Annotated in this window: 211 protein-coding genes, 4 tRNA genes and 2 riboswitches (2 of these 217 only partly in view); of the genes, 96 read left to right on the forward strand and 119 right to left on the reverse strand. The window is 63.1% G+C overall.

All coding sequences use genetic code 11. The features are described from left to right. From queA to B5483_RS03315, 6 genes are all read left to right on the forward strand, one after another. On the forward strand, positions 1 to 596 hold the 3' portion of the coding sequence (gene queA, locus B5483_RS03290; protein ID WP_079729453.1) for a tRNA preQ1(34) S-adenosylmethionine ribosyltransferase-isomerase QueA. The gene continues 433 nt to the left of window position 1, outside the view; only the last 596 of its 1029 coding nucleotides appear in the window; its start codon lies off the left edge, out of view; it ends in the stop codon at positions 594 to 596. 91 nt (positions 597 to 687) lie between these two features. After that, a complete protein-coding gene (locus B5483_RS03295) occupies positions 688 to 1623 on the forward strand; it encodes an ABC transporter ATP-binding protein (RefSeq protein ID WP_079729858.1) in 936 nt (311 codons plus the stop codon). Continuing rightward, the gene (locus B5483_RS03300) at positions 1620 to 2390 is read left to right on the forward strand and encodes an ABC transporter permease (protein ID WP_054946202.1); all 771 of its coding nucleotides are present in this window, start codon (positions 1620 to 1622) and stop codon (positions 2388 to 2390) included. Before B5483_RS03295 ends, B5483_RS03300 begins: the two co-directional genes overlap by 4 nt. Before the next feature lie 21 nt (positions 2391 to 2411). Then, positions 2412 to 3455, forward strand: coding sequence for a DUF481 domain-containing protein (locus tag B5483_RS03305; protein WP_054946203.1), 1044 nt, complete (start codon positions 2412 to 2414; stop codon positions 3453 to 3455). Between the two features lie 20 nt (positions 3456 to 3475). Beyond that, complete coding sequence (gene tgt / locus B5483_RS03310; protein ID WP_079729454.1) at positions 3476 to 4603, forward strand: tRNA guanosine(34) transglycosylase Tgt; 1128 nt, start codon at positions 3476 to 3478, stop codon at positions 4601 to 4603. A 186-nt stretch (positions 4604 to 4789) separates the two neighbouring features. After that, positions 4790 to 5416, forward strand: coding sequence for a ParA family protein (locus tag B5483_RS03315; protein ID WP_079729455.1), 627 nt, complete (start codon positions 4790 to 4792; stop codon positions 5414 to 5416). A gap of 24 nt (positions 5417 to 5440) precedes the next feature. Here the strand turns inward: B5483_RS03315 and B5483_RS03320 are convergent, their stop codons facing one another. The 7 genes from B5483_RS03320 to rpiB all read right to left on the reverse strand — a co-directional run bounded on the left by B5483_RS03320 (position 5441) and on the right by rpiB (position 9876). Then, the gene (locus tag B5483_RS03320) at positions 5441 to 5653 is read right to left on the reverse strand and encodes a hypothetical protein (protein WP_054946205.1); all 213 of its coding nucleotides are present in this window, start codon (positions 5651 to 5653) and stop codon (positions 5441 to 5443) included. Positions 5654 to 5797: 144 nt separating this feature from the next. Next, positions 5798 to 6412 carry a 30S ribosomal protein S4 gene (gene rpsD / locus B5483_RS03325; protein WP_054946206.1) on the reverse strand — a complete coding sequence of 205 codons (615 nt, stop codon included), beginning with the start codon at positions 6410 to 6412 and terminating at the stop codon, positions 5798 to 5800. 226 nt (positions 6413 to 6638) lie between these two features. Next, complete coding sequence (locus tag B5483_RS03330) at positions 6639 to 7364, reverse strand: RNA methyltransferase (RefSeq protein ID WP_054946207.1); 726 nt, start codon at positions 7362 to 7364, stop codon at positions 6639 to 6641. After that, positions 7357 to 7854 carry a transcriptional regulator NrdR gene (gene nrdR / locus B5483_RS03335; protein ID WP_054946208.1) on the reverse strand — a complete coding sequence of 166 codons (498 nt, stop codon included), beginning with the start codon at positions 7852 to 7854 and terminating at the stop codon, positions 7357 to 7359. Before nrdR ends, B5483_RS03330 begins: the two co-directional genes overlap by 8 nt. A 33-nt stretch (positions 7855 to 7887) precedes the next feature. After that, a complete protein-coding gene (locus B5483_RS03340; RefSeq protein ID WP_054946209.1) occupies positions 7888 to 8115 on the reverse strand; it encodes a hypothetical protein in 228 nt (75 codons plus the stop codon). A 4-nt stretch (positions 8116 to 8119) separates the two neighbouring features. Next, positions 8120 to 9418 (reverse strand): serine hydroxymethyltransferase, encoded by a 1299-nt coding sequence (glyA, locus tag B5483_RS03345; RefSeq protein WP_054946210.1) that lies wholly within the window; start codon positions 9416 to 9418, stop codon positions 8120 to 8122. A 20-nt stretch (positions 9419 to 9438) separates the two neighbouring features. After that, entirely contained in the window at positions 9439 to 9876 is a 438-nt protein-coding gene (gene rpiB / locus B5483_RS03350) for a ribose 5-phosphate isomerase B (protein WP_054946211.1), read from the reverse strand. Between the two features lie 221 nt (positions 9877 to 10097). Between rpiB and B5483_RS03355 the strand changes: the two genes are divergently transcribed. Then, positions 10098 to 11627 carry a catalase gene (locus tag B5483_RS03355; protein ID WP_079729456.1) on the forward strand — a complete coding sequence of 510 codons (1530 nt, stop codon included), beginning with the start codon at positions 10098 to 10100 and terminating at the stop codon, positions 11625 to 11627. A gap of 57 nt (positions 11628 to 11684) precedes the next feature. Here B5483_RS03355 and B5483_RS03360 read toward each other — a convergent pair whose 3' ends face one another. The 4 genes from B5483_RS03360 to B5483_RS03375 form a co-directional block, all read right to left on the reverse strand. Continuing rightward, complete coding sequence (locus tag B5483_RS03360; protein ID WP_054946212.1) at positions 11685 to 12128, reverse strand: PaaI family thioesterase; 444 nt, start codon at positions 12126 to 12128, stop codon at positions 11685 to 11687. A 113-nt stretch (positions 12129 to 12241) separates the two neighbouring features. Then, positions 12242 to 14272, reverse strand: coding sequence for an RNA polymerase sigma factor RpoD (rpoD, locus tag B5483_RS03365; protein WP_054946213.1), 2031 nt, complete (start codon positions 14270 to 14272; stop codon positions 12242 to 12244). A 42-nt stretch (positions 14273 to 14314) separates the two neighbouring features. Continuing rightward, positions 14315 to 16213 (reverse strand): DNA primase, encoded by a 1899-nt coding sequence (dnaG, locus tag B5483_RS03370; protein WP_079729457.1) that lies wholly within the window; start codon positions 16211 to 16213, stop codon positions 14315 to 14317. 30 nt (positions 16214 to 16243) lie between these two features. Further along, complete coding sequence (locus tag B5483_RS03375) at positions 16244 to 16696, reverse strand: GatB/YqeY domain-containing protein (protein WP_054946215.1); 453 nt, start codon at positions 16694 to 16696, stop codon at positions 16244 to 16246. 159 nt (positions 16697 to 16855) lie between these two features. On the opposite strand from B5483_RS03375, the gene carA reads away from it, so the two are divergent. The 3 genes from carA to greA all read left to right on the forward strand — a co-directional run bounded on the left by carA (position 16856) and on the right by greA (position 22160). Further along, the gene (gene carA / locus B5483_RS03380) at positions 16856 to 18022 is read left to right on the forward strand and encodes a glutamine-hydrolyzing carbamoyl-phosphate synthase small subunit (protein WP_079729458.1); all 1167 of its coding nucleotides are present in this window, start codon (positions 16856 to 16858) and stop codon (positions 18020 to 18022) included. Between the two features lie 234 nt (positions 18023 to 18256). Next, positions 18257 to 21580, forward strand: coding sequence for a carbamoyl-phosphate synthase large subunit (gene carB / locus B5483_RS03385; RefSeq protein ID WP_054946217.1), 3324 nt, complete (start codon positions 18257 to 18259; stop codon positions 21578 to 21580). Positions 21581 to 21683: 103 nt separating this feature from the next. Then, positions 21684 to 22160 carry a transcription elongation factor GreA gene (gene greA, locus B5483_RS03390; protein WP_054946218.1) on the forward strand — a complete coding sequence of 159 codons (477 nt, stop codon included), beginning with the start codon at positions 21684 to 21686 and terminating at the stop codon, positions 22158 to 22160. 93 nt (positions 22161 to 22253) lie between these two features. On the opposite strand, the gene B5483_RS03395 is transcribed toward greA, so the two are convergent. From B5483_RS03395 to B5483_RS03415, 5 genes are all read right to left on the reverse strand, one after another. Then, positions 22254 to 22475 (reverse strand): DUF4170 domain-containing protein, encoded by a 222-nt coding sequence (locus tag B5483_RS03395; RefSeq protein ID WP_054946219.1) that lies wholly within the window; start codon positions 22473 to 22475, stop codon positions 22254 to 22256. A gap of 128 nt (positions 22476 to 22603) precedes the next feature. Next, positions 22604 to 23131, reverse strand: a complete 528-nt coding sequence (locus B5483_RS03400; RefSeq protein ID WP_079729459.1) for a hypothetical protein — start codon at positions 23129 to 23131, stop codon at positions 22604 to 22606. Continuing rightward, positions 23124 to 23441 (reverse strand): hypothetical protein, encoded by a 318-nt coding sequence (locus B5483_RS03405; protein ID WP_054946221.1) that lies wholly within the window; start codon positions 23439 to 23441, stop codon positions 23124 to 23126. The genes B5483_RS03400 and B5483_RS03405 overlap by 8 nt, the downstream gene beginning before the upstream one ends. A 4-nt stretch (positions 23442 to 23445) precedes the next feature. After that, positions 23446 to 23826: a phage holin family protein gene (locus tag B5483_RS03410; protein WP_054946222.1), complete on the reverse strand. Its 381-nt coding sequence runs from the start codon at positions 23824 to 23826 to the stop codon at positions 23446 to 23448. A gap of 28 nt (positions 23827 to 23854) precedes the next feature. Next, entirely contained in the window at positions 23855 to 24424 is a 570-nt protein-coding gene (locus B5483_RS03415) for a hypothetical protein (protein WP_054946223.1), read from the reverse strand. A gap of 174 nt (positions 24425 to 24598) precedes the next feature. Between B5483_RS03415 and eno the strand changes: the two genes are divergently transcribed. After that, positions 24599 to 25885 carry a phosphopyruvate hydratase gene (eno, locus tag B5483_RS03420; protein ID WP_054946224.1) on the forward strand — a complete coding sequence of 429 codons (1287 nt, stop codon included), beginning with the start codon at positions 24599 to 24601 and terminating at the stop codon, positions 25883 to 25885. A gap of 123 nt (positions 25886 to 26008) precedes the next feature. Here the strand turns inward: eno and B5483_RS03425 are convergent, their stop codons facing one another. From B5483_RS03425 to ribB, 4 genes are all read right to left on the reverse strand, one after another. Continuing rightward, complete coding sequence (locus B5483_RS03425) at positions 26009 to 26575, reverse strand: helix-turn-helix domain-containing protein (protein WP_054946225.1); 567 nt, start codon at positions 26573 to 26575, stop codon at positions 26009 to 26011. 170 nt (positions 26576 to 26745) lie between these two features. Beyond that, complete coding sequence (locus tag B5483_RS22765; RefSeq protein WP_139383893.1) at positions 26746 to 26940, reverse strand: hypothetical protein; 195 nt, start codon at positions 26938 to 26940, stop codon at positions 26746 to 26748. Between the two features lie 405 nt (positions 26941 to 27345). Continuing rightward, on the reverse strand, positions 27346 to 27768 hold the full coding sequence (gene ribH, locus B5483_RS03430; protein WP_054946226.1) for a 6,7-dimethyl-8-ribityllumazine synthase: 423 nt from the start codon (positions 27766 to 27768) through the stop codon (positions 27346 to 27348). Between the two features lies 1 nt (position 27769). After that, on the reverse strand, positions 27770 to 29083 hold the full coding sequence (gene ribB / locus B5483_RS03435) for a 3,4-dihydroxy-2-butanone-4-phosphate synthase (protein WP_079729460.1): 1314 nt from the start codon (positions 29081 to 29083) through the stop codon (positions 27770 to 27772). Between the two features lie 119 nt (positions 29084 to 29202). Here ribB and B5483_RS03440 point away from each other — a divergent pair, with 119 nt between their 5' ends. Both B5483_RS03440 and B5483_RS03445 read left to right on the forward strand, forming a co-directional pair. Further along, on the forward strand, positions 29203 to 29736 hold the full coding sequence (locus B5483_RS03440) for an MEKHLA domain-containing protein (RefSeq protein WP_245828805.1): 534 nt from the start codon (positions 29203 to 29205) through the stop codon (positions 29734 to 29736). 32 nt (positions 29737 to 29768) lie between these two features. Next, a complete protein-coding gene (locus B5483_RS03445; protein ID WP_245828806.1) occupies positions 29769 to 30563 on the forward strand; it encodes a kinase in 795 nt (264 codons plus the stop codon). On the opposite strand, the gene B5483_RS03450 is transcribed toward B5483_RS03445, so the two are convergent. Further along, the gene (locus tag B5483_RS03450; RefSeq protein WP_079729462.1) at positions 30551 to 31591 is read right to left on the reverse strand and encodes a YihY/virulence factor BrkB family protein; all 1041 of its coding nucleotides are present in this window, start codon (positions 31589 to 31591) and stop codon (positions 30551 to 30553) included. The genes B5483_RS03445 and B5483_RS03450 overlap by 13 nt on opposite strands. A 119-nt stretch (positions 31592 to 31710) precedes the next feature. On the opposite strand from B5483_RS03450, the gene B5483_RS03455 reads away from it, so the two are divergent. The 7 genes from B5483_RS03455 (at position 31711) to B5483_RS03485 (ending at position 42906) form a co-directional block, all read left to right on the forward strand. Then, the gene (locus tag B5483_RS03455) at positions 31711 to 34026 is read left to right on the forward strand and encodes an autotransporter assembly complex protein TamA (protein ID WP_079729463.1); all 2316 of its coding nucleotides are present in this window, start codon (positions 31711 to 31713) and stop codon (positions 34024 to 34026) included. Continuing rightward, entirely contained in the window at positions 34026 to 38285 is a 4260-nt protein-coding gene (locus tag B5483_RS03460) for a translocation/assembly module TamB domain-containing protein (RefSeq protein WP_079729464.1), read from the forward strand. The genes B5483_RS03455 and B5483_RS03460 overlap by 1 nt, the downstream gene beginning before the upstream one ends. Beyond that, positions 38285 to 38476 (forward strand): hypothetical protein, encoded by a 192-nt coding sequence (locus tag B5483_RS03465; protein ID WP_079729465.1) that lies wholly within the window; start codon positions 38285 to 38287, stop codon positions 38474 to 38476. The genes B5483_RS03460 and B5483_RS03465 overlap by 1 nt, the downstream gene beginning before the upstream one ends. 83 nt (positions 38477 to 38559) lie before the next feature. After that, positions 38560 to 38952: a PilZ domain-containing protein gene (locus tag B5483_RS03470; protein ID WP_231634645.1), complete on the forward strand. Its 393-nt coding sequence runs from the start codon at positions 38560 to 38562 to the stop codon at positions 38950 to 38952. Between the two features lie 521 nt (positions 38953 to 39473). Next, a complete protein-coding gene (locus B5483_RS03475) occupies positions 39474 to 39860 on the forward strand; it encodes a YybH family protein (RefSeq protein ID WP_079729466.1) in 387 nt (128 codons plus the stop codon). A 26-nt stretch (positions 39861 to 39886) separates the two neighbouring features. Continuing rightward, positions 39887 to 41200, forward strand: a complete 1314-nt coding sequence (locus tag B5483_RS03480) for an NAD(P)/FAD-dependent oxidoreductase (protein ID WP_217698188.1) — start codon at positions 39887 to 39889, stop codon at positions 41198 to 41200. Positions 41201 to 41472: 272 nt separating this feature from the next. Beyond that, a complete protein-coding gene (locus tag B5483_RS03485; RefSeq protein WP_054946232.1) occupies positions 41473 to 42906 on the forward strand; it encodes an APC family permease in 1434 nt (477 codons plus the stop codon). A gap of 369 nt (positions 42907 to 43275) precedes the next feature. Here B5483_RS03485 and B5483_RS03490 read toward each other — a convergent pair. From B5483_RS03490 to B5483_RS03525, 8 genes are all read right to left on the reverse strand, one after another. Next, positions 43276 to 43351: transfer RNA gene (locus B5483_RS03490), tRNA-Lys, on the reverse strand. Between the two features lie 37 nt (positions 43352 to 43388). Continuing rightward, positions 43389 to 43464, reverse strand: a tRNA-Lys gene (locus B5483_RS03495). 40 nt (positions 43465 to 43504) lie between these two features. After that, positions 43505 to 43580: transfer RNA gene (locus tag B5483_RS03500), tRNA-Lys, on the reverse strand. 101 nt (positions 43581 to 43681) lie between these two features. Continuing rightward, positions 43682 to 44794 (reverse strand): rod shape-determining protein RodA, encoded by a 1113-nt coding sequence (rodA, locus tag B5483_RS03505; RefSeq protein ID WP_054944414.1) that lies wholly within the window; start codon positions 44792 to 44794, stop codon positions 43682 to 43684. Beyond that, the gene (mrdA, locus tag B5483_RS03510; protein WP_079729468.1) at positions 44791 to 46902 is read right to left on the reverse strand and encodes a penicillin-binding protein 2; all 2112 of its coding nucleotides are present in this window, start codon (positions 46900 to 46902) and stop codon (positions 44791 to 44793) included. Before mrdA ends, rodA begins: the two co-directional genes overlap by 4 nt. Next, on the reverse strand, positions 46899 to 47441 hold the full coding sequence (locus B5483_RS03515) for a hypothetical protein (protein WP_054944415.1): 543 nt from the start codon (positions 47439 to 47441) through the stop codon (positions 46899 to 46901). Before B5483_RS03515 ends, mrdA begins: the two co-directional genes overlap by 4 nt. Beyond that, positions 47441 to 48328, reverse strand: a complete 888-nt coding sequence (gene mreC, locus B5483_RS03520; protein ID WP_054944412.1) for a rod shape-determining protein MreC — start codon at positions 48326 to 48328, stop codon at positions 47441 to 47443. Before mreC ends, B5483_RS03515 begins: the two co-directional genes overlap by 1 nt. A gap of 64 nt (positions 48329 to 48392) precedes the next feature. Further along, on the reverse strand, positions 48393 to 49439 hold the full coding sequence (locus B5483_RS03525) for a rod shape-determining protein (protein ID WP_007015312.1): 1047 nt from the start codon (positions 49437 to 49439) through the stop codon (positions 48393 to 48395). A gap of 185 nt (positions 49440 to 49624) precedes the next feature. Here B5483_RS03525 and mutL point away from each other — a divergent pair, with 185 nt between their 5' ends. Further along, on the forward strand, positions 49625 to 51448 hold the full coding sequence (gene mutL, locus B5483_RS03530; RefSeq protein ID WP_054948357.1) for a DNA mismatch repair endonuclease MutL: 1824 nt from the start codon (positions 49625 to 49627) through the stop codon (positions 51446 to 51448). Further along, positions 51445 to 51969, forward strand: a complete 525-nt coding sequence (locus tag B5483_RS03535; RefSeq protein ID WP_079729469.1) for a hypothetical protein — start codon at positions 51445 to 51447, stop codon at positions 51967 to 51969. Before mutL ends, B5483_RS03535 begins: the two co-directional genes overlap by 4 nt. Before the next feature lie 31 nt (positions 51970 to 52000). Here B5483_RS03535 and B5483_RS03540 read toward each other — a convergent pair whose 3' ends face one another. The 3 genes from B5483_RS03540 to ychF form a co-directional block, all read right to left on the reverse strand. After that, positions 52001 to 52759, reverse strand: coding sequence for a MauE/DoxX family redox-associated membrane protein (locus tag B5483_RS03540; protein WP_079729470.1), 759 nt, complete (start codon positions 52757 to 52759; stop codon positions 52001 to 52003). Positions 52760 to 52784: 25 nt separating this feature from the next. Next, positions 52785 to 53591: a DUF1206 domain-containing protein gene (locus B5483_RS03545; RefSeq protein ID WP_079729471.1), complete on the reverse strand. Its 807-nt coding sequence runs from the start codon at positions 53589 to 53591 to the stop codon at positions 52785 to 52787. A 79-nt stretch (positions 53592 to 53670) separates the two neighbouring features. After that, positions 53671 to 54771, reverse strand: coding sequence for a redox-regulated ATPase YchF (gene ychF / locus B5483_RS03550; RefSeq protein WP_054948354.1), 1101 nt, complete (start codon positions 54769 to 54771; stop codon positions 53671 to 53673). 99 nt (positions 54772 to 54870) lie between these two features. Between ychF and B5483_RS03555 the strand changes: the two genes are divergently transcribed. Continuing rightward, positions 54871 to 56397 (forward strand): tetratricopeptide repeat protein, encoded by a 1527-nt coding sequence (locus B5483_RS03555; RefSeq protein ID WP_079729472.1) that lies wholly within the window; start codon positions 54871 to 54873, stop codon positions 56395 to 56397. A gap of 88 nt (positions 56398 to 56485) precedes the next feature. Here the strand turns inward: B5483_RS03555 and B5483_RS03560 are convergent, their stop codons facing one another. From B5483_RS03560 to B5483_RS03585, 6 genes are all read right to left on the reverse strand, one after another. Next, on the reverse strand, positions 56486 to 57202 hold the full coding sequence (locus B5483_RS03560; protein WP_245828807.1) for a cistern family PEP-CTERM protein: 717 nt from the start codon (positions 57200 to 57202) through the stop codon (positions 56486 to 56488). A gap of 27 nt (positions 57203 to 57229) precedes the next feature. Then, on the reverse strand, positions 57230 to 57502 hold the full coding sequence (locus B5483_RS03565) for a PEP-CTERM sorting domain-containing protein (protein WP_054948352.1): 273 nt from the start codon (positions 57500 to 57502) through the stop codon (positions 57230 to 57232). 244 nt (positions 57503 to 57746) lie between these two features. Further along, a complete protein-coding gene (gene pth / locus B5483_RS03570) occupies positions 57747 to 58316 on the reverse strand; it encodes an aminoacyl-tRNA hydrolase (protein ID WP_079729473.1) in 570 nt (189 codons plus the stop codon). A 100-nt stretch (positions 58317 to 58416) separates the two neighbouring features. Continuing rightward, positions 58417 to 59046 (reverse strand): 50S ribosomal protein L25/general stress protein Ctc, encoded by a 630-nt coding sequence (locus tag B5483_RS03575; RefSeq protein ID WP_054948358.1) that lies wholly within the window; start codon positions 59044 to 59046, stop codon positions 58417 to 58419. Positions 59047 to 59202: 156 nt separating this feature from the next. After that, a complete protein-coding gene (locus B5483_RS03580; protein WP_079729474.1) occupies positions 59203 to 60054 on the reverse strand; it encodes a TraB/GumN family protein in 852 nt (283 codons plus the stop codon). Positions 60055 to 60060: 6 nt separating this feature from the next. Then, complete coding sequence (locus tag B5483_RS03585) at positions 60061 to 61038, reverse strand: TraB/GumN family protein (protein ID WP_079729863.1); 978 nt, start codon at positions 61036 to 61038, stop codon at positions 60061 to 60063. A 171-nt stretch (positions 61039 to 61209) separates the two neighbouring features. On the opposite strand from B5483_RS03585, the gene B5483_RS03590 reads away from it, so the two are divergent. The 3 genes from B5483_RS03590 (at position 61210) to ppdK (ending at position 66949) form a co-directional block, all read left to right on the forward strand. Then, entirely contained in the window at positions 61210 to 62115 is a 906-nt protein-coding gene (locus tag B5483_RS03590; RefSeq protein ID WP_079729475.1) for a glycine--tRNA ligase subunit alpha, read from the forward strand. Then, complete coding sequence (glyS, locus tag B5483_RS03595) at positions 62112 to 64223, forward strand: glycine--tRNA ligase subunit beta (protein WP_079729476.1); 2112 nt, start codon at positions 62112 to 62114, stop codon at positions 64221 to 64223. Before B5483_RS03590 ends, glyS begins: the two co-directional genes overlap by 4 nt. A gap of 62 nt (positions 64224 to 64285) precedes the next feature. Further along, on the forward strand, positions 64286 to 66949 hold the full coding sequence (ppdK, locus tag B5483_RS03600) for a pyruvate, phosphate dikinase (protein WP_054948346.1): 2664 nt from the start codon (positions 64286 to 64288) through the stop codon (positions 66947 to 66949). Positions 66950 to 66973: 24 nt separating this feature from the next. Here ppdK and B5483_RS03605 read toward each other — a convergent pair whose 3' ends face one another. Further along, entirely contained in the window at positions 66974 to 67732 is a 759-nt protein-coding gene (locus tag B5483_RS03605; protein ID WP_054948345.1) for a class I SAM-dependent methyltransferase, read from the reverse strand. A 73-nt stretch (positions 67733 to 67805) separates the two neighbouring features. Here B5483_RS03605 and B5483_RS03610 point away from each other — a divergent pair, with 73 nt between their 5' ends. Continuing rightward, a complete protein-coding gene (locus B5483_RS03610) occupies positions 67806 to 68546 on the forward strand; it encodes a ComF family protein (protein WP_079729477.1) in 741 nt (246 codons plus the stop codon). A 319-nt stretch (positions 68547 to 68865) separates the two neighbouring features. Further along, the gene (hisI, locus tag B5483_RS03615) at positions 68866 to 69240 is read left to right on the forward strand and encodes a phosphoribosyl-AMP cyclohydrolase (RefSeq protein WP_054944865.1); all 375 of its coding nucleotides are present in this window, start codon (positions 68866 to 68868) and stop codon (positions 69238 to 69240) included. Between the two features lie 54 nt (positions 69241 to 69294). Here the strand turns inward: hisI and B5483_RS03620 are convergent, their stop codons facing one another. From B5483_RS03620 to tyrS, 6 genes are all read right to left on the reverse strand, one after another. Further along, positions 69295 to 70002: a dienelactone hydrolase family protein gene (locus B5483_RS03620; RefSeq protein ID WP_079729478.1), complete on the reverse strand. Its 708-nt coding sequence runs from the start codon at positions 70000 to 70002 to the stop codon at positions 69295 to 69297. Beyond that, positions 69999 to 70916 (reverse strand): cysteine synthase A, encoded by a 918-nt coding sequence (gene cysK / locus B5483_RS03625; protein ID WP_054944863.1) that lies wholly within the window; start codon positions 70914 to 70916, stop codon positions 69999 to 70001. Before cysK ends, B5483_RS03620 begins: the two co-directional genes overlap by 4 nt. Then, complete coding sequence (locus tag B5483_RS03630; RefSeq protein ID WP_079729864.1) at positions 70906 to 72183, reverse strand: MFS transporter; 1278 nt, start codon at positions 72181 to 72183, stop codon at positions 70906 to 70908. Before B5483_RS03630 ends, cysK begins: the two co-directional genes overlap by 11 nt. Before the next feature lie 56 nt (positions 72184 to 72239). Continuing rightward, positions 72240 to 74366, reverse strand: a complete 2127-nt coding sequence (locus B5483_RS03635; protein ID WP_079729479.1) for a TonB-dependent receptor — start codon at positions 74364 to 74366, stop codon at positions 72240 to 72242. A 146-nt stretch (positions 74367 to 74512) separates the two neighbouring features. Beyond that, positions 74513 to 74851, reverse strand: a complete 339-nt coding sequence (locus B5483_RS03640) for an immunoglobulin domain-containing protein (RefSeq protein WP_054944860.1) — start codon at positions 74849 to 74851, stop codon at positions 74513 to 74515. A gap of 108 nt (positions 74852 to 74959) precedes the next feature. Next, positions 74960 to 76189: a tyrosine--tRNA ligase gene (tyrS, locus tag B5483_RS03645; protein ID WP_079729480.1), complete on the reverse strand. Its 1230-nt coding sequence runs from the start codon at positions 76187 to 76189 to the stop codon at positions 74960 to 74962. Between the two features lie 180 nt (positions 76190 to 76369). Here tyrS and B5483_RS03650 point away from each other — a divergent pair, with 180 nt between their 5' ends. The 3 genes from B5483_RS03650 (at position 76370) to B5483_RS03660 (ending at position 78667) form a co-directional block, all read left to right on the forward strand. Then, positions 76370 to 76909 (forward strand): DOMON-like domain-containing protein, encoded by a 540-nt coding sequence (locus tag B5483_RS03650; protein WP_054944858.1) that lies wholly within the window; start codon positions 76370 to 76372, stop codon positions 76907 to 76909. Then, a complete protein-coding gene (locus tag B5483_RS03655; protein WP_079729481.1) occupies positions 76906 to 78114 on the forward strand; it encodes an exo-beta-N-acetylmuramidase NamZ family protein in 1209 nt (402 codons plus the stop codon). The genes B5483_RS03650 and B5483_RS03655 overlap by 4 nt, the downstream gene beginning before the upstream one ends. A gap of 82 nt (positions 78115 to 78196) precedes the next feature. After that, the gene (locus tag B5483_RS03660) at positions 78197 to 78667 is read left to right on the forward strand and encodes a YybH family protein (protein ID WP_054944856.1); all 471 of its coding nucleotides are present in this window, start codon (positions 78197 to 78199) and stop codon (positions 78665 to 78667) included. A gap of 63 nt (positions 78668 to 78730) precedes the next feature. On the opposite strand, the gene B5483_RS03665 is transcribed toward B5483_RS03660, so the two are convergent. The 3 genes from B5483_RS03665 to B5483_RS03675 are packed head-to-tail and all read right to left on the reverse strand — an operon-like array spanning position 78731 to position 81190. Continuing rightward, on the reverse strand, positions 78731 to 79912 hold the full coding sequence (locus tag B5483_RS03665) for a vWA domain-containing protein (RefSeq protein ID WP_054944855.1): 1182 nt from the start codon (positions 79910 to 79912) through the stop codon (positions 78731 to 78733). A 5-nt stretch (positions 79913 to 79917) separates the two neighbouring features. Further along, positions 79918 to 80343, reverse strand: a complete 426-nt coding sequence (locus tag B5483_RS03670) for a GFA family protein (RefSeq protein ID WP_054944854.1) — start codon at positions 80341 to 80343, stop codon at positions 79918 to 79920. 1 nt (position 80344) lies between these two features. Continuing rightward, on the reverse strand, positions 80345 to 81190 hold the full coding sequence (locus B5483_RS03675; protein WP_054944853.1) for an AAA family ATPase: 846 nt from the start codon (positions 81188 to 81190) through the stop codon (positions 80345 to 80347). A gap of 142 nt (positions 81191 to 81332) precedes the next feature. On the opposite strand from B5483_RS03675, the gene B5483_RS03680 reads away from it, so the two are divergent. Next, entirely contained in the window at positions 81333 to 82547 is a 1215-nt protein-coding gene (locus tag B5483_RS03680) for a glycosyltransferase family 87 protein (protein ID WP_079729482.1), read from the forward strand. A gap of 37 nt (positions 82548 to 82584) precedes the next feature. After that, the gene (locus B5483_RS03685; protein ID WP_054944851.1) at positions 82585 to 83325 is read left to right on the forward strand and encodes an NYN domain-containing protein; all 741 of its coding nucleotides are present in this window, start codon (positions 82585 to 82587) and stop codon (positions 83323 to 83325) included. A gap of 19 nt (positions 83326 to 83344) precedes the next feature. Here B5483_RS03685 and parE read toward each other — a convergent pair whose 3' ends face one another. Together parE and B5483_RS03695 are read right to left on the reverse strand one after the other, a co-directional pair. Continuing rightward, complete coding sequence (gene parE / locus B5483_RS03690; protein ID WP_079729483.1) at positions 83345 to 85351, reverse strand: DNA topoisomerase IV subunit B; 2007 nt, start codon at positions 85349 to 85351, stop codon at positions 83345 to 83347. 57 nt (positions 85352 to 85408) lie between these two features. Next, positions 85409 to 86566, reverse strand: coding sequence for a penicillin-binding protein activator (locus B5483_RS03695; protein ID WP_054944849.1), 1158 nt, complete (start codon positions 86564 to 86566; stop codon positions 85409 to 85411). A 40-nt stretch (positions 86567 to 86606) separates the two neighbouring features. Here B5483_RS03695 and rsmI point away from each other — a divergent pair, with 40 nt between their 5' ends. From rsmI to B5483_RS03715, 4 genes are all read left to right on the forward strand, one after another. Next, the gene (rsmI, locus tag B5483_RS03700; RefSeq protein WP_054944867.1) at positions 86607 to 87434 is read left to right on the forward strand and encodes a 16S rRNA (cytidine(1402)-2'-O)-methyltransferase; all 828 of its coding nucleotides are present in this window, start codon (positions 86607 to 86609) and stop codon (positions 87432 to 87434) included. A gap of 10 nt (positions 87435 to 87444) precedes the next feature. Continuing rightward, on the forward strand, positions 87445 to 87804 hold the full coding sequence (locus B5483_RS03705) for a YraN family protein (RefSeq protein ID WP_054944848.1): 360 nt from the start codon (positions 87445 to 87447) through the stop codon (positions 87802 to 87804). Between the two features lie 93 nt (positions 87805 to 87897). After that, complete coding sequence (gshB, locus tag B5483_RS03710) at positions 87898 to 88884, forward strand: glutathione synthase (RefSeq protein WP_079729484.1); 987 nt, start codon at positions 87898 to 87900, stop codon at positions 88882 to 88884. Between the two features lie 42 nt (positions 88885 to 88926). Beyond that, entirely contained in the window at positions 88927 to 89550 is a 624-nt protein-coding gene (locus B5483_RS03715) for a DedA family protein (RefSeq protein WP_079729485.1), read from the forward strand. Between the two features lie 59 nt (positions 89551 to 89609). On the opposite strand, the gene B5483_RS03720 is transcribed toward B5483_RS03715, so the two are convergent. The 4 genes from B5483_RS03720 to rph form a co-directional block, all read right to left on the reverse strand. After that, complete coding sequence (locus tag B5483_RS03720; protein ID WP_079729486.1) at positions 89610 to 90521, reverse strand: tyrosine recombinase XerC; 912 nt, start codon at positions 90519 to 90521, stop codon at positions 89610 to 89612. Continuing rightward, positions 90518 to 91669, reverse strand: a complete 1152-nt coding sequence (gene hemW, locus B5483_RS03725) for a radical SAM family heme chaperone HemW (protein WP_079729487.1) — start codon at positions 91667 to 91669, stop codon at positions 90518 to 90520. The genes B5483_RS03720 and hemW overlap by 4 nt, the downstream gene beginning before the upstream one ends. Positions 91670 to 91678: 9 nt before the next feature. Further along, complete coding sequence (rdgB, locus tag B5483_RS03730) at positions 91679 to 92308, reverse strand: RdgB/HAM1 family non-canonical purine NTP pyrophosphatase (protein ID WP_079729488.1); 630 nt, start codon at positions 92306 to 92308, stop codon at positions 91679 to 91681. A gap of 80 nt (positions 92309 to 92388) precedes the next feature. Continuing rightward, complete coding sequence (gene rph, locus B5483_RS03735; RefSeq protein WP_054944842.1) at positions 92389 to 93105, reverse strand: ribonuclease PH; 717 nt, start codon at positions 93103 to 93105, stop codon at positions 92389 to 92391. Between the two features lie 82 nt (positions 93106 to 93187). Between rph and hrcA the strand changes: the two genes are divergently transcribed. The 3 genes from hrcA (at position 93188) to B5483_RS03750 (ending at position 95223) form a co-directional block, all read left to right on the forward strand. Then, complete coding sequence (gene hrcA / locus B5483_RS03740; RefSeq protein WP_054944841.1) at positions 93188 to 94231, forward strand: heat-inducible transcriptional repressor HrcA; 1044 nt, start codon at positions 93188 to 93190, stop codon at positions 94229 to 94231. Positions 94232 to 94247: 16 nt separating this feature from the next. Further along, positions 94248 to 94835 (forward strand): nucleotide exchange factor GrpE, encoded by a 588-nt coding sequence (gene grpE, locus B5483_RS03745; RefSeq protein WP_054944840.1) that lies wholly within the window; start codon positions 94248 to 94250, stop codon positions 94833 to 94835. A 130-nt stretch (positions 94836 to 94965) separates the two neighbouring features. After that, entirely contained in the window at positions 94966 to 95223 is a 258-nt protein-coding gene (locus B5483_RS03750; protein WP_054944839.1) for a YgdI/YgdR family lipoprotein, read from the forward strand. A 59-nt stretch (positions 95224 to 95282) separates the two neighbouring features. On the opposite strand, the gene B5483_RS03755 is transcribed toward B5483_RS03750, so the two are convergent. Together B5483_RS03755 and B5483_RS03760 are read right to left on the reverse strand one after the other, a co-directional pair. Continuing rightward, positions 95283 to 95624 carry a hypothetical protein gene (locus B5483_RS03755; RefSeq protein ID WP_369817869.1) on the reverse strand — a complete coding sequence of 114 codons (342 nt, stop codon included), beginning with the start codon at positions 95622 to 95624 and terminating at the stop codon, positions 95283 to 95285. A gap of 161 nt (positions 95625 to 95785) precedes the next feature. Then, on the reverse strand, positions 95786 to 96349 hold the full coding sequence (locus tag B5483_RS03760) for a copper chaperone PCu(A)C (protein WP_054944837.1): 564 nt from the start codon (positions 96347 to 96349) through the stop codon (positions 95786 to 95788). A 186-nt stretch (positions 96350 to 96535) separates the two neighbouring features. On the opposite strand from B5483_RS03760, the gene dnaK reads away from it, so the two are divergent. Both dnaK and dnaJ read left to right on the forward strand, forming a co-directional pair. Then, the gene (gene dnaK / locus B5483_RS03765) at positions 96536 to 98443 is read left to right on the forward strand and encodes a molecular chaperone DnaK (protein WP_054944836.1); all 1908 of its coding nucleotides are present in this window, start codon (positions 96536 to 96538) and stop codon (positions 98441 to 98443) included. A 78-nt stretch (positions 98444 to 98521) separates the two neighbouring features. Then, positions 98522 to 99655: a molecular chaperone DnaJ gene (gene dnaJ / locus B5483_RS03770; protein WP_054944835.1), complete on the forward strand. Its 1134-nt coding sequence runs from the start codon at positions 98522 to 98524 to the stop codon at positions 99653 to 99655. Between the two features lie 24 nt (positions 99656 to 99679). Here dnaJ and B5483_RS03775 read toward each other — a convergent pair whose 3' ends face one another. Continuing rightward, entirely contained in the window at positions 99680 to 101995 is a 2316-nt protein-coding gene (locus tag B5483_RS03775) for a patatin-like protein (protein WP_079729490.1), read from the reverse strand. 70 nt (positions 101996 to 102065) lie between these two features. On the opposite strand from B5483_RS03775, the gene radA reads away from it, so the two are divergent. From radA to rnr, 10 genes are all read left to right on the forward strand, one after another. Further along, positions 102066 to 103433: a DNA repair protein RadA gene (gene radA, locus B5483_RS03780; protein ID WP_079729491.1), complete on the forward strand. Its 1368-nt coding sequence runs from the start codon at positions 102066 to 102068 to the stop codon at positions 103431 to 103433. Between the two features lie 12 nt (positions 103434 to 103445). Then, positions 103446 to 103973, forward strand: coding sequence for a CvpA family protein (locus B5483_RS03785; protein ID WP_079729492.1), 528 nt, complete (start codon positions 103446 to 103448; stop codon positions 103971 to 103973). A gap of 25 nt (positions 103974 to 103998) precedes the next feature. Then, positions 103999 to 104418: an iron-sulfur cluster assembly scaffold protein gene (locus B5483_RS03790; RefSeq protein ID WP_079729493.1), complete on the forward strand. Its 420-nt coding sequence runs from the start codon at positions 103999 to 104001 to the stop codon at positions 104416 to 104418. A gap of 60 nt (positions 104419 to 104478) precedes the next feature. Next, on the forward strand, positions 104479 to 106110 hold the full coding sequence (locus tag B5483_RS03795; protein WP_079729494.1) for an MFS transporter: 1632 nt from the start codon (positions 104479 to 104481) through the stop codon (positions 106108 to 106110). After that, positions 106100 to 107143 (forward strand): alanine racemase, encoded by a 1044-nt coding sequence (alr, locus tag B5483_RS03800; protein WP_079729495.1) that lies wholly within the window; start codon positions 106100 to 106102, stop codon positions 107141 to 107143. The genes B5483_RS03795 and alr overlap by 11 nt, the downstream gene beginning before the upstream one ends. Before the next feature lie 96 nt (positions 107144 to 107239). Then, positions 107240 to 107797: a polyhydroxyalkanoate synthesis repressor PhaR gene (gene phaR / locus B5483_RS03805; protein WP_054944828.1), complete on the forward strand. Its 558-nt coding sequence runs from the start codon at positions 107240 to 107242 to the stop codon at positions 107795 to 107797. Positions 107798 to 107899: 102 nt separating this feature from the next. Next, positions 107900 to 109438, forward strand: coding sequence for a proline--tRNA ligase (gene proS / locus B5483_RS03810; RefSeq protein ID WP_079729496.1), 1539 nt, complete (start codon positions 107900 to 107902; stop codon positions 109436 to 109438). Positions 109439 to 109456: 18 nt separating this feature from the next. After that, positions 109457 to 110047, forward strand: coding sequence for a DUF805 domain-containing protein (locus B5483_RS03815; protein WP_054944826.1), 591 nt, complete (start codon positions 109457 to 109459; stop codon positions 110045 to 110047). A gap of 8 nt (positions 110048 to 110055) precedes the next feature. After that, positions 110056 to 110301, forward strand: coding sequence for a hypothetical protein (locus tag B5483_RS03820; protein ID WP_079729497.1), 246 nt, complete (start codon positions 110056 to 110058; stop codon positions 110299 to 110301). Between the two features lie 46 nt (positions 110302 to 110347). Beyond that, positions 110348 to 112603 (forward strand): ribonuclease R, encoded by a 2256-nt coding sequence (rnr, locus tag B5483_RS03825; protein ID WP_176167939.1) that lies wholly within the window; start codon positions 110348 to 110350, stop codon positions 112601 to 112603. A gap of 21 nt (positions 112604 to 112624) precedes the next feature. Here the strand turns inward: rnr and B5483_RS03830 are convergent, their stop codons facing one another. Further along, positions 112625 to 113080 (reverse strand): universal stress protein, encoded by a 456-nt coding sequence (locus B5483_RS03830; RefSeq protein ID WP_054944823.1) that lies wholly within the window; start codon positions 113078 to 113080, stop codon positions 112625 to 112627. 168 nt (positions 113081 to 113248) lie between these two features. On the opposite strand from B5483_RS03830, the gene B5483_RS03835 reads away from it, so the two are divergent. Genes B5483_RS03835 through lpdA form a run of 3 tightly spaced genes read left to right on the forward strand, consistent with a single transcriptional unit; the run spans position 113249 to position 116370 of the window. Then, positions 113249 to 114553 (forward strand): pyruvate dehydrogenase complex dihydrolipoamide acetyltransferase, encoded by a 1305-nt coding sequence (locus tag B5483_RS03835; RefSeq protein ID WP_079729499.1) that lies wholly within the window; start codon positions 113249 to 113251, stop codon positions 114551 to 114553. 4 nt (positions 114554 to 114557) lie between these two features. After that, entirely contained in the window at positions 114558 to 114950 is a 393-nt protein-coding gene (locus B5483_RS03840; RefSeq protein WP_054944821.1) for an acyl-CoA thioesterase, read from the forward strand. A 4-nt stretch (positions 114951 to 114954) separates the two neighbouring features. Then, on the forward strand, positions 114955 to 116370 hold the full coding sequence (gene lpdA / locus B5483_RS03845; protein ID WP_079729500.1) for a dihydrolipoyl dehydrogenase: 1416 nt from the start codon (positions 114955 to 114957) through the stop codon (positions 116368 to 116370). Positions 116371 to 116460: 90 nt separating this feature from the next. Here the strand turns inward: lpdA and B5483_RS03850 are convergent, their stop codons facing one another. From B5483_RS03850 to B5483_RS03870, 5 genes are all read right to left on the reverse strand, one after another. Beyond that, positions 116461 to 116784 carry a PilZ domain-containing protein gene (locus B5483_RS03850; protein ID WP_231634518.1) on the reverse strand — a complete coding sequence of 108 codons (324 nt, stop codon included), beginning with the start codon at positions 116782 to 116784 and terminating at the stop codon, positions 116461 to 116463. Positions 116785 to 116942: 158 nt separating this feature from the next. After that, positions 116943 to 118826 carry an AMP-binding protein gene (locus tag B5483_RS03855; RefSeq protein ID WP_079729501.1) on the reverse strand — a complete coding sequence of 628 codons (1884 nt, stop codon included), beginning with the start codon at positions 118824 to 118826 and terminating at the stop codon, positions 116943 to 116945. A gap of 26 nt (positions 118827 to 118852) precedes the next feature. After that, a complete protein-coding gene (locus B5483_RS03860; protein WP_079729502.1) occupies positions 118853 to 119368 on the reverse strand; it encodes a GNAT family N-acetyltransferase in 516 nt (171 codons plus the stop codon). Between the two features lie 111 nt (positions 119369 to 119479). Then, on the reverse strand, positions 119480 to 121144 hold the full coding sequence (locus tag B5483_RS03865) for an MFS transporter (protein ID WP_079729503.1): 1665 nt from the start codon (positions 121142 to 121144) through the stop codon (positions 119480 to 119482). Between the two features lie 56 nt (positions 121145 to 121200). Continuing rightward, complete coding sequence (locus B5483_RS03870) at positions 121201 to 122637, reverse strand: DcaP family trimeric outer membrane transporter (protein WP_245828808.1); 1437 nt, start codon at positions 122635 to 122637, stop codon at positions 121201 to 121203. A gap of 211 nt (positions 122638 to 122848) precedes the next feature. On the opposite strand from B5483_RS03870, the gene acs reads away from it, so the two are divergent. Both acs and B5483_RS03880 read left to right on the forward strand, forming a co-directional pair. Continuing rightward, the gene (gene acs, locus B5483_RS03875) at positions 122849 to 124798 is read left to right on the forward strand and encodes an acetate--CoA ligase (RefSeq protein WP_079729505.1); all 1950 of its coding nucleotides are present in this window, start codon (positions 122849 to 122851) and stop codon (positions 124796 to 124798) included. 22 nt (positions 124799 to 124820) lie between these two features. Beyond that, a complete protein-coding gene (locus B5483_RS03880) occupies positions 124821 to 125456 on the forward strand; it encodes a response regulator transcription factor (protein WP_054948403.1) in 636 nt (211 codons plus the stop codon). On the opposite strand, the gene B5483_RS03885 is transcribed toward B5483_RS03880, so the two are convergent. Next, on the reverse strand, positions 125418 to 128798 hold the full coding sequence (locus B5483_RS03885) for a hybrid sensor histidine kinase/response regulator (protein WP_079729506.1): 3381 nt from the start codon (positions 128796 to 128798) through the stop codon (positions 125418 to 125420). The two genes, B5483_RS03880 and B5483_RS03885, sit on opposite strands and share 39 nt — an antisense overlap. Positions 128799 to 129146: 348 nt before the next feature. Between B5483_RS03885 and B5483_RS03890 the strand changes: the two genes are divergently transcribed. From B5483_RS03890 to B5483_RS22775, 7 genes are all read left to right on the forward strand, one after another. Next, positions 129147 to 130352, forward strand: a complete 1206-nt coding sequence (locus tag B5483_RS03890; protein ID WP_079729507.1) for a tyrosine-type recombinase/integrase — start codon at positions 129147 to 129149, stop codon at positions 130350 to 130352. Beyond that, a complete protein-coding gene (locus B5483_RS03895; protein WP_139383895.1) occupies positions 130349 to 131179 on the forward strand; it encodes a hypothetical protein in 831 nt (276 codons plus the stop codon). The genes B5483_RS03890 and B5483_RS03895 overlap by 4 nt, the downstream gene beginning before the upstream one ends. 603 nt (positions 131180 to 131782) lie before the next feature. Next, positions 131783 to 132418 (forward strand): hypothetical protein, encoded by a 636-nt coding sequence (locus tag B5483_RS03905; protein ID WP_079729510.1) that lies wholly within the window; start codon positions 131783 to 131785, stop codon positions 132416 to 132418. Positions 132419 to 132423: 5 nt separating this feature from the next. Further along, the gene (locus B5483_RS03910; RefSeq protein WP_079729511.1) at positions 132424 to 132669 is read left to right on the forward strand and encodes a hypothetical protein; all 246 of its coding nucleotides are present in this window, start codon (positions 132424 to 132426) and stop codon (positions 132667 to 132669) included. Between the two features lie 196 nt (positions 132670 to 132865). After that, a complete protein-coding gene (locus B5483_RS22770; protein ID WP_139383896.1) occupies positions 132866 to 133168 on the forward strand; it encodes a hypothetical protein in 303 nt (100 codons plus the stop codon). A 119-nt stretch (positions 133169 to 133287) separates the two neighbouring features. Then, complete coding sequence (locus B5483_RS03920) at positions 133288 to 135633, forward strand: bifunctional DNA primase/polymerase (RefSeq protein WP_079729513.1); 2346 nt, start codon at positions 133288 to 133290, stop codon at positions 135631 to 135633. Positions 135634 to 136297: 664 nt separating this feature from the next. Next, positions 136298 to 136849 carry a hypothetical protein gene (locus tag B5483_RS22775; protein ID WP_139383897.1) on the forward strand — a complete coding sequence of 184 codons (552 nt, stop codon included), beginning with the start codon at positions 136298 to 136300 and terminating at the stop codon, positions 136847 to 136849. 64 nt (positions 136850 to 136913) lie between these two features. Here B5483_RS22775 and B5483_RS03925 read toward each other — a convergent pair whose 3' ends face one another. Continuing rightward, positions 136914 to 137174: a hypothetical protein gene (locus B5483_RS03925; RefSeq protein ID WP_079729514.1), complete on the reverse strand. Its 261-nt coding sequence runs from the start codon at positions 137172 to 137174 to the stop codon at positions 136914 to 136916. Positions 137175 to 137333: 159 nt separating this feature from the next. On the opposite strand from B5483_RS03925, the gene B5483_RS23115 reads away from it, so the two are divergent. Genes B5483_RS23115 through B5483_RS03935 form a run of 3 tightly spaced genes read left to right on the forward strand, consistent with a single transcriptional unit; the run spans position 137334 to position 142032 of the window. Next, positions 137334 to 137516 carry a hypothetical protein gene (locus B5483_RS23115; RefSeq protein WP_176167941.1) on the forward strand — a complete coding sequence of 61 codons (183 nt, stop codon included), beginning with the start codon at positions 137334 to 137336 and terminating at the stop codon, positions 137514 to 137516. Then, positions 137513 to 137890, forward strand: a complete 378-nt coding sequence (locus B5483_RS03930) for a hypothetical protein (RefSeq protein WP_139383898.1) — start codon at positions 137513 to 137515, stop codon at positions 137888 to 137890. Before B5483_RS23115 ends, B5483_RS03930 begins: the two co-directional genes overlap by 4 nt. After that, on the forward strand, positions 137887 to 142032 hold the full coding sequence (locus B5483_RS03935) for a phage tail length tape measure family protein (RefSeq protein WP_079729516.1): 4146 nt from the start codon (positions 137887 to 137889) through the stop codon (positions 142030 to 142032). Before B5483_RS03930 ends, B5483_RS03935 begins: the two co-directional genes overlap by 4 nt. An 89-nt stretch (positions 142033 to 142121) precedes the next feature. Here the strand turns inward: B5483_RS03935 and B5483_RS03940 are convergent. After that, a tRNA-Ser gene (locus B5483_RS03940) sits at positions 142122 to 142211 on the reverse strand. Positions 142212 to 142352: 141 nt separating this feature from the next. Between B5483_RS03940 and B5483_RS03945 the strand changes: the two genes are divergently transcribed. From B5483_RS03945 to mazG, 10 genes are all read left to right on the forward strand, one after another. Beyond that, entirely contained in the window at positions 142353 to 143396 is a 1044-nt protein-coding gene (locus tag B5483_RS03945) for a lytic murein transglycosylase (protein ID WP_079729517.1), read from the forward strand. Continuing rightward, entirely contained in the window at positions 143386 to 144312 is a 927-nt protein-coding gene (locus tag B5483_RS03950) for a septal ring lytic transglycosylase RlpA family protein (protein ID WP_245828846.1), read from the forward strand. Before B5483_RS03945 ends, B5483_RS03950 begins: the two co-directional genes overlap by 11 nt. Before the next feature lie 59 nt (positions 144313 to 144371). Beyond that, positions 144372 to 145535, forward strand: coding sequence for a D-alanyl-D-alanine carboxypeptidase family protein (locus B5483_RS03955; RefSeq protein ID WP_079729519.1), 1164 nt, complete (start codon positions 144372 to 144374; stop codon positions 145533 to 145535). Further along, complete coding sequence (gene tmk, locus B5483_RS03960; RefSeq protein WP_079729520.1) at positions 145532 to 146170, forward strand: dTMP kinase; 639 nt, start codon at positions 145532 to 145534, stop codon at positions 146168 to 146170. Before B5483_RS03955 ends, tmk begins: the two co-directional genes overlap by 4 nt. Then, on the forward strand, positions 146167 to 147141 hold the full coding sequence (locus B5483_RS03965) for a DNA polymerase III subunit delta' (RefSeq protein WP_054948425.1): 975 nt from the start codon (positions 146167 to 146169) through the stop codon (positions 147139 to 147141). The genes tmk and B5483_RS03965 overlap by 4 nt, the downstream gene beginning before the upstream one ends. A gap of 29 nt (positions 147142 to 147170) precedes the next feature. Then, complete coding sequence (metG, locus tag B5483_RS03970) at positions 147171 to 148730, forward strand: methionine--tRNA ligase (protein ID WP_079729521.1); 1560 nt, start codon at positions 147171 to 147173, stop codon at positions 148728 to 148730. After that, complete coding sequence (locus tag B5483_RS03975; protein ID WP_054948427.1) at positions 148730 to 149506, forward strand: TatD family hydrolase; 777 nt, start codon at positions 148730 to 148732, stop codon at positions 149504 to 149506. Before metG ends, B5483_RS03975 begins: the two co-directional genes overlap by 1 nt. Then, entirely contained in the window at positions 149503 to 150282 is a 780-nt protein-coding gene (locus B5483_RS03980) for an MBL fold metallo-hydrolase (RefSeq protein WP_079729522.1), read from the forward strand. The genes B5483_RS03975 and B5483_RS03980 overlap by 4 nt, the downstream gene beginning before the upstream one ends. Further along, on the forward strand, positions 150279 to 150464 hold the full coding sequence (locus tag B5483_RS03985) for a hypothetical protein (protein WP_054948429.1): 186 nt from the start codon (positions 150279 to 150281) through the stop codon (positions 150462 to 150464). The genes B5483_RS03980 and B5483_RS03985 overlap by 4 nt, the downstream gene beginning before the upstream one ends. A 113-nt stretch (positions 150465 to 150577) precedes the next feature. Continuing rightward, on the forward strand, positions 150578 to 151366 hold the full coding sequence (gene mazG / locus B5483_RS03990; RefSeq protein WP_079729523.1) for a nucleoside triphosphate pyrophosphohydrolase: 789 nt from the start codon (positions 150578 to 150580) through the stop codon (positions 151364 to 151366). On the opposite strand, the gene hflX is transcribed toward mazG, so the two are convergent. From hflX to dusB, 7 genes are all read right to left on the reverse strand, one after another. Continuing rightward, positions 151343 to 152683 carry a GTPase HflX gene (gene hflX / locus B5483_RS03995; RefSeq protein WP_079729524.1) on the reverse strand — a complete coding sequence of 447 codons (1341 nt, stop codon included), beginning with the start codon at positions 152681 to 152683 and terminating at the stop codon, positions 151343 to 151345. The two genes, mazG and hflX, sit on opposite strands and share 24 nt — an antisense overlap. Positions 152684 to 152701: 18 nt before the next feature. After that, positions 152702 to 153274: an RNA chaperone Hfq gene (gene hfq / locus B5483_RS04000; protein ID WP_079729525.1), complete on the reverse strand. Its 573-nt coding sequence runs from the start codon at positions 153272 to 153274 to the stop codon at positions 152702 to 152704. A 132-nt stretch (positions 153275 to 153406) separates the two neighbouring features. Continuing rightward, entirely contained in the window at positions 153407 to 154798 is a 1392-nt protein-coding gene (ntrX, locus tag B5483_RS04005) for a nitrogen assimilation response regulator NtrX (RefSeq protein WP_054944410.1), read from the reverse strand. 49 nt (positions 154799 to 154847) lie between these two features. Beyond that, positions 154848 to 157019 carry a sensor histidine kinase gene (locus B5483_RS04010; protein WP_079729866.1) on the reverse strand — a complete coding sequence of 724 codons (2172 nt, stop codon included), beginning with the start codon at positions 157017 to 157019 and terminating at the stop codon, positions 154848 to 154850. Between the two features lie 111 nt (positions 157020 to 157130). Then, positions 157131 to 158552: a nitrogen regulation protein NR(I) gene (gene ntrC / locus B5483_RS04015; protein ID WP_176167942.1), complete on the reverse strand. Its 1422-nt coding sequence runs from the start codon at positions 158550 to 158552 to the stop codon at positions 157131 to 157133. Beyond that, positions 158549 to 159676 carry a two-component system sensor histidine kinase NtrB gene (locus tag B5483_RS04020; RefSeq protein WP_054944337.1) on the reverse strand — a complete coding sequence of 376 codons (1128 nt, stop codon included), beginning with the start codon at positions 159674 to 159676 and terminating at the stop codon, positions 158549 to 158551. The genes ntrC and B5483_RS04020 overlap by 4 nt, the downstream gene beginning before the upstream one ends. Beyond that, a complete protein-coding gene (gene dusB, locus B5483_RS04025; protein WP_079729526.1) occupies positions 159673 to 160689 on the reverse strand; it encodes a tRNA dihydrouridine synthase DusB in 1017 nt (338 codons plus the stop codon). Before dusB ends, B5483_RS04020 begins: the two co-directional genes overlap by 4 nt. Before the next feature lie 80 nt (positions 160690 to 160769). On the opposite strand from dusB, the gene B5483_RS04030 reads away from it, so the two are divergent. From B5483_RS04030 to B5483_RS04040, 3 genes are read left to right on the forward strand one after another with little or no spacing between them, the layout of a single operon-like run. Further along, entirely contained in the window at positions 160770 to 161954 is a 1185-nt protein-coding gene (locus B5483_RS04030; protein WP_079729527.1) for a bifunctional 2-C-methyl-D-erythritol 4-phosphate cytidylyltransferase/2-C-methyl-D-erythritol 2,4-cyclodiphosphate synthase, read from the forward strand. A gap of 11 nt (positions 161955 to 161965) precedes the next feature. After that, positions 161966 to 162535: a hypothetical protein gene (locus B5483_RS04035; protein WP_054944481.1), complete on the forward strand. Its 570-nt coding sequence runs from the start codon at positions 161966 to 161968 to the stop codon at positions 162533 to 162535. 1 nt (position 162536) lies between these two features. Then, a complete protein-coding gene (locus B5483_RS04040) occupies positions 162537 to 163046 on the forward strand; it encodes a CinA family protein (RefSeq protein ID WP_054944468.1) in 510 nt (169 codons plus the stop codon). Between the two features lie 122 nt (positions 163047 to 163168). Here the strand turns inward: B5483_RS04040 and B5483_RS04045 are convergent, their stop codons facing one another. After that, positions 163169 to 163615 (reverse strand): type II toxin-antitoxin system RatA family toxin, encoded by a 447-nt coding sequence (locus B5483_RS04045; RefSeq protein WP_054944469.1) that lies wholly within the window; start codon positions 163613 to 163615, stop codon positions 163169 to 163171. A gap of 40 nt (positions 163616 to 163655) precedes the next feature. Then, on the reverse strand, positions 163656 to 164594 hold the full coding sequence (lipA, locus tag B5483_RS04050; protein WP_054944470.1) for a lipoyl synthase: 939 nt from the start codon (positions 164592 to 164594) through the stop codon (positions 163656 to 163658). A gap of 83 nt (positions 164595 to 164677) precedes the next feature. On the opposite strand from lipA, the gene B5483_RS04055 reads away from it, so the two are divergent. Then, positions 164678 to 165331: a carbonic anhydrase gene (locus tag B5483_RS04055; protein WP_079729528.1), complete on the forward strand. Its 654-nt coding sequence runs from the start codon at positions 164678 to 164680 to the stop codon at positions 165329 to 165331. Between the two features lie 145 nt (positions 165332 to 165476). On the opposite strand, the gene B5483_RS04060 is transcribed toward B5483_RS04055, so the two are convergent. Continuing rightward, the gene (locus B5483_RS04060; protein WP_054944472.1) at positions 165477 to 166856 is read right to left on the reverse strand and encodes a hypothetical protein; all 1380 of its coding nucleotides are present in this window, start codon (positions 166854 to 166856) and stop codon (positions 165477 to 165479) included. Between the two features lie 337 nt (positions 166857 to 167193). Between B5483_RS04060 and gyrA the strand changes: the two genes are divergently transcribed. After that, positions 167194 to 169956 carry a DNA gyrase subunit A gene (gyrA, locus tag B5483_RS04065; RefSeq protein WP_054944473.1) on the forward strand — a complete coding sequence of 921 codons (2763 nt, stop codon included), beginning with the start codon at positions 167194 to 167196 and terminating at the stop codon, positions 169954 to 169956. Beyond that, the gene (locus B5483_RS04070; protein ID WP_079729529.1) at positions 169953 to 170321 is read left to right on the forward strand and encodes a DUF952 domain-containing protein; all 369 of its coding nucleotides are present in this window, start codon (positions 169953 to 169955) and stop codon (positions 170319 to 170321) included. Before gyrA ends, B5483_RS04070 begins: the two co-directional genes overlap by 4 nt. A 3-nt stretch (positions 170322 to 170324) precedes the next feature. Here the strand turns inward: B5483_RS04070 and B5483_RS04075 are convergent, their stop codons facing one another. Further along, positions 170325 to 170975, reverse strand: coding sequence for a lysoplasmalogenase family protein (locus tag B5483_RS04075; protein WP_079729868.1), 651 nt, complete (start codon positions 170973 to 170975; stop codon positions 170325 to 170327). Positions 170976 to 171116: 141 nt separating this feature from the next. Here B5483_RS04075 and trmFO point away from each other — a divergent pair, with 141 nt between their 5' ends. After that, on the forward strand, positions 171117 to 172493 hold the full coding sequence (gene trmFO / locus B5483_RS04080; protein ID WP_079729530.1) for a methylenetetrahydrofolate--tRNA-(uracil(54)-C(5))-methyltransferase (FADH(2)-oxidizing) TrmFO: 1377 nt from the start codon (positions 171117 to 171119) through the stop codon (positions 172491 to 172493). A gap of 6 nt (positions 172494 to 172499) precedes the next feature. Here trmFO and B5483_RS04085 read toward each other — a convergent pair whose 3' ends face one another. Both B5483_RS04085 and B5483_RS04090 read right to left on the reverse strand, forming a co-directional pair. Continuing rightward, positions 172500 to 172958, reverse strand: a complete 459-nt coding sequence (locus tag B5483_RS04085; RefSeq protein ID WP_054944476.1) for an EF-hand domain-containing protein — start codon at positions 172956 to 172958, stop codon at positions 172500 to 172502. A gap of 73 nt (positions 172959 to 173031) precedes the next feature. Beyond that, positions 173032 to 173733, reverse strand: coding sequence for a hypothetical protein (locus B5483_RS04090; RefSeq protein WP_245828809.1), 702 nt, complete (start codon positions 173731 to 173733; stop codon positions 173032 to 173034). Positions 173734 to 173882: 149 nt separating this feature from the next. On the opposite strand from B5483_RS04090, the gene B5483_RS04095 reads away from it, so the two are divergent. Genes B5483_RS04095 through B5483_RS04105 form a run of 3 tightly spaced genes read left to right on the forward strand, consistent with a single transcriptional unit; the run spans position 173883 to position 176088 of the window. Beyond that, positions 173883 to 175187, forward strand: a complete 1305-nt coding sequence (locus B5483_RS04095; protein ID WP_054944478.1) for a pilus assembly protein TadG-related protein — start codon at positions 173883 to 173885, stop codon at positions 175185 to 175187. 44 nt (positions 175188 to 175231) lie between these two features. Further along, complete coding sequence (locus tag B5483_RS04100) at positions 175232 to 175639, forward strand: TadE/TadG family type IV pilus assembly protein (RefSeq protein WP_245828810.1); 408 nt, start codon at positions 175232 to 175234, stop codon at positions 175637 to 175639. Continuing rightward, on the forward strand, positions 175639 to 176088 hold the full coding sequence (locus tag B5483_RS04105) for a TadE/TadG family type IV pilus assembly protein (protein ID WP_054944480.1): 450 nt from the start codon (positions 175639 to 175641) through the stop codon (positions 176086 to 176088). The genes B5483_RS04100 and B5483_RS04105 overlap by 1 nt, the downstream gene beginning before the upstream one ends. Positions 176089 to 176204: 116 nt before the next feature. Here the strand turns inward: B5483_RS04105 and B5483_RS04110 are convergent, their stop codons facing one another. The 8 genes from B5483_RS04110 to B5483_RS04145 form a co-directional block, all read right to left on the reverse strand. Continuing rightward, a complete protein-coding gene (locus tag B5483_RS04110) occupies positions 176205 to 177575 on the reverse strand; it encodes a pyruvate dehydrogenase complex E1 component subunit beta (RefSeq protein WP_054947830.1) in 1371 nt (456 codons plus the stop codon). Further along, complete coding sequence (pdhA, locus tag B5483_RS04115) at positions 177575 to 178660, reverse strand: pyruvate dehydrogenase (acetyl-transferring) E1 component subunit alpha (RefSeq protein ID WP_054947831.1); 1086 nt, start codon at positions 178658 to 178660, stop codon at positions 177575 to 177577. Before pdhA ends, B5483_RS04110 begins: the two co-directional genes overlap by 1 nt. 135 nt (positions 178661 to 178795) lie before the next feature. Further along, positions 178796 to 179107, reverse strand: coding sequence for an FtsB family cell division protein (locus tag B5483_RS04120; protein WP_054947832.1), 312 nt, complete (start codon positions 179105 to 179107; stop codon positions 178796 to 178798). Between the two features lie 143 nt (positions 179108 to 179250). Beyond that, a complete protein-coding gene (locus tag B5483_RS04125) occupies positions 179251 to 180768 on the reverse strand; it encodes an efflux transporter outer membrane subunit (protein WP_139383899.1) in 1518 nt (505 codons plus the stop codon). Positions 180769 to 180784: 16 nt separating this feature from the next. Beyond that, a complete protein-coding gene (locus B5483_RS04130) occupies positions 180785 to 181897 on the reverse strand; it encodes an ABC transporter permease (protein WP_054947834.1) in 1113 nt (370 codons plus the stop codon). A gap of 4 nt (positions 181898 to 181901) precedes the next feature. Continuing rightward, complete coding sequence (locus tag B5483_RS04135) at positions 181902 to 183026, reverse strand: ABC transporter permease (protein ID WP_079729535.1); 1125 nt, start codon at positions 183024 to 183026, stop codon at positions 181902 to 181904. Beyond that, positions 183026 to 184819 carry an ATP-binding cassette domain-containing protein gene (locus B5483_RS04140; RefSeq protein WP_079729536.1) on the reverse strand — a complete coding sequence of 598 codons (1794 nt, stop codon included), beginning with the start codon at positions 184817 to 184819 and terminating at the stop codon, positions 183026 to 183028. Before B5483_RS04140 ends, B5483_RS04135 begins: the two co-directional genes overlap by 1 nt. Then, complete coding sequence (locus B5483_RS04145; RefSeq protein WP_079729537.1) at positions 184816 to 185817, reverse strand: HlyD family secretion protein; 1002 nt, start codon at positions 185815 to 185817, stop codon at positions 184816 to 184818. The genes B5483_RS04140 and B5483_RS04145 overlap by 4 nt, the downstream gene beginning before the upstream one ends. A gap of 126 nt (positions 185818 to 185943) precedes the next feature. Here B5483_RS04145 and B5483_RS04150 point away from each other — a divergent pair, with 126 nt between their 5' ends. Genes B5483_RS04150 through B5483_RS04160 form a run of 3 tightly spaced genes read left to right on the forward strand, consistent with a single transcriptional unit; the run spans position 185944 to position 189050 of the window. Further along, positions 185944 to 186642, forward strand: a complete 699-nt coding sequence (locus B5483_RS04150) for a TetR/AcrR family transcriptional regulator (protein ID WP_079729538.1) — start codon at positions 185944 to 185946, stop codon at positions 186640 to 186642. Positions 186643 to 186699: 57 nt separating this feature from the next. Beyond that, a complete protein-coding gene (locus B5483_RS04155; RefSeq protein ID WP_079729539.1) occupies positions 186700 to 188583 on the forward strand; it encodes an ABC-F family ATP-binding cassette domain-containing protein in 1884 nt (627 codons plus the stop codon). Then, a complete protein-coding gene (locus tag B5483_RS04160) occupies positions 188580 to 189050 on the forward strand; it encodes a GreA/GreB family elongation factor (RefSeq protein ID WP_054947840.1) in 471 nt (156 codons plus the stop codon). The genes B5483_RS04155 and B5483_RS04160 overlap by 4 nt, the downstream gene beginning before the upstream one ends. Before the next feature lie 15 nt (positions 189051 to 189065). Here B5483_RS04160 and B5483_RS04165 read toward each other — a convergent pair whose 3' ends face one another. The 14 genes from B5483_RS04165 to B5483_RS04230 form a co-directional block, all read right to left on the reverse strand. Next, a complete protein-coding gene (locus B5483_RS04165; RefSeq protein ID WP_054947841.1) occupies positions 189066 to 190841 on the reverse strand; it encodes a DEAD/DEAH box helicase in 1776 nt (591 codons plus the stop codon). 182 nt (positions 190842 to 191023) lie between these two features. Then, entirely contained in the window at positions 191024 to 192421 is a 1398-nt protein-coding gene (locus tag B5483_RS04170; RefSeq protein WP_054947842.1) for an efflux transporter outer membrane subunit, read from the reverse strand. Continuing rightward, entirely contained in the window at positions 192421 to 193302 is an 882-nt protein-coding gene (locus tag B5483_RS04175) for an efflux RND transporter periplasmic adaptor subunit (protein WP_079729540.1), read from the reverse strand. The genes B5483_RS04170 and B5483_RS04175 overlap by 1 nt, the downstream gene beginning before the upstream one ends. Then, on the reverse strand, positions 193299 to 193514 hold the full coding sequence (locus B5483_RS04180) for a DUF1656 domain-containing protein (protein WP_054947844.1): 216 nt from the start codon (positions 193512 to 193514) through the stop codon (positions 193299 to 193301). The genes B5483_RS04175 and B5483_RS04180 overlap by 4 nt, the downstream gene beginning before the upstream one ends. Further along, positions 193511 to 195559, reverse strand: a complete 2049-nt coding sequence (locus B5483_RS04185; protein ID WP_079729541.1) for an FUSC family protein — start codon at positions 195557 to 195559, stop codon at positions 193511 to 193513. The genes B5483_RS04180 and B5483_RS04185 overlap by 4 nt, the downstream gene beginning before the upstream one ends. Then, a complete protein-coding gene (locus B5483_RS04190; protein WP_079729542.1) occupies positions 195556 to 196008 on the reverse strand; it encodes a MarR family transcriptional regulator in 453 nt (150 codons plus the stop codon). The genes B5483_RS04185 and B5483_RS04190 overlap by 4 nt, the downstream gene beginning before the upstream one ends. Positions 196009 to 196095: 87 nt before the next feature. Further along, entirely contained in the window at positions 196096 to 196608 is a 513-nt protein-coding gene (cobU, locus tag B5483_RS04195; protein WP_079729543.1) for a bifunctional adenosylcobinamide kinase/adenosylcobinamide-phosphate guanylyltransferase, read from the reverse strand. Continuing rightward, on the reverse strand, positions 196605 to 198065 hold the full coding sequence (locus B5483_RS04200; protein ID WP_079729544.1) for a cobyric acid synthase: 1461 nt from the start codon (positions 198063 to 198065) through the stop codon (positions 196605 to 196607). The genes cobU and B5483_RS04200 overlap by 4 nt, the downstream gene beginning before the upstream one ends. Beyond that, the gene (cbiB, locus tag B5483_RS04205; protein WP_079729545.1) at positions 198053 to 198988 is read right to left on the reverse strand and encodes an adenosylcobinamide-phosphate synthase CbiB; all 936 of its coding nucleotides are present in this window, start codon (positions 198986 to 198988) and stop codon (positions 198053 to 198055) included. Before cbiB ends, B5483_RS04200 begins: the two co-directional genes overlap by 13 nt. Continuing rightward, on the reverse strand, positions 198981 to 199964 hold the full coding sequence (locus B5483_RS04210; protein WP_079729546.1) for a threonine-phosphate decarboxylase: 984 nt from the start codon (positions 199962 to 199964) through the stop codon (positions 198981 to 198983). Before B5483_RS04210 ends, cbiB begins: the two co-directional genes overlap by 8 nt. Beyond that, positions 199961 to 200665: an adenosylcobinamide-GDP ribazoletransferase gene (gene cobS, locus B5483_RS04215; RefSeq protein ID WP_054947872.1), complete on the reverse strand. Its 705-nt coding sequence runs from the start codon at positions 200663 to 200665 to the stop codon at positions 199961 to 199963. Before cobS ends, B5483_RS04210 begins: the two co-directional genes overlap by 4 nt. Further along, positions 200665 to 201240, reverse strand: coding sequence for a histidine phosphatase family protein (locus B5483_RS04220; RefSeq protein WP_079729547.1), 576 nt, complete (start codon positions 201238 to 201240; stop codon positions 200665 to 200667). Before B5483_RS04220 ends, cobS begins: the two co-directional genes overlap by 1 nt. Further along, positions 201237 to 202253, reverse strand: coding sequence for a nicotinate-nucleotide--dimethylbenzimidazole phosphoribosyltransferase (cobT, locus tag B5483_RS04225; RefSeq protein WP_079729548.1), 1017 nt, complete (start codon positions 202251 to 202253; stop codon positions 201237 to 201239). The genes B5483_RS04220 and cobT overlap by 4 nt, the downstream gene beginning before the upstream one ends. Beyond that, complete coding sequence (locus B5483_RS04230; protein WP_079729549.1) at positions 202250 to 202657, reverse strand: DUF1636 domain-containing protein; 408 nt, start codon at positions 202655 to 202657, stop codon at positions 202250 to 202252. Before B5483_RS04230 ends, cobT begins: the two co-directional genes overlap by 4 nt. A gap of 178 nt (positions 202658 to 202835) precedes the next feature. Then, a riboswitch (cobalamin riboswitch) is annotated at positions 202836 to 203030 on the reverse strand. Between the two features lie 59 nt (positions 203031 to 203089). Then, positions 203090 to 203299: riboswitch (cobalamin riboswitch) on the forward strand. A 176-nt stretch (positions 203300 to 203475) separates the two neighbouring features. Between B5483_RS04230 and cobO the strand changes: the two genes are divergently transcribed. From cobO to B5483_RS23415, 3 genes are all read left to right on the forward strand, one after another. Then, the gene (gene cobO / locus B5483_RS04235; protein ID WP_176167943.1) at positions 203476 to 204093 is read left to right on the forward strand and encodes a cob(I)yrinic acid a,c-diamide adenosyltransferase; all 618 of its coding nucleotides are present in this window, start codon (positions 203476 to 203478) and stop codon (positions 204091 to 204093) included. A gap of 159 nt (positions 204094 to 204252) precedes the next feature. After that, positions 204253 to 206007, forward strand: a complete 1755-nt coding sequence (gene ggt, locus B5483_RS04240) for a gamma-glutamyltransferase (RefSeq protein ID WP_079729550.1) — start codon at positions 204253 to 204255, stop codon at positions 206005 to 206007. Between the two features lie 257 nt (positions 206008 to 206264). Next, positions 206265 to 206912, forward strand: coding sequence for a M23 family metallopeptidase (locus tag B5483_RS23415; protein ID WP_231634781.1), 648 nt, complete (start codon positions 206265 to 206267; stop codon positions 206910 to 206912). 13 nt (positions 206913 to 206925) lie between these two features. On the opposite strand, the gene B5483_RS04250 is transcribed toward B5483_RS23415, so the two are convergent. From B5483_RS04250 to B5483_RS04310, 13 genes are all read right to left on the reverse strand, one after another. Next, a complete protein-coding gene (locus tag B5483_RS04250) occupies positions 206926 to 207396 on the reverse strand; it encodes an A24 family peptidase (protein ID WP_079729551.1) in 471 nt (156 codons plus the stop codon). A gap of 22 nt (positions 207397 to 207418) precedes the next feature. After that, positions 207419 to 208252 carry a tetratricopeptide repeat protein gene (locus B5483_RS04255; RefSeq protein WP_079729552.1) on the reverse strand — a complete coding sequence of 278 codons (834 nt, stop codon included), beginning with the start codon at positions 208250 to 208252 and terminating at the stop codon, positions 207419 to 207421. A gap of 1 nt (position 208253) precedes the next feature. Continuing rightward, positions 208254 to 209225: a type II secretion system F family protein gene (locus B5483_RS04260; protein ID WP_079729553.1), complete on the reverse strand. Its 972-nt coding sequence runs from the start codon at positions 209223 to 209225 to the stop codon at positions 208254 to 208256. Between the two features lies 1 nt (position 209226). Beyond that, the gene (locus B5483_RS04265; protein WP_079729554.1) at positions 209227 to 210228 is read right to left on the reverse strand and encodes a type II secretion system F family protein; all 1002 of its coding nucleotides are present in this window, start codon (positions 210226 to 210228) and stop codon (positions 209227 to 209229) included. Further along, positions 210225 to 211616, reverse strand: a complete 1392-nt coding sequence (locus B5483_RS04270) for a TadA family conjugal transfer-associated ATPase (RefSeq protein ID WP_139383900.1) — start codon at positions 211614 to 211616, stop codon at positions 210225 to 210227. Before B5483_RS04270 ends, B5483_RS04265 begins: the two co-directional genes overlap by 4 nt. 2 nt (positions 211617 to 211618) lie before the next feature. Then, the gene (locus tag B5483_RS04275; RefSeq protein ID WP_079729555.1) at positions 211619 to 212818 is read right to left on the reverse strand and encodes a CpaE/TadZ family protein; all 1200 of its coding nucleotides are present in this window, start codon (positions 212816 to 212818) and stop codon (positions 211619 to 211621) included. 9 nt (positions 212819 to 212827) lie between these two features. Further along, positions 212828 to 213448: a TadE/TadG family type IV pilus assembly protein gene (locus tag B5483_RS04280; RefSeq protein WP_054947861.1), complete on the reverse strand. Its 621-nt coding sequence runs from the start codon at positions 213446 to 213448 to the stop codon at positions 212828 to 212830. Continuing rightward, on the reverse strand, positions 213445 to 213930 hold the full coding sequence (locus tag B5483_RS04285) for a TadE/TadG family type IV pilus assembly protein (protein ID WP_079729556.1): 486 nt from the start codon (positions 213928 to 213930) through the stop codon (positions 213445 to 213447). The genes B5483_RS04280 and B5483_RS04285 overlap by 4 nt, the downstream gene beginning before the upstream one ends. 2 nt (positions 213931 to 213932) lie before the next feature. Further along, entirely contained in the window at positions 213933 to 215492 is a 1560-nt protein-coding gene (locus tag B5483_RS04290) for a TadE/TadG family type IV pilus assembly protein (RefSeq protein WP_079729557.1), read from the reverse strand. A 20-nt stretch (positions 215493 to 215512) separates the two neighbouring features. After that, positions 215513 to 215818: a hypothetical protein gene (locus B5483_RS04295; RefSeq protein WP_079729558.1), complete on the reverse strand. Its 306-nt coding sequence runs from the start codon at positions 215816 to 215818 to the stop codon at positions 215513 to 215515. Continuing rightward, positions 215808 to 217316, reverse strand: coding sequence for a type II and III secretion system protein family protein (locus B5483_RS04300; RefSeq protein WP_176167944.1), 1509 nt, complete (start codon positions 217314 to 217316; stop codon positions 215808 to 215810). The genes B5483_RS04295 and B5483_RS04300 overlap by 11 nt, the downstream gene beginning before the upstream one ends. Further along, positions 217306 to 218196 carry a Flp pilus assembly protein CpaB gene (cpaB, locus tag B5483_RS04305; RefSeq protein ID WP_079729871.1) on the reverse strand — a complete coding sequence of 297 codons (891 nt, stop codon included), beginning with the start codon at positions 218194 to 218196 and terminating at the stop codon, positions 217306 to 217308. Before cpaB ends, B5483_RS04300 begins: the two co-directional genes overlap by 11 nt. A 73-nt stretch (positions 218197 to 218269) precedes the next feature. Continuing rightward, positions 218270 to 218455: a Flp family type IVb pilin gene (locus tag B5483_RS04310; protein ID WP_079729560.1), complete on the reverse strand. Its 186-nt coding sequence runs from the start codon at positions 218453 to 218455 to the stop codon at positions 218270 to 218272. A gap of 442 nt (positions 218456 to 218897) precedes the next feature. Between B5483_RS04310 and B5483_RS04315 the strand changes: the two genes are divergently transcribed. From B5483_RS04315 to B5483_RS04325, 3 genes are read left to right on the forward strand one after another with little or no spacing between them, the layout of a single operon-like run. Next, on the forward strand, positions 218898 to 219740 hold the full coding sequence (locus B5483_RS04315; protein WP_079729561.1) for a DUF2569 family protein: 843 nt from the start codon (positions 218898 to 218900) through the stop codon (positions 219738 to 219740). Positions 219741 to 219773: 33 nt separating this feature from the next. Beyond that, complete coding sequence (locus B5483_RS04320; protein ID WP_176167945.1) at positions 219774 to 220976, forward strand: glycosyltransferase family 87 protein; 1203 nt, start codon at positions 219774 to 219776, stop codon at positions 220974 to 220976. Between the two features lie 59 nt (positions 220977 to 221035). Beyond that, positions 221036 to 222022 carry a transglutaminase-like cysteine peptidase gene (locus B5483_RS04325; protein WP_079729563.1) on the forward strand — a complete coding sequence of 329 codons (987 nt, stop codon included), beginning with the start codon at positions 221036 to 221038 and terminating at the stop codon, positions 222020 to 222022. Positions 222023 to 222043: 21 nt separating this feature from the next. Here B5483_RS04325 and B5483_RS04330 read toward each other — a convergent pair whose 3' ends face one another. The 5 genes from B5483_RS04330 to B5483_RS23420 form a co-directional block, all read right to left on the reverse strand. Further along, entirely contained in the window at positions 222044 to 223330 is a 1287-nt protein-coding gene (locus B5483_RS04330; RefSeq protein ID WP_245828811.1) for an HlyD family type I secretion periplasmic adaptor subunit, read from the reverse strand. Continuing rightward, positions 223327 to 224376, reverse strand: a complete 1050-nt coding sequence (locus tag B5483_RS04335; protein ID WP_231634785.1) for a cell wall hydrolase — start codon at positions 224374 to 224376, stop codon at positions 223327 to 223329. The genes B5483_RS04330 and B5483_RS04335 overlap by 4 nt, the downstream gene beginning before the upstream one ends. A 56-nt stretch (positions 224377 to 224432) precedes the next feature. Further along, positions 224433 to 226565, reverse strand: coding sequence for a type I secretion system permease/ATPase (locus tag B5483_RS04340; protein WP_054947869.1), 2133 nt, complete (start codon positions 226563 to 226565; stop codon positions 224433 to 224435). Between the two features lie 73 nt (positions 226566 to 226638). Next, entirely contained in the window at positions 226639 to 228036 is a 1398-nt protein-coding gene (locus tag B5483_RS04345; RefSeq protein WP_079729564.1) for a TolC family protein, read from the reverse strand. Between the two features lie 17 nt (positions 228037 to 228053). Then, on the reverse strand, positions 228054 to 228301 hold the 3' end of the coding sequence (locus B5483_RS23420) for an OmpA family protein (RefSeq protein WP_245828812.1). Its footprint extends 460 nt past the window's final position; 248 of the gene's 708 nt are visible here — the last part of the coding sequence; its start codon lies off the right edge, out of view — the gene reads right to left on this strand; the stop codon is at positions 228054 to 228056.

Here is a 228301-nt window from a genome sequence, read left to right on the forward strand (position 1 = left end):
CGCTGCCGCCCTACATCGCCGGCAAGCGCGAGACCGACGAGGCCGACCGCTCGGACTACCAGACCATGTTCGCGCGCGAGAAGGGCGCGGTTGCCGCTCCCACTGCGGCGCTGCACTTTACGCCTGAACTCGTCGACCGGCTCGACGAAGCCGGTATTGCCCGCGAGACGCTGACGCTTCATGTCGGGGCGGGGACTTTCCTGCCAGTGAAGGCCGACGACACTGCCGACCACAAGATGCACGCCGAATGGGGACGCATCGACCAGGCCACCGCGGATCGTCTCAATGCCGCGCGCATGGCCGGTGGCCGCCTGATCGCCGTTGGCACGACCAGCCTGCGCCTGCTGGAAAGTGCGGCGGGTGACGACAACGTGATCCGGCCGTTCGAAGGCGATACCTCGATCTTCATCACCCCGGGCTATCGCTTCAAGGCGATCGACGGCCTGATGACCAACTTCCACCTGCCCAAGTCTACGCTGTTCATGCTCGTCAGCGCGCTGATGGGGCTGGAGAAGATGCAGGCAGTCTATGCCCACGCCATTGCCGAGGAATACCGCTTCTATTCCTATGGAGATTCGAGCCTGCTGCTGCCCTGATTCGGCAGAGCTGGACCAACTTGTGGGAATTGCGTCGCAATCTCACGGTCCAGGTCTTGGAACTGCCATCGTCATGCCCCATCAAGGCAAGATGGAATCCATTCTCGAAATCCGCGGTCTCACGAAGACTTACGCGGGCGGCTTCACGGCGCTGCATGGCGTCGACCTCGACATTCGCAAGGGCGAGATCTTCGCCTTGCTCGGTCCCAATGGTGCAGGCAAGACGACCCTGATCGGTGCCGTGTGCGGACTGGTGCGTCCCAGTTCCGGCACGATCCGGGTCTTCGGTGAAGACCTTGGCTCGCACTGGCGCAGCCTGCGCGCCCGGATCGGATTGGTCCCGCAGGAGCTCGCGACCGACATGTTCGAAACGGTCATGCACACCGTGAACTATTCGCGCGGGCTTTTCGGCCTGGCGCCGGACGCGGGCAAGATCGAGGAGATCCTCAAGGCGCTCAGCCTCTGGGACAAGCGCAACGAGCAGATTCGCGCGCTGTCAGGGGGGATGAAGCGCCGTGTGCTGATCGCCAAGGCGCTGGCGCATGAACCGCAACTGCTGTTCCTCGACGAGCCGACGGCGGGCGTCGACGTCGAACTGCGGCGCGACATGTGGCAGCAGATCGCCAAGTTGCGCGACCTTGGCACCACGGTCATCCTGACGACGCACTACATCGAAGAGGCCGAGGAAATGGCCGACCGCGTCGGCATCATCCAGGCCGGGCGAATCCGCATGGTCGAGCAGACCTCGGTTATGATGAAGCAGCTTGGCCGTACCGAAGCGCATATCAGGCTGGCCCAGCCGCTTGCGGATATACCCACGATGCTGGACCGTTTCGCGGTCACGCTTGGCGATGGCGGCGCGGAGCTTTGCTACCGCGGCGGAGACGGCGCAGGGGGCGGCAAGGCCGAAGTGGCCGAGCTGACCAAGACGCTGGTCGCGGCCGGAATCGACTACACGTCGATCGACATTCGCGAATCGAGCCTCGAAGAGATCTTCGTCAATCTGCTTGAAGGAGAGGCGCAGTGATCGCTTTCAACGCCCGCAGCGCCTGGACCATTTACAAGCGCGAAGTCGCACGCGCGTTGCGCACGGCCATGCAGTCGATCCTTGGTCCGGTGCTGACCACCGTTCTCTATTTTGTCGTCTTCGGCGCGGCTATCGGCGGTCGGATGGAGACGATGGACGGGGTCAATTACGGTGCCTTCATCGTGCCTGGGCTGCTCCTGCTCACGTTGCTGAGCGAAAGCACGTCCAACGGCAGCTTCGGCATCTACATGCCGCGCTTCACCGGCGCGATCTATGAACTGCTTTCCGCGCCCGTCGGCACGGCCGAGACGCTGGTTGGCTTCGTCGGGGCGGCGGCGACCAAGTCACTGATCCTGGCCGCTATTATTCTCGGGACCGCGACTTTCTTTGTCGACTATACGATCCTGCACCCGTTCTACACGCTCGGCTTCATCCTGCTGGTCTCGGCAAGCTTCTCGCTCTTCGGCTTCATCCTCGGGATCTGGGCCGACAGCTTCGAGAAGCTGGGCATCGTGCCGGTCCTGTTTATCGTCCCGCTGACTTTCCTGGGCGGCACGTTCTATTCGATCGACGTCCTGCCCGAACCGTGGCGTTCGGTGGCCATGGCCAACCCGGTCGTCTATCTCGTCAACGGACTGCGCTGGTGCTTCTACGGCAGTTCGGACTTCCCGATTGCCACTTCGCTGGGGATGACTCTGGCGTTCCTCGCGATTTGCGTGGCCTTCATCGCATGGATCTTCAAGACGGGCTGGCGCCTGCGGTCCTGATTTCATAGATTCGATTCGGTCATGGCTTTGAAGACGTTCCTCCCGGTCGCCCTCCCGTCGCTATTGCTCGCCGTTCCGGCCCAAGCCCAGCCTTTCGAAGAGGCACGGCTTTCGGTCGACGAAGGGCTTGTCGATCTTGCGCCCGAACCGCTGCGTCTGGCCTTGCCGGACTATCCCTGGCCGACGCCGTTCATCGAAGTTCCGCCGCCGAGTCTGCCCAAGAACGTCAAGGCGATGATCGAGGCTGCGGTCAGGACCGACGAATCCGAAACGGTCGCGGCCGTCGTGAAGATGGCGATCGAGACGCAGCCTTACGACAAGGACGAGATCAAGGCGATGCACCGCGCCTATCTCGATGACAAGGCAGCGCGCCTTGCTGCCAAGACCGAAGCAGAAACCCGGCGTATCCGCGAATCGGGGGTGCTGGAACTGTGGAAGGGCCAGATCGAACTCGGGGCCTTCCACAGCACGGGCAACACCACGAATTTCGGCTTCACCGGCGCGCTCAAGCTCGACCGCAAGGGGATCGACTGGGAGCACATGATCCTTGCGACGGCCGATTACCAGAAGGATTCCGGCACCGTCACGCGGGAGAAGTACGGGGCCAGTTACCAGCCGCGCTACACCATCAACGATGGTGTCTTCACTTACGGTCGCCTCCAGTATGAAAAGGACGAGATCCAGGGCTATCGCGACCGTTTCTCTTTCTCGGGCGGTTTGGGTTATCGCCTTGTCAAGCGCCGCAACATGACGCTTTCGGTCGAGGCAGGCCCGGCCGTTCGCCGCACGAACTACATCGACGATCCCTCCGAAACGACCTGGTCCGCCCTGACTTCGCTCGATTTCGACTGGAAGCTCAACGGAACGCTTGCACTGAGCCAGGACGCCTCGAGCTACATCGGGTCCGACAACAGCACCTTCACCTCGCTCACCGGGATCGAGGCGGGGATGGCCAAGGGCCTCAAGGCCAAGCTGTCCTATTCCATCGAGCATGAAACCGCGCCGCCGGCCGGTTCGCTCAAGACCGATACGATTTCGCGGTTCTCACTGGTCTACGGCTTCTGACCGGTCTAACGGACGCGGCCATGAACCCGCGTTTCGAATTCTCCATCCACGCCACCGACGGCAAGGCGCGCACCGGCGTCATCAAGATGCGTCGCGGCGAAATCCGCACCCCCGCTTTCATGCCGGTAGGTACTGCCGCAACGGTCAAGGCGATGAAGCCCGAAAGCGTGCGCGCGACCGGCGCCGACATCATCCTGGGCAATACCTACCACCTGATGCTGCGCCCCGGTGCCGAGCGCGTTGCGCGCCTTGGCGGGCTGCACAAGTTCATGAACTGGGATCGCCCGATCCTTACCGACAGCGGCGGCTATCAGGTCATGAGCCTTTCGGACCTGCGCAAGATCACCGAGGAAGGGGTGACTTTTGCCAGCCACCTCGACGGCTCGCGGCACATGCTCAGCCCCGAACGCTCGATGGAGATCCAGCGTCTGCTCGGCTCGGACATCGTCATGTGCTTCGATGAATGCCCGAAGATCGACCAGCCGCGCGACGTCATTGCCCGGTCGATGGAAATGTCGATGCGCTGGGCCAAACGCAGCCGCGACGGATTTGACAGCGGCGGCGAACATGCAGCCAACTCCGCGCTCTTCGGCATCCAGCAGGGCGCACTCGACGAAGGTCTGCGCAAGGCCAGCGCCGATGCTCTCGTCGATATCGGCTTCGATGGCTATGCGATCGGCGGCCTCGCCGTGGGTGAAGGACAGGAAGCGATGTTCGCCACGCTCGAGTTTGCCCCCGGTCAGTTGCCAGTCGACCGTCCGCGCTATCTGATGGGCGTGGGCAAGCCCGACGATCTCGTTGGCGCGGTTGAGCGCGGGGTCGACATGTTCGACTGCGTGCTGCCGACGCGCTCGGGCCGTAATGGGCAGGCCTTCACCTGGAATGGTCCTCTCAACATGCGCAATGCGCGCCATGCCGAAGATAACGGCCCCATCGATGAGCGTTGCAAATGCCCGACCTGCGGCACGTACAGCCGCGCCTATCTCCATCACCTGATCCGTTCGGGCGAAATCCTGGGCGCCATGTTGCTGACCGAGCACAACGTCTCGTTCTACCAGCAGCTCATGCAGGCCATGCGCGATGCCATAGCCGAAAGCCGCTTTGCGGCCTTCGCCGCCGATTTCCGCCGTGATTACCTGAAGAAGTGATCGGCCCCGGTGCAGACCGGGACCGATCTTTCGCATTGGCTTTCGACCGATCCCGAGCAGGTTTCACGGGACAAAGTCGTGCGGCTATGGACAAGCGGCTGCATCACCCGGACATTCCCCTGACCGGCATTTTCCAAGCGAATCGGATTTTCCGGTGCCGGAACAGCAGGACAGGGGGTGTTGTTCATGCCGACCATCGCGATCGTCAGCCAGAAGGGCGGCTCGGGCAAGACGACCATGGCGCTCCATCTGGCCACCAGCGCGGTCTATGCCGGCCGGGAAACCTGCGTCATCGACACGGATCCGCAAGCGACGTCCGCGACCTGGGGAGACTGGCGGGGCGATTTCAAGCCGGAAGTCATGACCTGCCCGCCGGTACGCCTGTTCAGCACGATCGAGAAAGCGCGGCGTGGCGGCGCCGAACTGGTCGTCATCGATACTCCGCCGCACGGAGACACGGCATCGCGTGAAGCGGTGCGCGTGGCCGATCTCGTCCTGATCCCGACCCGCGCCCGTGCCTTCGACCTTCATGCGCTGGAAGCGACGGCGGGGCTGATGACCTTTGCGCGCAAACCGGCCTTCGTCGTATTCAACGCCGTTCCGGCGCGGGCCAGCCGCATGATCGAGGAAGCCACGAAATCGGCCGAGGCGCTGGGTCTGCAGGTCTGCCCCGTCCAGTTCGGCGAAAGGGCTGCCTTCCACCGCTCGTCAGGAACCGGCGAAGTGGCCGGTGAGATCGAGCCGGACGGCAAGGCCGCCTGCGAAGTCGACGCCCTGTGGAAATGGGCGTCGGGCCATATCACTCTGAAATGAAACGCGGCGCTTCTTGCGCCCCTTTCAGGCTGGAGCCTTCTGGAGGTCGGCGGGGTGGCCGGGTTTCGCGCTGCGCGGCTTCATGACCTCGAGCCGGGTGCCGACGTAGGCCACGAAGCGGCCGGTGCGGGAATCGAGAAAGCCGGCCCCGATCTCGCAGGCGAAGCGCTTTGCGGTATCGAGATCGGGGTACCATTTGCCGGTGCGGTGGGGGGTGATGAAACGGTATCGCTGCATGACGATGGTCAAATGCGCGAAGTCTGCTTCAGTTTCCTGACAAGGGCTTCGAATCGTGTATTTTTGAGGGTGTTTGCCCATGCGAAAAGGGCGGCCCCGGAAGGACCGCCCTCTTGCTGAATTCCGTCTCCGGAAAACCGTGACTTAGCGCGAGTAGAACTCGACGACCAGGTTCGGTTCCATCTTCACCGGGTAGGGCACTTCGTCGAGCGTCGGGACGCGAACGAAGGTGACCTTGTCGGTGCCGTCGGCAGCGACGTAGTCGGGAACTTCGCGCTCGGGCAGGCTCTGCGCTTCGATGATAAGCGCCATTTCCTTGGCCTTGTTGCCGAGGCTGATGACGTCGCCGACGCGCACGCGACGCGAGGCGATGTTGCACTTCACGCCGTTGACGCGGATGTGGCCGTGCGAAACGATCTGGCGGGCCGCGAAGATCGTCGGCGCGAACTTGGCGCGGTAGACGATCATGTCGAGGCGCTGCTCGAGCAGGCCGATCAGGTTCTGACCGGTGTCGCCCTTCATCTTGGCGGCTTCCTGGTAGGTGCGCTTGAACTGCTTCTCGGTCACGTCGCCGTAGTAGCCCTTGAGCTTCTGCTTGGCGCGCAGCTGGATGCCGTAGTCCGAAAGCTTGCCCTTGCGGCGCTGGCCGTGCTGGCCCGGGCCGTAGCTGCGGCGGTTAACCGAGCTCTTGGGGCGACCCCAGATGTTCTCGCCCATGCGGCGGTCGAGTTTGTACTTGGCGCTCTTGCGCTTCGACATATGTCGTCTCCGTTCTGCTTGTCGCCAGGCCACCTTGGCCAGCGATCCGTGTTGTCCCGGGGCGCACCAACCAGCCGTACTTCGCTGGTTGCGGCCGCCGCTTCACCGGGGTGCGGGGCCGAATGGACGGATCTGCCGAAACAGGCAGGCGCCATGTGAAGGCGTGGCCCTTACGGGGTTGTCAGGGAATGTCAAGCGCGCTGAGGCATTCGGTCTTGAAACCGGCTCAATCGCGCTTGCGCCGTGCGTCCTCCAGCGTGCTGAGAATGCCGCGCAGGGTGCGCACCTCGAGGTGATTCCAGCCGGGCTTGGTCAGCAGGTTGCGCAAGGTCAGGCGATTGGCCGCCGCGCGCGTCTCGGGCCAGAAGTAGTTCTTCGTCTCCAGGAACCGCTCGAAATGGCCGATCAGCCCTTCCAGTTCGTCTTGCGGGGCAGGGGGGAGCAGTTCTTCGGCGGTCGGCTGCGCAAGATCGGCGCCTTTCGACCATTCGTAGGCGCAAAGGATCACGGCTTGCGCAAGATTGAGCGAGGCGAATTCCGGATTGATCGGCACGGTCAGGATCGCGCGGGCCAGCGCAACGTCTTCGGTTTCCAGGCCAGAGCGTTCCGGTCCGAAGACATAGGCGGAGCGGCCCGGGGCGGTATGGATTTCGCGCGCGGCCTGTTCGGGGGTGACCACCGGCTTGGTGACGCCGCGCTTGCGCACCGTCGTGGCATAGACATTGGCGCAGTCGGCGACCGCTTCGGCCAGCGTCTCATAGACCTGCGCGCCATCGAGCACCTGGTCGGCCCCGGCGGCGGCAGGCCCAGCAGAAGGGTTCGGCCAGCCGTCGCGCGGCGAGACGAGGCGCATTTCGGTAAGTCCGAAGTTCAGCATGGCCCGTGCAGCCTTGCCGATATTCTCGCCCAGTTGCGGGCGCACGAGCACGATGACGGGCTGGGTGTCAGCCATTGGTGGAAGTTCCTTCATCATCGGCAACATCGCGCACGGTTCCGGCGAACTCCTCGAAGTCCCTGGCCTCGTTGAAGGCACGATAGACCGAGGCGAAGCGGATGTAGGCAACCGAGTCGAGCTGGCGCAGTCCGTCCATCACCATTTCGCCGATTTCGCGGGAGGCCACTTCCGCCTCGCCCGCGGTTTCGATCTGGCGTTGGACGCCGGAAACGAGCTGGTCGATCTTCTCGCGGTCGATGCCGCGCTTGCGGCAGGCCAGCGTGACCGACTGCTCGATCTTCGAGCGGTCGAAAGGTTCGCGCCGGGGCTCCTCGTTATCGCCGCCGGTCTTGACCACGGTGATCTCGCGAAGCTGGACGCGTTCGAACGTCGTGAAGCGCGCGCCGCAGCTCGAGCACTGGCGGCGACGGCGGATCGCGGTGTTGTCCTCGGTCGGGCGGCTGTCCTTGACCTGGGAATCGTCGTGGGCGCAGAACGGACAGCGCATTTACGAGGGGGCTTTCCTTGGGAAAAGGCGCGTTCAGTCGGGGCGAACGCGCTTGTAGAACTTGTATCCGGCGCCTGCGGCAAGGCCGAGGCCGATCGATACGAAAGGCAGCATCGCACCTGCAACCGCACCCATCGCCCCCCAGACAAGTACCGGCTTGGTCGAAGGATGGCCAAGGCCATCCTGGAGCATTCCGGCAAGCTCATGGCGCGCATCGCTGACGAAGCTGCCATTGTCCTGGGGGCGACGGGGGTCGGTCATCGTATCAGTCCTCGTAGATCGGGAAGCGGTCACACAAGGCTTCTACGCGCGCGCGGACATTCTGTTCCACTTGCGCGTCACCTTCCTCGCCGCATTTGGCCAGACCGTCGAGTACGTCGGCGACCATGTTGCCGATCTCGCGGAATTCCTCGACCCCGAAGCCGCGGGTGGTGCCGGCAGGCGAACCGACGCGGATGCCGCTGGTCTTCATCGGCGGCAGCGGGTCGAACGGAATGCCGTTCTTGTTGCAGGTGATGCCGGCGCGTTCGAGCGCTTCGTCGGCGTCCTTGCCGGTCACGCCGAGCGGCGAGAGGTCGATCAGGGCGAGGTGTGTGTCGGTGCCGCCCGAGACGATCTCGGCGCCGCGCGCCTTGAGCGTTTCGGCAAGGGCCTTGGCGTTCTCGACCACCTTCTTGCTGTAGTCCTTGAATTCGGGACGCAGGGCTTCACCGAAGGCAACGGCCTTGGCGGCGATGACATGCATCAGCGGACCGCCCTGCAGGCCGGGGAACACGGCCGAGTTGATCTTCTTGGCCAGCGCCTCGTCATTGGTGAGGATCATGCCGCCGCGCGGACCGCGCAGGGTCTTGTGCGTGGTGGTGGTGGCAATGTGCGCGTAGGGGAACGGCGAGGGGTGCACGCCAGCAGCCACGAGGCCGGCGAAGTGCGCCATGTCGACCTGGAACAGCGCGCCCACGCTGTCGGCGATCTCGCGCATGCGCTTGAAGTCGATCACGCGCGGATAGGCCGAGCCGCCTGCGATGATCAGCTTGGGCTGGTGCTCCTTGGCAAGGGCTTCGACCTGGTCGTAGTCGATCAGGTGGGTGTCCTTGGTCACGCCATACTGGACCGCGTTGAACCACTTGCCCGAAAGCGCGGCGCGCGCGCCGTGGGTGAGGTGGCCGCCGGCATCGAGGCTCATGCCCATTACCGTGTCGCCCGGCTTGACCGTCGCGAGCAGGACTGCACCGTTGGCCTGTGCGCCCGAGTGAGGCTGGACGTTGGCGAAACCGCAGTCGAACAGCTGCTTGGCGCGTTCGATGGCCAGCGTTTCGACTTCGTCCGAAGGCTCACAGCCCTGGTAGTAGCGCTTGCCCGGATAGCCTTCGGCGTACTTGTTCGTCAGCACCGAACCCTGCGCTTCGAGCACGGCCTTGGAGACGATGTTCTCCGAGGCGATCAGCTCGATCTGCTTGCGCTCGCGCTTGAGTTCCTTGCCGATGGCCTTGGCGACGGCAGGATCGCTCTGGGCGATCGTGTCGGTGAAGAAGCCGGGGGAACGGATGGCAGTTTCGACGGTCATGTTCGTTGGACCTCTTCGGATCAGCTTGTGGGGTTGGAGAGTTTCTCGACGCGCCCGGCGTGGCGACCACCGCCGAACTCGGTCGAAAGAAATGCATCTAGGCAGGCCTTGGCCATGTCCTCGCCGGTCAGGCGTGCGCCCATGGCGATGACGTTGGCATTGTTGTGCTCACGCGCGAGGGCGGCCGATAGCGGCTCAGAGACAAGTGCGCAGCGGCACGCGGGGTCGCGGTTGACGGCAATCGAGATGCCGATGCCCGAACCGCAAAGCGCGACGCCATATTCGGCGGTGCCGTCGGCAACGACCGAGGCAAGCTTGTAGCCGTAGTCGGGATAGTCGACGCGGTCGGCTGTTTCGGGGCCAAGGTCGGCGACTTCGTGGCCAAGATTGATGAGATACTCGCGCAGCGTCGCCTTGAGGTCGACGGCGGCGTGGTCGGATGCGATAGCGATGCGCATGTTCGTTCCGTGGCAGTTCCGGGAATCGGGTTCGCAACGCGCCTTAGTGCGATACGCCTCGGAAGGCCACCGCAATAAGACCTCGCCGGTGACATGGTGCGTGCGTCAGCAATTGGCAAGAACGGGGCGGGATGAGTACTCCTGCGGATCGGCTCCGGAACTGACGGCAGGTTCGGCGTGTTGGGTATGGGTACTGCAAACCCAGTCCGGAGGATACGACCTTGGCCGACGAAACAATCCCCCCCACGACGACCGATGCCGGCATCCGCGTCCAGAGTGACGAGCATTCCCTGACCGTGGGCCGCGACGGGCCTATCGTTCTCAACGATCATTATCTTCTTGAGCAGATGGCGAATTTCAATCGGGAGCGCATTCCCGAGCGCCAGCCCCATGCCAAGGGCAGCGGTGCCTTCGGGCATTTCGAGGTCACCAACGACGTCTCGCGCTATACCAAGGCGAAAGTCTTCCAGCCCGGCGCGAAGGTGGGGGCCCTGGCCCGTTTTTCGACCGTGGCAGGCGAGCGTGGCAGCCCCGATACCTGGCGCGATCCGCGCGGCTTTGCCGTGAAGTTCTACACCGAGGACGGCAATTTCGACATGGTCGGCAACAACACGCCGATTTTCTTCATTCGCGATCCGATGAAGTTCCAGCACTTCATCCGCAGCCAGAAGCGCCGCGCCGACAATGGCCTTCGCGATCACGACATGCAGTGGGATTTCTGGACCCTGTCGCCGGAGAGCGCCCATCAGGTGACCTACCTGATGGGCGACCGCGGTGTGCCGAAGACGTGGCGGGAGATGAACGGCTATTCCAGCCACACTTACTCCCTGATCAATGCCTCGGGCGAGAAGTTCTGGGTGAAGTTTCACTTCAAGACCGATCTTGGCGACGGCAATGCCTACCTTTCGCAGGCCGAGGCCGACGAGATGGCTGGCAAGGACGGCGACTTCCACCGGCGCGACCTGTTCGATGCGATTGCGCGCGGCGACCATCCGAGCTGGACGCTCTACTGGCAGGTCATGCCGTTCGAGGATGCCAAGACCTATCGTATCAACCCCTTCGATCTCACCAAGGTCTGGCCGCACTCGGACTATCCGCTGATCGAGGTTGGCAAGCTCACGCTCGACCGCAATCCGACCGATTTCCATACCGAGATCGAACAGGCTGCTTTCGAGCCCAGCAACATGGTGCCCGGCATCGGCCTGTCGCCCGACAAGATGCTGCTCGCACGCGGCTTTGCCTATGCCGATGCCCATCGCGCGCGTCTTGGCGTGAACTACAGGCAGATCCCGGTGAACAAGCCGCAATGCCCGGTCTTCAGTTATTCGAAGGACGGTGCCGGACGGACCGAAAACGTGTCCGACCCGGTCTATGCGCCCAACAGCTACGGCGGGCCGGCGGCGCAGCCCGACCTCTCGGGAGAAGCGGGCCTGTGGTACGCCGACGGGGAGATGGTGCGCTCCGCCTATACCCCTCGCGAGGATGACGATGACGTCAGCCAGCCGCGCGCGCTCATCCGAGACGTGATGGACGATGCCGCGCGCGAGAGGCTCGTGACGAACATCGTCGGCCACCTTTGCGATGGCGTATCGGAGAAAATCCTCCGGCGTGCGTTCGATTATTGGAAGGCGATCGACGCGGATACCGGCGAAAGGGTCGAAAAGGGCGTGCGCGCGAAGCTGGGCGGCAAGTCCGAGGCGCCGGGAATGGCTTCGGCCGAAGCGATCGCAGAGCAAGAGCCCGCCGAATAGTCGGCACCCACATCGTCCGGAACAAGGGAAGGCCCCGCTTCGGCGGGGCTTTTTCATTCAGGGCAGCGCATACCCGACAGTCGACTGGGCGACCAGCCGATCCTCGCTGCGCTGCCAGATCCGCACGTCGACGCTGGCCAGGCGCCTGCCCAGCTTGAGGATGCGCGCATCGGCGTAGATTGGTTCGAACTGGCAGGCGCGCAGGAACGAGATCGACAGGGCGTTGGTGACGGCCATCGCCTCGGGCCCGTTGTGCGCGGCGATCACCGCGTAGGCGGCCACGTCGACCAGCGCCATGAGCGAAGGTCCCGAAACGATGTTTCCCGGTCGCCGCATGGACGGATCGGGATCGAGCCGCATGCGCAAGTGGTTGAGCGCGAGGCTTTCGACTTGGCCGAGAAGCGGTCGGGAGCTTTCCGGAAAGGTATCGTCAAGGAACGCTGCAACCTGTGCCTTTGTCAGACGCAGTGTCAGGGCGGATGGGCTGGCAGAGACGGTCATCGGCAAGGGTTAGCGCCAAGCTTGCGCTTCGGCCATATCGCGTCGCACCGCTGCTGCCGGTCTGTCTTGGATGCCGGACAAAGAAAACCCCGCCGAAGCGGGGCTTTCCGTCATTACTGGTCGAGGAACGAGCGCATCTTGCGGCTGCGGCTCGGGTGCTTGAGTTTCCTCAGCGCCTTCGCCTCGATCTGGCGGATGCGTTCGCGGGTAACCGAGAACTGCTGGCCGACTTCTTCCAGCGTGTGATCGGTGTTCATGCCGATGCCGAAGCGCATGCGCAGCACGCGTTCCTCGCGCGGGGTGAGCGAGGCAAGAACACGGGTGACCGTTTCCTTGAGGTTCGCCTGGATCGCAGCGTCGACCGGGATGATCGCGTTCTTGTCCTCGATGAAATCGCCCAGGTGCGAATCTTCCTCGTCGCCGATCGGCGTTTCGAGAGAGATCGGTTCCTTGGCGATCTTCATCACCTTGCGGACCTTCTCGAGCGGCATCGAGAGACGCTCGGCCATTTCTTCCGGCGTCGGCTCGCGGCCCTGCTCGTGGAGGAACTGGCGCGAGGTGCGGACCAGCTTGTTGATCGTTTCGATCATGTGGACCGGGATACGGATCGTGCGGGCCTGGTCGGCGATCGAGCGCGTGATCGCCTGGCGGATCCACCACGTGGCGTAAGTCGAGAACTTGTAGCCGCGGCGGTACTCGAACTTGTCGACCGCCTTCATCAGGCCGATGTTGCCTTCCTGGATGAGGTCGAGGAACTGCAGGCCGCGGTTCGTGTACTTCTTGGCGATGGAAATCACGAGGCGCAGGTTCGCCTCGACCATTTCCTTCTTGGCGATACGCGCCTCGCGCTCACCCTTCTGGACCATGTTGACGATGCGGCGGAATTCGGGGAGCGCCATGCCGGTGGCAGCGGCGATGTCCGAAACTTCCGAACGGATGCGCTCGACCGAATCGGCCTCGTTCTCGGCGAAGGCGGCCCACTTCTTGTCCTTCTTGGACATTTCCGGAAGCCAGGTGTCGTCCAGTTCGCGGCCGACGTAGGTGTTCAGGAAGTCGGCACGCTTGACCTTGTGACGCTCCGCAAGGCGCAGCATCTGGCCGCCCAGCGTCGTCAGGCGACGATTGAAGGCGTAAAGGTTGTCGACCAGGTATTCGATCTTGGTCGCGTGGAACTGTACCGATTCCACTTGCGCGGTCAGCTCCTCGCGCAACTGCTGGTAGTGGTCTTCCTTGGCGGTTGGGAAGTCGATGCCAAGCGCCAGGGCGTCGAGACGCTCCGACTGCAGCTTCTCGAAAGCCTGGAACAGTTCGGTGATTCGCGCGAACTTCTCAAGCGCTTCGGGCTTGAGGGCAGCTTCCATCTGCGCAAGGCTGAGGGTGTTGTCTTCTTCGTCGTCGTCCCGCTGGCGCTCGCTGCGGCCTTCGCCGTCCTCGCCTTCCTCGCCTTCGGCCGACTCTTCTTCCTCGTCGTCGTCTTCCTTGTACGAGGGGCCTGCGGTGGCTTCGCTGATTTCGCCGTCGTCGTCGCTCTCGCCGTCCTCGTTGAGGCTTTCGGGCGCGGGCTCCTTCGAGAGCATGGCGTCGAGATCGAGGATCTCGCGCAGCTGCATTTCACCGTTGTTGAGCGCTTCGGACCACTGGATGATCGCGTGGAAGGTGATCGGGCTTTCGCACAGGCCCAGGATCATCATGTCGCGCCCGGCTTCGATGCGCTTGGCGATCGCGATTTCGCCTTCGCGGCTGAGCAGTTCGACCGCGCCCATCTCGCGCAGGTACATGCGCACCGGGTCGTCGGTGCGCTCGATCGTTTCCTTTTTCTTCGTCTCGGCGACCATCTTGGGTGCCGAATCGTCCGAATCGACTTCGTCGACATCGTTGTCGTTATCGTTGTCGTCGTCGCTCTGGGCGTCTTCGTCGCTCTCGACGATGTTGACGCCCATCTCGGAGATGGCGGCCATGATGTCCTCGATCTGTTCGGAAGACATCTGGTCCTGGGGCAGGGCCTCGTTCAATTCGTCATAGGTGATGACGCCGCGGCGCTTAGCACGCGCGATCAGCTTCTTGATCGAAGCCTCGTTGAGATCGATCAGCGGGGCGTCCGTGCCGTCGTTCTTGTCGCCGCTGTTGTCGTCGTTTCTGCTCATTCCACCGCCGTTAATTCGTGCCGAACACCTACGATTATACAATCAGGAGTCCGCCTGTCTTGTCGCCATTTGCCTGAGGCGACTGTCAAATTCCAGCTTTCTCTTGAGCAGGCGCTGCTGCTCGGCAAAGGCTTCGTCGGACAACTCGCTTTCGAAGCGCGCCGTTGCTTTAGCCAGAGCCGCCTCCAGAACCGGACGCTCTACCAAGAGATCAATGGCCTGGGCCAGATCGGATACCGCCTGCTGTTCGTTTGCTTCTGCATGGAGAAAGCTGAAACGAAGGCCTGAATATTCCGCGATTCCGGGCGGCTGCAAACCATTTTCCGTCAATATGGTGCCAAGCTCGCCGCTTTCAAGCGCGTCTTTGGCGTCGCAGCAATCAAGCAGGGCCTCGAACCGGGGGTCGAGGTCGGGCGTACGGGCCAGGGCTTCGGCGTGGCGGGCCAGCTGCGATGGCCAGCGGATCAGGCCCGCAAGCACGGCAGCAGACAGTGCATCGCGCGCGCCGCCGCCTGCGCCGGCGTCGAAACGGCGCCTGAGCCGTTCAATCGATTCGGGGCTGGATGGGGCCGGGGCCGGGCGCCCGTTCCATTTGCCGCGCGGTCCGCCGCGGTTGAATCCGCCGGCGTTGAGCCCGCCGCCTTTCTGCCCGCCACCCTGCCAGCGATTGTCGCGGCGGGGGAATGCGAATTCGGAATAGCGGTCGAGCAATTCGCGCCGATACAGGCTGGCGATGTCGGGGTGCTGGATCGCGTCGACATGCTCGATCAGGCGTGCCTTCAGGCCCGCCTTGTCCTCCGGGGTCACCAGAGGATGCGAATCGCGCTCGAATTCCCAGAGCACTTCGACGAGACTGCGGGCGCTGTCGAGAATCTCTTCCAGCGCCTTCACCCCACGGGCCTTGATCAGGTCGTCAGGGTCGAGACCCTCGGGAAGCCGCACGATGCGCAGGGAATGGGCAGGACGCAGCAGGGGCAGGGCGCGCGAAATCGCTCGCATGGCCGCACGCTGGCCTGCGGTGTCCCCGTCGAAGCACAGGATCGGGGTCTCAACCTGCCGCCACAGCATTTCGATCTGGTGTTCGGTGAGCGCCGTGCCGAGCGGGGCGACGCATTCGCCGATGCCCGCGGCTGCCAGGGCGATGACGTCCATGTAACCTTCGACCACGATCATCCTGCCGCTCTGGCGTGCGGCAGGGGCGGCGCGGTGCAGGTTGTAGAGCGTGCGGCCCTTGTCGAAGAGCGGTGTGTCGGGAGAATTGAGGTACTTGGGGGCGTCCGTCTTCTCCTTGGTGAGAATGCGTCCGCCAAAGGCGATGACCCGGCCGCGCGCGTCCTCGATAGGAAGCATCAGGCGCCCGCGGAAGCGATCGTAGGGATCGCGGTTCTCCACGGCGATGCGCAGGCCCGCCTCGATCAGCATGGGCTCGGGGAACTTGCCGAGCGCCTCCTTCATCGCCTGCCGCCCCTCGGGGGCATAGCCGAAGCCGAAGCGGGCGACGGTGTGGGCGTCGAACCCGCGCGTGGCGAGGTACGTGCGGGCTTCCCCGCCCTGTGGGGAGGACAGGTTCTGCACGAACCAGTCCTGAGCTGCATGCATCACGTCATGAAGCGTGTCGCGCTTTTCAGCCGCCTTGGCGGCGCGCGGATCGGGGGCTGGCACGTCCATGCCCGCTTCGGCTGCGAGTTCCTTCACGGCATCCATGAAGGCGAGGCCCTGATGGTCGGTCATCCAGCGAATCGCATCGCCATGCGCACCGCAGCCGAAGCAGTGATAGAAGCCCTTTTCATCGTTGACGGTGAAGCTGGGCGACTTCTCGTTATGGAACGGGCAGCACGCCTTGTGCTCGCGGCCTGCCTTCTGCAGGCGCACGGAACGGCCGATCAACGCCGAGAGCGTCGTCCGGGACCTGAGCTGGTCGAGCCATTGCGGTGTGAGCACGGAGCGTGCCGCCGTTTCCTGTGAAGACCGTCAGCTCAGCGCCGCCTTCACCCAGCCGCTGGCCTTGCCCATGTCGAGCTGGTTGCCGTGGCGCGCCTTCAGTTCGGCCATGACCTTGCCCATGTCCTTCATGCCTGCCGCTCCGGTTTCGGCCTTGATCGATTCGATCGCGGCCTTCGTTTCTTCTTCCGACATCTGGGCGGGAAGGAACTCTTCGATCACGACCATTTCGGCACGTTCGTCGGCGGCGCGTTCGGGGCGGCCACCTTCCTCGAAGAGCTGAATCGATTCGCGGCGCTGCTTCACCATTTTCTGCAGCACCTCGATCACGAGGTCGTCGTCGTCCGGTTTCTTGTCGACGGTGCGAAGCTCGATGTCGCGGTCCTTGATCTTGGCAAGGATGAGTCGCACGGCGGCAAGGCGCGGCTTGTCGCCGGCTTTCATCGCGGAAATCTGCGCGGCCTTGATCGAATCACGAAGCATTGTTTTTCTTTTGTCCTGAGGTTGGCGATTAGTTTCGCGTATAAAACTAGCAAGACGCGCGGCAATTTGCACCCGCTGCCTTGACGCGCTGCACAAGCGTCTCTAGCGCGTGGGCCTTAGCACTAAACGTTAGAAACGCCGTAAACGGAGCGACCCACCATGGCCGACGCCGCATTTTCGCTTGCGCCCAAACCGGAAGGGGCGACAGGCGTGCTTGTACTGAGTGACGGGCACGTCATCTGGGGTCGTGGCTTCGGCGCCGTCGGCAATGCCGTCGGCGAAGTTTGCTTCAATACCTCGATGACCGGTTACCAGGAAGTGATGACCGATCCTTCCTATGCCGGACAGATCGTCACTTTCACGTTCCCCCACATCGGCAACGTCGGCGTCAACGACGAGGACCTTGAGTCCAAGGTCGACGGCGCCGTCGGTTGCGTCGTTCGCGAGGACGTCACGCCCTCTTCCAACTTCCGTGCGGAAGGCGAGTTTGGCGACTGGCTCGCAGCCAAGGGCAAGATCGGCCTCGCCGGTGTCGATACCCGCGCACTGACCCGCCGCATCCGCCTGTCGGGTGCGCCGAACGCCGTGATCGCGCATGATCCCAAGGGCGAGTTCGATATCCCTGCTCTGATCAAGAAGGCGCAGGAATGGCCCGGCCTCGAAGGCATGGATCTCGCCAAGATCGTCAGCCGCGAAATCCAGGAGGGCTGGGAAGGCTCGACCTGGATGCTCGGGCAGGGCTACGGCCGATCGCCGCGTGACGCGCGCCCGCATGTCGTGGCCATGGACTTCGGCGCCAAGGACAACATCTTCCGCAACCTGGTGAAGGCCGGTGCACGCGTGACGGTGGTTCCCGCCGAGGCAACGCTGGAGCAGGTGCTCGAGCTGAAGCCCGAAGGCGTGTTCCTTTCCAACGGCCCGGGCGACCCGGCGGCGACCGGCAAGTACGCCGTTCCCGTCATCCAGGGCCTGCTTGAGCGCGACGTGCCGATCTTCGGCATTTGCCTCGGTCACCAGATGCTGGCGCTGGCCGCCGGTGCCAAGACCTCGAAGATGCACCAGGGTCACCGCGGTGCGAACCACCCGGTCAAGCGCCTTGCCGACGACGTCGTCGAGATCACCTCGATGAACCACGGCTTCGCGGTCGACAATGCCACGCTGCCCGACACCATCGAAGAGACCCACGTCTCGCTTTTCGACGGCTCGAACTGCGGCATCGCGATCAAGGGCAAGAAGGCGTTCGGCGTCCAGTATCACCCCGAAGCAAGCCCGGGGCCGCAGGACAGCTTCTACCTCTTCGAGAAGTTCGTGGGCTCGCTGGCCTGAAGGCCGGCGTGCCCCTCTCGATCGGTGCGGCCGGGCTGCCGGAGTGATCTCGTGAAGCTCGGCGTTTCGCAATCGATCATTTCCTGCGATGACGGACAGGCAAGCGGTCCGGCTGTCGCAAGAATAAGAAACAAGGTCGGAGCCGAAGACCTGCTTTGGCAGGTCCCGGCATCCGGCAACCCGGTCGCCTCAGGGCGGCTTTAACTGTAAGCACACTTCCAAGGCAGGAAACCCATGCCCAAGCGCACAGATATCTCCTCGATCCTCGTCATTGGCGCCGGTCCCATCATCATCGGCCAGGCGTGTGAGTTCGATTATTCGGGCACGCAGGCGATCAAGGCGCTCAAGGAAGAGGGCTACCGAGTCATCCTCGTGAACTCGAACCCGGCCACGATCATGACCGACCCGGACATGGCCGATGCGACCTACGTCGAGCCGATCACGCCCGAGATCGTCGCGAAGATCATCGAGAAGGAGCGCCCCGATGCGGTGCTGCCGACGATGGGCGGGCAGACCGCGCTCAACTGCGCGTTGGCCCTGTTCAATGACGGTACGCTCGAGAAGTTCGGCGTCAGGATGATCGGCGCCGACGCCGATGCCATCGACAAGGCTGAGGACCGCCAGCGGTTCCGCGAGGCGATGGACAAGATCGGCCTCGAATCCGCGCGCTCGGGCGTTGCCCATACGCTTGAGGAAGCCTTTGCGGTTCTGGAGCGCACCGGTCTGCCTTCGATCATCCGCCCCAGCTTCACGCTCGGCGGTACCGGCGGCGGCGTCGCCTACAACAAGGCCGAGTTCGAAGCGATCGTCCGTTCGGGCCTCGATGCTTCGCCGACCACCGAAGTACTCATCGAGGAATCGCTGCTGGGCTGGAAGGAGTACGAGATGGAGGTCGTGCGCGACAGGCACGACAACTGCATCATCATCTGCTCCATCGAGAACGTCGACCCGATGGGCGTCCACACAGGCGACTCGATCACCGTCGCCCCGGCGCTGACGCTGACCGACAAGGAATACCAGATCATGCGCACCGCCTCTATCGAGGTGCTGCGCGAGATCGGCGTCGAAACCGGCGGCTCGAACGTGCAGTTCGCAGTGAACCCGAAGGACGGCCGCCTCATCGTCATCGAGATGAACCCGCGCGTCTCGCGCTCTTCGGCCCTCGCTTCGAAGGCGACCGGCTTCCCGATCGCGCGCGTCGCGGCCAAGCTGGCAGTAGGCTATACGCTCGACGAGATCATGAACGAGATCACCGGCGCCACACCGGCTTCGTTCGAGCCGACCATCGACTACGTCGTCACCAAGATCCCGCGCTTCGCCTTCGAGAAGTTCAAGGGCTCCAAGCCCGAACTGACCACGGCGATGAAGTCGGTCGGTGAGGTCATGGCGATCGGCCGCAACATCAAGGAATCGATGCAGAAGGCCCTGCGCGGCCTCGAAACCGGCCTTGATGGCTTCAACCGCGTGCCGGAGCTTGAAGGCGCCGGGCGCGACACGATCACTGCAGCGCTCTCGAAGGCGACGCCGGACCGTCTGCTCAACGTTGCTCAGGCGATGCGCGAAGGTTTCACCGTGGAAGAGATCCACGCGATCACTTTCTACGACAAGTGGTTCCTGCGCCACATCGAAGAGATCGTCGCGGAAGAAGCGAAGATCATGAAGGACGGCCTGCCGATCGATGCGGCCGGGCTGCGCAACCTCAAGGCCATGGGCTTCTCGGACAAGCGCCTTGCCACCCTTGCGGTGCGCTCGGTCCATGTCGCGGGCGGTCTTGGAGAAACCCAGGCGAAGCGTTCGGGCCTGCTTCACGATGCCCTGCGCGCCATGGCCGGTGCGACCAGCGAGGACGAAGTGCGCCAGCTGCGCACCAAGCTCGGCGTCCACCCGGTCTTCAAGCGCATCGACTCGTGCGCGGCCGAGTTCGAGGCGATCACGCCTTACATGTACTCGACCTATGAGGCTCCGTTCTTCGGTAAGCCCGAGGACGAGGCAATGCCGTCCGATCGCAGGAAGATCGTCATTCTCGGCGGCGGTCCCAACCGCATCGGCCAGGGCATCGAGTTCGACTACTGCTGCGTTCACGCCTGCTTCGCGCTTGCCGAAGCCGGCTTCGAGACGATCATGGTCAACTGCAATCCCGAGACCGTCTCGACCGACTACGACACCTCCGACCGCCTCTATTTCGAGCCGCTGACGGCTGAGGACGTGCTGGAAATCCTGCGCGTCGAGCAGCAGAATGGCGAACTCGTCGGCGTCATCGTGCAGTTCGGCGGTCAGACTCCGCTCAAGCTCGCCGATGCGCTCGAGAAGGCTGGCATTCCGATCCTGGGCACGTCGCCCGATGCGATCGACCTTGCCGAAGACCGTGAGCGTTTCGCCGCTCTGGTCGAGAGGCTCGGGCTCAAGCAGCCGGCTAACGGCATCGCCCGCAGCCGCGACGAGGCCGTGGCAGTCGCCAACCGCATCGGCTACCCGGTCCTGACCCGTCCCAGCTACGTGCTGGGCGGCCGCGCCATGGAGATCGTCGACAGCGAACAGCAGCTCGACGACTACATCGCCACGGCCGTGCAGGTCTCTGGCGATAGCCCGGTGCTGATCGACCAGTACCTGCGCGACGCGATCGAGTGCGACGTCGATGCCCTGTGCGACGGTGACCAGGTCGTCGTTGCCGGCGTCATGCAGCACATCGAGGAAGCGGGCATCCACTCGGGCGACAGCGCCTGCACGATCCCGCCCTACAGTCTGCCCGACGAGATCATCGAGGAGATGGAGCGCCAGGCCGAGGCTCTTGCCAATGGACTTGGTGTGCGCGGTCTGATGAACGTGCAGTTCGCGGTCAAGGACGGCGAGGTCTACCTGATCGAGGTGAACCCGCGTGCTTCGCGTACCGTGCCTTTCGTCGCCAAGGCCATCGGCCAGCCGGTCGCCAAGATCGCCGCGCGCGTAATGGCGGGCGAAAAGCTCGCCGACTTCCCGCCGTTCAAGCGCAAGCTGGACTATGTCGCGGTGAAGGAAGCGGTGTTCCCCTTCGCGCGCTTCCCTGGCGTCGACCCCGTGCTGAGCCCGGAAATGAAGTCGACCGGCGAAGTCATGGGTATCGATACCGATTATCCGACCGCCTTCGCCAAGGCGCAGCTCGGCGCTGGCATGCGTCTGCCGACCGAAGGCACGGCCTTCGTTTCGGTGAAGAACAGCGACAAGCCGCATATCCTTCCGGCCGTGCGCAAACTGGTGGACGAGGGCTTCCGCATTATCGCTACCTCCGGCACGCAAAAGTACCTCGCCGATGCGGGTATTCCGGTCGAGATGGTGAACAAGGTGGCCGAAGGTCGTCCGCACATCGTCGACAAGATCATCGATGGTGAAATCTCGCTGATCTTCAACACCACCGAAGGTTGGCAGAGCCTGAAGGACTCGCAGTCGATCCGCGCATCGGCGCTGACGGCGAAGGTTTCGATCTTCACCACGGCTGCTGCAAGCGTGGCTGCAAGCGAAGCAATTGCGACGATTCGCGGGAGCCAGCTTGAAGTGCGTTCGTTGCAGGATTATTATAACTGAAATCGATCTTGCCTCCCCACATCGCTGCAGATCGGCCCCCGTGCCTGAAGGGACGGGACAGGCGAGTAGTCTGCGGCAAGGGAGGCAACAGGAGGAATTATTGATGGCCAGTATAGAAAAGCTGCCCATGCTCGCCGAAGGGTATGAGAGGCTGACCGCAGAGCTGAAGGCCCTGCGCGAGGAACGTCCGCGGATCGTCGATGCCATCGAGGAAGCGCGTGCGCATGGCGATCTTTCCGAAAATGCAGAGTATCACGCGGCCAAGGAACGTCAGGGCCAGGTAGAGGCGACCATTGCCGATCTGGAAGACAAGGTCAGCCGCGCGCAGATCGTCGATCCCAAGAGCCTCTCGGGCTCCAAGGTGATCTTCGGCGCGACCGTGACCCTGCTCGACGATGACGAGAAGCCGGTAAAGTACCAGATCGTCGGCCCTTACGAGGCAGACGCGAAGATCGGGCGCATCAGCTACAACTCGCCGCTCGGCAAGGCACTGATCGGGCGTCAGGTCGAAGATGAAGTGGAAGTGACCGTCCCTTCGGGCGACAAGTTCTACCTCGTGCAGAAAATCGAATTCATCTGAGGGCAGGGACGGTAGCGTCCCGGCCGCTAACGGATACGAAAAAGGCCGGCGAAATCGCCGGCCTTTGTTCGTTTGAGCTTTGCTCGAAGGGGATCAGCCTTCGGGCAGGTTCGGCTCGAGCAGACGGTGCAGGTGTACGATCACGTACTTCATTTCCGCATCGTCGACAGTGCGCTGGGCATTCGAGCGCCAGGCTTCCTCGGCCGAGGCATAGTCGGGATAGACGCCGACGAGGTCGACGTTCTTGAGATCGGAGAATTCAAGGCTGCGCGGGTCCGAAACCCGGCCGCCCATGACAAGGTGAAGCTTCTGCATGGGAGAGGACCGCTTTCCTGTTGGGAGTCAGCGTTCCTATAATTTTGGACAGGAGCAAGGGCAAGGCTTCATCACATCGCTGATCGCGCTATCTTTGCAGTTGCGAAGCGTTAGCAATAACGCAGAAGTCAGCGCTTGGCCCGCTTTTTAAGTTCGCCGGCCCGGTCGACAAGCTCGTGCCCCTTTTCAGCCGCAGCCTCGCCGACCTTCCCGGCCTTCTTTGCCGTGGCGCGGCCGAATGCGCTGGCGGCCGCGATGGCGGCAAGTGCAAACTTTTCGATGCTCGCGGCCGTGGCGCTGGTCGCCATTTCTGCAGTGCTTGCCAGCTTGCCCGCGGTTTCCCTGGCGTCGGCGCCCAGTTCCTGTGCCTTTTCCGAGGTATCCCGACCGAACATGACCGTCGCGGCTCCGGCTGCTTCGGCGAGCTTTGCGGCGCGGCCCACAAGTTTGCGGCCTGCCTTGCGGGGCAGCAGGGCGCTTGCAGCTACGCCCAGGGCAAGGCCGCCAGCCACGGTGATTACCGGGTGCTTCTTGACGAAGCCCTCGACCTTCTCACGCGGACTGGGATCTGCCTTTGCCGGAGTAAGCGGAACGACGTTGTTCGCACCAGTTGCACTGGTCGGGATCTCCGGGGTGTTGGGATCGCTGTCAGTCATTGTCCGCTTCCTTCTTCCATTTCGCTTCCGGGCCGAGCAGGGTGTCGAACCAGGCCTTGATCGGGTTCCTCAAAAACCAAAGCATGAGGGCGGCCAAGGTTCCCCCGACCACGCCCGGATTGCTCTCGGCCACGTCGACCGCTTCGTCGAACATGTCCCTGGCCTGCTCGAGCGTTTCATCGATCACGCGCCCGGCGATGCCGCGCTCCTCCATGTCGGCCTTGATCGCACCGTAGCGTGCATCGAATGTTGCGCGCGCGGCATCGCGGACGGCCCTGTCCGCCTCAAGCTTGCGGGCTAGGTTGCCCATCAGTCTATCCCCTGCTGTCGGAAATGGCGGTCAGCATGTTCCTGAGCCGCGCCTTGGCGGAAAGTGCGCAGATGGCGGAGATCAGCACCAGTGCTCCGGTGACCGCCACCATGGCGCCCCACGGACCCAGAACCGGCCCGAGGGCAATCACAGCGCCAACGACCAGGGCCATGACCGCAAAGAACAGCAACACGAGCGCGATCAAGCCTAGCAGGGCGATACCCTTGGCCTCGGAACTGGCATAGGCTGCGCGGGTCTTCTGGAAGGCGAATTCCGCCTCGGCCAGCATCCGGGCATCCTGTGCCAGTTGGCGCAGATCTTCGGTAAGTGTCACCGTCTCCACCTCATCGGGTGGAGCAACGAGTTCGGATTGGGCTTCGGCCATTCTGATCAGTCAGTCTTGCCCGGCGCCGTCACTTGCTCTTCTTGAACATGCGCCCGAACAGGAAACCGGCGGCCACGGCCATGCCAACGGCAAGCCCCGGGCTGGTGCGCACGAATTCCTTGGCATCTTCACCCAGGTCGTCGAGCGACTTTTCATCGAGCTTCGTGGCGGCATCCTGCATCGACTTCGAAGCGGTGCGGGCATAGTCACCATACTTGGGGCCGACTTTCTCGTCGATCAGGTGGACGTTCTCGTCGATCATCTTCGACAGGCCGACCATGGCCTGGCTGGTGCGGGCCTTGCCTTCATTGGCGAGGTCGGCGGCCTTGACCTTTGCGTCAGCGGCATAGGCGCTGGCTTTCTCGCGGGCTTCGGCGGCATAGTCATTGGCCTTGGTCCGCGCTTCGTCCGAACGCGTCTTTGCCTCGCTTGACCATTCATTCGTCGCCTGGGTCAGCTTTCCGCGATATTCCTCGGCGCGCGCCTGGGCTTCCTTGCCAAGAGCCTGTGCGCCGGCCTTGGCCTCTTCCATGGCCTTGGCAAAGTGATTCCTGGCGGATTCGGCTTCGTTTCCGGTGGTAGCGGTAGGTTCGGCCATACGTCTATCCTTCCTTCGTTTCCCGTTCGCCGGGACTATCCCCATATAGGCGGTGCGCATACAGAGTAACACATCTTGCCTATACATCCCCAACGCAACTTGTCAGGCGGAGTTCCCCTGCTAAGACGCCGGCCAAAGGCGCAGTGAGGCGCCACAAGGAGGAGTTCAGCTCAAATGACCGCGATCATCGATATTCATGGCCGTGAAATCCTGGACAGCCGCGGCAATCCGACCGTGGAAGTCGACGTTCTGCTCGAAGACGGCAGCTTCGGCCGCGCGGCGGTACCTTCGGGCGCGTCGACCGGTGCCCACGAAGCGGTCGAACTGCGCGACGGCGACAAGGGCCGTTACCTCGGCAAGGGCGTGCTCAAGGCCGTTGATGCGGTGAATGGCGAAATCGCCGAAGCGCTCGTCGGTCTCGATGCCGAAGACCAGCGCGATCTCGACCTGACGATGATCGCTCTCGACGGCACCGAGAACAAGGCCCGCCTTGGCGCCAACGCCATCCTCGGGACCAGCCTTGCCGCTGCCAAGGCCGCCGCCAACGCCCGCGGCCTGCCGCTCTATTCCTATGTCGGCGGCGTGTCGGCGCATGTCCTGCCGGTGCCGATGATGAACATCATCAATGGCGGCGAACATGCCGACAACCCGATCGACTTCCAGGAATTCATGATCATGCCGGTCGGCGCGGACTCGATCGCCGAGGCCGTGCGCTGGGGCGCAGAGGTGTTCCACACGCTCAAGAAAGGCCTTTCGGAAAAGGGCCTCGCCACGGCGGTCGGCGATGAAGGCGGTTTCGCGCCCAACCTTGCCAGCACCCGCGACGCGCTCGACTTCGTGATGGCCTCGATCGAGAAGGCCGGCTTCAAGCCCGGCACCGACATCCAGCTTGCGCTGGACTGCGCTTCGACCGAGTTCTTCAAGAACGGCAAGTACGAGATCAGCGGCGAGGGCCTCTCGCTCGACCCGGTCGCCTTTGCGGACTACCTGGCCGACCTGTGCGACGCCTACCCGATCATCTCGGTCGAGGACGGCATGAGCGAGGACGATTTCGAAGGCTGGAAGGCCTTGACCGAAAAGGTCGGCCACAAGGTCCAGCTCGTCGGTGACGACCTTTTCGTGACCAACCCCAAGCGGCTGAGCATGGGTATCGAGCAGGGCCTTGCCAACTCGCTGCTGGTCAAGGTGAACCAGATCGGCTCGCTGACCGAGACGCTTGAAGCCGTGTCGATCGCGAACCGCGCAGGTTACACCGCGGTCATGTCGCACCGTTCGGGCGAGACCGAGGATTCGACCATTGCCGATCTCGCGGTTGCCACCAACTGCGGTCAGATCAAGACCGGTTCGCTGGCCCGTTCTGACCGGCTTGCCAAGTACAACCAGCTCATCCGCATCGAGGAAGAGCTGGGTAATGCGGCCCGCTATGCCGGTGCCGCTGCATTCGGTCGCCTGAACTTCTGATAGGCGGATAAGGTAGGTCCGGGCGACTGCTCCACATGGGCTGGAGCAGTCGCCCGGCGCTGCCGGGCGCGTACAGGTTCTCCCTTCCAAGGGGGGCGGAAAGGGCGGGGGTGCCTGCTTTTTCTATCGCGCGGCAGCGAAGTGGGGGCTCGGATCGTCCAGCAGCACGACCGAGCGTGATGAAGCTGCAAAATACTCCAGCATGGCCGCATAACCGCGGGCGCTGAGGCGGACGTACACCCTGCGCGCATCGCCGGGATCGGCTTCGCGCTGCAGGAGCTGGTGCTTTTCAAGAATGGTGATCCAGCGCAGGGCCGTGGTCGATGGGACGGCGGAGCCGATGCAGGCGCTTGTCACCGAGACGCGGCGGCGTTCCTTTGCGGCGATGAACAGGTCGAGCAGTATGTCCCACGCCGGTTCTCCGAAGAGAGCGTCCGCCTGGAAGATCTTCGATCTGCGCCGCCTGTCTTCATAGGCCTGTCGGGCAAGCTCCACCCAGATGGGGTGGTCCTTGCTGGCGACTTCCCTGAAGCGCCCGGGCGCGCCCTCCAGGCTGTCCGTCGCGAAAGGATCCCCGGCTATCGGCTGCCCGATTTCCAGTTCGCGCGCCATGGCCAGGAGTTCGTTGGCTATGCCGATCAGCCGAATGGCCTTGGCGCGATTGCGCATCAGCTGGTCTGACATGTCCATCGACGGCGATCACCCATTGCCTGCCGGGATCGCGCAAGGAGCCAATGGTCCATGCGATACCGTGATCCGCGGCGATTGAACCCACGTTTGCGGAACCCAGGATCAGCCGTGCCAAAAACTTGTTCCGGCTCGGTTTTCTTTCTCGGTGCCGCAACCCGGGGTGATCAATGTCACGCCGTGGCGAGATCGTCTCGCGCAGCTTCGTCCAATTTGGACGGACTTCTTTCGATATTGAAGGATCTGGCGAGCAGCGCGATGGCTGTATCGAGATGGGCTGCGGCGACCGGGACGTCCAACTGGTCCAGTTCGACAAGCATGTCTTCCAGCGCGGGGATGAGTCCTGCAGCGCAAGTTTTCCTGTTCAACTCAGCGACCTCCGTGGAACGAGGCACTTGCCTCGCAGACCTGAACGACGCCGAAGCGCGGACAGTCGAGGCGCTTTTCCGCGTGGTTCGACTCCTTTGCCAGATGGCTCCGATCAGGATCTTAATTCATCGTGATCTTCGGGTCGACTACAGCAAACCATCCAAGTTGAAACAGTATATATTGCAATGTTCCATTAGTGAACAGATTGTAAGAGGTAGGTCTGTTTCCCTATTGACCTCAAATTTGCGATAAATTCGCTTGGATGTTCTCTCGGTATTGTTTTTTTATAAGTAAAAACACCAGTCGATAGACGCTGGGTCTGGCGGGAATGGCATTTGGGGGCAGGTGAAGCGTTTGACGAAGTTCCGACGCCTGAGGAAGGCGTCGGAACTTCGCCTGCAAGATCAGCTGCCGAAACGCTCGCGCAGTTCGAGCAGGGCAATGGCAGCCTTGGCCGCTTCGCCGCCCTTGTCCTTCTGTGCCGGGTCGGCTCTGACCAGCGCCTGCTCCTCGTTCTCTACAGTCAGGATGCCGTTGCCGATGGCAATGCCGTCCATCGTCAGTGCCATGATGCCGCGCGCGCTTTCGCCGGCGACGATTTCGAAGTGGTAGGTTTCGCCGCGGATGACGACGCCGATCGCAACGTAGCCGTCATAGTCGCCCGCGGCATCTGCCAGCGAGATCGCGCCGGGGATTTCCAGCGCGCCGGGGACGGTGATGACGTCGGCCTTGTGCCCGGCCGCCTTGAGCGCCTCGCTGGCGCCGGCGACGAGCATGTCGTTGAGGTGGTCGTAAAAGCGGGCTTCGACGATCAGGAAACGGGCCATTTCACTTCGCTCCTTCGGTTGCATGCGCGGGAATGGCGCGTTCGCTCACGATGTTGAGGCCATAGCCTTCCAGCGCGACGAGCGAATGGTGGGTGTTGGTAAGCAGGATCATGTCGTGGATGCCGAGTTCGGCAAGGATCTGTGCGCCTACGCCGTAGTCGCGCAGTTCCTCGAGGTCCGGCGTCTGTCCGGCGTGCGCCTGCTTCCTGATTTCCATGATGCGCGACATCAGGCGGTTCATCGGACGGTTGATGATGACGATAACGCCGGCACCTTCCTCGGCAATCATTTCCATCGAGCGGTGCAGCAGCTCTCCGCGTTCCTCCGAGGTCTCGCCAAGGACATCGGAGAAGACCGAGAGCGTGTGCATGCGCACGAGCGTCGGCTTGGTGGGGTCGATGCGGCCCTTGATCAGGGCGATGGTTTCATCGCCGGTTGCCTTGTTGTTGTAGCTGCGCGCGATCCAGTGTCCGCCGTAGCGGCTTTCGAACGTCACTTCGTTCTTGGTTTCGACAAGGCGGTCATGCTTGCGGCGATAGGCGATGAGGTCGCGGATCGTGCCGATCTTGAGATCGTGCATGCGCGCGAAGGTCATGAGGTCATCCATGCGCGCCATCGTCCCGTCGTCGCGCATTATCTCGCAGATCACACCCGAGGGGTTGAGGCCGGCAAGGCGCGAGATGTCGACGGCTGCCTCGGTGTGGCCAGCGCGTACGAGAACGCCGCCATCGCGGGCGCGCAGCGGGAAGACATGGCCGGGGGTGACGATATCGTCCTTGGTCTTGGTGCCGTCGATGGCAACGCTGATGGTGCGGGCGCGGTCGCCGGCGGAAATACCGGTGGTGACGCCTTCGCGCGCCTCGATCGAGGTGGTGAATGCGGTCTCGTGACGGGTGCCGTTGTTCTGGCTCATCAGGTTGAGGCCGAGCTGGGAGACGCGTTCGCTGGTGAGCGAAAGGCAGATCAGGCCGCGGCCATGGGTGGCCATGAAGTTGATCGCTGACGGAGTTGCCATTTGCGCGGGAATGACGAGATCGCCTTCATTCTCGCGGTCCTCATCGTCGACGAGGATGAACATGCGGCCGTTGCGCGCTTCTTCGATGATTTCCTCGATCGATACGAGGACCTGGCGGTCGTCGTTCGAGAAAAGGGCGCGTTCGAGCTTGCCGAGGGTGTCGGCGGTGGGGTTCCAGTCCGGCTCGGTGCAATCGCGCAGGGTATTTGCGTGGAGGCCGGCGGCACGGGCGAGACCGGCCTTGCTCATTCCGCCCTCCGTCACGAGCTTGCGGACTTGTTCGATTATGTTGCCAGACATGGGAATCACCGTTTGTCACATTATGATGTGCGGATGATATGAACTTTTCACATCGTAATTCAAGTGTGATTATGATGTGCGATGCCGTGATCGTTGGCATGGCTGTCGCAGAGGGTTGCATGACCATCGCCGTCATGCTTGCTCTGCCAGACCGGACGGTGGCAGGAAAGATCGGGAAGTTCAAAGTGTCAGTGTCGATGACGGATGAAGTGCCCGCGCTCTTTCGCGAACCCGCGCGGGCGGAACGGATCGCGCTGCTGGCATCGAGCTACCATCGCCTGATCGGCAAGCCGTTGATCCCGCAGTGCGACGATATCGTTGCCGGCCTGTGGAATGCACCTTTCGCCCTCTTGGCGCACGGGACCGAACCGGATCCTGTCTTCTTTTTCGGCAATGCCTGCGCCATCGCCGTCTTTGAAAGTGATGTTGCCAGTTTTACCGCCATGCCTTCGCGCCTTTCTGCCGAGGCCCCGTTGCGCGAGGAGCGGCAGGCCCTGCTCGACCGGGTGAAGACGCAAGGCTTTATCGATGACTATGCCGGCGTGCGCATCACGGCGAAAGGAAAGCGCTTTCGGATCGGTCCGGCGGTGGTCTGGAACCTGATCGATGCGCAAGGGTGCGTTCAGGGGCAAGCGGCGATATTCGTTCCATGAGCAAGGCAAATCCAAGCCTGGTCGGCGCAGTAATGGATCAGGTCCATGCGGCTTTGCTTGCGGTGGAGCATCGCCCGGTCGTTATCGGCCTGTGCGGGGCGCAAGGCAGCGGGAAGACCACGCTGGCCGAGGCCGTGATCGCGGCCTGTACGGGAGAGGGACTGCGCTGTGCCGGGCTTTCCATCGATGACATCTATCTGACGCGGGGAGCGCGCGAAGAGCTTGCGCGCACCGTTCATCCGCTGCTTGCAACGCGGGGCGTCCCCGGGACGCATGACGTGACGCTCGGCCAAGAGGTCATGGATGCACTGGCGAGGGGCGAGGCTGCGGCATTGCCGCGATTCGACAAGGCGCAGGACGACCGGGCGGCAAGAGCCGATTGGCCGCGAGCGCCCGAAGGATGCGAGGTGCTGATATTCGAGGGCTGGTGCGTCGGCGCGGTCCCTCAGCGCGAAGCGGATCTGGCAGCGCCGGTGAACGCTCTGGAGGAACGCGAGGACGGAGACGGACGCTGGCGCCGTTATGTCAACGCTGCCTTGGCGGGGAGTTATGCGGCACTGTTCGCAAGGCTCGATCGCCTTGTCCTGCTCGCGGCCCCGGGGTTCGAGGTCGTGCACGGCTGGCGTCTGGAACAGGAGCGCGATCTGGCACGGAGTGCGGCGTCCGGAGCCGCAGTCATGGACGAAGCGGGGATCGCGCGGTTCATCAGCCACTACGAGCGGCTGACCCGCTACATCCTGCAGGAAATGCCGGCGCGCGCGGACTTGGTCATTCAGATGGACGAACAGCGTCATCCGATCTCCATCAGGACAAATCAGTCGGCCTGATGGCGGGCGATATCGCCGCGTCGGCGCTTGCGTCCTTCCAGTTCGCTTACAGAGGGAATGGTGCTGTCGATCACGTCGGCAAGAATTGCACCGCGCTGACCGGGCGGGCGGTCCGGTCCGATGGTCGTGTCGCGAAAGGTTTGCCGTTCGATTTCGGCATTGAGCAAGGCACCGACCAGCGCTCCATGTGCCGACAGGAACAGCCACATCAGGAACACGACGATGGCCGACAGCGATCCGTATGTCGCGTTATAGTCGCTGATATACGCGACATAGAGCGAGAAGCCGAAGGACACCGCGATCCACAGAAGCGTGGCGAGCAGGGCGCCCGGTGTCAGCCAGCGCCACTTGGCCGGGCGCCGATCGGGTCCATAGCGCATGATCAGGGCAAAGCCGGCGCTGCCAAGGGCCACGGCGACCGACCAGGTCAGGGTCTTGAACAGCATCTGCGTGGATGCCCCGAGGTACACTTTCGTCTGGGTCTGCAGCCAGGCGAAGACGCCCCCGGCCAGTATTCCGGTCAGCGCGATCAGGACCGCGGCGAAAGTGAGCGAGGCGGCGCGCAGCATCGTGGTGAGGATGCCGCGCGTTTCATGCTCTTCGTTGATGATGTTGAGCGCGCTGATCATGCCGTTGGCCGCGCGCATGCCGCCGAAGATCGCGAAAAGCAGGGCGATGAACAGGGCCAGCCCGGTCACGCCCGAACTGGTCGAGACGATCTGCAGCAACTGCTGCTCGAGAACGTGCGCGACTTCCGGCGGGACCACCCGGGCAATGCGTTCCATCTGGCCCTGCACGGTATCGACGTCGCCGATCAGCCCATAGATCATGACCGTCGCCGCGATCAGCGGCGTGAGGGCAAGGAAGGAATAGAAGGCCAGGCCCGCCGAGAGCAGGCCCAGTTCGTGAAACCCGCTCATGATCCAGACCCGCTTGAACACGCGTCCCCAGGCCGAGAGCGGCAGCCCCCAGGGGGAGTTTGCGTCAGCTCCGGGCTGCGTTGCAGGGGGCGTCGTGCTAGTTTCCATGATCTTGTCGAATCTTACGGGGAACTTTCCCTGTTGCAATGCGATAGGGAATTTCAGGAAAAGCCGTCCGATCCGGCTTCAAGAGGGGAAGATTCGTCGTAAAGTTCATGCCTTGGCTAATGGATCGCAATTCGCCTTGTTCCCGGCGGCTGCGCGATCGACGTTTCCTTTCCGCGCCGAGCCTTGGAACCCTCTCGGTGGCGCTGGTCATGGCGACGGGCGTCGCGCATGCACAGGCCGCACCGGGTGCAGGTCAGGCCCCTGCGCAACCTGCCGAAGCGCGCGCCTCCGAAGCCGATATCGATCTGGAAGCCGGAAAGGTTCCCGTTCCGGCGCCTCCTGCCGATGCCATCTTGCCCCAGCTCGATCCGGTGATCAGCAACGACGAGTTCAATTCCGCGATCCCCGAACTTGACGAGAGCGACGATCCGGAACTCGACAAGCCGCTGGAATCGATCGAGGCTTTCGAACGCCGTCTGGCTGCGGACGAGGCCGACGCCGAACCGAAGGAAGGACAGGAACCCCCGCTGGGCGACCCGGCCCTTGGCGATCGGGATCGGACCGAGGAAATCGGCGACGCGCCTGTGCGCGATGCCGAACTGGCCGCGCCGCTGCCGCCGCTTGACCAGTTCGAAGTGACGCCAGTCGAGTTCGAGCAGTCGGCCGAGGAGGACAGGCAGGACGTCGAGGTTGCCTACAAGGTCAGTATCGAGGGTCTCGAGGCGGCGGACGACCAGACAGCTGTCAATCTCAAGAGCCAGTTCAACGGTCTTTCCGCGCTCAGGAAGGGCGATGGCAAGGCAGCCAATATTGCGATGGTCTCGGCACGACTGACCGAGGACAGTGAACTTCTGCAGGCCATTCTCGCGGCCGAGGGCTGGTATTCGGCCCGCGTACGCACGCGCATCGATCGCGAAGCGCAGGGCGACGGACAGACGCTCCAGGCTGTCCTGACGGTTCGTCCGGGCAAGCGCTACGTCTTCTCCGACATCGTTATCAGGGCGGACCCGACCGTGCCGCCGAACCTGATCGAGGACAATGTCGCGCTCAAGCCGGGTGAGCCGATCGTGGCCGAACGCGTTCAGGGCTCAGAGGCCCAGATTGCCGTGGCCCTGCCCGAAAACGGCTATCCCTTCGCGGAAGTGGGGGAGCGTGACATCCTGCTCGACCGGCAGACTGGAGAAGGCGTTTATACACTTCCCGTCGATATCGGGCCGCGGGGGCGCTTCGGGGGGATCACGACCGACGGCGACCAGGCCTTCGATGCCGATCACATCCAGGTCCTAGGACGCTTCAAGCGCGGGGATCTCTACGACAGTCGCAAGGTCGACGATTTGCGCAAGGCGCTGGTCGCGACAAGCCTGTTTTCGACCGTTTCGGTAGAGCCGAAGAAGACTGGCGAGGCTTCCCCGGACGGCACAGAGTACGTTGACCTTTATGTGAAGCAGGATGCGGGGCCACCGCGCACCATCGCCGGCTCGCTCGGTTTCGCGGCGGGCGAGGGCATAACTGCCAAGGCGAGTTGGACCCACCGCAATTTCTTCCCGCCGGAAGGTGCACTGATCGCCAATGCCATCGCGGGTACGCGCCAGCAAGGCGTTGGCGTCACCTTCCGCCGTTCCAATGCTGGCAAGCGCGACCGCACACTCGAAATCGTCGCGGAAGCCTTCCACAACAACTATGATGCATACAGCGCCTATACAGGCCGTCTCGCCGCCAAGATCGGCCGCGATTCCACGCCGATCTGGCAGAAGAAATACACCTACGCCTTCGGCGTCGAACTTCTCGCCACGGCGGAGACCGATTTCGACTACGCGACCGGCGATCGTTCCCGCCGCACCTTCTACATCGCCGGGGTCAATGGACAGATCGGTTTCGACCAGACCGACAGCCTCCTCGATCCAACCAAAGGTTATCGCCTGACCGCATTGGTCCAGCCCGAGACGACCGTGAACAAGGGCTTCAACCCTTACGTTCGTGCGCGCCTCGATGCGTCGGCCTATTACCCGATTTCGGACCAGTTGGTCCTTGCCGGGCGCATGCGTCTCGGCACCATTCAGGGTGTCGGTCTTTTTGACATTGCACCTTCGCGGCGCCTCTATGCAGGCGGCGGCGGTTCGGTACGCGGCTTTGCGTACCAGAAGCTGGGTGAACTGGCGCCGGACGGAGATCCGGTCGGCGGGCGCAGCCTGAATGAGGCATCTGCCGAACTGCGCTACCGTTTCGGCAATTACGGCATTGTCGGTTTCGTCGATGCCGGGCAGGCTTATCGCGAGACAATGCCCCAGTTCTCCGACTTGCGGTACGGCGTCGGTATCGGCGGCCGCTTCTATACGAACTTCGGTCCGCTCCGCCTCGACGTCGCCACGCCGCTGGCGCGCCGTTCCGGAGAAGCACGGATCAACATTTACGTTTCGATCGGGCAGGCATTCTGATGGCGGAGAACGAAGACATTCCCGCCGGGACGTCCGAGCCGAAGCCGGAAGAAACCGTCGTGATCGAACGGCCTTCGTTGCTGCAGCGTGCCAAGGTGCGCGCGCTCAAGACCGTTGCGCTCATCGGCATCGGCATCGTCGCCCTTGCGGTCCTCGTCATATTCGGCATCGACACCGGGCCGGGACGGCGCTTCGTGGCCGACCAGATCGCGGCTCTCCAATTCGAGAACGGGATGAAGATCTCGGTCGGGCGGATCGAGGGATCGCTCTACGGCAAGATGACCCTGCACGACCTGTCGGTGCGCGATCCCGAAGGCGAATTTCTGTTTTCTCCCGAAATCCACGTGGACTGGAGTCCCTTCGACTATTTCAGCAATCACGTGAATGTGCGCAGCGCGACGGCGGAGCGTATGATCCTGCGCCGGGCGCCGCATTTCCGGGAGACACCGCCCAGCGATGCGCCGCTCCTGCCGGATCTCGATATCGACGTCGGCGCGATGCGGGTGGACAATTTCGTCTTCGAGCCGGCGGTATCGGGCGAGCGGCGGATCATGTCGTTTGCCGGCAAGGTGCACATCGCCGACGGCCGCGCGCAAGTGGACGCAAAGGGCGGGACGATCGCCATCGCCGGGAAGGAAGGGGGCGACCGCTTTAATCTGATGCTCGATGCCGTTCCTCGGCAGAACCGGCTGGGTATCGACCTCGATCTTGACGCGCCGACGGGAGGCGTGATCGCCTCTCTCGGTGGTCTGACGCAGCCGCTGACACTCAAGGTCAACGGCAAGGGCACATGGTCCGCCTGGAACGGCAAGCTCGCCGCGAACTATGGTGCGGGCGATCTGGCCCGGCTGGACCTGACGGCGCGCGACGGAACTTTCGCGATCAAGGGGCCGACCCGCTTTGCGCGAATGTTCAGCGGGCCGACAGCAAACCTGCTCGGTCCGGTCACCAAAATCGACGTGACCGCGGCGCTGGCTGACAGGCGCGCGACCGTGACGGGCATGATTTCCAGCGATGCCTTCAATCTTGTGCCAAACGGCCTCGTCGATCTGTCCGACAACAGTTTCGAGGGCTTCAAGCTGGCTTTCGTGCTGCTCAAGCCTTCCGCGCTGGCCGAGAACCTGAGCGGTGCAGGCTTGCGCGCCATCCTGACGCTGGACGGGGCATTTACGACCCCCAAGGTGGGCTATCGGATCAGCGCGAACCGGCTGGTGATGAACGACATGGGGCTGCAGGGCTTGCTTGCCGAGGGCGCCGCGCGAGTGGACGCCGGCAAGATCATGATCCCGGTTTCAGCGCGGGTCGAGCGGATCACCGGCCTCGATACGGTGGCTGGCGGGACATTGCCCAATGTTCGCCTCAACGGCGATCTCGCCATCGACGGGCCGCGCATTCTGTCCGACAACATGCGCCTGCGGTCCGACCGCATCGACGCCGGGCTGATCCTCGTCGCCGACGTCAGCGAGGGGCTCTATACCGGCGCCATCGACGGCAAGATCGACAACTACCGCCTCGCCAGTGTCGGCATCTTCAACATCCGCACCAACATGGACCTCAAGGGCAAGGGGAACGGCTTTGCGTTCGAAGGCACGGTGCGGGCGCAGTCGACCCGCCTGCTGAACGACAGCCTGGAAAGCTATCTCGGCGGTAACTTCGCAGCCTCCTCCCGCGTAAACTACGGCACCGATGGCGTGGTGCGTTTCTCGAACCTGCAGATGACCGCACCGGACCTGAAGGTTCGCGGCGGTCGCGGCTTCTGGTCGCCCGACGGGCGCATTTCCCTCGTCGCCGACGGTACCTCGGATCGTTATGGCATGATCGGCGTTCGCGTGGCGGGAACGATTGCCGATCCCGACGCCCACATCACTGCGGACAGGCCCGATTTCGGCATCGGTCTGGCCAAGCTCGACGCGCGGGTGACCGGGGCAAAGGGCGGCTACAATCTCGCCCTGACCGGTGACACCGACTACGGCCCGCTCAAGGCCGATGTCACCCTCGGCTTGGGGCAGGCCATGTCCCTGCAGATCAACGACGCCAATCTTTCGGGCGTCGCGTTCGCGGGCAAGCTCGGCCAGACGCGCACCGGCCCGTTTGCCGGTGAACTGACCGCTTCCGGCAACGGCGTGAACGGGGTGCTCACCCTATCGGCCGAGGCGAAGTACCAGGCCATAGACTTCAACCTGCGCGCGCAGGATTCGACCTTCGCCGGTCCTGCGAACCTGACGATCCGTTCTGCCGTCATCGACGGGCGCGCGGTGCTTTACGACAAGCCCAGTCTGGTGGCCGATGCGCAGATATCCGGGACGCGCCTGGGCACGCTCCGGATTGCCGTGGCCCGTGCGCTGATCGATTACCGCAACGGCCGGGGCAAGGCGAAGGCCATGCTCGAAGGCTACAGCGGGGTACCCTTCAAGCTGGCGCTGAACGGAGACCTGCAACCCGAGGTCTGGCGCATCGCGCTCGACGGCAAGGTGCGCGGCCAGAGTGTGAAGACGACCGCACCGGCGCGGATACTGCCCCGGGAAGACGGATACGAACTGCTGCCTACCAAGCTGGCCTTCGGCGGCGGTTCGGCAAAGATCGCGGGTACCTATGGCACCGGCATGAAACTGCAGAGCCGCCTCGAGAACATCGACATGGCCATGCTCAACGCCTTCCTGCCCGGATATGGCTTCGGTGGTTCGGCAAGCGGCAGCCTCGATTTTGCGCAGGCCGATCCCGGTGCGTTTCCCCGCGCCGATGCACGCCTGACGCTCAACAACTTCACCCGCACCAGTTCGGACATCGTCAGCCAGCCTGTCGACATCAACTTCGTCGGCAAGCTTCTGGCCGATGGCGGCGAGGCGAGGGCGGTGTTCCGGCGCAGCGGCTCCGTCATCGGCCGCATGGTCGCCAGCCTGCGCCCCCTGCCGCCCGGTAGTGGTCCGTGGACCGAGCGCTTGCTCGATGCGCCGCTGGGAGGTGGTATCCGCTACAACGGCCCGGCCGAGACCCTGTTCTCGTTCGCGGGGATGTCGGGACAGACCCTCAGCGGTCCGATGGGGCTGGCTGCCGACTTCTCGTGCAAGCTCTCCGAGCCGTGCCTGAATGGCATCGTTCGCGGCAAGGACCTCGTCTACGAGAACCAGACGTACGGCACGCGGCTATCCAAGCTCAATTTTGCAGGCAAGTTCGACGGGAGCCGGATGGAACTGCAGTCGCTCACCGCGAAGGCGGGCGGAGGGACCCTGAGCGCCAACGGCTATGCCAGCCTGGCCGCCGATCAGGGCTATCCGATGGACATTTCGGTTGAGCTCGATCAGGCGCGTCTGGCCCGCAGCAATTCGATCTACGCCAGCGCCACGGGCTCCTTGCGCCTGAGCAAGCAGGACGGTGAGGATGCACTGCTTTCCGGCGACCTGCGCCTTCCCGAAACACGCTACCAGATCGTGCGCGAAGGATCGGCCGAAGTGCCGCGGCTGACCGGCGTGCGCTTCAAGCCGCGGCGCGGCCCGGAACGCATCACTGGCGACGAGCCCGCCGAGCCGATCTCATCCATGTTCTCAAGCCTGCGTCTCGACTTGCGCATGCGGGCACCCGAAAAGCTCTACGTTTCGGGCATGGGGCTCGAATCCGAATGGAAGGCGAACTTCACCGTCGGCGGCACGAGCGCTGCGCCGACGATGGCCGGTGACGTGCAACTGATCCGCGGTACCCTCGGTTTCGCCGGGCGTTCGTTCGAACTGACGGACGGCCTGATCTCTTTCAACGGTGGCAGGACCATCGATCCTGCCGTGGCGATCAAAGCGCAGGAATCGATCGACGATGTCGATGTGACCGTGGAAGTCGGGGGCAGGGCCTACAGCCCGGAAATCACCTTCAGCTCGACGCCGAGCCTGCCGCAGGACGAAGTGCTCTCGCGAATCCTGTTCGGCAGTTCGATCGCCAACCTGTCGGCGATCCAGGCGGTGCAACTCGCCTCTTCGCTCAACTCCCTCAACTCCACCGGCGGCGGGCTCAATCCGCTCGGTCGGCTGCGCTCGGCCACCGGCATCGATCGCCTGCGCATCCTCGGTGCCGACGAGGCATCGGGACGTGGCACGGCACTGGCTGCGGGGCAGTACCTGACCGACGACGTCTACGTCGAACTGATCACCGATGCGCGCGGCTTCACCGCCACGCAGCTCGAGGTCAGCGTGACCAAGTGGCTGTCGGTGCTGAGCCAGGCGGGCGGTTCGGGCGCGAACAGCGTCAATCTGCGCATCAAGAAGAACTACTGATGCACAGGAACGCCATTCTGGGGCTTGCTCTCCTGTTCCTGGCCGCATGTCACGGCGAACCGGATTTCGATGAACGCTACGATGCGGCCAGCCAGAAAATTCGTGACAAGGCGGCGGACATCGACGCACGGATTTCCGGCACGGGAACCCCTGAGGCTGAGGTCGCTCAGGAAGACCAAGGTTCGACCTGAACCCGCCGGGGCCCATCGCAACCGAAGGTTTACCTCTCAAGCGTAAGCCTCATCGCCTGTTCAGGGCGTAAATAGGGGCTCGGATGAAAGAGATCGCCGATTGCGACCGCCTCAACAGGCGGTTGACCGTTCTGCTGCACGGGCGTTGCCGCCAGTCGAGTTGGCAGGTCTTCGACGTGGAACTGGGCGACATTTCCGAAGGCGGTTGCTGCGTGATCGGTAATGCGGACCGCTTTACGCAAGGCCAGCATGTCTCGCTGCGCTTCGCCAACTTGCGCAATGTCGAAGGCTCCGTGCGCTGGCTGCGCGAAGACCGCATCGGCGTGGAGTTCCGCAAGCCGATCAAGGGCCGCGTGATCGAAGAGCTGGCCAGCAGTTATGGTCTGCCGGAGGGGAGGATCTCGACGGTTGCCGAAAGGCCGGAAGATTCCATCGGCTGCTGCATGGTTCGCCCGAGTACAACGCAGCGGGCCTGACGGAACTTGCGTGATTGTGCCTGATTGCTGATCCGGCCAGTGATCGGGTGGCGGTCGGTCTTGCAGCCGCCACAGCAGGCGGTGGCCCGCCGTGTCGGGGCGACGCATGCGTCGGAATCGCGAATTTTTGCCCACAGATCGGCCAGCGCTGCGATAGGCCCGCCCAGGGCAGCCGCCTGGCATCGCTTTAACATTGTCCTTGCACCTTTGCGATGGCGGTGAATGTCCGTCCGGAAAGACCATTTCCCGATTTTCTTTTCCCGACCGCGGTTTCGAGGATAGTCCATGATATTTCAGGCTTGAAAGTTTATGCGTACTCGTAGATATTTCATGCTTGAAGGTTCGGACTCGCTATCGGGTCCGACAGGCATTGCGCGAGTAAGCGTGAAAACGGCTTGCCCGGCGTAAAAGAGGGGGAGGGGGCATGAACCCGTTCCTGAAGCTCTTTGCCTGCGCTGCGAATGACATGGTGTGCTCGCTTCAGGGCGGGCTGATGCCAAAAGAGCGTTGAGGAGACGGGGATGAACGCAAACGATAACGCTTCACTGGCGAAGGAGCTACGTGATCGACTCGACTACTTCGAGGAAGCGTTTGCCTCCGGCGACATGAAGGCTCTTGCCGATACGTTTTATACCGAGGATGCCGTTGTTGAGGGGCGTGGCATGTCGCCCCAGGTCGGCAGGCGCGCCTTAGCTGAGGCGTTTGAGGGGGCGAGGTCGGCCGGGCTGTCGCGGATCAAGGTCGATTCAAGCGAGCCTCCGCGGATGAGCGGCGACCTGGCTTACCAGTTCATCACGAATGACAATGACTTTGCCGGACAGACCGAGGTGCACCGTGCCCTGATCGTGTGGCGCCGTACTGGCGATGGATGGATGTGTGAAGTCGACTTCTTCACGCCGGTGCAGTGATCGGCATGGGTTTAAGAGTCAGTCCATTGCCGTCTGATGACATTCTGCCTTCCAGGGTCGACGTCGTCATAATCGGCGGCGGTATTGTCGGTGTCACGACGGCGTATTTCCTGGCCAAGCGCGGCGTGTCGGTCGCGGTCTGCGAGAAGGGCGAGATCGGCGCGGAACAGTCCAGCCGCAACTGGGGCTGGGTGCGCAAGCAGGGGGGCGATCCGGCCGAACTTCCCCTGACTCTGGAAAGTGTTCGTCTGTGGCAGGGGATGAACGAAGAAATCGGCTTCGAGACCGGCTTTCGAACCTGCGGAAGCATCTCGCTGGCGTCCAGTAAGGCTGACATCGCCGCCTGCGAGAGATGGATCGACTCGGCTCGCGAGTTCCTTCCCGAACTCGGGACGAAGTTCCTGTCAAAGCGTGAGCTGCAGGGATTGCTTCCTGGCGCGCCCGACAATTTCGAGGGTGGCCTTTACACGGCCACCGACGGGCGTGCCGAGCCTGTGCTTGCGGCGCCCGCAATCGCGCGTGCCGCACGAGCGCGGGGGGCGGCGATCCTGACGAACTGTGCCGTTCGCGGCTTCGAGACGAAGGCAGGCCGGATCGCGGAAGTCGTGACGGAGAAGGGCGTGGTAGCCTGCGAATCCGTCGTTCTGGCTGGCGGGATCTGGTGCCGCGCGTTCTGTGCGAACATGGGCATCCGGCTGCCGCAGCTCAAGTTGCGGACTTCGGTGATGCGCACCCATCCGATCGACGGCGCCCCTGAAACCGCGGCGCTGGCACCCGGCTATTCATTCCGTCGCGGCCTTGACGGCGGGTATACGCTGGGAACCGGCTTCATGAACTACGTCGATGTCGTGCCGGACAGTTTTCGGTTCCTGCCGGAGTTCTGGCCGACGCTTCGTCACGAATGGAGTACGTTCCGCCTGCGGTTCGGCGGCCGGTTCGTCGAAGAACTGCGTACGCCGTCCCGATGGAAACTAGACCAGTCCAGTCCCTTCGAACGAACCCGCATCATGGACCCGAAACCGGTCGCCGGCGATCTGAGCAATGTCATCAAGACTCTTGCCGCCGATTTTCCGGTTTTCGCTGAGGCGAAGGTCGCGGAAACATGGGCGGGCCTCATCGACGTTTCGCCCGATGCAATGCCGTTCCTCACGTCGGTTCCGGATGTTCCGGGCTTCTTCGTGGCGACCGGGTTCTCAGGTCATGGCTTCGGTAACGGGCCGGGGGCAGGCCACCTGATGGCCGATCTTGTCACCGGAAATACGCCCATCGTTGATCCCCGACCGTTCCGGTTTACGCGATTCACCGATGGACCTCGCCCCGAGTATCGGGCGCGAATTTGACCGGTGAACCGGAAGGAAGCGTACGTCGCATGGGCCTTCTTGTTGCCGGTAGTCGGTCATTCCATGAATTCGGGCTTGTAGCGTGCCTGCAGGCCAAGGAAGAATTGCTGCCGGCAACTGAACTGCGACGTGAATTTGAGCGTGTTACAAGGTTTGCCATGCGTCGGCATGCCGTCACACTGACAAGGGAGTGAAGCAGGGTGAAATCTGACCCGACAGCCGGAACATCGAGAAGCGCTCAATTCACCCGCAAAAGCGAGAATGCTGGCGCCGTGTCTGCTGCTTCGTCTGAAACGCAGCTGGCCTCCGGCATCCTGGGCACAGCCGATATCGTCTTTACGGTCATAGCGGTGGCGGCTCCGCTTGCAGTCGTGGTCGGCCTCATGCCGCTGGCCATTGCACTGGGCAACGGGCCAGGGGTCCCGGGAGCCTGGGCCATCGCGATGATTGCGATGATTCTCTTCGCGCTCGGGTATGTGCGGATCATTCCGCATGTCAGAAATGCCGGCGCCTTCTACGCCTATATTGCCGCGAGCCTTGGCAAGGGAGCCGGTCTTGCGGCAGCCTATGTCGCGGCCTTGTGCTATTTTTCACTGGCCGTTTCGACGCTGGCAGCTTTTGCGTTCTTCTTTGGCGATGCCCTCAGTCAGGGGCTCGGGATTGACGTTCCCTGGCCCTATTGGGGCACGGCCGGTGCATTGCTGGTTGGTGTTCTGGCTTATCATCGGCTTACACTTGCCGCCAAGATTCTGGGTGTGGCGCTTGTCGCCGAGGTGATGCTGCTGGGCGCGCTCGTGATCGGTATTGCCTTCAATCGCGGAATCAGTGCCTTCAGTCTCAATGACTTCGCTCCTTCCACCGTCTTCGTGCCGGGGCTTGGCATTTCCCTGATCTATGCCTTCAACAGCCTGATCGGTATCGAGGGCACTGCCATCTATCAGGAAGAGGCAAAGAACGCGTCCGTGACGGTCCCGCGAGCAACGTTCATTTCGATCATAGTCGTCGGTCTGTTCTATATTGCTGTCGGTTGGAGCATGGCCGCGGCCGTGGGCAGCGACATGGTGGCGCAGGTCTCCGCGAAAGATCCTGGCCATTTCGTGCTCAACCTCGCCCGGATCAATTTGGGGCCGATGGGTAACCATGCATTTTCCCTGTTGGTGCTGACCAGTGCGATGGCCGCGGTGCTGGGGCTTTTCAACAACACCGCGCGATACGTTTTCGCATTGGCGCGGGACGGCATGTTGCCCTCGGTATTGGCCCGGACGCATCCACACTATTCCTCGCCGCATGTAGCCGCGATGGTGCTGACCGGGGTGCTTGTACTTGTCGTCATCCTTGGCGGGGCTACCGGTCTCGATCCGCTTCTCAACGTGTCGACATCGTTGGTGGGTCTCGGATCGGTGGGGCTGATGTCGTTGCTCGCTTTGACTTCGCTCGCCATCCCGATCTATTTCGCGCGGCGCAGGACCTTTGGCTGGGCCTACACTGTGGCGCCGACCCTGGGCGGCATCATCATCATGAGTGCAACCGTCCTCGCGGTTTCCAACTACGAGGTGCTTACCGGAATCCATTCCCGGCTCATCAATAGCCTGCCCTGGGTACTCGTCGCGGTGGCATTGGCGGGATTCACGCAGGCGCAATGGCTCAGGAAGTATCGTCCGAAGATCTACGCAGCAATCGGGGCGTCGCGGTTGGAGGATCTCTGACCCGATTAGATCGTGCAACTGCGTGCGCCCGGCCTTTCAGGGTTGACGGGCCGTGCACATGGGGCGCGGGGAGCTGACACCGTTGCTGGAAGTCGATGGGCCTTGCCCCCGGTTTTCTGGCAGCGGTGTCGCCGGGCTCGCTCTCACAGGGAGCAGAGCCCAGCTGTGGTTCTTCAGGAGCCGCACCTTGATGTCATACCAGTGGTCGCGGAGGCGTTCAGGAGCCGAGGGGGGGCGTGCGTTCCCGCTCTGCGCCCGGTTGACCTTGCGATTCTGAGTTCCGCGCATGCAGACGACGTCAAGGACGGCGTTGCCGCCGTTTGCGCCTCGCATCAAGGGTCAGATGTCGCGCTATGCTATGGGAAGAAGTGGTGGACGCACTAGGGCTCGAACCTAGGACCCGCTGATTAAGAGTCAGCTGCTCTACCAACTGAGCTATGCGTCCCCACGAATGACCCGAAGGTCCTTCGCGCAAGGTAGGGTGGTGGACGCACTAGGGCTCGAACCTAGGACCCGCTGATTAAGAGTCAGCTGCTCTACCAACTGAGCTATGCGTCCCCACGGATGGGCCCGAAGACCCGTCGCGGTAAGGAAGGCTTGGTGGACGCACTAGGGCTCGAACCTAGGACCCGCTGATTAAGAGTCAGCTGCTCTACCAACTGAGCTATGCGTCCACGCTACCTGCCTTGAGGGCCTTGCGGCCCCGCCGATTCGGCGGCGGAGCGGCCCGTATAACGTCTGTTTCGCGGATGAGAAGAGGAAACTTTCAACAATTTCAGGAGAAAGATCCCGGCTTCTGATTCCAGCGGTTTACCGCCATTATCGAGCCGATGCAGATCATGTTCGTCAGCATCGATGTGCCGCCGTGGCTCATGAATGGCAGCGGAATGCCGACGACCGGGGCGAGCCCCATCACCATCATCAGGTTGATCGCGACGTAGAAGAACACGGTAGCCGTCATGCCCGCCGCGAGCAGGCTGGAAAAGCGGTCGGGCGACTTGCGGGCGACCGACAGGCCCCAGAACAGCACGATGCCGAAAACGGCGATCACGAAGAAGCCGCCGATCATTCCCCATTCCTCGGCCATGGTGGCGAAGACGAAGTCGGTGTGCGGCTCGGGCAGGTATTGCAGGTGGCTTTGCGAACCATTGCCGAAACCCTTGCCGAAGATGCCGCCCGAACCGATGGCGATTTTCGACTGGGTGATGTGATATCCCGTGCCCAGCGGATCTTCCTCGGGATTGAGGAAGGTAAGAACGCGGTTGCGCTGGTAGCCGTGCAGTAGCGTGAAGAACGCGATCGGAATGGCGATCAGGGCGCCCACACCCGCGCTCACGAACCACCACAAGGGCAGACCGGCAAGGAACATGATGATCGCGCCGCCGAAGCAGATCGCCAGCGCGGTGCCAAGGTCGGGCTGGAGGATAACGAGAAAGGCGGGAATGCCGATCAGCACCCCCGCAGGCACGAGGCCGCGCCAGCTTCCGATCATCGAGGCGGGTAGCGATTCGTAGAACTTTGCGAGGACCAGCACGATCGCGGGCTTCATCAGCTCGGAAGGCTGCAGCGTCATGAATCCAAGGTTCAGCCAGCGCTGGCTGCCGCCGCCCATCGCCCCGATTGATTCCACCAGCACGAGCAGGACGACGATTCCGCCGTAGATGGGATAGGCCGCCTGCCGGAACAGGTTGCGGCTGAAGCGCGATATCACGATCGCCATGACCAGGAATACGAGGAACCGGATCACGTGGCTCAGAGCATAGGGCTGCAGGTGCCCGCCGGCCGCCGAATAGAGCACCGCCCCGCCCAGAGACACCAGGGCGAAGAGCGGGATGAGCATTTGCCAGGGCTGGCGCGCGACCGCGTCCGGTACGACGGAACGGTTCATTGCGTTCCCCCGTTCGTGGTCGTGCGGTCACCGGAATTCGCGCGCGGGTTCGGGTTCTCGGCGGCGCCAGCCTCTGCGCTGCCGGTCGCGACCGGTTCAGGACGCGGCGATTGGGCATCGCGGACGATGGGCTGGTTCGCAGTCTGGTCTTCTTCGGACTCGCGCACCTTGCGACTCTCTTCTTCGGCCGACACCTTCGGGGCGGATACGCCATACTGGGATACGTAGGACTGGTAGCGTGCATCGAGGCGCTCTTTGGCAGTCCCCCCCCAACCCTTTTCGAACTCGTGCAGCTTCTCGAGGGCGAGTTCGGGGTCCCACAGGTAGGTCATTACGTCGCGCGCGATGGGATAAGCCGCACTCGAACCACCACCGTGCTCGATAATCACCGCGCAGGCATAGCGGGGCTTGTCGAAAGGAGCGTAACAGATGAAATGTCCGTGGTCTCGGTACTTCCACGGACCGGTCTTGCCGCTACTGATGTGAAGACCGACGACCTGTGCCGTGCCAGTCTTGCCGGCGAGCTTGATGTCGTCAAAGGGGAGGGCGGCGCGGTGCGCGGTGCCCGGACCGTTGACGACATCCGACATGGCCTGGTGCACGTAGTCGAGATGATCCTGCGGAATGCCAAGCGATGCGACGGGATCGTTCTCGTGGCCGTAGAGCAGGCGCGGCATCAGTACCTTGCCGCTGGCAATGCGCGAGGCCATCACCGCCTGCTGTAACGGGTTCACGAGGAAATAGCCCTGACCGATCGTGGCATTGACCGTATCGAAGGTTTGCCACTCCTTGCCATACTTCCTCAGTTTCCAGGCCGGGTCCGGCACGGTGCCGTAGGACTGGCCGACCACCGGCAGTTTGAATTCCTGCCCCAGGCCCAGCCTGCGCGCCATCGCCGCAATCGGATCCATGCCGATGCGCTGGGCGAAGTGATAGAAATAGACGTCGCAGCTCTGGTAGATGCCCTTGGCCATGTTGACCTGGCCATGGCCGCGCCGGTTCCAGCAGTGGAACACGCGATTGCCCACCCTGAGGCCGCCGCCGCAGAAGACGCTTTCGTCGGGGTCGAGCCCGGCTTCCATGAAGGAGAGCGCCACCATCGGCTTGACCGTCGAACCCGGTGGGTAAAGACCGCGCAGCACCTTGTTGCGCAGCGGCACGTGATCGTCGTCCGCCAGCATCTTCCATTCGAGGCGGCCGATGCCGTCCGAGAAGCTGTTGGGATCGAAGCTGGGCATCGAGGCCATCGCGAGCACGTCGCCCGAATGGCAGTCCATCACCACGACAGCGCCGGATTCGACGCCTATGCGCCGCGCCGCATAGTCCTGCAGCCCGCTGTCGATGGTCAGCTTGATCGTCTTGCCGGGAACGTCCTCGCGCGTGTCGAGATCGCGCACGATGCGGCCGGAGGCGGTCACCTCAACGCGGCGGGCACCGGGCTTGCCGCGCAGTTCGTGCTCGAAGATCTTTTCCAGTCCGTCCTTGCCGACCTTGTAGCCCGGCGTGATCAGGATGGGATCGTGATCCTTCTCGTACTCTTCGGCCGATGCCGCGCCGACGTAGCCGATCAGGTGGCCTACCGAAGGCCCGGTCGGATAGTCGCGCGAATAGCCCCGCTGGGTGACGACGCCGGGCAGGTCGGGCAAGCGGACGCTGACGGCGGCAAAACGTTCCCAGTCCAGGTTCGAGGCCACTTCGACCGGCGCGAAGCCGCGGGCCTTGTCGAGCTTGTCCTCAAGGTCCTGCATGTCGACAGGCGACAGTTCGAGCAGCTTGCCCAACTGCGCGATGGTGCGCGCGCTGTCCTGCATGCGTTCGGGAATGACGTCGACACGAAAGTCCGCTCGGTTCGAAGCCAGCGGCGTACCGCGGCGATCGAGAATCCAGCCGCGGCGCGGCGGGATCAGCGACAGGTTGACGCGATTGCTTTCTGCATCGAGCTTATACTTCTCGTTCTGCGCCACCGCGAGGTAGCTCATCCGTGCAGCCAGCAGAACGCCGATGCCGCCCTGCACGGAACCGAGCACGACGGTGCGGCGGTCGAAGCTGTTGCGCAAGGTGGCCATGCTGACATGGCGCTTGAAGTTGAATTTGAAGTTGAACTTCATTTCAGGACCATCAACGGCGTGAGCCGGATCCGGTCGATCTTCGCAACGATAAGTCCGACGAGCGGGTATGAGAGCACTGAAATCACGATCTGCGGCACAATAACATGGAGCGGGGCAGCGGCGCCGGCGATATTCACGAGGCCGAGGCTGAGGACGATATAGGCGACGATGAGCCCGATCGCCACCAGCCACTCGGTCACAAAATTGCGCCAGGGCAGACGGGTCTCGATCACTTCGAGGACGATGGCCGAAAGCGACCAGAGCAGCACGGCGGAGCCGAATGGCTGTCCGGAGAACAGGTCGTCGAACAGGCCGAGCGGCAGGCCGGCCCAGATCGGCAGAAGGCCGGGTCGCAACTGCTGCCAGGAAATGAAGAACAGGAAGCCGAGCGGCGGCAGCACCGGCGCGGAGGCGATCATCAGCCAGCCCGGCACCAGCGATGCCAGCATGATCGAGATCCAGGGCAGGGTCAGCGCCACCAGGGGCGAAGGAGCGCGATTGATTCGCGGACCGGTCGCAGCGCTGCGTCGCGGTCCCATCATTCGGCGAACGTCTCGCTGTTTTCGTGGGCCGGCGGCGGCGGCTTGGGCGTCCAGACCTTCTCGATCATGACATAGTCGGTGTCGGACGGATTGCTCAGCACGCGCGCTACCGCGCCATCGCGTACGATCTCGGTCAGGATCGCCATCGGCGTTCCTGGGCGGTAGAGCCCGCCGGAGCCCGAGGTGACCATGACGTCGCCCTTCTTGAGCGGGTTGATGCCCAGGTTGATCAGGCGGATGCGCAAGGTGCCGTCGCCGTTGCCCTGCGCGAAAGCAGGAACGCCATCGGTCGAGCGGCGGACGGGCACGAGGCTCTCGGTATCGGTGATGAGCAGGACCCGCGAGGTCGAAGCGCCGACTTCGAGGATGCGCCCGACGAGGCCCAGCTTCGAACGGATCGGCATGCCCTTCGTCAGGCCCTTGTCGCGTCCGGCATCGAGCGTGGCGTAGCGCCGTGTGCTGCCGCTCGTCGAACTGGTCAGGCGCGCGGTGGCGATGGCGCCCTCGTCCGATCGCGTGAGGTCGAGGAGCTGCTTGAGGCGCTTGTTCTCGGCGCGGATCGCGTCGGCTTCGACAAGGCGCACCTTGGCTTCGGCCAATTCGCGTTCAAGGCGCGCGTGCTCACTGCCGAACTTGAAGAAGCCGGCTATGTCGTTGACGACGGTCTTCGAGACCGTGCGTCCCGCAGCCGTTGCCTTGGCCGCCGGTTCGGTGACATCGGCAGCCGCGCCGCGCAGGCCGGAGAACGCGCCGGGATTGGCGATGGAGATGACGACAAGTCCCAATCCCACGACGGCACCGATCGCGCCGGCGATGTAGCTGAGGAACGTCGAATATTGCGCTCTGCGGGAAAAGCCGGAGCGCCGGTTTGCTGGCGGCGCCATGCGCCTTGCACTCCTTCATCGAACGGCCCCGCAATTCGCGTCGGGGCCGCCCGCTTGCGACAGATCAGGCGGACATCAGTACGCCGCGGTAGATCGGGTCTTCCATCGCGCGGCCGGTGCCGAGTGCGACGCAGGACAGCGGATCCTCGGCGACGCTGACAGGCAGGCCGGTTTCCTCGCGAAGGTAGTCGTCGAGCCCCTGGATAAGTGCGCCGCCGCCGGTCAGGACAATGCCCTGGTCGACGATGTCGGCTGCCAGTTCGGGGGCGGTGTTCTCAAGGGCGATGCGCACGCCCTCGATGATCGCACCGATCGGTTCGGCCAGCGCTTCGGCCACGTTGGCCTGGCTGATCGTGATTTCCTTGGGCACGCCGTTGACGAGGTCGCGGCCCTTGATGTGGATCGTCTCGCCGATGCCGTCTTCGGGCGTGATGGCGATGCCGTAATCCTTCTTGATGCGCTCTGCCGTGGCGTCGCCGATCAGCAGGTTATGGTGACGGCGCACATAGGAGACGATCGATTCGTCCATCTTGTCGCCGCCGACGCGCACAGAGGTGGTGTAGGCAAGGCCGCGCAGCGAGAGGACGGCGACCTCGGTGGTGCCGCCGCCGATGTCGACGACCATCGAGCCGACCGGTTCGGTCACGGGCATGTCGGCACCGATCGCCGCGGCCATCGGTTCGAGAATCAGGTAGACCTGGCTCGCACCGGCGTTCGAGGCGGCGTCGCGAATTGCGCGGCGTTCCACCGAGGTCGAGCCCGAGGGAACGCAGATCACGATTTCCGGGTAACGGAACAGGTTCTTCTTGCCATGCACCTTGCGGATGAAGTGCTTGATCATCTCTTCCGCGATTTCGATGTCGGCGATGACGCCGTCGCGCAAGGGACGGATAGCCTCGATGTTGTCGGGGGTCTTGCCCATCATCATCTTTGCATCGTCGCCCACGGCCTTGACCTTCTTCACGCCATTAAGCGTCTCGATGGCCACGACCGACGGTTCGTTCAACACGATTCCACGGTCCTGTACGTAGACGAGCGTATTGGCGGTCCCGAGATCGATCGCCATATTCTGGGAGCCGAGTTTGAAGAATCGCGAGAAGGGCGAGGCCATCAGATATCCGTCTTTTTTCCAGTCATTTGCCGATCACTGCTGGGATCGGATGACAGGCATGTTGGCATGGAAGTTGGTCCCTTAACCCATCGATTTGGGAAACGCCAAAATTTTGTGTCGATTTGTAGTGGGATTCTTCGGGCGTCCGTCTCGAATTGACCGCGTTTCACCGCTAGAAATCGCTGATGCCCACAATTCGTCGCCTTCCCGAACATCTCGTCAACCGGATTGCAGCGGGCGAAGTCGTCGAGAGACCGGCCTCGGCGCTCAAGGAGCTCGTTGAAAACGCTATAGATGCAGGCTCCAGCCAGGTGACGGTGCGGATCGCGTCAGGCGGCCTCGACATGATCGAAGTCACCGATGACGGCTGCGGTATGCGACCCGACGAGATCGCCCTGGCCCTTGAACGGCATGCAACGTCCAAGCTGCCGGATGAGCATATCGAGCAGGTTTCCACGCTGGGATTTCGCGGTGAGGCGCTTCCGTCGATCGGATCGGTCGCCCGGCTGACGATCGAGAGCCGTCCGCGCGACAGCAGCGAGGGCTGGAAGCGAGTCGTCGATCACGGTGAGGTCGTTGCCGATGGTCCGGCGGCCTTGCCGCCCGGTACCCGGATCAGGGTCGAAAACCTCTTCGGCAAGGTTCCTGCGCGCCGCAAGTTCCTGCGCACGCCGCGTTCGGAATATGCTGCCTGCCAGGACGTCGTGCGTCGCCTGGCGATGGCCCGGCCCGATGTCGGTTTCGTGATGGAGCACGACGGCAGACGCGTGGTGGCGGTGCAGCCGCGCGAGGAACTTGCGTCGCGCGTCGCCCGCCTCGTAGCGCGCGAACTGGCGGAGGACGGGGTGCTGATCGAGGCGGAGCGCGGAACGGCAAGGCTCACCGGGGTCGCCGGCCTTCCCACCTTCAATCGCGGAGTTGCCGATCACCAGTACCTGTTCGTCAATGGCAGGCCGGTGAAGGACCGCCTGCTGGTCGGCGCGGTGCGCGGCGCCTACTCGGACATGCTGGCGCGCGATCGTCATGCGGTGCTGGCGCTGTTCCTCGAAATTCCGCCCGAGGAAGTCGACGTCAACGTCCACCCCGCCAAGACAGAAGTGCGCTTTCGCGATCCCGCCTTCGTGCGCGGCTTCCTCGTCGGAGCCCTGCGCCATGCGCTTGAGGGGGCTGGACAGAAGAGCGCGCAGCCGCCTTCGGCATCGGCGATGGGCAACTGGCAGGTCGAGCCGACTGCCCCGGCCGCGCCGGAGCCGGCTCCTGCACTCGGCTCGCTCTTTGCCCGGCAATACTCCGCGCCCCGCACGAACTTCTCCGGATCTCGCCTGTCCGAAGCGGGAACGGCCTGGAAATCTTACGAGGCCGAAGTCATGGCCCCGCCTGCTGCGCGCGCCGAACAGGTCGGCGATGAGCCCGAAGAGGCATTGAGCTATCCGCTTGGCGTGGCACGGGGGCAGGTCGCGGGGACTTACATCGTGGCCGAAGCGGAAGACGGGCTCGTCATCGTCGACCAGCACGCTGCCCACGAGCGACTGGTGCTGGAGCGGCTCAAGGCCGCAGGTGCGGAAGACGCCATGGTGCGCAGCCAGGCGCTGCTTCTGCCTGAAGTCGTCGAACTGGAGGAAGTCGCCTGCGATGCGCTGGAGGACAAGATCGAAGACATGGCCCGCTTCGGCCTCGTCATCGAGCGCTTCGGCCCGGCGGCGATGCTGGTGCGCGCGGTGCCCTCGGTGCTCGGCAAGACCGACGCGCAGGGACTGCTGCGCGACCTGGCAGACGATCTGGCGAAGAATGGCGATGCCCTCTTGCTGGGCGAAAAGCTCGATCTGGTGCTCGCGACCATGGCCTGTCACGGTTCGGTTCGGGCCGGTCGTTCGCTGACGGTCGCCGAAATGAATGCCCTGCTGCGCGAAATGGAACGCACCCCGCGCTCGGGCCAATGCAACCATGGACGCCCTACGTGGGTTAAGCTTGCTCATCAGGATATCGAGAAGCTGTTCGGACGAAAATGATGCGCAAGACATTGGCGGTTCTGGTTTTCCTCTCGCTTCTCGCCGGGTGCGAAGAGAAGGATCCACAAGAGGAAGCCGCGCAGGACGCCAAGGACATCGCGACAGTCGAGCGCATGAGCCGCGAACCGTTCAAGCCTATCGTTCCCGATCCGATCACCCCGGTCGACATCGATCGCTACGGTCTTGACCGCGCGGGCTGTTTCTTCCGCAAGACGGGCAAGGCCGGAAGTGAAGACAACGGTGGGCAGAAAGCCGATCCGATCTTCTTCGGCGACAGTGTCGACGGTTTCCTGCGCATCAAGGGCGATCTCAAACGTTTCGCTGCCAAGACGCAGAGCGCGGAGTTTCCCGGCGGGGCACGGGCGACGTACGTTGGATTGTCGAGCTGGCTGGACATTGTCCGGTTGCCCGATGCCGGGACCGGGGCCGATGCGAATGTCTGGCCGGCCCGTCTGATCCTTCACGATTCGCAGGAACGCGTGGCCTTCATGGCGGACGGCACGGTCGACTGCAGCGCCTGAGCCGGAGTGAACCGTGGTGGTGGGCCGGGGATCAGATCCAGGGCAGCATCGCCTTTGCCAGCATCCACAGGCCCATGCCGATCATGAACAGGTTCTCGGTCAGCGATACGAAGCCAAGCGGCACATTGCCCGAGCCGCCGACGCAGGCACACTTCAGCTCTCGTTTCTGGACATAGACCGCATAGTAGACAGACGCAGCGCCGATCGAGCCGATGAACAGGGCGACGGGAATGGAAATCCATGGCAGGACATGCGCCGTCATCAGCGCGCCAGCCACCCATTCCAGCGCGGGGTAGGCATAGGCATAAGGCACCCAGCGCCGCGCCAACAGGTCGTAGCCCAGGAACATCGTCGAGAATTTCTCGACGTCCTGCAGCTTGAGCATGGCAAGCAGCATCATCGAGATCGAGACGAACCATTCCAGAGGCAGGACGGCCAGCAGCGTGCCTAGCGAAGCCCAGCTTGCAGCGAGGGCCAGCGTTGCGGCCGTGGCGAAGATCGCGATGACCGGTTTGTAGCTCTTCTCGTCGGGATCGTGGACCTTGTGCTCGAAGAACCGGCGCAGGTCGTCGTATCCGCCGATCCGCTGCCCGCCAATGAAGGTCTGCGGGGTCGTCTCGACATCGTGGCGGGCCTTGAACGCGTCGGTTTCTTCGCGCGTTTCGAGCCACTTGTCGTCAATGCGGAAGCCGTGCTTCTCGAGAAGGTACATGGACTTCAGCCCGAAGGGGCAGACGTGCTTCTCCATGACCATGCGATAGAGAACGGCGGACTTGTTGGGATCGATCATTGCAGCTGCAGTTTTGTCTGGAGTTTCAGGTGAATCTGGCCTTTGCCGCCTCGAAATCGCCGCCGGGGTCCGGAATGATGCGGTACCGCGCGACGATCATGCTGAATACGCCGAAAAGTACCAGTCCGGCGGCCACCGCGAGGTAGAGCGGCGAAATATCGCGAAGGTCGGTAATGGCATCGCCGAGCGAGAGTGCCTCGCTGCTGCTTTCCAGCCAGCCCGAACGGATCAATGACCAGCCCATGACGAGAAAGACGAGACCGCGCGTGAAATAGCCGGCTCGGCCCAGCCAGCAGGTATAGCTCGGCGCGGCAGCCGTGACCCGCTTCATGAAGCCGAGGGTGGCTGCTTCCTTGACCTGGAACAGAGCTGCCGCGACGAGGCCGATGCCGACCGCGCCCAGGGCAAGGCTGCCCAGGTCGTAGGTCAGGGCGGTTGCAGCCATGTCCTGTGCGCGGCTGTCGGCATGGACCTTGCTGCCGAGCGCGAACCGGAGCGCGGTCCAGGACAGGCCGAGATAGATCACGAAGCTGCACATGTGGCCGATGCGCACGGCAATGCCCTTCGCATCGTTGCCGTGGCGTTCGGTGTCGAGCACCGCGGTCGAAAGCCGGAACAGGGCATAGCCGAAGAGGCCGATGGCCGAGAGAAACAGGACTGCCGTGCCGCCCGGGATCTGGTTGATGTACTCCATCGCCCCGGCCTGGCCCTGCTTCACGGCCGATGAACCCGACGCGGAAATGGCGAGGTAGCCGAGCAGGGAGTAGACCACGCCGCGCGCAAAGTAGCCCAGCCTTGCCAGCCAGACGAGTTTCTCAGATTTGTCGACCATCCTTGGTGCGCTCCTGTCGCCCCTCGCAACAGCAACGCACCGGATGGACAATGGTGCCCCTTGTCGGGACGAACCGGGCTCAGACGTTGAACTTGAAGTGCATCACGTCGCCGTCATGCACCAGGTATTCCTTGCCTTCCTGACGCAGCTTGCCGGCTTCCTTGGCGCCGGCCTCGCCGTTCAGGGCGACATAGTCGTCATAGGCGATGGTTTCCGCGCGGATGAAGCCGCGTTGCATGTCCGAGTGGATCTCGCCCGCCGCTTCGGGCGCCTTGGCCCCCTTGTGGACGGTCCAGGCGCGGGCTTCCTTGGGGCCGACCGTGAAGAAGGTCAGCAGGCCGAGCAGGTCGTAACCGGCGCGGATGATGCGGGCGAGACCGGTTTCGTGCAGGCCCATTTCTTCGAGGAACACCATGCGTTCCTCGATATCCATGCCGACGAGTTCCGACTCGATCGCGGCGGAGACGATGACGGCGGTGGCGCCTTCGGCCTTGGCCTTCTCGAACACCCGGGCGGAGAATTCATTGCCTTCGGCGGCCGCTTCTTCCTCGACGTTGCAGACGTAGAGCACCGGCTTTGCGGTGAGCAGCTGGGCCTGCGCGAAGACGCGGGCTTCGTCGTCGTCCTTGGGCTGGGTCAGGCGAGCGGGCTTGCCGTCGCGCAGCAGTTCCAGCGCCTGCCCGAGCACCGAAGCGATGACCTTCGATTCCTTGTCGCCCTGAGCGGCCTTCTTCTGGGCCGCAGGCACGCGCTTTTCCAGGCTTTCGAGGTCAGAGAGCAGCAGTTCGGTTTCCACTGTCTCGGCATCGGCGATAGGATCGACCTTGTTGTCGACATGCTGGATGTCGTCATTTTCGAAGCAGCGCAGCACGTGGACCACGGCGTCGACTTCGCGGATGTTGCCGAGGAACTGATTGCCCAGGCCCTCACCCTTCGATGCCCCGCGAACGAGGCCGGCGATATCGACGAAGGAAAGCTGGGTCGGGATGATCTTGGCCGAACCCGCGATTTCGGCCAGTTTGTCCAGGCGCGGGTCGGGGACGCCGACCTGGCCGACATTGGGCTCGATGGTGCAGAAGGGATAATTGGCCGCCTGAGCCGCCTGCGTCTCTGTGAGCGCATTGAACAAGGTCGACTTGCCGACATTGGGCAGGCCCACGATCCCGCAACGGAAACCCATGTGTTACTCCGGAATGAAAATTTCGCCGCCCATAGCGGTCAGGATCGGTCTTGACCAGTTTCACCTAATCTTCACCCCCTGCAACTATCGCTGCCGGGCATGAAATATGCGATCCGACTGAGCCTGCCGCTGGCCGCCGCCCTCCTTCTCGCCGGTTGCGGGGCAAGCCCGGAAGAGCGCCTTGCCCGGGCCGAACAGGCCTATGCCGCGCACAATTATTCCGCCGCGCGCGTCGACCTTGCCAGTGTGATCCAGGAGGCGCCGGAGAATGCCAAGGCACTGGAATTGCTGGCGCGCACCTACATCGACCTGTCTGACCCGGTTTCCGCCGGAAGCATGCTCGAACGGCTCGGCAGACTGGGCAAGTTGCCTGCGGATGCCGCCATCCTGCAGGGCAATGTCGATCTGATGCTGGGTCGCTACGACAAGGCACTTGCCGCGGTCGAAGGCGACGGTTCGGCAGAAGCATACAGGGTGAGGGCGATTGCCCATATCGGCCTCGGCGATACCGCCAAGGCAGGCGAGGCCTTTGCCGCCGGGGAAAAGGCGCCCGGCAGCAAGGGGCGCTTTTTGGCAGATTATGCGAGCTTCCAGCTCGAGAACGGCAATTTGGCCGAGGCTCGCCGGCTCGCCGAACTTGCTGCTGCGGAAAAGCCGCGCCCGCTCAACTCCTATCTCACCAGCGCTGACCTGCTGGCAACCGACAACCGGCTCGACAAGGCGCTCACCATCTTCGAAGCCGGGCTCAAGGCCTATCCCGAAAGCCGCGCGGCCCTGCTGGGCAAGATCAGGGTGCTCGATGCGCTGGGCAAGAACGAGGCCGTCCGGCCGCTTGTTACCAAAGCCCTGGCGGACAATCCGGGTGACCTGGATCTCGCCTATTTCGACGCCCGGCTCGATGCTCTCGACGGCAAGTGGCAAGTCGTGCGTGACAAGCTGCAGCCACGCGAAAGCGTGCTCGAGCAGCAGCCGCAGGCCAATGCCCTCTACGCCAGGGCGCTGCTCGAACTGGGGCAGGGCGAGCAGGCGCGGGCACGGCTGACTTCGCAATTGCTGCGCGAGCCGGACAATCGTCAGGTTCGCCTCCTGCTCGGGAAGGCCGAGCTGTCGCTAGGGGATGCCTCCGATGCCGTGGAGACGCTGGAGCCCTTTGCGGGGTTGCCCGATGCCACGAACGAAGAGCTGTCGCTGCTGGCCAAGGCCTACAAGGCGGCCGGCCGTCCCGATGCAGCAGCCGTGGCGCAAAAGGCGCGCGAAGCGGCGGGAGCGCGGATCGTCTCGCAACTGGCCTCGGCGGACAAGGCAATCCGCAACAGGGACTGGCAGACCGCGATCGGCGATTATGAGGCGATCCTGCGTCAGACCGATGGCAACAACGTTCTCGTGCTCAACAACCTGGCCTTTGCGTACACCCGGGTCGGCGATCAGGCCAAGGCGCTGACCTTCGCGGAGAAGGCGCTCAGGCTGGCGCCGGACAATGCCTCGGTCATGGATACGGCGGGCTGGTTGCTGCACAGTACCGGCAAGGACCGCAAACGGGGGCTGGCCCTTCTCGAACAAGCTGCCCGCAAGGCACCGGACAACGCCACGATCGCCAGCCATCTGGCTCAGGCTCGCAAGGGCTGAACGCAGATAAGGCCCCTTCCGCATGCCGCGAAAGGAGCCTTATCGGGACACCTCGGGGAGCTAGGCCGAGGTTGGATGGACTTGCCTGTCAGGCCGTGGCGGGATGGGCTGTGCCACGGCGAGGGCGCCTGCGTGCAAACGCAAGGCCGGCGAGTCCAAGACCGAGAATTCCGATCATGCCGGGTTCGGGAACCGGCGTGCCGCCCGAGGAGCTCGAGCTGCTGCTGCTGATCGTGCCCGCGCCGCTGGCGGACGTGATGTTGCCGGCGCCCGAGATCGACTGGTAGCGCACGAAAAAGTCCGAGATCGTGATCGCTTCGGGAGCGGCATCGAAGCCGAGCGTCAGCGAACCGGTGCCGGTGTCGCCGGTGAGTACGCCGCCCGAGTTGCCACCGCACGAATTGCTGTCGCCGCCCTTGAAGCATACGTCGACGGTGCCGATCCCGTTCGGATATTTGCTGCTGAGCACCGAGTAGGAAAACGCACCGGTGCTGCTGGCATCGACGATGCCGGGATCGACGTCGAAAGCGAAGCTCGAAACGCGCGAGTCGAGGCTGCCGCTCGTGGTGTTGCTGACGCTGTAGTCGAAGACGTAGCCGGTCGAGGTGATGCCGGTCAGCGTGAAGGTTGCCGAGGAGGTCAGCCCGTCGATCGACGTGCCGCCGGAGAAACCGTCGAAATTGACCGTGAAGGAATCACCGATGCTGTTCGAATCGAGCGTGATCGCATCGGCCCAGGCCGGTGCGGCAAAAGTCAGGCTGGCAAATGCGGCCAGGCCCGTAAGCGCATGCTTTATGGTTTGCATCGAGTGATTCCCGCCGACAGGTTGAACTTAGCGAGAAGCGCGGCGGCGGCGCGCGTAGGCCATGCCGATAAGGCCGAGGCCGAGAATGCCGACCATACCGGGTTCCGGCACTTCCGAGCCGCCCGAGCTGGTGGAACCACCCGAGCTCGAAGTCGAACCGCCCGAGCTGGATTCGCAGGTTGAGTGGCCGCAACCGCAGTAGTGGGAGTGGTAGCCCCAGGCGAAGGCCTGAGTCGGTGCGCTGATGGCCAGCAGCGTGCCGGCTGCGAAGGTTGCGGCGAGCAGGGTCTTGCGGATCATTACAGTATTTCCCGTTTTGCAGTTTGGCTTGTTGCCTAACTAAGCAATGGCCGTGCCAATTGCGGAATGCCGGGATTCCTGATGGTTAACGCCCGATCTGGCCTGTGCTGCCTGTAAACTAACTCGACACAATCAATCGATTTCAGCAGTTTAGGGTTCGATATTGGCGCGAAAGGGATCGGCCGGGCGACCGTTATGGGCCGACCGTCATGCGTGGCATGTCGTAAGCTAACGCGGGTGTCGATCAGTCCTGCATGCGCAGGGCGACATCGTTCATGAAGCGCGTGTGGTCGCCAGCGGCCAGCCGATCGGCTTCGGACGCAATGGCGCCCAGCATGTCCGACAGCGGATCGATCTCGGCCTTCGAGTAGTTGCCGAGGACATAGCCGGTGACCCGGTCCTTGTGGCCGGGATGACCGATGCCAAGCCGTACGCGGCGGAAATCGGGGCCGAGGTGCTGGGCGATGGAGCGCAGGCCGTTGTGCCCGGCATGGCCGCCGCCTTGCTTCACCTTGACTTTGAAGGGAGCGATGTCGAGTTCGTCGTGAAAGACGGTCAGGTCGGACAGGTCGAGTTTGTAGAAGCGCATCGCTTCCCCGACGGACCTGCCGCTTTCGTTCATGAACGTGGCTGGCTTGAGCAGGAGGATCTTCTCGCTGCCGATGCGGCCTTCCTGCAGCCAGCCCTGGAATTTCTTCTGGACCGGCCCGAAGCCGTGGACGTCGGCGATCGTGTCGACGGCCATGAAGCCGACGTTGTGCCGCTGCATGGCATATTGCGGTCCGGGGTTCCCGAGGCCGACCCAAAGCTGCATCGTCTAACTCCCGACAGCAAAATGCCCACGGCGGAAACGAAAAAGGCCTCTCCCGCGCATCGCGAATTCGCGGCGCGGGAGAGGCCCGGTAATCCGTGGATTACTCGGCTCCGGCTTCAGCCTCGCCTTCGGTCTTGGTCGTGTCGCCTTCTTCGCTCTTCAGAGCCGAGGGCGCAACGATCGTCGCAATCGTGAAGTCGCGGTCGGTGATCGCGCTTTCCGAACCGGCCGGGAGCTTCACGTGGCTGATGTGGATCGATTCGCCCACGTCGAAGCCGGTGACGTCGATCGCGACTTCTTCCGGGATCTTGTCGGCGGCGCAGACCAGCTCGAGCTCGTGACGGACGACGTTGAGAACGCCGCCGCGCTTGAGGCCCGGGGCCTTCTCTTCGTTGACGAACGAAACCGGCACGTTGACGTGGACGCTCGCGCCCTTGGCGAGGCGCAGGAAGTCAACGTGGAGCGGACGGTCGGTGACCGGGTGGAAGGCAACGTCCTTGGGCAGGGTGCGCAGCTTCTTGCCGCCGACTTCGACTTCGACGATCGAGTTGAAGAAGTGACCGGTGCCGAGCTGACGGATCAGCTCCTTAGCCTCGACGTGGATGGCGAGAGGTTCTTCATTGCCACCATAGACAACGGCAGGGACACGGCCATCGCGACGCAGGGCACGGGAGGCTCCCTTGCCAGCCCGTTCACGCGTCTCGGCCGGCAGGTTAAGCGTATCGCTCATGAGGACTTGCCTTTCGAAAACTGGATAGATCGCGGCAATCGGATCGACCATCGACCCGCGCCGTCCCGTCACGCCTCCAGGGATGACCATGACAGGAGGGCGGCCCCATATCCGTAAAGGGGCGCATTTGCAAGCCGTATCGCGGTTTTGCGGCCGCTATTCGACCCGGGTGACGGTGTAGCCGCGCGCCGCCAGCATCGCGGGGATCCCTTGCGGTCCTGCCATATGGGCAGCGCCTACGGCCACGAAAGGCATGTTCCCGGCCGTCATGGCCTCCACGATCCGGTCGGTCCAGCGCCTGTTTCGTCCGGTGAACAGCACCTCGCGCAGTTCCGGGTCCGCGAGCAGACCCTTTCGTGTCTCCTTCTCGATCGCGGACATGTCGCCCTTGCGCCAGCTTTCGGCAAGGTCGGTATCGCGGCTTGCCGCTTCCCTGACCACAGCGGCGAGCAGGTCGCGCTGTTCGCTTTCGGGCAAGGTATCGAAAAGGCCGAGCTGCTCCTTCGCGCCTTCGAGTTCGATCACCGGGCGCTGCCCGGCCGCGGCGATCACCGCGCGATCCACACCGTTGCGTGCAGCGCCGTCGTCTGAACCGCTGCGGGCCAGGGTGAGGGCCGCCGCCCAGGTGTCCATTGCCTCGAAGTCGTTGTCGCCATAGCCCGAAGACTTGAGCAGGGCGGCGAGGGCAGGGCGTTGCGGTGCGGCAATCCTGCTGGACAGGGGAGGCTGGCCATCGCTCCGGGCAAGTCGGGCGAAGGTGGCGGCAACGTCAGCCTCGTCTGCCAGGTTGGCGACTTCGACCATCACCGTATCGGCAGTATCGAGGGCGCGGCCGACTGCGGGCGTGCGCCAGGCAAGCGGTTTTTCGGCGCTATGGATGGTTCCGAAGAGCCACGCCGCCTCGCCCGAGGGGCCCCGGACCTTCCACAGCGCGGGGTCGGCCTGCTGCGGCTCGGGCGAGCATGCCAGCAGCGCCAGCGTTGCAAGCAGGGCAAACAGCAGGCGCAAGGCGGGTTACTGCAGCCGGGTCGATTGCACGCCTTGGGCGGCGAGCTGTTCCTGCACGCTGTCCTCGCCGGCAAGGTGTCCGGCGCCGACTGCCACGAAGACCGTGCCCGGCTCGTCGAGGCGGGCCTTGAGCCACTTGGCCCATGCGGCGTTGCGATTGGTCAGCAGGACCTGCCGCACGCGCTTGTCGGTTTCGCCCGCGTTGAGAATCTCGGCCAGCTCCTCGGCGCGGCCTGCCTTCCAGGCCGCGATCAGCCTGGCCAGATCGTCGCGCATGGTCGGCAGTTGCTCGAGCACTTCCCCGAGATAGTTCTCCTGCGCATCGTCGGGCAGGCTGTCGAACAGGTCGATCTGGTATTCCGGGGTCTCCAGGGCCTGCCGGGCAAGGCCATGTTCCTTGGCCAGCGCCTCGATCTGCGATTCCACCCCGTTTTCGGCCTTGTAGCCTGCCTTCTGCATCGGCAGCGACGAGAGCAGCAGGGCAGCGTACCAGGGTTCGAAGCGGTCGAAGGCGCTCACCGGCACGCCGAGGTCGGTCATCGCCTTTTCATAGGCTGAGCGCTCTTGCTCCGGCAGGGCCTCGCGCAGCGTCTTGCCGTCTGTACGCACGGCCTTGGTCAGGAAGGCCTTCTGCAGCTCGGCCGGCGAATCGATGATCGCCTCGGTCACCAGCAGCCTGGATGAATTGAAGGCCTTGGCGACCGGGCCGCTGTACCAGTCGGTCGCTTCGGGAAGAATGTGGATGGTGCCGAAGAGATAGATCGTCGTGTCATCGTCCGCGATCTTCCACAGGCCCGGCGTGGCGGGCACCGGCTTTACCGCAACGGGTGCCTGCGTGCTCGTCGCAACGGCGGCGACCGGCGCATTCGCGGCGCCTTCGCCGGTTGTGGCCGGAGCCTCCTGCGCGAGCAGCGAAGTCGCGCCCAAGAGCGTGAGAATGCAGGCGGAAATGCCGAGCCGGGCGTTGGTTCTGCTGATGATCATGGGCATGACAGTGGCCGACAATGGACAAACGGGCGATTAACGCAAGCCGCTAATCGTGCTCGCCGCTGTGGCGGGCGAGGCACATGGTCGGCAATTCGCATGTCATGGCCTGTTGATTTGGCATCCCCGATCCGCCAAAGGCCGCGCAGCCAAGAAATTGACGGAATCCGCATGCCAACCGCCGCCGAACAGCCGCTCAGCTTCCAGGACATGATCCTGACGCTTCATAATTTCTGGAGCGCGCAGGGCTGCCTGATCCTCCAGCCTTACGACATGCGCATGGGCGCGGGGACGTTTCACCCCGCTACGACCCTGCGCGCACTCGGTCCCGAGCCGTGGAAGGCCGCCTACGTGCAGCCCTCGCGCCGCCCCACCGACGGTCGCTATGGCGAGAACCCGAACCGGCTGCAGCACTACTACCAGTATCAGGTCATCCTGAAGCCGAACCCCGAGAACCTGCAGGAACTCTACCTCGCCAGCCTCGCGGCGATCGGCGTCGACCCGCTCGCGCACGACATCCGCTTCGTCGAGGACGACTGGGAAAGCCCGACGCTGGGCGCCTGGGGGTTGGGCTGGGAAGTCTGGTGCGACGGCATGGAAGTGACGCAGTTCACTTATTTCCAGCAGGTCGGCGGGTTCGACTGCAAGCCGGTCGCCGGTGAGCTGACCTACGGCCTGGAACGCCTTGCGATGTACATTCAGGGCGTCGACCGCGTGTACGACCTGCGCTTCAACAACGAGGGCGTGAGCTACGGCGACGTCTTCCTTGCCAATGAGCAGCAGCTTTCGAAGTACAACTTCGAGATCGCGGATACCGATGCGCTGTTCGCCGGCTTCAGGGCGGCCGAGGCGGAATGCATGCGCTGCATCGAGGCGCAGATCCCTCTGGCAGCCTACGATCAGGCGATCGAGGCTTCGCACCTGTTCAACCTGCTGCAGGCGCGCGGCGTGATTTCGGTGCAGGAACGCGCCAGCTACATCGGCCGCGTGCGCGATCTCGCCAAGGGATCGTGCCAGGCCTGGATCGAAAAGAACAAGGACGAGTGGGAAGCCAAGTTCCCCGGGTGGACCGTATGACCGACTTTCTTCTCGAACTGCGCTCCGAGGAAATTCCCGCCCGCATGCAGGCGGGTGCGCGGGCCGATCTCGAAAAGCTCTTCCGCAAGGAAATGCAGGCAGCCGGCGTTGCCGTGGGCGCAGTCACCGTGTGGTCGACGCCCCGCCGCCTTGCGCTGATTGCGCGCGACCTGCCGCTCGCCACCGAAGCGGTGCGCGAAGAGACCAAGGGCCCGGCCGCCAGTGCGCCCGAGCAGGCGCTCGAAGGCTTCCTGCGCAAGACGGGCCTGACCAAGGACCAGCTCGAAGTCCGCGACGTCAAGGGCAAGGACACCTATTTCGCGGTCGTCGAAAAGCCGGGCCGCGCGGTCAGCGAGGTTCTGGCCGAGGCGATCCCGGCGATCGTGCGCGCTTTCCCCTGGCCCAAGTCGCAGCGCTGGGGCTCCGCCTCGATCTCGACCGAGTCCCTGCGCTGGGTGCGCCCGCTCTCGGGCATCGTCGCGATCCTGGGTGAAGACCTCGTCGAATGCGAGGTGGGGGGAATTCGCTCGGCCTACACGACCAAGGGCCATCGGTTCCATCACCCCGACGAAATCACCATCGGCGGCGCCAATGACTATGCCGACAAGCTGCGTGCGTGCCACGTCATCGTCGATCATGAGGAGCGGCAGGACCTCGTGCGCACCAGGGCGCGCGAAGCCGCCGCGGCTGCCGGCCTGACGCTGGTCGAGGACGAGGGGCTGGTGATCGAGAACGCCGGTCTTACCGAATGGCCGGTGCCTCTGCTCGGCCGCTTCGACGAAGATTTCCTCGAGGTTCCGCCCGAGACGATCCAGCTCACCGCGCGCGTGAACCAGAAGTACTTCGTGTGCGAGAAGGACGGCCAGCTTGCCGACGCTTTCGTCTGTACGGCCAACATCGTGGCCAGCGACGGCGGCGAGGGCATTGTTGCCGGCAATCGCAAGGTGCTTGCCGCGCGTTTGTCCGATGCCCGTTTCTTCTGGGAGCAGGACCGCAAGACGCCGCTGTCCGAGCATGCGAAGAAGCTGGAACGCATCACCTTCCACGAAAAGCTGGGCACCGTCGCCGACAAGGTCGAACGCGTGGCCAAGCTGGCGGAATGGCTGGCAAGCGAGGGCATCGTTCCGCAGTGCGATCCGGCGCTGGCGCGGCAGGCTGCAGAACTGTGCAAGGCCGATCTCGTCACCGAGATGGTCGGTGAGTTCCCCGAACTGCAGGGGCTCATGGGCGGCTACTACGCTCGGGCAGAAGGTCTGCCCGATGCCGTGGCCGATGCCATTCGCGACCACTACAAGCCGGTAGGGGCAGGCGACGACGTGCCGACTGCCCCGGTGACCGTGGCGCTGGCGCTGGCCGACAAGCTAGACACCCTGCGCAGCTTTTTCGAGATCGACGAGAAGCCCACCGGGTCGAAGGACCCGTTCGCCCTGCGCCGTGCGGCACTGGGCATCATCCGTCTGGTGACCGACAACAATCTGCGCTTCGGCGTCGCCGAAGGCGATTTGCTCGATTTCTTCGCCGACCGTCTCAAGGTCCAGCAGAAGGAAGCCGGCGTCCGTCATGACCTGATCGATGCGGTCTTCGCGTTGGGCGGTGAGAACGACCTCGTGCGTCTGCTTGCCCGCGTCCACGCCTTGCAGGCTTTCGTCCAGACCGAGGACGGCACCAATCTGCTTGCCGGCTACAAGCGTGCGGCCAACATCCTCAAGAAAGAGGACTGGAGCGCGCAGGATGACGGGATCGAGCATTCCGGTGACGAAGACCCGCTGGAAAACGTGGACGATCCGGACATGCAGGCCGTCTATGCGGCCGAGTTCGCGGAGCAGGCCGCGCAGAAGAGCCTTTCCTACACGCCCGAAAAGGCGGAAAAGGCCCTGATCGACGCTCTCGACAGTGCCGAGCCGAAGGCCGCTTCGGCGGTGGCCGCAGAAGATTTCGCAAGTGCAATGGCGGCACTGGCGTCCTTGCGCCAGCCGATCGATTCATTCTTTGACGAGGTGACGGTGAACGACCCCGATCCTAGCAAGAGAACGGCACGCCTCGCATTGCTTGATCGTTTTCGTGCTGCAGTGCACAACGTTGCGGATTTCTCGAAGGTCGAAGGGTAGGCAATTCAACCCGTTTTGACCGTGTAAACTGTGTAAACCAGAACAGGAAAGTCAGGGGACAGATGAGCAGGCAGGTCTATACCTTCGGCGGTGGCGTAAAGCACGATGACCCGCGTTCGCGCGACAAGGTCATCACCGGCGGCAAGGGCGCGAACCTTGCGGAAATGGCCGGGATCGGTCTGCCGGTTCCCCCCGGCTTCACGATCACGACCGAAGAATGCGTCAAGTATCTGGCCGAAGGCGGCGATTTTTCCGACGCTCTGCGCGCGGACGTTGCCGAAGCCCTGACCCACATCGAGAAGACCGTCGGCAAGAGCTTCGGCTCGGCTGCCGATCCGCTGCTCGTTTCGGTCCGTTCCGGCGCCCGCGTCTCGATGCCGGGCATGATGGACACGGTCCTCAACCTCGGCCTCAATGACGAGACGGTCGAGGGCCTGTCCGCCACTTCGGGCGACGAACGCTTTGCCTGGGACAGCTACCGCCGCTTCATCCAGATGTATTCCGACGTCGTTCTGGGCGTCGAGCACCACCTCTTCGAGGAAGCGCTCGAAATCGCCAAGGAAGACAACGGCTACCTCAATGACGTCGAGATGACCGCCGACAACTGGCGCGCCATCGTCAGGCAGTACAAGGGCATCGTCGAGAGCGAACTGGGTCACGCCTTCCCGCAGGACGTCAACGAACAGCTCTGGGGCGCAATCCGCGCGGTGTTCGATTCTTGGGATTCGGACCGCGCCAAGGTCTATCGCCGACTCAACGACATTCCCGGCGACTGGGGCACGGCAGTCAACGTCCAGGCCATGGTTTTCGGCAACATGGGCGAGACTTCGGCCACCGGCGTTGCCTTCACCCGCGACCCGGCGACCGGCGAGAAGGCCTATTACGGCGAATGGCTGGTCAATGCGCAGGGCGAGGATGTCGTCGCCGGCATCCGCACTCCGCAGTACCTGACGAAGGCCGCCCGTGAGCGCGCCGGGGCCAAGCCGCTGTCGATGGAAGAAGCGATGCCCGCAGCCTACGGCGAACTCGCCGCGGTCTTCGAGCTGCTCGAAAAGCACTATCGCGACATGCAGGACATCGAGTTCACCGTCGAGCGCGGCAAGCTGTGGATGCTGCAGACCCGCTCGGGCAAGCGTACCGCCAAGGCTGCGCTGAAGATGGCGGTCGATATGGTCGGCGAAGGTCTCATCGACGAGCAGACCGCGATCAAGCGTGTCGATCCGATGGCGCTCGACCAGCTCCTGCACCCCACGCTCGACCCCAAGGCCCCGCGCGACCTGCTGGGCAGGGGCCTGCCCGCATCGCCGGGTGCCGCTTCGGGTTCGATCGTGCTCGATGCCGACACCGCCGAAAAGCGCGCGGAAATGGGCGAGGCGGTCATCCTCGTTCGTGTCGAGACTTCGCCGGAAGACATTCACGGCATGCACGCGGCCAAGGGCATCCTTACCGCCCGCGGCGGCATGACCAGCCACGCGGCGGTCGTCGCCCGCGGCATGGGCCGTCCCTGTGTCTCGGGCGCTTCGGGCCTGTCGATCGACATGAAGACCCGCACCCTGCGCATGGGCAACCGTGAGCTGAAGGAAGGTGACATCCTCACGCTCGACGGTGCCAGCGGCGACATCATGGCCGGCGAAGTGCCGACCATCGAGCCCGAGCTGGCCGGCGACTTCGCGACCCTGATGGAATGGGCCGACAAGCACCGCCGCATGAAGGTGCGCACCAACGCCGAGACCCCGGCGGATTGCAGGATGGCTCGCCAGTTCGGCGCCGAGGGTATCGGCCTGTGCCGTACCGAGCACATGTTCTTCGATGCCAATCGCATTTCGTCCGTGCGCCAGATGATCCTGGCCGAGGACGAAGCCGGTCGCCGCGCCGCGCTCGAGAAGCTGCTGCCCGAGCAGCGCGCCGACTTCCACGCGATCTTCGATGTGATGGCGGGCCTTCCGGTCACCATCCGCCTGCTCGACCCGCCGCTGCACGAGTTCCTGCCGCATGGCGACGAGGAGTTCGCCGAGCTGTCCGAAGCCATCGGCATCGGCGTGGCGACGCTCAAGCGCCGGGCCGACGAACTCCACGAGTTCAACCCGATGCTCGGCCACCGTGGCTGCCGTCTCGGCATCACCTTCCCCGAGATCTACGAGATGCAGGCGCGTGCCATCTTCGAGGCCGCCTGCGACGTCGCCGATGCCTCGGGCGAGGCGCCGGTGCCCGAAGTGATGATCCCGCTGGTCGCCACGAAGCGCGAGCTGCAGATCCTCAAGAAGGTCGTCGACGACACCGCCGCCAAGGTATTCGCCGAGAAGGGCCGCACGCTCGAATACATGGTCGGCACCATGATCGAGCTGCCGCGCGCGGCCCTGATGGCCGCCGAGATCGCCGAGGAGGCGAAGTTCTTCTCGTTCGGCACCAACGACCTGACGCAGACGACGCTGGGCGTCAGCCGCGACGATGCCGCGCGTTTCCTCAGTCCCTACGTCGAGAAGGGCATTTACCCGCGCGATCCGTTCGTCAGCCTTGATATCGAAGGTGTCGGCCAACTCGTCACCATGGGCGCCGAGCGCGGTCGTGCCACGCGCGCCGACCTCAAGCTCGGCATCTGCGGCGAACATGGCGGAGACCCGGCCTCGATCGCGTTCTGCGAGAAGACCGGTCTCGACTATGTCAGCGCCTCACCCTACCGCGTGCCGATCGCGCGTCTGGCAGCGGCGCAGGCCGCGCTGGGCTGACCTGTCATGTTTTCGGGCTGGAAGTCAGCGCTTCCAGCCCGACAGCGTCAGGATTTCGAACTTCTCGACCGTCCGCCCATCCTCGCCGGCGGCGGAAAAAGCCTCACGCGCTTTTGCGAGAGCCTGCTTGCCCAGCGCCGGCGCATGGTCGGCCAGGACATTGCCGCAGCCCTGCGCGCGCAGATCGCCCACGAGCCTGTCGAGGCTGCGGAACGATACATTGAGCGGGCGCTGATCGATCACCGGATCGGCAAAGAGCGTGCGTTGGAGCAGTTGTCCGCCCGATCGCACGTCCACCGCGGGGTGCATGCGCGCGGCGGGTTGGTCGCCGTCGGCGCGGAGCATCACGTCCCGCAAGATCGGCAGGCAACCGGCAGACAGGAAGCTGGCGATCATCATGCCGCCGGGTGCAAGCGCCTTGCGGATGTGGATGAGGGCGCCGGGCAGATCGTTGAGCGTGTCGAGCGTGCCCAGGCTGGCGATCAGGTCGAAACCATCGAGAGGGTAGGGCTGTTCCTCGTCGAAGCCTTTCGCCGGTTCGACCTCGGTCACCTTGACGCCGCGCGCTGCAAGGTTTCGGGCAAGCTCGCCCGTCCAGTCGCCGATGATGAGCGCGCTCGCCGGTTCGAAGCGCAGGAACTCAAGACGCTCGATCACGTCTTCGACCATGTCCTCGATCAGGTAGCGCGGCGCATCGGGGCGGTTCTGCAGCGCGAGCATACGACAGCGGGCCATGCGGCGCCGGGTCTGGGAGAATATGCGGGGGGGACCTTTGCTAGCCATCCGTGCCCCCTGCCGCGTGTTCGCCGATCACGCAACCGCTTGTCGCGCCCGGGCGATCGGCTAGCATGGCGCGATGCCGCTTTCCCAAGCCCTTGCGCCGTTGGTGGACCTGGTTTTTCCGCCGCGCTGCCCGCTGTGCGGTGAGGGAATTGCGGCGCAGACGGGCCTGTGTTCCACCTGCTGGTCGCAACTTGCCATTCCCGGCGATCCATCCTGCGCGGCCTGTTCGCGGCCTTTCGCGGAAGGGACGGGCGAAGGCACCATCTGCGCGCCATGTCTTGCCTCCCCCCCACGCCATGACGGGATCGCCGCAGCCACGCTCTACAACGATGTTTCGCGCAAGCTGGTGCTCTCGCTCAAGCACGGCAATCGCATCTCGCTTGCCCCGATGATGGCCGGATTGATGCGGGCGAAGCTGCCATTCGTGGATGAGACCTGGGTGGTCGTGCCGGTGCCGCTGCATCGCTGGCGGATATGGAAGCGTGGTTACAACCAGTCCGCAGAACTGGCGCGCGAGATCTGCAAGGTCACACGGGCACGCCATTGCGTCGACCTTCTGGAGCGCCGAAAGGCGACGCCCTCGCTTGGCGGGTTGGGGCGAAAGGCTCGCAAACGCATGCTGTCAGGTGCGATCGATCTGAACCCGCGCCGGGTGCCTCAAGCGCAGGGGGCGAAGATCGTCCTGGTCGACGATGTCATGACCAGCGGGGCAACAAGCGACGCCTGCGTGGCTGCACTCAAGCGGGCTGGAGCCGAAACGGTCGTGATTGCCTGCTTTTCACGGGTGCTGGACGAAGCGCTCGACTTGACCTGACGGCGTGCATGCCCAAACGAAAACGCCCGGAGCATTAGGCTCCGGGCGTCCTCGTGACGAAACTCGTGGACCCCGCTGTGCGGTTCAGCGACACCCCTGTTTGTCGCTTAGTCCGATCCCTCAACTTGGTTCCCTGAACCGTGGCGCTTGTCTGTCAGCGACCTTTGGGTCAGAAGCAGCCCCCCAGCTGCATGGGTAAATTCCTACGAAACGCCGATCTTGCAAAGTGAATTTCCGGCATTGCGTGGATTTTGGCCCCCATCTGTGGTTATCGTGCAACATTCAAATTGTGTAACAGGCTGAAAAGGAAATCTCCGGCATGTCAGACGTCTCGAGCGCCGAACGCGAACTGGGATCAGCATTTCTCCCCAAGTTCGATGCGCATGGACTGCTGATCGCCATCGCCGTCGATGCAGTCAGCCGCGACATACTCATGGTTGCCTACATGGACGAGGAAGCGTTAGCGAAGACCCGCGAAACGGGTCTTGCCCACTTTCACTCGCGCTCGCGCGGCAAACTCTGGCTCAAAGGTGAGACTTCCGGTCATTTCCTGCGCGTGCAGGAAATTCGGGTCGATTGCGACCAGGATGCACTGATGCTGCTCGTCAAGCCGGAAGGGCCAGCCTGCCATACCGGCGCCCGCAGCTGCTTCTATCGCCAGTTGGAAGGCGACGCACTGGGCCGAATTGCTTAATAATCAGGGTGTGTCGGGAAGGGCGGATCCGGTCCATCCTTCCCGAAGGATCATTCAGCCGAGGATTTCGTCGAAGAGGCTGACCATCGAGGCCCAGCTCTGGCGATCGGCGCTGGCATCGTAGCCCAGCGCGTCCATCCCCCGGGCATCGCTGGCCGGTTCGGTGAAGCCGTGCTTGACGCCGCTGTAGGCATGGAAGTGCCAGTTGGCGCCAGCCGCATCCATTTCTTCCCAGAAGTGCATGACCTGATCGCGCGGAACCATCGGGTCGGCATCACCATGGCAGACGAGGACGCGGGCCTTGATCGCGCCGGGCTCGGTCGGGACGCATGCATCGAGTGTGCCGTGGAAGCTGACGACGGCGGCAAGGTCCTGCCCGTCACGCGCGGATTCCAGCGCAGCCTGTCCACCCATGCAATAGCCGATGGCGAACATGGTCAAGCCCTCGGCCTCGGGCTGGGACCGTAGCGCCGAGATCGCGGCAGCGCAGCGCGCACGGTAGTAGGCATTGTCTTCGCGCAGCGCCTTGGCCATCGGGAACGAGGCTTCGAAGCTCTCGACCGGTTCGCCGTAGAAGTCCGCGACCATCGCGAGATAGCCGAGTTCAGCCAGCATTGCGGCGCGGCGGGCAGTGCCTTCGTTGTGATTGGCAATCGTCGGGAAGACGAGCACCGCAGCACGCGGCGTCCCTTGCGGGCGGGCGAGCCACCCGGTCAGGTCCACGCCGGCATGCGAATAGGAGACGGATTTCAGTTCACTCATTCGGGAAGAAACTCCGGAACCGACAGATAGCGCTCGCCGGTGTCGTAGTTGAAACCGAGGACTCGGCTGCCCGCGGGCAGTTCCTTCAGCTTCTGGGCGATGGCGGCGAGCGTTGCGCCCGAACTGATCCCCACCAGCATGCCTTCGGTCGTGGCGCAGCGGCGCGCCATTTCCTTGGCGTCGGCGGGATCGACCTGGATCGCGCCATCGATCGACTGGGTGTGCAGGTTGGACGGGATGAAGCCCGCGCCGATGCCCTGGATCGGGTGCGGACCGGGCTGGCCACCGGAAATGACCGGCGAAAGGGTCGGCTCGACCGCATAGGCCTTCATGCCCGGCCACTTGGCCTTGAGCGTCTCGGCGCAGCCGGTGAGGTGCCCGCCGGTGCCCACGCCGGTAATCAGAACGTCGATGGGGGTGTCTGCGAAGTCGCTCAGGATTTCCTGTGCCGTCGTGCGGACATGGATATCGACGTTGGCCGGATTGTCGAACTGCTGGGGCATCCATGCGCCCGGCGTGCTCTCGACCAGCTCCTTTGCGCGCTCGATTGCGCCCTTCATGCCCTTTTCCTTGGGCGTGAGGTCGAACGTGGCGCCATAGGCCAGCATGAGCCGGCGGCGTTCGATCGACATCGATTCGGGCATGACAAGGACCAGCTTGTAGCCCTTGACCGCGGCCACCATGGCAAGGCCGATACCGGTGTTGCCCGATGTCGGCTCGATGATCGTCCCGCCCGGCTTGAGACTGCCGTCAGCCTCTGCAGCCTCGATCATGGCGAGACCGATGCGGTCCTTGATCGAACCGCCGGGATTGGCGCGCTCGGCCTTCACCCAGACTTCATGGTCCGGGAACAGGCGCGAGAGCCGGATGTGCGGCGTATTGCCGATCGTGGCGAGAATGCTGTCAGCCTTCATGCTCATGCTCCCTCTGGCGATAATAGGATTCGAATGTGCGGGCATTGCGGATCTCGGGGAAGATCCATGCCCAGAGTACGGTAATGACTATGGCAGCGCCGCCGCCGAAAACAACAGCCCCACTGGCGCCGAGCAGGGCAGCGGCCACGCCGGACTGCATTTCGCCCAGTTCATTGGAAGCGGAGACGGCCACGCCCGATATTGCCGAGACGCGACCGCGCATCTCGTCTGGCGTATTGAGCTGGATCAGCGAGTTGCGGATGAAGACCGAAATCATGTCCGCTGCGCCCAGCACGGCCAGGAAGCCCAGCGACAGCCAGTAATTCCAAGAGAGGCCGAACGCCACGGTTGCCGCACCGTAGGCGCCGACCGCCAGCAGCATCTTCACGCCGACATTGGTGTTGAAAGGCCGGAACGAGAGCAACAGGGCGACGATGGCGGCGCCGAAGGCAGGGGCAGCGCGCATCGGGCCCAGGCCCTCTGGTCCGACATGCAGGATGTCGCGGGCAAAGACCGGCAGCAGGGCAGTCGCCCCGCCGAGCAGGACGGCGAAGAGGTCCAGCGTGATGCAGCCGCGCAGGAATCGCTCGTGCCAGACGAAGTGGAAGCCCTGCACGATCTGGCGCACGGGATGCGCCTTGCGGGCATGGGACGAGGGCGCCGGCAATGAGCGGATCATGATGATGCTGGCACTGGCCATCACCATCAGCACCAGCGAGATCCAGTAGGGCAGGGCACGCTCATGTGCGAAGAGGAAGCCGTACGATGCCGGGCCAACGACGGTGCCGGCTTGCCAGGCGATGGAATTGAGCGCGATGGCCTTTGGGATCAGTTCGGCCGGCACGATGTTGGGCGCGATCGCGCTCAGGGCCGGGCCGACGAAGATGCGGGCGCTGCCATGCAGGGCCGCGAAGAAGAACAGCAGCGGCAGGCTGTGGATCTCGAGCATCGTCGTTACCGCCAGGCCGCCGGCGATGATCATGTCCACGCACATCGCTGCAGCGGCAACCTTGCGCCGGTCGAACATGTCCGCGACCACGCCTGCGACGGGGGTCAGCAGGAACAGCGGCACGAACTGGACCAGTCCGAGAATGCCAAGCTGCAGCGATGCCTGCGGGATCGACATGCCGTATTCGGAACGGGCTACGTCGTAGAGCTGGTAGCCGATGATCACGACCATGCCCGTCGTGGCGACAACGGACATGAAGCGGGCGAACCAGAACTTGCGGAAGTCGGCGATGCGAAGGGGGGACGATGGTGTGCTCACGCGCGCACCTGTGGCACCGCCGTCGTCCCTTGCCAAGTCGGTCGTTTAAATGTCTCTTACAGTGAGAATTTTGCCGTCAGGCGGATGTCCCTGCCGGCAATCGGCACAAAGTCGCGCGTCTCAGACGCAGCGAGGCGGCCGGTCACGTCGAAAAGGTTGTCAGCCGACAGGATCAGCGAGACCGGACCGTCCTCACCCATCGGACGCCAGGTGGCGCTGGCATTGACGAGCGTGAAGGCGCTGGTGGGGTTTTCGTTATCGGCGACGCGGTCCTGCCTTGCGTTCCATTCGACATCTCCGCGCAGGGAAAACACGGGCGAGCCGAATTCGAGACCGCCGCGCAGGCGCAGCGGCGGGATGCGAGGGACCGGGCCGATGTTGACGAGGCGCGCATGCGTGTAATCCACACCGGCGTCGAACTTCAGGGAATTGTCCATGCCCCAACGCAGGAAGGTCAACTCGCCTTCGGCCTCGACGCCGCGGAAACGGGCAGGGGCCTGGAGATACTGGTAGACCGGGAAGTCCTCGATGATTTGGCCCGTCGGGACCGCAGTAATGAAGTTGGCGAAGTTGGTGCCGAAGGCCGTGACCGAGGCGTTGAAAGCGCCGCCGCTGTATCGCACGCCAGCCTCGATGCCATCGCTGCGCTCGACGGTGAAGCCGGGATCGCCGCGCTCGTAGGACTGGGTGGCGTCGTGCATGCCGTCGACGAAAAGCTCCTCGGCAGAAGGCGCGCGTTCGCCGTGCAAGTAGTTCACCGAGACGGTCATGTTCTCGATCGGGTGCCAGGCGATGCCTGCCACGCCGGAGTACTGTGAGAAGTTGCGCTTCTCGTTCGCTGGAACGGTGCGGATGCGCGTGTTTTCATAGCGCATGGCTCCCTCCAGGTCGAAGGCGCCCAGTTCGATGTGTTGCAGGGTAAAGACCGCGAAGCGATCGGTCTGGTTGTCCGGCAGGAGCAATTCATCGCCGCTGATGTCGAGGCGTTTGGATGAATATTGCACGCCGGTGCTGCCGCTCCAGATGCCGCGCCGCGCCTGGTCGGCCTGTGCACGCACTTCCAGGCCCTTGCTGTGGAACCGGGTGCCGATATTGCCGTCTTCGACTTCGGCGTGCTCATAGTCCCCAAATGCCCCGCGCAGTTCCACGCGTTTGAGGAACCCGTCGAGGTTGAGACCGGCACGAAGGTCGACGCGGGTCTGGCGCAGGGAGATGGATGTCGCCCCCGGATCGGTCGAGGGGCGTGGCGGAATGCTGTAGTCGGTCGCCAGTCGTTCGAACGAGACGCCGATGTCGCCGCCTTCATCGATGAAAGCGATGCCCGAGCCCAGCGTCCAGCCCTTGGCCCAGCTGTTGGGGATCCGTCCCTTGCGGTTGGCCTGCGCCGTCAGGCTTGCCGCGCCGTCGGAATCGCCATTTTCCGCCAGGTCACTGGCTTGCGTCAGGGTTTGCGCACGCAATTCCGGGGAGAGGACGTGGCCGCCCACGCGCAGGTCATTGGCATGGTTGTACGAGGCATCGAAGTGAGCGACAACGCGCGGATCGAGCCGGATGTCGGCGGCAATGCCCCCGTTCACGGCATCGGCCGCAGTGCCGTAGGAGCCCAGAGCATCGAGAGTGAAGAGCTTGTCCGGGATGCGGCGGGGAATGCGCTTGTCGGTGGCGTTGACTGCGCCGCCTGCCGGGTCGCTGGCGTAAAGCAGGACGCGCGGGCCGTGCAGGACCTCGACCCTGTCGACGTTGAGCGTGTCTAGCGAGACGGCATGATCCGCCGAAACGGAAGATGCGTCGAGCGAGCCGAGCCCGTCGAGCAGCACTTGGACGCGCGGCCCATCGAAGCCGCGCAGGATCGGGCGGGAGACGCCCGGCGCAAAGCCGCTGCTCGAGACGCCGGGAAGGCTCGCCAGCATCTGGCCGATCTGCGGCGCCAGATTGCGGGTGAGCGTCTCGCCCTGAAGCACGACAGGTGCGGAGATTGGATCGGTGTTCCCGGAGATCACGCGGCCCGTGACAATGATGTCCGGGCCGCTTTCGCTGGCGTGCGTACTGTCGTCTGCAGGAGTGACCGTTTGGGGGGCTGCGGTTTGGGCGAAGGTGGTAACGGCGGCGAAGGGAAGTGCTGCGGTTGCGAGGAAGCTGGCGCGGACCAGCGTGGCGATTCGGGGGGAGGAGAGCCTGCTCATGTCTCCCGCTTACTTGTGATGTTATACTATATCAACATTGGATTGCGGTCGATCCGGAGGAAATGACGCACTGCGGCATGCGCGGTGGCTCGGGCAAAGCTCGAAAGTGCTCTCTGAAGTCTGCCGTGTCGCGCCGCGGCACGAAATCAGCGGCGCGGACGCAGGCGCGGATTGGGCTGGATGGCGTCGACCAGCTTGAGGAATTCGTCCACGCGGATGATCCGCTCGAACTGGAACCCGGCGCGGCCTTCATGGGACCAGATCAGGTGCGCCTCGATCCGACCGATGACGGGCAGACGAATGACGACACGCTCGCCGCGTTCCAGCTCGAGTTCGCCGTCGGCCATGAACCCTTGGGCGGAAACGTTGACGATGTGCAGGTGGACGTCGCCCAATTGCCGGTGCTCACCGATGACCGAATGGTCAACCGGATGGCGTGCCGCGCGGCGCTTGTCGGTTACGCTGAGCTGTGCTCCGGCACTCATCGTCGTTTTGCCTCAATGTCGTTGTCGAGGCTGGCATGATGCATTCAATTGGCAAACAATCCGTAAACCCGGCAAGATTTTGCCGGGTTTACGGCGCGATGCCGAGATTTACACGCCTTTAAGGATGCCGTGCTTTTTCTTGCCGAGGCTCAGCTTGCGCGTCTCTCCGGCAGGCACCGTGATCAGCTGGCCCGGATCGTCCATCGTGGCGTCGTCCAGCTTGACCGCACCTTCGCCGATCTTGCGCTTGGCCTCGCCGTTCGAGGCGGTGAATCCAAGGGCGGTGCAGGCCGCGCCAAGACGGATACCTTCCGCATTCACTTCGACAGTCGGAAGGTCTTCGCCCAGGCCACCGCCCGCGAAAGTCTCGGCGGCGGTCGCTTCGGCGGCCTTGGCAGCCTCCTCACCGCGGCACAGCTTGGTTGCCTCGTTGGCGAGAATCACCTTGGCATCATTGATCGCGCCGCCCTCGAGCGCCTCCAGCCGGGCAATCTCGTCGAGCGGCAGGTCGGTGAACAGGCGCAGGAACTTGCCGACGTCGCGGTCGTCGCAATTGCGCCAGAACTGCCAGTAATCGTAGGAAGACAGCGCGTCCTCGTTGAGCCAGACCGCACCGGAGACCGACTTGCCCATCTTGGAGCCGTCGGCCTTGGTGATGAGCGGGGTCGTCAGGCCGAAGACTTCCTTGCTGTCCATGCGCCGGGCCAGTTCGACACCGTTGACGATGTTGCCCCACTGGTCCGATCCGCCCATCTGCAGGCGTACGCCCATGGTTTCGCTCAGGTGTCGGAAGTCGTAGCCCTGCAGGATCATGTAGTTGAATTCGAGGAACGTCATCGGCTGCTCGCGCTCAAGGCGAAGCTTCACCGAATCGAAGCTGAGCATGCGGTTGACGGTGAAATGCGTGCCGACCTTCTGCAGCATCTCGATGTACCCGATCTGGCCCAGCCAGTCGTGGTTGTTGACCATCACCGCATCGGTCGGGCCGTCGCCGAAAGTCAGGAAGCGTTCGAAGGCCGTCCGAATCGAGGCGATATTCGCTTCGATGGCCTCGTTCGAGAGCATCTTGCGCACTTCGTCCTTGCCGGTCGGGTCGCCGATGCGCGTCGTGCCGCCGCCCATGAGGACGATCGGCTTGTGGCCGGCCTGCTGGAGGCGGCGCAACAGCATGATCGAGACAAGGTTGCCGACATGGAGCGAGGAGGCCGTGGCGTCGAAGCCTACATAACCGGGCACGACCTGCTTGGAGGCGAGGGCGTCAAGGCCCTCGGCGTCGGTCATCTGGTGGATGTAGCCGCGCTCGTCGAGCAGGCGTAGCAGGGAAGAGTTGTAGGTCATGGCCTTGCCGTCTGGATGGTTGTCTCTTGATTGGAGCGGGGCGCCTAGCACGCAGCGGGCGTGAAACAAAGCGCACAGGCGCAGATGTCGCACCGGCAAGGCGCATGATCGCAGGAAACTCGGGATCGGTGACGAAGCCGATTGCAATTTCGCGGCAGTTCCGCCCTAGTCCGCGCGACCATGACAGACCTCATATACCATCCCGCCCATCCGCCCGCCCTCATCCGCAGCGTGGAGACGCGCTTCATCGGCTTCGATCATGAATGGGTCCGGGTCCGCTGGAAGATCCTCGGCGCGGCGAAGCTCGTGGTTCCGCCCTTCGCGGGCAAGGGCAGGGACGATGGCCTGTGGAACACGACCTGCTTCGAGCTGTTCCTGCAGTCGCCGGGCGACAGGGCCTATGTCGAACTGAACCTTTCGCCTTCGGAACGCTGGAACGCCTACGATTTCGAAGGCCGCCGCGAAGGCATGGCGGAGCGGCCGATGCCGCGCGAGCCGGAATGCACCATGCGCAAGGGCACGGACATGGCCATCTTCGACGCGGCGATCCCGGCATCCGGGCTTCCCGCGCGTCCCTGGCATTGCGGGCTGACCGCGGTTCTGGAGGAGGAAGGCGGCGTGAAATCGTTCTGGGCCCTGTCCCATGGCAATCCGGTTGCGCCCGACTTTCACGATCCGTCTTGCTTCACGTTCGAGGTTGCGGCACCGAGCGACGCATGAAATTCGGTATCGATCGCCTGCTGGCGGACCCTGAACTGCGCAAGCCGCTGGCCGGCCGGCGCGTGGCCCTCGTTGCCCACCCGGCTTCGGTGACGGACCGCCTTGTCCACTCGCTGGACGCTCTGGCGGCCTGTCCCGACATCACGCTGACGGCTGCGTTCGGCCCTCAACACGGCCTCAAGGGCGACAAGCAGGACAACATGGTCGAGACCGCGGACGAGCTCGATCCGATCTACGATATCCCGGTTTTCAGCCTTTATGGCGAAGTGCGCCGCCCCAGTGCGGCGATGATGGCGACGGCCGACGTCTTCCTGTTCGACCTGCAGGACCTGGGCTGCCGCATCTATACGTTCGTTACGACGCTGCTTTACATGCTTGAGGCCGCCGCCGCACAGGGCAAGAGCGTGTGGGTTCTGGACCGGCCCAATCCCGCCGGACGTCCGGTCGAAGGGACCACGCTTCGGGCTGGTCAGGAAAGCTTCGTCGGTGCCGGGCCCATGCCGATGCGCCATGGCCTGACGCTTGGCGAGATGGGCCATTGGTTCGTCCGCCAGTTCGGGCTCGACGTCGATTACCGCGTGATCGAGATGGAGGGTTGGGCGCCGTCGCAGGTGCCGGGGTTCGGTTGGCCGGAAAGTCGGATCTGGATCAATCCCAGCCCCAATGCGGCAAACCTCAACATGGCCCGGGCTTATGCCGGTACGGTCATGCTCGAAGGCACGACGCTGTCGGAAGGTCGCGGCACGACGCGTCCGCTCGAAGTCGTGTTCGGCGCGCCCGACATCGATGCCAAGTCCATCCTTGCCGAGATGGAGCGGGTCGCGCCCGACTGGCTCGATGGCTGCGCGCTTCGTGAATGCTGGTTCGAGCCCACCTTCCACAAGCACCGGGGCAAGCTGTGCAGCGCCCTGATGATCCACGCCGAAGGTGGGTTCTACGATCATGGTGCGTTCCGCCCCTGGCGTTTGCAGGCACTGGCCTTCAAGGCGATCCGCAACCTCTACCCGGACTATCCGCTCTGGCGGGACTTCCCTTACGAGTACGAATTCGACCGCCTTGCGATCGACGTGATCAACGGCGGCCCGGCCTTGCGCGAATGGGTGGATGACGCAGGCGCACAGGCCGGTGATCTCGATACGCTCGCAGCCCGCGATGAAGCGGCCTGGCTGGAGGCCACGAGAGAGCTGCGGCTTTACGGGGGATAACCGGGTTGCCTTAACCCCTCAGGAGCGTACGTTCCCGCCTCACGAGCAGCGCAAAGCTGCCGTGATCAACGGAGGGGACAATATGCGAGTTGTTTCATTCGCCCTGGTTCTGGCCGCGTTTTCTCTGCCCGGCTGCAGCCAGCAACCCACAGCACAAGCGGCCCAGCCCTTGACGCAAGCCGATGCACAGGCCGTGCTCGACACCTTCACCGAGGCGCTCGGCTCAATGGACCTGCAGAAGGTCGACGACATGTACGCCAGTGACGTCGTCGCGTTCGACCCGGGCAAGGCCGAACGCATTGGCGGAAAAGTGGCACTCCATGTCATGAATGCGCAGTACGTGGACATGAAGTTCAACCAAGTCGAGATGCCCGATCCCAAGTTCCAGATCCTTGGTCCGGACTTGTTCATCGCTTCCGGGACGATCCACTTCACCGGCACCGACGGCAAGGTGAAGGAAGGCGAGGTGCGCTACACCGAGGTCTTCCAGAAGCAGCCCGACGGGAACTGGCAGTCGATCCACGAGCATCTGGATTACCCGCCGAAGACCTGATTTCCTGCTGCTGTAGCTGGGCGTTCCTCTTCCCCGGCGATGCCGACGGGGCGGTCGCCCGGATCAGCTCTTCTTGCGGGACAGTTCGCGCATCGCGGCATCCAGTCCTTCGAGCGTCATCGGGAACATTGCGTCTCCGAGAATCTCGCGGATCATGCGGGTGCTGCCCGAATAGCCCCACTGCCGTTCCGGCGAGGGATTGAGCCAGACCGTCGCGGGATAGGTCTGCACCACCCGCTGCAGCCAGACGCTGCCCGGTTCTTCGTTCATGTGCTCGACCGAGCCGCCGGGGTGGCTGATCTCGTAAGGGCTCATCGCCGCGTCGCCGACGAAGATGACCTTGTAGTCGTGTCCGTACTTGTGAAGGATGTCCCAGGTCGGCGTACGCTGCGACCAGCGACGGCGGTTGTCCTTCCATACGCCTTCGTAAAGGCAATTGTGAAAGTAGAAGAACTCCATGTTCTTGAATTCGCTGGTCGCCGCGCTGAACAGCTCTTCCATCAGCTTGATGAACGGGTCCATCGAACCGCCGACGTCGAGGAACAACAGGACCTTGACCGCATTGTGCCGCTCGGGCCGCATGTGCAGGTCGAGCCAGCCCTGCTTGGCGGTGCCGCGGATCGTTTCTTCGAGATCGAGTTCCTCGGCGGCACCTTCACGGGCAAAGCGGCGCAGGCGGCGCAGCGCTACCTTGATGTTGCGCGTGCCAAGCTCCCTGGTGTTGTCGAGATTGGCGAACTCGCGCTTTTCCCAGACCTTGATCGCGCGCTTGTTGCGGCTTTCCCCGCCGATGCGGATTCCTTCCGGGTTGTAGCCGGAATGGCCGAATGGCGAGGTTCCGCCCGTGCCGATCCACTTGCTGCCGCCCTGGTGACGTTCTTTCTGCTCCTCGAGCCGCTTCTTGAGCGTCTCCATGATCTCGTCCCACGAGCCGAGCGACTTGATCTTTTCCATCTCCTCGGCAGAGAAGTACCTTTCGGCGATGCGCTTGAGCCACTCTTCAGGCACCTCGACGGGTTGCTGGCCGTAGTCGGTGAACACCCCCTTGAAGACCTTCTGGAACACCTGGTCGAAGCGATCGAGCAGGCCTTCGTCCTTCACGAAAGTCGCGCGGCTGAGGTAGTAGAACGCTTCGGGCGTCTGCTCGATCGCATCGCGGTCGAGCGCCTCCAGCAGGACGAGATGCTCCTTGAGCGATGCCGGGATCCCAGCTGCCCGCAGCTCGTCGATGAAGTTCAGCAGCATGGCAATCAGCTCTTCGGCGGAACCGGTGGCTGGCGCGGGAACTGTTCGAGCCTGGGATCGATCACCGCCCATGCGGGCGCATCGTCAAGCCAGATCGCCGAGGTCGGGGCGAGCCCGTCGCTTTCCTCGAGGAAGCCGACGCGAATCACGCTGGCCTTGGGACGCGAAGAGTTGCGCCCCGTGATCGCCGTGCCGCACTTGCCGCAAAAGCCCTGTTCGATGCTGTTCCCGCTGGCGGAAGTGTACCCGAACCACGAGAGTTCTCCGTCGATGGCAATGTCGTCGGTCATGAACAGGGCATTGGTTGTCGCGCTGCCCGCGGCCGACTTCTGGCACTGGCGACACCAGCATTGGCGAACCCAGAGCGGTTCACTGCTGATCGTCGCGGTGATGGCGCCGCAGTTGCAACGACCGGTATAGGGCGCTCCCATCTCAGGCTCCCCTGCGTGACATGAACGCAAGGCGTTCGAACAGCATTACGTCCTGCTCGTTCTTGAGCAGCGCGCCATGGAGCGGCGGGATCGCCTTGCTCGGGTCCTGATTTTGCAGGACGTCGAGGGGCATGTCCTCGTTGAGCAGGAGCTTGAGCCAGTCGAGCAGTTCGCTTGTGGAGGGCTTCTTCTTCAGGCCGGGCACGTCGCGCAGTTCGTAGAAGATTTCCATCGCCTTGGTGACGAGAGTCTTCTGGATGTCGGGGAAATGGACATCGACGATCGCTTGCATCGTCTCGCGGTCCGGAAACTTGATGTAGTGGAAGAAACACCGGCGCAGGAACGCGTCGGGCAGGTCCTTTTCATTGTTCGAAGTGATCACGACGATCGGGCGGTCCTGCGCCGCGATGTGCTCGCCGGTCTCATAGACGTCGAAGGCCATGCGATCGAGTTCGGCGAGAAGGTCGTTCGGGAACTCGATGTCGGCCTTGTCGATCTCGTCGATCAGCAGGACCGGCAGCTTGTCGGACGTGAACGCTTCCCAAAGCTTGCCCTTGCGGATGTAGTTGCGGATGTCGTGGACGCGTTCGTCGCCCAACTGGCCGTCGCGCAGGCGGGCGACCGCATCGTACTCGTAGAGGCCCTGATGCGCCTTGGTCGTCGACTTGACGTTCCAGGTGATCAGCGGAGCATCGAGCGCAGCTGCGATCTGCTCGGCCAGCACGGTCTTGCCGGTACCAGGCTCACCCTTGACGAGGAGCGGACGGCGCAGGAGCACGGCTGCGTTCACCGCGACCTTCAGGTCATCGGTGGCGACATAACTGCTGGTGCCTTCAAAACGCTGCATCGAAACTTCCCGAAATTTTAAATGGTCGATTAAAGCCTATTTGGTGCGTCGCAGCATGGCAAGCATCATTCCTGTCCGGCAATCGGTGCAATCCGCGCGCGGGGCATGGACATCGCTGCCGGCCCATTGCACAAGTTTGCCCATGGGGGCTGATTTTCTGCGCAAAATGGAATGGTTGGGCCGCGACAGGGTCGTAGCCTACCTGCGGATCATCGCATTTCTGAATGTTGCGTTTCTGGTGCTCCTCGTCGCCACATCGAATGGCGGTGTCGATGCAAACGGGTTCCTGCTGGGCAGCGACTTCGTCAGCTTCTGGACCGTGGGACACATGCTGCAGGTTCATGGCAACGTGTACGACGGTGCGGCCCACATTGCCGCGCAGCGCGAATTCTTCGCTTCGTCAGGCGGTTATACGGCCTTCTTCTATCCACCCACGTTTTTGCCATTCTGCTGGCCCCTGGGCTATCTTTCCTATTTTCCCGCTCTGACCTGCTGGCTGCTGACATCGGGCGCACTCTACATCTTCGCGGTGCGTCGTTGGCAGAGCGCCTTGCGGTTCGATTTTCCGCTCCGGCTTCCGGTCCTTGCTTTCCCTGCCGTTCCCATCGTCATCACGCATGGGCAAACATCCTTCGTCCTGGCCGCGCTGCTGGGACTGGCCGCCCTGCTGGTGCCGGGCAGGCCGATACTGGCCGGTGTCCTTTTCGGCTTGGCCACCATCAAGCCGCAGTTCGGTGTCCTCATACCTCTGGTCCTGCTGCTGACCCGTGAGTGGAAAGTGATCGCGTCGGCCGCCGTCACGGCGATCGCCCTGGCCCTGCTGGCCGCACTGGCATTCGGAGCCGAGGCGTTTGCGGGCTGGTACGCCGCGAGCGAGAGGGCGCAGGCGGCCATGGTCGATGGCACTGTGGGCTTCGGCAAGATGATGAGCGTCTTTGCAGGGGCGCGGCTGATCGGGTTCCCGACCGGCTTGGCCTATGCGGCGCAAGCGGCGGTGAGCCTTGTCATTATCACGTTCCTGATCCGGGCCGCATGGGCAAGAACCTATTCGCCCGCGCTGGGTGCGCTCATGCTCGCAGCCGCACCGTTGGTGACCCCCTTCGTCCTCGATTACGACATGGTCCTGCTCGCCTTTCCCTTGCTCTGGCTGACGAGCCGGGGGCTTGCTCATGGCTTTCGCGATTGGGAGAAGCTGGCCATTGCACTTGCCTTCATCGCGCCGGTCTTCGCGCGGCCCATCGGCCTTCAAATCGGCGTGCCGATCATGCCGCCGATTCTGATTTTCCTGTTCTGGGTGCTGTTTCGCCGGTTTCACATGGTAGTTCGGCGGGACGGGCCGGCTGCCGTGCAACCCTAGCCCTCCCGGCGTTTTGGGTTATGCAGGAATCTGAGTCATGAACCGAGAGGAGCCGCAATTGGCTGACCGCAAGCAACGTCAGAACCGCAACATCGCCTTGCTCATTGATGCCGACAACGCATCGCCGGCAACGCTCGATGCTGCACTGACGATCCTCGGCGATCTCGGGACGGTCAATGTCCGGCGCGTCTATGGGAACTGGAGCAAGACCGCGCTCAAGGGCTGGTCGCAGCTGGTCCATCGCCATGCGCTCGAACCGCAGCAGCAGTTCGACCTGACCAAGGGCAAGAACGCGACCGACATGAAGATGACCATCGACGCCATGGACCTGCTGTATGGCGGACATGTCGATGGTTTCGGCATCATGTCGAGCGACAGCGACTTCATGCCGCTCGCCATCCGCATTCGGCAGAACGGGACCCCGGTCTACGGCTTTGGATCCGCCCGCACACCGGAAGCATTCCGCGAAGCCTGCACCCGGTTCATCGACCTCGATGCCATGGTCGAGGACGACCAACGCGCCGAGCAGGGCGAAACGGCGGCCAAGCCCGAAGTTGACAAGGAACTGGTCAAGCTTCTGGGCGACGCGTGGAGGGCCAGCAAGCGCGATGACGATGGTTTCGCCAGTCTCTCCGAAGTCGGTCAGCGCGTCGCCAACCGCTCATCCTTCGATGCGCGCAGCTACGGCTTTTCCCGCCTGTCCGAACTGGTGCAATCCCTGCCCAATTTCACGACCGAAAAGCGCGAAAGCGGGCTGTTCGTCAAACGGGTGCGCTAGAGCCGAGCCCGTTCGAGGATCAGGCGTCGATTAGGTCGCGGTCGATTTCGCCGGCGCGGTTCTGGATGAACTGGAAGCGGTGTTCGGGGTTGCGGCCCATCAGGCGGTCGACGAGGTCCTTCACCGCGGCCCGGTCTTCATACTCGGGCGGCAGGGTGATGCGGATGAGCGAGCGGGTTTCCGGGCTCATCGTCGTCTCGCGCAGCTGCTGCGGGTTCATTTCGCCCAGGCCCTTGAACCGGCCGACTTCGACCTTCTTGCCCTTGAACTTCGTGGCTTCGAGTTCCGCGCGGTGGGCATCGTCACGGGCATAGGCCGAGGTTGAACCGGAGGTCAGGCGATAGAGCGGCGGCTGCGCGAGATAGAGGTGGCCGCGCTTCACGATGTCCGGCATTTCCTGGAAGAAGAACGTCATCAGCAGCGTTGCGATGTGCGCGCCATCGACGTCTGCGTCGGTCATGATGATGATGCGGTCGTAACGCAGGTTATCCGCGTTGCAGTCCTTGCGCGACCCGCAGCCGAGAGCGAGGTTGAGATCGGCGATTTCCTGGTTGCCGCGGATCTTGTCCGAAGTGGCGCTGGCAACGTTGAGGATCTTGCCGCGGATCGGCAGGATCGCCTGCGTCTTGCGGTTGCGTGCCTGCTTGGCCGAACCGCCGGCCGAATCGCCCTCGACGATGAACAGCTCGGTTTCGCCGTCGCCTTCGCCGGAACAGTCGGTGAGCTTGCCGGGCAGGCGCAGCTTCTTGGCGTTGGTTGCCGTCTTGCGCTTGACGTCGCGCTCGGCCTTGCGGCGCAGGCGATCGTCCATGCGCTCCATGACCGCGCCGAGCAGGGCCTTGCCGCGATCGAGGTTGTCCGAGAGGAAGTGGTCGAAATGGTCGCGGATCGCATTCTCGACGAGTCGGGCGGCTTCCGGGCTGGTGAGCCGGTCCTTGGTCTGGCTCTGGAACTGGGGATCGCGGATGAAGACCGAGAGCATCGTTTCCGAACCGACCACGATGTCGTCAGGGGTGATGTCCTTGGCCTTCTTCTGGCCGACAAGTTCGCCGAATGCGCGGATGCCCTTGGTCAGCGCGGCGCGCAGGCCCTGTTCGTGGGTGCCGCCGTCGGGTGTCGGGATCGTGTTGCAGTACCAGGAATAGGCGCCGTCGGAATAGAGCGGCCAGGCGATTGCCCATTCGACGCGGCCCTGTTCGAGCCCCTGGTCGTTCTCCGGAAATTCCTGCGAGCCCGAGAAGAACTGCGCGGTGACGCATTCGCGGCTGCCGATCTGCTCGGCGAGGTGATCGGCGAGGCCGCCGGGGAACTGGAACGTGGCTTCGGCCGGAACGTCCTCGCTGGCGAGCGAGGGCGAGCATTTCCAGCGGATCTCTACCCCGGCGAAAAGGTAAGCCTTGGAACGCACCAGCTTGAACAGCCGGTTCGGCTTGAACTTCTGGTCGCCGAAGATCTCGGTATCCGGGGTGAAAGTCACGGAGGTGCCGCGGCGGTTGGGCGCGGCGCCCACCTTCTGGAGTGGCCCCAAGGTTTCACCGCGCGAGAATTCCTGCGCGAACAGTTCCTTGTTGCGGGCCACTTCGACGCGGGTCTTTACCGAAAGGGCGTTGACCACCGAGATGCCGACACCGTGCAGACCGCCGGACGTGGCATAGGCCTTGCCGGAGAACTTGCCGCCCGAGTGCAGGGTCGAGAGAATGACCTCAAGCGCCGACTTTCCCGGATACTTGGGGTGTTCGTCGACCGGGATGCCGCGGCCGTTGTCGGTGATCGTCAGGCGCCCGGCCGTTCCCGGCTCTTCCTCCAGCATGACTTCGATGCGGTTGGCGTGACCGGCGACGGCCTCGTCCATCGCGTTGTCGAGGACTTCGGCCGCGAGGTGGTGGAGTGCACGTTCATCGGTGCCGCCGATATACATGCCGGGGCGTCGCCGGACGGGTTCGAGACCCTCCAGAACTTCGATTGCGGAACCATCGTAGGATTCTCCGCCCGCAGACGGCAGCTTGTCGAAGAGGTCATCGGCCATGCTCGATCCTATACGGGACAGAGAAATCCCCGATCAAGCACGGCCGTGTTCTTATCCTCAGTCGCCGAAATGCGTGGGCGCGGGGCTGACGACCTTGACGCCGCCCTTTTCGATCTCGCGCACTTCCAGAGCGCGCTCGATGGTGCCGCCGCGGGTAAAGCGGAACGGACCGTCAAGGCCGAGGAAGCCGCCGCTCTCGAGCATCTGCGAAGTCGGGAAGGGCTTGCCCACCTTCCAGTCGCGCGCAACGCGCAGGGTAAGCAGGACTGCATCGTAGCCAAGCGTGGCGATGCGGGCAGGCTGGCTGCCGAAACGGGTGCGGTAGCTCTTGGAGAACTGGCCGAAGCGCTGGTCGGAAACGGTGGCGAACCATGCGCCGGCAAGGGCGGGCGTGGTTGAGACGGCGCGTTCGCCGCTCCACAGTTCTGTGCCGAGGATGCGGACCTGGGCCTTGCCGCCGCCGGTCCGGAACTGCGTTGCCGCGCGGGCCGACATGTTGCCGCCATCGGCAATCAAAAGTGCGCCGTATCCGTCCTTGGCCTGGATGCGCTGGGCAGCCGAGGAGATCGAGGCGGCAGTCCGGTCATAGGGCTCCATCGCGACCACTGCGCCGCCAGTGTCGCGCACGGCGGCAAGCAGCGCGCTGCTGGCGCGGTCGCCATATTCGCCGCGCGGGATCAACGCGGCATAGCTCGTGATGCCGCGCGAACTGGCATAGCGCACTGTGCGTGCGACCGACTGGCCCGGCAGGTTGCCCATAACGAAGACGTCCTTGGAGGCGGCTTCCTCGTCATTCGAGAACGAGATCATTGGCACCTTGGCGGGACGCGCGAAATTCGCGACAGCCGGGATGTTGTCCGAGAGCAGTGGGCCGAGAATCAACCGGTTGCCGTCGGCGACGGCGCGCTTGGCGGCTTCGCCCGGATTGCTCGCCGTGTCGTAGGTGGTTACCCGCAGGTTGCCGGCATTTGTATCGAGCAGCGCCATGTTGGCGGCGTTGGCGATCGACTGGCCGACGGCGCCGTTGGGCCCCGAGATCGGGACGAGCAGGGCGATCCGGTGGCGATCGGTGTCCTCCTGAATCACGCTTTCGCTGGGCGCAGCCGTCGGCGTCGGGGTGGGCGCGGTGGTCTTGGGAACGATGCTGCAGGCGCTCAGCCCCGCCATCGCTGCCGCGGCGAGAAGATTGCGCCTATTCAGGCGTTTGTCGAACATTGCTTGCCGCTCCCGTAGTCCTTGGGCCATGAGTCTCGCGATGGAACACAGTCTTTCGCCGGGCCTCTATATAGTGGCAACCCCCATTGGCAACCTGAGCGACATAACGCTCCGTGCAATCGAGGTATTGCAGGGAGTCGGTGCCGTCGCCTGCGAGGATACCCGCGTAACGGGTAAATTACTGCATCATCTTGGAATAAAGAAGCGCATGATCCGCTATGACGACCATGCCGGGGAGGGGGATCGCGAGCGGCTTCTGAGCCTGATGGAGGCCGAGCCGGTGGCGCTTGTCAGCGATGCGGGAACGCCGCTGATTTCCGACCCGGGCTATCGTCTCGTGCGCACCGCACGAGAGCGTGGCATCGCCGTAACCAGCCTGCCGGGCCCCAATGCGGCCATTGTCGGCATGACCCTGTCGGGCCTAGCCAACGACCGTTTTCTTTTCGCCGGGTTTCTGCCGAACAAGGTCAAGGCGCGCGAGAGTGTGCTGCAGGAATTGTCCTGCGTTCCCGCCACCCTAATCTTCTACGAGACCGCACCGCGGCTCGAAGCCTCGCTGCAGGCCATAGCAGCGACCTTGCCAGGGCGCGAAGTTGCCGTGGCGCGCGAGCTGACCAAGAAATTCGAGGAATGCCGGACCGGCTCCCCTGAAGAAATCATTGCGCATTATGCGGCGCATCCGCCCAAGGGAGAGATCGTGCTGATGGTCGCTCCTCCTACTGATGAGCCGCTCGGCGATGTCGACGTCGACGCGCTGTTGCTGGCTGAATTGGCCGAGTCCAAGGCTTCGCAGGCCGCGGCCAGGGTCGCCAAGGCCACGGGCATGGATCGCAAGGCGCTCTATGCGCGGGCCCTCGAACTCAAGTGACCGCGACCCGATGAACCGCAGGGCCCGGGCCGAGCAGCGCGGTCGGCTTAGTGAAACGCTGGCTGCCTGGTATTTGCGGCTATCGGGCTGGCGGGTCTTGGCGAGCCGCGTCAGGACGCCTCGCGGCGAAGTCGATCTGGTAGTGAGGCGGGGCCGCGTCCTGTGCTTCGTTGAGGTGAAGTGGCGTGCGCGGGCACAGGATCTGGACAGCGCGATCGACGCGCATCGCCTGCGCCGCGTGGCGGCAAGTGCCGAAGCGCTGGCGCCGCGTTTTGCCCGGGTCGGCGACGATATCCGCATCGATGTCCTGCTCATGGCGCCGCGCACGTGGCCGCGCCGGATAGTCAATGCCTGGCAACCGGGGCGGTAGCTCTGATTTGCGGCGTGGAACCGGAAACAGGTCGCACGCCGGCAAATTTGGGACTAAGCGGACCACGGCAGCAACCCAAGGACCCGATTTTCCATGACGTTACGCATCGCCGTTCAGATGGACCCGATCGAAAGCATCAACATTGCGGGCGACTCCTCTTTCGCCCTGATGCTCTCCGCGCAGGACCGCGGTCACACGCTCTATCATTACGATGTGCGCACGCTGGCCTACGATACATCCGAAGGTGCCGCCGGACGACTGACCTGTTGGGGGGCGCCGGTGACGGTGCAGCGGGTCCAAGGTGCGCATTATACGCTCGGAGAGTACCGCCTGATCGATCTCGTCGCGGATATCGATGTCGTGCTGATGCGACAGGATCCGCCGTTCGACCTGGGCTACATCACGGCCACGCACCTGCTCGAGCGGCTCGAGGGCCTCACTCTGGTCGTCAACGATCCGGCTTCGGTGCGCAACGCACCTGAGAAGGTCTTCGTGCTGGACTATGCGCGTTTCATGCCGCCGACTTTCATCGCTCGCCGGATCGAGGACGTGCGCCTGTTCCAGCAGCGGCAGGTAGCTGCCGGTCTTGGCGGCGATCTTGTCATCAAGCCGCTGCACGGCAATGGCGGCAAGGCGGTGTTCCGTGTGCCCGCCGATGGCAGCAACCTCGGTGCCCTTGTCGAGATGTTCCAGAATGCCTGGGTCGAGCCGTTCATGGTCCAGCCGTTCCTGCCTGACGTCTCGGAAGGCGACAAGCGCATCGTCCTTGTCGATGGCAAGTTTGCCGGCGCGATCAACCGCAAGCCCGGGGAGGGCGAGTTCCGCTCCAACCTGGCGGTGGGCGGCTCTGCCGAAGCGACCGAACTCACTTCGGCGGAAGAAGAAATCTGCGCGGCGCTAGGACCGGAACTGAAGGCGCGCGGGCTGGTTTTCGTCGGCATCGACGTGATTGGCGGAAAATGGCTTACCGAGATCAACGTGACATCGCCGACCGGCATCGTTGCCATCGACCGTTTCAACGGCACCGACACGGCGGCCCTCATCTGGGACGCCATCGAGGCGCGTCACGCCGCGATGTGATCGCTCGCGGCGCGAGCGGGCGGGGCTGTCAGGGAATCAGGCATGGATGACTGGGTGATCCACCTGATCGAAGGCGGTGGCTATTGGGGCATTGCCCTGCTCATGATGATCGAGAACCTCGTGCCTCCGATCCCGTCGGAACTCATTATGGGTGTCGCCGGGATCGCGCTGGCGCGCGGGACTATGGCGTTCCTGCCGGTGCTGGCTGCGGGCACGCTGGGCTGCACGTTGGGCAATTACATGCTTTTTCTCGCCGCCGACCGGCTCGGGTACGAACGCCTCCACCCTGTCGTCGAGCGCTGGGGACGCTGGCTCACCATGGAATGGCACGATGTCGAGCGCGCCGGTCGCTTCTTTCGGCGCCATGGGCACTGGATCGTCTTCGTGACGCGGTTCATGCCGATGTTCCGCACGATGATTTCGATCCCCGCCGGCCTGTCGCACATGGGGCACGTGCCGTTCCTGCTCTACACGGCGGCTGGCGCGGCGGTATGGAACACGCTTCTGCTCATGGGTGGGCGGTGGCTCGGGCATCGTTTCGAGCAGGCGGGGGAATGGATCAGCTGGGGAACGCTGGCGCTCGGTGTGGCGATGCTTGCCTGGTACGTCTGGCGCGTTGCCCGCTGGACGCCGACCGCGCCAAAGGACAGCGTTTCGAAAAGGTGAGGCGAGCCCTTTCCGCGAAAAGGAAAGGTCTTTCGGGGGGCATTCGGGAGCCTGGCCGATCAATCCCGCTCGCGTGGATGGGCATTGCGATAGACGTCGAGCAGGGTCGCCGCATCGACTTTCGTATAGATCTGGGTCGAGCCGAGGCTGGCATGGCCCAGCAGTTCCTGCAGCGAACGCAGGTCCGCCCCGGCTCCCAGCAGGTGCGTCGCGAAACTGTGGCGCAATGCGTGCGGCGTTGCGCTCGACGGCAATCCAAGGCTGACACGGGCGCGGGCTACCGCCTTCTGTACCATGCCCTGCGACAGGGGGCCGCCCTTCGCTCCGCGGAACAGGGGATCCTTCCGGTGGTTCTCGTGCGCGACTGGCCAAGGGCACTTGGCCACATAGTCGTCCACTGCATCGCGGATGATCGGGAGCAGGGGTACGACCCTTTGCTTTCCGCCCTTTCCGGTAACTACCAGGGTGTCGGAGAGAGGAAGGGCCGAAGACGGGAGGGATAGCGCCTCTGCAATGCGCATCCCTGCTCCGTACAGCAGCAGCAGGACGGCCCGGTCGCGCGCGCCGATCCACGCTTCCCGTGCGTCTTCATCGACAGCCACGGCAAGATTGACCGCTTCGTCGGGCGTAACCGGGCGCGGAATGCCCTTCTTGATACGTGGCCCGCGCAGGCGCGGTGGCATCGCATCGGTCATGCCGGCCTTCTCGCGGGCGAAGATCAGGAAGGCCTTGAGCGCCGAAAGTTCACGCGCCGCCGAAACATTGCCGATCCCTTCTTGTCGCCGCGACGCCAACTGACGGCGCAGGGCCGCCGCATCGAGGCTGGCCAGTTGCGGCCAGTCGGTTTCGCCAAGGGTGTCGAGCAAGCGCGAAGCGGTGGCAACATAGGCGCGCACAGTGTGGGGACTGCGCCTGCGTCCCTGTGCGAGATGGGTACCCCAGGCTTCGAGAAGGTCCGCCTTGGCCGTCACGGTTCGACGAGTTCCTCCGGTACCAGTTCGCCGAGCAAGGCATCGAGCAGAGGCATCCCGCTTTCGGCCACGCCAAGTCGCGAACCTTCGCGCCAGACGAGGCCCTGCCTTTCGTAGAAGGCCGCCTTGTCCGCATTGCACAGTGCTTCGTGGGCGAGGGCAAAGCGTGACGCCATGACGTCAAGATCGACCCCTTCGCGCAGCCGCAGGCCCATCAGCATGGCTTCGGAAGCCTGTTCCCTGAGTTCGAGCGGACGTTCCTCGCTGGTGCCATGCCCCTGTTCGGCCATCGCCGTAAGCCAGTTTTCCGGCTTGCGATGGCGCACGGTCGCCATGCCGCCACGCCGTCCGTGCGCGCCGGGGCCGACCCCGCAATAGTCGCCGTAACGCCAGTAGGTAAGGTTGTGGCGGCTTTCATCGCCGGGGCGGGCGTGGTTGCTGATCTCGTACGCGGGCAATCCAGCGCCAGCGGTCATCTCGCGGGTCAGTGCGAACATGTCGGCGCAGGCGTCCTCGTCGAGCGGCTCGAACGCGTGCTGGCGCACCATCGTGGCAAAGCGCGTACCGGGCTCGATGGTCAGCTGGTAAAGCGAGAGGTGGCCGGTGCCGAAGGACAGGGCGCGCGCCAGTTCGGCCTGCCACTGCTCGACACTCTGGCCCGGCCGGGCATAGATGAGGTCGAACGACACCCTTTCGAAATGTCGTTGCGCGACGTCGAGGGCATCGAGCCCTTCGCGGGCATCGTGAAGACGGCCAAGGAAGCGCAGGGTCCTATCGTCTAGCGCCTGCAGCCCGAGCGAAACCCGGTTCACTCCGGCAGCAGCCAGCGCCGCATAGTTCGCCGCCTCGACAGAGGACGGATTGCCTTCCAGCGTGATCTCGATGCCTTGAGCGAAGCCCCAGAGGCGTTCGGCTTCTTCAAGGAGCCTTGCGACCAGTGCCGGTGGCATGAGCGAAGGCGTGCCGCCGCCGAAAAAGATCGATTCGAGCTTTTCTCCGCCCGCCAGCGCATGCTCGTGGCGCATGTCGGCGAGCAGCGCGTCCTGCCAGTGCTGGTGGTCGACGCGTTCGCGGACATGGCTGTTGAAGTCGCAATAAGGGCATTTTGCGAGGCAGAACGGCCAATGGATGTAGAGCGCGCGGGCCATCAGCCGATGTTAGCCCCCGAACTGCTCCGCGACCAGCTTGGCGAAGGCATCCGCGCGGTGGCTGATATTGTGCTTTTCCTCCGGGTCGAGCTGGGCGAAGGTGACGTCGCGGCCGTTCGGCACGAAGACCGGGTCGTAGCCGAAGCCCATCGTTCCACGCGGCGGCCAGGAGAAAGTGCCGTTCACGCGGCCTTCGTAGACCGCGCTGTCACCGTCGGGCCAGGCAATGGCGAGGACGCAGCTGAACCAGCAGGAACGGTCGGCCTCCGGGCCTTGTTCGCACAGCAGGCCTTCGACCTTGCCCATCGCCATGTACCAGTCGCGCCCGGGCTCGCCTTCGAACCACTGACGTTCGGCCCAGTCGGCGGTATAGACGCCGGGGCGTCCGCCCAGCGCTGTCACCGAAAGTCCGCTGTCATCGGCCAGGGCCGGGATCTGCGATGCCTGCGCCGCGGCCTGCGCCTTGATCAGCGCGTTCTCGACGAAGGTCTTTCCGGTTTCTGCCGGCTCGGGCAGGCCGAGCTGGCCCGCCGAAAGGCATTCCATGCCGAAAGGCGCCAGCAGCGCGCCGATTTCCTTCAGCTTGCCTGCATTGTGCGTGGCAATCACGAGGCGTTTGCTGTCGAGTTTCCGGGTCATGTCGCTGTCCTGTCGGCATCTTGTCTTTCCGCCATCCCCGCCCGGGGAAGGCAGGGATGGCGTTCAATCGAAACGAAGGCTTAGCGCCCGACGGCCTTGGCCTGTGCCGCGAAAATGCGTTCACAGCCGATGCGGGCCAGACGCAGGAGGCGCAGCAGGCCTTCCTCGTCATAAGTCGCGCCTTCCGCTGTAGCCTGGGCTTCGGCGATCTTGCCGCCTTCGATCAGTACGAAGTTGGCATCGGCACCGGCCGAGCTGTCCTCGATGTAGTCGAGGTCGAGAACCGGCGTGCCTTCGCAGATGCCGCAGGAAATCGCGGCAACGCGCGCTTCGATCGGGTCTTCCGCGATCTTGCCGTCAGCCATGAGCTTGTCGACGGCAAGGCGCAGGGCAACCCATGCACCCGAGATCGCGGCGGTGCGGGTGCCGCCGTCGGCCTGCAGGACGTCGCAGTCGAGCACGATCTGGCGTTCGCCCAGCTTCTTCATGTCGACGACCGAGCGCAGGCTGCGTCCGATCAGGCGCTGGATTTCCTGCGTGCGGCCCGACTGCTTGCCCTTGGCCGCTTCGCGCGAGCCGCGGGTATGGGTGGCGCGCGGGAGCATCGAGTACTCGGCTGTGACCCAGCCTTCGCCCTTGCCGCGCAGGAACGGGGGAACCCTTTCCTCGACCGAAGCGGTGACGAGCACGCGGGTATCGCCGAAGGAGATCAGCACCGAGCCTTCGGCGTGCTTGGTGAAACCGGTCTGGATGTCGATAGCGCGCATTTCGTCGGGCGCACGGCCGGAAGGTCGCATGTACTGTCCTCGTAGCTAAGATTGCAGCGGCCCTAGGCGTATTAAGCTTGAGGCTGCAAGCCCAATGCCTAAATTGCAGCGCATGACGACACCACCCATCACCGAATTGACCACGAGGGCGCGCGAGATCTTCCGCCTTGTCGTCGAAGGTTACATTGCGACCGGCAGTCCGGTGGGATCCAAGGCCCTTTCGGGCAACACCGGCGTGAACCTGTCTTCGGCCTCGATTCGCTCGGTGCTCGCCGATCTCGAATCGCTTGGATTGCTGGCCGCTCCCCATACGAGCGCTGGTCGCCTGCCGACCGAAGCGGGCCTTCGGCTCTTCGTCGACGGAATCATGCAGGTGGCAGAGCCCACGGCAGAGGAGCGCGCGGTCATCGAGCGCCGCATCTCGCAACCGGGCCCCATCGAAGCGGCTCTGGAGGCGGCCAGCACCATGCTGTCCAGCCTGACGTCGAGTGCCGGGGTCGTCATGGTACCCAAGCGCGAGCCGCGGCTGCAGCACCTGCAACTCGTCCCGCTCGCGCCGGGAAGGGCGCTCGCCGTTCTGGTCGGCGACGACGGCGCGGTCGAGAATCGCATCGTCGAGCTTCCGGCATCGCTGCCCCTCGGAGCGCTCGAAGAAGCTTCCAACTATATCTCTGCCCGGTTGACCGGCCGGACGCTGGGCGAAGCGGTGCGGGTCATGCGCTCCGAGATCGCCTCGGGCCAGTCGGCGCTCGACGCGGCGAGCCGCGATCTGGTGGAACGCGGTCTAGCCGTATGGAGCGAGGACGTGATGCAGCGGCCCGTCCTGATCGTGCGGGGACAGGCGAACCTGCTGGACGAGGGCGCCCTGTCCGATCTGGAGAGGGTGCGCTCGCTGCTGGACGACCTCGAGAACAAGCAATCGGTCGCCGATCTTCTCGAGATGGCGCGAGAGGCCGAATCGACGCGCATTTTCATCGGTTCCGAAAACCGGCTGTTCGCGCTTTCGGGCTCTTCGGTGATCGCGTCGCCCTATCGCGACCGGGATGGTCGCGTTGTCGGAGTTGTGGGGGTTATCGGCCCGACGCGGTTGAATTATGCGCGAGTCGTCCCCATGGTGGACTTCACCGCCCAGAGCCTGGGCAAGCTCATCGGATAGCTGGAACCTTAGAATAATGACTGAAGACAAGACTCAGCCGTCACAGGATCAGGCTGTAGATCCCGCGGTGGCCGAAGAACTGAAGGGTGTGCCGGAACACATGGTAGACAAGGGCGCAGACAAGGACGGCGCCGACGACGAGCTGGCAAAACTGCGCGAAGAGCTCGAAGTCGCCAAGCAGGACGTGCTTTACGCCCGCGCCGAAACGCAGAACGTGCGCCGCCGTCTGGAAAAGGACATCGCCGATACCCGCAACTATGCGGCGACCGGCTTTGCCCGCGACATCCTTTCGGTGGCCGACAACCTGTCCCGCGCGCTTTCGGCGATTACGCCCGAACTGCGCGATGACGAGAAGGTAAAGACCTTCGTTGCCGGTATCGAGGCGACGAGCCGCGAGATCGAGAAGGTCTTCGGTACCCACGGGATTACCCGTGTGGCCGCCATGGGCTTGCCGCTCGATCCCAACCAGCACCAGGCCATGATCGAAGTCCCGTCCGCCGATGTGGAGCCGGGAACGGTCGTGCAGGAACTGCAGGCCGGTTACATGATCAAGGACCGTCTGCTGCGTCCGGCGATGGTGGCCGTTGCCAAGAAGCCTGACTGATACCTGATTTGCCGCTCTGCCAGTGGGATAACCGGGGGCAGGGCGGCGGCAGGCCGTGGCACAAATCGGGAACCATGCGCGTTCCTCTCCGTTGATCGGATAGACCCATGCTGATTTTCGGAGACTCCCCATGCGCAAGTTCATTCTCCCCGTTATCGCTGCAGGTGCTCTTGGCCTCGGTGGTTGCGCCAGCAACTACGCCGGTGAAGGCGCGCTTGGCGGCGCGGCCCTTGGTGCCGGTGTCGGCGCCGTGACCGGGGGTGACGTCGGTACGGGCGCTGCGATCGGTGCCGCGGCAGGCGCCGCTGTCGGTTCGCAGGTCAACAAGGACAAGGGCTGCTATCGCTACGACCGCGATGGCCGTCGCTATTGGGACCGCGACTGCTGATATCAAGCGATCGGATTACGAGGAAAAAGGGGCGCGAGAGTGGATCTCGTGCCCTTTTTCTACGTGTTAGCTCCGTCGAACGGAAGGATCCCGGAATAGGACCCGAGCGGCGGCGCTCCGGGAACGGCATGGCCGCGCCGCAGCAGGAAGACATGGCGGACGATTTCGGCCTGCTGCTCGATGCCGTAGCGCTCGAGCGTCCAGCCCGGTTTCAAGGCATAGTCGTAGCGGCACAGCGGGTGTCGCATGAGCGGCAGGTACCAGCGGCCCTTGCGCTGGGCCTGCCAGACGTGCGTCATCTCATGAATGAACAGGCCCTGCAGGGTGACGGAAGCGCACGAGAAATCTTCCAGATATAGCCCGGAGTCCGGGTGGAAATGGATGTGCCCACAAGGGGCCATTACCGTGTCGACCGGTTGCAGGGGAATCCATCGGCGGCGTCTGATCCGCACCGCCGAAAAATCTATGGCATCACCGAAGACCGACCCCGCCAGCGCGACTTCACCCCAAGTCAGGCGGCGTTCGCCACCCGGCGCGCAAGGTCCGGCTTCGGCAAGGGCGATCAGTGGTGCATCTCCGCCATGGAGCCGTCATCCATCGATCCGCCCTCCATGCCGGCGTGATCCATGCCGCCACCCATCGTCTCCACCGTGAGGGGCATCGACAGTTTGTCGCCATCGGAGAAGGTCAGTGTCAGTTCGGCATTCTCGCCGGACTTGAGCGTATCGTCGATGTCGAAAGCCATGACGTGATAGCCGCCGGGCGCGAATTCGAGGATGCCGCCTGGCGCAATTTCGAGCGAGTCCACCGAGGTCATCCTGCCGCCTTCGGTCTTGTGCATCTGCACTTCGCCGGCCCCTGCGACATGAACGCCGACAAGCGTGGCGGACTGCGGGCCGTCGTTGCGGATCGTGAAGTAGACAGCCCCCGGGCGTCCCGCGACAACCGGCAGGATCATGCGGCCGTCACTGCCGGAAATGCCCGGCTTTGCGTCGGGATTGCCCGAATCTGCCGCTTCGGTCGCGTTGTCGGCGGGGGCTTCGGACTGCTGACAGGCCGCGAGCGACGCGGCGATTGCCAGTACCGAAGCAACTGCCACGGAACGAAAGATTTTCACCTCAGACATATCCTTCCTGGAAACCCTCGAAAAATTAGCGGGGGTAATGCCATTGAGGCGGTCTTGTTCCAAGAAAAACCGCTCCTATATCGCCCCCCGACGACATTGAACGTCATCGAGCCGCACAAGCCGCCTTGCCTCTAGTCAGGGAGGCGATCCGTGCGGTGTCATCCACTGACGTGAGGAATGGGGATAATGGGAAAAGTAATTGGTATCGACCTTGGCACCACCAACAGCTGTGTCGCCGTCATGGACGGTGGCAAGCCCAAGGTTATTGAAAACTCCGAAGGTGCGCGTACGACGCCTTCGATCGTCGCCTTCACCAAGGACGGCGAACGCCTGATCGGTCAGCCGGCCAAGCGCCAGGCAGTTACCAATGGCGACAACACGATTTTCGCAGTGAAGCGCCTTATCGGCCGCCGCTTCGACGATCCGGTGACCAAGAAGGACACCGAGCTGGTTCCGTACCACATCGTCAAGGGCAAGAACGGTGACGCGTGGGTCCAGGCTGGCGGCGAGGACTACAGCCCGTCGCAGATCTCGGCCTTCACCCTGCAGAAGATGAAGGAAACCGCCGAGAGCTACCTTGGCGAGACCGTCACGCAGGCCGTCATCACCGTGCCGGCATACTTCAATGACGCGCAGCGCCAGGCGACCAAGGATGCCGGCCAGATTGCGGGTCTCGAAGTGCTGCGTATCATCAACGAGCCGACCGCGGCCGCGCTCGCCTATGGCCTCGACAAGCAAGACGGCAAGACCATCGCTGTCTATGACCTTGGCGGCGGCACCTTCGACGTCTCGATCCTCGAGATCGGCGACGGCGTGTTCGAGGTGAAGTCGACCAACGGCGACACTTTCCTGGGCGGTGAAGACTTCGATACCAAGCTCGTCGAATGGCTGGCCGACAAGTTCAAGGCCAAGGAAAACATGGATCTGCGGACCGACAAGCTCGCTCTGCAGCGCCTGAAGGAAGCGGCCGAAAAGGCGAAGATCGAACTGTCGTCGGCTGCGACGACCGAGATCAACCTGCCCTTCATCACCGCGCGTATGGAAGGCGGCGCGACGACCCCGCTTCACTTGGTCGAGACGGTTACCCGTGCCGACCTCGAGAAGATGGTCGCCGACCTCATCAAGCGCACGATCGAGCCGTGCCGCAAGGCGCTGGCCGATGCCGGCATCTCGGCTTCGGAAGTCGATGACGTGGTGCTCGTGGGCGGCATGACCCGCATGCCCAAGGTTCGCGAAGTCGTGAAGGAATTCTTCGGGAAGGAACCGCACACCGGCGTGAACCCGGACGAAGTCGTCGCCATGGGCGCGGCGATCCAGGCCGGCGTCCTCCAGGGCGACGTCAAGGACGTGCTGCTGCTCGACGTGACCCCGCTTTCGCTGGGCATCGAGACGCTTGGCGGCATCATGACCAAGATGATCGACCGCAACACGACGATCCCGACCAAGAAGAGCCAGGTCTACTCGACTGCCGAGGACAACCAGCAGGCGGTCACGATCCGCGTGTTCCAGGGCGAACGCGAAATGGCACAGGACAACAAGCTCCTCGGCCAGTTCGACCTGGTCGGCATTCCGCCGGCCCGTCGCGGCGTCCCGCAGATCGAAGTCACCTTCGACATCGACGCCAACGGCATCGTCAACGTGTCCGCCAAGGACAAGGGCACCGGCAAGGAACAGCAGATCCGCATTCAGGCTTCGGGCGGTCTGTCCGATGCCGACATCGACCAGATGGTCAAGGATGCCGAGAAGTTCGCCGAAGAGGACAAGAAGCGTCGTGAATCGGCGGAAGCCAAGAACAACGCGGACAGCCTCGTCCACGCGACCGAGCAGCAGCTTGCCGAAAACGGTGACAAGATCGACGCTGGCCTGAAGTCGGAAGTCGAGACTGCCATCGCCGAAGCCAAGACGGCTCTCGAAAGCGGCGATACTGCCGAGATCACAGCCAAGGCCCAGGCGCTTACCGAAGTCGCCATGAAGATGGGGCAGGCGATCTACGAGAAGGAGCAGTCCGCTGCTGCCTCGCCGGAAGCCGCACCTGCGGGTGACGAGGACGTGGTCGACGCCGAATTCTCGGAAGTCGACGAAAACAAGGGCTGAACGTCCTGATGAAAACCGTGGGCGTCACCGGTGCAATTCGCGCCGGTGGCGCCTGGGTTATCTACGGGGGTTAGATACGTGTCAGCTACCGAAGTAGACTATTACGAATTGCTCGAGGTCGAGCGGACTGCCGACGACAAGACCATCAAGTCGGCCTACCGTCGCCTCGCCATGCGATATCACCCGGACAAGAACCCGGGGGATGGCGAAGCCGAATCCCGCTTCAAGGCGATCAGTCAGGCATACGACTGCCTCAAGGACCCGCAGAAGCGCGCCGCCTACGACCGCTACGGTCACGCTGCGTTTCAGCAGGGCATGGGCGGTGGCGGCGGCGCCGGAATGGGCGCCGAGTTCGGCGATATCGGCGATATCTTCGAATCGATTTTCGGCAGTGCCTTTGGTGGCGGTGCCCGCCAGCAGGCCCGTCGCGGCGCCGACTTGCGCTACGACATGGAAGTCAGCCTCGAAGAGGCGTTCCACGGCAAGCAGAGTGAAATCACCATCGAGGTCTCGCAATCGTGCGAGCCTTGCGGTGGATCGGGCGCCGAACCCGGCACCGGTAAACGGACCTGCAACATGTGCGCCGGGCATGGCAAGGTGCGCGCGCAGCAGGGCTTCTTCGTCGTTGAACGCACCTGCCCGACCTGTCACGGTCGCGGTGAGGTGATCGAGTCCCCCTGTCGCGCGTGTCGCGGCGAGGGACGCGTGGACATGCCGCAGACGCTCGAAGTGGAAATTCCCGCCGGCGTCGATTCCGGCACGAGGATCCGCCTTTCGGGCAAGGGCGAGGCCGGACCTTACGGCGCGCCTCCCGGCGATCTCTACATTTTCCTGCATGTGAAGCGCCACCGGGTGTTCGAACGCGAAGGCACGACGCTGCTCACGCAGGTGCCGATCACGTTTACCACCGCTGCGCTGGGCGGTTCGATCGAGATCCCCGGTATCGACGGGGCGAAGATCGCGCTGGATATCCCGGCGGGCATCCAGTCCGGCAAGCAGCTGCGCAAGCGCGGTGCAGGCATGCCCGTGCTGCAGGGCCGGGGGCGCGGGGATCTGGTGATCGAGATCACGGTGGAAACGCCCACCAAGCTCTCGGCACGCCAAAAGGAACTCCTGCGCGAGTTGCAGGCAACCGAGACCGGTGACGAATGCCCGCAATCGAAGGGCTTCTTCGACCGCATCAAGGACGTGTGGAGCGACCTTACCGAATGAGTAACGAAGGAACCCCGAGGCGCTTCAGTCAAGCGCCTCGACTTCCTTTCTGATCGTTCTGATCAGAGCAGGATCGGCCCGCAGCCGGTCTTGTTCTTCGTTCAGGATCGCCAGAAACGCGTCCTTCTTGAAGGCACTGAGCTCGCCTTGCGGGATCGCCTGACCCTTTTCAAGCGTTGAGGCGATCAGGTCGATCATGCGCTCGGCGCCGTGCAGGCGACCCCACAGGTAATCGTTCTCGCGATAGGCGCGGCTGAAAAAGGCGCCGAAGTTGTAGAACTCGGTTCCTCGCAGGGTATCGGCCATGCCGCCCTTGCGGATGGCATGGCAGTCTTCGGGCGATATCCGGTCGACCAGGATCGGATCGAACTCGGTCAGTCCTTCGCCGCGCAGGAGCGGGAGGGTGACCGTATCGTAGAACGGAAAGCCCAGGTAGGCGAGCAGCACGCGGCGACGCAGCGTGGGCGGCATGGCTGCAAGGACTTCGGCCAGCACTTCATCGACCTGCGCGTCTACCTCAGGCAGCGAACGCCTTGCGGCAATGTGATCGAGTGCAGCCGCCGGGTTGTCGAAGAAGTTGCGGGCAAGGGCAGGAAAGTCCTCTCCCAGATAGTGGAGCGGTTCCCGTTCTATGTAATGCGCAAGGGCCTCGTAGATCGCCGCCCGGGCATCGTCGCGGTCCTGCTCCGTCACGCTGGGATCGCCTTCCCAGTCCTGCGTCACGCGCCGCGCCAGAAAGCGCAACCGGCGAATCCGGAAAGCCAGATCGTGGGTGCGGAAAAAGTCGATCATCGGTGCCGAGGTGCCTTCGCGCAGGGCCTGCATGCGATCGAGGCCACTGGCGGCCAGGTGGGTGACGAGGCGCTGGACGATCGGCTCGGTCGAGGACATCTCCTGCTCGGGGACTCCTTCGTCCACCATGCGGGCCAGCATGGCCAGGATCCCGCTGAACTTGACCTGCGCATAGCCGTGATAGGCAAAACCGGCCTGCTGGAATGCCGCCTCCTGGGCCTTGTTGCGCCAGGCCGCGAGCCGCTTGGGCGTCGGTCGGTCGAGGAACAGGGTCCGCCCGAAAAGCCTTTCGACGGTCTCTTCGATTTCTGGCCGGAGGGCCAGGACGATCTCGCGCATGGTGCGCATTTCGCGCGAATCGCGGTCCAGCGTCTCCAGGTTGTCGCGGATCGGCTGCTCGCGCGGGATCGAGGAAAGCGAACCGAAAATCACCGGAAAGAAGCCCGGCACCTTCGTGTCGCGCCGCATGTTCGGTCCGATGTGGTCCGGGGTCGGGTCGATATAGACGAAGCGCCGGTCGACCTCGCGCGCGGCGGGCCTGTCGCGCAGCACCGTCATCGCATCGGCGAAAGGCGCATTGACGAGGACCGAACCGTCGATGAGCGAGACGCTGTCGATGTCCTTGCGGCTGAAATGCTCGGGCATTACGCGGCGCAGGAAGGCATCGCGATCGGGCCATTTGACCGCGGTCTCGGCGACGAGCTTGTCGATCTCGGCGATCTGTAGGGGCGGAAAGGCGCCGGGAAAGCTCGCCGTCGAGCGCGCAGCGAGAACCAGAGCGGGGATCGAGGCAAGCTCTTCGCCCTTGCCTCGCGACTTGACGTGAAAGTCGATCGTGAGGCGATGCTCGCTCTCCAGCACGAGTTCGGGCGAGTGGAGCCGCAGGGTTTCAAGGTGGCCCTTGAAGTCTGTAGCCGTGACGAACAAGTCGAGTGGATGCCGCGTCGGGAGCAGGGGCTTGCCCTCGGGGGCGTCGGCCATGGCCATCATGGCCCGGTTGATAAGCCGTGAAAAGCCAATGCCGCTGAAGGGTGGTTCGAACCAGCGGGACCGGATCAGGCGCGAGAGCTTGTCGCGCACTTCGGTGCGCGTCTCGGGGGCGACCGATGCGCTCACCGCGTTGCCGGGGCGGTGGAGGAGGTAATAGACGATCGGGCTGGCCCAGAACTTGGCGGCGCGCGACCATGGCTTGGCATCGGGATCGAGCAGCACGTCGACGTCCGCGCACTCCAGCCACAGTTCGGTCAGCGGTTCTAGCGACTGGCCGGTGTGGATCGCCTGTGCGAGGAAGATGCTGTTGATTCCGCCCGCGCTCGCCCCAGCGACGATATCGGAAAGAACCCGCAATTTCAGATTGCTGCCCTGTTCGAGCCTGCGCAGCAGCCTTGCGTAAACGGCCTCGCTGCTCTCCAGAATGCCCTCGTCGGCCCAGAAGGCGCGGCTTGCCCGAAGGGCCTTCCACAGCTCCTTGGTCACGCCATGCATATAGACGGCAAGAGAGATGCCCCCATAGCAGACGAGCGTGATCCGCAGTTCTTTCTGCCGCATTCCACATACTTGGCCCGGATCAATGAGAAAGGCAATTGCGTTCTCATTCCGTTCCGGATAGGCGCAGCCTATGGCAAAGCCCAAACGTCGTTACGTATGTCAAAATTGCGGAAGCGTCGCGACCCGGTGGCAGGGGCAGTGCGCGGACTGCGGTGAATGGAACTCGCTTGTCGAGGAAGCCCCGCAGACGGTCTTTTCCTCCAAGCACGATCTGTCCTCCGGCGGCCGCCCGATCCAGTTCACCCCGCTAGACCAGCCCGGCGAGATCCCAAAGCGGCAGGCCAGCGGCCTTGCCGAGTTCGATCGTGCGCTGGGTGGCGGTCTCGTTCCCGGATCGGCGATCCTCATGGGCGGCGACCCGGGTATCGGCAAGTCGACGCTGCTGCTGCAGGCATCGGCACACATCGCCAAGGCCGGGCGAGACGTCGTCTATGTCAGCGGCGAAGAGGCGTCCGGGCAGGTTCGGCTGCGCGCGGAGCGCCTCGGCCTGTCGAAGTGTCCGATTCGCCTCGCCTCGGCCACTTCCGTACGGGACATCCTCACGACGCTGGGAATGGACGAGCCGCCTTCGCTGCTCGTCATCGATTCGATCCAGACGATGCATTCGGACCAGATCGAGGGGGCGCCCGGTTCGGTCAGCCAGGTACGCGGCTGCGCCTTCGAACTGATCCGCTATGCCAAGGAAAACAGCGTTACCCTCATCCTTGTCGGTCACGTGACCAAGGACGGCAACATCGCGGGGCCACGCGTGCTGGAGCACATGGTCGATGTGGTGATGAGTTTCGAGGGGGAGCGCAGCCACCAGTATCGCATCCTGCGCTCGCTCAAGAACCGCTTCGGTCCGGTCGACGAGATCGGCGTTTTCGCCATGGAAGGCGATGGGCTTGCCGAAGTCGGCAACCCCTCGATGCTGTTCCTCTCCGGGCGCGAAGAGCCGATGCCGGGTAGCGCGGTCTTCCCGGCAATGGAAGGGACGCGGCCGGTCCTGGTGGAAATACAGGCGCTTATCGTGCGCCTGCAGAGCGGGGCGACACCGCGCCGCGCAGTCGTCGGGTGGGACAATGGCCGCATGGCCATGCTGCTCGCGGTGCTCGAGGCACGTTGCGGCCTCAATTTTTCGAGCGCGGAAGTCTATCTCAATGTCGCGGGCGGCTATCGCCTTGCCGATCCGGCTGCCGACCTTGCCGTCGCTGCCGCGCTCGTCTCGGCCCTTGGCGACAAGCCGCTGCCGACCGACGCGGTGTGGTTCGGCGAAGTGTCACTCGCCGGCGAAATTCGCCCTGTCGCTCATTCATCGATCCGACAGCGCGAATCGGCGAAGCTCGGGTTCGGCAAGGCTATTGGACCTGCCGGTGGACCGCCGCCCGACAAGGGTATCCGGTTTTCCGGTCTGACAATGCTTCCCAACCTCGTTGACCGCATTCTTTCGGATGCTTAATTGCAGTTTACTATGAGTGGCTTCGATATCGTTGTCCTGCTGTTCGTGGGGGTCGGAGCCATCACCGGCTTCTTCCGCGGCTTCGTGCAGGAAATTCTCACGCTGGCGGCGTGGATATTTGCGATTTTCGCAATTCGCATGTTCCATACGCAGGTCACCGAAGTCCTCGAACCCTATGTCGGAGAGGGTTCGGGCTCGGCGATCCTTGCCTTCGCACTTCTGCTGCTGGGGCCCTATGTGGCGGTCAGGCTCGTTGCCCGCTGGGCCGGCAGCAAGAGCCGCGGTTCGTTGCTGGGGCCGATCGATCGGGTTCTGGGATTCGGCTTCGGTGCGGTGAAGGGCGTCATCATCGTCGTCCTGGCCTTTTCCGTACTGGTGCTGGGGTACGATACCGTTTGGGGTGTCGCCGGTCGGCCGGAATGGATCGTTACCGCGCGATCCTATCCTTTCGTCAACGCCAGCAGCGAAGCCATGGTGAAGATGATCAACGAGCGCCGCCGGCAGCTCAACGATGATGATGCTTCGGTCGCGGCCAAGTAGCCCCTATCCCGGCAAGATCCATCGCATGTCGACCACCGTCCTTTACACCCCCGAGGTCCTTTCGCTTGCGGTTGCGCTTGCACGCTTCCCGTGGCGCGAAGATCTGTCGCTTCAGGGCGAGGCCCGCTCACGTTCATGCGGCAGTACGATTGCGCTGGGCCTTGCTGTCGATGAACAGGGCACCGTTACCGAGGTCGGCGTGCGCAGTCATGCCTGCGCCATCGGACAGGCCGCAGCGGCCATCTTTGCCGAAGTTGTCGTCGGCATGACCGGGGCCGACGTTCACCGGGCTGGAAAGGCCGTGGAAGACTGGCTGGCGGGCAAGGCGGACCTGCCGGATTGGCCGGGGCTCGATCGCATTGCAGCGGCCCGCGACTATCCCGGACGGCACGGCGCGGTCATGTTGCCGTGGAATGCCGCCATGCAGGTGCTTCCCTCTGCCTGATTGGCGGTTTAAACGCCTGTCGCGGCCCGATAACGCGGACGAGGGGGAAGTTTCAGAACAATGGCTGACGTACAGCAGCAATCGCATGCACCTGAACCGAGTGCTTCGGACATCAAACTCGTCATTGCCGCATCCTCGATGGGCACCGTGTTCGAGTGGTACGACTTCTTCATCTACGGAACGCTGGCCGGCATCATCGGCAAGACCTTCTTTCCATCCGGCAACGCGACGCTTGAAACGCTGCTGGTCTGGGCCGGTTTCGCGGTAGGCTTCGGCTTTCGTCCGCTCGGAGCGATCCTTTTCGGGTTCCTTGGGGACAAGCTGGGGCGCAAGTACACGTTCCTCGTGACCGTCACCTTGATGGGTATTGCCACGGCCGGCGTGGGCTTCATCCCATCGGCGGAAACCATCGGCCTTGCCGCACCTGCGATCATCCTGCTGCTGCGCATCATGCAGGGCCTCGCGCTCGGTGGGGAATATGGCGGTGCGGCTATCTACGTTTCGGAACATTCACCGCCCAATCGCCGTGGCTTCTTCACCGGTTTCATCCAGGCGAGCGTCGTTGGCGGATTTGTGCTCAGCCTGATCGTGGTCCTTACCTGCAAGGGACTGATGAGCGACGAATTCTGGAACGCCTGGGGTTGGCGCGTTCCCTTCCTGCTCAGCATGATCCTGCTTGCCATCTCCTTGTGGATGCGCCTCAAGCTTTCCGAAAGCCCGGTGTTCAAGGCGATGCGCGAAGAAGGCGAGATCGCGGGTAACCCCTTTGTCGAGAGCTTTACGTATCCGGGCAACAAGAAGCGCATATTCATCGCGCTGTTCGGCATTGCGGCGGGGCTGACGGTGATCTGGTACACGGCGATGTTCTCCGCGCTCAGCTTCCTCAAGGGCGCGATGCGCATGGAAGCGACGACGGCGGAAATCATCATCGGCATTTCCGCAGGGCTCGGCATGGTCTTCTTCGTGCTGTTCGGCGCACTCTCGGACAGGGTCGGTCGCAAGAAGCCGATCGTGTGGGGGTACTTCGCTACGCTGGTGCTGATGTTCCCGCTGTTCTGGACGATCGGCGCCCATGCCAACCCCGGTCTCGCGCAGGCCAATGCAGACTCGCCGGTCGCTGTGTCTGGCCCCGACTGTCATTACAATCCCTTCGCTTCCGCGCAGGAGAGCGACTGCGGCAAGCTGTTGGAAGACCTGACCGCTGCAGGCATCACCTATGAACTCGCCGGCAGCCCCGAACTCGAACTCCGCATCGGCGGCGAGACACTGCCGCTTGCGACCTATCCGTGGGAGGACAAGGAAGCGCGCAACGCCAAGTTGAAAGGCTGGCTGACCGACGCGGGTTACGACCTTGGAGTCGTCAGGCCAAGCGTCACGGATGCCCTTGTGATCGGCGTCATGCTGCTGGTTTTTATGGCTCTGTCCGGCGCAACATACGGGCCTGTCGCCGCACTTCTGTCGGAAATGTTTCCCCCGCGCATCCGTTACAGCTCGATGTCCATTCCCTATCACATCGGAACCGGCTACTTCGGCGGCTTCCTGCCGCTGATTTCGAGCTATATGGTCGCGACCAGCGGGAATCCTTACCAGGGCCTGTGGTACACCTGGGGCATCGTTGCGATTGCCCTGGTGGTCGCAGTCTGGGGTTTGCGGGGCGGTCCCCCGCGCGATTACGGTGAAGATGCTGCCTGAATTACCCGAGCCGCCGCTGCGGCTGAATCTTGATTGGAATGCCCTGAAAGCCAATTGGCTGGCCATGGACCGCCTCTCGGGCAAGGCCCGGGCCGGGGCCGCGGTTAAGGCCGACGGCTACGGTCTGGGTGCGCGCAAGGCCGCCGCCGTGCTCCGCGATGCCGGTTGTCGCGACTTTTTCGTTGCGCACTGGGCGGAGGCGGCCGAACTGCTCGATCTCGTCGATCCCGCCTCGATATCGGTCCTGCATGGACCGCAGTCGCCGGCCGATTGTGCCTATGGACAGGCGATAGGAGCCAAGCCGGTCATCAATTCGCTCTCGCAAGCGCAGCGTTGGCTCGATGCCGGCGGAGGCACTTGCGACCTCATGATCGATACCGGCATGAATCGCCTCGGCGTGCCGATGCGAGAAATCGGCAGTGAGGTCCTCGCCCGTCTCGACGTCGACGTACTGCTCTCGCATCTCGTCTCGTCCGAGGAGGATACTCCCCTCAACGCCTTGCAGTGCAGCAGATGGAAGGAGGCGCGCAAGGCCATTGCGCATAGGAACGCTAGCCTTGCGAACTCGGCCGGCATCACGCTTGGTTCTGAATTTCATGGAGATATCACGCGGCCGGGCGTTTCGCTTTACGGCGGGATTCCGCGCCCCTGTTTGGGACAGCTGATCCGTCAGGTCGTTCGCCCCGAAGCGATGATCATGCAGGTACGCCACGTCGCGGCGGGAGAAACCGTGGGCTACAATGCGACCTTCACGGCAAAGGCGCCGATGCGGCTCGGTACCGTTTCCACTGGATATGCCGATGGTTATCTGCGCTGCTGGTCCAACAAGGGCTTTTTTGAGGCAAATGGCGCAAAACTGCCGGTTCTTGGCCTCGTCAGCATGGATATGACAGTGATCGACCTGACCGATGCAAACGATATCGGTGAGGGCGACTGGGTTGCGGCCTCCTACGACCTGCCTGGTGCCGCTGCCGCATCGGGCCTGACCCAGTACGAACTGCTCACTCTCCTGGGTCGCCGGTTCCAGCGCTAAACGCTTCGCTGAGAACCTTTTGCTGCGCAGCAATTTGTGTTGCATCGCGACAAGGCGGGGTGGTAACGTAAGCCACTGTCTGGACGGGGATTGGTCATGGCTGAAGCGGCGTCGCACGACGACAACACTGTTATAATCAAAAAATATGCAAACCGGCGGCTCTATAACACGCAATCGTCGAGCTACATCACGCTTGAGCATCTGGCGAAGATGACGCGTGAAGGCGTGGACTACAAAGTGCTCGACGCAAAGAGCGGAACCGACATCACGCACACGATCCTCACGCAGATCATCATGGAGGAAGAATCCAACGGTGAGCAGATGCTCCCGGTGAATTTCCTGCGTGAGCTGATCAGCATGTACGGCAATTCGATGCAGTCGCTGATCCCGCACTATCTCGAAGCGTCGATGGAAAATTTCCGCGCCAACCAGACCAAGTTGCACAAGGCTTTCGAGGATAGCCTGGGCAACAATCCGCTCGCCAAGCTGGCTGAGCAGAACATGGCGATGTTCAAGGCTGCCGCCGCTGCCTTCATGCCCGGATCAGAGAAGGGCGAGAGCAAGCCTGCAGCTCCGGCAGAGGGAGACGACCTCTCCGCACTGCGCGATCAGATGGCAGAAATTCAGAAGAGGCTTGACGCGCTGGGCAAATAAAGGCCAGCGGGGTGCGTTCCGGCCTCGGGTGATCCCGCGGCCGGCCCCGATTCATGCGACGGATGGTCTGTCGCATTGCAGCAAGTCAGGAAGAACGCACCCGTGTCCGCCATTCGCCACGCCCTCTCGACCAAGCGCGAGGACGATTTCGCCCAGTGGTACCAGGAAGTCATTTCCGAGGCTGAAATGGCCGAGGAATCAGGCGTCCGCGGCTGCATGGTCATCAAGCCCTGGGGCTATGGCATCTGGGAGCGCATCCAGCGCCTCATGGATGACATGATCAAGGCGGCGGGCGTCCAGAACTGCTACTTCCCGCTATTCATTCCGCTGTCCTACTTCGCCAAGGAAGCCGAGCACGTCGAAGGCTTCGCGAAGGAAATGGCGGTCGTCACGCATCACCGCCTTGTCGCTGACGGCAAGGGCGGGCTGGTGCCGGATCCCGAAGCGAAGCTTGAAGAGCCGCTGATCGTCCGTCCGACTTCCGAAACCGTGATCGGCGCGGCAATGGCGCGTTGGGTCCAGTCCTGGCGCGACCTGCCGCTTCTGACCAACCAGTGGGCCAACGTCGTGCGCTGGGAAATGCGCACGCGCATGTTCCTGCGCACCAGCGAGTTTCTCTGGCAGGAAGGCCACACCGCCCACGCCGATCGTGACGATGCGATGGTAGAGACGCTGCGGGCACTTGAGATGTACCGCGCTTTCGCTGAAGGTCCGCTGGCGATGCCGGTGATCGCCGGTGAGAAGCCCGAGAACGAACGCTTCCCCGGTGCCGTGGCCACCTACTCCATCGAAGCGATGATGCAGGACGGCAAGGCGCTCCAGGCAGGCACCTCGCACTACCTGGGCACCGGTTTCGCCAAGGCGGCGGGCATCCAGTACCAGGACAAGGAAGGCACCCAGCAGTACGCCCACACGACGAGCTGGGGTACTTCGACGCGCATGATCGGCGGCCTGATCATGACCCATGGTGACGACGACGGCTTGCGCGTCCCGCCGATGGTCGCGCCGCACCAGATCGTCATACTGCCGATGCTGCGCGAAAACGACGAGGACGAGGCCCTGCTGGCCTATTGCGAGGAACTGCGCGCAGCGCTTGCTTCGCAGTCGGCACTGGGCGAGCCGGTGCGCGTTCTGCTCGACAAGCGTCCGGGCAAGGCCACCCAGAAGCGCTGGGCTTGGGTCAAGAAGGGCGCCCCCCTGATCCTCGAGATCGGTGGCCGCGATGCTGCGGGGGGACAGGTCTCCATGCTGCGCCGCGATCGCCTGTGGAACGACAAGGCCAAGGCCAACTTCGTCGGTCTCGCGAGGGAAGACTTCATCGCGCGAGCCGCCTCGGAAATCGAGGATATCCAGTCCTCGCTCTTCGCAGAGGCTCGTGCCAAGCGCGATGCGAACATCACCCGCGTTACCAGCTTCGATGAAGTGGTCGCCTTCTTCTCGGAAGACAAGCGCTACCCGGGCTGGGTCGAGGTCGAATGGGCGCGTCCGACCGGCGATGAGCTGGAAGACGCGATCAAGCGGCTCAAGGAACTCAAGCTGACCATGCGCAACACCCCGCTCGATGCCGAGCCGGTGACGGGTAACTGCATTTTCACGGGACGTCCGGCGGTCGAAAGGATATACGTCGCAAGGGCTTACTGATCGAATGCAGGAGGGGACGTGTTCGCGGCAATCAAGTATAACCTCGCCAACCTGACGAACTTCTCGGGCCGCGATGCGCGGCCCACGTTCTGGCTCTACGTCCTCTTCCTTGTCATCGCGCAATATGTTGTGGGCCTTGTGATCTCGCTGCCATTGATGGGCGGGATGATGCAGGGGGTCATGGACGGCGTGAAGAATGGCATGTCCGAAGCGGAACTGCAGGCGCAGATGCTGGCTCGAATGACCGGCCCGATGCGCTCGGCGATGATTTTCTCGATGGGGTTATACCTCGTATCGTCGGCGCTGCTAGTCGCGTCCTTTGTGCGTCGCCTGCACGATTCCAACCGCCCGGGCTGGATTGCCGCCATCGCCTTCCTCTTCGTCCTGGGTGCACAGGCGGCATCGATGGCGAACATGGACCGGCTGATCGATGCAATGTCGATCTCGGCTACGGCTTCGGGCAGTCCCGAGGCGATCCTCGCGGCGCAGGGGCCGTTGATCTATGCCAGCATGTTATCCTGGCTCGGCATGTTGATCGTCATCGTTTTCGGTGTCTGGCCCTCGACCGACGGCCCTAATCGCTACGGTGAGGAACCGGTCGGCGACTGACCCTTGCGATGCGGGCGGCGATCGCGGTTGCAGCGGCCGTCGCCTGTAACGTCTGGCGTCGCCGCACCGATGCGCCGGAATGGGAAGCGGAGCCTGTCGTCGCCCCCAAAGCGCAGACCACCGGCAAGCTGGAGGCCTTGCGCGGCGACGACTGGTTGCCGGGCGTAAGTGCGATCGCCACCGATGGCAGCGAGCGCCCGGTGGCGAGCGCGGTGTCGGTCGGCGGTTATGAACCGCTTGCCGCGCAAGAGTGAGGCCAGCGCCATTGTAATCCGGCGACATCGGGGCCATGGCAGGGACATGGCTCCCAAGACACGGCCCGCGCCGGGCCTGCCGACGCGCAAGCAGATCCTCGACTTCATCGCCAATTCCCCCGTTCCTGCGGGCAAGCGCGAAATCGCGCGCGAATTCGGCCTTAAGGGACAGGAGAAGATTCAGCTCAAGGCGCTGCTCAAGGACATGGCCGAAGAGGGCCTGATCGACGGCAAGCGTACCGCGTTTCACAAGATGGGCGGCTTGCCCAAGGTCACCGTCCTGCGCGTCGTAGACATCGACGAGGGCGATGCGATCGCGGTACCCGATACGTGGCAGCCAGAGGACGCGACCCCGCCGCCGCGCATTCGCCTCGTCGAGAAGGGCCGCAGCGCACTCAAGGTGGGTGACCGCGTCCTGTCGCGCACCGAAGAGTCGAACACGGGCTGGCGGGCCTGGCCGATGAAGAAACTGGCGCTGCGCTCTGAACAGATGCTCGGCGTGGTCGAAATCGACGGTGGCGGCAAGCCATGGCTGGCCCCGGTCGACAAGCGCATCCGTCATTCCTCGCCGATCTCGGACTTGGGCGGTGCGGAGAAGGGCGAACTCGTGCTCGCCGAGCCGGTGGGACGATCTGCCCGCGCATCGGTCAAGGTCACGCAGGTGCTTGGCGAACCGCTCGCGCCCAAGGCATTCAGCCTGATTGCGATCCACAAGCACGGCATTCCGAACCATTTTACGCAGGAAACGCTGGACGAAGCGCAACTCGTCGCGAAGATGCCGCTCAGCCAGGACAAGCGTGAGGACCTGCGCCACCTGCCGATCGTCGCCATCGATCCATCCGATGCGCGCGACCATGACGACGCCATCTGGGCCGAGCCGGATGGGGAAGGCGGCTTTCGCGCCCTTGTCGCGATTGCCGACGTTTCTTTCTACGTACGACCGGGCGGCGATATCGACCGCGAGGCGCGCCGCCGCGGCAATTCGGTCTATTTCCCCGACCGCGTCGTGCCGATGCTGCCGGAAATTCTCTCCGCCGACGTGTGTTCCCTGCGTTCGGGCGAGGATCGTGCGGCCATGGCCTGCCACATGCGCATCGATGCAACGGGCAAGGTCGTCGAATGGCGCTTCACCCGCGCCATCGTGCGCATCGACGAGGTGATCGCCTACGAAGATGCGCAGGCGCGCATCGATGATGGCAGCGCCGCAGATAACCTCAAGCACTTGTGGGAATGCTGGAAGGCACTGGCCGAAGCGCGCCACAAACGCGACCCGCTCGAACTCGAGCTGCCCGAACGCCGGGTCAAGCTTGATGAGCAGGGCCGTATCACCGAGATCGCCGTGCGCGAGAGGCTGGATGCCCACCGCGTGGTCGAGGACTTCATGATCGCCGCCAACGTGGCTGCCGCCAAGGCGCTGGAGGCCAAGGTCGCCCCGGTGGTCTACCGCGTTCACGAAACGCCGAGCCGCGAAAAGCTCGTCGCGCTCAAGGATTACCTCGCAACGTTCGGCAAGAAACTGGCGCTGGGGCAGGTCATCACGCCGGGCCTGTTCAACCGCATGCTGAAGGACATCGCTGACGAGGCCGAAAAGGCCCTGATCATGGAAGCGGTCCTGCGCAGCCAGACGCAGGCTTATTACGGACCGCGCAACGAAGGTCACTTCGGCCTTGCTCTCGGGTCCTATGCACACTTCACTTCGCCGATCCGGCGCTATGCCGACCTGCTCGTCCATCGCGCACTGGTCGATGCCTACGGCCTGGAGCAGCCCAAGCCGCATGGCGATATCCCAGCGACCTCCGGCCTGTCCGAACGCGACCGGGACGACCTGGGCCGGATCAGCGACGCCATCTCCTCGGCCGAACGCCGCGCCATGGAAGCCGAGCGCGAAACGATCGACCGTTATGTTGCCGCATGGCTCTCCTCGCGCGTTGGCGACGTTTTCGATACGCGCATTACCGGTGTCCAGAAGTTCGGCTTCTTCGCGACGATCATCGGATTGGGCGGGGACGGGCTGGTGCCGGTATCGACGCTGGGCGACGAGCGCTTCGCCTACGACGAGAAATCGCAGGTGCTCGAAGGGGAACAGACCGGAACGAGCTATGCCATGGGCCAGATCCTGCGCCTGCGTCTGGCCGAGGCAAATCCGCTGACCGGCGCCCTCAAATTCGAGCTGGAAGAGGGCGGCTCAGGCCAGATCGAACAGCGCGGAAAGCCGATGCCGCTGAAAAAGCGTGGAAAACATTTCGTGGGGAAGCGCGGCCGTCCAGGCAACATTCGGCATCAGGGCCGAAACAAGCGCTGAGAAATCCGGTAGTCGGCGCCTCTAGCTGAGGCGTTCGATCGCCGCTTCGTCGAGCGTGCCGGGAACGACGAAGACCGGGCAGGTCATCTGCCCGATACCGGCCCCGGTGAAGTGCGCGACCAGTGGCCCCGGTCCGCCTTCCCTGGCCGCGCCGAGCACGAGCGCGGACACTTCGGGGTGCTCCTTCAGGTACTCGCGCACGACCTTGATGTCCTCGCCCATCCGCACCGCGATGACCGGCATCTTTGCGCCCTGCGAGAGCAGGTTGCCGGCGGCGGCCGTCACCAGCGTTTCGGCGCGGGCGCGGGCTTCTTCCTCGATGGTGGCCTGGACGCCGCCGAAGGCGTTGAAAGGTTGCGGCGGAACGAGGGCGAGAAGATGCAGCGCCCCGTCGGTTTTGGCCGCGCGCCGCGCCGCGAATTGCAGGGCGACAAGCGCCTCATCGGTTTCATCGACGATTACCAGATAGACCCGCATCTTTTACCCCTCTTTCCCGAACTTATCGGGCCATTCGAATGTCGGTGCAAGCCATCAGGAATTCGAATTAGCGTTGTGAAGATGCTTGTATGGACGCTGTAACTTGTCCAAGGAAAGATCGATCCAGAAATGACCTCCCCAGGATGAACAAGGGACTCAAACGCTTCCATGCCCATCGAGATCAAGATGCCCGCTCTATCCCCCACCATGGAAGAGGGGAAACTCGCCAAATGGTTGGTTAAGGAAGGTGATACCGTCAACTCGGGCGATATCATGGCCGAGATCGAGACGGACAAGGCGACAATGGAATTCGAAGCCGTCGACGAAGGGACTGTCGGCAAGATCCTCGTGCCCGAAGGCAGCGAGGGCGTGAAAGTCGGTACCGTGATCGCCATGCTTGCCGGCGAGGACGAAGACCTTTCGGCCGTCGAAGCCGCGCCGGCACCGTCCGCTCCCAAGCAGGAAGCTCCCGAGGCTGCTGAAGAAGCCAAGGCTGCGGCCCCGGCTCCTGCTGCCGCCAAAGTCAGCGCTGCGCCTGCCGCTTCGAAGGAAGGCCGCGTTCTGGCTTCGCCTCTTGCCCGACGTCTGGCCGATGCCAAGGGCGTCGATCTCGAGGCGCTGAGCGGTTCGGGCCCGAAGGGGCGCATCGTCAAGGCTGACGTCGAGGCCGCCAAGGCCGGAGCATCCAAGCCCAAGGCTGCCGCAGCGCCTGCGAGCGAGGCTGTCCTTGCTCCCACGGTCGAAATGGCCGACGAAACCCGCGCCCTGCTCGACGCCCGTGTGCCGCACAGCGTCGAAAAGCTCTCGGGCATGCGCAAGACTATTGCGCGCCGCCTGACCCAGTCGAAGCAGGAAGCACCGCACATCTACCTCTCGGTCGACATCGTGCTCGACAAGCTCATCGCCCTGCGCGGCGAGATCAACGAGATGCTCGGCAAGCGCGGCATCAAGGTCTCGGTCAACGACATGCTGGTCAAGGCTCTGGGCATGGCGCTGGTCGAAGTGCCCGAGTGCAACGTGACTTTCGCCGGCAACGAACTGATCAAGTACGAGCGCGCCGACATTTCGGTCGCCGTCTCGATCCCCGGCGGCCTCATCACTCCGATCGTGCCGGACGCCAATGGCAAGACCTTCTCCCAGATCGCGCAGGCGACCAAGGACTTGGGCGCGCGCGCCAAGGATGGAAAGCTCAAGCCGGAAGAGTATCAGGGCGGCACCGCGTCGATCTCGAACATGGGCATGATGGGAATCACCCAGTTCTCGGCCGTTATCAATCCTCCGCAGTCGACGATCCTCGCCATTGGGGCAGGTGAAAAGCGCCCCTGGGTCATGGCAGACGGTTCCCTGGGAGTTGCGACTGTCATGAATGCCACCGGTAGTTTCGATCACAGGGCCGTCGACGGCGCCGATGGCGCGCGCCTGATGGCGGCATTCAAGGCCTATGTCGAAAACCCGCTGAGCATGGTTGCCTGACACGATGGAAGCCCGGCGCGATCCGGTCATCCGCATCACGGCCATGCCGGCTGACGCCAACGCCTATGGAGATATCTTCGGTGGCTGGCTGATGAGCCTGATGGACATGGGTGCAGGCCTGATCGCGGCGCGGCACTCCCATGGCAGGGCCGTGACGGTGGCGATGGACGGGATGCAGTTTCACCTGCCGGTCAAGGTGGGTGACGAAGTCTCCGTCTATGGCGAGCTGCGCCGGGTGGGTCGATCCTCGATGACCATCGGGGTCGAAGCCTGGCGGCGTCACCGCCACGAGGAAGTAGAAGTAAAGGTTACCGAAGCCGTGTTCACCTTCGTTGCAGTGGACAACAGCGGCAAGCCCAGGACGATTGATCCGGGCCCAAATGACCAGGAGATTTGAAGCAGTGGCAGATTCTTACGACGTCATCGTTCTCGGTTCCGGCCCCGGTGGCTACGTCTCCGCGATCCGCTGCGCGCAGTTGGGTCTGAAGACGGCTATCGTCGAGCGCGAACTGCTGGGCGGCATCTGCCTCAATTGGGGCTGCATCCCGACCAAGGCGCTGCTGCGCTCGGCCGAAGTGTTCCACCAGATGAAGCACGCCAAGGCCTACGGTCTGGCGGCTGACAACATCACCGCCGATCTCGACGCGGTGGTCAAACGTTCGCGCGGAGTTGCCTCGCAGCTCAACAAGGGCGTGACGCACCTGATGAAGAAGAACAAGATCGCCGTCCACACCGGCACCGGCAAGGTCGTTGCCAAGGGCAAGCTGGCGGTGACGGACGCTGACGGCAAGACGACCGAACTGCAGGCCAAGCACATCATCGTCGCTACCGGCGCTCGGGCACGCGAGTTGCCGTTCGCCAAGGCCGACGGCAAGCGCATCTGGACCTACCGTCACGCGATGACGCCTTCGGAAATGCCGACCAAGTTGCTGGTCATGGGCTCTGGCGCCATCGGCATCGAATTCGCCAGCTTCTACAACGACATGGGCGTGGACGTGACCGTCGTCGAAATGCTCGACCGGATCGTGCCGGTTGAAGATGCCGATGTTTCCACCTTCCTCGAAAAGGCGCTGACCAAGCAGGGCATGACGATCATGACCGGCGCCGGCGTCGAGGCGATCACCGCCAGCGACAAGGGTGTGAAGGCCAAGATCAAGGGCAAGGATGGCAAGGTCGTCGAGCACGAGTTCAGCCATGTGATCTCGGCCGTTGGCATCGTGCCGAACACCGAGGAAATCGGTCTCGAAGGCGTGGGCGTGAAGCTCGATCGCGGTTTCATCCAGATCGACGGTTACGGCCGCACCGGCGTTGCCGGGATCTGGGCCATCGGCGACTGCACGCCCGGACCGTGGCTGGCTCACAAGGCGAGCCATGAAGGCGTCACCGCTGCCGAGGCGATTGCCAGGGAACTGGGCAACAAGGACGTCCATCCCCACCCGCTCGACCGCAACAACATCCCGGGCTGCACCTACTGCCACCCGCAGATCGCGTCCGTCGGGATGACCGAGGCCAAGGCCAAGGAAGCCGGTTACGAAGTGAAGGTCGGCAACTTCCCCTTCATCGGCAACGGCAAGGCGATTGCGCTGGGTGAGCCGGAAGGCTTCATCAAGACGGTATTCGACGCCAAGACCGGTGAACTGCTCGGTGCTCACATGATCGGCGCGGAAGTGACCGAGCTGATCCAGGGCTATGTCGTTGGCAAGACCCTCGAGACCACCGAGGCCGAACTGATGAACACCGTGTTCCCGCATCCGACGCTGTCGGAAATGATGCACGAGGCGACACTGGCCGCTTACGGGCGCGCCCTCCACATCTGATCGCGATTCCGCGACCGGACAGGATTACAGGGAAGGGGCGGGTCCTGCGGGACGAGCCCCTTCCTCTTTGGGGCCGGGTCGTCCGGGGGTTCAGGCCGTCTGGTTGGACTGTACGATGTGCTCGAATACCGCGATGTGGAGCGGCGCGTCGAATTCGCAACCGATAGCCGAATCGCGCTCCCAACAGATACGCGCGGTCAGCAGTTGCATGCCGGGAATCCGGATGCGCAAGGGTAACTCCGGACGGGCCTCCGGAAACCATGCAATGCGAAAGCCGCCGGGAGAAAGGTCTTCTAGGCGTGCCATTTTCCAGGGCCGCGTGCCTTGCCGCACCTCGCACAGGATCGTGACGCCCACGCGCTTGGAACGCTGCGCGTGCGGCCGTTTCGAGCCGGTGATCCTTTCGTGGTGCAATGTGGTCTCCTGAGTTGGTAGAAACCATTAGATCTCAGGATGTTACCATCAGGTTAGCACCAATGCCGGTCGATACCCGGGTCGTGTTCAATATGCTGTAAGGCCATCCGGTCGTGCCTTGCGATAGGACTTGAGCCTCCTGGTACAAGTATCCGAAATCAGGTGAGAACCTTGGTCTTGACCGCTTCGCGGATAGCATCCGGTGCGCCTGCATCCTCGATCGTCGCCGGGGTTTCGAAACTTTCCCCGTTAACGATCTTGCGCAGGACATTGCGAAGGATCTTGCCCGACCGGGTCTTGGGCAACTGCGGCACCAGATAGGCGGTCTTGAGCGCAGCCACCGCGCCCAGTTCGGATCGCACCATGGCGATTACGCGCCCGGGGATGGTCTCGTCGTTCTCGGCGCCCGCTCGCGCCACCACGAAGGCAATCGGGATCATTCCCTTGAGCGCGTCGTCCGCGCCAATGACCGCGCATTCTGCAACGCCTTCGACCGTCGCGACGATCTGTTCCATCTGGCCGGTGGAGAGGCGGTGTCCGGCCACGTTGATTATGTCATCCGTGCGGCCCATGATGTGGAGGAACCCTTCATCGTCGAAGTGCCCCGCATCGCCGGTTTCGTAATGGCCGGGGAAGGAAGCGAAGTTCTTCTCGTAGCCTGCCTTGTTGTTCCACAGCGTCCGGAACGCGCAAGGCGCAAGCGGCTCGCGCATTGCAACGGCACCGCTCTGGCCATCCGGCACCGGGCGGCCCTCTTCGTCCAGGATGGCGAAGGCGTACCCGGGCACCGGAAAGCCGGCGCTGCCGCGTTTGCGTCGCGTATCACCGAGGCCGAAGCAACTGGCGATGGCGGGCGCGCCCAGCTCGGTCTGCCACCAGTGGTCGATGACCGGCAGGCCGGTATGTGTCTCGGCCCAGGCAATCGTTTCGGGATCGGCGCGTTCGCCGGCCAGGAAAATGGCCTGGAGAGTGCCGGTACCGATTTCCCCCAGAAACGTCGCATCGGGGTCTTCCTTGCGGATCGCCCGGATGGCGGTGGGTGCGGTGAAGAACGTCTTGACGTCATGACGCACGATCGTGCGCCAGAATGTGCCCGGATCTGGGGTGCCGACCGGCTTGCCCTCGAACAGCACGGTGGTCGCGCCAACCAGCAGGGGGCCATAGACGATGTAGCTGTGGCCGACGACCCAGCCCACGTCTGATGCTGCCCAGAAGACGTCTCCCGGGCCGATCGCGTAGATCGCCTCCATCGTCCAGGCGAGATTGACGGCATGACCGCCATTTTCGCGGACGACGCCCTTGGGGGTGCCGGTCGTGCCGGACGTATAGAGGATGTAGAGCGGGTCGTTCGATGCCACCGCAACGCAATCGGGGATCGCTTCTTCTGCTGTCGCAGCGCGCAATTCGGCCCAGTCGGAATCCCGGTCCCGGCGCAGTTCCGCGGTAAGGAGATCGCGCTGCAGGACGATCACGCGCTCGACCTTGTGCGTGGCGCTGGCCAGGGCCTCGTCGACCAAGGGTTTGTAGGCGATGATCCGCTTGCCTTCGATCCCGCACGATGCGGTCAACACGACCTTGGGCGTGGCGTCATCGATGCGCTTTGCCAGTTCGTGCGCGGCAAAACCGCCGAAGACCACCGAATGGATCGCCCCGAGGCGTGCGCAGGCTAGCATGGCGAAGGCCGTCTCGGGCACCATCGGCATGTAGATGACGACGCGGTCGCCCTTGTCGACGCCAAGGCTTGCCAGCATGGCAGCCACGCGCCCGACTTCGTCGAGAAGCTCGCCGAATGTCCAACTTCGGACCGCCCCGGTGACCGGGCTGTCGTAAATCAGGGCCGTGGCATCGCCGCGGCCTGCCGCCACATGCCGGTCGACGGCATTGTAACAGGTATTGAGCGAGCCCCCGGGAAACCACCCCTGTTCGGGATCGTAAGCGCGCGTCGGCTGCCTGTCCCAGTCGATCATTGCGGCCGCCTTCGTCCAGAAGGTCTCGGGATCGTCGATGCTGGCTTGCCAGGTTTGCCGGTAGGCTTCGCTCATTGGCCTCTCACTTGTTTTTCTGATGGTTATCTGAATGTCTTGGACAGGATTATCAGGCTCGGATCACCGTTGAACGGTTCGGGAACGAAGCCCTTTTCGCGTTCCAGTTCGATGGCTGCATGATTGGCCCTGTCCTCTATGGAAATGGCGCGGCGGCAACCCCTTGCGGCGGCCTGATCTGCGAGGAAATCGAGCATGGCCCAGCCGATGCCCTTGCCGCGATGGCTGGCGCAGACCGAGATTGCGATTTCCGCCGTATCGAGCGGTCCGTCGCAGGCCATGAGGCCCGAGGCGACGATCTGTCCGCTCGCCAGGTTGCAGGCGATCCACGATTCCGTCCGGAAGTGATCCGGGTGCACCAGCGGTTCCAGCTGCTCGCGGCCGATCTGGCGGGCACCGGACATGAACCGGAAACGGCGGTCCTCGTCGGTGACGCGCTCGAAGAAGGCGGCCAGTTCGGCTTCATCGGCTTCGGTTACGGGGCGGACTTCAAGTTCGATACCGGAACGGGTTTCAAGCTTTACGCAATCGTGGAGAGACATTGAGACAAACTCCGTCTGGAGGTGGGGGGCGGCAATCTCATATGTCGTCGGCGACGCCCGCACCTTGATCGAGAGCAATCTCGGCCAGGCGCGGGCGCTACTTTCATCGGATCAGTCGATATTCCGGCGGAACGTCTCCGGCAGGAAGAACAGTCCGATCAGCAGAGTCGCAACGGCGACCACCACAGGATACCACAGGCCGTAGTAGATATCGCCCGTCGCAGCGACCATCGCGAAGGCCGTGGTCGGAAGGAAGCCGCCGAACCAGCCGTTGCCCAGGTGATAGGGCAGCGACATCGAGGTGTAGCGGATCCGGCTGGGGAACAGTTCCACCAGCATCGCGGCAATCGGGCCGTAGACCATGGTTACCAGCAGAACGAGGTAGAACAGGATTGCGACGACCGTGACCTTGTTCATCTGCTCCGGATCGGCCGCGGCAGGGTAGCCGGCTGCGGCAAGACCGGCCTTGAGCTGGTCCTGATAAGCGGTGATCGCGGCGGCGCGGTCTTCACCCTGCACCTCGGCCGGGTTGGGCGCGACCATAACGGTGTCGCCGATCGCGACCGAAGCCACCGTACCTGCAGGTGCAGCCTCGTTGGTGTAGTTGATGCCGCTCTTGGCAAGGAATGCCTTTGCAATATCGCAGCTCGAGGCATCGAACTTGTTCTTGCCGACCGGGTCGAACTGGAACGAGCACTCCGCGTCGTGGGCCGTAACCACCACCGGTGCGTTGAGGCTTGCGGCGGCAAGGGCCGGGTTGGCGGCATTCGAAAGTGCGTGGAAGGCCGGGAAGTATGTCACCGCAGCCAGGGCGCACCCGCCCAGAATGATGTACTTGCGGCCGATCCGGTCCGAGAGCCAGCCGAAGAACACGAAGAACGGCGTGCCCAGCGCAAGGGCGATGGCGATCAGGTAGTTCGTGGTCGCGCCATCCACCTTAAGGATCTTTTCGAGGTAGAACATCGCGTAGAACTGGCCGGTGTACCAGACGACGGCCTGACCGGCGACGGCGCCGAACAGGGCGATGAGCACGAACTTGAGGTTGCCCCACTGACCGAAGGCTTCCTTGATCGGCGCCTTGGATGTGGTGCCTTCATCCTTCATCTTCTGGTAGACGGGGCTCTCGCTGAGCTGCAGTCGAATGTACATCGAGACGACGAGCAGGATTGCCGAAAGCAGGAACGGCACGCGCCAGCCCCAACCCGTGAAGCTTTCCTCGCCCATGCCGGTACGTACGCCCAGCACGATGAGAAGGGCGGCGAACAGTCCGAAAGTCGCCGTGATCTGGATGAAGCTGGTGTAGAGGCCGCGCTTGTTGTCGGGCGCGTGCTCGGCCACGTATGTCGCTGCGCCGCCGTACTCACCGCCCAGCGCCAGGCCCTGGATGATGCGCAAGGTGACGAGGATGATAGGCGAGGCGATGCCGATGGTATCGTAACCGGGCAGCAGGCCGACCGCGAAAGTGGACAGGCCCATCAGGCCCATCGTAACGAGGAACGTGTACTTGCGGCCGACTAGGTCGCCGACCCGACCGAACACGAGCGCGCCGAAGGGGCGGACTGCAAAACCGGCGGCAAAGGCGCCCAGCGCCAGAATGAAGCCGGTCGTTTCGTTGACGCCCGAAAAGAAGACCTTGGAAATGAAACTGGCAAGCAGCCCGTAGAGATAGAAGTCGTACCACTCGAACACGGTGCCGAGCGACGATGCCGTAATGACGAGCTTTTCCCGGCCCGTCGCCTTGTGATGCTTCGGCAAGGCGTCATATGTCGTAGCCATTGCTCACTCTCCCAAATGGGCCCGCCCGGTCGTTGTCAGGCAGGCAAGGTATATCCTCAGAAGCTGTACTTTGCTGCGAATTCGACGCGGTCGAGGGCGCCGTCATTGCCGTTGACCAGCTTGCGCTCGCCATGGCGGTACTCGAGGCCGAGATCGATGTTCTTGACCGGCGAATAGAAGACGTTGGCTGCACCGCTCCATGCCCGCTTGTTGAAGCTGGCGATGCTGTCGAGCGGCAGGCTCTTGGCATAGTCGACATCCTGGTAGCTGCCCATCAGGTTGATGCGGACATTGGGGGCGATCGCGATGCGAGCGGCAACCATGGCGGCCAGGACGTTGACGTTGGCCAGGTCGTTGGTCGCCGGATCGTAGACGGCGTCCGGGGCAAAGTTCAGGCCGATGTAGCGACTGGCGTTATGACCGTAGGTCACCAGCGCGCGCAGATCGCTCGACTTGTTCCGGTTGAGCCAGAGCTTGCCGCCGGCACTGACGCCCCAGCCCATGGTGTCGGCCGCGGTGCCGGCGCTGGCGACGCGGACCTGCCGTACGAGGCCGGCAAGCGAGGCTTCCCCGGCCTTGCCGGTCCAAGCCAGGCGGGCGGCGAAATCGGGGATCCTGTCGTCGCCGTTCTCCATAAGGGCAGGTAAGCCCAGCGTAGCCGTGCCCGATTCCGGCTCTTCGATGGAGGCATGCAGGGCCAGCCCCTTGCCGACTGGCGCACTGTAGCGCACGAGCGGCTGTCTTACGAAAACCGTGCCTTCGGTCGTGCCGACGAAGTCGGTGCTTTCGGGCAGGGCGCCAGTGTACTGGAACGTCGACCAGTCCTGGCCGATGGTGAGCCTGCCGACCTGCATCCAGGCACGGCGCAGGGCGAGGTTGTAGCCATTGGTGGTGCGCTGCGATCCTTGCGTGCCCGGCGCAGTCTGGAAGTCGACCTCGACAAGGCCCTTCACGCTGTGGCCTCCTACGTCGGTGGCAAGGTTGAGCCAGAAGCGCGATTGCTTTGCAGTGAAGTCCTCGACCCGCTGCGAAGGCCCGATTCCGGTGGGGATGGCCTGAGGCAGGTAGAAGTCGCGTCCCAGAGAGTTTGTGGCCACTTCGCCTTCGCTGAAGCGGCTCGTCGAAGCGATCATCTTGATGTAGCCGCCCAGCTTGATCGTCGTGTCGCCCGACCTGAAGCCATCTGCCTGCGGCTTGCTTTCAAGGGCAGCAACCTTGGCGGCGGCTTCCTCGCTCCTGGCAGTGGCCGCGGCAATGGCCTGCTGGGCCGTAGCCTGGGTTTCTGCCTGTTGCTGTCGGGCCTGCACGAGATCGGCGCGCAATTGCGCCATTTCCGCCTCGAGCCGTTCGAGCCTGTCTTCGAGCTGTGCCTCACGGTTGGTTGCGGAATGGGCTGCGGCATTGGCGGCGGCAGGCGCAACCAGAAAACTGCCTGCAAGCAATGCGCTAGCTAGCAATCGCGCTTTGGAATTCCCACTTGTGGCGTGGTTCATGATCCTCTCCTTCCCGAGCCCGGCCTCTCCACTTTTCGGGAGATGTTCCGGAACTTTCACAGGATCAGGCAGGAGGTGTGTTTGAACCATCCTGACCATGGTCTAACGGTTACGACCATGGTCTAATGTCCCGGTACACGGGTCTATGTGCTAAAGGTTCGTGGAAAGCCGGGTTTGCCGGACACACTCCACGGAGAGGAGAATGAGAGACATGGCAGAGACCGTCTATCCCGTCCCCGCCGAATGGGCCCAGAACGCCCTGATCGACGATGCCCGCTATCAGGAAATGTACCGTCGTTCGGTTGAGGACCCGGAAGGTTTCTGGCGCGAGGAAGCGCAGCGGATCGATTGGATCAGGCCGTTCAGCGCGGTCAAACAGACCAGTTTTCACGAAGCCGACTTCGGCATTTCGTGGTTCACCGATGGAACTCTCAACCTCTCTGCCAACTGCCTTGACCGCCACCTTGCCGAGCGCGGCGATGCCATTGCGATCCTTTGGGAGCCGGACGATCCGAACAAGCCGGAACGCCGCATCACCTATCGCGAACTTTATGAGCAGGTCTGCCAGTTCGCCAACCTGCTCAAGTCACGCGGGGTCAAGCGCGGCGAGCGTGTCACCATCTACCTGCCGATGGTTCCCGAGGCGGCCGTTGCCATGCTCGCCTGTGCCCGAATTGGCGCGATCCACTCGATCGTTTTCGCCGGTTTCTCGCCCGACGCCTTGGCAGGCCGCATCATCGACTGCGACAGCCGCATCGTCCTGACCTCGGACGAGGGTCTGCGCGGGGGCAAGAAAGTCCCGCTCAAGGCGAATGTCGATGCTGCGCTCTCGCATTGTACCAGCGTCGACACCGTGATCGTCCTCAAGCACACCGGTGCGGACGTGCCGATGACCGAGGGCCGCGATATCGACTGGGCCACTGGCGTTTCCGGCCAGTCGAGCGATTGCCCGCCCGAGGAAATGAATGCGGAAGATCCGCTGTTCATCCTTTACACGTCCGGATCGACCGGGAAGCCGAAGGGTGTTCTGCACACGACTGGCGGTTATTCCGTCTGGGCATCGATGACGCATGAATACGTCTTCGACTACCGTCCCGGCCAGATCTACTGGTGTGCGGCGGATATCGGGTGGGTCACGGGCCACTCCTATGTCGTCTACGGACCGCTGATGAACGGCGCGACGACGGTCATGTTCGAAGGCGTGCCCAACTATCCCGACGCCTCGCGCTTCTGGCAGGTCGTCGACAAGTTCGACGTCGAGATCTTCTACGGTGCCCCGACGGCCCTGCGCGCCCTGATGCGCGAAGGCGACGAGTGGGTGAAGAAGACCAGCCGCAAGTCGCTGCGCCTGCTGGGCTCGGTCGGTGAGCCGATCAATCCCGAAGCCTGGGAATGGTACCACCGCGTCGTCGGCGAAGACCGTTGCCCGATCGTCGATACCTGGTGGCAGACCGAGACCGGCGGCATCATGATCAGCCCGCTGCCCGGCGCCACTGCGCTAAAGCCGGGTTCGGCCACGCGTCCGATGTTCGGCGTGAAGCCGATGCTGGTCGACAACGAAGGTATCGAGATTACCGGCGCCGGAGACGGTTGCCTTGTCCTCACCGATTCCTGGCCCGGCCAGATGCGCACTGTCTGGGGTGACCACGAGCGCTTCTTCCAGACCTATTTCTCGACGTTCAAGGGCTATTACTTCACTGGCGACGGCTGTCGCCGCGACGAGGACGGGTATTACTGGATCACTGGCCGCATCGATGACGTCATCAACGTATCGGGCCATCGCATGGGCACTGCCGAGATCGAGTCCGCGCTTGTCGCTCATGCCAAGGTTGCCGAAGCGGCCGTCGTCGGCATGCCGCACGAGATCAAGGGGCAGGGCATCTACGCCTTCGTCACCTGCAACTCCGAAGTCGAGCCGGACGAGGCCCTGCGCAAGGAACTCGTCCAGTGGGTCCGTCAGGAAATTGGCCCGATCGCCACGCCGGACGTGATCCAGTTCGCGCCGGGCCTGCCCAAAACCCGCTCGGGCAAGATCATGCGCCGCATCCTGCGCAAGATCGGCGAGAACGACTTCTCCAACCTTGGCGATACTTCGACGCTGGCAGACCCCTCGGTGGTCGACAATCTGATCGCCAACCGGCCGCAACCGGCGACTGCCTGAAGGAACAGGGGGCCAAGGGGGCGTGAGCCGCAGCGTTCTCATCGCCGACGACCACCCGCTCTTCCGCCAGGCATTGACCCTGGCGGTGGGGCAGGTGGCCCCCGATGCACGGATCGTCGAAGCCGGGACGCTCCCGGCGGCTTCGCGGCTGGCCTGTGAACTGGACGACCTCGCGCTGGTTCTGCTCGACCTCAAGATGCCAGGTGCCATCGGGTTTTCGGGAATCGCCCTGATACACGCCGAAAGGCCCAAGGTACCGATCCTCGTCGTGTCGAGCGCCGAGGGGGAGTCCGCAGCAGAAGAGGCCCGCGCCTTCGGAGCCATCGGTTTCCTGCGCAAGGACAGCGATCTCGTCCAAATCGAAGAGGCCGTGGCAAAGGCGCTGGGAGGTCATGCGCCCGCAGGCGGCAACGCGCCTCGGACCGGCGGCGAACTCGAGCCGATCCGCAATGAAGTTGCGGACCTTACACCCATGCAGCTCAAGGTGCTGCTGGCGGTGCTCGATGGGCAGCTCAACAAGCAGATCGCCTATGGCCTCGGCATTACCGAAGCGACCGTAAAGGCCCACATGACTGCGATCATGAAGAAGCTCGATGTGAGCAATCGCACGCAGGCCGCGCTAGTGGCGCGTTCTCTCGGACTGCATCTGCAACACTGATCCCACCGACATGATCGCCGCACGGGCGAGGAAGGCCTCTATCACTTCAGGTGCCACGGGCTTGGCATGGACCGGTACGCCCGAGGCTTCGGCCTTGCTCCGGAACGAGCCCCCGACTTCGGCAGTAAAGATCGCGGCCGGAAGGCCCTTGCGCAAGGCACGCAACCGCACGATCAGGCTCAGGCCATCCTCGCCATTGTCCAGCCGGTAGTCGGCCAGAACCGCGTCGATCTCGTCGACATGGGCCAGCGAACCGGCAGTGTCCCGCACACCGATCGCGCGATGTCCGAGACTCTCGACCAGTTCGACGGTCGCCTCGACAATTCGACTGTCGTTGTCGACCACCAGAACCGTCAGTCCATGACCGGGCGCCGGGGCAGGGGCGGGGTCCTTCCGGGCTTGGGCTGGCTGATCGTCCGCCTCACGTGCGGGCAGCATGAGGCTGAAGCGGCTGCCATGACCGGGCCGCGCATCGACTTCGATGCGCCCGCCCAGAAGCCTGACGATGCGCTCGACGAGTGCGAGCCCCAGCCCCAGTCCCTCGGCTTCCGTTGTGCCCAATCGGGTGAACTCGCGGAAAATCGCTTCCGACTGCTCCGGCTCGAAGCCCACGCCGCTGTCGATTACGTCGATGCGCAGCATGTCCCCGCGCTTGCGCACGCCCACGAGCACGCCCCCGCGCTCGGTATAGCGCAGTGCGTTGGACAGGAAGTTCTGCATGACCGAGCGCAGCAGGCCGGGATCGGTCTCGATATGGCCGAAAAGCGGTCCTGTCCTGAGCGAGAGACCCTTGGCTTCGGCGGAAGGCTGAAAACTCGCAACCAAATCGTCGAGGAATGGACCAAGGGCAACCGGTTCGGTCTCGGGCGTGACCCCACCGGCATCGAGCCGGGAAATGTCCAGCAAAGCGCGCAGCAGTTCTTCGGCTGCGACAATCGCGCCGTCGACACGGCCTACAAGCGGCTTTTCCTTGTCGGGCACCGACCTGCCCAGAGCGGCGGTGAACAGACGCGCAGCATGGAGCGGTTGCAGCAGGTCGTGACTGGCAGCGGCAAGGAAGCGGGTCTTGTCCCTGGTGGCGCGGGCGAGCAGGCGATTGGCCTCGCTCAACTCGCGCGTGCGGTCCTCCACCCGTTCCTCTAGCTGTTCAAGGGTCTGTTCCAGTTCATCGCGGATGCGGGCTTCCTCGGTGACGTCGGTGAAGGACATGACGTATCCACCGCCCGGCATCGGACCGCCCACTGTCTTGATCACCCTGCCGTCGCTGCTCCGGCGTTCGAAGCTATGCGCGCGGCCTTCTCGTAGTGGCTCAAGCCTGCGTTCGACCACTGCGTCGACATCCCCTTCTCCGAAATGGCCGCGCGTGGCATTGTGTCGGATCAGTTCTTCGATCGGCGCACCGACGCGGACCATGCCCGCAGGATAGTTGAAGATATCCTCGTAGCCCGAATTCCACGCAATCAGGTTGAGTTCGCCGTCGACCACGCTGATGCCGGCATCGACATTCTCGAAAGTGGCAGCCAGCAACTGTCGCGAGAAACGCAGCGACTGGCCACCTTCGTCAAGCAGGCGGGTGACGTCGGACAGATCCATCCGCCCGCTGGCCAGTGCCGATGCAACCAGTGCCCGCGCAGATGATGCCCCGACCACGCGGGCAATCAGATCCTGCGCCTTGCGGGCATTTTTCGGGGTTACCTGATCGTGCGGATCGGACTCGGAAAATTCGCGCTGCGCCCGCTCTTCGCCCACGAAACTGGCCACGAAATGCGTCAGTTCGCCGACGTTTGAGACACGGCCCGGCGTGGCGAAAATGCGGGGCAGGTCCGGCGCCGGGATCTTGCGAGCGGCGACAAGGGCATAAACGGCAAGATCCACGCCAAGGCTCCAGACCACGCCATGGACAAAGGGGCTCGCCCGACCGATGCCGAAGAGGCGATGCGGGTCGATGAAGCTCCCGGCAAGGGCGTCGAGCCAGGGCACCGGCAAGATCGGGGGAAGGGCCAGGGTGTAAGCCCAAAGCGCAAGCCCGATACCGAGACTGGCCCGCGCGGCGACGGGATCGCGTCCCTTGCCCAGCGCTGCAATGATGAGGTGCGGTGAGAACAACGCCATGGCGGCAAAGGCTGTCAGCCCCATCGACGCCAGCGACTGGCCGCGCGAAATCAGCAGGGCAAAGGCCAATGCCAGGAGCATGACCCCGGCAACGGAGATGCGCCGCATCCCGAGCATTCGCGCACCGATGGCTCCGGCCTGACGGTCCTTGCCCGAACCGATCACGGCGCCGGCGAACAGATCGTTCGACACCATGGTCGCCAGTGCAGTCGTATCGACGATTGCCATCGAACTGGCCGCGCCGATCCCTCCCAGCAGCGCTGCCGCCAGGATCAGTTCCGACCCCGCCGAAGCGGGTAATTGCAGGACATAGAGGTCCGCGTCGATGTCCTGCGGCAGGAGCGCGGCCCCGGCCAATGCGATCGGTACGATCAGCACGGCCATGCCCAGCAGGTAGGCAGCCAGCCCGAAACGCGCCCGTACGAGATCACGCTCGTCGCGTGCTTCCACCAATCCCATGTAGAATTGCCGGGGCAAGGCGATGATCGCGAAAGTGGAAACCAGCGTGATCAGTGCGATCTCGAAGGTGAGGTGGGTTGGTGCAAAGCGCTCTCCCAGCGTCTCGACGGCTTTTGCGAACGGGGCGGCTTCCGCACCGGAAAGCAGCACCAGTGCAAGAGCCGCTACGGCGAACAGCGCGACGATCTTGATGACCGAGTCCAGCCCGATCGCGTAGAGCAGCCCTTCGCTACGGCCTGCCAGCTCGAACCGGCGGGTGCCGAAGAGCAGCGCGAACAAGGTGAGCAAGCCCGAGGCAGCGACCATCGATGGCACCATGATGTCGCGGCCGGACACGATGGTCAGGGCATTGCCGATCGACCGCAGTTGCAACGCCAGGTAGGGAATGCTTCCCAGCAGGGCGATGAGCGTGACCATCCGTGCCACACCGGCGTCGTGGCCAAAGCGCGCGGCGATGAAGTCCGACACGGTCGCCGCGCGCTCCTCCCTGACCGCAGCCGACAGGCGCGACAGGAACCCGGGAGCAAGAAGCAGGAGGAGCGCCGGGCCCAGGTAGATCGGCACATAGGCCCACCCGCTACGGACCGCGCTGCCCACGGCGCCATAGAATGTCCAACTCGAACAATAGACGCCAAGCGCCAGTGTATAGGCATGGTGGCGCAAGGCGGGCCGGCGCGAAAACAGGTCTCCGCGGGCTTCGACGATGGCGGCCACTGCAAACAGCAGAAGGATCAGGGCAAGGGCGGCGAACGCCGATGAAGCCAGACTCATGCGCGTTGGCCCTGTGCCCTCAAGGCATCAGCGATTCCGGCTTCAGCATTTGCCACGCAACCCAACCGGACCTCCGCACCCAACTCCCTTGCGAAGTCCTAGCCGGTCGATCCATCCTTGTCAGTTGCAACTTGCGCCATGCGCCTTGCCGTCTTGGAGGAAATTGGCGGACAGGGTGTCTATTAAAGTAATAGTCTAAAGGCCTCCACAGCCTTACGTCACCTATTCAACTTTAGGTTGATTCAACAATAAGTTGACTCAAATATAGAGCGTCCGAGCGTCTAGCATTATCCACAGCTATGTCCTACATTGCAGCCATCTCTTTTAGGGCAGGTTTTAGGGCAGACGATGGCTAGGCACTTAAATCGCTTAACGGTCAAACAAGTCCAGAATGCAAAGAAGTCTGGATTGCTGGCAGACGGTGGCGGACTTTACCTCTCCACCACGAATGGCGGGCGCCGCTGGGTTTACGTCTTCCAATGGGAGGGCCGGCGCAAAGAGATGGGACTCGGCTCTGCCAATGACGTGCCGCTTGCTCGTGCCCGCGATAAGGCTGCGGAAGCCCGTGCAATGGTCGCCGATGGAATCAATCCGATCGATGCTCGCAAAGCTGAGCAGGAAGCCGAGCGCGAACCCGATTCTGTCCCAACGTTCGGCAGTTTTGCCGATTCATATATAGCTTCGGTCGAAGAGGGATGGCGCAACGAGAAGCATCGGCAGCAGTGGCGAAACTCACTAGAACAACACGCCTCATGTCTACGGGACAAATCCGTCGCAGACGTCACAACAGAGGACGTCTTGGCGGCCCTGCAGCCTATCTGGCTGACAATCCCGGAAACCGCCAATCGAGTGCGCGGACGGATTGAAAAGGTCCTAAACGCCGCCAAGGCGCGCGGTTATCGATCGCAAGATTCGATAAACCCAGCCCTTTGGCGCGGTCATCTGGAGATTCTGTTGCCGAAGCGACAGCGCCTTAGCCGCGGTCACCATGCTGCAATGCCTTATGCCGAACTGCCGCTATTCTGCCGCAAACTTGCGGACCGGCCGGCAATTGCTGCGCGCGCCCTGGAATTCCTAATCCTGACCGCAGCAAGATCCGGTGAAGTTCTGGGGGCGAGATGGGGCGAAGTTGACGGCAATCTTTGGACGGTGCCAGCCGAGCGCATGAAGGCCGGATTTGCGCACACGGTTACATTGCCGCCTGCAGCCGTTGAAATCTTGGATTCGATTGGCAGGGGTGCGCCCGATGCACCGATTTTCAAAGGGCGAGGGAAACGCGGCGAACTGAGCATTATGACGATTCCCATGCTCATGCGTCGCATGAAGGTCGACCGGTACACAGTTCATGGTTTTCGATCCGCATTCAAAGACTGGGCTCTGGATTGCACCGAATTTCCCGATGAAATCAGCGAGGAAGCCTTGGCCCATGTCGTGGGCTCGAAAGTGCGCCGAGCCTATCGCCGCGGCGAAGCATTGGACAGGCGCCGAGCGCTCATGGAGGCATGGTCATCGTTCGTCACAACCGCACCTGTCCCTGTGCAGGTGGCAGCATGACAGCGACGGATTTCCGAGAGAAGTTTTTCAGACTATTCCTTCGCCATGGTCTCATTCCTGAGCCGGTGTGTGTCACGTCCCTGCGCAACGAAGCGAATTCTGCACTCGCTGCAATGGAAGCAATGAGCTCTCGAGACGCAGGCTTTCGAAACGTTGCCGATTGGGAGGCGGAGAAGGTGCGTTGCGAGGAGCAATGGCGAGCGGATTTGGAATCCGCGCGATCAGATATTCGGAATTACTCGGACTGGTCACCGTCAGCAGAGGATTGGGTCCGCATCGCCATAGCGTTGGCCGTGGAGCATGGTGAGGACGGTTTCAAACTCGAGATACCCAGGGAAGAGAGGAGCGCAGAGCAGAACTGGCACAGAGACAATCTTATCTCGAAGTTCGCAGAACGCGGGATGTCCGCAGCGGAAGCGGCAAAGGCAGCAGAGGAGGAAATCCGGCGCCTGCAGAGGAACGGACAAGGCGACCACTACGGAAAGGCGCTTAAGGCTAAGTCTCTCGAGAGTGCTTATTCCGCACGTCAGGCGCCTATCAATCGCGAAATTGCTCGAGATAAGCAGGCACAATCGGAGTTACGCCGCGAAATAGTTGCCGCTGCGAAAGAGCGTGATTCCGCGTGGAGTGCAGGCAATGCTGATGCCGCCGGCACTGCAAACAAAAGAATATCGGAAATTTATCGATCAGGCACTGAATCGCACCGATCCTTTATAAATCTTCTTTCAGACCGTGATTTGCCCTGGTTTCTCGAAGTGCATCAGGTCGCGGGTGCGCACTTTTCTAGTTTGTTCAGTGAAGCCATGTCTATCAGTGAGTCGCGTTAGAAATTTTCGCCTGAATCCCGTGCTTTTTTTCTAACGTACATGCCCTGATTTTCTCAGTCAGCGGCCGGAATTCCCCGGCGCAACGATTGAGGATTTCAGCAATGGAAACCATCGATAAGCCTTGGGCCGGCCTGCCTGCGACTGGTCCACTTTTGCGGCCCAAGGCTGCAGCGGAATACCTCGGCTGTTCAGTCAGTGCCTACTATGCAAGCGCCGCTCGAGGAGAACTGCCGGCCTTTATCAAAATGGGCCGAGGACACTTCGGCAGCGTAGCAGTGCCGCGCCCTTGGCTCGATGCTGTGATTGCAGCCCGTGTGAACGGGGGTGCGATATAATGCTGCCCCCCGATCGCGACACACGCCAACGCCTGGAACGTGCCGTCGACGCCGAAAAGGCAATGCATAGGTCCGCAGCCGGTCTCGCTATTGCAATTGCAGATCTCAAATTGCGTCACGCGCAGTTTGCCTGGCTGGCGCCCTCCCATTGGCCCGAAGGAAGTCCGCAGCAATGCGAGGAGAGCGAGGAGCGCCACTATCGAGTGGCTGAGGCTCGAGAGGAGCTGGCCCGCGCAAAGATGGCCCTCAAAGAGCTGGAGTGCGGCGAATGACCTACATCGAACAAGCCCGCGCGGCCGTCGACGCTGTTACCGAGGCTCGAGCCGCAGTATCCGCAGCGGATGCAAAGCTTACGGAACTTCGACGCCTGGAACGAACGGAACAGGACGAACGGGAACAACTTCGCGCGGAAGAGGACGAAGCCGAGGCACTGCGTCAACTCGACGGCGACACGGCAGCCCCTGAAAACCGGCGACGTCTCAAGCGACTGGCAGAACTCGACAAATCAGTTCCAGCTCGAGCCGCGGCGATCCGGCTTCAACTTGGCAGACTCGGCACGGCCGCAGCGGAATTGCGCCAGGCACAGAATGCGCTGACCGCACCGGTTCTCCACGTCATCGCCGAATTGCAGCGGGACGCATCGGAATCCATTCGATCAATCCTGGCCCAGGCCGCACCGGAATTTTCCCGGCTTATCGCGGCAGAACAGATCCGAAATGCGCTGCTAGGCGACCGCTTTGCTGTTCCTGAAGGCTGCCCTGTTCCTATCGGGGGCCTGAAAATCGTGCGCACGTTCTCGGAGTCGCTTCCGGATCGCATCAAGGCACCTGAACTGACCGAAACCCTGCTTTTCGAAGCCGCCCACGCGGTCTCTTCCGAAATCATCAAACAGATCAAAGGATAACGATCATGGCAAAGCGAAGCGTTGTCGCACAGCACAAGATCATCACTTCGGACCCTGACGCGCCAGTCGTGTTTAGCGGTCAGTATACGAAGCAGGGCGAACCCATCCTGCGAAAGCAGGTGATCGAAATCGAGCCGCGAACGCTGTTCGAGATGGATGACACAGATCCCGACTTTAATCGTCTCATCGAAAGCGAGGCCATCCGCTTGGCGACCGATCTCGAAGCCGAATACGGCAAGACCTTCGATTGACAATGCGGACCCCGTATCAAATCGTCAGGCACCGGAAAGCCCGGTTCCATGCCGAGGCGAAGCGGGTTGCAATCGTTGAAATGGAGCCGAAGCAGCCCCAGTCCTGGAAGCACGACGCAGTTCTGCAATCTGCGATTTCCCACCTGGAAGCGCTGCCGGCTCCTTTACCGTCTCGGTTATATTGGAGAATTAGCCGATGAAGATCACCGGCTGGACTCAGTGGCAACGTATGCGCCGACGCGCACTGCGCGCAACTCCCGGAATCTCCTTGAGCCTAGGAAATCACATCGCGACACATGAGACGCGCTGCCGTGCCCGCATGGCTAAAGTCGTGGGGAAGGCGCAAGCTAAAGCAATTCGGCTAATCGTTTGCCGCGACCTTGAATTAGGACGCTATGGCGAGATTCAATTCCTCATCGTTTCCCGATTGGACCGAGAGACCCGCGAGGCATTCCATGGGATTCCGGAATTACTGTGGCCGATCGAACTTCGACCGTAGTCCAAAAAGAAACGGCGACCAACGTCGCCATTGCGTTGGTCGCCGTCCCGTCCGTCAATAGGAGTCAGCGGTATCTATATACCTCTCCATTGGCGGGAAAGCAATAAAGGTCCCGCATCGTGAAGACCGAATTTGACCAAATCCAGCCATTTGTCGCAGCGGGTTTCTCGCTCCATTGGCTGCATCCCAAACAGAAACGTCCGATCGGTGACGGCTGGTCACAGCGCGCGGTCGCGTCTCTTGCTGACCTTAAGGCGAGCTATCGGAACGATAACAACATCGGAGTGCGTCTAGGAGAGTTCTCGAAGGTCGCAGGCGGATTCCTCCATGTCCTGGACGTCGATATTCGCCGCGCCGGCGATGCCTCGTCAGCTTGGGAGACACTTCGCGAACTCTTCCCGGATGTCGATTTCGCCAGGCTGCCGACCGTCCAGTCAGGATCCGGTGGCGAATCTCGCCATATCTATTTCGTCACCGATAAGCCGTTTCAGTCGCGCAAACTCGCTACGTCTGGGCTGAAGTTTCAAGACGACAGCGGCGGCCACTGGACCTGGGAAATCGAACTCTTCGGCACCGGCAAGCAAGTCGCCATGCCTCCCAGCATCCATCCCTGCGGCAAGCCGTATCGCTGGGTGATCCCGTTCGATTTCGACGGCTTCGACAGCGATCCCGTCATCCCGTCCACCATGGTCGAAGTCGCCGGCGCAAAGGAAGATCTGTCCGAACCCTATGAGGATGACGGCGATGACGGCCGTGTCACAGACAGCGACGACGAAATTCGCGCCTGGCTCCGGAAGCTAGGCGATAAGCGATGGGACTACGATCACTGGAAAACGATCGGCATGGCCCTCCATCACCAGTACCGTGCCGGCGAACGCGGCCTCGAGATCTGGGACGAAATCTCGCGCGAGAAGCCGAAGTACAAGAAAGGCGAACCGCGGCGGAAATGGCGCACGTTCGGACGGAACAACCGTCGCCGGCCTGTGGGTTTCAAGACGATCGTAGGCTGGGCGGCTGAGGACTTTCAGGAATCCCAGACCGCTGCATTGCTACGTCAAATCGAGAATACCGATGAATTTGACGATCTGGACGAAATCGTAACCGGCGACTTTGACGAATTGCTGCAGTCCGCAGACGATGACCTGTCGTGCTTCGACACGCCTCCCGCTACAGATCCAATCATTGAACGACTGAACCGCAAACACGCGGTGGTCGCGCACAATGGTCGAACGCTCATCACGACGCTGCAGGATGACGATTCCATATCCTTCGGCACTATGGCCGACCTGAACACGCTTTACGCCAATGTCCGCCGTAAGATCCCAGGCGGAAAGGTCGAAAGATCAGAGCCAATTTCCGCTTACTGGGTCCGCCATAAGGATCGCGCGACCTATCAACGTCTCGCGTTTGACCCAGGCTCATCGCGCAAGGGTACGCTGAACCTGTGGCGTGGCTGGAACGTCGAACCGGACCCTTCGTCATCTTGCCGACTGTTTCTCGATCACGTTCGGAAAGTCGTTTGCCGAGGCAATTCGGACCATACCGCCTATGTTCTGGGCTGGCTGGCTCACCTAATCCAGCATCCTGCGGAAAAGCCCGGTGTCGCCCTTGTGCTCAGAGGTGGGAAGGGCGCTGGCAAAGACACAGTTGCCGAGTACATGGCGGCAGTGATCGGCCGGCAGCACGTTCCGACCGTAAGTCACGAGAATCACATTACCGGCAATTTCAACAAACGGTTGGAAGCTGCACTTTTGTTACATGTTCAGGAGGGTAGCTGGGCCGGCGACAAAAAGGCCGAAGGCGTCCTGAAATATCTCGTGACCTCCGACTTCGTTGAAATCGAGCGCAAAGGAATCGACTCCTTCACGCTTCCCAGCTTCCTGCGACTGTTCATCTCATCCAATGCCGAATGGGCTGTGCCTGCCAGCGCAGACGAAAGGCGTTGGGCCGTGTTCAATGTCAGTGATGCACGTTGCGGTGATGCCGAGTATTTCAAAGCCCTGCGCGCTGAAATGAAAGGGAAGGGGCCGGCTGCCCTGTTGGCCTGGCTGCAGGCCTACGATCTGTCGGACTTCAATGTCCGCAAGGCGCCTGACACTGAAGGCTTGCTTGACCAGAAACTGGCGTCATTGCGCAACGTGGAGGCATGGTGGCACGAAGTCCTGTCGGCAGGTGATCTGCCAGGCTATCTTGGCGACCCGGCCGACTGGCAGCGGGAGCCTGTCCGCATCTCTTGTGACGTGCTGCGCGGCAACTATGCGACCTGGATGAAATCGCGACGCTTTGACGGCGAAGCAGCGAATGATCGTCATTTCGGTCGACGCCTTCGCGCTATATGCGGCACCATTGAACAGGTGAGACCAGGAGGCTCGCCACGTCCGCCGCGGCAATACGTATTGCAGACCTTGGAAGATTGCAGGCACGAATTCAGCGAATGGATCGGCGGCCCTGTTGATTGGACCTAACCGGGCTTTCATTGGACCGCGCAGCCAGTTGTCTGGACCTAAGGAATCGCTGAATTCTGCCATTTATTGTGGTTCGGTCCAGTCAGTCCAATGAGTCCAATGAATAAATCCGTAGTTAGAAAACTTCACTGAGATTGCCCCCCATGGTAGCAACCGCGACTGACTTTCATCGATCGCGTGCAAAAATTCTCCCAGCAACTTTTTTCATTGGACTCATTGGACTGACTGGACCTGGCGCAGATTTCTGCGGGTTTCCGGGCGGAAGTTGTCTGGACCGTCATTGGACCAAGTCCAGTCATTGTCTGGACCGGTCTATTCCACGGGTCCCATCTGACCCATTTCGGCCGGGCGGGAGGCGCAGAGCCGCGTCATTCGAGCGATTTCAAATCGTGCTAAGGGGCATACCGCCTGTTTATTGCCGTGGAGCCGGGCTTCCCGCAATCGCTATTACAATGCTAAAGAATTGAATCAGAACAAATCGTACGGCAATCGATGAGCGGGGGCGTCGGTGGGTTTAAATAGAAGGCTGACATTGGCTCGGTCGAGGACAGATCTAAAGCGCAGTCGATTGTCAAAACATCGTCCGCTCAAGAATCGATCAATCTTTCGCAGAATAGCGGACGCTGTCAGGCGCCATGAAGAACTAGTTACCGCAGCTAGTGTCTTGGCAGGAACTTTGAGCGCTTTGGCAGCCTGCGTCGCATCCTATTTGACTTTGGAGCAAGTCATTCTGCTCAAGCGCGAACGTCAGACACAGTTCGATGTTGCTGACTACACTAATAAACAAACCGCAGTTCGGGCCGTGTTGCTAGCGGCGGCAGACTATGAAGACTCTGCGTTATGTTATGTAAACATTCGCCATTTAGAAAGCCAAGGTCGATCGCAAACAAGAGATAAATATCAAGATTGCAGCAGTCGAGTGATGGACTCTATAAGAAGGCTGGAATCTGCAATTAAATCTAATGTCCATGCGCTACCGCCAACATACAACTATGTTATGGTTAAGTATTTGGAAGAGGCGTCAACTTTCAATATGTGTGAATTTGAGAAGCCATTGGTAGGTAGCTCCGATTTTCCTAAATACCTAAAAGATGAATTTGATAATCGATGCACGCGCGACACCACTACAGCTTTCAATGATCTTATAAAGTTAGGAATCCGCCTAACTGAAGGCGCAGTGGAAGTCACAAATCCGGTGTCTGCCGTCCGGCGCTGAAAAAGAAAGCCCGGCACAGAGGCCGGGCGTAAGCAATTCAGATAATCAACCTTTTTACTAGATCTTACATTGCCTGTTCGGCGATAGCGGTCAGAAAGCCGATTTCGACTCCGCTCATATCCGACCCTCGCGGCATCGTGGCAATGATGCGCGTCACGAGAGGGATATTGCCAGTTTCCCGCGCCAGGCTAAGGCATTGGCCGGCATACTCGCGCCCTGTCGCGCAGTCCTTCACATAATCGTCGACGCGTTCCGGAGCCCAAAAGCTTTCAATCCCCGATGCGTTGCACGAGACGAACGGCAGCGCCTTAAATTCTTCGGTCATACAAGGTCCCCTATTGATAGCGAATCGATGCAATTGTTATTGCTTATTTGTAATCACTCGTCAATCGATCCGAGAATACGTCAACTCTAAGTTGACAACTCGCAAGTATAGTGACGGAAACGTGATTTCTTGGTATTATGGCTAGGTCAATTAGGAGCCATGCGAACCATGAAAACTAGTTCTGAAAATTATACCGAGCCGAAAGTGGTCACTGAACTTCGGGAAATGGGTCTGTTGCCGCCGAAGTCGGCAGCATCGGAGCAGGCCCCGAGCGGGGATCGAGTGATCGACGAAACCAAGGAGCTTGCCCGCAAGATGGGCCTAAAGGGTTTCGAACAATGACCCGGCCGCTATCTGAGCAACAGATCCGCGACGTCATTCGTGCCAATCCTGACGCTATCCGGAAAATCGCAATGGTCGACTCAAAGTCGGCCGTCGAACTGTCCCAACGCGTCACCGAAATCGTGTTCGAACATCCGGAAATCGTGAGCTCCATTGTAGCTGCAGGATTGAACCTGCCGCCGGCTGAAGTCGAAAAGATGGGAGCCATTCTGCGCTGGCTGGCAGCAGCCCGCATTTTCGCGATGACGCAAGGTGCCCATGCGCCGGAAACGCTCATCAGTGTAGGGCTCGAGGAATTTTCGGCACTCGCGTTTGACGGTGAGGCATCTGACAACCTCGCCAGGCTCATTTTCGGCAGTAGGACAGTCCAATGAGCAGTCGCCGCGATATCGACCTTGTCATTCGCGCCAAAGACGAAGCGAGCAAGGCATTCGAACGCGCCGGCGCGGCGATCGAGTCCCTAGTCAATCTGAACAGCAAGGCCGGAAGCAGTGCAACCGGCGCCGGCTCGAAGTTTGAGCAGATGGCGAATGCCGTTCTGTCGCTAGATAAAGCCATGGCGCAGGCATCGGGCCGTTATGACGCGGCAACTCAGGGCCTGGCGCGGCAGGCTTCCCAGATATCAGCGTACAATGGCCGACTGACGTCGCTTCGGTCTCAGATGGATTCTGCGACGAAGGCCGCGGAACGGTTGCAGGCCGCTATCGTTCAACAGACCTTGGATGGCGGCAACACTGCGCCGCTGGTCATGAAGCTGCAGGCCGTCCAATCGGAGATGGCGGCCCTTGAGGGTGAGACGCGTAAAGTCGAGCGCTCCCTTTCTACGGCGCAGTCGTCCTATACGCAGAATGCCGCGGCACTCACCGATGTCGAAACCGGACTTCGGTCACTCGGTGCCGCGTCGACGTTCGCCAGGGCTGAGGCCGATCAGGTCACGCGGTCGCTGGAGGCGCAGCAGCGCGTTGCCCGCCAAACCGCTTCCGTATTGCAGACCGTCAACCGGACAACCGGTGTTACACGCGACCGCGGCGACTATGACCAGTTGGTCGCACAGATTCAGGCGGCGGCCGATGCTGAGGAAGCCCGCACAGTCAAACTCGAGGCTGAAGCCGCGGCGATCGCTAAGGCGACGGCTGCACAGCGAGAGTTCAATAGTCTGCTTGATGCGGCATCAGGTAAATCCGCGCGCAGTTCAGCTTCCGTATTTATCGAGAATGGCCCGACCGATTTCGAGAAGCAGGCCGAAGCGATGCGCCTGGCAGAAGCTGCGGCGAAAGCCGAGGCCAACGAGATCGCGCGTCTGAAGGCAGAACTGAACCCGCTGCCGGTTATCGAGGCCAAGCTTGCGGCAGAAACCGAGAAACTGACCCGATGGCAGAAGCAGGGCGAAATCAGCGCAGAAGAGCAGGCGCAGGCCCTCAAATTGCTGCGCCAGGAAGCTGACCGGGCATCGAAAACGCTAGCGCGCCGGAACGGTACCAATTTCCTCGGTCTCGAGCCCTACCAGCTTCAGAATCTCAGTTTCCAGATAAACGACGTCTTTACTCAGATCGCTTCCGGAACATCGGTCACGCAGACACTGGCGCAGCAGGGTGGTCAAATCATCCAGATATTCCCGCGCGCCGGCGCCGCGATCGTTCGCGCGCTGACCAGTGCGCCGGTTCTCGCCATGGTGGCGGCCGTTGGCACATTGATCGTCGCTATCCGTGATGCCGCGTCCGAAGCTGAAAAGCTGCGCGCGATAGAGGGTGTCCTTACTGCCAGCGCAGACGGCACAAGCCATAACGCGGCGACTATCGTCGCTGCCGCGCAGGCACTGGACCGCTATGGCCTGTCCGCCGAAGATGCGTTGAAGTCGGTTCGCACCTTCCTGAAGGAAGGCGTTGACGATCGCCGAATGGAAGAGTTCGGCAAGGCTGCGGCGGACACTGCGCGGGTGCTTGGCGTCGACGCGACGCAGGCAGCCGAGGACGTCGCCAAGGCCTTCACAGGTGGATTTGAAGCCGTTCGCAAGCTGGACGATGCTCTAGGATTCCTGACTGCGGCGCAGCGCGAACAGATCAAGGCGCTTTTCGATGAAGGGCGTGCCGCCGAAGCGCGAAACATGGCATTAGGCATCTATTCTAAGAAAATGGATGAGGCCGCGGCGAAGATGCGCGGTCCATGGTCAGACGCCGCGCGTGAGCTTGGCAACGCCTGGAGCGAGTTCCTAGACCTCATTTCGAACAGCAAGCCGATTCAGTCGTTCGGTGACGCCTTGGCGCAACTGGGTAAGGATGCGGCGCAAGCCATTCGCGATATCCGCGGTGCGGCCACGGCCGGCGACCTCCAGCGTCAATTGCAGGCAGCGCAGGACATGGTTGCCAGCATCGAAAAGCAATTGGCAGATGCCAATCCGCTGACGCGAGGAGGGCTAGAGGCCAATCTGAGAGTTTACAAAGAGCAGGTCTCGGATCTTACGAAACAGATTGAAGCGCTCGGTAAGGCTGGCGCTGCGACCGGCGATCCGCTGCACATCGATCCGCAAAAAGCGACCAATGCAACCAAGGCGTTGCAAGCGGCCACGGCAGCAGCGAAGGAATTCAAGGACCAGACCCTTGAGCAGGTAAGGGCAACAGCACTTGATAAAGCGAACAGATACTTAGACGAAAACTTTAAGATTGCATCTGAGGTAGCCAAGGCGGAATATCGCAGGCAGGAAATCGCTGAGGCAACTGCTAAATGGATAAAGGCGCAGGCTGACGAAGCCAAACGTCTCGCCAATGAGCGCGAAAGCGAAATCCAGAAATTTAACAGCCGTGTCATCGGGGCCGAAGGTGGAGCGGCCGATAACCCGTTTTCATCTGCGACCGGTTTCGGGCAGTTCATCAAAGGCACCTGGCTGGAACAGTTCAGGAAAGTCTTTGCCGATGAGGCTGCGAAGCTATCGCAGGATCAGATCCTTGCGCTCAGGCAAAACGCGACCGTCGCTAAGGCCGTTATCGACAATTACGCTCGTGAAAATGCGAAATTCCTCGAGAGTTTCGGCGCCAAGGTCACCGCAGGCAATCTGTACCTCACGCACTTTCTAGGTGCAGCCGGGGCGAAGGCCGTGCTGACCGCGCCGGGTAACAAGCCGGTTGATCAACTTCTGCCGGCCGATGTCATCAAAGCCAATAAGGGCTATCTGACGACTAATGGCCGAGCCCGTACCGCATCGGAGCTCCAGACGTTCATTGCCGGCCGTATCGGTGACACTGGGGCACAGCAGACCGCCGGACAGCAGGCGATTGCCAAGCTGGAATCCGATCGCTTGGAAAAGCAGGCGAAGTTCAACCTCGCTGTGCAGCAGGAGAACGACGAGAGACAGCGCAACATCGCAGCGCTGACCGAGCAGAATTCGTTGCAGGATACGGCTTTGCTGGCAGCGCAGAAGAAAGCTGCCGTCGATAAGGCGGAAGCCGAATTGCGCGACAAGATCGCCCGCGTGAATGAAAATCTGAAGCCTGGTCAGGAGTTGCTAAACCTGACTGAGGAGCAGATCCAGAAAACCCGCGAACTGGCTGCGGCCGAATTCGACCTGCAGAACGCCCGGAATCAAACGCAGGCCCGACTCAATGAAGTGCAGCGGCCGGTTGATGACTTGGCGGCCCGCCGTGACGCACTGCGTCAGCAGATTGAAACTTACCGAGATCTCGGTAATTTCAGCCTTGCAGAGAGTCTGACGCCGCAACTCGAAAGCGTGAATTCGGAGCTCATCAAGGCGCTGGAGCGGTTGAAGGCGTTCTATGCGGGGCTGACTGACCTCGAGAAGGTTCAGCTAGGCATCACGTCAGATGGAATCGCGGCGATCACGACGCAAATTGAGATCGCGCAGCAGAAATCGTTCGAGTGGTTGACGTTCATGGGCATCAGCGGTCAGACGATCGCGCAGCAGTTCAGCCAGGGCGCCGCGTCTGCCATTGATAGTTTTGCCGAGGCCATTGCAGGCGGAGCCAATGCTTTCAGCTCACTCTGGGATGCGTTCCGTCAATTCGCGGCGAATTTCCTGCGCCAAATCGCGCAGATGATTGAACAACAGATCATTTTCAATCTCGTGTCCGGTCTGTTTTCCGCTGGCGCAAGTGCAGGCGGTGCCAATGTGACAGGCTCAACGGGAGCCTTTGCCGGTGTTAAGGCGCATAGCGGTGGCGTCATTGGCGACCCGTCGACCTATCGAGGCCAAACCGGTGTCGTTGACGTCAGTCCGGCATGGTTCCAGAACGCGATGCGTTATCACAGCGGCGGCATTGCTGGATTGAAGCCGGACGAAGTGCCGGCGATCCTGCAGCGTGGCGAGGAAGTCATCACGCGTGCCGATGCGCGTCACCGGGACAACGGTGGCGGCGGCTCTGGTCAGCAGCCCAAGATCAACATTGTGAACACGCTGGACCCTGGCGAATTCGTGTCGAAGGGACTCGGCAGCCGAGCCGGTGAGCAATCGATTCTGAATTTCATCCGGGACAACTCGGCCGCGGTGAAGCAGGCGTTGGGCTAAACCCCTCGAGCAAGGCGTATCCGAATTTAGGGCAGATTTTAGGGCACTGCGCCAAGCGTCTGAGAAAATCGTTATATTTCAAGGGCGCTTGGCGGACAGGGTGGGATTCGAACCCACGGTGAGCTTGCACCCACGGCGGTTTTCAAGACCGCTGCCTTAAACCACTCGGCCACCTGTCCGTCGGCAAACGCGCATAGAGCAATGTCCGGGGCTTGCAAGACCTTGCATGTCGCCGAATTGAATTTGGCTTGCGGTTACTGTCCACCGGATCGTGACGGACGGCATTTGCAACCGGCTCTGTTTGTGCGAGTTTCAGGAAGATGAAACGCGCATCGCTTCCAAAATCGTTCCTGTTCAAATGTCTTGCAGGTGCGCTCGTCGCCTTGCCGGTCTCGACGCCGACGGCGCTTCACGCGCAGCCGCAGGGTGAAAGTTTTTCGGCCTACCTTCAGACGGTTGCCGCTCATGCCCGGCGCGAGGGCGTCAGTGAGGCGACGATCTCGCGTACGCTTAGCGGGCTTACACCCAACCAGCGGGTCATCGAACTGGATACGGCGCAGCCCGGTCGCCAGTCGAGCCCGCCGCCGATGGCCCCCTATATTGCGCGGCATGTGGGTTCGAGCATCATCTCGCGTGGTCGCTCGCGCTATGCACAGCTCTCCGGTATCCTGCCGGCGATCGAGGCACGTTATGGCGTGCCGGCTCCGGTGCTGTTCGCCATCTGGGGCCACGAGACCAATTACGGCAGCTATGTCGGGGATTTCGACCTTGCGCGTTCGCTGGCGACACTGGCGTGGGAAGGGCGCAGGCGTGACCTGTTCGAGGGCGAGCTGGTCGCATTGCTCAAGATGATCGACCAGGGCGTGCCCAGCTACAAGCTGAAAGGCAGCTGGGCGGGCGCTTTCGGTTATCCGCAGTTCCTGCCGAGCGTATACCTGCGACTCGCGGTCGACGGCGATGGCGACGGCGATCGCGACATCTTCTCCAGCCCGGCCGACACGATTGCCTCGATTGCCAATTATTTCCGTGATGCGGGCTGGAGGCGAGGGCAGCCCTGGGGCGTGCGCGCTTCGATTCCCATTGGCGTCAACGTCGACGCCTACGCCAGCAAGCTTGCCGCACCGACTTGCGAACGGGTGCATGAGCGCCATTCGCAATGGAAGTCCGTCTCGGAGTGGCGCGCGTTGGGCATCGCCCCGCTGTCGCCGATAGGCAACGATGTCCTGGCATCGCTGTTCCAGCCCGATGGCCCGGGAACGCCCGCTTATCTGTTAACCGGGAATTATCGGGTCATCCTCCAGTACAACTGCTCGAACTACTACGCATTGTCCGTGGGGTTGCTTGCAGATGAGATTGCCCGTTAACCATGCCCTGCCGTTCGCGGCGCTGATACTGCTTGCCGGTTGCTCGACCGGTGGCAGCGACAGGCCAATGCCGGTGTCAGTGGCACCCGTGAATGGCCCCGCCGCCGACTATCCGGTTGTGGTGGGCGATCCGTTCACCATTGGCGACACCACCTGGACCCCGACGGACCAGATGAATTACGACGCGGTGGGCTATGCCGGCGTTGCCGGCAACGGCGCCGTCGGCTTCACTGCCGCGCACAAGACGCTGCCGCTTCCCAGCTATGCGGAAGTCACTTCGCTCGATACCGGCAAGACGATCCTCGTGCGCGTCGAGCGTCGCGGGCCGATGGTCAACGATACCCTGATGGAATTGTCACGCGATGCCGCAGCCGCACTGGGGATGACGCCAGGTCAACGCGGCGCCGTCCGTTTGCGCCGCACGAATCCGCCGGAAACCGACCGGGCGCTGCTGCGTCAGCACGAACTCGCGCCGGAGCGGATGGCAACCCCCGAAGCGTTGCTCATGGTGCTTCGCCGCAAGCTTGCCGATCAATCACCGCTGCTCACGCCGTCTTCGATGCCCACTGGTACCGGGTCGCAGACTACGCAAATGGACAGCCGCCCATCGCCAGCTTTGCCGACCCCGGCCCAACCGCTCAAGGCAACCTCACCAGTCAAACCCGCGCCGGAAGTGAACGCCGAACCCAAGGCGGCACCAGTCGCCAAGGGACATCATGTGGTGCAGGTCGCCGCGTTTTCGATCTCGGCGAGCGCGACGACGGTGGCTCGCAAGCTCAACGGCTTCGTTGCAGACTGCGGCGGGTTTTCGTGCGTGCGCATGGGGCCCTTCGCAAACCGTGCACAAGCTGCCGCGGCGCTGGAGAAGGCCCGGGCGGCAGGCTATAGCGACGCACGAATCCAGCGCGCGGACTGAACGGCGAGTCCAGACCCGCGCGCAGAGTGCCCCGGTGGCCGCGCGGGAGAATTCTGGTCTTGAAGTCGTTTCTGAAGTTTACCGTTTCAGCCATTGCCGGTGCAGTTCTTCTCACCGCTCCGGCGGTCGCACAGGCCCCCGCGCCGCCGCCCGAACTCGCCTCGATTCCCGTAAGCCTTCTGGTCGATATCGGCTCCGGGCAGGTGCTGGTCCAGCGCCGCCCGGACGTGCCATTCCTCCCGGCGTCCGTGACCAAGGTGATGACTGCCTTCGTCGCATTCGAGGAGATTGACGCCGGGCGCCTTCCGATTAACCGCAAGTTCCAGGTCCAGCCCGAAACGAGCCGTGAATGGTTCGCAAAAGGCACGACTATGTACCTGACTCCAAACGACCGACCGACGACCAAGGACTTGCTCCACGGCATCATGACTGCGTCGGCCAACGATGCGGCGATCGTCCTCGCACAAGGTTATGCGGGCAGCGTTGCCAAGTGGACGGCCAGGATGAACGCCGCGGCGAAAAGCCTGGGCATGAGCCGCAGTCACTACAACACGCCCAACGGCTGGATGGACGAAGGCCATACTTACGTCACTGCCAGCGACCTGGTGAAGCTGGCCGATGCGATGATCACGCGCCATCCGCAGCTCTACCGCGAGTTCTCCGGCCGCAAGCACTACTTCTGGCGCGATGTTGCGATGCGCAGCCACGATCCGACGGTGGGCGTCGTTCCGGGCGCGGACGGCATCAAGACCGGCTATACCCGCGAGGCCGGCTACAACTTCCTCGGCACCGCGCAGCGCGACGGTCGCCGCCTCGTGATGGTTCTTGCCGGCTCGCCGACCCACGTCATCCGGGACAAGGCCGCGCGCGACCTGCTCGAATGGGGCTTTTCCCAATGGCATGCGCGCCACCTGTTCGAACAGGGCCAGACCGTCATCGAAGCTCGGGTGCAGGATGGCGATGCCCGCGCGGTTCCTCTCGTAGCCAACCGAGAAGTTCATGCCACCGTGCCCAATGGCGATGCCAATGAGCCCATTTCGCTCTCCGTTCACTATCGCGGGCCGTTGCAGGCTCCCTTGCGCAAGGGCCAGCAGGTCGGCGAACTGGAGATCAAGGTCGGCAGTCTCGCCCCCGGCAAGATCCCGCTCTATGCAGGACGTGACATAGGCAAGGCCGGGCCTCTGGACAGGCTGTTGAACGGGATTATCAACCTCTTCTCATGACAGTTGGACGTTTCATTGCACTCGAGGGGGGGGAAGGGGCCGGCAAGTCGACGCAGGCTCGCCTGCTTGCCGAGGCTCTGCGCGAGCGCGGGCTGGAAGTCGTCACTACGCGTGAACCCGGAGGAACACCGGGCGCGGAGGCGATCCGTGAACTTCTGCTTCATGGTGAGGGCGATGGCTGGAACCCGCGTGCCGAAGCGTTGCTCTTTGCGGCGGCTCGTTCCGACCACGTCGAGAAGTTGATCCGTCCCGCCGTCGAGCGCGGTGCATGGGTCGTTTGCGACCGATTTCTGGATTCCAGCCGGGCCTATCAGGGTGGAGGTGGCGGATTGTCCGATGTGGACATTCGCGAATTGCACCGCATCGGCAGCGGAGGCCTCCTGCCGGATCTTACCGTGTTGATCGAAGTGTCGCCCAATGTCGCAAGCGCCCGGCTTGCCTTGCGTGACACCCAGGGAACCGACCGGATCGGGGGGCGTGACACCGCTTACCATGCCCGCGTCGCCGATGCTTTCGCCGCCTTTGCCGAGGCTGAAAGCGCCCGCTTTGCCCGCATCGATGGCGACGGGACGCCGCAGGATACGCACCAGCTGGTCCTGAATGCCCTTGTCCCCCTGCTGGACAAGCGGACATGAAGGCCGGAAAGCCCTTTATCGGCCAGGATTCCGCCTGGGAGGAATGGCTCGCCGCGATCTCGTCCGAACGCATGCATCATGCCTGGCTGCTGACGGGAGCCAAGGGGCTGGGCAAGCGCGCCTTTGCGCGTGCCGCCGCCGGTGAACTCGTGCGCGAACCGGGAGGCAAGCTTCCCGATGCCGATGCTCACCCGGATATCCATATCCTGGAGCACCTGCCTTCGAACGATGACGAGGCCAAGAAGAAGGCCGAAGGCAAGCCCTACCAGACCAAGCGCAACATCACGATCGACCAGATCCGGCAGATGCAGCAGCGCCTGACCACCCGCCCGACCTTGGGTGAGCGTCGGGCCATCATCATCAATCCGGCTGACGATCTGGAAAAGGGCGCCGTCAACGCCCTGCTAAAAAGCCTGGAGGAGCCGCCCGTCGGCACCTATTTCCTGCTCATCGCGCATCAACCGGGCCGCCTTCTCCCGACGGTGCGTTCGCGGTGCAGGATCCTCAGGTTTGCGCCGTTGACACCGGAGGAACTCGATGCGGTGATCCGCCGCGATGTCCCGCAGGCCAATGCCGAAGAGCGCCAGGCCGCGATCCTCGCATCGCATGGCTCGCCCGGCGTCGCGCTCAACTTCGTCGAGCAGGACCTTGGGAACATCCACCAGTTGATGATGCGCATCCTGCGCGAAGGCGATGCCGACTTCCACTTGCGCGGCGCCCTTGCCGAGGAAATGGGCGCACGCCCCCTGCGCGAGCGGCAACTGGCAACTCTCGAGCTTGCACGTGCCGTTCTGGCCAACGAACTGTCCACCGGTCCCCGCGATCGCCAGCTGCGGATTATCGAGGCGCACGGGACCCTGACGAAGCTCTCGACGCAAGCCCCGACCTACAATTTCGATGCCGGCCTCCTGATTATGGAAATTGGCGGGTTGCTGGCTTCCGCTGCGATGCCTAGAGAAGCGGCTCGCTAACAACACCTGAAGAGAAAGTGCGACGCCGCATGGGCGAGCCCTATTACGTCACCACCGCCATCAGCTATCCCAATGGCAAGCCGCATATCGGCCATGCCTACGAGGCAATCGCTACCGATGTCATAGCCCGCAACCGCAAGGCGGAAGGCTTCGACGTCCGGTTCCAGACAGGAACGGACGAACATGGCCTGAAGATGATGCAGAAGGCGCGCGACCTCGGCGTGACGCCGGCTGCGCTCTGTGATGAAATGTCGCAGTACTTCAAGGACATGTGCGATGCCTTGAACATCGGCTATGACGTCTTCATCCGGACCACGGAACCGCGCCATCATGAGGCGACGCAGGAACTGTGGCGCCGTATGGAGGCCAACGGAGACCTATACCTCGACCGCTACGAGGGCTGGTACTCGATCCGCGACGAAGCCTATTACGACGAGAGCGAACTTGTCGAAGGCGAGGGCGGTGAAAAGCTCTCGCCTCAGGGCACGCCGGTGGAATGGACCGTCGAGGAATCATGGTTCTTCCGCCTGTCGAAATATCAGGACAAGCTGCTGGCACTCTACAGTTCCGGTGACTTCATCCGGCCGGAAAGCCGCCGCAATGAAGTGGCGCGCTTCGTCGAAGGCGGTCTGCGCGACCTTTCGGTTTCGCGCACGAGCTTCGACTGGGGCATCAAGGTCCCCGGCAGCGAGAACCACGTCATGTACGTCTGGGTGGACGCCCTGACCAACTATCTGACCGGCCTCGGCTTTCCCGACGAAAGCGGTGACTATGCCAAGTATTGGCCGGCAAACCTGCATGTGATCGGCAAGGACATCGTCCGTTTCCATGCGATCTATTGGCCAGCCTTCCTGATGAGCGCCGGTGTACCGCTGCCGCGCCAGGTCTTCGGGCACGGCTTCCTGCTCAATCGCGGCCAGAAGGAATCGAAGTCGCTCGGCAACGTGACCGACCCGATCGGTCTGGCCGAGACGTTCGGCGTCGATGCCCTGCGCTACTTCCTCATGCGTGAAGTGGCATTTGGACAGGATGGCTCCTATTCACCCGAAGCGATCGTCACCCGCTGCAATGCCGAGCTGGCAAACAGCTTCGGCAACCTTGCGCAGCGCAGTCTCTCCATGATTTTCAAGAACATGGACGGCGTAGTTAAAGCAGGACTGCCGCAGAGCGAAGCCGACGCCACGCTGTTTGCAGCGGTCAAGGACGGCATCGCTGGCTTGCGCAAGAGCTTTACCGACCTTGCGTTCAGCGAGGGTCTGGAAAGCTGGATGCGCGCCGTGTTCGCCTGCAACCAGTACGTCGACGAGCAAGCCCCCTGGGCGCTGCGCAAGTCCGATCCCGAACGGATGGAAGCGGTTCTCATGGTGCTCTTCCAGGTCGTGCGCGATCTCGCGATCGCCGTGCGTCCTGTCGTGCCCACGGCGATCGACAAGCTGTTGGACCAGATGGGGCAGGGTGCCGATGCCCGCAACTACGAGGCCCTGGATTCTGCTGATTGGTTCACGGCGCTCACCGCGTCGGGCTACAAGGTGGACAAGCCGCAGGGTGTATTCCCGCGGCTCGAACTGCCTGAGGAAGCTGCAGCCTGATGCTGATCGATTCCCACTGTCATCTGGAATACGAAGGTCTCGTCGAAGATCAGCAGGGCATTCTGGAGCGCGCCCGGCAATCGGGCATTCGCGGATTCCTGAATATCTCCACCCGTCAGAGTGAATGGGACCGCGTGGTTTCCACCGCCGCGCGTGAGGATGACGTCTGGGCGTCGGTCGGCATTCACCCGCATGAAGCCGATCAGCATGCCGATCTGGGCGAGGGCGCTTTGCTCGAGGCGACCGGGCACCCCAAGGTCATCGCCATTGGCGAAACCGGGCTGGACTACTACTACGACAAGTCCGACCGCGCCGTGCAGCAGGACCTGTTTCGCACCCATATCGGCGTTGCGCGGCAGACCGGTCTGCCGCTCATAATCCATACCCGCGATGCGGAAGAAGATACGGTGCGCATCCTTGAAGAGGAAATGGGGAAGGGGGACTTTCCCGCCCTCATCCACTGCTTCACCGCTTCGGCCGATTTTGGCCGGAAGGTCCTCGACCTGGGCCTGACGATTTCACTCTCGGGCATCGTAACCTTCAAGAATGCCAGGGACTTGCAGGAGTTCGCGAAGGTTATTCCCCAGGACAGACTGCTGGTTGAAACCGACTCGCCGTTCTTGGCGCCCGTGCCGCATCGCGGCAGGAAGTGCGAACCGGCCTATACTGCCGACACGGCGCGCTTTGTGGCTGATCTGCGCGAAACTTCGCTTGAAGACCTCGCCTCAGCTACAACGCATAACTTCTTCTCACTGTTCAGGAAAGCGACGGCGTGAAGGCGATCATCCTTGGCAGCGGGACGTCGACCGGTGTTCCCCGGCTTGGGGGTGAACATGGTGCCGACTGGGGGCTTTGCGATCCCGACGAGCCCAAGAACCGCCGCACGCGGGTATCGGTACTGCTGGAAAGCGACTCGGGTGGACGCATTCTGATCGATACGCCTACCGATTTGCGCGCCCAACTCCTGGCCAACGACATTCATCGCATCGATGCGGTGTTCTGGACCCACGATCATGCCGATCACTGTCACGGCATCGATGACTTGCGGCCGCTTCGCTACGGCCGCGCCGGACCGATCCCGGGCTTTGCCGCATCAGAGACCGTCCGCCGCTTGCGCCAGCGCTTTGGCTACGTTTTTGCCGGTCAGCACGGCTATCCGACGCTCGTCAGCCTCGACAATCTCGACACCATCCGCCTGTGCGAAGGCTTTCGCGTCGATCACGTCCAGATGCCGCACGGACCAGCGCAATCGACCGGCTTTCGCTTTGACTGCGACGGTAAGACAATAAGTTACGCGACAGATTTAAGTGAGATCACCAAGGGAATGATCGATCTTTTCTACAGGTCCGACATCCTGATCGTCGATTGCCTGCGCCGCGAGCCGCATCCCACGCATGCCCATCTTGCCATGTCACTTGAACTCGCCGAAGCCTGCCGCGTCGGCTCTACGGTTCTCACGCATCTCGACAAGAGTATGGATTATGCGACACTTTCGGGGGAAGTTCCCGAAGGCGTTCAGGTGGCATACGACGGCATGGTGATATCCGCATGAACACGACGGCGATGATCATCTCGATCATTTCCGTGCTCGGCGCGCTGATCCTCGTGACAAGCAATGCGCGTTTCCGAGAGCTTGGATCGCGGCGCATGATCCGGCTTGGATGTATCTGGGCAGCCATCATCGTCGGCCTGATGCTGATCATTCAGCTGACGGGGCTGCGAATAGAGCAGTGAGCCTTTGGGAAGAACAACCGACATTCGGGCAGATTCTCACCGCTACTCCACGTCTTAATTTACATAAGATGTATTATCGTCTTCATTGATCGCCGAAGCCGGAACCGCAGATAATGACCGATACCCGCCACGCACACCTTGACCGCCTGCTATCGATCATGGCCCGGTTGCGTGATCCGCAAAATGGCTGCGAGTGGGATCGCGCCCAGAACTTCGCGACTATCGCTCCGTATACGATCGAGGAAGCTTACGAAGTTGCCGACGCCATCGAGCGCGAAGATCTCCAGGCCTTGCGTGACGAACTCGGCGACCTCCTGCTTCAGGTCGTCTTCCATTCGCGCATGGCTGAGGAAGACGGTCATTTCGCTTTCCCGGATGTCGCTGCCTCCATCGCCGACAAGCTGGAAGCGCGCCATCCCCATATCTTCGGCGATGATACTTCCGGCGATAGCCAGACAGATCGCTGGGAAAAGCTGAAGGCGCAGGAGCGTGCGGCCAAGGGAGCGGACAGCGCCGTTGCCGGTGTTGCCATGTCCCTGCCGGCACTTATGCGCGCGGAGAAGCTTCAGAAGCGCGCGGCTCGCGTTGGTTTCGACTGGCCCGATCCGAGCGGTGCGGCCGACAAGGTCCGCGAGGAAATGGATGAGCTGGCCGAGGCCTCCGAAGATCACAAGCTCGAGGAAGCCGGGGATCTGCTGTTTGCTGCCGTCAATCTGGTACGGCTCAACGGCATCGCTCCCGAGGAAGCCTTGCGCGCCGCCAATGCCAAGTTCGAGCGTCGGTTTCGCGCAATGGAGCAATTATCGGCTTCCGAAGGCAAGAATTTCAAGGACCTGGACCTCGAATCGCAGGAATCCTATTGGCAGTTGGTCAAGGTTTCAGAGCGCCTGAAATCGGCCTAGTTCACGTTCAGCCAAGCGCACCTGCAAGCGCAGCAGCGGGCCATCGATGCCCTCTCCCGCATCTTCTTCCGAAATCACTTCGCCGCGCGCGTGCAGGAATGCAAGGCGCTGGCCATCAGCAGCGGGAATCAGGAAGGAATAGACCTTGGAATCCGCGGTCAGCGCGTGGCCGACGACTTCCAGGAGGTTTTCGCAACCTTCCCCAGTGACCGCTGATATCGGGACAATCGCCTCATCCTCGCGGTGGGCGATGGCTTCTCGCAGCTTCTCGGCATGTTCCGGGCCGAGAAGGTCCCACTTGTTCCAGAGCTCGATGATCGGAATTCCGGGCTCAGCACCCTCTTCTGCATCTTCGCCAAGCTCTCCGCCGAGTACGCCAAGATCGCTCAGGACATCGAGAACCTGGCGCTTCTGGGCATCCGTGTCGGGATTGGCGATGTCGCGGACATGCAGGATCAGGTCGGCCGCCGTGACTTCCTCCAGCGTGGCCCGAAACGCCGCGACAAGCTGGGTCGGCAGGTCCGAGATGAAACCCACGGTGTCCGACAGGATCGCTTTATCGACACCCGGCAGGCGAATGGCGCGCATCGTCGGGTCGAGCGTTGCGAAGAGCAGGTCCTGCGCCATGACGCCAGCGCCGGTCAGGCGATTGAACAGGGTCGATTTGCCCGCGTTGGTGTAGCCGACCAGGGCGACGATCGGCCACGGAGCCTTCTCGCGACGATCCCGATGGAGCCCGCGCGTACGGCGGACCTGTTCGAGTTCACGCCGGATCTTCGCCATGCGGTCGCGGATCATGCGGCGGTCGGCCTCGATCTGCGTTTCGCCGGGGCCGCCCAGGAAGCCGAAGCCGCCGCGTTGCCGCTCAAGGTGGGTCCAACTGCGCACGAGGCGTCCGGCCTGGTAATCGAGGTGTGCCAGTTCGACCTGCAGTCGTCCTTCGGCCGTCGCCGCGCGCTCGCCAAAAATCTCGAGGATCAGGCCCGTACGGTCGATTACCTTGCGCTTGAGCTTCTCTTCGAGGTTGCGTTGCTGGATCGCCGACAAGGAACCGTCGACGATGATCAGTTCGGCCTCGTTCAGTTCACAGGCCGTTCCGATATTCTGGATCTGGCCTTCACCGAACAAGGTGCCGGCGCGCGGTTCGCGAATCGGAATCGCCACGGCGTCAGCAACAACGAGGCCGATCGCCAGTGCGAGGCCCTTGGCTTCTTCAAGACGCGCTTCGGGGTCGAGATCCCCCTTCCCTCGCATCTGCGGATATACGACGAGGGCACGCGCGCCGCGCGTGACCTCGCCCTTGAGTTCGTCGTTCAATTCAGTTCAGCTTCACGCTCAATCTTCGGCTTCTTCTTCATGCGCCTGAAGATCGACCGGAGTCACGGGCTGAATCGTCGAAACGGCATGCTTGTAGGCCAGCTGCACATAGCCTTCACGTTCGAGCAGCATGCAGAACAGGTCGTATGCAGCAACGCGGCCCTGCAGCATGACGCCGTTGATCAGGAACATCGTGACCTGAACGCCGGCGCTACGGATGCTGGAGAGGAACACGTCCTGCAGGACGCGAGTCTTCTTGGACGCATCGCCACCACTGGCGAACTGGGCGGCATCGACCGGGGTCGAGGGCATGATCGTGGAGATCGCGTGCTTGTATACGAGCTGCGACTGGCCATCGCGGCGCAGCAGGATCGAGAAGTTGTCGAACCAGGTGACGATGCCCTGAAGCTTCACGCCCTTGACCAGGAACATGGTGACCGGAGTCTTGTTCTTACGCAAAAGATTGAGGAACTGATCCTGAAGATTCTGCCCCTTGCCTGCGGAAGTTCCCGCCGTGACGGGGGGCTTCGCCGGTTCGGCAGTTGCTGCCGCCGCAGGTTTGGTTCGCGCAGTAAGCGTACGTCCAGCCATGTATTTGCTCCATCTTTTTGGCGGCCGCTAATGCGGTCCGCGATCTGGCCGTGGGAACCCCACGACCGTTACCGAATCAAAACCTACCGAGCTGCTGCAGTGCAGTAAATGCGAAAAAATATGTCAGGGCTATTACATTTCGTCCTCTGGATCGCCCTCTCGCCGCTCGGACATGCCGAGCAATTTGAGTTTGCGGTGCAGAGCCGACCGCTCCATGCCGATGAACGAAGCCGTCTTCGAGATGTTCCCCGAAAAGCGCCGGATCTGAACTTTCAGGTACTCGCGCTCGAAGCTCTCGCGGGCTTCGCGCAAGGGCGCGCTCATCATGACTGACACGCCGGCATCGCCTTGCGAGCGGTTGTTGAAAATTTCGGGAGGCAGCATGTCCACCTCGATCGTCTCGAGTTTTTCACGCGGTGCCATGATGACCGTACGCTCGACCACGTTTCGCAACTGGCGCACGTTACCCGGCCACTCATAAGCCTGCAGTGCCGTCATCGCCTCGCCGCTCACTCTTGGCGGCGGCACCCCCTGCTCATTGGCGTAACGGGCGAAGAAGTGATCGATGAGCGCTGGAATGTCGTCGCGACGCTCGCGAAGGGCCGGGATCGTCACCGGCACCACGTTGAGACGGTAGAAAAGGTCTTCGCGGAACCGACGATCGGCGATCTCCTTCTCCAGATCGCGCGAGGTTGAGGAGACGACGCGCACGTCCACCCGAATTTGCCGCGAACCGCCGACGCGCACGAACGCCTGATCGGTCAGGACCCGCAAGATGCGCGCCTGGGTCGAGAGCGGCATGTCGGAGACTTCGTCGAGGTAGAGTGTGCCTCCGTCCGCGGTTTCGAGAAGGCCGGGACGGACGAGCGCACCATCCGCTTCCTCTCCGAACAGTTCCTGCTCGAAGCGCTCAGGGGTGATGCGGGCCGAGTTGACGCTGACGAAGGCATTGCTTGCGCGCGGGCTCCAGGCGTGAAGCAGGCGTGCGGCGACTTCCTTGCCCGATCCAGCCGGCCCCGTAATCAGCAGGCGGCTGCCGGTGTTGGCCACGCGCTTGAGGGTCGCCCTCACCTGGTTGATGGCGCTGCTCGAACCGGTGAATTCCTCACCCGTCGGGAAATCCTGCTTGAGCTGCGCGTTCTCCCGCCGCAGCCGTTCGGTCTCGGTCGCGCGTCCGACGAGGTGAAGTAGCTTTTCCGCTTCGAAGGGCTTCTCGATGAAATCGACAGCGCCCCGACTGATCGCTGCAACCGCTGTGTCGATATTGCCGTGGCCGGAGAAAATGATGACCGGAAGCTCCGGCTCACGCAGTTTGATCGCATCGAGCACCTCGAGCCCGTCCATCGGGCTCCCGTGGAGCCAGACGTCCAGCAGGACCAGCGAAGGCCTGCGAGCGTCGATCGCCGCCAGAGCCGATTCACTGTCGCCCGCCGTGCGACATTCATAACCTTCGTCGCTGAGCACGCCTGCGACCAGTTCGCGGATATCGCGTTCGTCGTCGACGATCAGGATTTCGAGAGCCATGATAGATTCTTCTTTGTTTGTTTGAACTTGGGAAGATGATTTGATGCCGTCACTCAGCCGCCTCCGGCTTGCGGCTCTGCGCGAGAGGATCGGTCGCGAAGCGCATGGTGACAGTCGTTCCGCCACCCTCGGTCGGCATGAACTGCATGTCTCCGCCGTGTTCCTCGATAATCTTGTTCACGATGGCGAGGCCAAGGCCGGTGCCCTTCTCCCGCGTCGTGACGTAAGGTTCGATGATGCGTTCGCGGTCCTGCGAAAGACCGACGCCGTTGTCGGCTACCCGTACGACGATTGAACTGCTATCGGCAGTTACCGCCACAGCCACTTTGCCCTGCCAACCTTCAGGTGCATCCTTCGTTTTGGATTCAATGGCTTCAACCGCATTTTTGAGCACGTTCGTCATTGCCTGTCCGAACTGGTGGCGGTCACAATCGATGGTTCCGATGCCCGGATCGCTCGAGAACGAGAACTGGATGTCGGGGCGGGCGATCTCCTGCAGGAAGAGCGCCTGGCGGGTGAGTGCGACCGGATCCTCGGCGCGGAACACGGGCTTGGGCAACCGCGCAAAGGACGAGAACTCGTCGACCATCTTGCGCAAGTCACCGACCTGACGGATGATCGTCCTCGTCAGATCCTCAAAAAGCTCTGGATTATCAACTATCTGCTTTCGATATCTGCGGCTAAGTCTCTCTGTGGCCAATTGGATTGGCGTGAGCGGATTCTTGATCTCGTGCGCGATGCGGCGCGCGACATCGGACCACGCTGCAGTCCGCTGATCGAGCAGCTGGCGGGTGATATCCTCGAAGGTAATGACGTGGCCGGTGGCATCGCGGCTCGTCTTGACGGCGAGGGTAAGCAGTTCGCCGTTGCGATTGTACTGCACGATCCCGGCGGCACCGCCCGCCTCCACCAGATCTGCAAGGCTCGGGGCCAGGTCAGCAAGCGCCATGCCCTCAGGCACCTGCTCATCGCGATCGGTCAGAAGCTTGAGCGCCATGCTGTTCATCAGCAGGATGCGATTGCGCTCGTCGAGCGAGATGATCCCCGAAGTCACGGACTCAAGAACCGCCTCGATGAACACACGCCGTTCGTGAAGCTGGCGGTTGACGCCGAGCAGCGCCTGCGTCTGTTTCTCGATTTGTGCGGTCATGCGGTTGAACGCGCGGTTCAGCAGGCCGATTTCATCGGCACCCGTACGCCCTTCAATTCGCAGCGAAAAATTGCCGCTCCCGACACTTCGGGCCGCGTCCACCAGTTCGTAAAGCGGCTTGACCTGGCGGTCGGCGAATCTGAGCGCAAACCACACGGCAAGCCCAACCAGTGCGAGCGAGGCAACGAACAGGGCCACGTTGAAGCGCAATTGCAGAACGCGGGCTCGATTGGAGAGGACCTCGTAGGCCTGGACGATGTTCTCTGCATGCTGGCCCTGGCTCAACGAGACGAGGTCGTTGCTTCGGGCCGCATAAAGATAGACGCCGGAATCGCGTTCGATGGGAACGACCGCGACGATCTTGTTGGCGTTCGAGGTCACCACCATCGGCTCGCCCTTTTCGAGCCGTTGCAGGACGTCCTCGCCAATCCGCTTGTCCTCGGAATTGCCCTCCGGATCGACGATGATCGGCGTGCGCTGGTTACCGTCGGGGCCCACCTGGATGATCGCCGAAAGGCTGAGATTACGGCGATAGACCTGATCCGCATAGAACGCCTGGAACGCCGGGCTGGCGATGGGATACTGGCTGAGCATCGTGCGCGCATCTTCGGCCATCGCCACGGATTCGTAGCCTACGTCGCGCTGGGTCTGCTCGTAATAGCCTCTGGCCAGCTTGTTCGCGTTCTCCAGCAGGCCGCGAGAGCTGTCCGAAAACCAGAACTCGACGCCCGACTGGAACAGCCAGGAGGCGAACACCACGACGAGAAGGGTCGGGACGGCCGAAATCAACGAAAAGATGAACACGAGCCGCACGTGCATGCGCCCGGTCCCGCCGATATGCTCTGCTGCCCGCCTCAGGGCCATGCGACGGCCCAGCAGGACCAGGATCGCCATGGCCGGGACCAGCGTGCCGATCAGCAACGAGGCGGTGATGTTGGACGGCAGGAGCTGCCCTTTGTCTGCACCGTTGTTCAGGGCAAACCAGGTGGTGGCCGTCATGATCAGGAATGCTACGACGGAGAGCACCTCCATCATGGCGAAAAAGTTCGCCCGGCGCGCCGTGACTTGCATTCGACGCCACCAGCGAGGCCATGCGCGCTTCTTTGCGGATTCCTCGATCATCGTTGCACCGTTACAACACTACTGTTGCGGTGTCGCAAGAGGCTTTCCACCGATTTCGGCTTAGGGACGACGCGCAAAGGCTTCCGGGTCGAGTTCGAGTTCGCTGAGGCGCTTGCGCAAGGTGTTGCGGTTGATGCCCAGGGCATGGGCTGCGCGCAATTGATTGCCACCGGTTTCCTTGAGGATTTCCGCGAATAGCGGGCGCTCGAAAGCGGCCATCGCCGAGGCGTAGATCGAGCCATCGGCAGGCCGTTCTGCCGCCAGCCATTGCGAAACGGCGGTGTCGATATCGACCGCCGACCCGTCCCCTGCACCGGCCTGCGAGCCCTGGCTCTCAGCCGCGAGGAGCGGATTGATGCTCTCAACGTCGATAGCATCTTCGCGCGCGAGCAGAGCCAGGCGATAAATGAAGTTCTTGAGTTCGCGCACGTTGCCGCGCCACGGCTGCTTGCGCAGCAGTTCCGCAGCTTCCGACGTCAGCTGGCGCTTGGGAAGCCCTTCGTTCGCGGCGTGCTGGAGGAAATGGCGCGCCAGAACCTCGATGTCTTCCGGCCTGTCGCGGAGCGGCGGCATGCTGATGGGCACGACATTCAGACGATAGTACAAGTCCTCACGGAAGCGCCCCGCGGCGATTTCCGGCTCCAGGTCCTTGTTGGTTGCGGCGATGATCCGCGCGTCCAGCTTGATCTCCTCGCGTCCGCCGACACGCCGCACGGTCCCCGATTGCAGTGCGCGCAGCAGACGGGTCTGCGCCTGCATCGGCATGTCGCCGATTTCGTCAAGGAACAGGGTGCCACCCGCAGCCTGCTCGAACTTGCCTTCATGCCGGGCGACTGCGCCGGTGAAGGCGCCCTTCTCGTGCCCGAACAGCTCGCTCTCGATCAGTTCAGCAGGGATGGCCGCGGTGTTGACTGCGACAAACGGCCCTGTCCGCCGGTTACCCAGCTGATGGATAGCTTCTGCGACGAGTTCCTTGCCGGTGCCGGATTCTCCGAGGATCAGAACGGTGAGATCGTTGCGCAGGACGCGCGTGATCATCCGGAACACCGACTGCATCGCCGGGCTCCTTCCTACCAGCGGCAATCCGTCGCCAAGCGGTTCGTCGCCATCATGGACGTTGCCCTGCCCGTTGCCGGCTGCCTGCCTGACCGTCCGGGCCAGTTCGTCGATGTCGAAAGGCTTGGGAAAATACTCGAAGGCGCCGGTATCGGTAGCACGTACCGCGGTGTCGAGAGTATTCTGCGCCGACAGAATGACCACCGGCATGTCGGGCCGCAGGGACCGTACCCGTTCGATCGTCTCGATACCATCGCCATCGGGGAGCATGACATCGGTTACCATGGCGGAAAACGTCTGTTGCGCGATCAGGCGATCGCGTTCCTCGATGGTCTGGCAATGAACCACATCGAAGCCTTCGGCCTCGAGCGCAGCCGTGATGACGATGGCGATCGACATGTCGTCTTCGACAAGCAACACGCTCATGCGCCGGCCCTCCATTTCATGAGCTTCTTGCGGGTCTCTCGGGCAAGCGGAAGATGGACGCGGAAGTGCGTCAGCCCTGTCTCATCGTCCCGATCATGGGTGATCCGTCCATTCATGTCGCGCACCAGCTTGCGCACCAGCGGCAGGCCGAGCCCCTGCCCCGACTTCTTGGTCGTGACGAAAGGCTCGAAGATGTGATCGCGCATGGATGCGTCGACGCCCGGGCCATTGTCGGAGATCCGCAGTTCCACAGGCAGGCGGATCGGCTTGCCTGAAGCCGTTGTGTGGAGTTGCAGGCCGCTGGCGAAGCGCGTGCGGATCGTGACCGTCGGCTGCTCGACCTCCCGGCAGGCTTCCATGGCGTTCGAGACCAGATTGATGATGACCTGAACCAGTCCATCGGGATTGCCGAGTACCGCCGGAAGCGACGGATCGAACTCCTCCACGAGCCGGACCGGGCTCGGATGGGTTGCGGAAGCAGCGCCGATTACGTCAAGGGCACGGCGCGCAGACTCGTGCAGGTTGCACGGCTCCACCGGCGAGGCCGTGCGCCCGCTGAGCTGCTGCATCTGATCGATGAGATTGGCGATGCGATCGACTTCGGAAGTGATCAGGTCGGTCAGGGCCCGGTCGCGCTCGTTCACCTTGCGGGCAAGAAGCTGAGCGGCCCCCCGGATACCAGCCAGCGGGTTCTTGATCTCGTGGGCCATGATCTCCGGTCCGCGAACCACGGCATTATCCACACCGCCGGAATCATCGCCAAGCGCTTCGGTGGCGCTGTTATCGTGGATCGTGAGTACCTGCCACCCGAGCGTATCGGCCACGGGCGCGACATTGATATCGATCCGCCGCGCCCCTCGCCCTTTCACCGCGACCACGACTTCACGCGCGGAAACCGGGGTTTCGTAGTCGTTGAGCCGTTCGAGCAGCCGCGGGTCGGAAAACGAAATGACCTGTGCCAGCGAACTTCCGACAAGACGGCGCAGCGACTGACCGAAGAACTGCTCGGCCGCCGGATTGACCGAAGCGATCCGCAATCCCGGTTCCAGCAGGATCACGGCAAGCGGAAGGCTCGCCAGCAGCCGGTTGGCCTCGGGCAGGACCGTCCGGGAAAGCAGGCTCATGCGGCCTGGCGCTCCCGATAAGGGGCGTAGAATTCGGCCAGGGCCCGCAGAACCTCGTCAGGATCGGCGATGAAGTTCACCTTGTTGCGGAATTCCGCCGATCCGCGCACGCCCTTGATATACCAGCCCAAGTGCTTGCGGGCCATTTTGACACCGGTGTCAGCGCCGTAATGCTCGAGCATCTGCTCATAATGGCTGCGGATGATCTCGTACTGGCCGGCAATGTCCGGATCGGCCGAGACAGTCTGTCCGCGCCACCACTGCATGACTTGGCCGAGGAACCATGGGCGACCGTAGGAGCCGCGTCCGATCATCAGGCCATCGGCGCCGGATTGCTCCAGAGCCATCGCCGCGTCGTCTATGGTGCAAATGTCGCCGTTGACGATCACGGGGATCGAAACCGCATCCTTGACGCTGCGGACGAAGGCCCAGTCGGCCTCGCCTTTGTACATCTGGTTGCGCGTGCGCCCGTGAACGGTGATCATCTGCGCCCCGAGATCCTCGGCGATGCGCGCGAGTTCCGGCGCGTTGAGGCTATCGTGGCACCAGCCCATGCGCATCTTGACGGTGACGGGCACCTTCACCGCCTTCACCGTCGCCTCGATCAGCCGCGTTGCCAGCGGTACGTCGCGCATCAGTGCCGAACCGGCATCGCCGTTGACGACCTTGCGCACCGGGCAGCCCATGTTGATGTCGATGATCGCTGCGCCGCGGTCCTCGACGAGCTTCGCGGCCTCCGCCATCTGCTCTGGTTCGCAGCCGACGAGTTGCATCGAGACCGGATCCTCGATCTTGTCCCACATCGCCTTCTGGATGGAGACCCGCGTTTCGCGGATCGCGGCCGGACTCGCGATCATCTCGGTGACATTGAGCCCCGAGCCGAACCCGCGCACCATCCTGCGGAAAGGCAGGTCCGACACGCCTGTCATCGGCGCGAGCACGACCGGACAGTCGATCGTCACGGGACCGACCTTGATGGGCTTGAGAGCCGGAGGCTGGGGCAATTGGATCATAAAACGTGCAGTGCTGCCTAAAAAACAGGCAGCGCATAGTGGATTGCCCTCTCCTCGGCAAGCGATTACCGGCGATAGCGATGTCACAGGACACTTCATCCGCTGCCGAGAATATCGGAGCTCTCCCCCGAATCGCCGCCGTGGTCGTGGCAGCAGGCCAAGGCCTCAGGGCCGGACAGCCCCTCCCCAAGCAGTTTGCAATGTGGCGCGGCAAGCCGGTCGTGCGTCATTCGGTGGAGGCCTTGGCCAAGGCCGGCGTCGCACCGATCCTCGTCGTCATTCCCGAGGGAGCGGAGGAACTGGCAAATGGCGCGCTAGCCGGCATTGCCGGTGTCCGTTTCACCGTCGGCGGCGAGACAAGACAGCAATCGGTCCGCCTCGGCCTCGAGGTCCTGGGCGCCGATGAGCCCGATCGGGTGCTCATCCATGATGCGGCCCGCCCCGGTCTGTCCCCTGGTGTCATTGGCAGAATCCTTGAGGCTCTGGATCTCTCCAAGGCCGTCATTCCGGTCCTGTCCGTGGTGGACAGCCTTGCCCATTACGAGGACGGAGCCTCCGGGCCGGTCATGGGAGCGCCCGCCCGCCGTGAGGCGCTCCGCCGCGTCCAGACCCCGCAGGCATTCCACTACGCCGAGATTCTGGAGGCCCACCGCAAATGGTCCTCCCCCGCCGATGCCGGCGACGATGCGCAGGTTGCCCAGGCAATCGGCCTCGAGATCGCGCTCGTCGAAGGAGACGAAGCCTTGCACAAGCTGACCTTTGCTTCCGATTTCCAGCCTTCCGCACCGCCGGTGCGGGTCGGGACGGGCTATGACGTCCACCGTCTGGTCGAGGGCGAGGAACTCTGGCTCTGCGGCATCCGGATCGAGCATAGCCATGGGCTGTCCGGACACAGCGATGCCGACGTGGCGATCCACGCTCTCGTCGATGCCATGCTCGGCGCAATCGGTGCGGGCGACATCGGCCAGCACTTCCCGCCGAGCGACCCGCAGTGGCGCGGCGTGTCCTCCGACAGATTTCTCATCCATGCGGGCAATCTCGTAGCCAATGCGGGCTATTGCCTTGGAAACGCAGACATTACCATCATATGTGAATCACCGAGGCTTGGCCCGCACCGCGAAGCCATGCGCGCCCGCCTCGCGGAAATACTGAACGTCGATCCCGCCGTGATCGCCGTCAAGGCAACTACGACGGAGAAGCTCGGGTTTACCGGGCGCTCCGAGGGCATTGCCGCGCAGGCTGCAGTCTGCCTGTGCCGCATGTGAAAGGGACGATCATGAAACGAGGTTACAGATCCGCGGCCGGCATGATTGCAGCCATCCTTGCAATTGCACCGGGCGTTGCGGCTGCAGCACAGCCTGTCTGCCTCAGCAAGGGGGAGGCCCGCTCGCTGCTGACTTACGCCCTGCCGCAGGTTATCAGTGGGACGGGTAAGCGGTGTCAATCGCAGTTACCGGCCAATTCCTACTTGCGCACGCATGGTGAGGAACTGAAAGCGCGGTACGCTGCACAGAAGAACCGCTATTGGCCCGATGCACGTGCCGCCTTCCTCAAGTTGAGCAGTTCGAAAGACGCGCAGTTTGGCGAGTTTACCCGCAACCTTCCCGATGAGTCGCTGCAGCCGATCGTCGACATCGCCGTCGAAGGCATGGTAGCGCAGAACATCAAACCCAAGTCCTGCGACAAGATCGACCTTGCGCTCGACCTGCTGTCCCCTCTTCCGCCCGAAAATACCGCTGGCCTGATCGCGCTGTTCGTCGAAATCGGCGCACAAGCAGGCCGAAATGCCGCGCAGGCTGCCGACAAGCAGGCAAGCCTGGGCGGCTTTGCCATCTGTGAGAGCTGACATGGGCAAGAACGTACTTTTTCCGCAAGACCTCTACGATCTCGCAGAGCGCGTCATAAACGAGAACAAGGCGATCGGACGGACCGTCGCCCTTGCCGAGAGCTGCACTGGCGGCCTGGTCTGTGCGGCCCTGACCGAAGTACCTGGTTCATCCGCCGTGCTCGACCGTGGATTCATCACCTATTCGAACGAGTCCAAACAGGAACTGCTGGGCGTCCAGGACGACATTCTCGATGCTTTCGGCGCCGTATCGCCGGCCACGGCCTGGGCCATGGCACAGGGTGCGATCCGCCAAAGCCGCGCCGATGTCGCCGTTGCCATCAGCGGCATTGCCGGCCCCGAGGGGGGCTCGGAGATGAAACCCGTCGGAACCGTCGTCTTCGCCTGCGCCATTCGCGGCGAAGAAGAAGTGAATGCCGAGCAGAAGCTGATTGAAGGCAAGACCCGCGCCGAGATCCGGCATCAGGCGGCCATCGTCGCTCTGGAGTTGCTGCTTCCGCAAGCACACTAACAACGCGGTTTTCCGGGAATTCCGGACGCCCCCGTTACCTAAAGTAAGTTCGCCATGCCGTCGGTCACTTTAGGTAACCTGATGCAGGTCACTTTTCGTAACTGCAGTAACTTTTCGTAACCTCAGGACGTCTGCGGCTCGCCGTAAAGCTCGTGAGCGCGCGCCTCGAAGGCCGCGACCATCTTGCGGAATGCCTTGTCGAAGTACTGGCCTGCGAGCTTCTCGAACAGGGCATTGCGGAACGAGAAGCGCACATCGAACTCGATGTCGCAGCTGTTCGCGTCCACTGCATGGAATCGCCAGACATTGTCGAGATCGCGCATCGGTCCATCGACGTAGTGGACCTTGATCTCTTCGGCCCGCCGCTTCTCGACCCGCGAGGTGAACTTCTCGCGCAGGGCCTTGAAGCCGACCAGCATGTCGGCAACCATTTCACTGCCGTTGTCCGACTTGACCCGGGTGGCGACCACCCAGGGCAGGAATTCCTGGTAGCGGCCTACGTCCGCGACCAGATCGAACATCTGCTCGGCACTGTAGGGTAACCGGTGGACTTCGTGGATTCCGGGCACGTTCAGGCCTCGCCCGTCATGGCATTGTCTACACTGGACATTACTTGCGGCCCTTGGCCAGCCTTGCTTCGCGTGCCGCCCGCATCTCGGCGAAGTCTTCGCCGGCGTGGTAGCTGGAACGGGTCAGTGGCGAAGCGGCAACCTGCAGGAAGCCCTTCGCCCGCGCAATGGCGCCATAGGCGTTGAAGGCCTGCGGCGTGACGAATTCCTTCACCTCGGCATGCTTGGGGGTCGGGCGCAGATACTGCCCCATGGTGAGGAAGTCGATGTCGGCGCTGCGCATGTCGTCCATCACCTGGTGCACTTCCAGGCGCTCTTCGCCCAGGCCGAGCATCACGCCCGACTTGGTGAAGATCGAGGGATCGTGGTTCTTCACTTCCTCGAGCAGGCGGAGCGACGCATAATAGCGGGCGCCCGGACGGATCGTCGGGTACAGCCTCGGCACCGTCTCGAGGTTGTGATTGTAGACATCGGGGCGCGCAGCCACGATCGCTTCGATCGCCGGGCGCATCTTGCCGCGAAAGTCCGGGGTCAGGATCTCGATGGTCGTCGAAGGCGTGTTCCTGCGCAGCTCCTCGATCACCTTGACGAATTGGCTGGCCCCGCCGTCGGGCAGGTCGTCGCGGTCCACCGAGGTGATGACGATGTGTTCGAGGCCAAGCTTAGCCGCGGCTTCCGCCACGTGAGCAGGCTCATCGGTGTCAACACGGCCGGGCATCCCGGTCTTGACGTTGCAGAAGGCGCAGGCCCGGGTGCAGGTGTCGCCCAGGATCATGACCGTCGCATGCTTCTTGGTCCAGCACTCGCCGATATTGGGGCAAGCCGCTTCCTCGCACACGGTGTTGAGCTTGAGATCCCTCATGAGTTGGCGGGTTTCGCCATAGCCCTTGCTCGTCGGCGCCTTGACCCGGATCCAGTCCGGCTTGCGCTGCCGCTCGGGTTTCGGTTCGGGCTGCGGAACAGAGGAAAGATCGTTCATGGGGTCCAGATAGTCTCAAGTTTGCGCCCTTGCCAGTGCGAATATCCCGTTTATGGGATGCGGGCGCAAACAAGGAGCTCCCCATGACCGAAGCCAGTGATCGTGTCCTCGACCATCTCCTCGACGGCTATCGCCGCTTTCGCCAGACCGGCTGGACCCCCAACCGCGAACGTTGGGAGAGCCTGCGCGAAGGCCAGCAGCCGGAAGTCATGATCATTGCCTGCTCGGACAGCCGCGTCGATCCTTCGCAGATCTTCGACGTCGATCCGGGCGAGATCTTCGTCGTGCGCAACGTGGCCGCGCTGGTTCCGCCGTTCGAGAACACGCCCGGCCATCACGGCGTATCGGCAGCGCTCGAATTCGCGGTGCAGGTTCTCAAGGTGAAGGAAGTCGTGGTCATGGGCCACGGCATGTGCGGCGGCTGCAAGGCCGCGCTGACCCAGGAACTGCATGGCAACGAGCCGGGTGAAGGCGGTTTCGTCGCCAACTGGATCTCGCTGCTGGACGAAGCTCGCGCCCCGGTCGCCGACGAATTCGGCACCGAAGGTCGCCCCGCCGAGAAACAGATGGAACAGGCCGCGGTCAAGGTCAGCCTCGACAACCTGATGACCTTCCCCTGCGTACGCCGCAAGGTGAAGAACGGCGAGCTGACCCTGCGCGGCGCCTACTTCGCGATCTCCGATGGCATCCTGCACCTGATGGACAGCGAAACCGGCAAGTTCGAAGCGGTTTCCTGAGAATTGCGTCATTGCCCCCGGTGGACAACGATTGTCCACACGGGGACAGCAAGCGGACTGGCCAATAGAAAAAGGGCGCCGGATCGATCGATCCGGCGCCCTTTTCTCGTGATCGGCGAGCCGCCCGAAGGCGACCCGGACCGGATCAGGACTGCGGTGCAGCCGCAGCTGCCGGAGCAGCTGCCGGGGTCGCCTTGCTTGCAGCATAGGCCGACCACAACTTGGCGACGGGCGCGCGCGAACCGCTCACCTTTGCGAAGTTGGCCTGGGCCTCGGCATACTTGCCCAGCATCGCCTGCGCCATGCCGAGGTGCATGGCGACGGCATTGGCGTCGACGCCCGGCTTGCCCATCGCCATCGTGTAGAAGGTTTCAGCCTTGGCGGGCTGGTCGTAGCTCAGGAAGACGTCGCCGGTGCCGGCAATCGTCGCGCCGGTCGCACCCGGCTTCATCGCGTCACGCTCCTGCGCGGCGAGCGAAGCCTTGTCGGACGAGACGCGCGCCTCGGTGTTGGCCTTTTCGCCGGCGAGATCGGAGGCGCTGATCTTGCCCTTCGAAATGCCCGCGTTCATGATCTTCAGCGCTTCGCCCGGATAGGCGCGCGGATCGACGTTCTCGATGTACTCGAGATAGTCGCGCTTGTCGTTCATCGCGCCGGTCACGTACATTAGGCGCATGAGGTCGAGGTTTTCTTTGCTCGGCAGCGAGCCAAGCTGGCGAACGACCGAAATGGCGGCATTCCAGCTATCCGGCTTCGGGTAATACTGACCGAGCATCGCGGCGTATTCAGCCGAGGGCGCAAGCTGCTTGGCGTCGTAGGCAGCCTGAAGCGCAGTGCGGATCGAGGTCTCGTTGGGCTTGGCCCCGCTTGCCTTGGCCGCTTCCAGTTCCTTGTGCACGATGGCCAGGGCCGCCTGCGGGTTGTTGGAGCGCTTGTACGAATCGGCCAGGACTGCCTGGAGCATGCCCTGTGGATCGCGATACCCGCCGTCGTAAGCCGCCTGCAGCCAGCGAGCCGCTTCAGTGTACTGCTGGCTCTGGTAAGCGGTGACACCGGCAAGGTACTGTACCTGCCCCGCGGTTTCCGGACTCATCGCGCCGCTTTCGGCCATCATCACCAGACCGCGGTGCTGCATTGCGACATCGTTCATGAAGATGCCGACGTTGCGGGTGAGTTCGCCCTGCTTGAGCTTGTCGAGCGGCTCGCTAGCGGCGGCTTCGGCGGCCTTGAGCTTGGCAAGGATGCCACCCATCGCAGCGTCCACCTCGGCGCGTGCGGCAGCCATCGCGGGGTCGGTCTGGGCGGCACGGGCCTTGTCCGCAGCAGCCTTTACCGTGGGATCGCTCTGGGCCTCGGTTACCGTCTTGTCGATTTCGGCGGCAACGGCTGCATATTCCTTGGAAAACGAAGCCTTGGCTGCCTTCTTTTCTTTTGCGGCAACCGTGGTCGGGGCAGCGGCAACAGCCATGCCGCCGGCGAGTGCCATGGCAAGGGCAACTCGGGAAATCAGGAACTTGCGAGCCATAAAGGCCAACTCCTCTCAAGTCGTCAGACACAGTGGCCCGCGCCCGAAAGCGGGGCCTCGAAAATGTACGGCGCAGGTACTGACGGGGAAATGCGCCTTTGGCAACCTCGCTCTCGAACTAGAGACCCGCCGCTTAACGCTGTTTGAATGCGACTCACCGCAAGCGTTCAGACAGGCCTCGTCATGCGCCCGAGGCGTCCTTCCGGTGTTTCAACCCATAAGTGTGGAAAAAGATGCACTCAGCGCCTTCCCAAGGGCTGTTTCAGTGGCATTCGCCCGGCGCATGTCCTAGTGCCGAAAATCACCTTTCTCATCGAAGCAACGAACGACACAGCGCGTGAGCGACGACATCGACACTCTTGAACATACCGGCCCCGAGGGCGAGTACACCCGCATCGACATCGTCGATGAGATGAAGACGAGCTATCTCGATTACGCGATGAGCGTGATCGTGAGTCGCGCGCTTCCCGACGTCCGGGACGGTCTCAAGCCGGTGCATCGCCGCATTCTGTGGACCAGCCACGAAAACGGGTTCGTTTCCGGCAAGGCCTACCGCAAGTCGGCGCGTATCGTCGGTGACACCATGGGTAAGTATCACCCCCATGGCGACGCTGCGATCTACGACGCGCTGGCGCGCATGACGCAGGACTGGTCGATGCGCCTGCCGCTGATCGACGGTCAGGGCAACTTCGGCTCGATGGACCCCGATCCGCCGGCCTCGATGCGTTACACCGAGGCGCGCCTGGCCAAGGTGGCCGACGCCCTGCTTGCGGATATCGACAAGGATACCGTCGACTTCCAGCCCAACTACGACGGGGCGGAACACGAACCGCAGGTCCTGCCGGCGCGTTTTCCGAACCTGCTGGTCAACGGCGCGGGCGGTATTGCGGTCGGCATGGCGACCAATATCCCGCCGCACAATCTGGGCGAAGTGATCGACGGTTGCTTCGCGATGATGGACAATCCGGGGATCACCTCGGAGGAACTGTTCCAGATCATTCCGGGCCCGGACTTCCCGACCGCTCCGCTGATTCTGGGACAGGGCGGTGCGCGCAATGCCGCCGTGACCGGTCGCGGCTCGATCATGATGCGCTGCCGCCACCAGATCGAGGAAACCCGCGGCGACCGGCGCTCGATCGTCCTTACCTCGATCCCCTATCAGGTTGGCAAGTCCAACCTCGTCGAGAAAATCGCCGAGGCCGCCAAGGACAAGCGGATCGAAGGTATCTCCGATATTCGCGACGAATCGAACCGCGAGGGCGTGCGCGTCGTCGTGGACCTGAAGCGCGACGCCTCGCCTGAAGTCGTGCTCAACCAGATCTGGCGCAACACCCCTGCCCAGTCGAACTTCGCGGCGAACATGCTGGCGATCCGCGGCGGCCGCCCGGAAATCCTCTCGCTTCGCGACATCATCCAGGCCTTCATCCAGTTCCGCGAGCAGGTTATCACCCGCCGCACCAAGTACGAACTGAACAAGGCCCGCGACCGCGCGCACATCTTGCTCGGCCTCGTCGTCGCGGTTTCGAACCTCGACGAAGTCGTCGCGATGATCCGCAGTTCGTCGAACCCGGCCGATGCGCGTGCCAAGCTCCTCGCCAAGCAATGGCCGATCGGCGACATCGCGCCCTATATCCGCCTCGTCGAGGCGATCGAGCCGAATGCGGAAGAGGACGGCGGCACCTATCGCCTGTCCGAGACGCAAGTTAAGGCGATACTTGAACTTCGCCTCCACCGCCTGACCGCACTGGGCCGTGACGAAATCGGCGACGAGCTCAAGGAGCTTGCCATCGCGATCGAGGAATACCTCTCGATCCTGGCCGACAGAATCAAGCTTTACAATGTGATGCGCGAGGAACTTCAGGTCGTACGCGATGCGTACGCAACCCCGCGCGTCTCCGAGATTACCGCCGCTTTCGACGGGATCGAGGACGAAGACCTGATCGAGCGCGAGGACATGGTGGTGACCGTCACCATGGACGGCTACATCAAGCGCACCCCGCTCTCGACCTTCCGCGCCCAGAACCGAGGCGGCAAGGGCCGCGCCGGCATGGCGACCAAGGACGAGGACGCAGTGACGACGATGTTCGTCACCTCGACCCACAATCCGGTCCTGTTCTTCTCGACCGCGGGCAAGGTTTACCGCCTGAAGGTCTGGAAACTGCCGGAAGGTGGTCCGACCACGCGCGGCCGCCCGATCGTCAATCTGCTGCCCGCACTCGACAAGGACGAGACGATCCAGACCGTTCTCGCCCTTCCTGAGGACGAGGCCGAATGGGGCAAGCTCTCGGTCGTCTTCGCGACTTCGAAGGGCAATGTCCGCCGCAACTCGATGGACGCCTTCTCGAACATCCCGACCAACGGCAAGTTCGCGATGAAGTTCGACGAGGATGCGGACGATCACCTGATCGGCGTGGCCCTGCTCGAAGCGACCGACGACGTCCTGCTCGCCACTCGCCAGGGCAAGGCGATCCGTTTCGCCGGTGACCAGGTCCGCGAGTTCACGAGCCGCACGTCCACCGGCGTGCGCGGCATGACGCTCAAGGGAGACGACCGCGTCATCTCGCTGTCGATCCTCCACCGGGTCGGCACGGAATCGGAAGAGCGCGAGGAATACCTGAAGTTCGCTCCGTGGAAGGGCGAGAAGGAAGGCGAACCGGCCCTTTCGGCCGAGCGCTTCGCAGAACTGCAGGAACGCGAACAGTTCATCCTGACCGTCTGTGCCAACGGCTACGGCAAGATGTCCTCGGCCTACGAGTATCGTCGCACCGGACGCGGCGGACAGGGCATCACCAATATCGACAATATTGCCCGCAACGGGCCGGTCGTGGCGAGCTTCCCGGCAGTTCAGGCCCAGCAGCTCATGCTGGTCACCGACCAGGCCAAGCTGATCCGCCTCCCGCTCGAGACGATGCGCGTCATCGGTCGCAATTCGGCGGGCGTCAGGCTGTTTAACGTCTCGGCGAATGAGCACGTCGTCAGCGCCGTACGCCTCGACGAGGCGAACGAGGAAGAGGACGTCGTTACCGAAGCCGTTGAGGCAGCCGAAGGCGAAACGGCCGCAGCACCGGAAGCGCCCGAGACTCCGGAAGCCGGAGAATGAGTGAAGAACGGGCATTGTCCACCGAGACAATCGCCTACAAGGTCCTGACCGGAGCCCAATTGGCACGGCTGCTTGAAGACGGCAGTTTTCTAGGGGCTCCGGTCGATCTTGCCGATGGTTACGTCCATTTGTCCGCCGCGGGACAAGTCCAGGGAACGCTGGACAAGCATTTCGCCGGAGAGGATGACCTCTACATCGCCGGTATCGACCTCGAAGCGGTGTCCGATGCCCTCAAGTGGGAAGTCTCACGCGGGGGCGCCCTGTTCCCGCACCTCTACGCGCCGTTGCCGCTCAGCGCCGTAATTGCGCATGGTCCGGTCCGGCGCGAGCCGTCGGGACGCGTTATCCTGCCGGGCCGCGGCTGACCGTTACCGGCGCGAGCGCAGTTCCACCGTAACGCCGGTCGAAAGCATGAGGTTGCCGAAGTAGAAGAGCGGCCAGGCGAAGTGCGCCATCCATAGCTCGCGCTGCATGAGGCCGCCCCCGGCTATGGCCAACAGGTTCGCCGTCAGGATGACGACCGCCCCTGCTCCAACCCGGTAGCGCGGAAAGTTGCTTGCCCATGCGCTCGCGGCCATTCCGCCCACGGCGACCATGTAGACAAGCGCAGTAACCCGCATTTCCGGCGATGCGAGGAGAAATCCGATCGCCGGCGTAACCAGCAGGATCGCAGTAACGGCGGCTTTCTGCGACCCGGTGAGCGTCGGGCGGCGATGCGAGGCGAAGAGCCCGATGCCCAGGCCGAAGCCGATGATGATCAGGACGATCGAGGCGTAGGGCAAGTAGTCGTAGAGCGCCGTACCGATCCCCTCGCAGGCCAGCATGCCAGCCAACATCCGCGTATCGTTTCCGCGATGACGCAGGACAGCGTAGACCGCGAGCAACAGCAGCGGGGCCGCTTTGAGGCCGAGCAGGTAAAGGCCCGGGAAACGGCTGTTTTCCAACCATATGAAGGCCAGCGCAGCAAGCACGCTGCCCAGGAGCCAGGGCCTTCTTTCGATCAGTGCGCGCCTTGGCATTATCTGGGTCTTCCAATCCGGGTCAAATTCGTCGACTGCGCTTGTCACGGTTTTGGCACTTCATGCAATCCCTCTCGGATCGCCGCGCCAAATCTGCATTCCCTTTCGCTGCGCGCAAAGAGCCGCTAGGGGCCTTTGCCCATGACAGCACAACCCGGTTACGACGTTCACATTATCGGCGGCGGCCTCGCAGGCAGCGAAGCGGCCTGGCAACTCGCCCGGCGCGGCCTTCGCGTGCGCCTGTCCGAAATGCGCGGCACGGGCGAACGGAGCCCGGCGCACCAGACCGACGGCCTTGCCGAAATGGTCTGCTCCAATTCCTTCCGCTCCGACGACGACGAGAAGAACGCAGTCGGCCTGCTTCATCACGAGATGCGCCGCTGCGATTCGGTGATCATGGCGGCTGCTGCCTGTGCGCAGGTGCCTGCCGGATCTGCGCTGGCCGTCGATCGCGAAGTGTTCTCCGCCGAAGTCGAGGCGCGCCTGCAATCGCTGCCGACGCTCGACATCGTGCGAGAGCGGATCGACACCCTGCCCGAAAGCGGCCTGACAATCATCGCCACCGGCCCGCTGACCGCCGAAGCGCTTGCCGGCAGCATCGGCAAGGCCACGGGTTCGGACAGCCTCGCGTTCTTCGATGCCATTGCCCCGATCGTCTACCACGACACGATCGACATGGACATTTGCTGGAAAGCATCGCGCTGGGACAAGCCGTCCAAGTTCGGCGGTGAGGCCAAGGACTACATCAACTGCCCGATGGACAAGGACCAGTACCTCACTTTCCATCAGGCCCTCATCGATGGCGAAAAGACCGCGTTCAAGGAGTGGGAGGCGAACACTCCCTACTTCGACGGCTGCATGCCGATCGAAGTCATGGCCGAACGCGGCGTCGACACCCTGCGCTTCGGACCGATGAAGCCGGTAGGGCTCGACAACCCGCACTGGGCGACCGAAGAACATCCCAATGGGCGCTGGGCCTATGCCGTCGTCCAATTGCGGCAGGACAACAAGCTCGGCACGCTGTGGAACATGGTCGGTTTCCAGACCAAGCTCAAACATGCCGAGCAGGTCCGCCTGTTCCGCACCATTCCCGGCCTCGAGAACGCCGAATTTGCGCGCCTTGGCGGCCTCCACCGCAATACCTTCCTCAACTCGCCGATCCTGCTCGACCGCCAGTTACGCCTCAAGAGCGCGCCGCACGTGCGCTTTGCCGGCCAGATCACCGGCTGCGAGGGATATGTCGAGAGCGCCGCAGTCGGCCTGATGGCCGGCCTGATGACCGCAGCCGAACTGCGTGGCCTCGATTGGCAGGGACCTCCGGCGACGACGGCGATGGGCGCCCTGCTCTCCCACATTACCGGCGATGCCGAGGCGGAGAGTTATCAGCCGATGAACGTCAATTTCGGGCTGTTCCCGCCACTTCACGACGTCAGGAAGAAGCAGCGCAAGGAAGCCTATACCTCGCGGGCCAAGGAAGACATCGGAACCTGGCTGCAGACCCTGTCCCCGGCGGCCTGAGCCGGGTCAGCACGAGCAGCGCGGCTTGGGCTTGGGTTTGCGCGGCGGTGCCGTGCGACGAAACTCCTCGGGTGTCAGCCAGTCGTCGCCATTGACGTCGGCATGATCGAACTTGTCGACCGTGGTGACCGCCCATTCCTCGAAGGTGAGCAGGTTGTTGCCGTCCTTGTCGAGACTGCGGAAACCCGATGTGCGCGTCGATAGCATCTCGTTGCGGGTGATACGCCCGTCACTGTCGCGATCGTAGCGGCCAAAGCGCTGCTGCTCGCGACTGAGTTCGGTGGCCTCGGGCGGCTCCGGTCCGACGAGATCCTCGATCGAAGCGCTGGGAAATTCGTCGGGTTCCGCCGACGCTTCCTCCGGCGGGGGAGCCCCCTCCTCCACTTCGGCGCGGCCCTGCATCCAGAACAGGCCGAGCGAGGCGAGCACCAGCGCCGCCAGAGCACCGAGCACCAATCTGTTCACGCGCGCCTCTGCATTACGCCGCGATGCCTAGTGCGGTGTTCTCCGCCTTTGAAATTACAATGTGGTCAGGAGGTCAGAAGCCGAGGATACCGAGCCGCATGGCCTTGAGCAGGGCGGCAGGCGACTGTGCGCCCTTCTCGGCGCCCCTGGCCAGACGGGTCTGCGCCAGTCCATGCAGGACGAGCAACGGACGCAGCGACCGCGAAACGCGCGGTCGGCGCCGATCATCTGCTGCGATCATAACCCGCACGGCCTTGCTCTCATTCTTGTCGCGCAGGCGCGTGGCGAGATCCGTCATGGCCCATTTCCGGCCGATTGTCGCCGCAGCCTGCGCCTCTTCTGGTCTGCCTAGCGCCGATGCCAACGCGCCAAATGCAGCTCCGCGCCCCTCTACCATTTGAGCCAGCGCTTCGGGCGGCAAGGGCGCAGCACCCGTCAGGGCTTCCCAGCCATCGACGAGTGCAGAGAGCGCCTTGTGCTGCCCGTTCCAGCTCCGCAGCGCTGCCAGCAAGGGTTCTCCCGCGGGCCATTCGGATGCATCGCGCTCAAGGCTCTCGCGCCACCAGGCGAGGCGCAGCTGGGCCAGCATCGGTTCCTTCGAATGGCGCAGCAATCCGGCCAATCGCGTATCGAGAGCAAAGACCGCAAGCGTGGGCAGGCGCGCAGCGGAAGGGGCGTAGGCGAGCGCCAGCCTCTGGCTCAGCGGCAGAGTGGCAAGCAAGGCCTCTTCGATGTCGTTTTTGGACATCGCTCTTTGGGGGGAATCTTCGGTCACCGCGCCTCTCTAACCGTCGAGGCCGGATGTGCAAGGGCACCGAAATGCAACGCGATTTAACATCAATTAACTAAAATGTTTCATTTAACGCCAACCCCGTTGGGGTCAGATAGTGAATATTGGATTGAGGCGCCTTGAGGATATATCCCATGTTCCGACGTATCCGCAGCCTGATGAAGGGCCTGATCTCCGCAAGGAGCGGCAACGCCATGATGATGGTGGCCATCGGTATGCCTGCCCTCATCGGCGCCATGGGCTATGGCGTGGACACGGCGCAATGGTACATGTGGCAGCGCGAGTTGCAGCACTCGGTCGACCAGGCCGCAATCGGCGGCGCATGGGCCCTCGCCTACAGCGACGACGCCGACTACGAGACGCGGGCCAAGCAGGAATTCAACGCCAACCAGAAGATCACCGCTTCGTTCGCCAGCGCGCCAACGATCACGCTGGCGAACTTCGATGGCGGTGTAGCCAACAGCGTACTGGTGACGGCCACGGCCACCAAGAAGCTGCCTTTCACCGGCTTGCTGCTCAACCAGTCTGCAACCGTAATGGCGCGCGCACAGGCCCGGTTCAAGGAAGGCAACAAGTTCCACGCCTGCCTGATCACCCTGAAGCAGGACGGCACGACCTTCCAGATCGGCGGCAACGCCCACGTCATCGCCAATTGCGGGCTCGGCGCCCTTTCGTGCAGCGACGATGCCATCACCATCGACGGCAGCGCCACGGTGGAGACCACCTCGATTGCAGCCTGCGGCACGGTGGACGTGCCTGAAAGCCTGAGCGGCACAGTCACCGAAAACGCGACGGGCCTGTCCGACGTCTATTCCGACATTCCGATCCCGGAGCCGGACTCCAGCACCAAGGACCAGACAAAGGCGAAGTATTGCGAAGGTAACGGCAACAAGGCGATCGCCAACCTTTTCCCCGGCAAGTACACCGGCGGCTACATCGCGAAGTGCGCCACGACCTTCAATTCCGGCATCTATTTCATCGACGGCGGCACGCTGGACCTGTCCACGAATGCGACGGTCGTCGGCAAGAACGTACTGTTCGTGCTGCGCAAGGGCGCGAAGATCAAGCTCGGCGGCGAAGGTGCAACGGGCTCGATCACGCTGACGCCGATGCAGGCTGCAGACTTCCAGAGCACGCCTTATGCGGCCGACGCAGATCGCCTCTCGCAGATGCTCTTCATGGAAGACAAGACGGACGAAACCGAGCCTGCCGCGCACCAGATCAACGGCAATACCAACCTCAATATCGAAGGCGTTCTGTACCTGCCCAACGGCGACGTGCAGATCAACGGCGATTCCGGAACGACCAGCAAGCTGTGCTTCCAGATCTCGGCCTATACGCTCGACATTCGCGGCAGCGCCTATCTGCGCACCCTGTGCGACTATGAGGACAGCTCGGTTCTCGGAATGTCCACTCCCATCGTGAGGCTCGTGGCATGATCGTTCATGGATTGCGCAGCATGGTTCGCGACCTGCAAGGCGTGATGGCAATCGAAACGGCCATCGTCGCGCCGGTAATCGTGCTGATGGCGCTCGGCACCTTCGAGGTCGGTCGCATCGTCTCGCGCCAGCAGGAATTGCAGAGCGCGGCAAGCGAGGCCGAAGGCATCGTGTTGGCAGCGGCGGCCGGATCGGGCACATCTTCGGACACGATGAAAAGCGTCATCAAGGACTCGCTCGGTCTTGCCGACAACGAGGTTACGCTGCAGCAACGCTTCCGCTGCAACCTCTCCAGCCAGCTGACCACGGACGCCTCGACCTGTGACACCGATCAGCCGATCTACCAGTATGTCCTGCTCGACGTGACCGATACCTATACGCCGATCTGGACCCGCTTCGGGGTTGGCAAGGCCCTCAACTATCGTGTCGAACGCACGATTCAGGTGCAGTGATGAGCAGTATCCTCAAACAACCGCGTCCTGGACGTTTCACCCGCGACGAGCGAGGCGGCGTTCTGGTCGAGTTCGCACTCCTGGCGCCGCTCTTCTTCACATTGCTGATCGGCGTGCTCCAGATCGGGATGCAGATCCAGAACTGGAACGCGATCCGCAATCTCGCCTCGGACGGCGCGCGATTTGCAGTGGTTGAGTATCAGCGCGGCCATGCCAGCCAGGCCGACCTGATCTCAACGTGGATGCGCTCACGCGGGGTCGGCTCGCGCTACAACCTCAACACCGACCGTCTCGGCATTACCGTTACGTCCCAGACGAGCCGGATCACCGATGCGCTCGAGATGCAGATCAAGGTAACTTACGACGCGCCGGATTATCTGGCCTTCGTCCCGGGCAACCTGCTGCAGCTCACTTACAAGCGGCCGGTATTTCTCCTCAAGGACGCCTGAGCGCCCTCCCCGGCTGATCGGTACGCCAAGTCGGGTTTGCAACTAAGACATGGAAAAGGGCCGCCGGCATCGAACCGGCGGCCCTTTCATGTTCCCGACCGTGAAGGTCTGCGGGCTCAGCCCTGATAGCAGACCTTCTTGACCGCCTCGACGATGCGGGGCGTGTCGATCAGCGCGGCCTTCTCGAGGTTGGCCGCATAAGGAAGCGGCACGTCCTCGTTGCACACGCGCAGGACCGGGGCGTCAAGATCGTCGAAGCCTTCTTCCATGCAGATCGCGATGACTTCCGAAGCGATCGAGCAGACCGGGAAGCCTTCCTCGGCGACGACCAGACGATTGGTCTTGGCGAGGCTTTCCAGGATCGTCTGCTTGTCGAGCGGACGCAGGGTGCGCAGGTCGATGACTTCCGCATCGATGCCTTCACCGGCCAGCTGTTCAGCCGCTTCAAGCGCCAGGCCGACACCGATCGAATAGGAAACGATCGTGACGTCCTTGCCTTCGCGCATGATGCGCGCCTTGCCGATCGGAAGAACGTGGTCGTCCAGTTCCGGCAGTTCGAACGAACGGCCGTAGATCAGCTCGTTCTCGAGGAAGACCACGGGGTCTTCGCTGCGGATGGCAGCCTTGAGCAGACCCTTGGCGTCCGACGCGTCATAAGGCGCGATGACCACCAGACCCGGAACGTTGGCATACCACGGACCGTAGTTCTGCGAGTGCTGCGCGCCCACGCGCGATGCCGCACCGTTCGGGCCGCGGAACACGACCGGGCAACGCATCTGGCCGCCCGACATGTAGTTGGTCTTGGCCGCCGAGTTGATGATGTGATCGATCGCCTGCATGGCGAAGTTGAAGGTCATGAACTCGATGACCGGGCGCAGACCGCCCATCGCCGCGCCGGTGCCGATACCGGCGAAGCCGTACTCGGTGATCGGCGTGTCGATGACGCGCTTGGGACCGAATTCCTCGAGCAGTCCCTGGGTCACCTTGTAGGCGCCCTGGTACTCGGCCACTTCTTCACCCATCACGAAGACGCGTTCGTCGCGGCGCATTTCCTCGGCCATCGCGTCGCGCAGGGCTTCGCGCACGGTCGAGGTCTTCATGTTGGTGCCATGCGGCACTTCCGGGTCCTTGCGCGCAGGTGCCGGAGCTTCCTCAGCCTTGGCCTTGGCGGGCTCGGACGATGCGGGCGCCGGGGTCGGAGCCGGAGTTTCCGAAACACTTTGGGCCACGGTCGAAGCATCCTCGCCCTCACCGGCGAGGACCGCGATCACGGTGCCGACCTTGACGTTCTCGGTTCCCTCGGGAACGACGATCTTGCCGATCGTGCCTTCATCGACGGCTTCGAATTCCATCGTCGCCTTGTCGGTCTCGATCTCGGCAAGGATGTCGCCAGAGGAGACTTCGTCGCCTTCCTTGACCAGCCACTTGGCCAGCTTGCCCTCTTCCATCGTCGGCGAGAGCGCGGGCATCTTCAGTTCGATCGCCATCAGTAACGCTCCACCAGGACGTCGGTATAGAGTTCGGACATATCGGGCTCGGGTGAATTCTCAGCAAAGTCTGCGGATTCGGCAACATCGGCGCGCACGCGCTTGTCGATCGCCTTCAGTTCAGCCTCGTCCACGCCCATTTCCATGAGCTCGGCCTTGGCATGCTCGATCGGGTCGCGCTTGTCGCGCACGCCCTGGACTTCCTCACGGCTGCGGTACTTCGCCGGGTCGGACATCGAGTGACCGCGATAACGGTAGGTGTTGAGTTCCATGAGAACCGGACCGTTGCCGCCGCGCACATGCTCGAGCGCGACTTCGGCCGCCTTGCGGACCTCGAGCACGTCCATGCCGTCGACCTGCATACCGGGGATGCGGAACGCCGTACCGCGACGGTAGAAGTGCGTCTCGGCCGACGAACGGGCGACTGCCGTGCCCATCGCGTACTGGTTGTTCTCGATCACGAAGATGATCGGCAGGTTCCAGAGGGCAGCCATGTTGAAGCTCTCGTAGACCTGACCCTGGTTGGCCGCGCCGTCACCGAAGTAGGCCATCGCGACGCCGCCGTCTTCACGGTACTTGTGCGCAAAGGCGAGACCGGTGCCGAGCGAGACCTGCGCACCGACGATGCCGTGGCCGCCGTAGAAGCGGTGCTCGACGCTGAACATGTGCATCGAGCCGCCCTTGCCCTTCGAGATACCCGAATGGCGACCGGTGAGTTCGGCCATGATGACCTTCGGATCGATGCCGTAGGCCAGCATATGGCCGTGGTCGCGATAACCGGTGATCACCGAGTCCTTGTTGCCGTCGAGCGCCGACTGAAGGCCGACCGCGACCGCTTCCTGGCCGATGTAGAGGTGGCAGAAGCCGCCGATCAGGCCGAGTCCGTACAGCTGGCCGGCCTTCTCCTCGAAACGGCGGATGAGCAGCATCTGCTCATAGAGCTTGAGAAGCTCTTCCTTGCTCGCCTTGTAACGGCGATCGGCCGCATGGGCTTCCTGGAGGCTGCGCAGGAGAAAGTCCTGGTCCTCTGCCGGCGACCCGGTCGAATTTGCGCCGGGCTGGGCGTCAGTCTTGGCTTTGGGCAATGAGGTTCCCCATCGTCGATGTGATCAATTTCGGGCGGTATAGGTAAGAGGTGGACAAAGCGAAAGCGCCCGGACGGGAAAATACGAATTCAGCAACAAAAAATTATTGCCTGCCGGATGCCTGCTTATCGCGGCTCAGGGGATGAGCATCACCATTTCGTCGGAACGGGCGACGTTGAGATTGCCGCGCAGCAATTCGCCGGCAAGGTCCGGATCCACGTGCTTGGGATCGAGCAGGTCGACGCGATTCTGAATGCGTGCGCGTTCCAGCTTGAGCGAAGCGAGATCGGCACGGCGCTGTTCGAGCAGGCGCTGGTTTTCACCCCAGGCGATCAGGCCGCTCGGACCGGCAATAACAAATGCGCCCATGAGCAGGAGCACGGCAAGGGACAGGCCCTGCACGAGTCGCTCTTTCGCAATGTTAGGTTCAGGGCGCATAGTCCTCATGGGAAGGGATAGAATCACAAGTGAATCAGCGTTGCAAGCACTATTCAATACGCTTTAACCTCAGGCACGCACAGCGCCCGTCCGGCCGTTCCAATGCCGGGATACAAGGAATGATGTTGATAAGTCCTGTAGCGATGCCCGGATCAACGTTGGGCGACATTCTGCACTAAGGGATTTTCCGGAGTGTTGCCGATTGCCTTGTTGACGGCGACGTAGCTGGCGCGCAGCAGCCCTTCGTTCTCGGACAATTCCCGGCGGGCCTGGATCAGCGCTCTCTTCGCTTCGATCAGGCCCAGATAATTGATCGCCCCGCTTTCATAGCTCGCTTGCGCGATGGCGAGGGACGATTGCGTGGCTCCGACCTTCCTCGTCAGGCTTTCGTGCTCCTGACGTGCGGCCGTGGAGCGGTTGAGGGCGTTGTCTATCTCCTGCCAGGACTTGAGCACCGTGGTCTGGAACGCGACGGCGGCCTCGCGCTGCTCCAGCTTGCGCAGCTTCACGACACTGCGCCGCCGACCGCCGTCGAAAAGCGGGAGATCGAGGCTGGGACCGATGGACCAGTTGCGGCTGGCCCAGTCGAAGAGATTCTGACTTCTGTAGGATTCCAGTCCGAAGCCGCCTCCGAGCCGGATGCTGGGATAGAGGTCCGCCACGGCCACGCCGATGCGCGCGGTAGCCGCGTGCAGGCCGGCCTCTGCCGCGCGGACATCGGGCCGCCGCAAGGCTACTTCGGAAGGCAGGCCAAGGGAAAGATCGGGCGGCAATTGCACCACATCGTTCCCGCGCGGAGCCAGCTTTTCCTTGAGACTGCCCGGAGGCTTCCCGAGTAACAGGCCGATTGCATTGGCCTGCGCGGCCTCCTTCGCCAAGGTTGCCGGCAAGCGCGCTTCCATGCCCTGCAGCGCCGCATCCTCGCGGTCGAGATCGCCGTGACTGTCGATGCCGCCTTCGACGCGGGCCTTCACCAGCGAAATCCGATCGCGCAGCAAGGCGATATCCTCGCGCAGCAGGGCGATGTCCCGCTGGCTCGTGCGCAAGTCGAAATAGGTTGAGGCCACTTCGCTCGCCACGCTCAGGCGCGCCTGGTCCAGCAAGGCGCCCTTCTGTGCGACCGTCGCGTCCGCTGCCTCGATCGAGCGCCGCACCTTGCCCCACAGGTCGATTTCCCAGGAGGCATCGAACCCGCCGCGAAAGAGCGTGAAGGGTTGGGAGAGCAACTTGGCCAGGGCATCGCGGTCAGACCCGATGGCATCGAACAAACGGGTGCCCGCGCCATATTCGCTTTGCCGCTGCCTGCTGACGTCTGCACTCGCGCCGACTTGCGGCAAGGCTGCAGAAGCCGTGCCCGAACGCTGCACGCGCGCCTGTGCAAAGTGCAATGCGGCGGTCTCGAGATCCGGACTGGCCGCAAGCGCCTGACTGACGAGATCGTCGAGAACCGGGTCCTTGAAGGCAGTCCACCAATCGGTCGGCATCACGACGTCGGCATTCGCTGGCGCGAGCAATGACGGGTCGGCGCTGCGCCAGCTGGTCCAGTCCTGCGGCGCGTCGGGAGCGGAGCTGACATAGTTCGGGCCGACCGTGCAACCGCCCGGCGTGGCAAGAGCTATGGCGATGCCGGCAGACCGGCTCAGGCGATGGATTTTCGAGTTTGGGGACATGGCGGGCATCCGAAGATCAGGCAAGACGGTGACGAAACAGCCAGGCGGCAAGTGGCAGGGTCACGCCTGCCACCAGCACCAGGGGAATGAAATCAGTCGCGACGTCGGCCAGCCCCGCGCCTTCGAGATAGACGCGGCGGACCAGATCGACGCCGAAGCGCAGCGGATTGACGTACGTCGCTAGCTGCAGGACCTCGGGCATGTTGCGGATCGGGGTCAGCAAGCCGGAAAGCATCGTCAACGGCATGATGACGAGGAACGAGTAGAGCATGGCCTGCTGCATGTTCAGCGCAAAGGCCGATAAAGACATGCCGATGCCGACCGCGGCGCCGGTGAAGCTGAGCAGGCCGAGATAGAGCAACCAGGGCGAACCGCTCATCGGTATCCGAAACCAGAACAGGACGATCATCAACACGATCGTCGACTGGGCGATTCCGACGAGGATCGAAGGCAAGGCCTTGCCCACCAGGATCTGCAGCGGCGATAGCGGCGTGACCAGCAACTGGTCGAAAGTCCCCTGCTCTCGTTCGCGAGCGACGGACAGGGCTGCCAGCAGAAGCGTCTGCAGCATACTGAGTGTCGCGATCATCGCCGGCATGATCTGCCAGCGCGAATTGAGGTTGGGATTGAACCAAGCCCGTCGCTCTATCGTAATCGGAGGAGCCGCACCGCGCGCTGCATTGGCCCCTTGAGCGATGGCGTTGAGGTACCCCGCTGCCGCAGCGGCGGTAGACGAATTGCGACCGTCCAGGATGACCTGGATCGTCGCCCCCTCACCCCGTGCCAGTCTCTGATCGAAATCCGCCGGGATGGTGATGGCCAGCAGAACCTTGCCCGGATCGATGACAGAGGCAATCTGCTTGGCCGAAGTGAGCGTTGCCGCGCGCTCGAACACACCGGTGCCGTCGAGCCGGGTCACGAACTCTCGCGCCGCTGCGCCCCTGCTCTGGTCCAGCAATGCATAGGAAACGTGCGTCAGGTCGAAGGTCGCCCCATATCCGAAGAGCATCGTCTGGAAGAAGGCCGGGGCGAGCAGAATGATCCGGTTGGCCGGGTCCTTGAGGATCGCCAATACCTCCTTGCGGCAGAGGAAAGCGATCTGGGCAATATAGGCAATCACGGCCTGCATGGCGTCAGTCCAGCGTTTTGCGCAGGGTCCTGCGCGTCGCGAAAATGAGAACGAAGGCGTATGCCGCCAGGATCGTGCAATTGCGTGCGACCATCATCCAGTCCGTCCCGGCAAGGAACAGCGACTTCACCATGCCCATGAAGTGCGTGGCGGGCAGGAGCTGGGCGATGACCTGTACCGCGACAGGCACGTTGCGCAGATCGAATATAAAGCCCGACAGCATGAGCGCCGGCAGGAAGCTGGTCAGCAGGGCCACCTGGCTCGCCGCAAACTGGTTGCGGGTACGGCCCGATATGAACAGGCCGAGGAGCAGGGAAACGGCCAGATAGAGCGACGATGCCAGGACGATCGCGAAGAGCGAACCGCGGATCGGCACATGGAACAGGAACCGGGCTGCCAGCAGGCAGGTCGCCAGATCGATCAGGCCCACCACCATGTAAGGCAGCAGCTTGGCCAGCACGATCTCCAGCGGCCTGACCGGGGTGACGAACAGCGCTTCCTGCGTCCCGCGCTCCCATTCACGGGCGATCAGCAACGAGGTCAGGAACGCCCCGACCAGCGTCATGACCAGGACGATCAGTCCCGGCACGAGATACCAGGTGCTGATCCCCGCTTCGTTGAACCAGGTGCGCTGCATCAGGGTGATCGATCCGCGATGGGGGGCTGCGCCTTCGCGGTCCATCCGGCGCAGCATGGCGTTCGATACGGAAGCCGAAACGTAGGCATCCAGCGAAGTCGCCGTCGTTGAATCGATGCCGTTCAGGATGAGCTGGATCGTGGCGCTCCCCGTGACCTGTCGTCGGGAAAAATCGATCGGAACCCGAACGATCGCATCGACCTTGCCCGACTGAAGCATGGCTTCGGCACGCGCCATCGTGTCGACGTATACCGGCGAGAGGTAGCGCGAGCCTTCGATCCCAGCCACCGCTTCGCGCGCGATGGCAGAGTTGTCGTCCAGGACCACCGCGACAGGCGCGTCGCGCACATCGAACGACAGTCCGTATCCGAACAGCAGGATCAGGGCGACCGGCAGCAGAAGTCCAACCATCAGGTTGCTGCGATCGCGCAGCATCTGGCGGGTTTCCTTTCGGGTCAGCGCGGTCAGGCGGACGAGAAACTCGGAACGCATCACGCCGCTGCCTGTTCATCGGAAGCGCGAGCCCGGCCCTGCTCGACGATGGCGATGAAGGCACGGTCCATGTCGTCGGTTTCGCCGTTTCCGGCCTGCTCACGCACTTCGCGCGGCGTTCCCAGAGCCAGCAGGTGCCCGGCATCCTGTATGGCTATACGGTCGCAATACTCCGCCTCTTCCATGAAGTGGGTTGTGACGATGATCGTCACGCCCTCATCGGAAAGCGCCGTGATCGTGCGCCAGAACGCGCGCCGCGCCAGCGGATCGATGCCGCTGGTCGGCTCGTCGAGGAAGAGAATGTCGGGCTCGTGGATCAGGCCGGTCGCCATCGCCAGGCGCTGCTTGTAGCCCAGCGGCAGCAGGCCGCAGGTCGCCGAAGCATCGAGATTGAACCGTTCGAGCGTTTCGCGCACGCGCCGGCGCAGCATCTTGCCGCGCAAACCATAGGCCCCGCCGAAGAATTCCAGGTTCTCTCGCACGCTAAGGTTCGAATAGAGCGAGAATTTTTGCGCAACATAACCGATGCGCGCGCGCGCAGCGGCGCGGGCGGTCCGCAAGTTGACGCCTGCAACATCGAGTTGTCCGCTGGTCGCCGGCAACAGTCCGCACAGCATCCGGAACGTGGTCGTCTTGCCCGCGCCATTGGGGCCCAGCAGCCCGAAGATCTCCCCTTTCACGACATCGAAAGACGTATTGGCGACAGCGGTGAAATCGCCGAACCGACGCACCAGATCGCGTACGCGGATCATGACTTCGCGCTCGCTCCCGCTGTCTTCACTGCCCACAGCCGGTGCAGCATTGGAGGCACCTGCGGTGAGTGGCGGCGGCTTGTGGCCTTCGCCGGACGTCTCGTGCTGGCGCAGCAGGAACATGAAGGCATCTTCCAGTTCCGCGGGACGAGGCTCGATCCGGGCGCCTCCGAGAAGCTCAGAGACCGATGCCGGCTCATGATCCTGAGCGCGGATGAGGCGCACTGCACCGCCACGCGGCACGGCATCGACGATGCAATCCCTTGCATCGATCAGGCGGGCCTGCAGGTTACGGGCCAGCATGCCATCCGCCGGTGTGGCGATATAGGTCAGTCCATCGGCCTTGCCGCGCAACTGCTCCGGTGTTCCCTCCGCCAGCAGGCGTCCCTTGTTGAGGACGAAAATCTCGTCGCACCGCTCGGCTTCATCCATGTAGGCCGTGCTGACGATGACGCTGAGCCCTTCGTCCCCGATCAACTGCTCGAGGATCTGCCACAAGTCGCGCCGGGAAAGCGGATCGACGCCGACGCTCGGCTCATCGAGCAGGAGCAGTTCGGGCACCCGTACGAGGGTGCAGGCAAGTCCCAGCTTCTGCTTCATCCCGCCGGAAAGCTTGCCCGCCGGACGCTGGGTGAAGCGTGCCATGTCCGTCATTTCCAGCATCCGGGCGAAGCGCTCCTTGCGCTCGTCCAACGGAACACCGTGGAGGTCAGCATAGAGATCGAGGTTCTCCTGCACCGAGAGGTCCTCGTAGAGACCGAAACGCTGCGGCATGTAGCTGATGCGGTTCTGCACTTCCTGCGGATCCCGGCGCACATCTACGCCCAAAACCGAAAGGGCACCTTCGTCCGGAGCCAGCAATCCGGCCATCATGCGCATCATCGTCGTCTTCCCGGCACCGTCCGGTCCGACGAAGGCGCTCAAGGTTCCGGGCCTAACCTTGAACGAAACCTCGTCGATAGCGTTGAAGGACGTGCCGTCTGGCGCGGTAAAAGTCTTGCGCAAACCTTCGCTGACGACGGTTGCGACGATTTCACTCACCGCGCTTGGCCCGCCGCGATCCGCACTGTCACTGGCTGCCCCAGTCGCAGGCGGTTCTGCGCGTCGTCCACCCGCACACGCACTTCATAGACAAGGCTCGTGCGCAGCTCTTCGGATTCGACGGACTTGGGCGTGAATTCGGCAACCGACGAGATATAGCCGACCTTGCCTGCAACCGGCTGGTCCGGAAAGCTGTCGCTCGTCACTTTCGCGGACTGACCCGGCTTGACGCGACCAAGATCTGCCTCGTCGATATAGACGCGAACCCATTTGGGACTGGTGAGCGCCAGTTCGTAGACCGGCCTTTGCGGCGATGCCATGTCCCCCACTTCGAGGAGACGCGTACGCACGACTGCATTTTCCGGCGCACGCAATTCGCCCTGCGCGATCTGGTGATCGAGCAAGGCCAGTTGCGCCTGGGCCCCCTTCAACTGGGCCTGCGCAGCGGCGACGTCTTCCGCCCTCGGCCCCTGTTCGGCCAGTCGAAGCGCTTCCCTCTGTTCATTGGCGCGAGCCGCGGTAACCTTCGCCGCGTTGCGGGCGCTGTCGATCTCCTGCCGACTGACGCCGCGACCGTCGGTCCTGTCGGAAATCGCTTCCATCCGCGCCAGATCGTCGCCCGCGCGCTTGGCGTCGGCCATCGCCGCGGCAAGCCGTTCGCGAGCCTGCCGGATTTCCTCGGGCCGTGATCCGTTGCGCATGCGCAGCAGGTTCTGCTGGCTGGCCGACACCTGCGCGCGGGCCTGCTCTGCCTGCAATGACAGGGTTGTCGTATCGAGCCGAGCCAGAACCGTCCCGGCCGTGACCGCATAGCCCTCATCGACATTCAACTGCTCGACCCGGCCGTTGCCTTCGAAGGCAAGTGAGACCTGGCGAATATCGACATTGCCATGGAGGACGAGACCGTCGCCATCGGCACTTTGGCGCCCTTGGGAAACCCAGTACCCAAAGGCGATTACCACGATGAGTCCGATGATTGCGGCAGCGATCTTATTCATGCGGGCTTCCGATTTCGGTCCGGGGTGTCTGGCATCGCGGTCCTACCATCCATCATGCGGCTTCGCGATGGCAGCGCCTTAACTTAAATTGAATTTAAATTGAAGAATAGCTATTGTCCAGCCTCGATGAGCCAGAAGAAGCGAACCGACCGGAACGATGAAGAAGCCCCGCAGCGCACCACGCGTGGCGACGGGGCAAGAACCCGCGCGCGGATCATCGATAGCGCCGGACGACTGATCGGTGCCAACGGTTTTGCCGAAACCACCAGCAAAGCGATCGCTGCCGATGCGGGCGTCGATCTTGCCTCGATCAACTACCACTTCGGCAGCCGCGACGGCCTCTATAAGGCGGTACTGGTCGAAGCGCATCGGCGCTTCATCACGCTCGACGAACTGCAGGCCATCGCGACTGGAGACGGGCTCCCGCAAGACAAGCTGCGGCGAATCCTCGACAGGCTGGTGACGCGCGCCCTCGCCCCAAAGGAGTGGAACGGCAACGTCCTCGCCCGGGAACTGCTCTCCCCCGGTTCGCATATCGAGGTTCTGTTCGAGCAGGAAATCGGCCCCAAGTTCCGCGCCCTGTCTACGGTCCTGAGCGAAATCAGCGACATCCCCGTAGGAGACCCCGCGCTTGTGCGCTGTGCTGTCAGCGTCGGCGCCCCTTGCGCCATGATCTTCGTCGCCCGCCGCAACGACAATCCCCTGTCCCGCCGGATCGAGGACATGGGCAAGGACGAACTTGTCGATCACCTCCTGAGCTTTGCCCTCGGCGGGCTGCAGGCGATCGGTCGCGACTTCTCGGCGGCTGTATCAGGATCAAACTGAAGCAAGGTCTAGCAAGTCCGCTTGGGATTCGCCGCGCCTCCTGCTAGGCGCGCGGCCATGTTGACGATCCGCGAACTGACCGTGCGCCTTGGTGGGCGCACCATCCTTGACCAAGCCACCGCCACCATTCCCAATGGCGGCAAAGTGGGCCTGATCGGCCGCAACGGCGCCGGCAAGTCGACTCTGGTCAAGGCAATCATCGGTGAGATCGAGCCAGACGGCGGCGCTGCCGAAATGCCGCGCCGCGCGCGCCTGGGCTATATCGCGCAGGAAGCACCGAGCGGCACCCGAACGCCCTTCGAAGCCGTGCTGGAAGCCGACGTCGAGCGCACCGAGCTGCTCGCCGAATCCGAGACCTGCACCGATCCGCACCGGCTGGGCGACGTGCACGAGCGGTTGATCGCCATAGACGCCTACAGCGCACCGGCCCGTGCCGCGCGCATCCTCGTCGGCCTCGGCTTCGACGAGGATATGCAGTCGCGTCAGCTCGACAGCTTCTCGGGCGGCTGGAAGATGCGCGTGGCGCTGGCCGCACTGCTGTTCTCGGCACCGGACGTGTTGCTGCTCGACGAGCCTTCCAACCACCTCGACCTCGAAGCGACGCTCTGGCTGGAAAGCTTCCTGCAAAGCTATCCGGGCACGCTCGTCATCATCAGCCACGAGCGCGACCTGCTCAACACCGTGGTCGATCACATCCTGCACCTGCAGCAAGGCAAGCTCACACTCTATCCCGGCACCTACGACAGCTTCGAGCGCATCCGCGCCGAACGCGTCGCGCAGGCCGAGGCCGCGCGGGCCAATCAGGAAGCGCAGCGCAAGAAGCTGGCCGACTATGTTGCACGCAACAGCGCCCGCGCATCTACCGCCAAGCAGGCGCAGTCGCGCGCCAAGATGCTGGCCAAGATGCAGCCCATCGCGGCGATGAGCGAAGACCCCTCGCTCAGCTTCGACTTCCCGAGCCCGGATGAACTGCGCCCGCCGCTGGTCACGCTCGATCTCGCTGCCGTCGGCTATACGCCGGGCGAACCGGTCCTGAAGCGACTGAACCTGCGGATCGATCCGGAAGACCGCATTGCCCTGCTCGGCCGCAACGGCAACGGCAAGACGACGCTCGCGCGCCTGCTCGCGCGACAGCTGGAACCGATGGAAGGCGATATCACCTTCTCGGGCAAGATCCGCATCGGCTACTTCACCCAGTATCAGGTCGAGGAACTGCCGAGCGGTTCCACCCCGCTCGAGCTGATGACCCGCGCCATGGCCGACAAGCCGCCGCTGGCCGTGCGCAACCAGCTCGGCCGTTTCGGCTTCTCCGGCGAGCGGGCGACGGCGGAAACGCATACCCTGTCCGGCGGTGAGCGCGCGCGCCTGGCTCTCGCCCTGGTGACCCGCGATGCGCCGCACCTGCTGATCCTCGACGAACCGACCAACCACCTCGACGTCGATGCGCGCGAGGCGCTCGTACAGGCGCTCAATGCCTTCGAGGGCGCGGTCATCCTCGTCAGCCACGACCGTCACATGGTCGAACTGGCCGCCGACCGGCTCGTGCTGGTCGATCAGGGCAGCGCCAGGCCCTACGATGGATCGATGGAGGACTACATCGACTTCGTCCTCGGGCGGAACCAGCCCAAGGCGGAAGACAGGCCCGGAGTCCAGGAAGCAAAGCCCCAACGCAAGGCGGGTGCCATCGCCCGTGAGGAACTCAAGGCCGCGCGCCGCAAGGTGTCTGAGGCCGAAACGCGCATGTCGCGACTGCAAAAGCAGCTGGACGAACTCGACAATGCCCTCGTCGATCCGGCCAAGGCCAAGGGGGAACTGGCGCGCCTGGGCATTGGCGAGATCGGCAAGCGCCGCACCGCGACTGCCGAAGAGCTCGAAGAAGCCGAAATGGCGTGGCTGGAGGCCAGCGAAACACTGGAATCGGTCATGGGAGGTGCAGCATGAGCGTCGCGTTCCGCCGCGAGAGCGACGAGGAACATCTCGAGCCCAAGTTCGAAGTGCCGATCCCGCCCGGGCCGAACCTCGTCACCGCGCAGGGCCTCGTGCGGATCCGTGCCCGCATTGCCGAGTTGGAGAGCGAGTTACCGACGCTGACCGAGGACGCCGACCGAAACTCGGCCAAGCGCGACTTGCGTTACTGGCGCGCCCGGCTGGCGACCGCACAGGTCCAGCCCGCTCCGACTGGCGAACTGGTCGCTTTCGGCTGCCAGGTGCGCTTCGTGCTGGCCGGCAAGCACCGCACGATCGAGATCGTCGGACACGACGAGGCCGAACCGGCCCGGGACCGGCTGGCTTTCACAGCGCCCCTCGCCCGCGCGATGATGGATGCGCAAGTCGGTGAATTCGTCGATTTCAATGGAAAGGAAGAGGCCATCGAGATCGTCTCGATAGCGCCCCTCAACGCGGAATAACCCTCTGGGGAGACGTCAGTCTCCCCGGCGATCCTTGCGCGGCTTCTTGCCGAACTGGCCGGGGCCGCCGGCCTTGTGTCCCGTCGGACGCGGCTGGTAGCGCTTGCCTTCACCGCGCGGCGGACCGCCCTCGCCTCGCGGGTGGCGGCGCGGAGCACCTTCTTCGCGACGACGTCCCTTGGCGACATCGCGCGGGGTATCGGGAGCCAGCTCGATCAGCACACCGCTTTCGTCATCAGCACCTTCACGCGCCGTGCGTGCCACGGACTTGGAGAACTGGTCTGCCTGTTCGCTGGGGATCTGGAAGTAGGTCTCATTGGCGGAAATGCGGATCGCGCCCACGGCATTGCGGGTCACATGACCGCGGCGGCAGAGCAACGGCAGGATCCAGCGCGGGTCGGCGTTCTGGCGCTTGCCGATATCCATGCGGAACCACACCACATCATCGAAGCCGGGGCGCTGGCGCTTCTGCTGCGCGTCCGCCGATGAACCGATGAGCTCCTCAGGCTGCGGCATACGCTCGCGGAAGCTGCGAACCAGGGCGGCTGCAAGCTCTTCCGCGCTCGTCTTGGCCAGCAGGTCCTTGGCGATCTCGCGATCCTCCTCGTCGAACTCCACCGGCTGCATGATCTGCTCGATCAGGCGCTCACGGTCGTTACGGCGGATTTGCTCGGGCGTGGGTGCTTCGATCCATTCCGCCTGCACGCGCGCACCGCGAAGCATGGTTTCGACGCGGCGACGGCGCGGGAACGGCACGACGATGACGGCCGTGCCCTTCTTGCCAGCGCGGCCGGTGCGGCCCGAGCGGTGCTGCAGTGTCTCGGCATCGCGCGGAATTTCCACGTGAATGACGAGGCTAAGCGAAGGAAGATCGATGCCACGCGCAGCAACGTCGGTGGCAACGCACACGCGCGCCCGACGATCGCGCAGGGCCTGCAGCGCGTTGTTGCGCTCATTCTGCGAATGCTCGCCGGACAGCGCCACGGCCGAAAAGCCGCGCTCGGTCAGCGTCGCATGCAGGTGCCGCACGTTATCGCGCGTGGCGCAGAACAGGATGGCGGTTTCCGCTTCGTGCAGGCGCAGCAGGTTGACCACTACGCGCTCGATGTCGGCCGGCGCGACGGTCACGGCCTGATAGGAAATGTCGCCGTGGCCGCGCGATTCGCTCATCGTCGAAATGCGCAGCGAATTCTGCTGGTAGCGACGGGCCAGCGCCTCGATCGGCTTGGGCATCGTCGCCGAGAAAAGCAGCGTGCGACGGTTCTTTGCCGTGGCATCGAGGATTTCCTCGAGATCTTCGCGAAAGCCCATGTCGAGCATCTCGTCGGCTTCGTCGAGGATCGCGACACGCAGTTGCTCGAGGTCGAGCTTGCCGCGTTCGAGGTGATCGCGCAGACGCCCGGGCGTGCCGACGACGATAGTGGCGCCGTGCTCAAGCTGCTTGCGTTCACGAACCGGGTCCATGCCGCCCACGCAGGTCACGATACGTGCGCCGGTGCGGGCATAGAGCCAGGTCAACTCGCGGCTGACCTGCAAGGCAAGCTCGCGGGTCGGGGCAATGACCAATGCCAGCGGCGCGCCGGGGGATGTAATCCCCTCGCCCGCCAGAAGTTCGTCCGCCATGGCCAGGCCAAAGGCGACGGTCTTGCCGGAACCGGTCTGCGCGGAGACGACGAGGTCTCGTCCTTGCGCCTCGGCCTCGACGACAGCCGACTGAACTGCGGTCAGCGACTCGTAGCCATGCGCTTCAAGCGCCTCTGCCAGCGGCTGGGGAACCCGGGTAAATGTCATAGAAATACAATATCCTGCCGCAAATGCGGCCTGGCTGAGAAGGGATGACGGGATGCACGGCTCATAGGCCGGAATTTGCCTCCCCATAGAGGCATTCGGCAAAATATGCGCGGTTCATTTTTGACAAGGTGTAATTAGTTTTACGCGAACGCGATAAATTCCGGTGCAAACGGCTCTGCGCGCTACTCCCAGCCGCCGCCCAGGGCGAGGAAAATGGCGATCTGATCGTCGACCAGTCCGGCCTGTGCATTGGCGTAATTCGCTTCTGCCTCCGCCAGCGAGCGCTGCGAATCGAGCAAGGTCAGGAAATCGCTGCGTCCGAAGCGGAACAGCTTGCCGGCCTGTTGTGCCGAAAGTGCGGCACTTTCACGCGCCCGGCCCAAAGCCGCAGTCGTGTCGCGATCGCGTGCATAAACCTCGAGCGCGGTTTCGGTCTCGCGCAGAGCGGACAGCACGGTCGAATCGAAGCCCGCGATATCGGCTTCCACTTGCGCGTTGGCCTGGTCGATCGCGGCGCGCACCACCGGGCGATTGGGAAACGACCAGCTGATCAATGGACCGAGGCTGAATCCGAATGAGGTCGGGCCGCCGATATCCTTGAGCGGGCCGGAAACCCCAAGCGAACCGCCAAGGCTGACCTGCGGATAGAGGTCTGCCGTTGCCACACCGATGCGCGCCGTATCGGCGGCCATGGTGCGTTCGGCCTGGCGAATATCGGGACGCCGCCGGATCAACGCCGCGCCATCTCCCACCGGCATTGCCTTCGCGAGCGCGGGAAGTGTGTCGCACTGCTCGACTTCGCTCGGGTATTCGCTGGGCGGGCGTCCCAGCAATGTGGCAAGCAGATAAAGCGCGCTGCGGCGCTGCGCCATGAAACCCGGCAATTTCGCTTCGCTGGCATCGACTTGCGCCTGCGCCCGGCTGACATCGAAGGCCGTGCCGCGACCGCCCTTTTCCAGCCGACGGGTGGCATCGAGGGTCTGGCGCTGCAGGGCGACGATGCGCTTCGTCGCCGCGAGACGGAAATTCGCGCCGCAAACGTCTGCGTAGGCCTTGGCCGTCGTGGCCGCGACGCTGACGCGCACGGCATCGCGGGCTGCGGCCACCGCATCGCGGTCGGCCTCACTGGCCTCGATGGCACGGGCAATCTTGCCGCGCAGGTCGAGCGGCAGGGCGAGCGCAATGCCCGCATCGTAATCGACCACGCCGGGGAGCGAGTAGCCGGTCGAAGATGGCCGCGCGAGACTGGCGCCGCCGGAGATCCGGGTGCTGAGAGTGCGGTTGGCGGCGGTTCCGCGAATGACGGCTTCGGCCCGCTTCAGGTTGGCATCGGCAGCGCGCAAGTCGGCATTGGCGGTCAGGGCTTGCTCGACCAGGCCATCTAGAACCGGGTCGTCATAGAGGCGCCACCAGCGTTCGGGCAGCGACTGCTGGGAAAAGGCGGCGTCGCTCGCCGAAACGAAAGCGCCATTGGCACTGTCGCTCGTCGCGACCGAATTGGACGGCGGCGCGTAATCGGGACCGGCCGTGGCGCAACCGGCAAGCAGCAGCGCAGCAGCGATGGGCAGGCACTTGCGCATCACTTGCCGTCCTTGTCTGCCGGCTGGATCGTGACGGTAGCAGTACGCCCGACGATGAGCCGCAGGTCCTTGGGCACATCGGTGAGGCGCACGCGCACCGGAATGCGCTGGGCCAGCCTGACCCAGGTGAACGTCGCCTCGACGCTGGGCAGGAGATTGCCCGAGTTGCTGCGGGCGGTATCGTTGATGCCGGCGGCAATGCTTTCGACCACGCCCTCGATCTTGCGATCCTCACCCATGAGCACCACCGTCACCGGGGCGCCAACGCGGATGTAGGGCAACTTGGTTTCCTCGAAGTAGCCCTCCACGCGGATGCTGTCGCTGTCGATCAGGGCCATGGCCTGGTTGCCCGCCGCCACGAAGTCTCCCGGATGCAGGTCGAGATTGGTCACGGTGCCGTTGACCGAAGCCTTCACTTCAGTGCGCGCAAGGTTGAGCTTCGCGGCCGCCAGCGCGCTCTGCGCTTCGGCCAGAGCCGCCTGCGCGGTTTCAACCGTCGCGAGGTTCTGTTCGTGGGTCTCGGTCGCCACGAGATCGCCGAGGGCAGTATCGCGCCGGGCCACGCGCCGGGCCTGATCGAGCGTCGCCCGGGCACTTGCCACGTTGGCCTGCGTCTGTGCGGCCGCCAGCGAGTAACGCGGCCGGTCGAGCACGAACAGGAGGTCGCCCTTGTGCACCTTCTGGTTGTCCTGCACCGCCACCGACGTCACGAGACCACTGATGTCGGGCGTCACGCGCACGACGTCGGCGCGCACGCGACCGTCACGGGTCCAGGGACTGGTTTCGTAGTGCCGCCACAGCCAGATCGCAACGAACGTCGCGATCACAACGATGACGATGGTGGCAAGGCTGGGGGCTATGCGCGAGAAGAAACGCTTCATTGGGGGAAACCGATCAGGGGGGCTGTCATGGCCAGAAGGCCAAGGACGAGAATGAACAGGCAGACGTCTACCAACGCACGGTAGGCGACGAAACGATAGAAACCGAAATCGTTGGCGAGCCGGACGACCACCGCCGTCAGGATGGCCGCGATGATCGCGAGAACGAGCAGCGTGGGTACGAACACGCCGAAGATGGAAAGCTCTCCCCTCATGCGGGCATCTCCTTCATGGGCTCTGCTTCCGGGAAAAGATTGCGCCGCAGGCTGATGAGGGCAAGGGCGCCGGAGCGCACGAACCGGGGGTTCTCATCGCCCAGAACCTCCTTCAGGGCGCGGTCGATATCCGCCAGCAAGGCCGGAGCGGCTGGTTTCTCGCGTTCAGGCTCAAGCTTGCGGTAATATTCGCCGACATCGCGCAGGACCTTGGTCACCGGGGCCGACTTCTCCGCAGTCATGGCAAGGCGCAGGTCACGAAGCTCGCCGATCGCCACGCCCGTGCGCAAGTCTCGCAGGGCATCGTAGAGCGGCGAGCCGGGCGACTTTCCGCTCATGGCGAGGCGCGGGGCAAGTAGCGCGATGCGGTCCAGCATGCGGTTGATCCAGCCCTGAAAGTCCGCAGGAGCCATGAGATTGCTGCGCTCGGCGATATCTTTCCAGCCTGCGCGAATGGTCCGACGGATTGCTGCCTCGAGACCCGAAGACTGCAGCAGCCGGATCATCGTAATGGCAAAGACGATCCCCACGAGTTGGGCGAGCGCCCCGTCCACGTAGCTGCCGAAGCGGCTGACATACGTGGGAGCGATCAGCAACGGACTGCCCAGGCCCAGCAACATCGGCAAGGCAAATCCGCCGTACCGCGGGAATGACATCAAGGCTCCCAGCAAGAGCAATGCCGGAGCCAAGGCCGCAGCGAATTCGGGGAAGCCATGCAAGGCAGGCAGGATCGCGTAGCCATAGATGGCGCCAATGACGATGGCGATCAGGGTGCCCAGGAAGAAGGCGCGCAAGGGAGCCAGCGGATCGGGCGCGGCGGAAAAGAGAGCGGAAAAGACGCCTGCAAGCATGACTCCCGCGTAGGCCTCGGTCCACCCGCTGCCGATCCAGAGCGCCGATCCTACGGCAATCGTGATGAATGCGCCTATCGCGCCCCTCGCCGCACCGCCGACATCGTAATGCAGTTCCCGCCCGCGCCTCCCTTCAAGAAGCTCGGCAGCGCGCGCGGAGACAGGCCTTCGGTCCAGCGAGGAAAGTTGTTCGGACAGGTCGCGGCAATCGCGGTGCGCCCGGATCAGGGTCGAAAGGCGCGAAACGAGACTGAGAAGCATGAGATCGTGCCAGCTCGAATCCGTCGAAACCACCGGCTCAAGCTCTGTGCAGCGCGCCTGCAACTGGCGGGCCTGTTCCTCGCGCCCCGCAGCCTCCAATCGATCGAGGTTTCGCAACCAGTCGCGCGCATCGTCCAGCAGGCTGCGCACATCGCCGGGAATTGCGGCTTCGACATCGAGTTGTTCGATGCGGTCGGTCACCGCCGCACCAAGCGGCATGATGAGAGAGAGCTGGTCCTGCAGGGCGCGCACGGTCCGGATCCGCGGCGCGACCCGTGCAGTCTCGAACGGCAGGTGGATCGAGAGCTGATGCAACTCGGTAATGTCCAGCGCCAGTCTTCGCCTCTCGGCGTCGACGCTCGGGTCGGGATTGGGCTGTAGGGAGTCCGAAGACCAGCGCTCTGCATCGAGCAGGATCGTTGAGACCCTGCGCAACAGGAAGGAAGAAATCGACTGCGGCAGAACAAGGCCATGAACGAGGCTACCGCAGAGGATGCCGACAGTGATTTCCTGCAGTCGCAGGCTCGCCGTCTCGAAGATGGCACCGGGCGTGTCGACGCTCGGCAGGACGATCAGGACTGCGGTGTAGCCTGCCAACACGAAGGCGTAAGCGCGTGGCGTACGATCAAGCAGCGAAACGAACACGCAAAGCGCAAGCCACAGGCCGATCGCGCCGACCAGAAGAACCGGCGAATTGACGAGGCCGGGCACCATGATCACGCTGGCCGCCGCGCCGACGAAAGTCCCGATGACACGGAACAGCGCCTTCGACAGCACCGCCCCCGCGAGCGGCTGGGCGACGATATAGGACGTGAGAAAAGCCCAGTACGGCCGCTCCAACCCGATCTGAATGGAGAAATAGACCGCCATCATCGCCGCGATGTAAGCCTTGAGCGAGAACACCGCAGAGTCGATTCCGAAGCGTTTCATCATCGACGGCCGGCCGCCTCTGCCATGCGGTCGGACAGGCGTCCAAGGACGTCGACGACCATCGCGAGTTCCTTGTCACTCAGGTCCGCCAGCAGCTCACCACGTACGGCCACGAGACGATTGTCGATGCGGTTGCCAAGATCAACGCCCTTTGCGGTCAGCCGTACGTGCTTCGCACGCCGATCCTGCTCGTCGGCCCGTCTCTCGAGAAGGCCGGATTCCTCGAGGCGATCGAGCGTGCGGACCAGCGACGGCTCGGTGATGCCGATGCTTCGCGCCAGGTCGCCCTGCCTGACATCGCCGCCCATGCGAAGGAGATGGACAAGTGCCCAGCCTGCCGAGTTGGAGATGTCGAGGGACGCGAGGGCGGCATCGCCAAGCTGCTGCCAGGCGCGTGCCACCGGCCCCATCCGGGTCGCCAGGGTTCGTTGCAGACGCTCACGTTCGTTCATGACTAATAATTAGCACGCTAACGAAAAAGCTCAAGCGGGCCGGCGCCGTCAATATCGCAAGCCAGCTTTCCCAAAACGCAATCGCGTTTATACGGGTTTGAATCTCAGGGGCAATCCAGCTGCGACCATGACAACTTCGTCCGCCACCCTGGCAATGGCCTGATTGAGTAAGCCCGCTTCGTCCCGGAATTGCCGGGCCAGTGCGTTATCCGGTACGATGCCGAGCCCGACTTCGTTTCCGATCAGGGCAATGGGCACCTGGCAAGCCGCGATGGCATCGATCAGACCCATCCGTCCCTGCCCGACGCAATGCTCGCCCAGCATCAGATTTGTCAGCCAAAGCGTAAGGCAATCGACCAGCAGGGCATCGCAGCGACTTGCCATCCGTGCAATCGCATCGGACAGTTCGAGAGGCGCCTCGCAGGTCTCCCAGCGCTCGCCGCGTCGCGCGCGATGCAGGTCGATACGCGCGGTCATCTCGTCATCGTGGGCCTGCGCCGTGGCGATATACCCGAGCCGCCCCGGCAGTGCTTCCAATCGCTCCTCGGCGTAACGGCTCTTGCCCGAGCGCGCGCCTCCGATCACCAGAAGGCGCTTCATCGCCACGAGTTCCGGGCCAGTTCGAGCAATCCGGGAATATCGACATGCGCTTCCAGCACTTCTGCAATCTCGTCGAGCGCCGTGTCCACCACATGCGACTGATCGAACGCAGTGCCCTGTGCCCCAATCCTGCCCAAAAGCGCCTTGCGCAGACCGGGAGTGCCAAGGAAACCGTGGCAATAAGTGCCAAGCACGAGGCCATCGGCGCTGATGGCGCCGTCGCTGCGCCCGTCATCGAATTGCGCGAAGGGACGGCCGCATCCCGGCCCATCGGTCACGCCCATGTGCATTTCATAGCCGCGGAGCGCCTCATCGAGAGCTGTGCCGCTGACGGCTTCAAGGCTTTTGACGACACCGATCTCGGTATCGACTTCGAGTAGGCCGAGCCCGGTGACCTGCGAGGGCGCTCCCTCGATCCCGCGCGGATCGGCGAGAGTGCGCCCAAGCATCTGGTAGCCCCCGCAGATACCCAAGACCATGCCGCCCCGGCGCCGGTGCGCCAGAATATCGATGTCCCAGCCTTGCTCGCGCAGAAAGGCCAGGTCGGCGATGGTCGCTTTCGAACCGGGTAGAACCACGAGAGATGCCTGCGCCGGGATCGGCGTGCCCGGCGGGATCATGGCAAGGTCGATTTCCGGCTCGCCGCGCAAGGGATCGAGGTCGTCGAAATTGGCGATGCGCGGCAAGATCGGACACGCGACCAGCTTGCGCCCGGGCCTTGCCCCCTGCCCGCGCTCGAGCACGACGGCATCCTCACTGGGCAGGCGCGCCGCCGCCGACAACCATGGCACGAGCCCATAGCCGCGCCAGCCGCTCCGCTCGGCAATGGCGTCGTAGCCATCCGTAAAAAGCGCGGGATCGCCGCGGAACTTGTTGATCAGGAACCCGCGGATCATCGCCGCGTCCTCTGGATCCATGACATTGCGGGTGCCCACGACCGCGGCAATCACGCCTCCCCGGTCGATATCGCCGACCAGTACCACCGGCACCCCGGCAGCCCGTGCGAAGCCCATGTTGGCTATGTCACCCGAACGCAGGTTGATCTCGGCCGGAGACCCCGCGCCTTCGACGACCACCAGGTCGCACTGCGCTTCGAGACGCCGATAGCTCTCCAGCACATCGGGCAGGAGATTGCGGCGGCCTTCACGAAAGTTCCCCGAGCCGAGTGTCCCACGCACCTTTCCATGGACGATAAGCTGGGACGTGCGGTCAGCCTGCGGTTTGAGCAGCACCGGGTTCATGTCGACGTGCAGTGGCGCACGCGCGGCGATGGCCTGCAGCGCCTGCGCCCGGCCGATCTCCCCGCCTTCGGGCGTGACCGCCGCGTTGTTCGACATGTTCTGGGGCTTGAACGGCAGGACCCGCAAGCCCCGATTCGCCAGCGCCCGGCACAGTCCCGCCACGAGAACGGACTTGCCAACGTCCGATCCGGTTCCCTGCAGCATCAAACCAGCCATGCGGCCCCCAAGACGATAGCTCCCAAAAGGGCGCAGGCGCGCCTGTAGATCTTCAAAGCGCCGGCGAGCGTCGCCGCGTCAGCTTCGTCCCCCTGCCCTATCCAGGGCTTGTCCGCCAGCACGCCGTCATAGGCGATCGGCCCGGCCAACCGCACGGACAGCGCTCCGGCCATGGCCGCTTCGGGCCAACCGGCATTCGGGGAGGCGTGGCGGGCATGATCGCGCCAAAGCGTGCCCCATCCCGTCATGGCGACAGCGCAAAGCAAGACTGCGGATAGGCGCGCCGGCAGGATATTCGCCAGATCGTCGCTGCGCGCAGCCGCCCAGCCGAAGTGCGTATAGGGCATCTCTCTATGGCCGATCGTGCTGTCGGCCGTGTTGAGCGCCTTGTAGGCCCAGACCCCCGGCAGTCCGAGAACGAGCAGCCAGAACAGCGGCGCGACAACGCCATCGCAGAAGCTCTCCGACAGGCTTTCGATGGCGGCACGCGCGACGCCAGTCTCATCGAGAGCTGCGGTGTCGCGACCGACGATCCGGCCGACAGCCTCGCGCGCGCTCTGGAGGTCACCCTCCTGGAGGGCGCGCAAGATCGGACGAACGTGATCATCCAGACTGCGTGCAGCCATGGCCGGCCATGCGAGCAGGCACAGGATCGGCCAGGCCCACGCTCCCGCGACCTGGCGCACCGCCTGTTCGATCAGCCATGCGCCGCCGCCTGCGAAGGCGAGCAGAACGCAGACCGTGACAATTCCGCCAAGCCGCCGGCGACTGTCGCTATCCTGCGAACGATTGAACCGACGGTCGCACGCACCGATCAGCCGCGCGAACAGGCCGACGGGATGGCCGAGGCGGCGATGCAGGCACGCGGGCCATCCGAGCACGGATTCGATGGCCATGGCGCAGAATGCGACAGGTTCAGCCATGCGGCAGGACCCGGTCAAGGCGACGCAAGTCCCGCAAGGATGCCGGAACGCCGATCCGCAACCAGTCGGGATGCCGTTCGAATGGACGCACCAGTATGCGGTTCTGAGCCAGATGGCGAAAAAGGGTTTCTGCGCTGCGAGTCTCGACGAGCCGGAACAGCGGGCAGGCTCCTCCCGGCTTCAGGCCATGTCCGGTCAGGACGGTGTCGAGCGCCCGGGCCCTGTCGAAGAGCGCGAGGCGCGTACCCGCGATCCAGGCTGCATCGCCATACGCTGCCGCACCTATGGCCAGTCCGGCAGCATGGACCGGCCAGTCCCCGATAGCCTCGCGCAGGGCGGCGATCAGGTCGCTCGGCCCCAGCACGAACCCAAGCCGCAGCCCGGCAAGGCCGAAAAACTTCCCGAAGGAACGCAGGACGATCAGTTGTCGACCATCCTGAACTTGCGGGGCAACGCTCTCGGCGGGGTCGCAGTCGGCATAGGCCTCGTCGACAACGAGCCAACTCCCTTTGGCGGTCAGCCGATCCGACCAGACGAGGATGTCTTGCCCTTGCCGCAGGCGGCCATCGGGATTGTTCGGGTTGGCAAAGATCAGGGCGGTGGGCTGTTCCGGGACTTCCGCGAAGTTCGCAGGAGGACCGGCAAAGGCCTCCTCGTGGCTGCCATAAGCCGGTTGCAGTGAGCATCCGGGCAAATCGAGCAGGCGGGCGACAAGGCGGATCGCCAGTTCGCTCCCGCCGATTGCGCAGCAATGGACGGGAGCGACGCCGAAGTGCGCTGCAGCCCTTGCCTCAAGCTCGCTCAGGGCATCGGGCTCGGGCAGTCGGCTCCAGTCTGTCGCCGGAAGGGATGCTGCAGGCCATGGCTCGGGATTGATGCCGGTGGACAGGTCAAGCCAGTCCTGCGGTCGGCCGCCGTAACGCCGGCAGGCCTCGTGGAGCCGCCCTCCGTGACGTACGGTTTGCAAGGCGCTCATGTGAGGACCAGTGCTGCAAGGAGGGCGGTCTCGCACAGCTCTATCCCCGCACCATGACCGTCGCCCGATATTCCGCCCAGCCTGCGGCGAAGCCACAGGGACCAGAGCGGGATTGCAGGGACCAGTAAGGCAAAGGCAGGCTCCCGCACGACGACAGGCAGCGCGGCGATGCCCCAGAGCACGAAATCCCGAAAGCGCACCCCGGCGCCCAGACGGCTGCCCAATCCTTCATGAAGCGGCGGCAACATCCTTGCCCAGAACAGGGGGCCGATGCGCGCAAGGCCCGGCAAGATGCAGAGCAGCGGCAAATCGGCGAGGCTAACATGCTGCAGCAGGACGAACTTGGCGAGCAACTGCAGCACGACGACGACGACGCCGAAGCTGCCGACATGCGGATCGGCCAGAACCTCGGAAAGCCGTGCTGGATTGCCATGCGCAGCACCGGTCGCATCGGCCACGTCGGCCAGTCCGTCGAGGTGCAGCGCGCCGGTCACCGCCACCCATGCCCCCAACGCTAGCAGCGCCGCCAGCCATGCGCCTTGGAACGATCCCAGCCACCAGGCGCCCGAAACGATGGCGCCCACAACCAGTCCCACCATCGGGAAATAACGCAGGAGCGCGGCGAAGTCCGCATCGTCTGCTTTCACGTTCGGCAGGGGCACGCGCGTGGTAAACTGCATGGCGAGAATGAAGCGGCGGATCATGGCGCGTCCGTCTCTAGCGCTATGATCTGCCCCGCACTCTTGCCCCCTGGCCATACCCGCAGGCTGATGAGCGCGCAGTAAGGCAGGTCGAACGCCCAAACACCGCGATGATCGAGCCCGGTGAGATATGATACTGCAGCGCGGATCGAGCCGCCATGCGCAACGACGAGGCAATCCTCACGAATATGCGCCAGTGCCTCGCCCACGCGCCGGACAAGGACCGACCACATCTCGCCTCCCGGCGGAGGGAAGGCATCCGGGGCGTCCCAGAACCGGGCAAGCGCGTCATTGGGTAACTGCTGCGGCGCCATGCCATCCCACGCACCGAAATCGAGTTCACGCCAGCGCGGATCGATATGTGCTGCGAGGCCGCACTGCCCGGCTATCTCCCTTGCGGGAAGCAGCGCTCGGGCAAGATCGGAACACCTGATCTGCTTGAAGGCAAGTGCACCTGCGCGTTCCACGCAGGCGGCTACGCCGGAGGCCAGCGGCGGCTCGTCGAGATGGCCGAGCATCAGGCCGGGCCGCTGCGGAGCGCCGTGCCGCATGAGGTGCAGCACGAAATCCGTCATGCAACGCCCGCCACCTTGGCCTCGGCGAATGTCGCCATGCCGTTGTGCGCCGCAATGGCCGAGCGCACGAGCTGCGTCGCCACCGCTGCGCCGGTCCCTTCGCCCAGCCGCATTCCGAGTTGCAGCAGGGGGGCAAGGCCAAGCCAGTCGAGCAACCGCGCATGGGCCGCTTCCATGGAACAGTGGGCGGCAAGGCAGTGCGCGGCGAACCGCGGCTGATCGACCACCAGCGGCGCTATGGAAGCGCAGACGATGTAGCCGTCGAGCAGCACCGGAATGCGCTTTATCCGTGCGGCAAGGATGGCCCCTGCCATCGCGGCAATCTCGCGCCCGCCAAGCCGACGAAGGGTTTCGAAAGCGTCAGTGCAGTGGGCGCCATGAAGTGCCAATGCCTGCGCGACGACGGACTGCTTGTGGGCGATCCCGTCCATGTCGAGACCCGTTCCGGCACCGACCCACTCGGCAGCCGTGCCGTTGCAGACCTGCGCACATAGCGCGGCGGCAGGCGTTGTATTGCCGATCCCCATTTCGCCGACGAAAAGCAGGTCCAGCCCCTCTTCGACGACCGATGCGCCCGCGTTGAGTGCCGCGAGGCAATCCTCCTCGCTCATGGCAGGCTCTTCGACGAAGTCCGCCGTAGGACGTTCCAGCTCGATCGGCACGATGACCAGTTCCGCTCCGCAGGCATCGGCCAGGGCATTGATGGCGGCACCGCCAGCCGCGAAGTTGGCAACCATCTGCGCCGTCACTTCGGGCGGATAGGCGCTGACCCCGCGCGCGGCGACACCGTGGTTCCCGGCGAAGACCGCGGCCCGGATGCGCTCCAGTACCGGCCGCTCCCTGCCCTGCCACGAGGCCATGAAGATCGCGATGTCCTCCAGTCGACCGAGCGAGCCCAGCGGCTTGGTCAGGTCCTCCTGGCGCAGCTGTGCAGCGGCCTGCGCAACCTTGTTGGCTTCGGGCAGATCGGCGAGCGCCGCAGAAAAGGCTTCGCGGCTTTCGAACCCGATCATGTGCACAGGTAGCCTTCGGGCGGGGTGCGCGTGATGAAGTGCCCCTTCACGCCTTGCGGCCAGCTGCGATAGGGCACAACGCCCTCCTCGCTCTCGGCATGCTGCGCAGCATAGCTGAGGATCGCGTGTGCAGCCTCATGATCGGCAGCGAAGTCGCCGAGGACATAGCCAACCTTGCCGGGCGCCCTGATATGCACGGTGCAAAAGCGCTTGCAGGCGAACAGACACGGCATTTCCTGAACGGATACGGCGGCCAAGGCGGGATCCTGAGCCTGCAACTCGCGCATGGCGGAAGCCAGCCGCGCGCCGCCACGCTGGCCGTGCTCGTCCTCACGCTCTGTTTCGGAATGGCGGCAGGTCGAGCAGACCACGACCGAGGCTTCGGCTTCGACGGCACGCAGCATCAGTATACCGTTCCCGAACGCGGACGACAGAAAGACATCAAGAGCATGGCAACGCTCCCTCCTTGCAAACGGCTCCAGTCCCACCGGAAGCCCAACCGGCGAGACGATGACTGTCGTTGCGCGAGGGGTGACCCCGCCATCGCGGGGCCCTCGAACACCCGGTGCGCCCTGCCCGGATGAAGAACGACTGCGTCAGGCAGGTCTCCTGGCTCACGGGTCAACGCCGCTCCGGCCGCCTTCTCAGGACCGCCTTTCGATCCCAATGGCGAAATGGCCGGATGGCTCGCCGCTTACAGTTGCAGGGGCAGCCCGGGACTTACACCCGAGTTCCCTTTTGATCCCCTTGCGGGGAACCTGTCGCAGTCCGGCAAGTATCGCGCAGCCATGCCGTTCGCAAGCGCAATATGCTTGCAGGGCGCCTTGCCCTGACCTATCCGCGAAGGCGTAACGGGTGCCCGCAAGGGCTTAATCGGGAAGTCCGGGCGCCGAATGTTTCTCCGCGCTGACGGCACTGCTCCCGCAACTGTGACCGGTGAGCGCATCGCCACTACGCCATTGAACGGGGCCTTCCCGGTTCGAGAAGGCGGCGACAGGCGCGTCGATCCGGAAAGTCAGGAAACCGGCCCGCTACCGTCGTTCCTTCGCGCGGGCGGGATGAACCGTGCGGACGAGGGCCTCGCTTGCTGCGGGCAATCCCTTGGCGACGACGATCGTGCGTGCGTCGAGGAGGATACGTGAGTGACTGCCAATACCGCCAGACACCTGCGCCGGCCTCCTTCGCCCCGCCACCTGCCACACCCACGAGAGGCCGACCAATCATGACTGACACCGAGAACCTGACCGAAGAAGATCGTCGCCACAAGGAACGCACCCGCAAGCTCAAGACCGTAGTCGATGCCCGCATTGCCGCAGCCAAGATCGACAAGGGGCTGGTGCTGGTGCTCACCGGAAACGGCAAGGGCAAGTCGTCCAGCGCCTTCGGCATGGTTGCCCGCACGCTGGGCTACGGCCGTACGGCTGCGGTGTTCCAGTTCATCAAGAGCAAGGTCGACGTGGGCGAACGCGCCTTCCTTTCCAGCCAGCCGGGTGTCACCTGGGAGAACTGCGGCGAAGGCTTCACCTGGGAGACGCAGAACCGCCAGCGTGATATCGCCGCAGCCCAGGCCGGTTGGGAAAAGGCCAGGGTCGCGCTTGCCGATCCCGCGATCTCGCTCGTTGTGCTCGACGAACTGACATACCTCATCAATTACGGATACCTCACGCTCGAGGAAGTTCTCCCGGCGATCCGGAACCGGCCGGAGATGCAGCATGTGGTCATCACCGGACGCGCGGCCCATGCCGAGTTCATCGAACTGGCCGACACGGTCAGCAAGATCGGCGACGAGAAGCATGCCTTTCGCAACGGCATCAAGGCACAACCGGGCATCGACCTCTGACGCGCGGTTGCCTGCTCGGAACGTCAGGATCCTTGCACCTCGGCCCTATACCTATGGGACGGAACTGATAGGTTCTGTCCCGGCGGTCCCGCGAGTCCCTTGCCGAAGGGGCCATCGCCCTGACGAAATTCGATAGAAGCCACCCCCCGGAGAACCCTATTGCGCCGCCTCCTCCTGTCCGTCGGCATAGCCGCACTGACACTGACGACCGTATCCCAGGCCAGCGTTTCACAGGCCAGCCCTACCCCCGCAACAACCGTCGAGCAGAGCCGGACTGCCAAGGCGCCAGAGCGCGAGCAGTCCGGGTTTGCGAAGCATGCGATGGTCGCAGCGGCCAATCCCCTCGCGGTGAAGGCCGGGGTGGACGTACTGCGCAAGGGCGGCTCGGCGGTCGATGCCGCAGTGGCGATCCAAGCCGTTCTCGGCCTTGTCGAGCCGCAGAGTTCGGGGATCGGCGGCGGTGCCTTCATGGTCTATTACGACGCCAAGAACCGCAAGGCGACGTACTACGACGGACGCGAAACGGCGCCCGCCGGGGCTACCGACCGTCTCTTCCTCGACGATTACGGCAACCGCCTGCCCTTCTTCGATGCCGTACTCGGCGGCATTTCGACAGGCGTGCCAGGGGCCGTCGCCATGCTCGACATGGCCCACCACGATCACGGCAAGCTCGCCTGGGCGGACCTGCTCGAACCGGCGCGCGATCTTGCAGCGGAAGGCTTCATCGTCAGCCCACGTCTTGCCGGGATGATCCGGATGGAACGCGCGCCGCAGTCAACCGCGCCCGATGCCGTCACCTATTTCTCCAAGCCGGACGGCAGCCGCTATGCCGCAGGCGATCGACTGCGCAACCCGGCCTATGCCCGCACGATGGAGCGGATTGCCAAATTCGGGGCCTCGGGCCTGCTGACCGGCCCCATTGCGCATGACATCGTCAAGCGCGTCAGCGAAGGGCCGCGCCCCGGGACAATGACGCTGGCAGACCTTGCCGCCTATCGCCCGCGCACCGGTCCGGCGCTATGCGAACCCTACCGCGTCTATATGGTCTGCACCCCGCAGGCCCCGTCTGGCGGTCCGGGGCTGCTGATGGCGCTGGGCATTCTCGAACACACCGATATCGCCAAGCGCAATGCGGGCGACGAAAAGGCGTGGTTCGAATTCGCGCAGGCCAGCCGCCTCGCCTATGCCGACCGCGATCGCTATGTCGGCGATCCCGCCTTTGTCGAAGTCCCGATCAAGGGGCTGCTCGATCCGGACTACCTGGCCGCGCGCGCGAAACTGATCGGCGAGCGGGCAGGCTCCGTCAGCTTCGGCCATCCCGAAGGTGCCCCTGCTTTCGGCCCGGACGCTACGGCGGAACCGGGCGGAACCAGCCACTTCATTGTCGTCGATGCCCAAGGCAACGTCGTCTCGATGACCACCACCGTGGAGAGCATCTTCGGTTCGGGGCGGATGGTCGACGGGTTCTTCCTCAACAACCAGCTTACCGACTTCTCGTTCTCGCCCACGGACGGCGACGGAGCGCCTGCGGCAAATGCCCCGGCACCCGGCAAGCGACCGCGATCGAGCATGGCACCGGCTATCGTCCTGACGAAGGATGGCCGCTTCCATGCTGCTGCCGGATCGCCGGGCGGGACGTCGATCCAGGCATACAATCTCAAGGCTCTTGTAGCGATGCTGGACTGGAACATGTCGCCGCAGGACGCGGTCGCACTGCCCAACCTGGTCGCCAAGGGCGACGCGTTCCGCGCCGATCCGTTCCCCGAACCGATCATGACCGGTCTTGCCGCACGCGGTATGCCACTGTCGACTTCCCGCAGCGAGGAGTCCGGGATCCAGGCCATCGTGGTCAGGAACGGTGGTTATGAAGGCGGTGCCGATCCACGCCGGGAAGGCATGGCGCGGGGGTTCTGAAACCGGTCTTCATACCTCCGAATTCCCGCGTGCCAGTTCGGTACGCCGCGTCAATTTGAGTTAACAAACTGGCCGTTTTCCCTTAGTTTACGGCAACGGGGGGAAGTACCATGATCCAGGACGGCCGGAGCAAGATCAATATCCGCCCAGCTATGCTAGGGGCGGCCCTGGCCATTGTATGGTCAGCGCCTGCATGGGCTGGCGAGGACGCCGTCAGTCGCATGGCCGTTGTCGACACGAACAGCGCAGGAGGTTGCATGACCGCCGGTGCCATCGTCAGCGACCGTGCCGCCTGCGTCACGTCGCCGCGCCCCGCCTCGGCTACAGCTGCGCAGGTGACGCCTGCGCGCATCACCGTGGGACGCGCCGTGGACCTCAGCGGGCAGGAACCGGTTCACTACCTTTCGTCCGCAGCCTCGCTCGATCAGAGCCGATCGGTCCTGATTTCGTCCAGCGGGCGTTTTCGGGATACGGTGCGCCTGCTTACGCCGCCGCCCGGGACCGGATCGGGCGATGCCCCCAAAGGCATGCCGTTGCGCGCCAGCAGGCTTTCGAGCCGCTTCGGCCTGCGCATGCACCCGCTTCTCAACCAGGTGCGCATGCATACCGGCGTCGACCTCGCTGCTGCGATGGGAGAACCCGTCCACGCGACTTCAGGTGGCGTCATCATGGCGGCCGGCTGGCAGGGTGGATATGGGCTGGCGGTGCGCATCAATCACGGCAAGGGCATCGAAACCCGCTATGCGCACCTCTCGCGCCTGAACGTCAGCGCGGGCCAGACCATCAAGCCCGGTGACGTCATCGGTTTCGTCGGCTCGACCGGGCGGTCCACCGGGCCCCATCTTCACTACGAAGTTCGCAAGGACGGGCTTGCGATCGACCCATCCTCCAGCCTGCACAAATAGGATCAGGCTTTCCTCAGATCGTCGAAGCGGCCGTGATCAACGTGCCCGCAGCAATCGCGATGCCGTAAGGAAGCTTGTCGAAGTTGTCGTCCGAACCGCGTCCGCTGATTGGCTTGCGCATGATCCGGCGCACGGTGAACCAGACGAGGAACAGGACAAGTCCTGCAATCGAAACCGACAGGAGCAGGCGCGATGCCTGCGACCAGGCGAACCAACCGGCGCATCCGGCATAGAACTTGGCATCTCCGCCGCCGATCATGCCGAAGCGAAACAGCACCATGCCAACCACCAGCGCAACCGCGAGGTGCAGGGCATGGCTACCCAGGCCGCCCAGCCCTGCATCGTAAGCCGCAAGTGCAAGGCCAGCCACTGCCGTCAGCAGGCACAGCCAGTTGGGAATGCGCCGCTGTACCGTGTCGGACCAGCTCGCATAGAAACAGGCGGGAACCAGCACCACCAGTTCCGCCCAGAAAGTAACGTTCATCTAATCGGCTACCCTGCGACTGTTAGCGCGAAGTCGGAAAATCGATCCGCACGAGCGGCTTGAACCCGGCAAGGTCGGCCTTCGCCGTCTTCGGCGGCTCGGCGTCCGAGGCCGTGTCTGCAGAATCTGCCTTTTCGGCATCAGCCTTGTCATGCTTGCGCCCTTCGTCGGAAAACTCGATGCGCACGGCCGGCCGGAACGTGTCGAGCTTGCCGCCGCGAACGCCGACAACCGGCAGGGAACCGCGCCCCGGCTTGCTGTCGGGCTGGACCGACCGGATCATCACTTCGCCACGCGAAATGCGCTGGAGCCTCGTTCCGCTCGCCGCGCGTGCCGATTGGTTTGAAGGTTCTGCAACGGCAGCAACTTCAGGCACGGCTGCCTGCGCCTGGATATCGTGCGCCCCCGTGAGCGTGCGCGCCGCAACTTGCGCTGCAAAGTCCGCCTCGTGCCTTTCGGCCAAGAGGTTCGAGCGCATCAGGCGTGCCATGTTGGCCTGATACATCGCATTCTTCGGATCGACCGCAAGCGCTTCGGAAAAGAAGCGATGCGCCTGTTCGAACTGGCCGAGCCGCACATAGGCGACGCCCATGCCGTTGGCAGCAGGGCCAATCTCGTCTCCGGCTGCGAGCGCCTTCTGGAACTCCTCGATCGCCTGCCCGGTCCGCCCCGCAGCCAGATGCGCCCGCCCCTCGGCCACCGCTGCGACAGCACTGTCGGCATCCGCGGTACGCACCTGGACTTCCGGCTTGGCATCGTGGCGCAGGCCAAAGAATTCGAGCGCCCGCCCGCACCCGCTCAGCGACATCGCCATCAGTACGACGCAAGCGATGCGCGTTCCCGTCTTGCTTGACATGTCAGCCCCCTGTCATTGTTGGAAGGAGAATTCGCACGACCCGGATGGCCGCCGGCAGCATCAGCGTGCCGATCATCGTCGGCAGCATGCAGGCCACCAGCGGAATTGAGATGAGAACCGGAATGCGATGTGCCTTTTCCTCGGCACGCATCCGGCGCTTTTCGCGCATTTCCGAGGCATAGACGCGGAGGGTCGTCGCAATGCTCGTACCCAGCTTGTCGGACTGGATCAGCAGCGTTGCAAAGGACGCAATTTCATCGATCCGCGCCATCGCGGCCATGTTGCGCAGCGCGGACTCGCGCGTGGCGCCGGCACGCAGTTGCAGCGTCGTGGTCACAAGCAAACGTGAAACCAGCGGATGCGAGCTCACCATTTCGCGCCCGACGCGGTCGAACGCGGCCTCAAGCCCCAACCCCGCCTCAACGCAGACCAGCATCAGGTCCAGCGCATCGGGAAAGCCGTTCAGCACTTCCCGCCGGCGCGATGCCGCGCGTGCGCGGACGTAGATATTGGGAACATAGAGCCCCATGACGGCACAAAACGTGCCAATGAAATAGAGCTTCATGTAGCTGACGTCACTGCCCGAGAGCAGCAAGGCTCCGATCAGCGCGGTCGGCAGGACAATCACCAGCACCAGTCGCACCAGCGTATAGACGCGCGCCGCAGCGGGAGATTCGAAGCCTGCCGCCTGCATCTGCTCGGTCAAGGCATCGGACTTGGTATCGCTGAGATTGAGCCCTGCCTTCTCGATCCGCATCACGAGGCGCGACCAGGCATCCTCGCTGGAACGGCGCAAGCTGGAAGCCGATTGCGAACTCACGCTTTCCCGCCCGATCACTTCGAGCTTCGTGCGAACCCGGGAGCGCTTCGATGTGGCGAGCATGACGGCCAGCGTCACACCGACCACGAGCGCGAAGATCAGCAGCAACAGGAAGTTGCGGATCAGGGCGTTGTTGGCGACGAATTCGACCATGTTACACCTTCAGGTCCGTCAGGCGCCGAATGGCATATACGCCTATGCAGTACAGGACGAAGAGCGCGGGAAAACCGACAACGAAGATCGAGTCCTGGGCAACGTCGAGATAGAACTTCGGGTTGACCAGGAACATGCTGAGCAAGGTGAAGACAGGCAGGACGGTCAGCATCCAGCCGGTCATGCGGCCTTCCGAGCTCAAGGCGCGGACCTTCAGGTAAAGCGCCGCACGCTCACGGATGACCTTGGACAGGTTGTCGAGAATTTCAGCCAGGTTGCCGCCCGTCTCGCTCTGGACCGAGACGCACACCACGAACATGCGGATGTCCTCAAGATCCCAGCGCTCGGCCATGGCCGCAAACGCGTCATTAAGCTCGGCCCCATAGGCCACTTCGTCCGACACAAGTCCGAATTCGGTGCCGACCGGATCGGGCATTTCCTCGGTGATGATGCCGACTGCCGAGCCAATCGGATGCCCCGAGCGCAGCGAGCGCGAGAAAATGTCGAGAGCCACCGGGAACTGCTCTTCCATCCGCTTGCGGCGCTTTTCGGCCTTGCGGCTGATCAGCATGATCGGCAGCGCAATGGTCGCCCCCAGGCACAGGACCACGGCAAGCTGGACTACGCCCAGGGTGATCGTGATGCGAAGGATGAAAAGGACAAGCAGCATCAGGCACAGCGATGCGAAGAAGGCAATGACCATGCGCAGCAGGATCTGCTTCGCCTCGGTCCGTATTGCCGCCATCATCACCATGCGCACGAAATTGACGTACTTGCGTTCGAACCAGCCGGCGTCCGGCGAAAGATGCGGGGGCGCGTTCTTCAGCAGGGAGTAGGCCACCGCCTCGCGCGAGAGGCCCGCTCGCAACATTCGCAGACGTTCGTTGATGCCGGAGCGCTCCGATCGCCGCTCCCAGGCAAATCGCAGGAAGATCTGCGAAATAAGGAAGACGGCGATGAATGCCGCGAGCAGGACGAAGAGTCTGACGAAGAGGGCCGTCATGACGGGTCGAACGCAGCAGAGTGGCGGAACAGTTCGGGATCGAGGTGGATGCCCTGCTCGGCCAGTTGGCCCGCAAACTTCGGCCGGATACCCGTTGCCTCGAAATGGCCGATGACATTGCCGGCATCGTCGCGTCCGGACATCTTGAAGCGGAAGATCTCCTGCATGGTGATCGTGTCGCCTTCCATTCCGGTGATCTCGCTGAGCGAGAGCATCTTGCGCTTGCCGTCCGACAGTCGCCCGATCTGGATCACGACGTTGATCGCCGCCGCGATCTGGCCGCGGATCGAGCGGGCGGAAATATCGATGCCGCTCATGCCGACCATCTGCTCGATACGCGAAAGCGCATCGCGCGGGGTGTTGGCGTGGATCGTCGTCATCGAACCGTCGTGACCGGTATTCATCGCCTGCAGCATGTCGAAGGCTTCTCCGGCGCGACATTCGCCAAGGATGATGCGGTCCGGACGCATACGCAGGGCGTTCTTGACGAGCTCGCGCTGCGTAACTTCACCCTTGCCTTCGATGTTAGCCGGCCGCGTCTCGAGCCTGGCAACGTGCTCCTGCTGAAGCTGGAGTTCCGCCGAGTCCTCGATGGTGACGATACGTTCGCGCTCATCGATGAACGAGGACAGTGCATTGAGCATCGTCGTCTTGCCCGAGCCGGTGCCGCCGGAAATGATGATGTTGCGTCGGCCCAGCACGATCCCGCGCATCACCTCGGCGACCTGCGGGACGATGCTGCCGATCTCGACCATGCGCTCCATGCTGATCGGCTTCTTGGAGAACTTGCGGATCGAGAGCAGCGCGCCATCGATGGCCAGCGGCGGGACGATCGCATTGACGCGCGAGCCATCCTGAAGGCGGGCATCGACGAAGGGCGAAGACTCATCGATGCGACGGCCGACCGCACTCACGATCTTCTGGATGATCCTGAGCAGGTGGCGCCCATCCTGAAAGCGCGTGGTCACTTTCTCAAGGACGCCGAAGCGCTCGACAAAAACCGAATCCGGACCGTTCACGAGGATATCGTTGACGGTCTCGTCCTTGAGCAGCGGCTCAAGGGGGCCAAGGCCGAGAAGTTCGTCGAGAACCTCCTCGCACAGCGTCAGGCGCTCGGCCCGGTTCAGCATCTCGCTGCGCTGCTCGAGAATCTCGGCGACTATGACCGAGATCTCGTTGGCAATCGTCTCGCGCGACATCTTTTCGAGAGCCGCGAGGTTGATTTGGTCGAGCAACTGGCGATGGATCTCGATCTTGAGATCGAGCTGGCGCGATACCGCCCGCTGTTCCGGTTCGAAGAGAGGTGCCGGCGTCAGCTTGTCGAGCGACATCCTCGGTGCCGCGCTTGGCGGATCCTGAACTTCCGGCGTTCTGCGAAGCTGCCACATGGTCAGTCCTCCCTCTTGAGACTGCTGTCTCTCAGCAGCTGACCGAGCTTGCGAACGTCAGCCATGAACTTGCTCTTTCGGTGAACGGCACTCGCCAGCATTCCCTGGTCCTGCGACGTGCTGACAAGAGGCGATTCCAGCGCAACCTTGCCCAGAACCCGGTGATTGAGCGTGCGGGAAACGTCATCTAGGTCGATGGTCTTGAACAGGCGGTTCTCGACCCGGTTGACTACGATCTCGACGGCGGAACTCTCGATCCCGACCGAGGCGAACAGCTCCAGCCGGCGACGCGCCTGACGCAGGCTGGCGATCGAGAGCTCACACACGAGGATGATCGAGTTCGCCGCAAGAGCCGCGGACAAAGTCCAGTTCGTCCAGTTGGCCGGAAGATCCAGCACGACGTAGCCGAAGCGCTGGCGCAAAAGATGGATTACGCGCAGCAACTGGTCGATATCCACCGATTCCAGCGGCAGGATGGCATCGGGCGCAGTGACTACGGACAGGCCGCCGCCCGCTTCGCCGATTGTCGAAGTCAGCAGGTCGTCGTCGAGACGGTCGCCGGCTTCGAGCAGATCGTTGAGGCTACCCCGGGGATTGACGCCAAGGTAGATGCCGACGTTGCCGAACTGCAGGTCGAGGTCGACGATGACTGCCCCCGCGTCACCCGCATGCTCGGCGAGATCCGAAGCGAGGTGCGTCGCAATCGATGTCGCGCCGCAACCACCGATGGAACGCGCCACTGCCACCAGCGGGGCCAGCTTCTGCGCCGACCGGGGCCGCGTATCGCGCCTCACCGAGGCTTCGAGCACCACCTGCATGAGTTCTTCGGGTTCGAGGGGAAGCGACACGACATCGCTCACGCCCTGACGTACCAGCGTCCGCACCAGCGAGACGCTGGCATCGCCGATCGCAGCGATCAGCGGAATGTGGGAATAGTGCTCGCGAAGCGAAGACAGCCGCCGCATCGATCCTGCGTCGCGCGGATCGACTTCCGCGACGATCTGGGTGGCATCGCCGATCACCGCATCGGGCACCTGCTCGGCCGGGTCGAGTTCATGCGCACGCACCCCTGCCGGAAACTTGCCCCCGACCGCGGCACTGAAAGCGGAGATGTAAGGTCCGCTGGCAATGACGAGGATGTCGGTGTCGCTCTTCAACGTGCCTTCCCTTATCGATTGGGCGAGTTGTTCATGAATTCCCATTGAGGTCACCTAGTTGGACACTGTTCCGCTGCCATCTTCCATGGTCAAAGCGTACGCGAATGAAGGTAGAGGTACCGAAACCTGAAACAGCAGCGTGGTCAGCGGCGTATATGTCATGTTGCGCAGGCTGACGGTCGTCAGCGGGGCAACGTCCGGACCATTGGGATCGCCGGAGAAGCCGAGACCGGACCAGGCATAAGTCACCACCACGTTGCTTGCGGTGATATCGCTGTCGATCTGCGCCATGCGCGTGACGAGCCGCCCAAATGCCGCGTTATCGGCCGTCAGCGGGAAGTTGCAGGTACCACCGCTGGCGCAGGTGCACGAAGCCGTCGTGCCGTTGCTCTGACAGGTAACTCCGGGGAAGGCCGTCTGGTCGACGACCGTACCCTGGGGGACACCGCCGGAAACGGCGAAACTATACGTTTTCAGGCCGCTCGCGACCATGTCGGTGGCGACAGCCCAGCGCGCGCCGGTTTGCGTCGCCTTTTCCGCCTGATTGATGTTCCAGGCATAGAGGCCGACATCTATGGTTCCGATCAGCGCGATCAGCAGGATCGGCAAGACAAGCGCAAACTCTGCCGCACTGGCACCGTTCTGGTCGCGGACAAGTTCGAGGAGACGCTTCATAGTCCCATCACCGGGCTTTGCGCGGAAGCCTTCAGCCTCCACCCTGTCGTCACCAGTCCGAGAGTCCCGAACAGTGAGGGATAGGCGACGTCGGCGCTGATCTTCACTCTGGGCGCATTCCCACCGACGCTGGCATAGATACCCTGCTGGCTGGATGAGCAGTCGACGGCAATCGTTACGTCCGCATTCGCCCAGCCATACACAGCGGCCGTGCCACCGGATATCTGTCCCGTCCGGGCCAGATTCTTCACCGCTGTGGCATCGCCACCGAAGGTTCCTGCACAATCGTACTGGCTGAAGGGCAAACGACCGGCATAACGGGCGGCGTCACGAACGCCCTTCACCACGCGGTGTTCGCACATGATGTAGTACGCGCCTTCGAACGTCCCGAAGATCAGCAGCAGGACCAAGGGCAGGATCAGTGCCATCTCGGCTGCTGCTGCACCGGATTGGTTCCGCAAGATGGCGTGAACACCGGACATCGTCACTTCACCAGATAGGGAACGTCGCGACGAATCTGCTGCGCCGCCGTGCTCCCTCCTCCGCCAAGCTGAGTCGCTCGCACGATCTCAACGTAGACGTCGCTCTTCTCGGTGTACTTCGATCCACCCGTTCCACGGGTCGCTGATGGTTCGACCAGGAATACGTCAACCCACGACTGAACATGGACGCCCGAAGTCGAACCGGTAATCCCTTCAGCCTGACAATTGATTACGGCGACGGAGATGAGGCGACGGTCCGGAGCCGATCCGTTCACCGGGATTCCGGGCGGTTGGCAATAAGGTTGCGGCCGCGAGACGATCGCACCGTCACTCTGGTTCTGCAACCGGCTCGCCGCATTATCGGCTTCGTATTTGTAGACCTGATAGCGCGTGGGCGTCGACGTCCCGAAGGTTCCCGAAATGCTGAAAGTGGTCGGATCGTAATTCGTGGAATTGGTCTTGAAATAGGCGTTACGATCCCAATTGCCGTCGCCGATAATTCCGCCGCTGCAAGAACCGGTCAGGCTGATCGCGTGACACATATCCCGCGGATAGCCCATGGGCGACGTGTTCGAGATTTGCGTAGCGGTCAATGGTGTGGTGGCAGAGGTCGGCCTGTAAGGACGCGGCGCTTCGACCCAACCATTGCCGCCGCCGTTGGCAATCCCGCAATTGCCCGCTCCGCCCTTGTGCATCAGGTCCTTGCGGCTGTTGGCAGAAGGCGGGCAAAGGCTGTTTCCGACGCCGCAGGCCTGGTTCAGGCCGTTGTCGTAAATGTCGAAGCGCGTGTTCAGGGCGTCGAGAACGCTGACCTGTTCACCCGGCTTCGTGGTAACGTCGTCGACACCTACGCAGTCTCCGGGAATTTCGACACGCCCGAGCGTCTGCGCCGTCGCCTGTGCACCGTTCCCGGCGTTCGTCTGGAGATATCCGAAGTTACCCGGTCCGTAATTGCCACCGCCGTCATTGGCGATCAGCCGCATTCCCATGCCGATATAGTTCGACACGGTGAACGTCGGATCGGTTGATTCCGCCGGATTGCACATGAAGACGGGCGGCACCTTGCAGATCGAAGATCCCAGCCCCGCCAGAGCGCTGGCATTGAGCGAGCCGCTCAACAGGCCCGTGACCGGCGTCAGTGCATAATCGACGGTCCTGACGTCAACGTCGACCTCGATGAAATGCGCGTTTGCGTCGCTTGTGGCGGCGGTGGTTGCATTCCTGTCCTGCCAGAACCGGACGCTGCCGGTCGCATCGCAGGCTGTCTCAGAAGGAATGGAAATCGTGTGCGTGGTGCTGGCCAGAAGCGTCGTATTGGTGACGAGTGAGATGGCCGCAGTCGCCGCGCGCGAGCAGGCGCCAGTCTTTCCGTCCAGCTGCGACGCCCCTGCCAGAGCGGCCTGGTCGGCACCGTTCTGCAATTCGCTGTCCATCGTCGAGAGCCGCGCGTAGTCGAACCCGACCCCCGCGACCGCGATCAATCCCATCAAGGCAAGGGCATATGTCGCCGCAACCGCGCCGTTTTCATCCTCTTTCAGAGTTCGGAAAACATCGCGCTTCATGGCTGCGTGCCCTTCCCCCGTCAGTTCGATCCGCCGCCTGACGACATACTCTTGGTAGTCGTCATACGTTCGGGCTTCTTGACCTTGTCCTCGCGATAACGTTCCACCGCATCGGCGGCGTGATCGCCCGAGGATTCGGGGATTGCTGTCTCGTAATGCGGGTCCGGATCGATGACCTGCGCCATCATCGTCTGGCGATTGGCTTCACCGAAGTTATCCGGACCACCCATGTATGGCGGTGTGTCGGTCGTTGCGCAGGCCGAAAGCCCGACAGCAAGGACGAGCGCTGCGGCGAGGCCCGGCAGCCGGGATTTCTCAATATTCATAGCCGTCCCCCTTGTCCTGCGTCCCGGACTGACCTTCCGTCGGCACCGCCGGAGCGACGGGCTGCGGGCTGTAGGGCTGCCCGAGCAGGAAGGTGTTGAGTTCACCCGGATCGGCCACGCGATCGGTGGGCAGGCGCACCTGGCTCGGCTTGATCGGCGCGACGAGCCTTGGCGTCACCACGATCAGAAGCTCGGTCTCGCCCTTCTTGAAGCCGCTCGAACGGAACAACGAGCCGATGATCGGCAGCGAACCAAGGATCGGAACCTGACTGATCGTCGTCTGGAAATCCTTCTGGAGCAGCCCTGCGATGGCGAAGCTTTCCCCATCGCGCAGTTCCAGCGTAGTGCTGGCCCGACGCGTCCGCAGTCCCGGGATAACGATATTGCCGACCGTGATCGAAGCCGTTGGATCGAGAGCACTGACCTCAGGCTCAACAATCAGGCTGATCGTTTTGTCGCCAAGCACCGTAGGCGTAAAGCCGAGGCTGACGCCGAAAGGCTTGAACTCAACCGTGATCGCCTGGTTGCCGTTGCCGCCACCGGCACTGCTCTGCTGGGCGACCGGAACAGGAAACTCACCACCGGCAAGGAACGATGCCTTTTCACCCGAGAGTGCGATGAGCGTCGGCTGAGCCAGTGTCTTGGCAAGGCCGCGCGTTTCGAGCGCATTGAGCGTGGCATCGATGTTCAAACCGCCGAGGCTGAATGCCTTGCGGAAGATGCCGAAAGTATCGGTGATCGCCGAAAGCTGCAGGATTCCCGCATTGGAGGTGTTGGTGATCGTGGTCGTGCCCCCACCCGCCGTAGGAATGGTCGTGGTCGTGGTCACTTCATTGGGTACCAGCTGCGCCCCGGCCCCAATGGCCGAAGAAAAGCTGCCGCCTTTCGAATTGACGAAGCCGCTAACACCGATGTCCTTGCCGGCCGTTCGGTTGACCTCGGCAAAGCGCACTTCGAGCATGACCTGCTGGCTGGAACCCATCGTGACAAGATTGATGACCTTGTCCCCGGCATAAGCTTTCGCAAGCTGGGCTGCACGATCCGCGGCGCCAGCGCTGTTGACCATGCCCGTCAGGACTACGGAGTCGTTGGAGATCCGTGCATCGATCTTGCTGCCGGGGATCAATTCGTTGATCTGGTCGCTGAGCGCTTCGACGTCAGGGCCCACGGCAATGTCGATGATCGAGATCACCCGACCGGCGTTGTCGTAAAGCGTCAGGCTGGTCGTGCCCATCTTCTTGCCCAGCACGTAGATCGAACGATCCGTGACGGGAAGAATATCGGCAATGTCCGAGCTGCCGACCATCGCCTTGGCGATCGGGCGGTCCGCCGAGACCACCTGGCTCTTGTTGAAGGGCACTTCCAGCGTGCCGGCATGAAGACCGCCGGCAGTGAGGGCCTGCGCCCGCGCCGTGTCGGCCAATCCGGCGAGGCCGGCTCCCGACATGGCCACCAGGGCAAGGGCAAGCGCCGTGCGCGTCGTGCGATTAGTAGCCACGTTGCACCTCATACTGGCTGGGTTCGCTGCCGCGGAAAATCGTCATCATCGGTCCGCTCCTGCGCGGCGCGCTCGTCGCGGGCGACATGACCGACCGTGAGATCGGTGTAGCCGGAGCTGACGGCGCGCGGCTCTCCCGCGAAGCAATGTAGATCTTCCGGGCTGTCAACTGGTTCGGAAGGACGGTTGATGCCGCGGTAACGGTTTGATCCGTAGCGTTACGTAGAGCAAGGCTGAGCACGCCAAGCTGCTGCGCCAGCGCCAGCTTCTGCGCGCCGAGCGTATCGACCTGCAGTGTGGCGGTCTTGCCTGCTGCAGTCGGCTCCGTGCTCTTTTCGCTCGCATCGACATCGATGGCGAGGACAGGGACTGTCGAGAGGACAACGTCCGTCATCTTGTCATCGGTCGAGGCACCGTCACCAGGGATCTTGCGCGTCAGCAGCACGTCGACCGTGTCACCGGGACGAATGAAGCCGCCCGCGGCGGCAACAGCGCTGATCGGAACGGCAACAGCATACTGACCCGTAGGAAGGTTGGCCGAAAGGGTCGGCCGCGACGAGAGCTTGGAAGCGAGAACCGGCTCACCGGCTACAATGCTCCGTAACGTCGCGTTACCCTTCCCAATAGCATCGGCAATTGAAGTGAACGACCCGTCCGGGATCGAATTTGAGGGCCAGTTTGCCAAGCGGACATTTTGATCGTTGAGCAAGGTACCGAATGGCAGTTCCTTGGTCGCCACCACAATTTGATTTAGCTGCTGCTCGCGAGCGAGTTTGGCCTGCCGTTCTTGGACACCAGAAAAATAGGAGTTCGCGAGTAGTACGGCAACAAGCCCTAATACCACGGCAACCCCAATTAGGATCATGTTGCGCCCTTGCATGTGAGCGCCCCCCTCTAAATAGCCCCAGAAAAAGTCGATTGGCCCCACTCCGCGAAGAGTGGGGCCAAAATCATTAGCAATTCGTTGCGTTAGGCGTGGTGATGCAGTCTGCAGCCCCGTCCATCGCGCCCGAAATCGACGAGCCCAATGCGATGGCGGCAACAGCGATACCGGTGCCGACGATTGCAAGAATGAGAGCGTATTCGGCAGCCGAAGCGCCGGCTTCATCGTTAACGAAATTACGGATAAACTTGATCATAGCGCACTCCTAGTCAACATTTAGCGGTCCCCCAGCCCCATGGCTGCCCGCCTGACTAATGTTTTCAGGGCCCCGGCATCTATTTCCGGCTAACCCACCGTCCGTGAGAGAGTACACTGGAACCAACGCGACCTTTGTTCTTTTAGAACCGTGACTTGCATCGGCTCCTATGCGTAGGTTCCCTCACTGGGCAGGCTTAGAATTGATCGCGAAGGTCAAGTTGGTCAATTAAAAAGCTAAGTGTATTTTTTATCTCTGCAAATCAGTAGCTTACGAAAGTTAATCGTTGAAATAATTGGTTAATTTCCAAGCACTTGTGGGGATTTGGCATCAACCCAACCCGATTCGAAAACGACTCACCGCCGATTCCCCTCGCCAAATTTTACGCGAGCTTAACCAAGACCGACCATGTTAAAGGAGGAATGGAAAGGGAAAACCGAACATGTGGCAGCCGCAGATAACGGATGGTCGCAGGATCGAATACTACAAGGGCACACTCCTCTCCTGGCTGGAGAACCGGAGCATCGGTGTTGTGAACTTCTTCCATTCGCGAATGGAATCGATCATCACATACTGGCTAGGCACCATGTTGCTTTTCGCCCTAGCCAAAGTTGCCATTGCGGCGAACGACAAGACGCAGTTCGCAAGTCTTGCTGCCATGATCTTCCCCTTCCTCGCTGTCACAATGGCACCGGTAGTCGCTTACCGCATCGCCACGGCCTGTTTCCCGCTCCGCGACCTGGCATCGCAACCTTCGTTCCGGCTCTGTCGCTACGGCCAGTGGCGGCAGCTCGATTGTCTTCAGGCACGGAAGACCACGGCGTTCGGTCCGACAGGCTTTATGGCGTCGCTAATCGCCGGAATGCTGCTCAACGTGCCATTCCGGACGGCAGAATTCATGCTTGCCATGCCCGCAATGCCCGCAAGTGCTCCTGCCTGGGCAACGACGATGCTGGCGATGATGACAATGGACGTCGTCGTCCTGAATTTCTTTTACACCGTATGCTTCGTCATGGCCTTGCGCACCGCCCCTCTTTTCCCGCGGATGCTTGCTTTCACCTGGCTTCTCGACGTGATGATGCAGTTGCAGATTGCAGAGAAAGTCACGCAAACCGGCAACCTACCCGCTTCGGTTGCAACGGCATTGCATTCAATGCTCTCGGGCAACATCGACAAGGTCCTGATCAGCGCGGCGATCTGGCTGCCTTACCTGATCCTGTCGGAACGGGTTAACGTGACCTTCCGCCATCGCACACGCGCAAAGCCTGCCGCCATTGCCGCTTGACGGGGCTCTTCACCACGCGCGGTCCGGTTTCCGGTGAGCCCACGTAGCGCCTTCGCTGGCAAACTATCCTTCGTGCAGCTTGGCTGGATCGATCGCCAGAGGCTCGTCGCATACTCCGCGATCCTGTTGATCGCTTCGCTGCCAAGCTTCCTGCATTTCTATATGCAGGCGAATGGCGAAAGCGGCAGCGATTTCCTGGCATTCTGGTCGGCCGGGAGACTGGTCCTGACCGGGGCAGCCGAAACCGTCTACGATCTCAAATCGACCTTCGCGATACAGGCTACAGTCGGGCGGAATGACGTCTTTGCATTCGTCAACCCGCCGCCGTTCCTCTTCATCGTAGCGCCACTTGGCTTCCTGGCCTACAATCAGGCGTGGGTGGCTTGGATCTGCGCCACTTACGGGTTCTGGCTCTACCAGACGCGCAAAGCCGATAGAGAGCTAACCTGGCCGATAGCAGCTTTCCCCGGCGCCCTGGTTTCAGCATGGCATGCGCAGACTGGTTTACTGACCAGCGGCCTTCAAGCGGCCTTCGCAACCAATCTTGAGCGCAGGCCTTTCGTGGCGGGACTTTGGACCGGCGCGCTCATCATCAAGCCGCACCTTGCGGTGCTGATGCCCGTAGCCTTCCTGGCATCGCGCAACTGGCGCGCAATTGCCGGTGCGGCGTGCTCAAGCACAATTCTATTGCTGCTGGCGTGGGTGGTCTTCGGCAGCGGAACAATGCTGGCCTATCCCAAAAGCTGGGAAGTAAGCCGCGCATTGATGGCCAATTCCGGACCGGAATTCTTCTTGCGCCAGACCACTGTTTATGCGGCCTTGCGTGCAACAGGCAGCGAGTATCTCGCGATCTGGGCGCAAGGCATGACCAGCGTCGTTCTCGTGTGTCTGACCTGGAGAGTTTGGTCCATAGAGGTCCCTACCGATGCCAAACTGGCCTTTCTTTTCGCAGCCAGCGCCCTGGTAACGCCGTATCTCTTTAACTACGATCTTGCGTTCCTCATCCTGCCTTGGCTCTGGCTGGCAAGGCAATCAAGGGAACGCCTGTTCGGAGCATGGAAGCGGCCGCTCTTGGTAGTGCTTTATCTTGCGCCTCTGGCTTGCCGTGCATTGACGTTTCCGCTCGGGATCAATCTGACCTTTGCCTATTGCATCCTGCTTACCGCACTGATCTGGCGCTGCATTATCATCGAGAAGAATTCGGCCAAGACGCAGCCTGACGCCCATCATCGTTAATATCCGCTAACCACGGCGATAAACGGCATATTGATGCCGGTGCGGCAAGTCTTTGCCGTATGAAGTGGTCCCATCTCGTTGCTGCGGGTGTGCCGGTTCTCGGCTTACAGCTCGCCATTGCCGCTCCGGCGCAGGCTTCGGCCTCGGTGGTGCTGGGGCTGCCGCTGGTGGCCGTTGCTGGGATATCGGGCCTTTCTAGTCTCACTCCATCGGGTTCGGACTTTCCTGCCAGCGCTTGTGAAGGGCCCGCCTCTGCGGGGCACGTCGCTCTGACGCCGGAACCTGTCGCCAGCAAGGCGGCTGCGCTGCTGGGCGGTGCGCCGAGCAAGCTTGAGCTGATCTCGATGCAGCAATCGTCTCGCAAAGGGCAATCGTCGCAGGCTCTGGCGCCGATCGCGCCGGCTGCCGGGGGCTGGCGCTGTGCATCACTGGCTGAAGCGCGTACGATGCCCGCGATCTACTCTGCAACGAGCCATACGCCGGCCAATCCCGACAACTTCCTGGGCAGCGCACGCCTGCCCCTGCGGCATACGAACTTCGATGCGCAGTGGGACCGGGTTCGTAGCGCCGGGCTGTCGAGCCGCGTCGTAGCCGGTATGGCTACGCGCTCCGGCGCTGGCGTAAACGAAACCGCGCTTGCAGCGGTCAATGCGTGGTCCAACCGGCATATCCGCTACCGCGAGGACAGCGACATCTACGGCAAGCCCGACTACTGGGCGACCGCCAGCGCCACCCTCAAGCGCGGCGCCGGCGACTGCGAGGACATCGCGATCTTCAAGATGCAGGCGCTTGCCGCACTGGGCGTGCCGCGTTCCGACTTGTACCTGACGATCGCGCGGAATACCGTGCGCAATGCCGATCATGCCCTGCTCGTCGTCAGGCTGGAGGGCCGCTACTGGCTGCTCGACAATGCGACCGACAAGCTCCTCGACGGCGCGATGAGCTACGACTACCGGCCGATCATGTCGTTCAGCGCCGGCGGCAAGTGGCTGCACGGCTATACGCGCGAACCGGAACAGGCACCAACGCTTCTCGCCGCACGCTGAACGGGTCGCATCTCGTTAAAATCAGCGCTCGGTCAGGGCCTCGTCGAAAGCGCGCAGAACCGGCTTGAACAGGTAGGTCAGGATGCTCTTGCGGCCCGTGACGATCTCCACGTCGCAGATCATGCCCGGCATGATCGGCAACTTCGTGCCGTTCTTGACGATGAACGCCTTGTCGGTCTCGACCATCACGCTGTAGTACGCCTTGCGCTCGACATCGTCGTAGATGCTATCGGCGCTGATGTTGCGCACGCGGCCCGTCAACCCGCCATAGATCGAGAAGTCGTAGGCCGTGACCTTGACGTTGGCAGGATCGCCCACCTTGATGAACGCGATGTCCTTGGGGTCGACGCGGGCCTCCACCAGCAGCTTTTCGCCCACCGGCACGATCTGCATGAGCTTTTCGCCCGCATTGACGAAGCCGCCGACCGTGGTGACCTGAACATCGTTGATGTAGCCGGTGGCAGGCGCGCGCAGCTCATTGCGTTCAAGGCGCGCTTCGGCGCCCTTGATCGTCTCTTCGTTGACGGCGATCTTGGTGGTGATCTCGCTGCGCTCGTTGAGCGCTTCCTGCTGGAAATCGAGGCGGGCCTGCCGCAACTGCGCCTCCGCTTCACGGATCGCCGCCTGCGCACGCCCGACGCCCTGCCGAGCGGCGGACAATCGGCCCTGCGTATCGACCAGATCACGCTGCGCGGTCAGCAGTTCGGTCTTGGGGACGATGCCCTTCTGCGCAAGCGGGGTGAGCATGTTAACCTGATCCTGCGCCAGCTTCGCGCTGTTCTGTAGCGAGGCGACGGTTGCCTGCCCCTCCTGCAGATCGCGGCGACGCTGATCGACTTGCGCGACGAGAGCGTTCTGGCGGCTCTGGGCCGCGGCGCGGCGCACTTCGGAGAGGCGCGCTTCCTCGGCGCATATCGTACCTTCACCGCAGGAACTGTCGGTGCCGGTGCCCTCGCCTTCCAGGCGATCGGCCCGCGCGGTGAGGCGTTCGTTCTCCGCCTGCAGCTGGCCCAGTGCGGAGGAGGACTGGGAATCGTCCAGGCGGACGAGCAACTGGCCCTTCTTCACCATCTGGCCGGGCCGCACGAGGATCGACAGCACCGTGGCCGGGCTGGCGGCCTGGACGAGCTGGGCCTTGCTGGAGGGCACGACCTTGCCCATGCCGCGGGTCACTTCATCGACGCGGGCAAGCCCGGCCCAGACGAACAACACCAGCATGGCAACACCGCACAGGACGATCAACCTGCGGCTGGCATCCCAGTCGTCATACCCGATCCGCTGCCTGAAAGACGAAATCATGGCGTTCATCGTGCGAGCACTATCCTTGACGGCGCGGATGCCGTTTCCATTCCCGGTTCGACGGCCTGCGACTGGACCGACGTGGTGGCCGCGATTGCCGACTGGTATTTCGAGCTGGCCGAAACCGGATCGGGGATCGAAAGGCGCCATTGCTTGGTCGTGTCGATACGACCGCCGACATCGTTTGCGGCGTGGCGATCAGTCACGGCCGGCGGCACGGTCAGTCCCGGCACCGGAGCCGGTTCGTGCCCCTGCTGCGACGCGGCCAGAAGGCGCGCGCGCAGACCATCGTAATCGAGCACCGGGATCCGTTCGACGCCGCTGTAGGCGCTGGTGAACAGCGCACGCTGGCCCCACTTTCCGTGCAGTCGATAGAAGATGTGGCGGCCGATCTTCTCGATCTTGGCGAGGGTGAAGGCCCACTTCGGCAGGACGTAATCGGCGTGATAGTTCGTCGCGGTACCGACGCTGGCCTCGACGCGTCCGGCCAGCGCCTCGCGCGCGACGTCCTGCGCCTCGGCCCACAGCGACGCCATTGGCGCACGAAGCAGCGCGCCGTCGCAGGTGAAGCTGAACTGACACCCGGTGTTGCGCTGCGAACCTTCGTAGACGACGCCGCAAACGCTGTTCGGATAGGCCGGGTGGCGCACGCGGTTGAGCACGACCTGTGCAACGGCCCGCCTGCCCTCCAGTGGCTCACGCGCCGCCTCGTAATAGACGGCCTGGCTCAGGCACTTCAGCGCCGTCCTGTATGCATTGCCCGAGGCTTGGGGAAAAGCGAAACTCGCTGCACGCTCCACCGGCAAATCCGAAACGGCGATGGCCGCATTGCGCGCTTCGGCTTCGGTTCCCTCAACGAGGATCTGCGACTTGTCGTCGACCGTCATCGCTTCCACGGCGCGCAGTTGTTCGGGCGGTACGATGACCGCCACCGGCTCGCTTGCGTCAAACCCGAAAACGCTGCGCAGCGCGGGGACCTGGGTGCAGGCGGCGACGCCGAGCAGGACCATGCCGCCCATGACGCCGAACGCCACGCGCCGGTTGCGCCCGGACATCCCGTGCGCGGATCTCCGATGCGCTGCATGCTGTGCGATTGGGGCGGCTAGCGCACTCACGTTCTGGCTCCCATGCCTGCCGACGCGATGATCTCGTCACGCGGACCGTCCGCCACGATCCGGCCCCTGTCCAGCACGATCAGGCGGTTGCAGACCGAGAAAAGTGCCGGTCTGTGGGTCGCGACAACAAGTGTCTGCGAAGCTGACATGGATTGGGACAGCCGTTCGACGAATAGTTGCTCGGTCTGGCTGTCCATGGCCCCGGTGGGCTCGTCGAGGAACAACAGGCGCGAGGGCTTCACCATGGCCCGGGCCAGCGACAGGAACGCCCGCTGCCCTCCGGAAAGCTGCACCCCGGATTCGCCGACCGGGCGATCGAAACCGCTGGCATCGCGCGAGAGGAATTCGTCCGCGCCGACCTGCCGCAAGGCACGCAGGAGGTCCTCGTCGTGCACGATGCCCGCGCCGATCGCGAGGTTGTCCTTGATCGAGCCACTGAACAGCACCGCGTCCTGACCGACGAAGCGATAGGCGTTGCGCAGGTCCTGCGGGCGGTACTGGCGGCTGTCGATCCCGTCGACCAGCATGGAGCCGGCTGTGGGCTGGTAGAGACCGCAGATCACCCGGCCGAGGGTCGACTTGCCCGAAGCGACCTTGCCGATGATGGCGATGCGGTCGCCTTCGTTGATCGTCAGGTTGATCCCGGCGAGCGATGGCACCGATGCCTGCGGATAGGTGAATTCAAGATCCTCTGTCCGGATATTGGCGCTGCGCACTTCGGGGGTCAGCGAAGCGCTGCCCATGGTGCGCTCGTCCTCTTCGAGCCAGACCTGCTGCAGCGAATCCAGCACCTTGCGCGCCTGCTGGCTGCGGGTGAGCAGAAAGGCGAGCTGCGCGGCAGGAGACAGCGAGCGGGTCGATAGCATGACGATGGCGATGATCGAGCCCATCGTGATCTTGCCCGCGTCGAACAGGTAATAGCCGCCAATGACAAGGCTGATGCTGGTGACCTGCTGGAACGTCGAGGCCAGCGAGATCGCCGCCGAACTCACGTCGCGCAGGCGGCGCTGCGAATGGGCTCCGGCTTCGGCCAGCTGGCGCCAGCGGCCGAGCATCGCACCCTCGCCCGACAGGCTCTTGAGCGTTTCGATGCCGGAGATCGATTCCACCAGCAGCGTCTGCTGCAACCCGTTGTCGACTTGCGCATCGAGCGCCGCGCTGCTGACCTTGCGCTGCAGCCGCAGGCCGAAGATCGCCATGCATGCCGCGCCGATCAGCGGGACCATCGCCAGCCAGCCCGCGATATAGGCGATCACCGCAAGGAACAGGACAAGGAAGGCCATGTCGGCGACGAGCACGATGGTGGTCGATGCGTAGAAATCGCGCACCAGCGAGAATTCCGAAACGCGCGCCACGAGGTTGCCGGTGTGCCCCTTGCGTCCGGCAAGCGGCGAAGACAGCACCTTGGAGTAGATCTTCTGCGACAGCTTGAGGTCGAGATCGCGCCCGATCTGATCGAGAACGCGGGTGCGCGCACGTCGGATCATGAAATCCATGGCAAAGGCGATCAGTACGCCTGCCGCCAGCACCCACAGGGTCGCCTGCGCGCGGTTGGGAATGACGCGGTCGTACACGTTCATCGAGAACAGCGGGTAGGACAGCGCCAGGACGTTGACGATGACGGAGGCCACCATCACCGGCCAGAACTGGCCCCGCAGCTTGTAGAGCTCGCTCCAGAACCAGTGGCTTTTGGCCCGCTCCTGCCACGGTGCCCCGGCCTCCCGCGCGGTCGAGGAATCGCCGAAGACGGTGGCCATCCAGCCATCGTAGCGTTCGGCAAGGGCCGCAATCGGCTCCCAGCCTTCGCTGCGCGTTTCCGGACGCCAGACCAGCGCATCGCCGTCCTTCACCTCGTGAACGACGGCGACCTGGCCTTCCTCGAGGGAGACGATGGCCGGGTAGAACTCCGGCTTGGTCGGCAGCCTGGTCCGGCGCGAGGCATCGCAGTTGAGGCCGAGCAGTTCCAGCGCGGCTTCGGCCTGATGGCGCGGCAGGTACCCTTGCGCATTGCGCGCCAGCGACGAGAACATGACCGGTGCGCAGGACACCCCGGCCTTTTCCGCCATGCGGGCAATGCACGCGACGAGGAGGTCTTCCTCGCCGCGTTTCGTTTCCGTTCGTTCGAACATTACGCTCTTCCAGAGGAGCGGCAACCGCCCCCGTTAGCCCTTGCCGTCGATCGCCACGCTGCCATGCGGGCGATCAGGGATAGGTCCGGTACTGGGTCTCGGCCGGGTTGGGCGGGCCGTAGTGGAAGCGGTCCCGCTCGTTCATCCCGGCGCCGGCATCTGCGGGCACGTTGATCGTGGTGAGGAAGCGATTGGTCGCGGCCAGCACCTGATAACGGGCGAACATTTCCGAGAAGCGCGCGGTTTCGAGCCGCACCTGCACGTTGTAGCGCGTGTTCTGCGCATCGAGCACGTCGAGCAGTGACCGGCGGCCGACATTGAACTGACTGCGGTAGGACAGCAGCAGGTCGTCCGACACGCGGCTCTGGTTGCCCAGCTGTTCACCGATGCGCCCTTGCGTCTGCAGGGTGGTCCAGGCGGTCTGGACGTCCTCTTCGGCTTCGCGGGTGACCTGGTAGAGCCGGTAACGCGCTTCGCTCGCGCGGCGCACCATCTCCTGGTAGTTCGCGCGGTTGATGCCGCCGTCGAAGACGTTCCAGCGCAGGAACACGCGGGCCTGCACGTCCTTGGTGGAGCCGCGGAAACCGTCGATGTCCTCACCGGCGCGCCCGTTCAGGTCCACGCCGATCTTGGGGAAGCCGTCACCGCGCACGCTGTCTGCCAACGCGCCGGCGGCATCGACGTCCGCCGCCGCTTCCTTGACCAGCGGATTTTCGGTGCGGGCAAGCCCGACCGCTTCGCTGAGCGTGCCCGGCAAGCCTTCCACCAGTTCGGGTGGCATCGAGACGTTGTCGATGTCGAGACCGGTCAGGCGACGCAGCTTGATCTTCGCTTCCGTCAGGTCCTGCTCGGCCTCCGACTGGCGGACGAGTGCGGCCTGCAGTCGTTCTTCCGATTGCTGCTGGTCGGCGATCGAGATCGATCCCTGTTCCACTCCAGTCGTCAGATCGTTCACCAGCGAGCGGTGAAACGCCACGTTATCCTCGCTCGCGGCAACGATGCGCTGCTGGAGGAGGATATCGAGGTACTGACGCGCGACCTGAAGGGCGATGTATTCCGAACGTTCGACCACCCGCAGCGAGGCACCGTCGACGCGCGCTGCCTGGCGCAGCAGTTCTCCGCGACGGCGACCGAAGTCGAGCGCCACCCATTCCGCGCGCACTTCGGCGCTCAGCGGATAGAGCTCCTGCCCGGCAATGCCGAGCGAACGGCGGGTCCTGTTCTCGAGGTGGCGCCAGCCTGCCGAAGCCTCGACATCGACGCGCGGGGCATAAAGGCCCTGCGCCTGTTTGCGCTCGAACTGGATGGCCTCGGTATTATACTGGGCCTGCGCCACTTCGGGGTTCGAATTGACCGCAACGACGATGGCATCGCGCAGGCTGACAGGGCCGGCCGACTGCGCCAGCGCCACCGAAGCCGTTCCGGACAACAGGACTGCAATCCCTGCCGCGATGGTTCTACCGTACAACATCTTCACACCTCTCCCGGTCACTCGACCGTAATCTCAACGCGGCGGTTCTGGAGTTCGCGAACCCCATCCGCCGTCGGCACGCGCGGGTTGCTTTCGCCGAACGCCTGCGTGGACAAACTGGCCGTCGTGCCATGCGACACGAGGTAATCGCGCACGGCATCGGCCCGGCGCGTCGAAAGCCCCATGTTGTAACGGTCACTTCCCGAACGATCCGTATATCCGTCTATCCGGATCGCAGCCCCGCCGCAGCCTGCCGTCGATGCGA

The organism is Novosphingobium mathurense, assembly GCF_900168325.1.
In the GTDB taxonomy this organism is placed as follows: domain Bacteria; phylum Pseudomonadota; class Alphaproteobacteria; order Sphingomonadales; family Sphingomonadaceae; genus Novosphingobium; species Novosphingobium mathurense.

What these genes read in the sequence shown, in the direction of transcription:
- B5483_RS03295 (WP_079729858.1), top strand. Translation starts at nt 688, where the DNA reads ATGGAATCCATTCTCGAAATCCGCGGTCTCACGAAGACTTACGCGGGC.
- B5483_RS03305 (WP_054946203.1), top strand. Translation starts at nt 2,412, where the DNA reads ATGGCTTTGAAGACGTTCCTCCCGGTCGCCCTCCCGTCGCTATTGCTC.
- tgt (WP_079729454.1), top strand. Translation starts at nt 3,476, where the DNA reads ATGAACCCGCGTTTCGAATTCTCCATCCACGCCACCGACGGCAAGGCG.
- B5483_RS03315 (WP_079729455.1), top strand. Translation starts at nt 4,790, where the DNA reads ATGCCGACCATCGCGATCGTCAGCCAGAAGGGCGGCTCGGGCAAGACG.
- B5483_RS03320 (WP_054946205.1), bottom strand. Translation starts at nt 5,653, where the DNA reads ATGCAGCGATACCGTTTCATCACCCCCCACCGCACCGGCAAATGGTAC.
- rpsD (WP_054946206.1), bottom strand. Translation starts at nt 6,412, where the DNA reads ATGTCGAAGCGCAAGAGCGCCAAGTACAAACTCGACCGCCGCATGGGC.
- B5483_RS03330 (WP_054946207.1), bottom strand. Translation starts at nt 7,364, where the DNA reads ATGGCTGACACCCAGCCCGTCATCGTGCTCGTGCGCCCGCAACTGGGC.
- nrdR (WP_054946208.1), bottom strand. Translation starts at nt 7,854, where the DNA reads ATGCGCTGTCCGTTCTGCGCCCACGACGATTCCCAGGTCAAGGACAGC.
- B5483_RS03340 (WP_054946209.1), bottom strand. Translation starts at nt 8,115, where the DNA reads ATGACCGACCCCCGTCGCCCCCAGGACAATGGCAGCTTCGTCAGCGAT.
- glyA (WP_054946210.1), bottom strand. Translation starts at nt 9,418, where the DNA reads ATGACCGTCGAAACTGCCATCCGTTCCCCCGGCTTCTTCACCGACACG.
- rpiB (WP_054946211.1), bottom strand. Translation starts at nt 9,876, where the DNA reads ATGCGCATCGCTATCGCATCCGACCACGCCGCCGTCGACCTCAAGGCG.
- B5483_RS03360 (WP_054946212.1), bottom strand. Translation starts at nt 12,128, where the DNA reads ATGACCGTCTCTGCCAGCCCATCCGCCCTGACACTGCGTCTGACAAAG.
- rpoD (WP_054946213.1), bottom strand. Translation starts at nt 14,272, where the DNA reads ATGAGCAGAAACGACGACAACAGCGGCGACAAGAACGACGGCACGGAC.
- B5483_RS03375 (WP_054946215.1), bottom strand. Translation starts at nt 16,696, where the DNA reads ATGCTTCGTGATTCGATCAAGGCCGCGCAGATTTCCGCGATGAAAGCC.
- carA (WP_079729458.1), top strand. Translation starts at nt 16,856, where the DNA reads ATGGCCGACGCCGCATTTTCGCTTGCGCCCAAACCGGAAGGGGCGACA.
- carB (WP_054946217.1), top strand. Translation starts at nt 18,257, where the DNA reads ATGCCCAAGCGCACAGATATCTCCTCGATCCTCGTCATTGGCGCCGGT.
- greA (WP_054946218.1), top strand. Translation starts at nt 21,684, where the DNA reads ATGGCCAGTATAGAAAAGCTGCCCATGCTCGCCGAAGGGTATGAGAGG.
- B5483_RS03395 (WP_054946219.1), bottom strand. Translation starts at nt 22,475, where the DNA reads ATGCAGAAGCTTCACCTTGTCATGGGCGGCCGGGTTTCGGACCCGCGC.
- B5483_RS03400 (WP_079729459.1), bottom strand. Translation starts at nt 23,131, where the DNA reads ATGACTGACAGCGATCCCAACACCCCGGAGATCCCGACCAGTGCAACT.
- B5483_RS03405 (WP_054946221.1), bottom strand. Translation starts at nt 23,441, where the DNA reads ATGGGCAACCTAGCCCGCAAGCTTGAGGCGGACAGGGCCGTCCGCGAT.
- B5483_RS03410 (WP_054946222.1), bottom strand. Translation starts at nt 23,826, where the DNA reads ATGGCCGAAGCCCAATCCGAACTCGTTGCTCCACCCGATGAGGTGGAG.
- B5483_RS03415 (WP_054946223.1), bottom strand. Translation starts at nt 24,424, where the DNA reads ATGGCCGAACCTACCGCTACCACCGGAAACGAAGCCGAATCCGCCAGG.
- eno (WP_054946224.1), top strand. Translation starts at nt 24,599, where the DNA reads ATGACCGCGATCATCGATATTCATGGCCGTGAAATCCTGGACAGCCGC.
- B5483_RS03425 (WP_054946225.1), bottom strand. Translation starts at nt 26,575, where the DNA reads ATGGACATGTCAGACCAGCTGATGCGCAATCGCGCCAAGGCCATTCGG.
- ribH (WP_054946226.1), bottom strand. Translation starts at nt 27,768, where the DNA reads ATGGCCCGTTTCCTGATCGTCGAAGCCCGCTTTTACGACCACCTCAAC.
- ribB (WP_079729460.1), bottom strand. Translation starts at nt 29,083, where the DNA reads ATGTCTGGCAACATAATCGAACAAGTCCGCAAGCTCGTGACGGAGGGC.
- B5483_RS03440 (WP_245828805.1), top strand. Translation starts at nt 29,203, where the DNA reads ATGACCATCGCCGTCATGCTTGCTCTGCCAGACCGGACGGTGGCAGGA.
- B5483_RS03445 (WP_245828806.1), top strand. Translation starts at nt 29,769, where the DNA reads ATGGATCAGGTCCATGCGGCTTTGCTTGCGGTGGAGCATCGCCCGGTC.
- B5483_RS03450 (WP_079729462.1), bottom strand. Translation starts at nt 31,591, where the DNA reads ATGGAAACTAGCACGACGCCCCCTGCAACGCAGCCCGGAGCTGACGCA.
- B5483_RS03455 (WP_079729463.1), top strand. Translation starts at nt 31,711, where the DNA reads ATGGATCGCAATTCGCCTTGTTCCCGGCGGCTGCGCGATCGACGTTTC.
- B5483_RS03460 (WP_079729464.1), top strand. Translation starts at nt 34,026, where the DNA reads ATGGCGGAGAACGAAGACATTCCCGCCGGGACGTCCGAGCCGAAGCCG.
- B5483_RS03465 (WP_079729465.1), top strand. Translation starts at nt 38,285, where the DNA reads ATGCACAGGAACGCCATTCTGGGGCTTGCTCTCCTGTTCCTGGCCGCA.
- B5483_RS03470 (WP_231634645.1), top strand. Translation starts at nt 38,560, where the DNA reads ATGAAAGAGATCGCCGATTGCGACCGCCTCAACAGGCGGTTGACCGTT.
- B5483_RS03475 (WP_079729466.1), top strand. Translation starts at nt 39,474, where the DNA reads ATGAACGCAAACGATAACGCTTCACTGGCGAAGGAGCTACGTGATCGA.
- rodA (WP_054944414.1), bottom strand. Translation starts at nt 44,794, where the DNA reads ATGAACCGTTCCGTCGTACCGGACGCGGTCGCGCGCCAGCCCTGGCAA.
- mrdA (WP_079729468.1), bottom strand. Translation starts at nt 46,902, where the DNA reads ATGAAGTTCAACTTCAAATTCAACTTCAAGCGCCATGTCAGCATGGCC.
- B5483_RS03515 (WP_054944415.1), bottom strand. Translation starts at nt 47,441, where the DNA reads ATGGGACCGCGACGCAGCGCTGCGACCGGTCCGCGAATCAATCGCGCT.
- mreC (WP_054944412.1), bottom strand. Translation starts at nt 48,328, where the DNA reads ATGGCGCCGCCAGCAAACCGGCGCTCCGGCTTTTCCCGCAGAGCGCAA.
- B5483_RS03525 (WP_007015312.1), bottom strand. Translation starts at nt 49,439, where the DNA reads ATGGCCTCGCCCTTCTCGCGATTCTTCAAACTCGGCTCCCAGAATATG.
- mutL (WP_054948357.1), top strand. Translation starts at nt 49,625, where the DNA reads ATGCCCACAATTCGTCGCCTTCCCGAACATCTCGTCAACCGGATTGCA.
- B5483_RS03535 (WP_079729469.1), top strand. Translation starts at nt 51,445, where the DNA reads ATGATGCGCAAGACATTGGCGGTTCTGGTTTTCCTCTCGCTTCTCGCC.
- B5483_RS03540 (WP_079729470.1), bottom strand. Translation starts at nt 52,759, where the DNA reads ATGATCGATCCCAACAAGTCCGCCGTTCTCTATCGCATGGTCATGGAG.
- B5483_RS03545 (WP_079729471.1), bottom strand. Translation starts at nt 53,591, where the DNA reads ATGGTCGACAAATCTGAGAAACTCGTCTGGCTGGCAAGGCTGGGCTAC.
- ychF (WP_054948354.1), bottom strand. Translation starts at nt 54,771, where the DNA reads ATGGGTTTCCGTTGCGGGATCGTGGGCCTGCCCAATGTCGGCAAGTCG.
- B5483_RS03555 (WP_079729472.1), top strand. Translation starts at nt 54,871, where the DNA reads ATGAAATATGCGATCCGACTGAGCCTGCCGCTGGCCGCCGCCCTCCTT.
- B5483_RS03560 (WP_245828807.1), bottom strand. Translation starts at nt 57,202, where the DNA reads ATGCAAACCATAAAGCATGCGCTTACGGGCCTGGCCGCATTTGCCAGC.
- B5483_RS03565 (WP_054948352.1), bottom strand. Translation starts at nt 57,502, where the DNA reads ATGATCCGCAAGACCCTGCTCGCCGCAACCTTCGCAGCCGGCACGCTG.
- pth (WP_079729473.1), bottom strand. Translation starts at nt 58,316, where the DNA reads ATGCAGCTTTGGGTCGGCCTCGGGAACCCCGGACCGCAATATGCCATG.
- B5483_RS03575 (WP_054948358.1), bottom strand. Translation starts at nt 59,046, where the DNA reads ATGAGCGATACGCTTAACCTGCCGGCCGAGACGCGTGAACGGGCTGGC.
- B5483_RS03585 (WP_079729863.1), bottom strand. Translation starts at nt 61,038, where the DNA reads ATGATCATCAGCAGAACCAACGCCCGGCTCGGCATTTCCGCCTGCATT.
- B5483_RS03590 (WP_079729475.1), top strand. Translation starts at nt 61,210, where the DNA reads ATGCCAACCGCCGCCGAACAGCCGCTCAGCTTCCAGGACATGATCCTG.
- glyS (WP_079729476.1), top strand. Translation starts at nt 62,112, where the DNA reads ATGACCGACTTTCTTCTCGAACTGCGCTCCGAGGAAATTCCCGCCCGC.
- ppdK (WP_054948346.1), top strand. Translation starts at nt 64,286, where the DNA reads ATGAGCAGGCAGGTCTATACCTTCGGCGGTGGCGTAAAGCACGATGAC.
- B5483_RS03605 (WP_054948345.1), bottom strand. Translation starts at nt 67,732, where the DNA reads ATGGCTAGCAAAGGTCCCCCCCGCATATTCTCCCAGACCCGGCGCCGC.
- B5483_RS03610 (WP_079729477.1), top strand. Translation starts at nt 67,806, where the DNA reads ATGCCGCTTTCCCAAGCCCTTGCGCCGTTGGTGGACCTGGTTTTTCCG.
- hisI (WP_054944865.1), top strand. Translation starts at nt 68,866, where the DNA reads ATGTCAGACGTCTCGAGCGCCGAACGCGAACTGGGATCAGCATTTCTC.
- B5483_RS03620 (WP_079729478.1), bottom strand. Translation starts at nt 70,002, where the DNA reads ATGAGTGAACTGAAATCCGTCTCCTATTCGCATGCCGGCGTGGACCTG.
- cysK (WP_054944863.1), bottom strand. Translation starts at nt 70,916, where the DNA reads ATGAAGGCTGACAGCATTCTCGCCACGATCGGCAATACGCCGCACATC.
- B5483_RS03635 (WP_079729479.1), bottom strand. Translation starts at nt 74,366, where the DNA reads ATGAGCAGGCTCTCCTCCCCCCGAATCGCCACGCTGGTCCGCGCCAGC.
- B5483_RS03640 (WP_054944860.1), bottom strand. Translation starts at nt 74,851, where the DNA reads ATGAGTGCCGGAGCACAGCTCAGCGTAACCGACAAGCGCCGCGCGGCA.
- tyrS (WP_079729480.1), bottom strand. Translation starts at nt 76,189, where the DNA reads ATGACCTACAACTCTTCCCTGCTACGCCTGCTCGACGAGCGCGGCTAC.
- B5483_RS03650 (WP_054944858.1), top strand. Translation starts at nt 76,370, where the DNA reads ATGACAGACCTCATATACCATCCCGCCCATCCGCCCGCCCTCATCCGC.
- B5483_RS03655 (WP_079729481.1), top strand. Translation starts at nt 76,906, where the DNA reads ATGAAATTCGGTATCGATCGCCTGCTGGCGGACCCTGAACTGCGCAAG.
- B5483_RS03660 (WP_054944856.1), top strand. Translation starts at nt 78,197, where the DNA reads ATGCGAGTTGTTTCATTCGCCCTGGTTCTGGCCGCGTTTTCTCTGCCC.
- B5483_RS03665 (WP_054944855.1), bottom strand. Translation starts at nt 79,912, where the DNA reads ATGCTGCTGAACTTCATCGACGAGCTGCGGGCAGCTGGGATCCCGGCA.
- B5483_RS03670 (WP_054944854.1), bottom strand. Translation starts at nt 80,343, where the DNA reads ATGGGAGCGCCCTATACCGGTCGTTGCAACTGCGGCGCCATCACCGCG.
- B5483_RS03675 (WP_054944853.1), bottom strand. Translation starts at nt 81,190, where the DNA reads ATGCAGCGTTTTGAAGGCACCAGCAGTTATGTCGCCACCGATGACCTG.
- B5483_RS03680 (WP_079729482.1), top strand. Translation starts at nt 81,333, where the DNA reads ATGGGGGCTGATTTTCTGCGCAAAATGGAATGGTTGGGCCGCGACAGG.
- B5483_RS03685 (WP_054944851.1), top strand. Translation starts at nt 82,585, where the DNA reads ATGAACCGAGAGGAGCCGCAATTGGCTGACCGCAAGCAACGTCAGAAC.
- parE (WP_079729483.1), bottom strand. Translation starts at nt 85,351, where the DNA reads ATGGCCGATGACCTCTTCGACAAGCTGCCGTCTGCGGGCGGAGAATCC.
- B5483_RS03695 (WP_054944849.1), bottom strand. Translation starts at nt 86,566, where the DNA reads ATGTTCGACAAACGCCTGAATAGGCGCAATCTTCTCGCCGCGGCAGCG.
- rsmI (WP_054944867.1), top strand. Translation starts at nt 86,607, where the DNA reads ATGGAACACAGTCTTTCGCCGGGCCTCTATATAGTGGCAACCCCCATT.
- B5483_RS03705 (WP_054944848.1), top strand. Translation starts at nt 87,445, where the DNA reads ATGAACCGCAGGGCCCGGGCCGAGCAGCGCGGTCGGCTTAGTGAAACG.
- gshB (WP_079729484.1), top strand. Translation starts at nt 87,898, where the DNA reads ATGACGTTACGCATCGCCGTTCAGATGGACCCGATCGAAAGCATCAAC.
- B5483_RS03715 (WP_079729485.1), top strand. Translation starts at nt 88,927, where the DNA reads ATGGATGACTGGGTGATCCACCTGATCGAAGGCGGTGGCTATTGGGGC.
- hemW (WP_079729487.1), bottom strand. Translation starts at nt 91,669, where the DNA reads ATGGCCCGCGCGCTCTACATCCATTGGCCGTTCTGCCTCGCAAAATGC.
- rdgB (WP_079729488.1), bottom strand. Translation starts at nt 92,308, where the DNA reads ATGACCCGGAAACTCGACAGCAAACGCCTCGTGATTGCCACGCACAAT.
- rph (WP_054944842.1), bottom strand. Translation starts at nt 93,105, where the DNA reads ATGCGACCTTCCGGCCGTGCGCCCGACGAAATGCGCGCTATCGACATC.
- hrcA (WP_054944841.1), top strand. Translation starts at nt 93,188, where the DNA reads ATGACGACACCACCCATCACCGAATTGACCACGAGGGCGCGCGAGATC.
- grpE (WP_054944840.1), top strand. Translation starts at nt 94,248, where the DNA reads ATGACTGAAGACAAGACTCAGCCGTCACAGGATCAGGCTGTAGATCCC.
- B5483_RS03750 (WP_054944839.1), top strand. Translation starts at nt 94,966, where the DNA reads ATGCGCAAGTTCATTCTCCCCGTTATCGCTGCAGGTGCTCTTGGCCTC.
- B5483_RS03755 (WP_369817869.1), bottom strand. Translation starts at nt 95,624, where the DNA reads ATGGCCCCTTGTGGGCACATCCATTTCCACCCGGACTCCGGGCTATAT.
- B5483_RS03760 (WP_054944837.1), bottom strand. Translation starts at nt 96,349, where the DNA reads ATGTCTGAGGTGAAAATCTTTCGTTCCGTGGCAGTTGCTTCGGTACTG.
- dnaK (WP_054944836.1), top strand. Translation starts at nt 96,536, where the DNA reads ATGGGAAAAGTAATTGGTATCGACCTTGGCACCACCAACAGCTGTGTC.
- B5483_RS03775 (WP_079729490.1), bottom strand. Translation starts at nt 101,995, where the DNA reads ATGCGGCAGAAAGAACTGCGGATCACGCTCGTCTGCTATGGGGGCATC.
- radA (WP_079729491.1), top strand. Translation starts at nt 102,066, where the DNA reads ATGGCAAAGCCCAAACGTCGTTACGTATGTCAAAATTGCGGAAGCGTC.
- B5483_RS03785 (WP_079729492.1), top strand. Translation starts at nt 103,446, where the DNA reads ATGAGTGGCTTCGATATCGTTGTCCTGCTGTTCGTGGGGGTCGGAGCC.
- B5483_RS03790 (WP_079729493.1), top strand. Translation starts at nt 103,999, where the DNA reads ATGTCGACCACCGTCCTTTACACCCCCGAGGTCCTTTCGCTTGCGGTT.
- B5483_RS03795 (WP_079729494.1), top strand. Translation starts at nt 104,479, where the DNA reads ATGGCTGACGTACAGCAGCAATCGCATGCACCTGAACCGAGTGCTTCG.
- alr (WP_079729495.1), top strand. Translation starts at nt 106,100, where the DNA reads ATGCTGCCTGAATTACCCGAGCCGCCGCTGCGGCTGAATCTTGATTGG.
- phaR (WP_054944828.1), top strand. Translation starts at nt 107,240, where the DNA reads ATGGCTGAAGCGGCGTCGCACGACGACAACACTGTTATAATCAAAAAA.
- B5483_RS03820 (WP_079729497.1), top strand. Translation starts at nt 110,056, where the DNA reads ATGCGGGCGGCGATCGCGGTTGCAGCGGCCGTCGCCTGTAACGTCTGG.
- rnr (WP_176167939.1), top strand. Translation starts at nt 110,348, where the DNA reads ATGGCTCCCAAGACACGGCCCGCGCCGGGCCTGCCGACGCGCAAGCAG.
- B5483_RS03830 (WP_054944823.1), bottom strand. Translation starts at nt 113,080, where the DNA reads ATGCGGGTCTATCTGGTAATCGTCGATGAAACCGATGAGGCGCTTGTC.
- B5483_RS03835 (WP_079729499.1), top strand. Translation starts at nt 113,249, where the DNA reads ATGCCCATCGAGATCAAGATGCCCGCTCTATCCCCCACCATGGAAGAG.
- B5483_RS03840 (WP_054944821.1), top strand. Translation starts at nt 114,558, where the DNA reads ATGGAAGCCCGGCGCGATCCGGTCATCCGCATCACGGCCATGCCGGCT.
- B5483_RS03855 (WP_079729501.1), bottom strand. Translation starts at nt 118,826, where the DNA reads ATGAGCGAAGCCTACCGGCAAACCTGGCAAGCCAGCATCGACGATCCC.
- B5483_RS03860 (WP_079729502.1), bottom strand. Translation starts at nt 119,368, where the DNA reads ATGTCTCTCCACGATTGCGTAAAGCTTGAAACCCGTTCCGGTATCGAA.
- B5483_RS03865 (WP_079729503.1), bottom strand. Translation starts at nt 121,144, where the DNA reads ATGGCTACGACATATGACGCCTTGCCGAAGCATCACAAGGCGACGGGC.
- B5483_RS03870 (WP_245828808.1), bottom strand. Translation starts at nt 122,637, where the DNA reads ATGAACCACGCCACAAGTGGGAATTCCAAAGCGCGATTGCTAGCTAGC.
- acs (WP_079729505.1), top strand. Translation starts at nt 122,849, where the DNA reads ATGGCAGAGACCGTCTATCCCGTCCCCGCCGAATGGGCCCAGAACGCC.
- B5483_RS03885 (WP_079729506.1), bottom strand. Translation starts at nt 128,798, where the DNA reads ATGAGTCTGGCTTCATCGGCGTTCGCCGCCCTTGCCCTGATCCTTCTG.
- B5483_RS03890 (WP_079729507.1), top strand. Translation starts at nt 129,147, where the DNA reads ATGGCTAGGCACTTAAATCGCTTAACGGTCAAACAAGTCCAGAATGCA.
- B5483_RS03895 (WP_139383895.1), top strand. Translation starts at nt 130,349, where the DNA reads ATGACAGCGACGGATTTCCGAGAGAAGTTTTTCAGACTATTCCTTCGC.
- B5483_RS03905 (WP_079729510.1), top strand. Translation starts at nt 131,783, where the DNA reads ATGACCTACATCGAACAAGCCCGCGCGGCCGTCGACGCTGTTACCGAG.
- B5483_RS03910 (WP_079729511.1), top strand. Translation starts at nt 132,424, where the DNA reads ATGGCAAAGCGAAGCGTTGTCGCACAGCACAAGATCATCACTTCGGAC.
- B5483_RS22770 (WP_139383896.1), top strand. Translation starts at nt 132,866, where the DNA reads ATGAAGATCACCGGCTGGACTCAGTGGCAACGTATGCGCCGACGCGCA.
- B5483_RS03925 (WP_079729514.1), bottom strand. Translation starts at nt 137,174, where the DNA reads ATGACCGAAGAATTTAAGGCGCTGCCGTTCGTCTCGTGCAACGCATCG.
- B5483_RS23115 (WP_176167941.1), top strand. Translation starts at nt 137,334, where the DNA reads ATGCGAACCATGAAAACTAGTTCTGAAAATTATACCGAGCCGAAAGTG.
- B5483_RS03930 (WP_139383898.1), top strand. Translation starts at nt 137,513, where the DNA reads ATGACCCGGCCGCTATCTGAGCAACAGATCCGCGACGTCATTCGTGCC.
- B5483_RS03935 (WP_079729516.1), top strand. Translation starts at nt 137,887, where the DNA reads ATGAGCAGTCGCCGCGATATCGACCTTGTCATTCGCGCCAAAGACGAA.
- B5483_RS03945 (WP_079729517.1), top strand. Translation starts at nt 142,353, where the DNA reads ATGAAACGCGCATCGCTTCCAAAATCGTTCCTGTTCAAATGTCTTGCA.
- tmk (WP_079729520.1), top strand. Translation starts at nt 145,532, where the DNA reads ATGACAGTTGGACGTTTCATTGCACTCGAGGGGGGGGAAGGGGCCGGC.
- B5483_RS03965 (WP_054948425.1), top strand. Translation starts at nt 146,167, where the DNA reads ATGAAGGCCGGAAAGCCCTTTATCGGCCAGGATTCCGCCTGGGAGGAA.
- metG (WP_079729521.1), top strand. Translation starts at nt 147,171, where the DNA reads ATGGGCGAGCCCTATTACGTCACCACCGCCATCAGCTATCCCAATGGC.
- B5483_RS03975 (WP_054948427.1), top strand. Translation starts at nt 148,730, where the DNA reads ATGCTGATCGATTCCCACTGTCATCTGGAATACGAAGGTCTCGTCGAA.
- B5483_RS03985 (WP_054948429.1), top strand. Translation starts at nt 150,279, where the DNA reads ATGAACACGACGGCGATGATCATCTCGATCATTTCCGTGCTCGGCGCG.
- mazG (WP_079729523.1), top strand. Translation starts at nt 150,578, where the DNA reads ATGACCGATACCCGCCACGCACACCTTGACCGCCTGCTATCGATCATG.
- hfq (WP_079729525.1), bottom strand. Translation starts at nt 153,274, where the DNA reads ATGGCTGGACGTACGCTTACTGCGCGAACCAAACCTGCGGCGGCAGCA.
- ntrX (WP_054944410.1), bottom strand. Translation starts at nt 154,798, where the DNA reads ATGGCTCTCGAAATCCTGATCGTCGACGACGAACGCGATATCCGCGAA.
- B5483_RS04010 (WP_079729866.1), bottom strand. Translation starts at nt 157,019, where the DNA reads ATGCAAGTCACGGCGCGCCGGGCGAACTTTTTCGCCATGATGGAGGTG.
- ntrC (WP_176167942.1), bottom strand. Translation starts at nt 158,552, where the DNA reads ATGAGCGTGTTGCTTGTCGAAGACGACATGTCGATCGCCATCGTCATC.
- B5483_RS04020 (WP_054944337.1), bottom strand. Translation starts at nt 159,676, where the DNA reads ATGAGCCTGCTTTCCCGGACGGTCCTGCCCGAGGCCAACCGGCTGCTG.
- dusB (WP_079729526.1), bottom strand. Translation starts at nt 160,689, where the DNA reads ATGATCCAATTGCCCCAGCCTCCGGCTCTCAAGCCCATCAAGGTCGGT.
- B5483_RS04030 (WP_079729527.1), top strand. Translation starts at nt 160,770, where the DNA reads ATGTCACAGGACACTTCATCCGCTGCCGAGAATATCGGAGCTCTCCCC.
- B5483_RS04035 (WP_054944481.1), top strand. Translation starts at nt 161,966, where the DNA reads ATGAAACGAGGTTACAGATCCGCGGCCGGCATGATTGCAGCCATCCTT.
- B5483_RS04040 (WP_054944468.1), top strand. Translation starts at nt 162,537, where the DNA reads ATGGGCAAGAACGTACTTTTTCCGCAAGACCTCTACGATCTCGCAGAG.
- lipA (WP_054944470.1), bottom strand. Translation starts at nt 164,594, where the DNA reads ATGAACGATCTTTCCTCTGTTCCGCAGCCCGAACCGAAACCCGAGCGG.
- B5483_RS04055 (WP_079729528.1), top strand. Translation starts at nt 164,678, where the DNA reads ATGACCGAAGCCAGTGATCGTGTCCTCGACCATCTCCTCGACGGCTAT.
- B5483_RS04060 (WP_054944472.1), bottom strand. Translation starts at nt 166,856, where the DNA reads ATGGCTCGCAAGTTCCTGATTTCCCGAGTTGCCCTTGCCATGGCACTC.
- B5483_RS04070 (WP_079729529.1), top strand. Translation starts at nt 169,953, where the DNA reads ATGAGTGAAGAACGGGCATTGTCCACCGAGACAATCGCCTACAAGGTC.
- B5483_RS04075 (WP_079729868.1), bottom strand. Translation starts at nt 170,975, where the DNA reads ATGCCAAGGCGCGCACTGATCGAAAGAAGGCCCTGGCTCCTGGGCAGC.
- trmFO (WP_079729530.1), top strand. Translation starts at nt 171,117, where the DNA reads ATGACAGCACAACCCGGTTACGACGTTCACATTATCGGCGGCGGCCTC.
- B5483_RS04095 (WP_054944478.1), top strand. Translation starts at nt 173,883, where the DNA reads ATGTTCCGACGTATCCGCAGCCTGATGAAGGGCCTGATCTCCGCAAGG.
- B5483_RS04100 (WP_245828810.1), top strand. Translation starts at nt 175,232, where the DNA reads ATGGCAATCGAAACGGCCATCGTCGCGCCGGTAATCGTGCTGATGGCG.
- B5483_RS04105 (WP_054944480.1), top strand. Translation starts at nt 175,639, where the DNA reads ATGAGCAGTATCCTCAAACAACCGCGTCCTGGACGTTTCACCCGCGAC.
- B5483_RS04110 (WP_054947830.1), bottom strand. Translation starts at nt 177,575, where the DNA reads ATGGCGATCGAACTGAAGATGCCCGCGCTCTCGCCGACGATGGAAGAG.
- B5483_RS04120 (WP_054947832.1), bottom strand. Translation starts at nt 179,107, where the DNA reads ATGAGGACTATGCGCCCTGAACCTAACATTGCGAAAGAGCGACTCGTG.
- B5483_RS04125 (WP_139383899.1), bottom strand. Translation starts at nt 180,768, where the DNA reads ATGTCCCCAAACTCGAAAATCCATCGCCTGAGCCGGTCTGCCGGCATC.
- B5483_RS04130 (WP_054947834.1), bottom strand. Translation starts at nt 181,897, where the DNA reads ATGCAGGCCGTGATTGCCTATATTGCCCAGATCGCTTTCCTCTGCCGC.
- B5483_RS04135 (WP_079729535.1), bottom strand. Translation starts at nt 183,026, where the DNA reads ATGCGTTCCGAGTTTCTCGTCCGCCTGACCGCGCTGACCCGAAAGGAA.
- B5483_RS04145 (WP_079729537.1), bottom strand. Translation starts at nt 185,817, where the DNA reads ATGAATAAGATCGCTGCCGCAATCATCGGACTCATCGTGGTAATCGCC.
- B5483_RS04150 (WP_079729538.1), top strand. Translation starts at nt 185,944, where the DNA reads ATGAGCCAGAAGAAGCGAACCGACCGGAACGATGAAGAAGCCCCGCAG.
- B5483_RS04155 (WP_079729539.1), top strand. Translation starts at nt 186,700, where the DNA reads ATGTTGACGATCCGCGAACTGACCGTGCGCCTTGGTGGGCGCACCATC.
- B5483_RS04160 (WP_054947840.1), top strand. Translation starts at nt 188,580, where the DNA reads ATGAGCGTCGCGTTCCGCCGCGAGAGCGACGAGGAACATCTCGAGCCC.
- B5483_RS04165 (WP_054947841.1), bottom strand. Translation starts at nt 190,841, where the DNA reads ATGACATTTACCCGGGTTCCCCAGCCGCTGGCAGAGGCGCTTGAAGCG.
- B5483_RS04170 (WP_054947842.1), bottom strand. Translation starts at nt 192,421, where the DNA reads ATGCGCAAGTGCCTGCCCATCGCTGCTGCGCTGCTGCTTGCCGGTTGC.
- B5483_RS04175 (WP_079729540.1), bottom strand. Translation starts at nt 193,302, where the DNA reads ATGAAGCGTTTCTTCTCGCGCATAGCCCCCAGCCTTGCCACCATCGTC.
- B5483_RS04180 (WP_054947844.1), bottom strand. Translation starts at nt 193,514, where the DNA reads ATGAGGGGAGAGCTTTCCATCTTCGGCGTGTTCGTACCCACGCTGCTC.
- B5483_RS04185 (WP_079729541.1), bottom strand. Translation starts at nt 195,559, where the DNA reads ATGATGAAACGCTTCGGAATCGACTCTGCGGTGTTCTCGCTCAAGGCT.
- B5483_RS04190 (WP_079729542.1), bottom strand. Translation starts at nt 196,008, where the DNA reads ATGAACGAACGTGAGCGTCTGCAACGAACCCTGGCGACCCGGATGGGG.
- cobU (WP_079729543.1), bottom strand. Translation starts at nt 196,608, where the DNA reads ATGAAGCGCCTTCTGGTGATCGGAGGCGCGCGCTCGGGCAAGAGCCGT.
- B5483_RS04200 (WP_079729544.1), bottom strand. Translation starts at nt 198,065, where the DNA reads ATGGCTGGTTTGATGCTGCAGGGAACCGGATCGGACGTTGGCAAGTCC.
- cbiB (WP_079729545.1), bottom strand. Translation starts at nt 198,988, where the DNA reads ATGGCTGAACCTGTCGCATTCTGCGCCATGGCCATCGAATCCGTGCTC.
- B5483_RS04210 (WP_079729546.1), bottom strand. Translation starts at nt 199,964, where the DNA reads ATGAGCGCCTTGCAAACCGTACGTCACGGAGGGCGGCTCCACGAGGCC.
- B5483_RS04220 (WP_079729547.1), bottom strand. Translation starts at nt 201,240, where the DNA reads ATGACGGATTTCGTGCTGCACCTCATGCGGCACGGCGCTCCGCAGCGG.
- cobT (WP_079729548.1), bottom strand. Translation starts at nt 202,253, where the DNA reads ATGATCGGGTTCGAAAGCCGCGAAGCCTTTTCTGCGGCGCTCGCCGAT.
- B5483_RS04230 (WP_079729549.1), bottom strand. Translation starts at nt 202,657, where the DNA reads ATGCTGCGTGCCGTCGAAGCCGAAGCCTCGGTCGTGGTCTGCTCGACC.
- cobO (WP_176167943.1), top strand. Translation starts at nt 203,476, where the DNA reads ATGACTGACACCGAGAACCTGACCGAAGAAGATCGTCGCCACAAGGAA.
- B5483_RS23415 (WP_231634781.1), top strand. Translation starts at nt 206,265, where the DNA reads ATGACCGCCGGTGCCATCGTCAGCGACCGTGCCGCCTGCGTCACGTCG.
- B5483_RS04250 (WP_079729551.1), bottom strand. Translation starts at nt 207,396, where the DNA reads ATGAACGTTACTTTCTGGGCGGAACTGGTGGTGCTGGTTCCCGCCTGT.
- B5483_RS04255 (WP_079729552.1), bottom strand. Translation starts at nt 208,252, where the DNA reads ATGTCAAGCAAGACGGGAACGCGCATCGCTTGCGTCGTACTGATGGCG.
- B5483_RS04260 (WP_079729553.1), bottom strand. Translation starts at nt 209,225, where the DNA reads ATGGTCGAATTCGTCGCCAACAACGCCCTGATCCGCAACTTCCTGTTG.
- B5483_RS04265 (WP_079729554.1), bottom strand. Translation starts at nt 210,228, where the DNA reads ATGACGGCCCTCTTCGTCAGACTCTTCGTCCTGCTCGCGGCATTCATC.
- B5483_RS04270 (WP_139383900.1), bottom strand. Translation starts at nt 211,616, where the DNA reads ATGTGGCAGCTTCGCAGAACGCCGGAAGTTCAGGATCCGCCAAGCGCG.
- B5483_RS04275 (WP_079729555.1), bottom strand. Translation starts at nt 212,818, where the DNA reads ATGGGAATTCATGAACAACTCGCCCAATCGATAAGGGAAGGCACGTTG.
- B5483_RS04280 (WP_054947861.1), bottom strand. Translation starts at nt 213,448, where the DNA reads ATGAAGCGTCTCCTCGAACTTGTCCGCGACCAGAACGGTGCCAGTGCG.
- B5483_RS04285 (WP_079729556.1), bottom strand. Translation starts at nt 213,930, where the DNA reads ATGTCCGGTGTTCACGCCATCTTGCGGAACCAATCCGGTGCAGCAGCA.
- B5483_RS04290 (WP_079729557.1), bottom strand. Translation starts at nt 215,492, where the DNA reads ATGAAGCGCGATGTTTTCCGAACTCTGAAAGAGGATGAAAACGGCGCG.
- B5483_RS04295 (WP_079729558.1), bottom strand. Translation starts at nt 215,818, where the DNA reads ATGAATATTGAGAAATCCCGGCTGCCGGGCCTCGCCGCAGCGCTCGTC.
- cpaB (WP_079729871.1), bottom strand. Translation starts at nt 218,196, where the DNA reads ATGCAAGGGCGCAACATGATCCTAATTGGGGTTGCCGTGGTATTAGGG.
- B5483_RS04310 (WP_079729560.1), bottom strand. Translation starts at nt 218,455, where the DNA reads ATGATCAAGTTTATCCGTAATTTCGTTAACGATGAAGCCGGCGCTTCG.
- B5483_RS04315 (WP_079729561.1), top strand. Translation starts at nt 218,898, where the DNA reads ATGTGGCAGCCGCAGATAACGGATGGTCGCAGGATCGAATACTACAAG.
- B5483_RS04325 (WP_079729563.1), top strand. Translation starts at nt 221,036, where the DNA reads ATGAAGTGGTCCCATCTCGTTGCTGCGGGTGTGCCGGTTCTCGGCTTA.
- B5483_RS04330 (WP_245828811.1), bottom strand. Translation starts at nt 223,330, where the DNA reads ATGAACGCCATGATTTCGTCTTTCAGGCAGCGGATCGGGTATGACGAC.
- B5483_RS04335 (WP_231634785.1), bottom strand. Translation starts at nt 224,376, where the DNA reads ATGTCCGGGCGCAACCGGCGCGTGGCGTTCGGCGTCATGGGCGGCATG.
- B5483_RS04340 (WP_054947869.1), bottom strand. Translation starts at nt 226,565, where the DNA reads ATGTTCGAACGAACGGAAACGAAACGCGGCGAGGAAGACCTCCTCGTC.
- B5483_RS04345 (WP_079729564.1), bottom strand. Translation starts at nt 228,036, where the DNA reads ATGTTGTACGGTAGAACCATCGCGGCAGGGATTGCAGTCCTGTTGTCC.